At 67.7% G+C, this 169,249-nt stretch carries 162 protein-coding genes, 1 tRNA gene, 4 pseudogenes and 2 riboswitches; of the genes and pseudogenes, 90 read left to right on the top strand and 77 right to left on the bottom strand.

The features are described 5' to 3' along the window. The coding region (locus TX88_RS26165) for a PaaI family thioesterase (protein ID WP_003882616.1) at positions 1-509 on the bottom strand (509 nt) is incomplete at its 3' end. Positions 510-652: 143 nt separating this feature from the next. Between TX88_RS26165 and TX88_RS26160 the strand changes: the two genes are divergently transcribed. Then, positions 653-1,312 (top strand): TetR/AcrR family transcriptional regulator, encoded by a 660-nt coding sequence (locus TX88_RS26160; RefSeq protein WP_003882615.1) that lies wholly within the window; start codon positions 653-655, stop codon positions 1,310-1,312. On the opposite strand, the gene TX88_RS26155 is transcribed toward TX88_RS26160, so the two are convergent. The 5 genes and pseudogenes from TX88_RS26155 to TX88_RS26135 form a co-directional block, all read right to left on the bottom strand. Next, complete coding sequence (locus TX88_RS26155; protein WP_003882614.1) at positions 1,309-1,719, bottom strand: DUF6262 family protein; 411 nt, start codon at positions 1,717-1,719, stop codon at positions 1,309-1,311. The two genes, TX88_RS26160 and TX88_RS26155, sit on opposite strands and share 4 nt — an antisense overlap. Continuing rightward, positions 1,716-3,947: a site-specific integrase gene (locus tag TX88_RS26150; RefSeq protein ID WP_003882613.1), complete on the bottom strand. Its 2,232-nt coding sequence runs from the start codon at positions 3,945-3,947 to the stop codon at positions 1,716-1,718. The genes TX88_RS26155 and TX88_RS26150 overlap by 4 nt, the downstream gene beginning before the upstream one ends. Beyond that, positions 3,934-5,136, bottom strand: a complete 1,203-nt coding sequence (locus TX88_RS26145; RefSeq protein ID WP_021269098.1) for a tyrosine-type recombinase/integrase — start codon at positions 5,134-5,136, stop codon at positions 3,934-3,936. Before TX88_RS26145 ends, TX88_RS26150 begins: the two co-directional genes overlap by 14 nt. Positions 5,137-5,152: 16 nt before the next feature. Beyond that, a pseudogene (locus TX88_RS26140) lies at positions 5,153-6,398 on the bottom strand (ImmA/IrrE family metallo-endopeptidase). Between the two features lie 61 nt (positions 6,399-6,459). Beyond that, positions 6,460-7,170 (bottom strand): hypothetical protein, encoded by a 711-nt coding sequence (locus TX88_RS26135; RefSeq protein WP_003882610.1) that lies wholly within the window; start codon positions 7,168-7,170, stop codon positions 6,460-6,462. A gap of 347 nt (positions 7,171-7,517) precedes the next feature. On the opposite strand from TX88_RS26135, the gene TX88_RS26125 reads away from it, so the two are divergent. The 5 genes from TX88_RS26125 (at position 7,518) to TX88_RS35345 (ending at position 9,778) form a co-directional block, all read left to right on the top strand. Beyond that, positions 7,518-8,303: a type II secretion system F family protein gene (locus tag TX88_RS26125; RefSeq protein WP_044520977.1), complete on the top strand. Its 786-nt coding sequence runs from the start codon at positions 7,518-7,520 to the stop codon at positions 8,301-8,303. Continuing rightward, the gene (locus TX88_RS26120) at positions 8,300-8,881 is read left to right on the top strand and encodes a type II secretion system F family protein (protein WP_044520975.1); all 582 of its coding nucleotides are present in this window, start codon (positions 8,300-8,302) and stop codon (positions 8,879-8,881) included. The genes TX88_RS26125 and TX88_RS26120 overlap by 4 nt, the downstream gene beginning before the upstream one ends. A 27-nt stretch (positions 8,882-8,908) precedes the next feature. Then, the gene (locus TX88_RS26115; protein WP_044520974.1) at positions 8,909-9,112 is read left to right on the top strand and encodes a DUF4244 domain-containing protein; all 204 of its coding nucleotides are present in this window, start codon (positions 8,909-8,911) and stop codon (positions 9,110-9,112) included. A 71-nt stretch (positions 9,113-9,183) separates the two neighbouring features. Further along, entirely contained in the window at positions 9,184-9,435 is a 252-nt protein-coding gene (locus tag TX88_RS35350; RefSeq protein ID WP_409365895.1) for a TadE family type IV pilus minor pilin, read from the top strand. Positions 9,436-9,466: 31 nt separating this feature from the next. After that, entirely contained in the window at positions 9,467-9,778 is a 312-nt protein-coding gene (locus tag TX88_RS35345) for an Rv3654c family TadE-like protein (RefSeq protein ID WP_044520971.1), read from the top strand. Here the strand turns inward: TX88_RS35345 and TX88_RS26100 are convergent. Beyond that, positions 9,775-10,800 carry a PAS domain-containing protein gene (locus tag TX88_RS26100; RefSeq protein WP_044520969.1) on the bottom strand — a complete coding sequence of 342 codons (1,026 nt, stop codon included), beginning with the start codon at positions 10,798-10,800 and terminating at the stop codon, positions 9,775-9,777. The genes TX88_RS35345 and TX88_RS26100 overlap by 4 nt on opposite strands. 296 nt (positions 10,801-11,096) lie before the next feature. Beyond that, the gene (locus TX88_RS26095; protein WP_044520967.1) at positions 11,097-13,436 is read right to left on the bottom strand and encodes a DNA 3'-5' helicase SftH; all 2,340 of its coding nucleotides are present in this window, start codon (positions 13,434-13,436) and stop codon (positions 11,097-11,099) included. A 300-nt stretch (positions 13,437-13,736) separates the two neighbouring features. Here TX88_RS26095 and TX88_RS26090 point away from each other — a divergent pair, with 300 nt between their 5' ends. The 3 genes and pseudogenes from TX88_RS26090 to topA all read left to right on the top strand — a co-directional run bounded on the left by TX88_RS26090 (position 13,737) and on the right by topA (position 17,541). Then, positions 13,737-13,940 (top strand): cold-shock protein, encoded by a 204-nt coding sequence (locus TX88_RS26090; protein ID WP_003882601.1) that lies wholly within the window; start codon positions 13,737-13,739, stop codon positions 13,938-13,940. A gap of 97 nt (positions 13,941-14,037) precedes the next feature. After that, the gene (locus tag TX88_RS26085) at positions 14,038-14,631 is read left to right on the top strand and encodes a hypothetical protein (protein ID WP_044520962.1); all 594 of its coding nucleotides are present in this window, start codon (positions 14,038-14,040) and stop codon (positions 14,629-14,631) included. Positions 14,632-14,734: 103 nt separating this feature from the next. Next, positions 14,735-17,541, top strand: a pseudogene (gene topA, locus TX88_RS26080) (type I DNA topoisomerase). Positions 17,542-17,546: 5 nt separating this feature from the next. On the opposite strand, the gene TX88_RS26075 reads toward topA, so the two are convergent. After that, on the bottom strand, positions 17,547-19,151 hold the full coding sequence (locus TX88_RS26075; protein WP_044522025.1) for an adenylate/guanylate cyclase domain-containing protein: 1,605 nt from the start codon (positions 19,149-19,151) through the stop codon (positions 17,547-17,549). 82 nt (positions 19,152-19,233) lie between these two features. On the opposite strand from TX88_RS26075, the gene TX88_RS26070 reads away from it, so the two are divergent. Continuing rightward, the gene (locus TX88_RS26070; RefSeq protein WP_044520960.1) at positions 19,234-20,442 is read left to right on the top strand and encodes a DNA polymerase III subunit delta'; all 1,209 of its coding nucleotides are present in this window, start codon (positions 19,234-19,236) and stop codon (positions 20,440-20,442) included. A 55-nt stretch (positions 20,443-20,497) separates the two neighbouring features. Then, a tRNA-Thr gene (locus TX88_RS26065) sits at positions 20,498-20,573 on the top strand. A gap of 40 nt (positions 20,574-20,613) precedes the next feature. Here TX88_RS26065 and TX88_RS26060 read toward each other — a convergent pair. From TX88_RS26060 to TX88_RS26040, 5 genes are all read right to left on the bottom strand, one after another. Continuing rightward, positions 20,614-20,991, bottom strand: coding sequence for a carboxymuconolactone decarboxylase family protein (locus TX88_RS26060; RefSeq protein ID WP_044520959.1), 378 nt, complete (start codon positions 20,989-20,991; stop codon positions 20,614-20,616). 29 nt (positions 20,992-21,020) lie between these two features. Then, positions 21,021-21,413 carry a hypothetical protein gene (locus tag TX88_RS26055; RefSeq protein ID WP_044520958.1) on the bottom strand — a complete coding sequence of 131 codons (393 nt, stop codon included), beginning with the start codon at positions 21,411-21,413 and terminating at the stop codon, positions 21,021-21,023. Positions 21,414-21,557: 144 nt separating this feature from the next. Beyond that, positions 21,558-22,484 carry a hypothetical protein gene (locus tag TX88_RS26050; RefSeq protein ID WP_044520956.1) on the bottom strand — a complete coding sequence of 309 codons (927 nt, stop codon included), beginning with the start codon at positions 22,482-22,484 and terminating at the stop codon, positions 21,558-21,560. After that, positions 22,481-24,673: a TPR repeat domain-containing protein gene (locus TX88_RS34735; protein WP_049925377.1), complete on the bottom strand. Its 2,193-nt coding sequence runs from the start codon at positions 24,671-24,673 to the stop codon at positions 22,481-22,483. The genes TX88_RS26050 and TX88_RS34735 overlap by 4 nt, the downstream gene beginning before the upstream one ends. Before the next feature lie 57 nt (positions 24,674-24,730). Beyond that, complete coding sequence (locus TX88_RS26040) at positions 24,731-26,494, bottom strand: hypothetical protein (protein WP_044520955.1); 1,764 nt, start codon at positions 26,492-26,494, stop codon at positions 24,731-24,733. A gap of 56 nt (positions 26,495-26,550) precedes the next feature. Between TX88_RS26040 and TX88_RS26035 the strand changes: the two genes are divergently transcribed. From TX88_RS26035 to TX88_RS26025, 3 genes are read left to right on the top strand one after another with little or no spacing between them, the layout of a single operon-like run. Continuing rightward, positions 26,551-27,492 (top strand): GDP-mannose 4,6-dehydratase, encoded by a 942-nt coding sequence (locus TX88_RS26035; protein WP_044522023.1) that lies wholly within the window; start codon positions 26,551-26,553, stop codon positions 27,490-27,492. A 39-nt stretch (positions 27,493-27,531) separates the two neighbouring features. Continuing rightward, a complete protein-coding gene (locus TX88_RS26030; protein WP_044520953.1) occupies positions 27,532-29,313 on the top strand; it encodes an N-acyl-D-amino-acid deacylase family protein in 1,782 nt (593 codons plus the stop codon). Between the two features lies 1 nt (position 29,314). Continuing rightward, positions 29,315-29,896, top strand: coding sequence for a TetR/AcrR family transcriptional regulator (locus TX88_RS26025; protein WP_044520951.1), 582 nt, complete (start codon positions 29,315-29,317; stop codon positions 29,894-29,896). Here TX88_RS26025 and TX88_RS26020 read toward each other — a convergent pair. From TX88_RS26020 to TX88_RS26000, 5 genes are read right to left on the bottom strand one after another with little or no spacing between them, the layout of a single operon-like run. Beyond that, positions 29,893-30,234 (bottom strand): DUF2304 domain-containing protein, encoded by a 342-nt coding sequence (locus TX88_RS26020; protein ID WP_044520948.1) that lies wholly within the window; start codon positions 30,232-30,234, stop codon positions 29,893-29,895. The two genes, TX88_RS26025 and TX88_RS26020, sit on opposite strands and share 4 nt — an antisense overlap. Continuing rightward, entirely contained in the window at positions 30,231-30,917 is a 687-nt protein-coding gene (locus TX88_RS26015) for a polyprenyl-phospho-N-acetylgalactosaminyl synthase PpgS (RefSeq protein WP_044520946.1), read from the bottom strand. The genes TX88_RS26020 and TX88_RS26015 overlap by 4 nt, the downstream gene beginning before the upstream one ends. Positions 30,918-30,941: 24 nt before the next feature. Next, positions 30,942-32,192 carry an MATE family efflux transporter gene (locus tag TX88_RS26010; RefSeq protein ID WP_044520944.1) on the bottom strand — a complete coding sequence of 417 codons (1,251 nt, stop codon included), beginning with the start codon at positions 32,190-32,192 and terminating at the stop codon, positions 30,942-30,944. Next, positions 32,189-33,526: a M1 family metallopeptidase gene (locus TX88_RS26005; RefSeq protein ID WP_044520943.1), complete on the bottom strand. Its 1,338-nt coding sequence runs from the start codon at positions 33,524-33,526 to the stop codon at positions 32,189-32,191. The genes TX88_RS26010 and TX88_RS26005 overlap by 4 nt, the downstream gene beginning before the upstream one ends. Then, complete coding sequence (locus tag TX88_RS26000; protein ID WP_044520941.1) at positions 33,523-37,455, bottom strand: Pls/PosA family non-ribosomal peptide synthetase; 3,933 nt, start codon at positions 37,453-37,455, stop codon at positions 33,523-33,525. The genes TX88_RS26005 and TX88_RS26000 overlap by 4 nt, the downstream gene beginning before the upstream one ends. A gap of 237 nt (positions 37,456-37,692) precedes the next feature. Here TX88_RS26000 and TX88_RS25995 point away from each other — a divergent pair, with 237 nt between their 5' ends. The 5 genes from TX88_RS25995 (at position 37,693) to TX88_RS25975 (ending at position 42,475) form a co-directional block, all read left to right on the top strand. Further along, entirely contained in the window at positions 37,693-38,661 is a 969-nt protein-coding gene (locus TX88_RS25995; RefSeq protein ID WP_044522022.1) for a TerC family protein, read from the top strand. Positions 38,662-38,724: 63 nt separating this feature from the next. Then, complete coding sequence (locus TX88_RS25990) at positions 38,725-39,123, top strand: hypothetical protein (protein WP_244438629.1); 399 nt, start codon at positions 38,725-38,727, stop codon at positions 39,121-39,123. 126 nt (positions 39,124-39,249) lie between these two features. Further along, positions 39,250-40,461, top strand: coding sequence for a PP2C family protein-serine/threonine phosphatase (locus TX88_RS25985; protein WP_044520939.1), 1,212 nt, complete (start codon positions 39,250-39,252; stop codon positions 40,459-40,461). After that, positions 40,458-42,035 carry a sensor histidine kinase gene (locus TX88_RS25980; RefSeq protein WP_044520938.1) on the top strand — a complete coding sequence of 526 codons (1,578 nt, stop codon included), beginning with the start codon at positions 40,458-40,460 and terminating at the stop codon, positions 42,033-42,035. Before TX88_RS25985 ends, TX88_RS25980 begins: the two co-directional genes overlap by 4 nt. Further along, complete coding sequence (locus TX88_RS25975; RefSeq protein WP_044520933.1) at positions 42,032-42,475, top strand: response regulator; 444 nt, start codon at positions 42,032-42,034, stop codon at positions 42,473-42,475. Before TX88_RS25980 ends, TX88_RS25975 begins: the two co-directional genes overlap by 4 nt. On the opposite strand, the gene TX88_RS25970 is transcribed toward TX88_RS25975, so the two are convergent. From TX88_RS25970 to TX88_RS25955, 4 genes are all read right to left on the bottom strand, one after another. Beyond that, positions 42,448-42,891, bottom strand: a complete 444-nt coding sequence (locus TX88_RS25970) for an ATP-binding protein (RefSeq protein ID WP_044520925.1) — start codon at positions 42,889-42,891, stop codon at positions 42,448-42,450. The genes TX88_RS25975 and TX88_RS25970 overlap by 28 nt on opposite strands. Before the next feature lie 33 nt (positions 42,892-42,924). Continuing rightward, a complete protein-coding gene (locus tag TX88_RS25965; RefSeq protein WP_044520918.1) occupies positions 42,925-43,287 on the bottom strand; it encodes an STAS domain-containing protein in 363 nt (120 codons plus the stop codon). Positions 43,288-43,369: 82 nt separating this feature from the next. Next, positions 43,370-44,551, bottom strand: coding sequence for an EstA family serine hydrolase (locus tag TX88_RS25960; protein WP_044520916.1), 1,182 nt, complete (start codon positions 44,549-44,551; stop codon positions 43,370-43,372). 297 nt (positions 44,552-44,848) lie between these two features. After that, positions 44,849-45,799, bottom strand: a complete 951-nt coding sequence (locus TX88_RS25955) for a 2-hydroxyacid dehydrogenase (protein WP_044520914.1) — start codon at positions 45,797-45,799, stop codon at positions 44,849-44,851. A gap of 133 nt (positions 45,800-45,932) precedes the next feature. On the opposite strand from TX88_RS25955, the gene TX88_RS25950 reads away from it, so the two are divergent. Continuing rightward, a complete protein-coding gene (locus TX88_RS25950) occupies positions 45,933-46,379 on the top strand; it encodes a hypothetical protein (RefSeq protein WP_044520913.1) in 447 nt (148 codons plus the stop codon). A gap of 7 nt (positions 46,380-46,386) precedes the next feature. Here the strand turns inward: TX88_RS25950 and TX88_RS25945 are convergent, their stop codons facing one another. Both TX88_RS25945 and TX88_RS25940 read right to left on the bottom strand, forming a co-directional pair. Further along, the gene (locus TX88_RS25945) at positions 46,387-46,902 is read right to left on the bottom strand and encodes a 2-oxo-4-hydroxy-4-carboxy-5-ureidoimidazoline decarboxylase (protein WP_044522020.1); all 516 of its coding nucleotides are present in this window, start codon (positions 46,900-46,902) and stop codon (positions 46,387-46,389) included. Positions 46,903-46,981: 79 nt separating this feature from the next. Then, positions 46,982-47,470 carry an inorganic diphosphatase gene (locus TX88_RS25940; RefSeq protein WP_044520911.1) on the bottom strand — a complete coding sequence of 163 codons (489 nt, stop codon included), beginning with the start codon at positions 47,468-47,470 and terminating at the stop codon, positions 46,982-46,984. A gap of 127 nt (positions 47,471-47,597) precedes the next feature. Here TX88_RS25940 and dacB point away from each other — a divergent pair. The 5 genes and pseudogenes from dacB (at position 47,598) to TX88_RS25915 (ending at position 53,844) form a co-directional block, all read left to right on the top strand. After that, positions 47,598-48,976, top strand: a pseudogene (dacB, locus tag TX88_RS25935) (D-alanyl-D-alanine carboxypeptidase/D-alanyl-D-alanine endopeptidase). Further along, the gene (locus TX88_RS25930; RefSeq protein WP_110918201.1) at positions 48,973-50,040 is read left to right on the top strand and encodes an Rv3626c family coenzyme F420 biosynthesis-associated protein; all 1,068 of its coding nucleotides are present in this window, start codon (positions 48,973-48,975) and stop codon (positions 50,038-50,040) included. The pseudogene dacB and the gene TX88_RS25930 overlap by 4 nt, the downstream one beginning before the upstream one ends. Further along, positions 50,019-50,975: a tRNA lysidine(34) synthetase TilS gene (gene tilS / locus TX88_RS25925; protein WP_044520906.1), complete on the top strand. Its 957-nt coding sequence runs from the start codon at positions 50,019-50,021 to the stop codon at positions 50,973-50,975. The genes TX88_RS25930 and tilS overlap by 22 nt, the downstream gene beginning before the upstream one ends. Positions 50,976-51,020: 45 nt before the next feature. Beyond that, a complete protein-coding gene (gene hpt, locus TX88_RS25920; protein WP_044520903.1) occupies positions 51,021-51,599 on the top strand; it encodes a hypoxanthine phosphoribosyltransferase in 579 nt (192 codons plus the stop codon). Between the two features lie 19 nt (positions 51,600-51,618). Beyond that, positions 51,619-53,844 (top strand): molybdopterin oxidoreductase family protein, encoded by a 2,226-nt coding sequence (locus TX88_RS25915; RefSeq protein ID WP_044520902.1) that lies wholly within the window; start codon positions 51,619-51,621, stop codon positions 53,842-53,844. A 94-nt stretch (positions 53,845-53,938) separates the two neighbouring features. Here TX88_RS25915 and TX88_RS25910 read toward each other — a convergent pair whose 3' ends face one another. The 4 genes from TX88_RS25910 to TX88_RS25895 are packed head-to-tail and all read right to left on the bottom strand — an operon-like array spanning position 53,939 to position 57,803. Continuing rightward, a complete protein-coding gene (locus tag TX88_RS25910) occupies positions 53,939-54,664 on the bottom strand; it encodes an SIMPL domain-containing protein (protein ID WP_044520899.1) in 726 nt (241 codons plus the stop codon). A gap of 21 nt (positions 54,665-54,685) precedes the next feature. Further along, entirely contained in the window at positions 54,686-55,696 is a 1,011-nt protein-coding gene (locus TX88_RS25905; protein WP_044520896.1) for a zinc-binding dehydrogenase, read from the bottom strand. Next, positions 55,696-56,883, bottom strand: coding sequence for an LLM class flavin-dependent oxidoreductase (locus tag TX88_RS25900; protein ID WP_044520892.1), 1,188 nt, complete (start codon positions 56,881-56,883; stop codon positions 55,696-55,698). Before TX88_RS25900 ends, TX88_RS25905 begins: the two co-directional genes overlap by 1 nt. Further along, the gene (locus tag TX88_RS25895; protein WP_167333306.1) at positions 56,880-57,803 is read right to left on the bottom strand and encodes an alpha/beta fold hydrolase; all 924 of its coding nucleotides are present in this window, start codon (positions 57,801-57,803) and stop codon (positions 56,880-56,882) included. Before TX88_RS25895 ends, TX88_RS25900 begins: the two co-directional genes overlap by 4 nt. 91 nt (positions 57,804-57,894) lie before the next feature. Here TX88_RS25895 and TX88_RS25890 point away from each other — a divergent pair, with 91 nt between their 5' ends. The 20 genes and pseudogenes from TX88_RS25890 (at position 57,895) to TX88_RS25795 (ending at position 77,877) form a co-directional block, all read left to right on the top strand. Then, complete coding sequence (locus tag TX88_RS25890; protein WP_409365894.1) at positions 57,895-58,920, top strand: alpha/beta hydrolase family protein; 1,026 nt, start codon at positions 57,895-57,897, stop codon at positions 58,918-58,920. Then, positions 58,917-60,129, top strand: a pseudogene (locus tag TX88_RS25885) (saccharopine dehydrogenase family protein). Before TX88_RS25890 ends, TX88_RS25885 begins: the two are co-directional and overlap by 4 nt. Continuing rightward, positions 60,126-61,007, top strand: coding sequence for a DNA-binding transcriptional regulator (locus TX88_RS25880; RefSeq protein ID WP_044520887.1), 882 nt, complete (start codon positions 60,126-60,128; stop codon positions 61,005-61,007). The pseudogene TX88_RS25885 and the gene TX88_RS25880 overlap by 4 nt, the downstream one beginning before the upstream one ends. Positions 61,008-61,134: 127 nt before the next feature. Beyond that, positions 61,135-63,450, top strand: coding sequence for an ATP-dependent zinc metalloprotease FtsH (ftsH, locus tag TX88_RS25875; protein ID WP_044520883.1), 2,316 nt, complete (start codon positions 61,135-61,137; stop codon positions 63,448-63,450). 19 nt (positions 63,451-63,469) lie between these two features. Continuing rightward, on the top strand, positions 63,470-64,087 hold the full coding sequence (gene folE, locus TX88_RS25870; RefSeq protein WP_044520882.1) for a GTP cyclohydrolase I FolE: 618 nt from the start codon (positions 63,470-63,472) through the stop codon (positions 64,085-64,087). Between the two features lie 44 nt (positions 64,088-64,131). After that, positions 64,132-64,941 carry a dihydropteroate synthase gene (gene folP / locus TX88_RS25865; RefSeq protein WP_110918200.1) on the top strand — a complete coding sequence of 270 codons (810 nt, stop codon included), beginning with the start codon at positions 64,132-64,134 and terminating at the stop codon, positions 64,939-64,941. After that, positions 64,934-65,305, top strand: a complete 372-nt coding sequence (gene folB / locus TX88_RS25860) for a dihydroneopterin aldolase (RefSeq protein WP_044520880.1) — start codon at positions 64,934-64,936, stop codon at positions 65,303-65,305. Before folP ends, folB begins: the two co-directional genes overlap by 8 nt. Further along, a complete protein-coding gene (gene folK, locus TX88_RS25855) occupies positions 65,302-65,838 on the top strand; it encodes a 2-amino-4-hydroxy-6-hydroxymethyldihydropteridine diphosphokinase (RefSeq protein WP_044520879.1) in 537 nt (178 codons plus the stop codon). The genes folB and folK overlap by 4 nt, the downstream gene beginning before the upstream one ends. Next, positions 65,838-66,314 carry a DUF3180 domain-containing protein gene (locus TX88_RS25850; RefSeq protein ID WP_044520878.1) on the top strand — a complete coding sequence of 159 codons (477 nt, stop codon included), beginning with the start codon at positions 65,838-65,840 and terminating at the stop codon, positions 66,312-66,314. Before folK ends, TX88_RS25850 begins: the two co-directional genes overlap by 1 nt. A gap of 77 nt (positions 66,315-66,391) precedes the next feature. Further along, positions 66,392-67,915 (top strand): DUF6779 domain-containing protein, encoded by a 1,524-nt coding sequence (locus TX88_RS25845; protein WP_084622176.1) that lies wholly within the window; start codon positions 66,392-66,394, stop codon positions 67,913-67,915. 82 nt (positions 67,916-67,997) lie between these two features. Next, positions 67,998-68,969 (top strand): Rossmann-like and DUF2520 domain-containing protein, encoded by a 972-nt coding sequence (locus tag TX88_RS25840; protein WP_044520876.1) that lies wholly within the window; start codon positions 67,998-68,000, stop codon positions 68,967-68,969. Beyond that, positions 68,966-69,910, top strand: a complete 945-nt coding sequence (panC, locus tag TX88_RS25835; protein WP_044520873.1) for a pantoate--beta-alanine ligase — start codon at positions 68,966-68,968, stop codon at positions 69,908-69,910. The genes TX88_RS25840 and panC overlap by 4 nt, the downstream gene beginning before the upstream one ends. Next, complete coding sequence (gene panD, locus TX88_RS25830; protein WP_044520871.1) at positions 69,910-70,326, top strand: aspartate 1-decarboxylase; 417 nt, start codon at positions 69,910-69,912, stop codon at positions 70,324-70,326. The genes panC and panD overlap by 1 nt, the downstream gene beginning before the upstream one ends. Next, positions 70,326-71,141, top strand: a complete 816-nt coding sequence (locus TX88_RS25825) for a type III pantothenate kinase (RefSeq protein WP_044520869.1) — start codon at positions 70,326-70,328, stop codon at positions 71,139-71,141. Before panD ends, TX88_RS25825 begins: the two co-directional genes overlap by 1 nt. A gap of 152 nt (positions 71,142-71,293) precedes the next feature. Beyond that, positions 71,294-72,817 carry a lysine--tRNA ligase gene (gene lysS / locus TX88_RS25820; protein ID WP_044520868.1) on the top strand — a complete coding sequence of 508 codons (1,524 nt, stop codon included), beginning with the start codon at positions 71,294-71,296 and terminating at the stop codon, positions 72,815-72,817. Between the two features lie 118 nt (positions 72,818-72,935). Continuing rightward, on the top strand, positions 72,936-73,277 hold the full coding sequence (gene lsr2 / locus TX88_RS25815; RefSeq protein ID WP_036442478.1) for a histone-like nucleoid-structuring protein Lsr2: 342 nt from the start codon (positions 72,936-72,938) through the stop codon (positions 73,275-73,277). Positions 73,278-73,558: 281 nt separating this feature from the next. Next, complete coding sequence (gene clpC1 / locus TX88_RS25810) at positions 73,559-76,087, top strand: ATP-dependent protease ATP-binding subunit ClpC (RefSeq protein WP_044520866.1); 2,529 nt, start codon at positions 73,559-73,561, stop codon at positions 76,085-76,087. A 71-nt stretch (positions 76,088-76,158) separates the two neighbouring features. Then, a riboswitch (cobalamin riboswitch) is annotated at positions 76,159-76,357 on the top strand. After that, positions 76,347-76,523 carry a CbtB domain-containing protein gene (locus TX88_RS25805; protein WP_423425496.1) on the top strand — a complete coding sequence of 59 codons (177 nt, stop codon included), beginning with the start codon at positions 76,347-76,349 and terminating at the stop codon, positions 76,521-76,523. Its footprint overlaps the riboswitch before it by 11 nt. Before the next feature lie 24 nt (positions 76,524-76,547). Beyond that, positions 76,548-77,318: a CbtA family protein gene (locus tag TX88_RS25800; RefSeq protein WP_044520863.1), complete on the top strand. Its 771-nt coding sequence runs from the start codon at positions 76,548-76,550 to the stop codon at positions 77,316-77,318. Positions 77,319-77,325: 7 nt separating this feature from the next. Next, positions 77,326-77,877: a histidine phosphatase family protein gene (locus TX88_RS25795; protein WP_044520861.1), complete on the top strand. Its 552-nt coding sequence runs from the start codon at positions 77,326-77,328 to the stop codon at positions 77,875-77,877. 9 nt (positions 77,878-77,886) lie between these two features. Here the strand turns inward: TX88_RS25795 and TX88_RS25790 are convergent, their stop codons facing one another. Further along, a complete protein-coding gene (locus TX88_RS25790; RefSeq protein ID WP_209447093.1) occupies positions 77,887-79,254 on the bottom strand; it encodes a serine hydrolase in 1,368 nt (455 codons plus the stop codon). Continuing rightward, positions 79,229-79,546: an antibiotic biosynthesis monooxygenase family protein gene (locus tag TX88_RS25785; protein ID WP_044520860.1), complete on the bottom strand. Its 318-nt coding sequence runs from the start codon at positions 79,544-79,546 to the stop codon at positions 79,229-79,231. Before TX88_RS25785 ends, TX88_RS25790 begins: the two co-directional genes overlap by 26 nt. Before the next feature lie 39 nt (positions 79,547-79,585). Between TX88_RS25785 and TX88_RS25780 the strand changes: the two genes are divergently transcribed. Then, complete coding sequence (locus TX88_RS25780) at positions 79,586-80,347, top strand: alpha/beta fold hydrolase (protein ID WP_044520858.1); 762 nt, start codon at positions 79,586-79,588, stop codon at positions 80,345-80,347. Here the strand turns inward: TX88_RS25780 and TX88_RS25775 are convergent. Continuing rightward, entirely contained in the window at positions 80,330-80,560 is a 231-nt protein-coding gene (locus tag TX88_RS25775; protein ID WP_044520857.1) for a hypothetical protein, read from the bottom strand. The genes TX88_RS25780 and TX88_RS25775 overlap by 18 nt on opposite strands. 71 nt (positions 80,561-80,631) lie before the next feature. On the opposite strand from TX88_RS25775, the gene TX88_RS25770 reads away from it, so the two are divergent. After that, the gene (locus tag TX88_RS25770; protein ID WP_044520854.1) at positions 80,632-81,603 is read left to right on the top strand and encodes a helix-turn-helix domain-containing protein; all 972 of its coding nucleotides are present in this window, start codon (positions 80,632-80,634) and stop codon (positions 81,601-81,603) included. 4 nt (positions 81,604-81,607) lie between these two features. Here the strand turns inward: TX88_RS25770 and TX88_RS25765 are convergent, their stop codons facing one another. Continuing rightward, positions 81,608-81,874: a hypothetical protein gene (locus TX88_RS25765; RefSeq protein ID WP_235732636.1), complete on the bottom strand. Its 267-nt coding sequence runs from the start codon at positions 81,872-81,874 to the stop codon at positions 81,608-81,610. Positions 81,875-81,974: 100 nt separating this feature from the next. After that, positions 81,975-82,847: an iron-sulfur binding domain-containing protein gene (locus tag TX88_RS25760; RefSeq protein ID WP_044522013.1), complete on the bottom strand. Its 873-nt coding sequence runs from the start codon at positions 82,845-82,847 to the stop codon at positions 81,975-81,977. A gap of 25 nt (positions 82,848-82,872) precedes the next feature. Between TX88_RS25760 and TX88_RS25755 the strand changes: the two genes are divergently transcribed. Beyond that, positions 82,873-83,493: a carbonic anhydrase gene (locus TX88_RS25755; protein WP_044520849.1), complete on the top strand. Its 621-nt coding sequence runs from the start codon at positions 82,873-82,875 to the stop codon at positions 83,491-83,493. Positions 83,494-83,592: 99 nt separating this feature from the next. After that, positions 83,593-84,360 (top strand): hypothetical protein, encoded by a 768-nt coding sequence (locus tag TX88_RS25750; protein ID WP_209447092.1) that lies wholly within the window; start codon positions 83,593-83,595, stop codon positions 84,358-84,360. 3 nt (positions 84,361-84,363) lie between these two features. Here the strand turns inward: TX88_RS25750 and disA are convergent, their stop codons facing one another. The 3 genes from disA to TX88_RS25735 form a co-directional block, all read right to left on the bottom strand. Then, positions 84,364-85,482, bottom strand: a complete 1,119-nt coding sequence (disA, locus tag TX88_RS25745; protein ID WP_044520845.1) for a DNA integrity scanning diadenylate cyclase DisA — start codon at positions 85,480-85,482, stop codon at positions 84,364-84,366. A 21-nt stretch (positions 85,483-85,503) separates the two neighbouring features. Next, entirely contained in the window at positions 85,504-86,910 is a 1,407-nt protein-coding gene (gene radA / locus TX88_RS25740) for a DNA repair protein RadA (RefSeq protein WP_044520843.1), read from the bottom strand. 80 nt (positions 86,911-86,990) lie between these two features. Then, positions 86,991-87,569: a copper chaperone PCu(A)C domain-containing protein gene (locus tag TX88_RS25735; protein WP_044520841.1), complete on the bottom strand. Its 579-nt coding sequence runs from the start codon at positions 87,567-87,569 to the stop codon at positions 86,991-86,993. A gap of 297 nt (positions 87,570-87,866) precedes the next feature. On the opposite strand from TX88_RS25735, the gene carD reads away from it, so the two are divergent. The 5 genes from carD to rlmB are packed head-to-tail and all read left to right on the top strand — an operon-like array spanning position 87,867 to position 91,903. Beyond that, positions 87,867-88,355, top strand: a complete 489-nt coding sequence (carD, locus tag TX88_RS25730) for an RNA polymerase-binding transcription factor CarD (protein ID WP_003882506.1) — start codon at positions 87,867-87,869, stop codon at positions 88,353-88,355. Between the two features lie 6 nt (positions 88,356-88,361). Continuing rightward, positions 88,362-89,030 (top strand): 2-C-methyl-D-erythritol 4-phosphate cytidylyltransferase, encoded by a 669-nt coding sequence (gene ispD, locus TX88_RS25725; RefSeq protein WP_044522012.1) that lies wholly within the window; start codon positions 88,362-88,364, stop codon positions 89,028-89,030. After that, the gene (ispF, locus tag TX88_RS25720) at positions 89,027-89,503 is read left to right on the top strand and encodes a 2-C-methyl-D-erythritol 2,4-cyclodiphosphate synthase (RefSeq protein ID WP_044520839.1); all 477 of its coding nucleotides are present in this window, start codon (positions 89,027-89,029) and stop codon (positions 89,501-89,503) included. Before ispD ends, ispF begins: the two co-directional genes overlap by 4 nt. 19 nt (positions 89,504-89,522) lie before the next feature. Beyond that, the gene (cysS, locus tag TX88_RS25715; protein WP_110918160.1) at positions 89,523-90,959 is read left to right on the top strand and encodes a cysteine--tRNA ligase; all 1,437 of its coding nucleotides are present in this window, start codon (positions 89,523-89,525) and stop codon (positions 90,957-90,959) included. Next, positions 90,959-91,903 (top strand): 23S rRNA (guanosine(2251)-2'-O)-methyltransferase RlmB, encoded by a 945-nt coding sequence (gene rlmB, locus TX88_RS25710; protein ID WP_044520837.1) that lies wholly within the window; start codon positions 90,959-90,961, stop codon positions 91,901-91,903. The genes cysS and rlmB overlap by 1 nt, the downstream gene beginning before the upstream one ends. Here the strand turns inward: rlmB and TX88_RS25705 are convergent, their stop codons facing one another. Together TX88_RS25705 and TX88_RS25700 are read right to left on the bottom strand one after the other, a co-directional pair. Continuing rightward, on the bottom strand, positions 91,904-93,457 hold the full coding sequence (locus TX88_RS25705) for a purple acid phosphatase family protein (protein ID WP_044520835.1): 1,554 nt from the start codon (positions 93,455-93,457) through the stop codon (positions 91,904-91,906). A 59-nt stretch (positions 93,458-93,516) separates the two neighbouring features. Then, a complete protein-coding gene (locus tag TX88_RS25700; RefSeq protein ID WP_110918159.1) occupies positions 93,517-94,782 on the bottom strand; it encodes an SLC13 family permease in 1,266 nt (421 codons plus the stop codon). 71 nt (positions 94,783-94,853) lie between these two features. On the opposite strand from TX88_RS25700, the gene TX88_RS25695 reads away from it, so the two are divergent. Further along, positions 94,854-95,831 (top strand): glycerophosphodiester phosphodiesterase, encoded by a 978-nt coding sequence (locus TX88_RS25695; protein WP_044520834.1) that lies wholly within the window; start codon positions 94,854-94,856, stop codon positions 95,829-95,831. Here TX88_RS25695 and TX88_RS25690 read toward each other — a convergent pair. From TX88_RS25690 to mrf, 3 genes are read right to left on the bottom strand one after another with little or no spacing between them, the layout of a single operon-like run. Next, entirely contained in the window at positions 95,824-96,747 is a 924-nt protein-coding gene (locus TX88_RS25690) for an MBL fold metallo-hydrolase (RefSeq protein WP_044520832.1), read from the bottom strand. The genes TX88_RS25695 and TX88_RS25690 overlap by 8 nt on opposite strands. 20 nt (positions 96,748-96,767) lie before the next feature. Next, positions 96,768-97,016 (bottom strand): type B 50S ribosomal protein L31, encoded by a 249-nt coding sequence (locus TX88_RS25685; RefSeq protein WP_044520830.1) that lies wholly within the window; start codon positions 97,014-97,016, stop codon positions 96,768-96,770. Beyond that, entirely contained in the window at positions 97,013-98,203 is a 1,191-nt protein-coding gene (mrf, locus tag TX88_RS25680) for a ribosome hibernation factor-recruiting GTPase MRF (protein WP_044520829.1), read from the bottom strand. The genes TX88_RS25685 and mrf overlap by 4 nt, the downstream gene beginning before the upstream one ends. Before the next feature lie 72 nt (positions 98,204-98,275). On the opposite strand from mrf, the gene rpmB reads away from it, so the two are divergent. The 8 genes from rpmB to TX88_RS25640 all read left to right on the top strand — a co-directional run bounded on the left by rpmB (position 98,276) and on the right by TX88_RS25640 (position 102,815). Continuing rightward, positions 98,276-98,512 (top strand): 50S ribosomal protein L28, encoded by a 237-nt coding sequence (rpmB, locus tag TX88_RS25675; RefSeq protein WP_044520828.1) that lies wholly within the window; start codon positions 98,276-98,278, stop codon positions 98,510-98,512. Continuing rightward, positions 98,512-98,676, top strand: coding sequence for a 50S ribosomal protein L33 (rpmG, locus tag TX88_RS25670; protein ID WP_044520825.1), 165 nt, complete (start codon positions 98,512-98,514; stop codon positions 98,674-98,676). The genes rpmB and rpmG overlap by 1 nt, the downstream gene beginning before the upstream one ends. Continuing rightward, positions 98,676-98,981, top strand: a complete 306-nt coding sequence (gene rpsN, locus TX88_RS25665; protein ID WP_044520822.1) for a 30S ribosomal protein S14 — start codon at positions 98,676-98,678, stop codon at positions 98,979-98,981. The genes rpmG and rpsN overlap by 1 nt, the downstream gene beginning before the upstream one ends. Next, entirely contained in the window at positions 98,981-99,244 is a 264-nt protein-coding gene (gene rpsR, locus TX88_RS25660) for a 30S ribosomal protein S18 (protein ID WP_044520820.1), read from the top strand. Before rpsN ends, rpsR begins: the two co-directional genes overlap by 1 nt. Positions 99,245-99,255: 11 nt before the next feature. Further along, positions 99,256-99,351: riboswitch (cobalamin riboswitch) on the top strand. 38 nt (positions 99,352-99,389) lie between these two features. Then, positions 99,390-100,361 carry an ABC transporter substrate-binding protein gene (locus TX88_RS25655; protein WP_044520819.1) on the top strand — a complete coding sequence of 324 codons (972 nt, stop codon included), beginning with the start codon at positions 99,390-99,392 and terminating at the stop codon, positions 100,359-100,361. Continuing rightward, positions 100,361-101,377, top strand: a complete 1,017-nt coding sequence (locus TX88_RS25650; RefSeq protein ID WP_044520818.1) for a FecCD family ABC transporter permease — start codon at positions 100,361-100,363, stop codon at positions 101,375-101,377. Before TX88_RS25655 ends, TX88_RS25650 begins: the two co-directional genes overlap by 1 nt. Further along, complete coding sequence (locus TX88_RS25645) at positions 101,374-102,159, top strand: ABC transporter ATP-binding protein (RefSeq protein ID WP_044522003.1); 786 nt, start codon at positions 101,374-101,376, stop codon at positions 102,157-102,159. The genes TX88_RS25650 and TX88_RS25645 overlap by 4 nt, the downstream gene beginning before the upstream one ends. Beyond that, positions 102,156-102,815, top strand: a complete 660-nt coding sequence (locus TX88_RS25640; protein WP_044520817.1) for a (2Fe-2S)-binding protein — start codon at positions 102,156-102,158, stop codon at positions 102,813-102,815. The genes TX88_RS25645 and TX88_RS25640 overlap by 4 nt, the downstream gene beginning before the upstream one ends. Here the strand turns inward: TX88_RS25640 and TX88_RS25635 are convergent. The 4 genes from TX88_RS25635 to bluB all read right to left on the bottom strand — a co-directional run bounded on the left by TX88_RS25635 (position 102,809) and on the right by bluB (position 105,979). Further along, the gene (locus TX88_RS25635; protein ID WP_044520815.1) at positions 102,809-103,525 is read right to left on the bottom strand and encodes a TIGR03943 family putative permease subunit; all 717 of its coding nucleotides are present in this window, start codon (positions 103,523-103,525) and stop codon (positions 102,809-102,811) included. The genes TX88_RS25640 and TX88_RS25635 overlap by 7 nt on opposite strands. After that, positions 103,522-104,481 (bottom strand): permease, encoded by a 960-nt coding sequence (locus tag TX88_RS25630; RefSeq protein ID WP_044521998.1) that lies wholly within the window; start codon positions 104,479-104,481, stop codon positions 103,522-103,524. The genes TX88_RS25635 and TX88_RS25630 overlap by 4 nt, the downstream gene beginning before the upstream one ends. A gap of 67 nt (positions 104,482-104,548) precedes the next feature. Beyond that, the gene (locus TX88_RS25625) at positions 104,549-105,310 is read right to left on the bottom strand and encodes a LamB/YcsF family protein (RefSeq protein ID WP_044520812.1); all 762 of its coding nucleotides are present in this window, start codon (positions 105,308-105,310) and stop codon (positions 104,549-104,551) included. Positions 105,311-105,319: 9 nt separating this feature from the next. After that, positions 105,320-105,979, bottom strand: a complete 660-nt coding sequence (gene bluB / locus TX88_RS25620) for a 5,6-dimethylbenzimidazole synthase (RefSeq protein WP_044520810.1) — start codon at positions 105,977-105,979, stop codon at positions 105,320-105,322. Between the two features lie 82 nt (positions 105,980-106,061). Here bluB and TX88_RS25615 point away from each other — a divergent pair, with 82 nt between their 5' ends. Continuing rightward, complete coding sequence (locus TX88_RS25615) at positions 106,062-107,177, top strand: hypothetical protein (protein ID WP_049925372.1); 1,116 nt, start codon at positions 106,062-106,064, stop codon at positions 107,175-107,177. A gap of 26 nt (positions 107,178-107,203) precedes the next feature. After that, on the top strand, positions 107,204-108,364 hold the full coding sequence (aztD, locus tag TX88_RS25610; RefSeq protein WP_044521988.1) for a zinc metallochaperone AztD: 1,161 nt from the start codon (positions 107,204-107,206) through the stop codon (positions 108,362-108,364). A gap of 79 nt (positions 108,365-108,443) precedes the next feature. Here the strand turns inward: aztD and TX88_RS25605 are convergent, their stop codons facing one another. Then, positions 108,444-109,574: a GTP-binding protein gene (locus TX88_RS25605; RefSeq protein ID WP_044520807.1), complete on the bottom strand. Its 1,131-nt coding sequence runs from the start codon at positions 109,572-109,574 to the stop codon at positions 108,444-108,446. Positions 109,575-109,631: 57 nt separating this feature from the next. Here TX88_RS25605 and TX88_RS25600 point away from each other — a divergent pair, with 57 nt between their 5' ends. Genes TX88_RS25600 through TX88_RS25585 form a run of 4 tightly spaced genes read left to right on the top strand, consistent with a single transcriptional unit; the run spans position 109,632 to position 113,371 of the window. Further along, positions 109,632-110,624: a metal ABC transporter solute-binding protein, Zn/Mn family gene (locus TX88_RS25600; protein WP_044520805.1), complete on the top strand. Its 993-nt coding sequence runs from the start codon at positions 109,632-109,634 to the stop codon at positions 110,622-110,624. After that, positions 110,611-111,393 carry a metal ABC transporter ATP-binding protein gene (locus TX88_RS25595; RefSeq protein ID WP_044520802.1) on the top strand — a complete coding sequence of 261 codons (783 nt, stop codon included), beginning with the start codon at positions 110,611-110,613 and terminating at the stop codon, positions 111,391-111,393. Before TX88_RS25600 ends, TX88_RS25595 begins: the two co-directional genes overlap by 14 nt. Beyond that, complete coding sequence (locus tag TX88_RS25590; RefSeq protein WP_044520800.1) at positions 111,393-112,259, top strand: metal ABC transporter permease; 867 nt, start codon at positions 111,393-111,395, stop codon at positions 112,257-112,259. Before TX88_RS25595 ends, TX88_RS25590 begins: the two co-directional genes overlap by 1 nt. Before the next feature lie 11 nt (positions 112,260-112,270). After that, positions 112,271-113,371: an Rv3575c family transcriptional regulator gene (locus TX88_RS25585; protein ID WP_044520796.1), complete on the top strand. Its 1,101-nt coding sequence runs from the start codon at positions 112,271-112,273 to the stop codon at positions 113,369-113,371. Here the strand turns inward: TX88_RS25585 and otsB are convergent. Then, complete coding sequence (gene otsB / locus TX88_RS25580; protein ID WP_044520793.1) at positions 113,368-114,117, bottom strand: trehalose-phosphatase; 750 nt, start codon at positions 114,115-114,117, stop codon at positions 113,368-113,370. The genes TX88_RS25585 and otsB overlap by 4 nt on opposite strands. Positions 114,118-114,120: 3 nt before the next feature. Continuing rightward, positions 114,121-114,798, bottom strand: coding sequence for a cholesterol catabolism transcriptional regulator KstR (gene kstR, locus TX88_RS25575; protein ID WP_029108285.1), 678 nt, complete (start codon positions 114,796-114,798; stop codon positions 114,121-114,123). Between the two features lie 201 nt (positions 114,799-114,999). Between kstR and TX88_RS25570 the strand changes: the two genes are divergently transcribed. Next, a complete protein-coding gene (locus TX88_RS25570) occupies positions 115,000-117,129 on the top strand; it encodes an acyl-CoA dehydrogenase family protein (RefSeq protein WP_044520789.1) in 2,130 nt (709 codons plus the stop codon). Between the two features lie 75 nt (positions 117,130-117,204). Here the strand turns inward: TX88_RS25570 and TX88_RS25565 are convergent, their stop codons facing one another. Continuing rightward, on the bottom strand, positions 117,205-117,822 hold the full coding sequence (locus tag TX88_RS25565; RefSeq protein WP_044520787.1) for a TetR/AcrR family transcriptional regulator: 618 nt from the start codon (positions 117,820-117,822) through the stop codon (positions 117,205-117,207). A 60-nt stretch (positions 117,823-117,882) separates the two neighbouring features. On the opposite strand from TX88_RS25565, the gene TX88_RS25560 reads away from it, so the two are divergent. Then, a complete protein-coding gene (locus tag TX88_RS25560) occupies positions 117,883-118,398 on the top strand; it encodes an Rv1443c family protein (protein WP_044520786.1) in 516 nt (171 codons plus the stop codon). Here TX88_RS25560 and TX88_RS25555 read toward each other — a convergent pair. Both TX88_RS25555 and TX88_RS25550 read right to left on the bottom strand, forming a co-directional pair. Further along, positions 118,327-118,896 (bottom strand): hypothetical protein, encoded by a 570-nt coding sequence (locus TX88_RS25555; protein WP_044521984.1) that lies wholly within the window; start codon positions 118,894-118,896, stop codon positions 118,327-118,329. The two genes, TX88_RS25560 and TX88_RS25555, sit on opposite strands and share 72 nt — an antisense overlap. Before the next feature lie 28 nt (positions 118,897-118,924). After that, positions 118,925-119,983, bottom strand: a complete 1,059-nt coding sequence (locus TX88_RS25550; protein ID WP_044520785.1) for a ferredoxin--NADP reductase — start codon at positions 119,981-119,983, stop codon at positions 118,925-118,927. Between the two features lie 168 nt (positions 119,984-120,151). On the opposite strand from TX88_RS25550, the gene hsaA reads away from it, so the two are divergent. The 5 genes from hsaA to TX88_RS25525 all read left to right on the top strand — a co-directional run bounded on the left by hsaA (position 120,152) and on the right by TX88_RS25525 (position 125,330). Further along, a complete protein-coding gene (gene hsaA, locus TX88_RS25545) occupies positions 120,152-121,342 on the top strand; it encodes a 3-hydroxy-9,10-secoandrosta-1,3,5(10)-triene-9,17-dione monooxygenase oxygenase subunit (protein WP_044520783.1) in 1,191 nt (396 codons plus the stop codon). A gap of 3 nt (positions 121,343-121,345) precedes the next feature. Continuing rightward, positions 121,346-122,212, top strand: coding sequence for a 4,5:9,10-diseco-3-hydroxy-5,9,17-trioxoandrosta-1(10),2-diene-4-oate hydrolase (hsaD, locus tag TX88_RS25540; RefSeq protein ID WP_044520782.1), 867 nt, complete (start codon positions 121,346-121,348; stop codon positions 122,210-122,212). Between the two features lie 26 nt (positions 122,213-122,238). Next, a complete protein-coding gene (gene hsaC / locus TX88_RS25535; protein ID WP_110918198.1) occupies positions 122,239-123,114 on the top strand; it encodes an iron-dependent extradiol dioxygenase HsaC in 876 nt (291 codons plus the stop codon). Next, complete coding sequence (gene hsaB, locus TX88_RS25530) at positions 123,114-123,683, top strand: 3-hydroxy-9,10-secoandrosta-1,3,5(10)-triene-9,17-dione monooxygenase reductase subunit (protein WP_044521980.1); 570 nt, start codon at positions 123,114-123,116, stop codon at positions 123,681-123,683. The genes hsaC and hsaB overlap by 1 nt, the downstream gene beginning before the upstream one ends. A 171-nt stretch (positions 123,684-123,854) precedes the next feature. Further along, positions 123,855-125,330, top strand: a complete 1,476-nt coding sequence (locus TX88_RS25525) for a hypothetical protein (protein ID WP_244438625.1) — start codon at positions 123,855-123,857, stop codon at positions 125,328-125,330. A gap of 114 nt (positions 125,331-125,444) precedes the next feature. On the opposite strand, the gene TX88_RS32930 is transcribed toward TX88_RS25525, so the two are convergent. Further along, complete coding sequence (locus TX88_RS32930; RefSeq protein WP_162563210.1) at positions 125,445-126,857, bottom strand: hypothetical protein; 1,413 nt, start codon at positions 126,855-126,857, stop codon at positions 125,445-125,447. 391 nt (positions 126,858-127,248) lie between these two features. Between TX88_RS32930 and TX88_RS25515 the strand changes: the two genes are divergently transcribed. Further along, positions 127,249-128,088: a mycofactocin-coupled SDR family oxidoreductase gene (locus tag TX88_RS25515; RefSeq protein ID WP_044520777.1), complete on the top strand. Its 840-nt coding sequence runs from the start codon at positions 127,249-127,251 to the stop codon at positions 128,086-128,088. On the opposite strand, the gene TX88_RS25510 is transcribed toward TX88_RS25515, so the two are convergent. Beyond that, on the bottom strand, positions 128,081-128,674 hold the full coding sequence (locus tag TX88_RS25510) for a TetR/AcrR family transcriptional regulator (protein WP_044520776.1): 594 nt from the start codon (positions 128,672-128,674) through the stop codon (positions 128,081-128,083). The two genes, TX88_RS25515 and TX88_RS25510, sit on opposite strands and share 8 nt — an antisense overlap. A gap of 141 nt (positions 128,675-128,815) precedes the next feature. Between TX88_RS25510 and TX88_RS25505 the strand changes: the two genes are divergently transcribed. Continuing rightward, complete coding sequence (locus tag TX88_RS25505; protein WP_244438623.1) at positions 128,816-129,052, top strand: ferredoxin; 237 nt, start codon at positions 128,816-128,818, stop codon at positions 129,050-129,052. 3 nt (positions 129,053-129,055) lie between these two features. After that, positions 129,056-130,339: a cytochrome P450 gene (locus TX88_RS25500; RefSeq protein ID WP_044520774.1), complete on the top strand. Its 1,284-nt coding sequence runs from the start codon at positions 129,056-129,058 to the stop codon at positions 130,337-130,339. On the opposite strand, the gene TX88_RS25495 is transcribed toward TX88_RS25500, so the two are convergent. The 9 genes from TX88_RS25495 to TX88_RS25455 all read right to left on the bottom strand — a co-directional run bounded on the left by TX88_RS25495 (position 130,320) and on the right by TX88_RS25455 (position 140,621). After that, complete coding sequence (locus TX88_RS25495) at positions 130,320-131,561, bottom strand: NAD(P)/FAD-dependent oxidoreductase (protein WP_044520773.1); 1,242 nt, start codon at positions 131,559-131,561, stop codon at positions 130,320-130,322. The two genes, TX88_RS25500 and TX88_RS25495, sit on opposite strands and share 20 nt — an antisense overlap. Continuing rightward, on the bottom strand, positions 131,558-132,958 hold the full coding sequence (locus TX88_RS25490) for an NAD(P)/FAD-dependent oxidoreductase (protein ID WP_044520771.1): 1,401 nt from the start codon (positions 132,956-132,958) through the stop codon (positions 131,558-131,560). The genes TX88_RS25495 and TX88_RS25490 overlap by 4 nt, the downstream gene beginning before the upstream one ends. Next, complete coding sequence (locus tag TX88_RS25485) at positions 132,955-134,385, bottom strand: FGGY family carbohydrate kinase (protein ID WP_044520770.1); 1,431 nt, start codon at positions 134,383-134,385, stop codon at positions 132,955-132,957. Before TX88_RS25485 ends, TX88_RS25490 begins: the two co-directional genes overlap by 4 nt. Next, complete coding sequence (locus tag TX88_RS25480; protein WP_044520768.1) at positions 134,382-135,872, bottom strand: amino acid permease; 1,491 nt, start codon at positions 135,870-135,872, stop codon at positions 134,382-134,384. Before TX88_RS25480 ends, TX88_RS25485 begins: the two co-directional genes overlap by 4 nt. 84 nt (positions 135,873-135,956) lie before the next feature. Then, complete coding sequence (locus TX88_RS25475; protein WP_044520767.1) at positions 135,957-136,736, bottom strand: DeoR/GlpR family DNA-binding transcription regulator; 780 nt, start codon at positions 136,734-136,736, stop codon at positions 135,957-135,959. A gap of 84 nt (positions 136,737-136,820) precedes the next feature. Further along, the gene (locus TX88_RS25470) at positions 136,821-138,197 is read right to left on the bottom strand and encodes an aldehyde dehydrogenase family protein (protein ID WP_084622123.1); all 1,377 of its coding nucleotides are present in this window, start codon (positions 138,195-138,197) and stop codon (positions 136,821-136,823) included. Then, on the bottom strand, positions 138,194-138,994 hold the full coding sequence (locus tag TX88_RS25465; RefSeq protein ID WP_044520763.1) for a carboxymuconolactone decarboxylase family protein: 801 nt from the start codon (positions 138,992-138,994) through the stop codon (positions 138,194-138,196). Before TX88_RS25465 ends, TX88_RS25470 begins: the two co-directional genes overlap by 4 nt. After that, entirely contained in the window at positions 138,991-139,794 is an 804-nt protein-coding gene (locus TX88_RS25460) for a mycofactocin-coupled SDR family oxidoreductase (protein ID WP_044520762.1), read from the bottom strand. The genes TX88_RS25465 and TX88_RS25460 overlap by 4 nt, the downstream gene beginning before the upstream one ends. Then, positions 139,791-140,621 carry a mycofactocin-coupled SDR family oxidoreductase gene (locus tag TX88_RS25455; RefSeq protein WP_044520760.1) on the bottom strand — a complete coding sequence of 277 codons (831 nt, stop codon included), beginning with the start codon at positions 140,619-140,621 and terminating at the stop codon, positions 139,791-139,793. The genes TX88_RS25460 and TX88_RS25455 overlap by 4 nt, the downstream gene beginning before the upstream one ends. A gap of 86 nt (positions 140,622-140,707) precedes the next feature. Between TX88_RS25455 and TX88_RS25450 the strand changes: the two genes are divergently transcribed. Beyond that, positions 140,708-141,280: a TetR/AcrR family transcriptional regulator gene (locus TX88_RS25450; protein ID WP_244438621.1), complete on the top strand. Its 573-nt coding sequence runs from the start codon at positions 140,708-140,710 to the stop codon at positions 141,278-141,280. Here the strand turns inward: TX88_RS25450 and TX88_RS25445 are convergent. Next, positions 141,277-142,047, bottom strand: coding sequence for an alpha/beta fold hydrolase (locus TX88_RS25445; RefSeq protein ID WP_044520758.1), 771 nt, complete (start codon positions 142,045-142,047; stop codon positions 141,277-141,279). The genes TX88_RS25450 and TX88_RS25445 overlap by 4 nt on opposite strands. A gap of 53 nt (positions 142,048-142,100) precedes the next feature. Continuing rightward, positions 142,101-143,012 carry a LysR family transcriptional regulator gene (locus tag TX88_RS25440; protein ID WP_110918156.1) on the bottom strand — a complete coding sequence of 304 codons (912 nt, stop codon included), beginning with the start codon at positions 143,010-143,012 and terminating at the stop codon, positions 142,101-142,103. Positions 143,013-143,130: 118 nt separating this feature from the next. Here TX88_RS25440 and TX88_RS25435 point away from each other — a divergent pair, with 118 nt between their 5' ends. From TX88_RS25435 to TX88_RS25425, 3 genes are read left to right on the top strand one after another with little or no spacing between them, the layout of a single operon-like run. After that, positions 143,131-144,459, top strand: a complete 1,329-nt coding sequence (locus TX88_RS25435; protein ID WP_044520756.1) for an MFS transporter — start codon at positions 143,131-143,133, stop codon at positions 144,457-144,459. Continuing rightward, positions 144,456-145,202 (top strand): 3-hydroxybutyrate dehydrogenase, encoded by a 747-nt coding sequence (locus TX88_RS25430; protein ID WP_044520755.1) that lies wholly within the window; start codon positions 144,456-144,458, stop codon positions 145,200-145,202. The genes TX88_RS25435 and TX88_RS25430 overlap by 4 nt, the downstream gene beginning before the upstream one ends. Beyond that, complete coding sequence (locus tag TX88_RS25425; RefSeq protein ID WP_044521971.1) at positions 145,199-147,133, top strand: acetoacetate--CoA ligase; 1,935 nt, start codon at positions 145,199-145,201, stop codon at positions 147,131-147,133. Before TX88_RS25430 ends, TX88_RS25425 begins: the two co-directional genes overlap by 4 nt. Before the next feature lie 19 nt (positions 147,134-147,152). Here TX88_RS25425 and TX88_RS25420 read toward each other — a convergent pair whose 3' ends face one another. From TX88_RS25420 to fadD3, 5 genes are read right to left on the bottom strand one after another with little or no spacing between them, the layout of a single operon-like run. Next, positions 147,153-148,310, bottom strand: a complete 1,158-nt coding sequence (locus TX88_RS25420; RefSeq protein WP_044520754.1) for a pyridoxal phosphate-dependent aminotransferase — start codon at positions 148,308-148,310, stop codon at positions 147,153-147,155. 36 nt (positions 148,311-148,346) lie between these two features. Beyond that, positions 148,347-149,282 carry an acyl-CoA dehydrogenase IpdE2 gene (gene ipdE2, locus TX88_RS25415; RefSeq protein WP_044520753.1) on the bottom strand — a complete coding sequence of 312 codons (936 nt, stop codon included), beginning with the start codon at positions 149,280-149,282 and terminating at the stop codon, positions 148,347-148,349. After that, complete coding sequence (locus tag TX88_RS25410; RefSeq protein WP_044520752.1) at positions 149,279-150,250, bottom strand: acyl-CoA dehydrogenase family protein; 972 nt, start codon at positions 150,248-150,250, stop codon at positions 149,279-149,281. The genes ipdE2 and TX88_RS25410 overlap by 4 nt, the downstream gene beginning before the upstream one ends. Next, positions 150,247-151,389 carry an acyl-CoA dehydrogenase family protein gene (locus TX88_RS25405; protein ID WP_044520751.1) on the bottom strand — a complete coding sequence of 381 codons (1,143 nt, stop codon included), beginning with the start codon at positions 151,387-151,389 and terminating at the stop codon, positions 150,247-150,249. The genes TX88_RS25410 and TX88_RS25405 overlap by 4 nt, the downstream gene beginning before the upstream one ends. Then, positions 151,380-152,924, bottom strand: coding sequence for a 3-((3aS,4S,7aS)-7a-methyl-1,5-dioxo-octahydro-1H-inden-4-yl)propanoate--CoA ligase FadD3 (fadD3, locus tag TX88_RS25400; RefSeq protein ID WP_044520750.1), 1,545 nt, complete (start codon positions 152,922-152,924; stop codon positions 151,380-151,382). The genes TX88_RS25405 and fadD3 overlap by 10 nt, the downstream gene beginning before the upstream one ends. Positions 152,925-152,971: 47 nt before the next feature. Between fadD3 and ipdE1 the strand changes: the two genes are divergently transcribed. Together ipdE1 and ipdF are read left to right on the top strand one after the other, a co-directional pair. Next, entirely contained in the window at positions 152,972-154,120 is a 1,149-nt protein-coding gene (gene ipdE1 / locus TX88_RS25395) for an acyl-CoA dehydrogenase IpdE1 (protein WP_044520748.1), read from the top strand. Beyond that, positions 154,120-154,908 carry a (5R,7aS)-5-hydroxy-7a-methyl-1-oxo-2,3,5,6,7,7a-hexahydro-1H-indene-carboxyl-CoA reductase gene (gene ipdF, locus TX88_RS25390; protein ID WP_110918154.1) on the top strand — a complete coding sequence of 263 codons (789 nt, stop codon included), beginning with the start codon at positions 154,120-154,122 and terminating at the stop codon, positions 154,906-154,908. Before ipdE1 ends, ipdF begins: the two co-directional genes overlap by 1 nt. Here ipdF and TX88_RS25385 read toward each other — a convergent pair. From TX88_RS25385 to TX88_RS25365, 5 genes are read right to left on the bottom strand one after another with little or no spacing between them, the layout of a single operon-like run. Beyond that, positions 154,905-156,059, bottom strand: a complete 1,155-nt coding sequence (locus TX88_RS25385; protein WP_044520746.1) for a VWA domain-containing protein — start codon at positions 156,057-156,059, stop codon at positions 154,905-154,907. The two genes, ipdF and TX88_RS25385, sit on opposite strands and share 4 nt — an antisense overlap. Continuing rightward, positions 156,052-158,232, bottom strand: coding sequence for a DUF5682 family protein (locus TX88_RS25380; protein ID WP_244438618.1), 2,181 nt, complete (start codon positions 158,230-158,232; stop codon positions 156,052-156,054). The genes TX88_RS25385 and TX88_RS25380 overlap by 8 nt, the downstream gene beginning before the upstream one ends. Further along, on the bottom strand, positions 158,229-159,320 hold the full coding sequence (locus TX88_RS25375) for an ATP-binding protein (protein WP_044520744.1): 1,092 nt from the start codon (positions 159,318-159,320) through the stop codon (positions 158,229-158,231). Before TX88_RS25375 ends, TX88_RS25380 begins: the two co-directional genes overlap by 4 nt. Next, on the bottom strand, positions 159,313-160,776 hold the full coding sequence (locus tag TX88_RS25370; protein WP_044520742.1) for a DUF5691 domain-containing protein: 1,464 nt from the start codon (positions 160,774-160,776) through the stop codon (positions 159,313-159,315). Before TX88_RS25370 ends, TX88_RS25375 begins: the two co-directional genes overlap by 8 nt. After that, entirely contained in the window at positions 160,773-162,083 is a 1,311-nt protein-coding gene (locus tag TX88_RS25365) for an SWIM zinc finger family protein (protein WP_044520738.1), read from the bottom strand. The genes TX88_RS25370 and TX88_RS25365 overlap by 4 nt, the downstream gene beginning before the upstream one ends. Positions 162,084-162,227: 144 nt before the next feature. Here TX88_RS25365 and TX88_RS25360 point away from each other — a divergent pair, with 144 nt between their 5' ends. The 4 genes from TX88_RS25360 to TX88_RS25345 all read left to right on the top strand — a co-directional run bounded on the left by TX88_RS25360 (position 162,228) and on the right by TX88_RS25345 (position 166,261). Beyond that, a complete protein-coding gene (locus TX88_RS25360; protein ID WP_044520736.1) occupies positions 162,228-162,893 on the top strand; it encodes a response regulator transcription factor in 666 nt (221 codons plus the stop codon). 14 nt (positions 162,894-162,907) lie between these two features. After that, on the top strand, positions 162,908-163,921 hold the full coding sequence (locus tag TX88_RS25355; protein WP_044521966.1) for a HAMP domain-containing sensor histidine kinase: 1,014 nt from the start codon (positions 162,908-162,910) through the stop codon (positions 163,919-163,921). Further along, positions 163,918-165,438, top strand: a complete 1,521-nt coding sequence (locus tag TX88_RS25350) for a DUF4153 domain-containing protein (RefSeq protein WP_044520734.1) — start codon at positions 163,918-163,920, stop codon at positions 165,436-165,438. The genes TX88_RS25355 and TX88_RS25350 overlap by 4 nt, the downstream gene beginning before the upstream one ends. A 64-nt stretch (positions 165,439-165,502) precedes the next feature. Then, the gene (locus tag TX88_RS25345) at positions 165,503-166,261 is read left to right on the top strand and encodes a cysteine hydrolase family protein (RefSeq protein ID WP_044520732.1); all 759 of its coding nucleotides are present in this window, start codon (positions 165,503-165,505) and stop codon (positions 166,259-166,261) included. Positions 166,262-166,275: 14 nt separating this feature from the next. Here the strand turns inward: TX88_RS25345 and TX88_RS25340 are convergent, their stop codons facing one another. Both TX88_RS25340 and TX88_RS25335 read right to left on the bottom strand, forming a co-directional pair. Further along, positions 166,276-167,190, bottom strand: coding sequence for an alpha/beta hydrolase (locus tag TX88_RS25340; RefSeq protein WP_044520730.1), 915 nt, complete (start codon positions 167,188-167,190; stop codon positions 166,276-166,278). Then, positions 167,190-168,257, bottom strand: coding sequence for a saccharopine dehydrogenase NADP-binding domain-containing protein (locus TX88_RS25335; protein WP_044520729.1), 1,068 nt, complete (start codon positions 168,255-168,257; stop codon positions 167,190-167,192). Before TX88_RS25335 ends, TX88_RS25340 begins: the two co-directional genes overlap by 1 nt. Positions 168,258-168,350: 93 nt before the next feature. Between TX88_RS25335 and TX88_RS25330 the strand changes: the two genes are divergently transcribed. Next, positions 168,351-168,917: a TetR/AcrR family transcriptional regulator gene (locus tag TX88_RS25330; protein ID WP_044520726.1), complete on the top strand. Its 567-nt coding sequence runs from the start codon at positions 168,351-168,353 to the stop codon at positions 168,915-168,917. Positions 168,918-169,249 lie beyond the last annotated feature (332 nt).

Here is a 169,249-nt window from a genome sequence, read left to right as displayed (position 1 = left end):
CGCGACCCCGCGTCGGGGCCGGCGCCACCGTAGCGGGCCAGCTCGGCGAACAACTCCCCGAAACCGCTGATGTCACCGTGGGCGGCGAAATGGGCCGCATCCACCGTGATGAACACCGCCGAGGCGGTGAACCGGGTGACACCGTCCACGCCGACCCCCACCCCGTCCACATGCAACGCCCGGCCCTCGCGGGTGGCGATCCGCGCGGTCAGCCGATGCGTACATCCCAACGGCACCGGCTGCAGATAGTCCACCGTCAAACGGCGCGTCACCGCCGGGGTGGCCGCGATCCACAACGAAAACCCCAGCACGTCATCACAGGCCGCGGCGATCGCGCCACCGTGTGCGAGCCCCGGCGCACCGATATGACGCTCATCGAACACCAGATCAGCGAACACCTCATCGCCGCACCGAAACACCTCCAGCTGCAAACCGTGCGGATTGTCCGGCCCGCAGCCCATGCAGGTCGGCGTGTGTGACGGCAACCGCTGCGGCTGATCAGCACCCATCACGGCCTCCTCACACCCGGGCAGCCCCGCCACCGCGTCCCGACCCGGGACCGCCGGTACTAGCAGTTTCGCTGCGCTACTATCGGTACCATAACCGGGAGAGCGGGGGCAACGCACCGGCGATCGGAACACCAGGAGGTCAGGTGGGGACAGAACCCGCGGCGGCACCCGACGACGAGGACGACGTCGACCCGCGCCGCACCCGATCGCGCACCCGACTGCTCGACGCCGCGGCCAACCTGCTCAAAACCGGTGGGATCGAAGCCGTCACCATCGACGCGGTCACTAAAGCCTCCAAGGTCGCCCGCACCACCCTCTACCGCCACTTCAACAGTTCCTCACAACTGCTCGCGGCCACCTTCGAACGCCTTCTGCCCCAAGTCATCCCGCCCGCCCCGACCAGCGGCACCCTGCGTGAGCGGCTCATCGAACTGCTCTCGCGCCAAGCCGACCTGTTCGCCGAAGCGCCGCTGCACGTCACCACCTTGGCCTGGGCCGCGTTGGGCCCCACCGAAACGCACGACAGCGACAGCGATACCGGCCAACACGCCACCGCCAGCATGCTGCGCACCCGGGTGATCGAGCAGTACCGGCGGCCTTTCGACGAAATCCTGCACAGCCCCGAAACCTTCGACCAACTCGGCGAACTCGACATCGAACTGGCACTGTGCCAACTGGTCGGCCCCCTGGTCTTCGCCAGAATGACCGGCCTACGCGCCATCGGCCACCACGACTGCACCCGCATCGTCGACGACTTCATCACCGCGCAAACCACGCAGCGACCCGCACAACCAGCCAGCTAGGAGTTGGTGTCCGGGTGGGGTTTGCCGGCCAGTTGCCCGTGCAGGGTCGCGATGATGTGGTCGCGTTCGCGCAGTTGGGCTTTCAGGTCGGCGATCTGGGCGTCTCGTGCCTTCAGGCGGGTCCGTAGCGCGGTGATGATGCTGCTCTCGGTGTCGGTAGCCGGTGGTGGCGGTGGATCGGGGGCGGCGGCCAGCGGCTGGGTGGTGCGGATCTGTTCTCGCAGTTGGGGGCGGCGGTGGATGACGCTGCGTGACACTCCGGCGTGGCGGGCCAGGCTGCTGACGTTGATGTCGAGGCCCTGCTTGCGCATCTTCTTCAGGGCCCGATCGATACGGGCCTCGACGTCGGCGCTGCGTTTGCGGGCGCTGGCCTCAAGGGCGGTGAGGGAGGCGGGGGTGACGGTCATGCGGGTGTGTGAGGATCGGCTTTGCGCAGTGCTGAATCGTGCGCACCGCGGGTGGCCACAGGTTGCAGCGGGATGCGGTTGGCCGTCCCGGCCCCGGCGATCGCCTCCTGATGGGTGCGTTGATCTGCGGTCAGGCGGTCCAGGATGGCTTGCAGGGAATGCAATTCGCGCAGGCGTTGGGCGACCCATACGTTGTCATCGGTGAGTTCGCGGCCGGTGCGCTGGCGGTACTGCTGACGTCTGATCTCGACCAGCGCCGTGGTCTTGGCGTGCTGATCTTTGAGTTCGTCGAGGTGGGTGGCGTCGGTGGCGAAATGCCCGCACGACAGACAGGCGTTGCCCTTGTCGCAGGTTTTCAGTGGCGGCAGCAGGCACACCCCGTTGGGCAAGACCCGGTCGGTGCGCACTGAGAGCTGGGTCATGTCCAACATGTCAGACGGGCTGATTCCGATGTCGGTGCCGTGAGCGCCGATCTTCTTGTGTTTGAGGAACTCCGCTTCGGCGGTCGCGGCCAGTGTCGCGGCATAACGCATGGTCATCTCGGGGCTCTTGTGGCCCAGGTAGCGCTGGACGACGTGGATCGGCACGCCGTCGTTGAGCAGTTCGGTGGCCCGGGTGTGGCGCAGCCGATGCGTTTGGGTGAACCGCAACGGGTTTCCCGCAGCATCGCTGAGACCATGGATGGCATCGAGCTTGTCCAGGGAGGCCCGATACGTTGCATACGGGCGGGGCCGGCGCCCGGCCAGGTTTTGTTTGACCGCGATGAACAGGTATTTCGGGGTGAGGCTGGGGTGGGTGTCGGCGAGCCAGCGCTGTTGCTCGGCGATGACGTTGACCACGGCCTGCTCGACCAGGATGGTGGGGATGACCCCGTCGACTTTGGTCTGTTGGTAGCGCAGTTTGGCCACGAACACATCGGGGTCATCGGTGGCGGTGGGCCGCGCCGCGCCGGGGATCGCTTCGAGCGGGTGGTGATCGAGCATGAGAATTTCTGAGGCCCGCCGCCCAGTCAGTGCTTGCAGCAGCCAGATCCGGGCGGCCTGGGGGTCGCCGAGGCCTTTGATCAGCGACACGGTGCCATCGGGATGGGTCACCGACACCAGGGCGCCCCGTTGGGCGGCGAGCACGTCGAGGTAGGCCAGCATCTGCTGCAGTTCTCCAGTGGAGTACCAGGTCAATTCCCGGGTGCGGTGGGCGCGGCGGGTGCGAAACGCCGGCCCCCACAACCGGGTGTGCGCCGCGGACAGGTTCTCCCAACGCGCATCGCCGGTGGCTGCCGCGGCCTCGGGTGCATGGTCGAGCATGAACGTGTAGAAGCTCTGGATCTGAGATTGGCTGTCGCCGATCGCCGTGGCAGACAACGGCTTGTCAGGTCGGGCAGCCGCGGCTGGGGAGCGCAGGTATTCGTTGTAGGTAGTGAAAATCAGGCGTAGCTGCGCCGGGTCATCGGATAAGACGGGATCGGTGTAGCCACGCGCGATCACGAATTCACCGAAATGGCGCGCCATCTCGCGGGCACGATCGACTGCCGATGACCAGCGCAGCAACTCCGCATCCAGGCAGGTGCGCAGCCAAAACCGCACCCCTTCGCGCAGCCACGCTGGTTCGATCGCGCCGATGCGCACCGTCTTCTCGTGGCACGGTTCGTGTTCGCGTTGCGGGATCCGTGGATCGGCCCGCAGATCCCAGGTGTCATAGGCCCACCAGTCGATGGCGCTGGCCCGCACCGACACAAACAGGTGCAGATGCTCGATCAGGCCCACAATATTGCGGCGTGTGCCGCCGGCGGGCAGCCGCGCATTGCGCCGCTCGAACACCACGACCGCGTGGCGCACCATGTCGTTGACCGCCAGGTCGGTGATGCTCACCGGGTGGCGGCCGTGCGCACTGCGGTACTCGGCCGCGGCGGCGCTGATGGCCTGGGTGGCCCAGCGCAGCAGGGAATGCTCGATCTTGCGCAGCCCCTCGTGGTAGCACACCCACACCCACCAGGCGATCTCGTCGGCGAACCGCGCCGGTGTGGCCTGCGGGGTGAAGTCGTACACCCCAGCGGTCGCAGCGGGCGGCAGATCGTTCTTGCGGGACAGGAACACCCGATCTGCCGGGGGCAGATGCACCTGATAGGCCGGGCGGCGCCATTCGGCGGGTACCTGGGCCCACTGCGCCTGCCACGCCACCGCACCGAGGTCGCCTACCGGTGTGGTCAGGCGGCCCTCATTGCTGGCCATCGTGAAGTCCTTTCCATCCGGCGACATAGTTTTTCCACTCGGCCAGTGAACGCATCGCCGCGTCCTGGGTGACCCAGCCGTAGGTGGACAGAGTGGTCTGCACATCGGCGTGGCCCAGACGCCGCATCACCACATGCTCAGGCACCCCCGCCAGCAGCAACGCGGTGGCGTGAGTGTGGCGCAGCCAGTGCGGTGACCAATCCGGCGGCAGACTCCGATGCGCTGTGCGCAGCCCGCGCACCTTCTCGTAGATGTTCTCCTGGCGCATCGGCGAAAAACGCGGTCCCCGTTGCAGATTGACGAACACGAAATGATTCGACAGATCATCGACCACCTGGTCGGCGTTCATCGCGACCAACTGCCACACATACTCTGAATACAGTGCCTCCAGGTCATCACCGACATAGATCCGCCGCGGCCCGGTCTTGACCCGAGCACCATGGGGATGATCTTGGCGCTCCACAATGTCGATCCACGGGGTCGCACCGGCGCCGATATGAAAATCGTTGTGCCGCAGTGATAAGGCCTCGCCCAGACGCATTCCCGTTTCGGCCAGTACTGCGAAAAACAATCGGTTGCGCACCGCGGCGGCCCCGCCGGTCCAGTCCCCGTCGCGCTGCACCGAGCAGCCATCGAGGATCGTGGCCACCTGGGCAGGCGACAAGACAGGGGTAGCCGATCGCCGCGGGGTGCGCACCGGGTAGATCGGGTGCTCGCCGTCGCGGTGGGGCCCGACGCCGTCGAGGAACCCGACGTAGCGGTTGTGGCGCCGCCAGCTGCCCCGCTGAGTGACCAAACGCCGATAAGGCACCTCGGTGGTGCCGGCATCAGCGTGATAGCGATACATCGACAACACCGCAGCCGCCCGCGGCTGCAAAGAACTGGTCACCATCTTGGTCTCGGGGGCACCCAGGCGCGGTGTCCCGGGCAGATCCCCAGTCCGCAGATACTGCAAGTACTGCCCGAACAGGGTGGTGGGGAAGTCATCCCAGCGATGGCCGGTGTGCTCGAGCATCGTGAACCACCGCGCCAACCCCGCGGCGTAGCCACGCACCGTGTGCGGGGACGCGCCCCCCTCACGCAGAAACCTCAGATACTCCGCAGCCGGGGCCACCGGCAGATGATCGGCGCCAACGACCGTGTAGGTGACAGGCTGGTCGGCAAAGATCACCCGCTGCACTCGCGCCACCGGCCCCCCTTGTGTTCTAGCCGCGCCGGCTTCGCTGCCGCAACGGAATCACATTGCTGCCCGTACTGGGCGCCGATGACCCGGGTCCGACCGTCGCTCTGCCGCTGCCGGCGGCCACCCGCACCGCCGCCGCGCCCGGGGCGGCCCGCTGCCCGGCCATGAAGTCCTCCAGCAGATCCTGCGGCCACACCAAGTCATAGGGGGCCAGCATCGCCGCCGAACGCGCCGAAAAACGCCATCTCCAGCCACTTGCTGATCAATCGTGGCCGCTCCACCTCACGGTCATTCCAGCCCGGCTCCACCCGACCCCACGTCGTATCGGTATCCGGATTGACCCGGGTGTAGAGCTGGCGGCGCAACGCCTCAAACCGCGCCCCAGTCAACAACTGCGAGGTATGCAGATGCTTGATCAACGCCCCCAGCGACACACCCCACTTTGCTTTCACCGGCAACAACTCCGCCAGCGACGGAGCCCGCGACACGTCCTTGGCCAGCACCGCCGCCGGCGCCAACAACTCCGAGGCGAACTGCGACGCCTGCTCCTCGCAGGCCTCGGTGACGCTGCCCGAGGCATGCAACACCAGATGACCCACCTCATGAGCCAGCGTCCAGCGGGTCCGTTCCCACGAATTCGATTGCCGCACAACGATCAACGGCCGGGTATTGAACTCCCCGACACGCACCGAATAACCCAAATGCTTGTCGATCTTGCCGGTGGAATCCCCGTCACCCAGGATCCGCCGTGACGAGGAGGTCAGCAAGCGGCGCACCACGACCACCACACCGCTGCGCTCGATCTCATGCGTCAGGTACTCGATCGGCTGATCGTGCTCCAACCCCCAACTGGCACGCACCGCCGCAGCGGCCTGGGTCACTGCGGTGTCGATCGGAAGTATCGGCAACTTCACCGCAGGTAACTGAGTGCGGCCATTGAGCTCGTCGAGAAACTCCCCAGCCAATGCCGCGAACTGCGCCAAATACTCCCGCTCGGTCGCCGTGATCGACCGCGGCGCACGGAACAACAGATCCGACTGGTGCACCCGCGACGTCGGAGCGGTGGTGAAAAATTTCGCCGGGAACCGCAACACCGCCACCAGCCGGTCGAAATCCTTGATCGGCAACGCCGTCGTGGTCGACTTCTCCAACCGGTTCAGCCGAGAATGCTTCCAGCCCAACGCTTCCATCACCGCAGTGGCAGTCATCGCGCGCATGACCCGGGCCTGGTTGACCCGCAACCCATACACGTCCACGGTCGTCGTCATTGCGACCTCGATTCAACAGCCACCCGCCGACATTCGCATCGACCCCCGACACCACGACCCCTTAAGCCGGCTCCTCGGGATCCTCGCCCGTCCCCAGCGCCGGCGGCTCGTACTCGCCGAAGTCGTCCCTGGGCCCCTGACCCTGCGCCGACGGAGTCACCAGCGGAGAGTCGGTGACTGGAGGCAGCGGCTCGGTTGCCAAAATCTGCACCCGCGACGCATTGTCCACATCCACCACGAACGCCAACACCGCCTCCGACAATCCCCACCCATCGTCGGTCGGCCACCACAGGGCGAAGATATCCGGTGTACCGGCCGGAGTCACAATCGGCGACGGAAACAACTGCGCCGGCTCGTCCTCGTCCAACAACATCTGCTCGTCGACCTGAGCCTTCGGCGGCCGCAGCACCCGAAGATCGCCGCCCGTCGGATGCGTCACCACCCGAACTCGCTCCCCGTGCAACACCTTCGACGGCCACCGTCGCGCACGAAAATCCATCCCCCGCGAATCGGCGATCTGCACCGACAACCCACTGCCACGAGAAGTCAACAACGTGTCCCCAGGGATCGGCTTGCGAAGCTCGCGCATCCTCAACACCATCTGGCGCACACACGTACAAAACGCCTGACCATGAATATCCAACGGATCCTCGAACAACGGCTGCCACATCTGGCCAACCTTGGGGATCACCACCTCCAAGTCGTAACGCAGAGTCGCCAACGACGGCCCATGATCCGACACCGCCTTGCGCAACCGCTCTTGTAGGTTCACACGGCGAATTTCGCACACAAAAACAGAGAGCGCAAGCAACACGCCGCATCGGCGTGGCGAGAGGGTTGATATTGCTACGCACACTCTTAGAGTACATGTACCCGACGATAAATACGCAGTTCAACACGCATTGTGCGCCCACATTGTGTAGTTAACTACTGATAAACGTCGCAGGTTCTGCTGCACGTCGGGCGTGACGGCACCGGGCGGCGCAGGCTCGTCGAGATCGCGGTGCTGCGCCGAGCCGCCCGGGGCGATCTCGAGGTGGTGACGGCCTGGCATACCGACAGCGGATTGGGTTGCGGAGCACAGGCTCTCGATGCCTTGATCGAACAGCGGGCGGCGCCGTGACGGCGAGCGCGCTGGTACTTGCGGCCGCGCTTCTGCTGTGGCCGGCCACACCCCGGCGGACAACCGCGCTGCGGAGGGCAGACGCACCGGGGCGGCGTCGAGTGCGGGCGGCGCCGACCGTGATGGTGGTGGGAGTCGTTGTGGCCTGGCTGGTTCCGTTGCCGGTCGCCCTCGCCGGGGCCGTGGTGTCCGGAACGGTGGCGATACGCCGCAGGGGTCGCGGTGCCCGGCTTCAGCGACAACAGGAATCCGCGGCGCTGCAGGCCGCCCTGGATGTGTTGGTCGGTGAACTGCGTACCGGAGTCCACCCGGTCAATGCCTTCGGCACCGCGGCCTGCGAGGTGTCCGGCCCGGTACACCACGGCTTGAGTGCCGTGGCCGCTCGCGCGCGGCTGGGCGCCGACGTCGCGGCCGGGCTGGAAGATGTTGCGGCGACATCCCGATTGCCGATGCACTGGGAACGGCTCGCGGCGTGTTGGCGCCTGGCCCACGTGCATGGGCTCTCCATAGCCACCCTGACGCGCACCGCGCAACGCGACATCGTTGAGCGTGAACGCTTTTCCTCGCATGTCGAGGCGGCGATGGCGGGGCCGCGGGCGACGGCGGCGGTGCTCGCCGGGTTGCCGGTGGCCGGGATCGCGCTGGGTCAGTTGATCGGGGCGCGGCCGTTGGCGTTCCTGTGCGGTGCGGGAGCGGGTGGCTGGCTGCTGGTCATCGGAGTCCTGTTGGCCTGTGCCGGGCTGATGTGGTCGGACCGGATCACCGAACGGGTGCTGAGATGAGCTGGGCAGCAGTGTTTCTCGCCGCTGCCCTGCTCGTCGGGGCGGATCCGGCCCGCGTGCGGGCCCGCGCCGCGCCGCGACCCGTGGTTCGCGCACGTTCGCAGCCGGTGCGGGCTGACGATCCACTCGGCGCGGCCTCGACGTTCGACCTGTTCGCTGCCTGCCTGGCGGCCGGGATGGCGGTGTCGACAGCGGCTGCGGCGGTAACCCCGTCAGCTCCACCGGCACTGGCGCCGCTGCTGCGCCGCGCGGCCGAACTGCTGGCGCTCGGGGCGGACCCGGCCACGGCCTGGGGCACCGGAGATGTTGGGGCGCCCAAGGACAAGAACGCCGAAGCCCTGTTGCGTTTGGCCCGCCGGTCGGCTGCCTCGGGCAGTGCCTTGGCCGACGGGGTGACCGAGCTGGCCGCCCAGACCCGGCACGACGCCGCCACCTCCGCCGACGCGGTGGCGGAACGCGCCTCGGTGCTGGTGGCCGGCCCGCTGGGGCTCTGCTATCTGCCGGCATTTCTGTGTCTGGGCGTCATACCTGTGGTCGCCGGCCTTGCCGGTGACGTGCTGGGTTCAGGTCTGTTGTGAACACATTTCACAAAGGGAGGAAAGGTCATGGGAGGAAACATGATTCAGAGGGTGAATGCCAAGGCGGCGCTGTTGATGTTCGACGAGTCGGGGATGTCCACCGTCGAGTATGCGATCGGCACCATCGCCGCGGCGGCGTTCGGGGCGATCTTGTACACCGTGGTCACCGGGGACTCGATCGTGAGCGCGCTGACCAACATCATCAGCCGGGCACTGAACACCAACGTCTAGATGACCGGGGCGCGGTCACCGTCGAGGCCGCCTTTGCGATCGCATCGCTGGTGGCGGTCCTGGTGTTGTGTGTGGGCGGCCTCAGCGCGATGGGCATGCAGATCCGCTGTATCGACGCCGCGCGCGAAGCCGCCCGCCTGGCGGCCCGCGGAGAGGGCGAGGCGGCAACGGCGGCCGCTCGCCGGGTCGCCCCGTCCGGCGCGGTGGTGCACGTCGGGCAGGACGGTGGTTTGGTGGTGGCCCGGGTCAGTGCGGCCACGGCGTTGCCGGGGCTCACGGTGTCCGCCGAGGCGGCAGCAGTCACCGAACCCGGCACCGGGTGAGCGCGGATCGGCCACGCTGCTGGCAGCGGCCATGATCGCGATGGTGATCGCGTTCGCGGCCGGCGGCGCCTATCTCGGTGCAGCGGTGACGGCCCGGCACCGGGCGCAGGCCGCGGCGGACCTGGCCGCCCTGGGCGCCGCAGGCGCGGTGGTGTCCGGTCCGGACGCGGCGTGCCGACAGGCCACCCAGGTTGCCGCCCGAATGCGGGCGGTTCTCGCGGACTGTCGGATCGACGGCCTCGATGTGGTGCTGCAGGTTTCGGTTCCGGTCCGCCTCGGTCGTTGGGGAGTCGGTCCGGCCCGGGCGGTCGCGCGCGCGGGACCGGTGGACTTCGCCGGTTAGTCGAGTTCGTCGAGATCTGCCGCGGCGACTTCGTCGTCGGTCGGCAGTCGAAGGGCGATCAGCCCCGCGAACGTGTTGTCGTCGAGTTCGATTCGGTTGATGGTCATGTGCACCGGCTGCCAGCCGCCGTCCTCGGTGCGCATCCGCAGCACGGCGGTGGTGGCGCCGCCGGAGAAATCGGTGGTCATCCGGGCCATGTGCCTGGCGTCGGCCGGATGGATGCGGGCCGGTCCACCGTCGCGGTTGCGCCAGTCGAAGAACGGTGCGGGCTCGTCGAGCCACTTGAGCAGCTTCCAGTCGTCGAGGCCGACCAGGGCCCGGTGCACGCCGGGCCGGGCCAGCCCGTCGAGGATGCGTTGCGCCAGGTTGTCCGGGCGGACCACGGGAGTCTCGCGCTCACTGCGCCAGTTCATCGCCCGGCAGATCAGCCGGTCGGAGCCGTCATCGTGGGGTTCTGTGACCACCCGGGCCACGAAACCCACGGTGATCGCCTCCCCGCGGTGATCGGTGACATCCCAGGTGGTGCACAAGGTGTTACCCACCACCGGCTTGATCGTCATGGCCAGCACCTTGGACTCGCTGCCGTTGAGATCCCGAGACGGCAAGTCGTCGGCAAACGCGCGGTCGTGGGTGGCCTCGGTCTCGGGGTTCATGCCGCTGTTGTGCAGGGATTCGGCGGTGTCGGTGGCCACGCCCGCGGTCAGATCCCAGACCAGCGGGCCGGGAACCGGCCGTTGCGGCGGTTCGGCATCGGCCGGCCCGATCCAGACATGCACCCCGTGGATGTGTCCGTCGGACATCCGCACCACCTCGGTGCGGATTACGCGGTCGTTCTTGGGTGTGATGCTGCTGAGGCCCTGGCCCGCTTGCACGGTTTCCCTGATGGCACTCTGAATTGCCATCAGGTGCGGATTTCGGCGCAGAAACACACTGATCGGGACGAGGTTCTTTGTCTGCAGACCTCGTGCGACCACAACAGGCTCGCTACCCAGTGTCTCCACGAGCAGCCAGTCGTGGGTCATGCGCGGCATTTTACCGGCGCTGCCCGTAGCTGCCTTCACGCCCGAGGACGACGGAATCCGCACCGAAAAACTGCGGATTACGGTCACGGGTTTCCGGAACTACCGTCTGTCGGGTTGCAAACATGAGTGAGTTCACGTAATTTGCCACTGCGCCCGGCCTCCGGGATTGGGAACGGATCGCGTTGTCCGACCGTTCGTCGCAACGTCTGTGTGTTCGGCGTGGCCGAATGCAGCCACGTAGTTGTCGATCCGCGTAGTCGGCCGTCGAGGGGTCGGTCGTCAACGCGGTCGGGGGATCACGCTGAGGAAGTACTCAGCGCGCCGAGCACCAGGCGGAGCACTTTCATCGCGCCCGTTTTGTCCAGCGGGTCGTTGCCGTTGCCGCACTTCGGTGACTGCACGCACGAGGGGCAACCGTGCGGGCACTCACAGGCCTCGATCGCATCGGCCGTCGCGCCCCACCACGTACCCAGATTGCGGAATCCGCGGTCTGCGAAGCCGGCACCGCCCGGATAGCCGTCGTAGACGAAGATCGACGGCAGGCCGTCCACCGGTCCGACAGCCGTCGAGACCCCGCCGATGTCGCCGCGGTCGCAACTGGCGACCAGCGGCAGCAGACCGATCGAGGCGTGTTCGGCGGCATGCAGACTCCCCGGCACCGCGAGAAGGTCAATACCGCTGTCTTGTAAGGCTTCCGGGGTGATCGTGCACATCACCGCCATGGTGTCCAGGGTGCTGGGCGGCATATCCAGTTCCACGAAGTCGATGACCTCGCCGTCGATGCGGCGGCGCAGGTAGCCGACCACGGTGTTGGTCACGGAAACCGGAACCAGACCCACGGTGACCGGGCCGAACGTCCTGCGTTCGCCGGGCCCGGTGACCGATATGTCGGTGAGTTCCCTGGCGAACGTGCTGTACCCGGGGTCGGCCGCGTACACGAACGCCACACCGTCCTCGAACGACAGCGAGTCGACGAGGTAGGTCTCGCCCTGGTGCAGATAGACCGCGCCGGGATGCAGAGAGGCCGCTGCCCGGCCCGCGCCGGTGCTGCCCAGCATCCGGCCCGTGTCGGCCTCCAGGATCGCGATCTGGCCGCCGCTGGAGCCGCGAATGTCGACGGCCGGGTGCGGATCCACCCCGGGAGCGGGGAAGTAGCCGCCCGGACGTTTACGCAACAACCCGTCGTCGACCAGGGTCTCGGCGACCGCATCGGCGTTCCACAGCCGGACCTCGGCCTCGGTCAGCGGCAGCTCGGCTGCCGCACAGAGCAATTGCGGGCCCAGCACATGCGGATTCGTCGGGTCGATCACCACCCGCTCGATCGGCTTGTCCAACAGCGCCGCCGGATGGTGCACGAGATAGGTGTCCAGGGGGTCATCGCGCGCGATCAGCACGATCAGCGCGCCCTGCCCACGTCGGCCGGCCCGGCCGGCCTGCTGCCAGAACGAGGTGACGGTACCGGGAAACCCGGCCAGCACCACCGCATCCAGCCCGGCGATGTCGATGCCGAGCTCCAGCGCGTTGGTGGTGGCCAGACCGCGCAGTCGTCCGTCGGTCAGCGCGTGTTCGAGCTCGCGGCGGTCTTCGGCGAGATAACCGGCCCGGTAGGACGCCACCAGGTCCGCAAGCTCGGGTGCGGTGTCCTCCAGCCGGGCCCGGGTTCCGAGTGCGGTGAGCTCCGCGCCGCGGCGGGACCGGACGAAGGTCAGGGTGCGCGCACCCTCGGTCATCAGATCGGCCATCACCCGCGCGGCCTCGGCACCGGCCGAACGTCTCACCGGCGCGCCGTTCTCGCCGGTCAGGTCGTCGAGCAGGGCCGGCTCCCACAGCGCGATCGTGCGGGCGCCCTGCGGGGAGCCGTCCTCGGTCACCTCGGCGACCGTCTGCCCGATCAACTCGGCGGCGGTCTCGGCCGGTGAGGCGGTGGTGGCACTCGCGAAAATCACGGTCGGCGCGGAATGGTCAGGGGAATAGCGCTCGCACAACCGCAGCAGCCGGCGCAGCACCATGGCCACATTCGAACCGAAAATGCCACGGTAGTAATGGCATTCGTCGATCACGACGAACTTGAGGTGACGCAGGAACACTGCCCAGCGCGCGTGGTTGCGCAACAGCGACAGATGGATCATGTCCGGATTGGAGAAAATCCACCGGGATCGCTCCCGGGCGAACCGCCGCACTTCGGTTGCGCTGTCCCCGTCATACGGTGCCGGCGCGACGTCGCGCAGTGCGGTGACGGTTTCGGTGAGATTCTGTGCCGCGCGCAGCTGGTCATGGCCGAGCGCCTTCGTCGGGGACAGGTACAGCACCCGCGCCTGCCGATCCTCGGCCAACGCCGTCAGGATCGGCAGTTGGTAGGCCAGGGACTTGCCCGACGCGGTTCCGGTGGACACGACCACATGCCGCCCGTCGTGGGCCAACTCGGCGGCGGCGAGTTGGTGCGACCACGGCGCGGCGATCCCGCGGTCGACCAACGCCTGGACGACCTCCGAATGGGCCCATTGCGGCCACTCCTGTGGTTTGCCCTGTCGCGGAGGGATATCCGCAACATGGCGTAGCGGATTTTCGCCGGAAGGGGTGCCGTCGACAGCGCAAGCGAGCAGCTCACGGCCGAAATCTGACCCCTGATCGAGCACTACTGGTCCTCCTGCGATCTACCCCGCCGACATCGGGTCGGATTTGTAAACGAATTGTTCACCACGCGCCGCATCCCGAGACTGTCGCAGCAGCCTTCGACATGATTGACTGATCACGGTCGCAGCTTCTGTGTTTGTACTCGCACTCGCAGGATCGTCGTTGCGATCGCGGTTCCTGCGAGGGTTGTAGGTCGGGTCAAGTTCCGGTCGACTCGCGCGTTGGTATGGCGGTCGGAACGGGCCCGGTGCATCGGAAGTCGGTGGACCGCACCCGGTTGAAAGAGAAGGAAAGAACAAAAGATGCCACAGGGAACTGTGAAGTGGTTCAACGCGGAGAAGGGCTTCGGCTTCATTGCTCCGGAGGACGGCTCGGCTGACGTGTTTGTCCACTACACGGAAATCCAGGGCAGCGGATTCCGCACCCTGGAGGAGAACCAGAAGGTTGAGTTCGAGGTCGGCCAGAGCCCCAAGGGGCCGCAGGCCACGGGTGTTCGGGCCATCTGAGCCAAACAAACCCAAAGAGACGCCCCCGTGTGAGTCCGCATCGGACACCGCGGGGGTGTTCTCGTTTTTGCGGGCTGCGCTGGCTTAGTGTCGATTCGTGAGCCAGCTGTCCTTCTTCTCGGCCGAGTCGGTGCCGCCCGCGGTGGCCGACCTGACCGGGGTTCTCGCCGGGCCGGGACAGGTTGTGCTGGCGAGCCACGGCGGCCAGCAGGCGGCCCGGATTTCGGTGGTCGTCGACGAGCTGTGGCGCGCCAACGGCCTGGCCGAGATGATCAGCGAGGCCGGTCTGGTGTCGGAGATATCCCGGACCGACGAGAACAACCCGCTGGTGCGCACCGCGCTGGATCCGCAGTTGATGCTGATCGCGGGCGAGTGGACCAGGGGCGCGGTCAAGACGGTGCCCGCCGGTTGGCTGCCCGGTTCGCGCGAGCTGCGGGCCTGGACGCTGGCGGCGGGCACGCCCGAGGCCGACGACCGCTACCTGCTGGGACTGGACCCACATGCTCCCGATACCCACGCGGTGCTGGCTGCGGCCATGATGCGGGTGGGGATCGCCCCGACATTGATCGGGACCAGGGGCTCCCATCCAGCCCTGCGGATCAGTGGGCGGCGTCGCTTATCGCGCCTGGTCGAGAACGTAGGGGAACCACCCGGGGAGGCGGCGGCGTTGGCGCATTGGCCACGTATTTAATGGTGCACACGCGGAGAGCCGGTTTGCGTAGGCTCGCGCGTAATGCGAAATTGTCAGTTGCCGGGCGTGGCGCGGCAACTAAAGAAGTGGAGCGTAGGCACAGTTGGCTGGCGATAGCGGCAGCGGTAGCAAGGGAAATGTCCGGCGACTCGTGATTGTCGAGTCGCCGACAAAAGCGCGCAAGATAGCTGGCTACCTGGGCTCCAATTACGTGGTCGAATCCTCCCGCGGGCACATTCGTGACCTGCCGCGCAATGCCGCCGACGTGCCGGCCAAGTACAAATCCGAGCCATGGGCGCGCCTCGGGGTCAATGTCGACGACAACTTCGAACCGCTCTACATCGTCAGCCCGGACAAGAAGAGCACCGTCACCGAGCTCAAAGACCTGCTCAAGGGTGTTGACGAGCTCTACCTCGCAACGGACGGTGACCGCGAGGGTGAGGCGATCGCCTGGCATCTGCTGGAGACGCTGAAGCCCAAGGTGCCGGTCCGGCGGATGGTGTTCCACGAGATCACCGAGCCCGCCATCCGTGCCGCCGCGGAAAACCCGCGTGACCTGGACATCGCGCTGGTCGACGCGCAGGAAACCCGCCGCATCCTCGACCGGCTCTACGGCTACGAAGTGTCGCCCGTGCTGTGGAAGAAGGTCGCGCCGAAGCTCTCGGCAGGCCGGGTGCAGTCGGTGGCCACGCGCATCATCGTGCAGCGCGAGCGGGAGCGCATGGCGTTCCGCAGCGCCGGCTACTGGGACGTCAGCGCCGAACTCGACGCGAGCGTCTCCGATCCGCAGGCTTCGCCGCCCAAGTTCACCGCCAAGCTCAACACCGTCGACGGCCGCCGCGTCGCCGCCGGTCGCGACTTCGACTCGCTGGGCCAGCTGAAGAAGCCCGACGAGGTGCTCGTGCTCGACGAGGCCAGTGCCGGGGCCCTGGCCGCCGGACTGCGCGGTGCCCAGTTGGCCGTCAGCTCCGTCGAGCAGAAGCCGTACACGCGCAAGCCGTACGCACCGTTCATGACGTCGACGCTGCAGCAGGAGGCCGCCCGCAAGCTGCGGTTCTCCTCGGAGCGCACCATGAGCATCGCGCAGCGGCTGTACGAGAACGGCTACATCACCTACATGCGTACCGACTCGACCACGCTGTCGGAGTCGGCCATCAACGCCGCGCGTACCCAGGCGGGCCAGCTGTACGGCTCGGAGTACGTGCACCCGACGCCGCGGCAGTACACCCGCAAGGTCAAGAACGCCCAGGAAGCCCACGAGGCGATCCGCCCCGCCGGCGACGTGTTCCAGACCCCCGGCCAGCTGCACGCGCAGCTCGACACCGACGAGTTCCGGCTCTACGAGCTGATCTGGCAGCGCACCGTGGCCTCGCAGATGGCCGACGCGCGCGGTACGACGCTGTCGCTGCGCATCGCCGGCACCGCGGCCGGTGGCGAGCAGGTCGTCTTCAACGCGTCCGGTCGCACCATCACGTTCCCGGGCTTCCTCAAGGCCTACGTCGAGAGCATCGACGAGCTGGCCGGCGGCGAGTCCGACGACGCCGAGAGCCGTCTGCCGAACCTGACCCAGGGGCAGCGCGTCGACGCCGCCGATCTGACCGCCGACGGCCACCAGACCAGCCCCCGGCCCGCTACACCGAGGCCTCGCTGATCAAGGCACTCGAAGAGCTCGGCATCGGTCGCCCGTCGACGTACAGCTCGATCATCAAGACCATCCAGGACCGCGGCTACGTGCAGAAGAAGGGCAGCGCTCTCGTGCCCTCCTGGGTCGCGTTCGCCGTCGTGGGCCTGCTGGAGCAGCACTTCGGCCGACTGGTGGATTACGACTTCACCGCCGCCATGGAAGACGAGCTCGACGAGATCGCCAACGGCCAGGAACAGCGCACCAATTGGCTGTCGAACTTCTACTTCGGCGGCGAGCACGGCGTCGAGGGCTCGATTGCCCGCGCCGGTGGGCTCAAGCACCTCGTCGGTGGGAACCTCGAAGGCATCGACGCGCGAGAAGTCAACTCCATCAAGCTCTTTGACGATGAAGAGGGTCGCGCGGTGGTGGTCCGGGTGGGCCGCAACGGTCCATACCTGGAGCGGATGATCGCCGATCCGGACAATCCCGGTGAGCTCAAGCCGCAGCGCGCGAACCTCAAGGATGAGCTGACTCCCGACGAGCTGACCCTGGAGTTGGCCGAAAAGGCTTTCGCCACACCGCAAGAGGGTCGGGTGCTGGGTGTCGACCCGGTGTCGGGACACGAAATCGTCGCCAAGGACGGGCGTTTCGGCCCCTACGTCACGGAGATCCTCCCCGAACCGCCGGAGGAGCCGGACGCCGGGACGACGGCCAAGAAGGGCAAGAAGCCGACCGGCCCCAAGCCGCGTACCGGATCGCTCTTGCGCTCGATGGACCTGGAGACGGTGACGCTCGACGACGCGCTCAAGCTGCTGTCGTTGCCGCGGGTGGTGGGCGTCGACCCGTCGAACAACGAGGAGATCACCGCGCAGAACGGCCGCTACGGCCCATACCTCAAGCGCGGCACCGACTCTCGATCGCTGGCCAACGAGGAACAGATGTTCACCATCACCCTCGACGAGGCGCTGAAGATCTACGCCGAGCCGAAACGCCGTGGGCGCCAGGCCGCTGCGGCCCCGCCGTTGCGTGAGCTGGGCACCGACCCGGCGTCGGGCAAGCCGATGGTGATCAAGGACGGCCGCTTCGGTCCCTACGTCACCGACGGTGAGACCAACGCCAGCCTGCGCAAGGGCGATGACGTGCAGTCGATCACCGACGAGCGGGCCTCGGAACTGTTGGCCGATCGCCGGGCCCGTGGGCCGGTGAAGAAGGCCGCGAAGAAGGCTGCCAAGAAGGCGCCGGCCAAGAAGGCTCCCGCGAAGAAGGCCGCTGCCAAGAAGGCCTGAGCCTTCTAGCTGGAGACGTCGCTCTCGGCCTGGCGCTCCAGGTCGCGGGGCAGCACGAGGTTCATCGGGCGGGCCAGCTGAGTGGGCACCGTGCGGCCGCGCAGTTCGACGATCTCGCCGACGTCCCAGCTCAGCGCCTCGGCATCGAGGGCGCCGCTGACCGCGATCGCCGAGGCCAGCACGTGGCCTTCCTCCAGCTTGGCGAGCTCGGTGAGGCGCGCGGCCTCGTTCACCGGGTCGCCGATCACGGTGTACTCGAAACGGGCCTGAGCGCCGATGTGGCCGGCGATCGCGCGTCCGGCCGAGACCCCGATACCGAACTCGGTGTCGCTGCCCAGCACGCTGAGCAGCTCGTCGTGCAGTTCGCGGGACGCGGCCAGCGCGCCGCCGGAGGCGTCGGGATGCTCGATGGGGGCGCCGAAGATGGCCAGCGCCGCGTCACCCTGGAACTTGTTGACGAACCCGCCGTGCCGGTTGACGGTGTCGACGATGACCCGGAAGAACTCGTTGAGCAGGTTCACCACGTCGCCTGCCGGAATGGTCGACGCGAGATGCGTCGAACCCACCAGGTCCACGAACAGCACCGCGACGTCGCGTTCCTGGCCGCCGAGCTCGGTGCCGCGCTCCAGGGCACGGCGGGCCACGTCCTCACCCACGTACCGGCCGAACAGGTCACGCAACCGTTGCCGCTCGGCCAGCTCGCGCACCATGTCGTTGAACCCGGCCTGCAGCAGGCCCAGCTCGCTGGCGTCGTAGATCTGCATGTGCGCGTTGTAGTTGCCGCGCTGCACCTCACCCAGCGCCCAGCGCAGCTGGCGCAGTGGGTCGGCGATCGACATCGCCACCAGCATGGTGCCGGACAGTCCGATCACCAGCGCGGCGATGGCCAGCAGCAACAGTGGGGTGATCAGCCGGTCGGCGGATGCGGTCAGGATCGAGAACTTGCTGGCCACCAGCGCCAGCACGATGGCCAGGACCGGCACGCCCGTCGAGAGCACCCAGGTCAGCACCTGGCGCAGGATCACCCCGGGTGCGCGGAAGTTCTCCGGCACGCCGCCCCGCAGCGCGGCAACCGCGACCGGCCGCAACACGCGCTCGGACTGCAGGTAGCCGATGATCGCGGTGGCCGTCGCACCCAGGGCGGTGGCGACCAGGACGACGGGCGCGGACTTACTGGCGACCGGCCAGCTGGCCACGATGAACACGATCGAGCCGAGGAACCAGTTCGTGACGCTGATCAGGGTGCGGTAGAAGGGCATCTTCAGCGCCCGCACGCGGGCCAGCTCGGTGATGCTGGGGTCCGACTTGGACAGCAGGGTGTCGCGGCGCTGCCACCGGATGACCGGGATCAGCAGCCGCAGGGCCAGGTAGGCGCCGATGGTGAACGACACGAAAAGGTAGCCCAGGAAGATCGCCAGGTTGAACACCGGCAGATCCTGGAGCTGGATGCGGTCCTCGGGCGGCAGTCCGAAGCGCAGGAAGCCCAGAACGAACAGTGCGCCGATGATGTCGGCCTGCAGCATGCCCAGCGTGAACACCGGCCACGGGGTACGGGCCACCCACCGGACGAATGCGTTGATTCGCCTCATGGGGATTGCCTCCGCGGTCACCCGTTCACCGTATCGGGCCACAGGGACGTTGAGCGCCTGCTGTGACGTGGTTGTGTCGGCTTGACCACTACTGTTGGGGACGATGAGCGGGGTTTTTGCGCGGCTGGTTGGCCAGCATGCGGTGGAACAGGAGCTGGTGGCGGCCGCCTTGGCGGCCCGGGGTGATTCGCCACACAGTGGCACCACCGTCGGGACCATGACACATGCCTGGCTGATCACCGGCCCGCCGGGATCAGGGCGTTCGGTCGCGGCGCTGTGCTTCGCGGCGGCCCTGCAGTGCACGTCTGAGGGGACTCCGGGGTGCGGTGAATGCCGGGCCTGCACGACGACGATGGCCGGTACCCACGCCGATGTGCGGCGGATCGTGCCCGAGGGGCTGTCCATCGCGGTCAAGGAGATGCGCGAGATCGTCCAGATCGCGTCGCGCCGGCCCGGGACCGGGCGCTGGCAGATCGTGGTGATCGAGGACGCCGACCGGCTCACCGAAGGCGCTGCCAACGCACTGCTGAAGGTGGTGGAGGAGCCGCCCGCGTCGACGGTGTTCCTGCTGTGCGCGCCATCGGTGGACCCCGAGGACATCGCGATCACGCTGCGCTCGCGGTGCCGCCACGTAGCGCTGACCACACCGTCGGTGGATGCCATCGCCGACGTGCTGATCTCCGGTGACGGGCTGCCCGAGGAAGACGCTCGCTGGGCGGCCTCGGTCAGCGGCGGGCACGTGGGCCGGGCCCGGCGGCTCGCGACCGATCCGGAGGCCAGGGAGCGCCGTAAACGCGCGTTGGGACTGGCCAGGGACGCCGCGACCCCGGCCCGAGCATTCGCGGCCGCCGAGGAGATGGTGGCCGTCGCCGAGGCGGAGGCGCTGGCGTTGACCGTCGGGCGCAACGAGACCGAGACCGAGGAGCTCAAGACCGCCCTGGGAGCCGGTGGGACCGGAAAAGGCACCGCGACCACCACTCGCGGCACCGCCGGTGCCCTCAAGGAGCTGGAGAGGCGGCAGAAGTCCCGGCAGACCCGGGCCTCCCGTGACGCACTCGACCGGGCCTTGATCGACCTGGCGACCTATTTCCGCGATGCGCTTCTGGTGTCATCGGGAGCCACGGCAGTGACCGCCAACCACCCCGACATGGCCGAGAAAGTGGAGGCCATGGCCGCCCACGTGCCGCCGGACCGGCTGCTGCGCTGCATCGAGGCGGTGCTGGAGTGCCGCGAAGCGCTGGCCACCAACGTCAAGCCGAAGTTCGCGGTCGATGCCATGGTGGCGACCATCGGGCAGGCGCTGCGCGGGTGAGTTGGGTCTGGGCGGGGGCCTGCCGTAGACTCGTGCCGCCCGGTTCGCCGAGCGCGCCACCCTAGCTCAGTCGGTAGAGCAATTCACTCGTAATGAATAGGTCAGGGGTTCGATTCCCCTGGGTGGCTCCATTTTGTTTTGCGCTAGTCGGCGTAGGGGTTCGGAGAGCGCTTACAGCGAGTCCGGCCCTTCGATGACCTGCTTGGCCACCTTCATCGCGGTGTTGGCGTTCGGGAAGCCCGCGTAGCCACTGGAGTGGTAGATCACCTCGGCGATCTCGTCCTCGGTGAGGCCGTTTCGCAGGCCGATCCTGACGTGCGACTCGAACTCATCGGTGGCGCGCAGTGCGATGAGAATGCCCATGGTGACCAGGCTGCGATCACGCCGGCTCAGGCCCTCGCGGCTCCACAGCCGGCCGAAGACATTGTCGACCCCGATCGCCAGGAGTTCGTCGCCGAAGGATCCGTCGGGCTCGACGTTCTTCTCCGACAGATGCGGAACCAGCTCTTGGAGGACCCGCAGACCCTGTTCGCGTACGTCGTCAGTCATGCCTGCCAGCTTGGCACGGACGTGACGAGCTATTCACCGGTGGCGGTGATGACAACAACTGGCGCGTCCTCAGCAAGGAACGCCTTGGACTTGATCTTGGTGCCGGTGAATGCCGCGTCGAGTTGGCTACTGGCTAGAAAGCCGCCCTGCGGCAGGTCAGCCCGCAATGATTCCCAGACATCGGGCCGGTCGGTGGTCGGCATCGGGCGGGACCTCGCCTTCAAATCCTCCGCGACGGACGGGCTCAGTTCGACGATGCTGTCGATCCAGTACAGCGATGGCCCAGGCACATCCGGATCACCCATGTCTCCACTCACCCACGATCCGTTGACAGGCGACCCGATCGCCGGGAAGCGTTTGGTCAACGGCTCCAGCTCGTGTCGAACGGGATTGGACGTGTGCTTGGCGGCGGGAGCGTCCATGGTTGTCTCGATCTGTTGCCGATTGTGCGAACTTGGGAAACACGCTGAAAGTGTGAATGTGGCCACGGCCAACGACAGGGCCGCAGCGCTGATCCTGTGCACCCCAAAAGAATTCGTCACGGCAGTGGCGCTCTTCCTCTCTCGTCACTGTCCCCGGGCAATAACGTCGTACGCGCTACCGAACTCGCGGATCGCCCCGTTGATGCGTGGCCACGGAGCGAGATACACCGTTAGTTGACTGTCGTAGATGCTCCAGTCCTCGGCAGCAATTTCACTTGGAGGTAGTAGGCGACCGTCTCTGAAAAACTCTTCATTGATGTGAGGATCATCCGGACGTGCGGTGAGTGAAACAACTTGATACGCGAGTTGTGTTTGCGCACGTGTAGATGTGGGCTTGTCCGAGGTCGGATCTGCCAAGTGGGTGCCAGTCGCTAAAAGGCTTCGGAGGCGCGCTGCTTGAAGAAGTTCTTCTTTGGTGGGGCCTCTGTCCGCGAGGAGAGGTTCCGCCACGGCGGCTCTTGCGAACGCGGCTTCGTAGGTGTCAGCACGCTGGGAGACGGCTGTACTGAAAGTGCGGTGCGCATCGGCTTCCTTCGTCATCGCCGCGAATAGCGAGACCGTGCGCCGCATCTGCGACTCGGGGTCGTCCAACGGCTCGAATCCTGCAACTCCGCTCTCATCGGCGACCATCGCTCCGAGATAAGGCACTAGGCTCTGCGCAAAGGCTTGCCAGAGTGCAGGATTCGCCGGTGTATCCGCAACCTTCTCCCGCTCGTCTGCCAAGAACGATGCGATGGCGTGCGCGGCGGCCCCCGCCCGGGTTGCTGTTGTTCGATCGGTCGAAAGCGCGTCCCGTGGAACCCAGGCAAAGAGCTCAGCCGCCCGACGACCGTCGTCATCCCACGATGCAGCGGTGATATCCCACAAGAACGATTGATCGTTTGATCCGGTGATCTTCTCGGCGATCGCGACGGTGTCCGTGCTCGAAGGAAGCAAAGGCTCGTCCTGCGAAGTACAGGCGACGACGAGCGCAAGTATTCCGACGGTGACTAGCGTGAGCCAGAACCTCATTTTTGGTACCCGCCGACGTGCCCGAAAGTTTGGCTGAACTTCGTCATCATTGCCGCGATCTGTGTCTTGTCAGCCATCGCGGCGGTTAACTGAGCGTCGTAAATGCTCCAGTCCGCATCACTAATCTGGCTTGGCGGCTTCAACCGTCCGCTGGTGTCATCGAAGAATCGGTCTTCGATATGTGGATTACCATCCTGAACGAACTGTGACGCCACGGCGTACTGAGCCTGTGTGATCTGATGCTGAACCGACGTCTCATTGGCGGTAAGGCCCACGTCGGTTAGGGTTCCGTCCTCGTTGAATTTAAAGTCGGCCTTGTCTGGTGGGCCGCCTGCGATCATGTCCGCGAAGGTGTTGGTGATCAAGTCACCGCCTTTGCCGTAGGAAAATACGCTGCGGAGTATGTCTTTTTTGGTTTCGTAGGCTTCCTTAGCATTTTCCAGTGCTTGATCGGCATTCATCTGGCCGTTGTGGATGTTCGAAAGTGTCTCTTGACTCATGCCGCCGTCGATTACGCCAAGCAGTCGGGCCGAGGCTTGCAGGTCGTCCACCCGGGCGTCACCTTTTGGTAGGTCGGGGTGTTCCTTCGCGTATTCCGCGAACGAATTCTGCATCTCAAGAGCGTTGTTGTATGCGGCCTTGTTCCAATCTCGCGCTGCTTCGGGCTGCGAATCTATTACAGCGAAGAGGCCCTTCGTCTTGTCCATTGTGCTGCCGAGGTCGTCGAGGCGGTGGAAATCGGTATTCACCTTCGGTTGGTCCGTGACCAGTTCGTCCTGATACGGCATCAATCCGTTGGCGAACGCCTTGACGAGATCAGGATTCATGTCCCCGATCTGGTGGTTGCCGTTGATCGCAAGCAGATCGCCACTTTCACGTCCGAGAAATTCGGCGTAGACATTTGCAGTCTCAGCAGAGAGTTTGCTCTCGGGAGAGTCCTTCGTCCATTCGAACAGAGAACCGGCGGCCTTTCCGTCGTCTGACCACTCGTGCGTGGTGACGTCTTTCAAGAAATCCTGACCGTCGTCGCCATGATTACCCGATATTTGGTCGTAAACGATCTGGTGGTCGCGGCCCGCTGCTTCAAAAATGTCCTGAACGGTATTCTCAACGTACTTCGCATGAGGGTCTGCGAAAGTGACATCGCCCGTGAACAACCCCGAGTCCATCATCCGGTCCGCCTTGCGCATCAGTTCACGATCTAGCTCGGTACCGGTCTGTAGCGCTGGATCACCTTCCTTAACGATGGCCGCGATGTCACTCACCTCCGTGGTGACTGGCAATGCGCCTGGCGATTTGAGGGCATCCTGAACGCTCTGCGGCAATCGGTCGAAGCCGCCCTTCTGTTGGTCATCGAATTTTCCCGTGGATCGGGGGACATCGTCATTGCTCATTAGCTGCCATGAGTTCGGGATGACATCGCCATGCTCGCCGAGCTTTTCTCTTGCGTCCTTCAGGGCGGCTACTGACATGTCCTTTTGCTGGGATTCCATTTGGCTCATGTAAGCGGCTTGTTCCGCCGTTAGCTCCTGACCGGGTTTGATCCCGCTCAATATCTGATCCACATGCGCTGCCGCGTCCTTGTCCCCCTTGAGTAGCGCGTTCTGAACGTCCTTCTTGGCTTGCTCTTCTGGAGGTAACGCGTGGGCTTCTTCGCTGCCCTTCTTGTCCCCAGGCCCGAGCTTCTGATTCTGGAGCTCATCAAACGCATTCTTGAGGTCGCTGACGCGGAAGCCGATCTTGAGCATGTCGCCGTTGGCGGTGCTGACGGTGTTGTTGACCTGCGTGATGCCTTCCTTGGCGATCGGGATCAGGCTCTTCTCGCGGGCCTGGGCGCTAAGGGAACTGGGCAGTGAGTTGACCGCGCTGTCGACCCAGGACTTCGTAGTGTCGAGTTGATTGCGCCCATTGGTGACGACGTTGGCGGCGTTGGTGACTTCGGCGGCCATCTTCTTGTCGAGGTCAGCCAGCTTTTCGTAGACGCCGGCATGTTGTTTGTTGACCGCGGCATAGGCCTGAGACCCCGTGCCCTGCCAGCGGTCGTCAGGCTGGGCCGATTCGATAGAGGACTTCATCTTCAGCAGCTGCGAGCTGCTGCCGTTGTACTGGCTGCCGTCGGTGGGGGTGCCTACGCCGAAGGTGTCCTTGGCTTTGCTCCACGTCGAATAGAAGCCATCAAGCGCGCTCACAGAAGCGTCCCCCTCGACAAATCCCGATACTCAACGCTCAGTATCTCAGCACCCGAGCTACCTCGGTGCCAGGAATCCGACGGGTCCGGGGGAGATGCAGACCGACAGGGCAGCGGTGTTGGCCTGCACGGAGATGGACTGCCCCGCCCCGGGCAGCCGGACGAAGACGCGGTTGAGTCCGGGCCGCACCGGCACCTTCACCTCAGGCCCTTCGGCCAGGGCCATGGTCAAGGAGCCGTCGCTGTTGGCCAGGTAGTTGATCTCGGTGGTCCAGTCGGCCGGCAGCAACGGTCCGTCCAGGGGCATGACGACGGGCTCGTCGGGCTGCACCAGGAATCCGCATTTCGGCTCCGGACCCTCGACGATGGTGCGCACCCACGTCACTTTCGCGGGAAGCAGCGTCCCGGTGCGGTCGAACATTCGCAGATCGGTTGTCGCCGAGGCGAACTCGGGGCGCGGTGAGGCGAGGGCGAACATGTGGCTGGCCAGGTTCTCCGGCGCGGCCACGCGTTGCAGGATCAGCGGATCGACCTCTTGATCCAGCAGCGGAGCGGCCGATGAGGTGGAGGCCAGCGACGCGCGGGCGTTGTTCAGGTAGGCCGGCACTGGATTGTCCTGCCACACCTTCAGGAAGGTGTGCGTCGAATACAGGCTGCTTGCCACGAAAAGCGCTGCAAGACTGACGCATATGGCAGTGCGCGCCTTCGATGCCGAGAGGGCGGAGGAGAACCGTGAATCCCGGTTTGGCGCACAGAATCCCACGGCAGCCAGCAGCGCCAGCACCACGACCAAATCAGGCAGGTAGCGCAGCGTCTGTGCCAGCTCCAACGCGGTGAACCGGGACGAGCGCATCAGATAGATCGGGATCTGGCAGGCCACGGCGTAGCCCAGGGCCACGACCAACACCGGCCAGATGCGGGTCTTGCGGACCAGCACCACCGCCACCGCGACGACCAAGACCACCCAGCCCAGCACCATCACGGAGACCGGCGGCGTGGCCCACGGGGATGCCGGGGCCCAGCGCTGCCAGGACCATGGCCCGCCGACGAGTCCGGGCACGATGCCGTGGGTGAACGAGCGGCACAGCAGGTCCCGGGTCATGGCCAGGTCGAAGCTCCACCGCTTCTGATCGACGACGACGAGGTAGACCCCGATCCACGCCACGATCAGGGCCAGGGACGCGACCCACAGCCGGAGGCCGCGCTGCCACACCTCACGCACGCTGAAAGTCCCGGTGACGTACCCCAAGAGAGCCACCACCGCGAACGCCACGAACGGGATCACCGCGGCCTTCTCGAAGAACAGCAGCCCGCCGAGAAAGACCAGCACACCCGTGACGGCGTGCCGCGACGACCCGGTCCGCACGAGCAGTACGGCCTCACCAACCACCCATGCCAGCGCGGCCTGCATCGGCAGCGTGTTCAGCCCCGCCGCCCACCACGCGAATCCGGGCAACGCCAGGGGAGTGAACAAGGCGAACGTCAGCGGCACCAGCAGCACCGGCCGCCAGCCCAGGATCACCCACAGTGCCCGCAGCAACGCCAGCGAGGCCAGCAGCTGCATCACCACCAGGCTCACCGCGGCCAGCACCCAGGAGAACGGGGCCAGCCGGGTCACTGCCCCGGACACCAGGAACGCGGCGGGCATGACGTGGCCGTCGTGATCGTCGAACAGGAAGGACGGCGACAGCAGATTCTGGGTCCCGGCCCGGCCGATCAGGATCAGATCGTCCCAGTAGAAATAGCCCCCGAACGCGAGGATCGCCCGGACCACCAGATGCAGCGCGATCAGCGCAGCAGCAGTGCGGGCGACCTTGTTCACTCTTGCCGACTGTACGGACACAGCGGGGCCCTAGTTGCCGTCGGTATGGTGTGGCCGTGCGAACACTGGTGACAGGAGCGGCAGGTTTCATCGGATCGACGCTGGTCGATCGGCTGCTGGCAGACGGGCACAGCGTCGTCGGAATCGACGACCTGAGCACGGGCCGCATCGACAACCTGCAGAGCGCCGACAGCAACAAGGACTTCGAGTTCGTCAAGGCCGACATCGTGGACGCGGACCTGCTGGGCCTGCTCAAGGACACCCAGCCTGAGGTGATCTTCCACCTGGCCGCCCAGATCTCGGTGAAGCGGTCGGTGGACGATCCGCAACTGGACTCCACGGTGAACGTGGTGGGCGTGGTCCGGTTGGCCGAGGCGGCCCGTCAGGCCGGGGTGCGCAAGGTGGTGCACACGTCCTCGGGCGGTTCGGTGTACGGCACCCCGCCGTCCTACCCGACGGGCGAGGATGCCCCGACCAATCCGGCCTCGCCCTACGCGGCGAGCAAGGTGGCCGGCGAGGTCTACTTCAACATGTTCCGCAATCTCTACAACCTGGATTGCTCGCACATCGCCCCGGCCAACGTGTACGGCCCGCGGCAGGATCCGCACGGTGAGGCCGGCGTGGTGGCGATCTTCGCCCAGGCGCTGTTGGCCGGGCGGCCCACCAAGATCTTCGGTGACGGCTCCGACACCCGTGACTACGTGTACGTCGACGACGTGGTCGACGCCTTCGTGAAGGCGTCCGGGCCGGACGGCGGCGGTCAACGGTTCAATGTCGGTACCGGGGTGGAGACCTCGACCCGCGAGATGCACACCGCGATCGCCCTGGCCGTCGGTGCCGCAGACGAACCGGAGATTCACCCGCCGCGGCTCGGTGACCTGCGTCGTTCCCAGCTCGACATCCGCCGGGCCCGGGATGTGCTGGGCTGGCGGCCGCAGGTGGATCTGGCCGCGGGTATCCCCAAGACGGTCGAATACTTCCGGAGTAATTCTCGCTAAAAGATTGTGAGTACTCACTTTCTCGTTTAGCGTGGCGTCATGTCCTACGACGTCATCGTTCGCAACGGCCTGTGGTTCGACGGCACCGGCGCCCCGCCGCAGGTCCACACGCTGGGAATTCGCGACGGGGTAGTGGTCGCGGTATCGGCCACACCCCTTGACGAGACAGACTGCCCGGATGTCATCAACGCCGGCGGTAAATGGGTGTTGCCCGGCTTCGTCGACGTGCACACCCACTACGACGCCGAGATCCTGCTCGATCCGGGCCTGCGGGAATCGGTGCGTCACGGCGTGACCACCGTCCTGCTCGGCATGTGTTCGTTGTCGACGGTCTACTCCGACACCGAGGACGCTGCCGACCTGTTCAGCCGCGTCGAGGCGGTCCCGCGTCAGTTCGTGCTGGGCGCCCTGCAGGAGCACAAGACCTGGTCGGGTCCGGCCGAATATGTGAAGGTCATCGACGAGCTGCCGCTCGGCCCGAATATCGCGTCGCTGCTGGGCCATTCGGATCTGCGGGCCTCGGTGCTCGGCCTGGACCGGGCCACCACCCGCGGCGTCATGCCGACCGACGCCGAGTTGGAGACCATGGCGGCCAGGCTGGACGAGGCCCTCGAAGCGGGCATGCTCGGCATGTCCGGGATGGACGCGGCGATCGACAAGCTCGACGGGGACCGCTTCCGGTCCCGCGCATTGCCGTCGACGTTCGCGACCTGGCGTGAGCGCCGGCGCCTGATCAAGGTGCTGCGCAAGCGTGGACGGATGCTGCAGAGCGCGCCGAACGTCGCCAAGATCCATGAGGCGCTGAACTTCTTCGTGGAGAGCAGCGGCCTGTTCGGCCGCCGCCGGGACGTCCGGATGAGCCTGCTCGTCTCGGCCGACGCGAAGTCCTCGCCCGGTGCGGTGCGGGTGCTGGGGCCGGGCGTCCGGCTGCTCAACCGCGTCCTTGGCGCCAAGGTGCGTTTCCAGCATCTGCCCGTGCCGTTCGAATTGTATTCGGACGGAATCGATCTCCCGGTGTTCGAAGAGTTCGGTGCGGGTACCGCAGCCCTGCATCTGAAGGATCAATTCGAGCGCAACAAGCTGCTGGCCGACCCGGAGTACCGCCGCCGGTTCCGCAAGTCGTTCGACCGCCGCGTGCTCGGACCGACCTTGTGGCACCGCGACTTCCACGACGCCACGATCGTCGAATGCCCGGACAAGACGCTGATCGGCAAGAGCTTCGGTCAGATCGCCGACGAGCGCGGCATTCACCCGCTCGACGCGTTCCTCGACGTGCTCGTCGACAACGGTGAGCGCAATGTCCGCTGGACGACCATCGTGGCGAACAACCGTCCCAAGCATCTCGACCGGCTGGCCAAGGACCCGTCGGTGCACATGGGCTTCTCGGATGCCGGTGCGCACCTGCGCAACATGGCGTTCTACAACTACTCGGTGAAGCTGCTCAAGCGGGTGCGCGACGCCCAATTGGCGGGCAAGCCGTTCATGACCACCGAGCACGCCGTCCACCGCCTGACCGGCGAGGTGGCCGACTGGTTCGGCGTCTCGGCCGGCACGCTGCGCGAAGGTGACCGGGCCGACTTCGTGGTGATAGACCCGGCCGGCCTGAACGACACGGTCGAGGCGTATCACGAGGAATCGGTCCCGTTCTACGGCGGGTTGAGCCGCATGGTCAACCGCAGCGACGACGCCGTTGTCGCCACGGCCGTCAACGGCGCCGTGGTGTTCCGCAACGGTGAGTTCCGGGAGGGCTACGGTGTGTCGGTGAAGTCAGGACGCTACCTGCGGGCCGGTGCTGAGAAACTGGACCATACGCCGGTCTGACATGGCCAGAACCCAGCAGCAGCGCCGCGAGGAAACCGTCGCACGACTACTCGACGCCGCCATCGACACCATCATCGAGGTCGGCTACGCCAAGGCCTCGGCGGCGGTGATCGCCAAGCGGGCCAAGGTTTCCGACGGCGCGCTGTTCCGGCATTTCCCCACGATGAGCGATTTCATGGCAGCCACCGCCCGTGAGGTGGCACGGCGTCAGCTGGAGCTGGGCAGCAAGTTGGGCGCGGACATCGCCGCCGAGCAGCCGCCGCTGCCGGCGCAGTTGAGGATCCTGCGCGACATCGCGGGCAGTGACACCAACACCGTGTGGCACGAGCTGCTCATGGCGGCGCGCACCGACGAAAAGCTCAGGGCCGCACTGCAGACGGTGCTTGCCGAGTACATCGCCAGCATCTACGAAATCGCCAAGGGCGCGCCCGGGATGGATCAGCTCCCCGAAGACGTCTTCGCCGTGATGCTGACCATCGCGATCAACACATTCGACGGGGCCGCCATGGTGCGGCGCGTGCTGCCGATGCCCGAGCTGGAGGACGCCAGGATCGAAATGCTGGCGACGTTGTTCAGCCGCTAGGTGTCTTCCGGAACTCGCGCGTTCTGCAGGGCCACGGACCGGGCCAGCCGGGCGTAGCGCAGCTCGATGTCCTTGAAGCGCAGGTAGGTCGACAGCGTGACGAACACGAACGCGATGATGAGCACGTACTCCATGAGGTCCGTACCGCGTTTCACGCCAAGCCAATTCGCGAGGATCGTGGTGTCGTCGGGCCGCAGAATGGCGTAGATGCCGGCCGCCACGAACAGCACGAAACCGACCTTGACCCACGCCTTGGACCTTGCGCTGCGCCGTGATCCCAGCAGGTAGGCCAACAGCGCCAGCACCGAGACGATCAGCAGAGCCTGAATCCAGTTCACCGGGACATCCTCCTGCGCAACAGCCCGTCGAAGACGATGTTGACGCCGTTGAGCAGCGGCTGGCCCTTCGACTTCGAATAGTCGGTGTAGAGAATCTCGACCGGCTCCTCAGCGACCCGCCAATGGTGTTCAGCGGCCAGTGCGATGAATTCGCCGGCATGGCTCATGCCGTTCATGGTCAGGTTGAGTGCGTCGGCGACGGTCCTGTTGAACACCCGCAGTCCGTTGTGGGCGTCGGTCAGGCCGAGGCTGCGGCTCTGCGGGCTGAGAAACGCCGCGGCACGCAGGATGAGGCGCTTGACCGGCGGGACGTGGGTGACCGTGCCGGCGAACCGGGTCCCCACCACCAGATCGACATCGTCGGTGTCGAGCCGATCGATCATCCGCATCACGTCTTTGACCTGGTGCTGCCCGTCTGCGTCGAAGGTCGCGAACACCCGGGCGTCGGGCCGGCTGCGGGCGTACTCCACCCCGGTCTGGATCGCCGCTCCCTGGCCCAGGTTCACCGGATGCGGGACCACATGCGCGCCGGCGGCGAAGGCCACATCCGCTGTGTCGTCGCGGCTGCCGTCGTCGACGCACACCACGTTAGGAAAAACCGAGCGCACGTCGGAGATGACGTCGCCGATGATGCTCGCCTCGTTGAAGGCGGGGATGACGATCCAAACGTCCTGATAGCGCATGTCGATGGGCACCAAACTACACGGTCATTTGAGAGCCAGCTTCGCCAGCGCGCCCAGGTGAACCGCGATTCCCACCAGCGGTCCGCACAGCAGCGCGATGATGGTGCGCTCCTCCAATCCGAGCGGCAGCAACAGCAGGGCCACCGCGGCGACCGTGGCGATGATCCAGCCCAGCGCGTAGGCCCGGTGCAGGGCGGCAGCGACGGTCGCGGCGCCGGTCAGGGTGAGCATCGCGATGGCGACGGCGGCCGCGGTCAACCAGGCCAGCAGGGCGCCGCCGGCCCGGTACTCGTCGCCGAACCCCACCCGCAGCAGCCAGGGCCCCAGCAGTCCGGCGGCAGCCACGCCCACCGCACCCAGTGCGGCCACTGCGGCAGCCGGGGCCAGCAGCGCCCGCAGCCGTTTGTCGCGCTGGTCGACGAAGTGCGCGATCAGATTGCCCTGCATCGCGGTGAGCGGAACCAGCAGCGGAGCCCGGGTCAGGGTCACGGCCAGGATCACCACACCACCGGCCGCACCCAGATCACCCGAGGTGGCCTTGAGCAGCACCGGGAAGCCCATCACCAGGACCGCGCTGGCGCCGGCCGCGGCGATCGAATGCGCGGCCCCGCGCAGGAACGTCGCGGGACTGCCCGCGGTCAGCAGCCCAGCCGCCAGGCGCGCGGCGGGTGCCGCGATCAGCATGATCAGCCAGGCCACCGCCCCGGCCACGGTGGCCCACAGGAACCCCGCCAGCCCCCAGCCGAGCACGAACGTCGCTGCGGCGACGGCCACCCGGATGCCTGCGTCGGTGACCATCAGGGCCCCGTACTCGGTCCAGCGGTTCACCCCGGCGAGCATCCCGAGCAGTGTCGCGTGCAGACAGAATCCGGCCAGCCCGACGCTCAGCAGCACCACGCTCAGGGCCCGTGACTCGACGAACACGTGCGAGCTCCACAGCGGTGAGCTGACCGCGATCACCACGGCCGCGGCGATGCCGACCAGCCCGGCGATCCGCATCGGGTGGGTGGTGGGCCCGCCGCTGAGATCCCGGTGCCGAGACGAGCGGACCTCGCGGGTGGCCTCCTGCAACAGACCGTTGGCGGCCCCGGTCACCAGGCCGAACGCGCCCCAGAACACGCTGAAGACCGAGAAGCCGGCGGGCTCGAGATCGCGCGCGGCCAGGTACAGCACGGCGTAACCGCACAACGCGCTGATCGCCGTCGCCAGACCGACGCGGGCGACGCTGCTGCGCGTGATGGGTCCTGTGGCGGGGGCGCCGCCGGCGTCGGTCACAGGTCCGGCAGCTCTTTGGAATACAGCCAGGCCTGCCACAGCGGTTGCAGCGGCTCGTCGGTGTAGCCGGCGGCCAGCCCGGTGAAGTCGTCGGTGAACGCCGTGCTGTGCCGGTAGCGGGCCGTCCAATCCCTCAGCAGCGCAAAGAAATTCCGGTCACCGATCCGGGTGCGCAGGGCGTGCAGGGTCAAGGCGCCGCGCTTGTAGACCCGGTCGTCGAACATGTCCTCCGGCCCGGGATCGGACAGCAGGAGATCCTGGGGCTTGTCGCGCAGGCGCTCGTGATAGTGCTCGGCCCACTCCGCGGCGGTGTGGCCGCCGGCGTGCTCGGACCACAGCCATTCCGCGTAGCAGGCGAAACCCTCGTGCAGCCAGATGTCGCGCCAGCGCCGCGCCGTCACCGAATTGCCGAACCACTGGTGGGCCAGTTCGTGGGCGATGAGCCGTTCGGCGCCGCGGTGCCCGTCGCAGTGGTTGGCCCCGAAGATCGAGATGCCCTGGGCCTCCAGCGGAATCTCGAGATCGTCGTCGGTGACGACCACGGTGTAGCCACTGGAGAGCGGGTACGGGCCGAACAGCTTGATGAACAGCTTCATCATCTGCGGCTGGTGCTCGAAGTCGTGGTCGAACTCGCGGCGCAACCGGGCCGGCAGCACGGCGTGCATCGGCACCGGGGTCTTGGTCAGACGCTGGCTCTCGTACTGGCCGATCTGCAGGGTGATCAGGTAGCTCGACGTCGGTTCGGCCTGCTCGTAGGTCCACACGGTGTGCCCGGCGCGCGCCTTGCGAGAGATCAACTCACCGTTGGCAAGGGCGTAGTAGGGGCTGTCGGTGCTGATCTGGATCCGGTAGCTCGCCTTCGAGCTGGGATGGTCGTCGCACGGGAACCAGGAAGCCGCCCCGTTGGGCTGGCCGGCCACCAGGGCCCCGTTCGACAGTTCTTCGAAACCGACGTCACCCCAATAGGACTCGATGGGGCGCGGGGTTCCGCTGTAGCGGACGACGACGGTCATCGCGGCCCCGGCCGGCAATGCCGAGGACAGGGTGATCGACAACTTCCCGCCCGAACATCGGTACTGGGCCGGGCGGCGGCCGTTCACCGACACCCGCGACACCGCCAGGGCGTCGGACAGGTCGAGGGTGAAGGTGCGCAGCGCGGCCAAGGTCACCGCGGTGATCGTGGCCGTCCCCGCCAGCCGGTTGATCGCCACCTTGTACTCGAGGTCGAGTTCGTAGCGCGACACCCGGTACCCGAAGTTGCCGTTGCGCGGCAGATACGGGTCGATGACGGGTGGGGGCGCCAATTTCTTTGCAGCCTTCTTCGATCGGGTCACGCGGCGGGGTCTTCTGTCTTCTTGGCGGACTTTTCGGCGGACTTTTCGGCCGCTCGCTTCTTGCCGAACATGTTCCACGGCGCGATCGGGTTGCCCTGCCAGCGCGTCGACGGCGGCACCTCGTCACCGCGCATCACCAGCGAGCCCGGGCCGACCGTGGCGCCGGCACCCAGCCGCGCCGCGGGCAGCGCCACGCAGTGCGGCCCCAGCGTCGAACCTTCTTCGAGCACAACGCTGTCCAACCGCATGATGCGGTCGTGGAACAGGTGCGTCTGCACGACGCAGCCGCGGTTGACGGTGGCGGCGGTGTCCAGCGCCACCAGATCGGCTTCGGGCAGCCAGTAGGTTTCGCACCACACGCCGCGGCCGATCGAGGCGCCCAAGCCGCGCAGCCACAGGTTCATCACCGGGGTGCCACTGGCGGCCCGGGCGAACCAGGGTGCGGCGACGGTTTCGACGAAGGTGTCCGACACCTCGTTGCGCCACACGAACGACGACCACAGCGGATGTTCGACCGCGCGAATCCGGCCGACCACCAACCACTTCGCGATCACCGCGATGGTTCCGGCCACCAGGCCGGCGATCAGCAGCACGACACCTCCCGACAGTGCGGCCCACAGGAAGCCGAACCGCATCGTCACCGCCTGTATCGCGCCCAGCACGCCGACGCCGATCGCGAAGGTGACGATCACCGGGATCAGCCGGCAGGTCTCGACCGCCGAGCGCATGATCTTGAGCCGGACCGACGGATGGAAGGTACGCAGCGCATCGGCCTCGGTGGCGTTGCGGCGCAGCCGAACCGGCGGGCTGCCCAGCCAGGACGAGCCGGCCTTGGCCTTGTGCGGCGCGGCCGACAGCACCGCCACCAGGCCGTCGTCGGGCACCTTGCGGCCCGGCTGGGTGATGCCGGAGTTGCCGAGGAAGGCACGCTTGCCGATGGTGGCCTTGGCGACGTGGATCCAGCCGCCGCCCAGTTCGTAGGACGCCACCATGGTGTCGTCGGCCAGGAATGCGCCGTCCTGCACCTCGGTGAACTTGGGGGTGAACAGGGCGGTCGAGATCTCGGTGTCCTTACCGACTTTCGCGCCGAGCAGCCGCAGCCACCACGGGGTGAGCAGGCTGGCGTAGATCGGGAACAGGTAGTTGCGGGCCGCGTCCATCAGGCGTTCTGTGGTCCACAGCTGCCAGCCCACCCGGCTGCGCACGGGGTGGTAGCCCTCCGAGAGCCGCACCGACAGGATGCGGACTCCGATGACGGTCAGCGCGGCGTAGGTCACCAGGGCGACCGCTGCCGCGGCCGGGGTCCACGCGAGCGCGGGCAGCAGGGCGTCGGCCGGTGAGGCGGTGTCGTGCACGCCCCAGACGATCACCGCCAGGCCCGCGGCCAGGGCCAGCAGCGGCAGGCCGGCCAGCAGCAGCGAGGACACGCCGTAGACCGCGACCCACACCGGGGCGCGTCCGGGCCGGTGGTCGGGCCAGGGGTGGCGGGCCTTGCCGGATTTCACGGCGGGCGAGCCCTTCCAGAACTGACCGTTCTTGACCTTGCCGATCACGGCCGATCCGGGGGCGACGTCGGCGTTCTTGCCGACGCTCGCGCCGGGCAGCAGGGTGGTGCGGGCACCGATCGTGGCGTCGTTGCCGATCGACACCGGCCCGACGTGGAACAGGTCGCCGTCGATCCAGTGCCCGGTCAGGTCCACCTCGGGCTCGACGGAGGCGCGGTGGCCGATCTTGAGCATTCCGGTGACCGGTGGGGCCGAGTGCATGTCGACGCCCTTGCCGACGCTGTTGCCCAGGGCGCGGGCGTAATAGACCATCCACGGTGCACCGGCCAGGTTCTCCGCGCCGCTGGCATCGGCCAACCGCTCGGCGATCCAGACCCGCAGGTGGACCGGCCCGCCGCGGCGGTAGGTGCCGGGCTCGAGTCCGCTCAGCAGCATCCGGGCGAACAGCACCGCGATGCCCATGCGGCCGAGGGGAGTGACGAACAGCAGGAATCCGGCCAGCACCCACCACCAGCTGAGCGGATGCGCCCACGACACGATCCCGGTCTGGGCGGCCACGTTGTTCAGCAGCGCCAGCCAGACCACCCATTGCATGGCGGTGAGGGTGGCCAACGGCAGCGACAACGCGACCTGTGCGGCCTGGGTGAGCAGCGGCGTCGGTTTGACCTCGCGGATCTGGATCTGCGGCGGCGCCTTGAGCTCGTCGAGATAGCCGGCCAGCGAGCCGAGCCGAGGATGGTCGTAGAGGTCGGCGACGGTCACCAGCGGGTAGCGCTGGCGCAGTGCCGCGACCAACTGCGCGGCCGACAGTGAACCGCCGCCCAGCGCGATGAAATCGGCCTCCGGCCCTTCGACGGGCGTGCCGAGCACGTCGCGCCACAGCCCGGCCAGCCAGCCCATGGTGCCGTCGAGCTGCGGGGCGTCCTGATCGGCGTCTCCCGGCGGCGGCCACGGCAGCGCGTTGCGGTCCACCTTGCCCGACGTGCGGGTGGGGAGTTCGTCGAGCAGCACCAGCCGGGGCACCAGGGCGGCCGGCAGCGACTCCGACAGTGCGGTCCGGGCGGCGGCCAGGTCGAAATCCGGGTCCGTGCTGGCGATGTATCCGACCAGCAGCGGGGTGCCACTGGCGGTCTTGCGCACCGCGGCCGCGCCGCCACTGACGCCGGGCAGGTGCACGAGCGCGTTGTCGACCTCGCCCAGTTCGATGCGACGGCCGCCGACCTTGACCTGATCGTCTGCGCGGCCCTGGAAGTACAGGCCGTCGGCCTCCAGGCGCACCAGGTCGCCGCTGCGGTAGGCGCGGTTCCAGCCCAGCGTCGGCATGGGCGCGTACTTCTCGGCGTCCTTGTCGGGGTCGAGGTAGCGGGCCAGACCCACTCCGCCGATCACGAGCTCGCCGACGCCGCCGATCGCCACCGGCAGGCCGTCTTTGTCCACCACCGCCAGGTCCCAGCCGGCCAGCGGCAGGCCGATGCTGACCGGTCCCTGGCCGTCCAGCGGAGCGGCACAGGCCACGACGGTCGCCTCGGTGGGACCGTAGGTGTTCCACACCTCGCGACCGTCCACCGCGAGCCGGGCCGCCAGCTCGGGCGGGCAGGCCTCGCCCCCGAAGATCAAGAGCCGCACCGCTTCCAGTGCCTCGGCCGGCCACAGGGCCGCCAGGGTCGGCACCGTGGAGACGACGGTGATGTCCCGCGAGACCAGCCATGGGCCCAGGTCCATGCCGCTGCGCACCAGCGACCGTGGCGCGGGCACCAGGCAGGCGCCGTGCCGCCAGGCCAGCCACATCTCCTCGCAGGAGGCGTCGAAGGCGACCGACAGTCCGGCCAGCACCCGGTCGCCCGGACCGATCGGGTTGTCCTGCAGGAACATTCGTGCTTCGGCGTCGACGAACGCCGCGGCGCTGCGATGGGTGACCGCGACACCTTTCGGGGTGCCCGTCGATCCCGAGGTGAAGATGATCCAGGCGTCGTCGCGACCCAGCGGCTCGGCGGCCCGCCAGCCACGCGACGAACCGGGCCCGCGCACCAGGCCGGCCTCGGTGATCACGCCGACCACGTTGGCCTCGCCGAACACCAGCTCGGCCCGCTCGTCGGGGTCGTCGGCGTCGACCGGGACGTAGGCCGCACCGCAGGCCAGCACCGACAGGATCGCCACGTACAGCGCGTAGCTGCCCGAGGGCATCCGGATTCCGAGCCGGTCGCCGCGGCCGATACCGCGCGCCGCCAGCCAGGCGACGCTGTCGGCGACGTCGGCGATCAGCTCGGCATAGGTCAGCTGGACGGCGCCGTCGTCGAGGGCGGGCGCGTCGGGAAAACGCCGGGCCGTGTCGTGCAGGATGTCGACGAGCGTGCGCGGCTCGGGGGCCAGTGGGGATAGCACGTACTGCGGAGGAATCTCGTGCGGACCGGCGGGAGCTGTCACGAGTACAAACTACTAAGCCGCTGCCGCGACGGCCCAGTGGCGCACGGCGGGTCGGCCCGGCGTGCCGGTTCGATTTCGGTTCGTGGGATCCGTCAGGCAGACTGGTCGGCGGAGGGGAGTATTCCTTCGCTGCGATGTCGTCATCACGTCGGTCGTCAATGATCGATCGGTGTCGCGGACCGGTGCGCGTTTCCGGTGGAAGAGACCTCCGGCGTTTTGACGACCGGAGGATTTTTGATGCAGGTAACCCAGCTGGAATGGATTGTCACCCTCGCAGTGACGATCGCCGTTCTGCTGTTCGACGTCATCGTGATCGGGCGGCGCCCGCACGAACCCACCACCCGTGAGACCGCGACGTACCTGTCGATCTACATCGGCATGGCGGTGGCCTTCGGCGTATGGGTCTGGTACTTCCACGGCAGCCAGTTCGGGCTGGAGTTCTTCGCCGGATGGCTCACCGAATACAGCCTGTCGGTCGACAACCTGTTCATCTTCTTGATCATCATGGCCAGCTTCAAGGTGCCGAGGGTCTATCAACAGCAGGCCCTGCTGGTCGGCATCATCCTGGCGCTGATCTTCCGCGGCGTCTTCATCGCGCTCGGCGCGGTGGCCATCAACGAGTTCTCCTGGGTGTTCTACATCTTCGGCGCATTCCTGGTGTACACCGCGATCAACCTGGTCCGTGACACCGACCACGACGACGACGGCGACAACGGCGTGGTGCGCTTCGCCCGCAAGCACCTGCGCACCACGGACCAGTGGGACGGCCTGAAGCTGTGGGTGCACGAGAACGGCAAGCGGCTGATGACGCCGATGTTCCTGGTGATCGTCGCGCTGGGCACCACCGACCTGCTGTTCGCGCTGGACTCGATCCCGGCGATCTACGGGCTGACCCAGGAGCCCTACCTGGTGTTCACCGCCAACGTGTTCGCCCTGATGGGCCTGCGGCAGCTGTACTTCCTGCTCGGTGACCTGCTCAAGCGGCTCGTCTACCTGTCCCAGGGACTGGCGTTCATCCTGGCCTTCATCGGCGTCAAGCTGGTGCTGCACGCACTGCACGAGAACGAACTGCCGTTCATCAACGGCGGTGAGCCGGTGCACGTCCCGGAGATCCCGACCCTGGCCAGCCTCGGCGTGATCGTGGTGACGCTGGCCATCACCACCGCCGCGAGTCTGTACAAGACGCGGGTGCGGGACGCGCGTTAGTTCCTTGCATTCCGCCTGAACGTAACTCTGTGCAGGTGCGGTATTTGCACTTAGCGTGACGGGGTGCGGATATTCGTGGCGGACGCCGAGACCTGGACCGAGCTGACCGACGGCGACGAGCCGACGGCGCGCATCTCTGCGTCCGACCTGGCCCAGGCGCGCCGGATCCGGTCCGGTCTCAAGTCCGAGGACGAGACCCTATCGGTGATCCTCGATGTCACCGTCGCGGTGGCCGGGGACTACCGCTCGGCGCGTTGCAGCCTGACGGTCGCCGGCCCCGAGGCCGAGGTGCGGTACGTCGGGACGGTCGACGGCCTCACCGGTCTGATCGCCGACATCGAGGCCGCCGAGGTCGCCGACGGCGTCACCCTCATCCCGGCCACGCCGGGCCAGGATGCGCGGGTTCTGGGCGGCGACGTACTGCGCAGGCTGGAGCCGCGCTCGCAGGCCCGGGCTTCCTGATCCGGGGCCCCTATTTGGTCGACTGCCGGGGAATTGACGCCCGCGTCTAGGTACTCTCGACCACGTCGTCACTAATGCAGAGGTCAGCGCGACCGGGCGGCCTCAGTGAGTGAAGGACGTGATCCCATGCGCGCGGAGCAGCCGTATCCCTCTGCCACACTCGCCGGTCCCGCTCTGGGCCGGCGATTGTCGCTGTTGCTGGTCGAGGACGACCGTGGCGACGCACTGCTGGTCGAAGAGCAGATCGCCGATCTGGCCGACACCGCTGACATCGACCTGGTCTGGGTGCAGTCCATGGCAGCCGCCGAACGCGTGCTGGTCGATGACCGCCCTGACTGCGTACTGCTCGACCTGAATCTGCCCGACGCGCAGGGGATTGATGCGCTGCACCGGCTGGGCAGGCTGGACCCTGCCATTCCGGTCATAGTGCTCACCGGTCTCAACGACGAGCATTTCGGCGTATCCGCGGTGGCCTCGGGCGCACAGGACTACCTCGTCAAGGGACGCGTCGATCCGGAGATGCTGCGACGTGCGTTGGTGTACGCCATCGAGCGCAAGCGCGCCGAGCTGACGGCGGTGGACCTGCACGCCAGCCGGCTGCGGGAACAGGAGAACGCTCGTCTCGAGCGCGGCCTGCTGCCCTCGGCGTTGCTCCTGGACGATCCGGGTGTGGAGGTCGTCACCAAGTCTCTGCCCAGCCGTCGGGATGCCCTGCTGGGCGGAGACTTCTACGACATCGTGCAGACCCCCGACCGGACCGTGCACGTGATGATGGGCGACGTCGCCGGACACGGCCCCGACGAGGCCGCCCTCGGCGTGGCTCTGCGGATCGGTTGGCGCGCACTCACGTTCGCCGGGTTGCGGGGCAACGAGCGGATGCGCCAGCTCGACCGCATCCTGACCACCGAGCGCCACGGACCGGGAATCTTCGCGACCCTGCTCAGCGTGGCGCTCGATCCCGACAGCGGGCAGTACGACGTGGTCCGTGCCGGACATCCGGGTCTGCTGCTACACGGCGGCAAAACCGTGCGATGGATCGAGCCCACCGCGGGCTCCGCGCTCGGCCTGGGGGCCAAGGAGTGGCCGGTCAACCGGCTGGCATTGCCCGAAGGACACGGTCTGGTACTGCTCACCGACGGATTGTTCGAGGGGCACGCGGGCCCCGGCGGCGAACGTCTCGGCGAAGACGGCCTGCTCGAACTCGCGAAGTCGCTGGCAGAGCTGCCCGGACGCGACTTCGTCGATGCACTGATCGGCGACGTCGAATCCCGCGCGCGTCCGCACGGCGGTCTCAGCGATGACATCGCGCTGATCAGAGTGGAGCGTTCACCGGTATGAAGCTCACGGTGCAAGGCTGGCAGAACCTGCTGGTGTCGGTGATGTGTGTGATCGTGCTGACCGGTGCGGTCGCCGGCATCGCGCTGGTGAGCCGCACCGACGCCGTATCGCGAGAGCTGATCGACAACATTCAGCCCGCTCGGGTTGCGGCGTACCAACTGCAGGCCGCCCTGCGGGACCAGGAGACGGCCGTGCGTGGATACGCCATTGCCGCCGACCCGCGTTTCCTGGAGCCCTACAGCGACGGGCAGAGCGCCGAAGCGGCGGCGGCAGCGGACATCCGCGGCTACCTGGCCGGCCACGACGATCTCCTGGCCGATCTGGACTCGATCGAAACGGCAGCGGCGGCATGGCGGGCCAACTATGCGGAGCCGCTCGTCGCCGGCGTTCAGGTCGGCCGGCCCGCAGTCGTCGACACCCGTTCCGCGGATCGCGGCAAGAAGGAATTCGACGGCCTGCGTGGGCTTTTCGATGTGCAGAACACCGACCTCAGTCAGGCCAGGCAGGCCAGCGTCGATGAGCTGGGCCACGTTCGGGCCTGGCGCGACGGCGTGGTGATCGCGATGATCGCGGCCTTCTTCACCATGGCGGTGTTGTTGACGGTGCTGGTGCGCAGTGCCGTCACCCGACCACTTGCCGCGTTGGCGGCCTCGTGTCGCCGGATCACCGAGGGGAACTTCTCCGAACGCATCGTTCCACAGGGACCCAAGGATATTCGGGCCATCGCGGCCGACGTCGAGGATATGCGGCAGCGGGTTGTCGACGAACTCGATGCGTCGAGGTCTGCCCAGGAGGCCGTCGATCAGCAGGCCGAGGAGTTGCGCCGTTCCAATGCCGAACTGGAGCAGTTCGCATACGTCGCATCGCATGATCTCCAGGAGCCGTTGCGGAAGGTCGCTTCGTTCTGTCAGCTGCTGGAGAAGCGCTACAGCGACAAACTGGACGAGCGGGGACTCGAGTACATCGGCTTCGCCGTCGACGGCGCCAAGCGCATGCAATCACTGATCAACGACCTGCTGACGTTCTCGCGGGTGGGCCGGCTCAACGCCACCCATACCGAGGTGAACCTCGACGAGGCACTCGACAGCGCGTTGAAGAACCTGGCGACGGCGGTCGGGGAGTCGGGCGCCGAGATCGAACGACCGGATGAGCCGTTGCCGCAGATAGACGGTGATCCCACGCTGATGGCCATGCTGTGGCAGAACCTGATCGGCAACGCCGTGAAGTTCCGTCGCGAGGGGGTTGTGCCCCGGATCGTCATCGACTGCCGGCCCGGTACCGGTGAACTGGCCGAAAACTGGGTATTCAGTGTTTCGGACAATGGGATCGGCATCGGCGAGGAGTTCGTGGACAAGGTGTTCGTGATATTCCAACGCCTGCACGGACGCGATGCCTTCAGCGGCACTGGCATCGGACTCGCGCTGTGCAAGAAGATCGTCGAACACCACGGCGGATCCATCTGGATCGACACGTCGTACTCGCCCGGCACCCGGTTCATGTTCACCCTGCCCGAGACACCCACGACCGTCCCCGACGTCGTGCCTGAACCCCAGTTGGAAGGAACTCCACAGTGACCTCATCGGTCAACCGAGCCATTGACATCCTGTTGGTCGAGGATGATCCCGGTGACGAGCTCATCACCCGGGAAGCCTTCGAGCACAACAAGATCAAGAACAACTTGCACGTCGCTCGTGACGGCGAGGAAGGCCTGGACTTTCTCTATCGGCGTGGCGCCTTCGAAGGCGCGCCGCGCCCGGATCTGATCCTGCTCGATCTGAACCTGCCGAAATACGACGGCAGGCAGTTGCTGGAGAAGATCAAGTCCGACTCGGACCTGTGTTACATCCCCATCGTGGTGCTGACCACTTCCTCGGCCGAGGAGGACATCCTTCGCAGCTACAAGCTGCACGCGAACGCCTATGTGACCAAACCCGTTGACCTGGACCAGTTCATGAGCGCGGTCCGTCAGATCGACGAGTTCTTCGTTCAGGTGGTGCGGCTTCCGCAGTCCTGATCGATGTGGCGCCATTGCAGGCGGACTTCGGTACCGGTGTGGTTCGAGTCGATCACGGCGTGATCGGTGAGAGCGCGCATCAACGGGATCCCCCGCCCGCGGGCCGGGTTCTTGTGGCCGGTCTCGTCGATGCGCCAGACACCCTCGTCGGCGACGGTGACGGTGAGTACCGCCGTGTCCCCGTCGTAATCGGCGCGCACATGCATCACCCCGGGCGCTTGGGCATTCACGTAGGCGAACTCGGCGGCATTGGCCAGCGCCTCGTTCACGGCCAGCACCACATCACTGGCCTTGGTCGGGTCGAGCGTGAGATGCGTGCTCAGCCAACTGGAGAACTCACGGCGTATCTGGGCCGCAACTTCCGGTGCGGCCGTCACGTCCTTGGCGAACTGAGCTGACTGGCCTGCGTGTGTCATGTCGACCTAATGGCTACCCCGTAGTCGCCGGCGTTATGTCTTCAATGCGGCCAATGCCTCGTCGAGTGTCGCAAACAGATCAACGACCTCGGCGATCCCGACCAGTTTGAGCGGTCGACTGGTGGCCGGCCCGTCGGCGACAACCGCGAACCGCGCGGTGTCTCCGAGTTGTTCCCGTGCCGCCACCAAGACGCCCATCCCGGCCGAGGCCAGGAACTCCACGGCGCTCATATCGACAACGATGGCCGGGGCTGAGCTCTTTACGGCGGAGTTGATCGCCTCTTCGAGCTGGGGCGCGGTGAGCATGTCGACCGTTCCGGCCACTGTCACCACACTGACCTGACCGACACGGCTCTCTTTTACTGAGCAGCCTGCCGGGTCCGGTTGGCTGGTCATCCGGTTACCTCCGACGTGATTCGTGCGCCTATGGAGACGGTATCCAAGGACGCGTCGACAAATACTAACGTTGGTAGCCCCATCAGCAGGTTGCAGCCCACCCGGCAGGCCGCCGATTCGCCTTGTCAGCCAGAGCCTCGTAGAACAGGTTGAGATAGCGGGCGGTGCGCGCGGAGCCTTCGACGCCCGGCCCCATCTTGTTCATCACGTAGGCGAACGTGGCGCGGTGATCGGGGTTGCAGGTCTCCCAGGAACCGCCCCAGCCGCCCCAGAAGCAGATCTTGCCGTCGGGCACATAGGACACGGTCTGCGTCTGCGGCAGACCGAATCCCAGTCCCCAGCGCAGCGGGTGCCCGAGCAGCACCACATCGGGGCCGTCCAGCTGAAGCTCGAAGATCGACTCGACGGTCTCCGGCCGCAGCAGCTGCACCCCGTCCACCGTGCCGCCCAACGAGATTGCCGAGAGGATCCGGGCCAGCGATCGCGCGTTGCCGTGTCCGTTGGCCGCACCGATGTCGGCGGCGCGCCAGGCGGGGCTGTTCGCGATGGCCGGTGACGGCGTCCCCGTGAACGTCTTGAGCGCGATCTCGGACAGTTGGTCCAACGGCAGATCGAGCGGTTCGTCGGACGGGATGATCTCGGCGATGCGGTGCGCGTCCCCGGGGCCGGCCCCGATCTGGAAGTCGGCGCCCAGCGGCCCCGATATCTCTTCGCGGACGAATTCTTTGAGCGACTTGCCGGTGACCCGGCGCACCACCTCGCCGATGAGGTGCCCGTGGGTCAGGGCGTGATACCCCGACGCGGTACCCGGCTCCCACCACGGTGCCTGGGCGGCCAGCGCGGCGGTGGACTTCTCCCAGTCGTAGCTTTCCTCGATGGTGAACGGCTGGTCCCATCCCGACAAGCCGGAGCTGTGCGTCAACAGATGACGGAACTCGATGTCCTGCTTGCCGTTTGCCGCGAACTCGGGCCAGTGATCGGCGACCCGGGCGTCGGCGGTGATCAGTCCGCGGTCGATCAGCATGAGCCCGGCCAGTGCCGTAACGGTCTTGGTGGACGAGAAGACGTTGACGATGGTGTCGGCGTCCCATGTTCGGGTACGCGCGGCGTCGGCGTGCCCGCCCCACATGTCGGCGACGAGTACACCGTCGATGTCGATCGCGATGGCGGCACCGGTTTCCTCTCCGGCGGCGATCGCGTCTGCCAGGGCGTCGCGTATTGCGTGAAAGCGGTCGTCACAGTGGCCGTGCACGAGGTCATCCATCGGCACATCATGGACGCACCGATACCCGTCACGGGCGTGATTGAGGCAGGTGAATCTGCCACCACCCGCGCGCCCGGGGCATAGCCTTCCCATATAGACCGAAGTCAGCGAGGGGAGATACTCATGCCGCGTCGTGATCGCCCGCGTCGAGACCGGGACGTCGATGTTTTCTATCCGCCACAGCCCGCGGTGAGGCCGCAGTCCAAGGTCGCCTGCGGGTGTAGTTGCGGGTCGTGCAGTTCCGGCGTGCACTGCCACAACATGGGGACCGGCTGCAACGTGCGGTAAGGCCGCGCTTCACCGAACGGGCGTGACCAGCTGACCGGATTGCAGAAACCGGTTCAGGTTGGCCAGGACCAGCGCCTCCATGGCTGCCCGTGTTTCCACGGTGCCGCTGCCGACATGGGGCAGCAGCACCACGTTGTCCAGTTTCGTCAACGCGGCGGGGACGTTCGGTTCGTCGGCGAACACGTCCAGCCCAGCGCCGGCCAGCCGGCCGTGGGTCAGGGCCTCGACCAGGGCGTCCTGGTCGACGACGGTGCCGCGAGAGATGTTGACCAGATAGCCGTCGGACCCCAGTGCATCGAGCACCGCCCGGTCGACGAGGTGGCGGGTGCCCGCGCCGCCTGCCGCGGCGACCATCAGCACCTCGACCTGGCGGGCCAGCTCGACCGGCGAGTCGACGTAGCGGTACGGGCTGTCGGGGACCTGCCTGCGGCTGTGGTAGCTGATCGAGCAGCCGAAACCCGTCAGCCGGGTGGCGATCGCGCCACCGATCCGGCCCAGCCCCAGGATGCCGACGTTGGATCCCGAAACCTGTTGTGTCAGTGGATAGTTCCCGTCCACCGGCCAGCGGCCGGCCCGCACGTAGCGGTCGGCGGCCGAGAACCGGCGCATGGTGTCGATGAGCAGGCCCACCGCGGTGTCGGCCACGCAGTCGTCGAGCACGTCGGGGGTGTTGCTGACACCGATACCGCGGGCCGCGGCCGCGTCCACGTCGATGTTGTCGTACCCGACGCCGAAGTTCACCACCACTTTCAGATTCGGCAGTGCCGCCATCAGATCCGGGTCGACGCGGGTGACGCCCGAGACCACCACCGCCGTGATCTCGGCCGCGTGTTCGGCCAGAAACGCACCGCGCTCGTCGCCGTTGGGCAGGACGTAGGCCTGGTAGTCGGTGCGCAGGGTTACCGCCAGTGACGGCTTCAGTGGGCCGATCTGCAGGACGCGATGTGTGGAAATGGGCATGGCTGTCCTCGGTCGGTGCCCGGTAGGCAATGAAATCGGTTCTGCTGCATCACGATACGGCACCGTGTGTAACACGCTGCGACGTCGCCTCGATAGGTCACAGGGGGAGCGAGAGATTCGGGAGGGGAAGCCAATGTCGGCCGGCATCGCGGTACCGCTCGGAATGTCCGTCCTCGCGGCAGTCGTATGCGCGTCTCCCGCGTCGGCCGCGGGCTACGCCCACTTCGACGACACCCAGGTCACGGTGTTTCCGGGCTGCTCGGGATCCACCAGTGCCGAGGCCATGGTCGCGCCGCTGCAGCAGGGCAACCGGGTGGAGAACGGGGTGGCGGTCGCGGTCCACTTCTCGTCGGACAACCGCACCGCGGCCTGCGCACTCGATGTCGAGACCACGTGGCGCAACCGCGACACCGGGGCATCGGGCAGGCAGTCCATCACGGTCGCCTCGACGGCCGACCCGGCCTCGGGCGGGCACTACGGCTCCGCGGGCTACAGCCGCGGCACTCTGTGGACCGGGCCGGGACGTGTGGTGGTCACGGTCAGCACACATCCGGGTTCCGCACGCGAAATCACCGTGTAGCGACGGACTACCAGTTGTAGTAGCCGCCCTCGGGGCCGAGCATGCGCTCCAGCCGGGCCCGGTTGATGCGGGCCAGCTCGTTGCGGACGACCTTGCGTTCCGTCTCGCGGTCGTTGTGCAGCCGGTCGACGATCCCGGCCATGGCCCGGTGCGCGCAGCAATCCTCGACGAACATCACGAAGCCGAAACCGAACCGCTCGGCGTAGTGCAGGACCTCGTTGTTGAGCTGCGTCATCACCGCGGGATCGTCGTCCCACACCGAGCACTGTTCGCACACCGATTTCGGGCTGCGCGGTCGCCTGCCGATGTGCGGATAGGCCTGCAGCACGCGGTCGATGGAATCCTCACCGAGGCTGAACAGCAGGGCGTCGGCCTGCCGGAACAGCGAGTCGTGGTCGGCGAACGGGCGGCCACCGGCGAGATCGGTGGCCAGCACCACGCTGTAGCAGCACTCGTACACAGCGTGCACCGCACGCCGCAGGGGCAGTGCGTTGTACGCCTCAAGTCCCACGCCCTGATGCATCAACACCTGGTCAAGCATGAAAGGCGCAGAGCACAGGGGCGTTACCCCGTGTTACAGGGAGGCTAACTCTCCGCCAGATCTAGTGCCCGGAGGTCTTGAACCGCTCGACCGAACGCTGCAGTTCGGCCTCGGCCTCTTCGCGGCCCACCCAGTCGGCGGTCTTCACGAATTTGCCCGGCTCCAGGTCCTTGTAGTGCACGAAGAAGTGCTTGATCGCGTCCAGTTCGAACTGCGACACGTCGCCGAGGTCCTGGATGTGGTCCCAGCGCGGATCCCCGGCGGGCACACACAGCAACTTGTCGTCGCCGCCGGCCTCGTCGGTCATCTTGAACATCGCGACCGGGCGGGCCTCGACGGTGCAGCCGGGGAAGACCGACTCCGGCAGCAGGACCAGCGCGTCCAGCGGATCGCCGTCCTCGCCGAGGGTGTCCTCGAAGAACCCGTAGTCGGCCGGGTAGCCGAATGCGGTGTAGAGGTAGCGGTCGAGCTTGACCCGGCCAGTCTCGTGGTCAACCTCGTACTTGTTGCGCGAACCCTTCGGGATCTCGATGACGACGTCGAACTTCACCGTCGCGGCTCCTTCGCATCTGCGGTCAGGCTTGGGTCGTCGGGCGACGACGCGGGTCAACCCTAATCGAGCGATAGTCTGGCCTAAACGGGTGGCTCGTCCCCACCACCGGCAGAGCAGGAGAAATATGCGGCCCACACGGTGGCGGCAGTCCACCCATGTGGCGGTTGGCGTCGTGGTCCTGGTGCTGGTCGCCGCCGTCGTCGCGGTTGCTGCCGTGCTCACCGGGCACCGGTGGAGTGACGCCGAGGCGGTGACGCCGGCACCCGCTGCCGCGACCGCCAGCCCGGGGATCGTCCCGGTGGACATGTCGGCGCCCACCCCACCGTGAGCGGCCTGGCCGCCGCGCTGGCACCGGCTCTGGCGAATCCCGATCTCGGTGAGGTGACCGGCCGGATCACCGACGCCGAGACGGGCGCCGAACTGTGGGAACAAAATTCCGGGGTGCCGATGCAGCCGGCCTCGGTCAACAAGGTGCTGACGACGGCGGCCGCACTGCTGACCCTGGACCGCAATGCCCGGCTGGCCACCACGGTCCTGGCCGTCGACTCCCAGCCGGGGCTGGTGGTGCTCAAGGGCGGCGGGGACACCACGCTCTCGGCGGCGCCCGAGGACACCGACACCTGGTACAAGGGCGCGGCCCGCATCAGTGACCTGGCCGAGCAGGTGCGCAACAGCGGCATCACGGTCACCGCGGTCCGGGTGGACACCAGCGAGTACAGCGGCCCGACGATGGCGCCGGGCTGGGATCCCGCCGACATCGAGGGCGGTGACATCGCGCCGATGGAATCGGTGATGCTCGACGGCGGGCGCATCCAGCCGGTGACGGTCGAATCCAGGCGGTCGACCACCCCGGCCCTCGACGCGGGCCGGGCCCTGGCCGCCGCGCTCAAGGTGGACCCCGCGACGGTGACGGTGCTGTCCGGTGCGGTCCCGGGTAAGCAGATCGCCGCGGTGCAGTCCGCTCCGCTGATCGAGCGCCTGCGCCAGATGATGAACGAATCCGACAACGTGATGGCCGAGTCGATCGCCCGTGAAGTGGCCGCCCAACTACACCGGCCGCAGAGCTTCGACGGGGGTGTCGACGCGGTGCTGAGCCAACTGGAGGGCATCGGCATCGACATGTCGGCCGCCAAGCTGGTCGATTCCAGCGGGCTGTCGACCGAAGACCGGCTGACCGCCCGGATTCTCGACGAGGTGGTCAACATCGCGGCAGGCAACACCGAACCTGCCGTGCGGCCGTTGGTCGACCTGCTGCCCATCGCGGGCGGCAGCGGCACGCTGTCCAACCGCTACCTCGACACCGACGCCGGGCGCGACGCCGCGGGCTGGCTGCGAGCCAAGACCGGGTCGCTGACGGGCACCAATGCGCTGGCCGGCATCGTCACCGACGACAACGGGCGCGTGCTGACGTTCGCGCTGATCTCCAACAACGCCGGGCCCACCGGGCGCACCGCGATCGACGAGTTGGCCGCGGTGCTGCGGTCGTGTGGATGTGGCACATGAGCGACCGGGTCACCATGACCGCGGGCCGCGCGGTCGATTGGGATTTCGCCGCGACGGTGGGGGCGAAGCTGGCCCGGCCGGCTCCGGCCTCCAGTGACTACACCCGCAACCAGGTGATCGAGCAGCTCTCGGAGAGTTCGAAGGCCGCCGAGCTGCCGGTGCGCGAGGTGACGGGTCTGATCGAGGGCGCGGAGGTGCCGGAGGCCCGCGTGGTGGACCGTCCCGACTGGATCCGCGCGGCCACCCGTTCGATGCGGGTGATGACCACCGGTGGCCAACCCGGTGACGAAAGTGACGAGCACAAGCCGGGATTCATCACCGGCCGGGTGACCGGGGCGCAGACGGGCGCGGTGCTGGCGTTCATCTCCTCGGGCATCCTCGGTCAGTACGATCCGTTCGGTCCCGACGGTGGCGAGCTGTTGCTGGTGTATCCGAACGTCATCGCGGTGGAACGTCAATTGCGGGTCAGCCCAGCTGATTTCCGGCTCTGGGTATGCCTGCACGAGGTGACCCACCGGGTGCAGTTCCGGGCCAATCCCTGGCTGGCCGACCACATGTCACAGGCCCTGGCGGTGCTGACCCAGGATGCCGGCGAGGACGTCGCCGAGGTGGTGGGCCGGCTCGCGCAGTTCGTCCGCGATCAACGCAACGGGGCGGCCCCGGACCCGAATTCGAGCGGTGTCCTCGGCCTGATGCGCGCCGTGCAGGCAGAACCGCAGCGCCGCGCGCTCGATCAGCTGTTGGTGCTGGGCACCTTGCTGGAGGGGCATGCCGATCACGTGATGGATGCCGTCGGCCCGGCGGTGGTGCCCACCGTCTCGACCATCCGGCGTCGCTTCGACGAGCGCAGGCAGCGCAAGCAGCCTCCGCTGCAGCGCGTGGTCCGCGCGCTGCTCGGCTTCGACGCCAAGATCAGCCAGTACACCCGGGGCAAGGCATTCGTCGACCACGTGGTGGGGGAGGTCGGGATGGCCCGCTTCAACACGATCTGGTCCAGCTCCGACACCCTGCCGCTGCCCGATGAGATCGACGAACCGCAACGATGGATCGAACGGGTGCTGTAGCCGCGCTGCGGCAAGCCGTGGCGGCCGCCGGTCAGAGCATCGACGGGTCGGCCTGGTGCGTGGCACTGTCCGGCGGCCCGGATTCCCTGGCCCTGGCCGCGGTCGCGGCCGACCTGCGGCCCACCACCGCGCTGATCGTCGACCACCGACTACAGGCCGGATCGGACACCGTCGCCGAAACCGCCCAACGGCAAGCGCTGGCCCTGGGGTGCGTTGCAGCACAAGTCCTTTCAGTTGATGTCGGCCGAACCGGTGGGCCCGAGGCCGCGGCCCGGCAAGCGCGTTACGCGGCACTCGATGCGGCCCGTGACGGCGCTCCGGTCCTGCTCGGCCACACCCTCGACGACCAGGCCGAGACGGTGCTGCTGGGGCTGGGCCGCGGATCGGGTGTCCGATCGATCGCCGGGATGCGCGCGCACGACCCGCCGTGGCACCGGCCGCTGCTGGGGGTCCGGCGCACTCTGACGGATGCGGTCTGCGACGAACTCGGCCTCAGCCCGTGGCAGGACCCGCACAATGCCGACCGCCGGTTCACCCGGGTCCGGCTGCGGCACGAGGTGCTGCCGCTGCTGGAGGACGTGCTCGGCGGAGGCGTGGCCGAGGCGCTGGCCCGCACCGCCACCGCGCTGCGCGAGGACACCGAGACGCTCGACGCGCTGGCCGGCGAGGCGCTGGCGGGGGCGCGTACCGAGGCCGGACTGGACACGGCCCGGTTGGCACCGTTGCCCGACGCGCTGCGGCGCCGGGTGATCCGGGCCTGGTTGCTGGACGGTGGCGCGTGTGATCTGACCGACATCCAGATCCGCGGGGTCGACCGGCTGGTGACGGCCTGGCGCGGACAGGGCGGCGTGGCAGTCGGTTCCGGGCTGCGCAAACAGCGGTTGTTCGCGGCGCGGCGCAACGGCGTGCTGACGATGCACACCGAACCGGTCTAGCGATCCGCGTTGGAAAGCGGCCCCCTCCCATGGCACGCTGTTGCAGTGGCTGTCGACTCTGCCGAGCTGTATGCGGGAGACATCAAATCGGTGCTGTTGTCCGAGGAGCAGATCCGGACCCGCACCGTCGAACTCGCCGAGATGATCGCCGAGCAGTACCGAGACGATCTGGGCAACGACGACCTGCTGTTGGTCACCGTGCTCAAGGGCGCGGTCATGTTCGTCACCGATCTGGCCCGGACCATCCCGCTGCCCACGCAGCTGGAGTTCATGGCGGTCAGCTCGTACGGCTCGTCCACCTCGTCCTCTGGGGTGGTGCGCATCCTCAAAGACCTCGACCGCGACATCAATGACCGCGACGTGCTCATCGTCGAGGACATCATCGACTCGGGGCTGACCCTGTCCTGGTTGCTGCGCAACCTGGCCACCCGGCACCCGCGATCGCTGCGGGTGTGCACGCTGCTGCGCAAACCCGAGGCCGTCAAGACCGAACTCGACGTCGCCTACGTGGGCTTCGACATCCCCAACGAGTTCGTCGTCGGGTACGGACTGGATTTCGCCGAGCGCTACCGCGACCTGCCCTACATCGGCACCCTCGAACCAAAGGTGTACGAAACGCCCTGAGCGGCGCAGAATCGCACGCATGGCTGACACCTGCACTGCCCTGCGGATCTGCCCCTTCTGCGAAGCCACCTGCGGCCTGACACTCACCATCTCCGACGGTCGGGTGACCGCCGCCCGCGGTGACCGGGACGACGTGTTCAGCGCGGGATTCATCTGCCCGAAGGGCGCCAGCTTCGGTGAACTCGACAACGATCCGGACCGGCTGACGCAACCACTGATCCGCCGGGACGGCGTGCTGACCGAGGGCACCTGGGACGAGGCCTACGCCGTCATCACCGAGCGACTCGGCGCGGTGATCGGCGAGCACGGCGGCGCCTCGGTCGGGGTGTATCTCGGCAACCCGAACGCGCACACCATCGCCGGCAGCCTGTATGCACCGCTGATCATCCGGGGCCTGGGCACCCGGCAGGTGTTCAGCGCCAGCACGCTCGACCAGATGCCCAAGCACGTCGCGCTGGGCCTGACGTTCGGCAGCCCGATCGCGTTCACCGTCCCCGACCTCGACCGCACCGACTATCTGGTGATCATCGGTGCGAATCCGCTGGTGTCCAACGGCAGCCTGGCCACCGCCGCCGATTTCCCCGGCAAGCTGCGCGCACTGCGCAAACGCGGTGGCCGGCTCACGGTCATCGACCCGGCCCGCACCCGCACCGCCGAGCTCGCCGACCGCCACCTCGCGCCCCGGCCCGGTACCGATGCGGCGCTCCTGTTCGCCATCGTGCACGTGCTGTTCGAGGAGGACCTCGTCGCACTCGGTGGGCTCGCCGACCACGTCACCGGCGTCGAACAGCTCCGCGCGCTTGCCGACGAGTTCTCCCCCGAGGCCGTGGCCCCGGCGTGCGGAGTGGGCGCCGACGAGATCAGAGAACTGGCCCGCGAGCTCGCGGCAGCGCCGACGGCGGCCGTCTACGGCCGGATGGGCACGTCCACGGTCGAGTTCGGCACCATCGGCAGCTGGCTCGTCGACGTCATCAACATCCTCACCGGCAACCTCGACCGGCCCGGCGGGGCGATGTTCGCGCTCGGCGCCGCCGCACCGGCACCACGCCCGCCGAAACCCGGTCGCGGCTTCAAGACCGGACGGTGGGCGAGCCGGGTCTCGGGCTACCCGGAGGTGCTCTCCGAGCTGCCGGCCGCCGCGCTCGCCGAGGAGATCGACACCGCCGGCGAGGGCCAGATCAAGGCGATGATCACGATCGCCGGAAACCCGGTGCTGTCCGCGCCGGACGGTGACCGGCTCGACCTGGCTCTGGACCGCGTCGACTTCATGCTGTCCATCGATCCCTACCTCAACGAGACCACCCGCCACGCCGACGTCATCCTGCCGCCGCCTCCGCCGGCCCGCAGCGCGCACTTCGACGTCGCACTCAACAACCTCGCGGTGCGCAACAACGTCCGGTACTCGTCGCCGGCACTGCCGACCGACGGTCGGCCCGACGAGCCCGAGATCCTGTCCCGGATCGCGCTGATCCTCTACGGCATCGGCGCCGACGGTGACCCCGCGCTCGTCGACGCGCAGGTGATCGCGACGACGCTGGCGAAAGAAGTCGCCGACGCCGACTCACCGGTGGCGGGCCGCGACGTCGAAGAGCTCACCTCGATGCTGTACGACGGCCCCGGCTACGAACGCCGGCTGGACATGATGCTGCGGCTCGGACCCTACGGCGACGCGTTCGGTACCAAGCCCGACGGGCTCACCATGGAGCAGCTGAAGGCCAACCCGCACGGGATCGACCTGGGGCCGCTGAAACCGCGGGTCCCCGAGGTCCTGCGAACCCCGAGCGGGCGAATCGAACTCGCGCCGGAGCCGATCGTCGCCGACGTGGCACGGCTGCGCGAGGCGCTCGGCCGCACGGCGGGCGGGTTCCTGTTGATCGGCAGGCGCCACCTGCGGTCGAACAACAGCTGGATGCACAACCTCCCGGCGCTGTCCGGCGGCTCCAACCGGTGCACGCTGCAGATCCACCCCGATGACGCGGCCGAGCTGGGACTCACCGACATCGCCGTGATCAAGGGCCCGGGCGGTGAGCTGCTCGCCCCGATCGAGGTGGACGACGGCATGCGGCGCGGCGTGGTCTCGCTGCCGCACGGTTGGGGTCATGACCGCGGCGGCACCGGTCAGGAGCTCGCGGCCGGCCGGCCCGGCGTGAACGTCAACCAGCTCAACGACGGCACCCATCTGGACCCGTTGTCGGGCACCGCGGTGCTCAACGGCATCCCCGTGGACATCGCGCCTGCGGGCTAGGTCAGAAACTCCTTGTTGACTTCGAGCTGACGCTGCACTTTTGCGGGTAGCAGTGTGCGTGGTTTCAAAGTCAACGGGACATCGCGCCTGCCGGCTAGGTCAGCTCCCAGATCACGGTCACCGAGAAGTTCACCGTCTGCTGACCGGGTTCCAGCGGAACCGCTTCCATCGCCGCGCGCGGCATCGGAGTGGGCGTGGGCGGGGTGGAGCCGCCGGACTGCTCGGATATCGAGATCACCTTGCCGAGGTGCATTCCGGACAGCCCGGCGTACTGGTCGGCGCGGTTCTTGGCGTCGTCGAATGCCCGGGCGCGGGCGTCGCGCACGAGATCCGAGTCGTCCTCGATCGAGTAGTTGACCGAGTTGATGCGGGTGGCGTCGCCTCCGGTGCTCGCGATCAGTGCCAGGGTCGCCGAGGCCTTGGCGGTGTCGCGGATCTTGACCTTGATCGCGTTGCTGGCCTGGTAACCCGAGATCTTGCTGTCGGTGAACTGCGGCTGCACGCTGACCTGCGTGGTGCTGATGTCCTTGCGGTCGATGCCCGATCCGACCAGCGCATCGATCACGGCCTGCTGGCGCTGGCTGGACTGGTTGAGCGCGCCCGACACGTCCGGCGCGGTGAAGTCCATCGCCACGTCGGCGGTCAGGGTGTCCGGAACGCCCTGCACCTGACCGGATCCGACGACGGTCACCTGCCTGGCGCCGTCCGGTGCGCCACCGGCGGGGCCTGAGGTCGCATCGCACGCGCTGGCGCTGACGGCGATCAATCCCGCCGCGGCAACGCCGAGGACCCGCAATTTCGCATTTCCGGCGATCGGCATGACCAAAACCCTACCGGGACGTCACGGCGTCACCAGGACTTTGCAGTGCCGGTCGGGGAAGGCGAGTTCACCGAACGCGGCGCCCACGCCGTCCAGACCCACGGTCCCGGTGATCATCGGTGCGACGTCGATGTCGCCCTCGGCGATGGCCCGCAGTGAGTCCGCGAACTCGGCGGGGTCGTAACCGAACACGAACTGGATGTTGATCTGTTTGGTGATCGCGTAGAACGGGTGCACGGTGTCGGGCTGCATGCAGACTCCGGCCACCACCAGCCGGACGCCGGCGGGTGCTCGGCGCAGCACGTCGTCGATGACGCCGGGGGCGCCGACCGCCTCGAACACCACCGCGGGCTTGCACTGATGGAACGGTGAATCCTCCGCCGGATCCAACGTCACGTGCGCGCCCATCGTGGCGGCGAGTTCACGGCGGGCGGGGGAGAAGTCCGACGCCGCAATGGTTTCCACGCCCCGAAGTCTCAGCGCGGCGATGATGGCGATGCCGACCGGGCCGCAGCCGACGACGAGCGCCGTCTCGCCGGGTTCGACGCGCGACGCGTTGACCGCATGCAGGCCGACGGCCATCGGCTCGGTGAGCGCGGCGTGCTCGGCGCTCAGACCGTTGGGTACCGGTAGCAGTAACGGTGCCGACAGCAGCATCTTCTCGGCATATCCGCCCAGGGTGGTGTTGCTGTACACGATCGGTGCGGCGCCGCCGGCCGAGATCAGCACGGGTACGGAGGTCACCAGGGTGCCCGCCGCGGGCGCCTCGGTGCCCGGGCCCGCGGCGAGGATCTCGGCGCTGAACTCGTGGCCCATGAAGACGTCACCGGCCAGGTCGATGTCGATGTCGGGCACGCCCTCCAGGTCGGCGCTCGCAGCCAGCATGTCGGCGCCGTGGGTGGCGAAATGCAGGTCGGAGCCACAGATTCCACAGGCCTTCACCTCGACGAGCACCTGGCCCGGGCCAGGCGTCGGTTCGGGCACATCGTCGCGGACGACCATCCGTCCGTCGCGCAGGACCGCGGCGCGCATCAACTCTTCTCCTCGGTGGCGTCCTCGGTGACGGCCTCGGTGATCGCGTTGACGATCGCCTGCCCGGCGCGCCCCAGCAGCTGATCCCGCATGCCCTTGGCCCAGTCGTGGGATGCCCGGGCGGCGGTGAGCTGGCCCTTGAAGTGCGGGATCACCTCACGCGCAAAGAGTTCGTAGGAATGGAAGGTGGCGGCCGGGGGCGCCCAGTCGTGGCCGAGGAGCAGGAAGGTGCCGAAGCCGCCCGAGCGGTCCAGCAGGTCCTGGATGTAGGTGATGGCGTCGGCGGTGGTGCCGATACAGCAATTGCCGCCTGCGGCATAGTTTTCCACGAACTCGTAGGCGGATGGGGCCGGTCCTGTGTCGTTGGAAAGCGGCACGAAGCCGGCCGCGCCGAAGTAGTTGGCGAAGTCCTGCAGGCCGTAGGTGCAGTCCTCGATGGCCTGCTCGCGGGTGTCGGCGAGGTGGATGATGCCCAGTACCCGCCAGTTTTTCCGGTCCGGTTCGGGCCGGCCGGATTTGGCGGCCTGATCGCGCACCGTCTCCCAGGTGGTCTCGATGGCGGCATAGCCACCGGGCACCGACATCGACAGGGACAGCAGGGACGTGCCCAATGCCCCGGCCAGCCGCGGCCCGGATGGGGAAACCATTGCCGCGGTGGAAATCTCGGGATAGGGCCAGGTGTAGGGGCGGATGTGCAGGGCGGCGTCGCGCAGCGTGAACCAGTCGGTCTTGCGGTCGATCCGCTCGTCGGGTGCGGCGCGGAACAGCGCCAGGATCGCCTCCAGCGACTCCTGCATCATCGGCCGTTGGTCCACCGGATCGATGCCCATCATGTAGGCGTCGGACGGCAGCGCGCCCGGCCCGGTGCCGAACATCACCCGGCCGCGGGTGAGGTGGTCGAGCAACACCCAGCGGTCGGCGACCATGAGGGGATGGTGGTACGGCAGCGACACCACACCGGTGCCCAGCCGGATGTGTCTGGTCCGTTCCGCCGCGGCGGCGATGAACACCTCGGGACACGCGATGAGTTCGTAACCGCCGGAATGGTGTTCGCCGAACCAGGCCTCGTCGTAGCCGAGCCGGTCCAGCGCCTCGACCCGGTCCATGTCGTATTGCAGTGCGGTGGTGGGGGATTGGCCCACGGGGTGGAAGGGGGTGATGAACACACCGAAATTCAAAGGGCTCATTTGAGGTCTCCCAGGAATTCCAGCAGCGCCGCGTTCACCTCGTCGGGCCGTTCCTGCTGCAACCAGTGTCCGGCGCCGTCGAGCAGCACCTCGCGGTAGTCGCCGGTGACCACGTCGCGCACCCGGTCGCGTGGGGTGAAGCCCAGCACGGGGTCGGCGGTGCCGGCCAGGAACAGGGTGGGCGCGGTGATGGTCGGCGCGGGAGTGCTCTCGGTCAGCTCCCAGTTCCGGTCGAAGTTGCGGTACCAGTTCAGCGGTCCGGTGAACCCGTTGGCCGTGTAGGCCTGCACGTAGTGCTCGAACTCGTCGGCGGTGATCCAGTCCGGCAGCGGCGGCAACGGGCGATCGACCAGGTTCTCGAGCGGCTCGGCGAGGCCCTCCATCGCGAGGGACCGGCGCAACGAGTGCCGCGGGTCGGCGCCCAGTGCGGCGTCGGCGACACCGGGTTCCTGGAAGTACAGGATGTAGAAGAAGTTGTCTCCGACGATCTTGCGCCAGATCTGCGTCGGGGGTGCGGGCGCTCTCGGTACCGGCGGCACGCTCATGGCCACCACGGCGCTGACCCGGTCCGGGAAGAACAACGGAAAATTGGTGGCCACCGGCGAGCCCCAGTCGTGGCCGATCAGCACGGCCTTCTCTGCGCCGACGTCGTCGAGCAGGCCGGCGATGTCCGCGGTCAGTTCGACGATGTTGTACGCCTCGATGTCCTCGGGCCGTGATGATCCGCCGTAGCCGCGCTGATCGGGAGCCAGAACGTGGTAGCCCGCGGCCGCGAGCACCGGGATCTGATGCCGCCACGAATACGCGAGTTCGGGGAATCCGTGGGTCAGCACCACCACCGGATTTCCGCGCTCACCCGCCTCGATCACCTTCAGTGTCACGCCATTTGTATCGACTAACCGTTCGGTCGGTGTGGTCACGGTCTCAGCCAAGCACAGGATCGGCGGCGCCGTAAGCCTGCCTATCAATAACTATCGAAAATAAAACGGGCGTTTCATGTACGATAGTTTTATGCTTCGCGTCTGCCTCCGGGTGATCGCCGTCTGCTGCCTCGTCGCCGCCACGCTCGGCGCCGTCGTCGTCCTTCGAAACGACTTCGCCATCACCGAAGAGAATGTGGAGATACCCGGCTCGGCGCAGCCACTCGAGGCGGTCCTCGCCCTGCCGGCCGGTGGGGAAAAGCCGTACGGGCTGGTGGTCTTCGTGCACGGCGACGGCCCGGCCGACGCGTCTCGCGATTCGTTCTATCGGCCGCTGTGGGAGTCGTTCGCCCGGGCCGGTTATGCCTCGGTCTCCTGGAACAAGCCCGGTGTGCAAGGGGCGCAGGGTAATTGGCTGCACCAGAGCATGCATGACCGCGCCGTCGAGACCGAGGCCGTGCTGACCTGGGCGCGCAGCCGCGGCGACATCGATCCGCGCCGCGTCGGGTTGTGGGGCATCAGCCAGGCCGGCTGGGTGCTGCCCGAGGTGGCCGTGCGCCACCCGGAGTTGCGGTTCATGATCCTGGTCGGACCGGCGATCAACTGGCTGCGCCAAGGCGAATACAACCTGCTGGCCGAACTGCGGGCGCGAGGAGCCGGTGACGCCGAGATCGCCGCCGCGCTGCGCCGCCGGGCCGAATCGGTGCGGCTGCTGCGCGCCGGTGCCGACTACGGCCGGTACGTCGCGAGCGGGATCGACGACCCGCCGATGTCCGCCGACCGGTGGCGGTTCGTGCGGACCAATTACACGTCCGACGTGACGCCACAGCTGGCCGGGATCAAGGTCCCGGTCCTGCTGATGCTGGGAGCCGAGGACCGGAACGTCGACGTGGCCGAAACCGAGCGGGTCTACCGCGCGCAGGTGCCGCCGAACCTGCTGACCGTTCAGACGTTCCCGGATGCCTCGCACAGCATCGCCAAGGCACCGCTCGACCACGACCAAGGCGTCCGGTCGTTCCTGGTGGCGGTTTTCGCGCCGCGCTCGCTGTATGCGCCCGGCTACCTCGACTCCCTCCGGCGGTTCGTCGAAACACAACCCGAAAGGACCACGCCATGAGAGTTCTCGCCCTGGGCGGCGCCGGAGCGATGGGCGCCGTCGCCGTTCGGACCGCTGCGTACCGCGGCGGCGTCGAGTGCATCGTCATCGCCGACCGTGATCTCGTGGCGGCCGAGCGCCTCGCCCGCGAGTTGGCCGATGCCGCCGTGCCGGTCAGCACTCGCCGGGTGGATGTCACCGACGGCGCCGGACTGCTCGACGCGCTCGGCGAGGCCGACCTGGTGCTCAACACCGTCGGCCCGTATTACCGATTCGGACTGACGGTGTTGCGGGCCGCGATCGATACGGGCACGCACTATGTCGACATCTGCGACGACTGGGAACCCACCGAGCAGATGCTTCGAACTGGACGCGCCGGCCCGGGCGCCGGGGGTGACCGCGGTCATCGGCATGGGTGCGAGCCCGGGGGTGAGCAATCTGCTCGCCGCGGCGGCGGCCTCTCCACTGGATTCGGTGCGCGATGTCTACACCGCATGGCCGGTCGACGTGACGGCCGGCGGGGAAGCGGCCGGCCGCGACCAACTGATCGGCCCGGACGGGTCACCGACGGCCGCCGCCGTGCACTGGATGCAGCAGAGCAGCGGCACCATCACCGGAGTGCGGGCCGGCTCGCTGACCGAACAACGGCCACTGCGGCCCGTGACGCTCGAGCTCCCCGGCGGCCGCCGCGGCACTGCTTACACCGTCGGGCACCCCGAACCGGTCACGCTGCAACGCACCCTCAAACCCACCGGAGAATCGGCCAACCTGATGGTCATCAGTCCGTCGGCGCTCGCCTATCTCGACGTGCTGCGCCGGGGCATCGACGGCGGCCGGCTCACCAACGAGACCGCGGCCCGCCGCATCGCCAAACCCGATCTCCCGGGCATCATCCGATCGTTGCCGCGCGCCCTGACCAACAAGGGCCCGGGCACCCTGCCACCCTTCTTCGCCGCGGCGTTCGGCGATCGCCGCGGTCGCGACACGGCCGTGCTGGCCCACCTCAACCCGGCCGCCGGCATCGATGCGTTGTTGACAGACATGGCCCGCGCCACCGGAATTCCGTTGGCGCTCGGCATGTCCCAGATCGCCGACGGCACCGCCCGTCGAGCCGGCGTGCACCCGCCCGACGCGGTGATCGACAGCGACCGGTTCTTCGCCGACCTTGATCGCGAACTCGGGCGTACCGGTTCACCCCCGCTGATCGTGGTGGACCATGAGTACCGATGAGCCCTGAGGTACGCACCGAGGCCGACCACGCTGTCCCGACCCGCATCCTGGTCGAGAGCATGCTGCGTGCGGACGCCACGGTCGACGCGGGCGAGCTCTACGACGTCGCCAACACCCTCGGGATGAGCGACCAGCAGGTGCGGTTGTGCATCAAACGTCTGGTGGCCGAAGGACAGTTCGTCCAGGATGGCCGCGGGCGCAAGGCGGTGTTGCGGGCGACGCCGGAGATGCGCAGCACCATCGAGCCGGATCTGGAGTTCGTCCGCTACATGTACGCCCAGGACCGTGGACAGGCTGACTGGGATGGCCGGTGGCATGTGGTGGCCTTTGCCATCGGCGAGTCCGCGCGATCGGCCCGCGACTCGATGCGCGACGCCGTCCTCCGGCTGGGCGGTGCCCCCGTCCAGGGCGGCCTGTACGTCTCACCCAACGAATGGGAGCCATACGTGCAGGCCGCGGCCGACCGGTTCGGCGTCGCCGATCGCGTCACCACCCTCACCACGACCGACCTCACGGTCGGCGGTGTCAGCGAGGCCCGGGCTCTCGCCGAAGCCCTGTGGCCGCTCGATCGCATCGCCGACGGTCATCGTCGCCTCCTGGCAACGGCGCGACGGGCGGCGCAGGAGCTGGCCGGGGCCGCCCGGGCGACCCGGCTCAGCATCGCTATCGAGCTGGCCGCGGAGTTCACCCGAGCCGTGGAGCCGGATCCGCTGCTGCCACCCCAACTGTTGCCGCAGCCGTGGATCGGTACCGCGGCCCGGGCCGCGGTCGTGGATTGCTGGTCGGACCTGCTGCAAGACGATCAGCCCGAGCCCTTGAAACTCTTCCGCTGGTACGGCGATGTCATCGCGGAAGTGGCAGGCATCGTCCGCGAGTAAGGGCACTTCAGGTGCCGGTGGTAGGGCTGGATACCGTCGGGAACTGCCGGACGTTGGTCTAGCGGTAGCCTTGAATGTCTCAACTGCGCACGTTGGAAGGACCGGGCCGAACTCGGCCGAGTGATCGATGAACCGCAAAAATGTGATCCGTACGCTGACCGTGATCGCGGTCGTGCTGTTGCTGGGCTGGTCGTTTTTCTATTTCAGCGACGACACGCGTGGCTACAAACCCGTCGACACCTCGGTGGCGGTGGCCCAGATCAGCGCTGACAACGTCAACAGCGCCCAGATCGACGACCGCGAACAGCAGCTGCGTCTCGATCTGAAGAGCGGCAAAGAAGAGACCGAGAACTCCGACAAGGTCATCACCAAATACCCGACCGGCTACGCCCTGAAGCTGGCCGATCAGCTGGCCACCAAGAACATCAAGTTCGGCACCACGGTCAACCAGGGCAGCTTCCTCGGCTCGATGCTGATCTACATGCTGCCGCTGCTGTTGCTGGTCGGCCTGTTCGTGATGTTCTCCCGCATGCAGGGCGGCGGCCGGATGGGCTTCGGCTTCGGCAAGTCCAAGGCCAAGCAACTCGGCAAGGACATGCCCAAGACCACCTTCGCCGACGTTGCCGGCGTCGACGAGGCGGTCGAGGAGCTCTACGAGATCAAGGACTTCCTGCAGAACCCCAGCCGCTATCAGGCGCTGGGCGCCAAGATCCCCAAGGGCGTTTTGCTCTACGGCCCGCCCGGCACCGGCAAGACCCTGCTGGCCCGCGCGGTCGCGGGTGAAGCCGGGGTTCCGTTCTTCACCATCTCCGGTTCGGACTTCGTCGAGATGTTCGTCGGCGTCGGCGCGTCCCGCGTGCGTGACATGTTCGAGCAGGCCAAGGCCAACAGCCCGTGCATCATCTTCGTCGACGAGATCGACGCCGTCGGCCGTCAGCGCGGCGCGGGCATGGGCGGCGGTCACGACGAACGTGAGCAGACCCTCAACCAGCTGCTGGTCGAGATGGACGGTTTCGGCGACCGCCAGGGCGTCATCCTGATCGCGGCCACCAACCGGCCCGACATCCTCGACCCGGCCCTGCTGCGGCCCGGCCGCTTCGACCGGCAGATCCCGGTGTCCAACCCCGACCTCGCCGGCCGTCGCGCGGTGCTCAAGGTGCACTCGGCGGGCAAGCCGATCGCCCCCGACGCCGACCTGGACGGGCTGGCCAAGCGCACCGTCGGCATGTCCGGCGCGGATCTGGCCAACGTCATCAACGAGGCCGCGCTGCTGACCGCCCGCGAGAACGGCACCGTCATCACCGGTGCGGCGCTGGAAGAGGCCGTCGACCGCGTCGTGGGTGGCCCGCGCCGCAAGGGCCGCATCATCAGCGAGCAGGAAAAGAAGATCACCGCCTACCACGAGGGCGGGCACACCCTGGCCGCGTGGGCGATGCCCGACATCGAGCCGATCTACAAGGTGACGATCCTGGCCCGCGGCCGCACCGGCGGCCACGCCGTCGCAGTCCCCGAGGACGACAAGGGCCTGATGACCCGCTCGGAGATGATCGCCCGGCTGGTGTTCGCCATGGGTGGCCGTGCTGCCGAGGAGCTGGTCTTCCGCGAGCCCACCACGGGTGCGGTGTCCGACATCGAGCAGGCCACCAAGATCGCCCGTGCGATGGTCACCGAGTACGGCATGAGCTCCAAGCTCGGCGCCGTGCGTTACGGCACCGAGCACGGCGATCCGTTCCTGGGCCGCACCATGGGTACCCAGGCCGACTTCGGCCACGAGGTGGCCCGCGACATCGACGACGAGGTGCGCAAGCTGATCGAGGCCGCGCACACCGAGGCGTGGGAGATCCTCAGCGAGTACCGCGACGTGCTCGACACCCTGGCCGGTGAGCTCCTGGAGAAGGAGACGCTGCACCGCGTCGAGCTGGAGGCGATCTTCGGTGACGTGAAGAAGCGTCCCCGGCTGACCATGTTCGACGACTTCGGTGGCCGGGTGCCGTCGGACAAGCCGCCGATCAAGACCCCGGGCGAGATCGCCATCGAGCGTGGCGAGCCGTGGCCGCCGCCGGTACCGGAGCCCGCGTTCAAGGCTGCCATCGCCGCCGCCAGCCGCGAGGCCGAGCGCGCGAACGAGACCAACGGGGCCGGGACCAACGGTGCGCCGCCGAACGGGTCGAACCAGAATGGCTCGACCCAGCCCGATTACGGTGCCCCGGCCGGCTGGCACGCCCCGGGCTGGCCGCCCGCGCCGTCGCAGCCCGGATACCAGCCGCCCCAGCAACAGCAGGGTTACTGGTACCCGCCGCCGCATCCGTCGGGATGGCAACAGCCCCAGCCGTACCCGTACCAGCCTTATCCTCATCCCGGTCAGCCGAATCCGAACGAGGAAGCGGGCCAGGACGGTGGACCTGAGCGGGCCGACCGGCCCAACCCGCCGGCCCACGGCTGATCCGAGAACGGAGGCTTCGATGTCGCAGTCGCTGCGCGAGCATCACAACAACACCGATACGGCCACGCGGGTGTTCGACCAACCCCGGGCCGAGGCGGCCGTTCGTGAATTGCTGATCGCCATCGGCGAGGACCCCGACCGTCAGGGTCTGCTGGACACCCCTGCTCGGGTGGCGCGTGCGTACAAGGAGCTGATGGCGGGTCTGTACACGGACCCGGACGCGGTGCTCAACACCACCTTCGACGAGGAGCACGACGAGCTCGTGCTGGTCAAGCAGATCCCGCTGTACTCCACCTGCGAGCACCATCTGGTGTCGTTCCACGGGGTGGCGCACGTCGGATACATCCCCGGCGTCGACGGCCGGGTGACCGGATTGTCGAAGATCGCCCGACTTGTCGACCTGTACTCGAAGCGGCCTCAGGTGCAGGAACGCCTGACCGCCCAGATCGCGGACGCGCTCATGCGGAAGCTCGATCCGCGCGGGGCCATCGTGGTGATCGAGGCCGAGCACCTCTGCATGGCGATGCGCGGTGTCCGTAAACCGGGCGCGGTCACCACCACCTCCGCGGTGCGGGGACAGTTCAAGACCGACAAGGCATCCCGGGCCGAGGCGCTGGAACTCATCCTCCGGAAGTGAACCCACCCGGCCCGATTGTCCCTCGCGGAACGCCCGTGCAGGTCATGGGCGTGGTGAACGTGACCGACGATTCGTTCTCCGACGGCGGCAGGTTCATCGACCGCGACCGCGCCGTCGAACACGGGCTGGCGCTTGCGGCCGCGGGGGCAGCGATCATCGATGTGGGTGGGGAATCGACCCGTCCCGGTGCGGTGCGGGTGGACCCTGCGGTGGAGGCGGCCCGCGTCGCTCCTGTGATCGAAGCGCTTGCCGCCCAAGGGATCACCGTCAGCATCGACACCATGCACGCCGACGTGGCGACGGTCGCGCTGGAAAGCGGCGCGCAGATCGTCAACGACGTGTCCGGCGGCCTGGCCGACCCGAACATGGCACCCCTGCTCGCCGAGGCGAAGGCGCCGTGGATCCTGATGCACTGGCGCTCGGTCGGCGCCGAGCAGCCGCATCACGCCCCGGGTTACGGCGACGTGGTGGCCGAGGTCCGGGCCGAACTGCTCGGTGCCGTCGACGCCGCGGTCGCCGCGGGCGTCGACCCGCAGCGGCTGATCATCGACCCGGGCCTGGGATTCGCCAAGACCGCCCAAGACAATTGGGCCTTGCTGCACGCGCTGCCCGAATTCATCGCCACCGGGATCCCGGTGTTGGTGGGTGCGTCACGCAAGCGTTTTCTGGGTTCCTTGCTGGCCGGCGCGGACGGGACACCCCGGCCACCGGACGGCCGGGAGACGGCCACGGCCGCGATCTCGATGCTGGCCGCCCAGCACGGGGCCTGGGGTGTTCGGGTGCACGATGTGGTGGCCTCCGTCGACGCGCTCGCGGTGCTGGAAGCCTGGGAATCTGGAGGTCGGGTTGGCTGATCGAATTGAGTTGCGCGGCTTGCGGGTTCGCGGCAATCACGGTGTCTTCGACTACGAGCGCCGCGATGGGCAGGAGTTCGTCGTCGACATCACGGCGTGGGTGGACCTGCGCCGGGCGGCGGCCACCGACGATCTGGCGGACACCCTGGATTACGGCGCGCTGGCCCAGCGGGCGGCGGACATCGTCGCGGGGCCGCCGCGCAACTTGATCGAGACGGTCTCGGCCGAGATCGCCGACGCCGTCATGGCCGACGAGCGTCTGCACGCGGTCGAGGTTGTGGTGCACAAGCCCAGCGCCCCGATTCCTCTGACGTTCGACGATGTCGCGGTGGTGGCCCGGCGGTCCCGCAGGGGCACGCTGTGACCACCACTGTCCTTTCGATCGGGTCGAACCTGGGCGACCGGTTGGCCCGGTTGCAGTCGGTGGTCGACGGACTGGGGACGGCGGTGCGCGCGGTGTCGCCGGTGTTCGAGACCGACGCCTGGGGCGGAGTCGAGCAGGGACCGTTCCTGAACGCGGTGTTGATCGCCGACGACCCGGACCTCGACTGCCATGGCTGGCTGCGGCGGGGGCAACAATTCGAGCAGGAGGCGGACCGGGTCCGGGAGCAGCGGTGGGGCCCGCGCACCCTCGACGTCGACCTGGTCACGTGCCACGAGGGTGACGTCGAGGTGCTTTCCCGCGACGACGACCTCACGTTGCCGCACCCGCTGGCCCACCTGCGCGCCTTCGTCCTGATCCCGTGGTTGGCAGTGGATCCGGATGCCACGCTGACGGTGGTCGGCCGAACACGGCGGGTGGCGCACCTGCTCGAGGAGATCGACCCGGCCGAACGGGCCGGGGTCAGGCGCACCGACCTGGCGCTGGACTTCGACACCGAACCCGTGGCGGACTGATGGGCCCGACCCGCAAGCGCGACCTGGCCGGCGCGGTCGTTGTCGTCGCCATCGTCGGCTACATCCTGATCGGGGTGCTCTACCGCTGGTTCCCGCCGCTGACGGTGTGGACCGGGCTCTCGCTGCTGGCCGTCGCGCTCGTCGAGGCGGGCTGGGCGTTCTACGTGCGGGCCAAGATCAACGACGGGCAGATCGGGGTCGGCGCAGGCCGGTTGCACCCGCTCACAGTGGCCCGGTCGGTCGTGATCGCCAAGGCCTCGGCCTGGGTCGGCGCCGTCGTCGCGGGCTGGTGGATCGGTGTGCTGGTGTACCTGCTGCCGCGGCGCGGCGAACTGCGGGTGGCCGGCGAGGACACCCCCGGCGCGGCGGTGGCCGCGGTCAGTGCCCTGGCGCTGGCCGTCGCGGCGGTGTGGCTGCAGCACTGCTGCAAGTCCCCCGAGGAACCGCCGGACAACGGGGACACTGCGCCCGAGTGACGGATTGTCTGAGGTAGTTGCCCGAATCGCCGTGGTGGTCGCCAGGCTGGATGACCGGTGACGGGTACAGTCGGCGCATGACCGTTCTGCCCCGCGGTGGTCGGCCACGGCGCGGCGGCCGAAGGCCAGGCTGGCTGCTCTTAACGGTATTGCTGGTACTCGCCATTCTGGCCAGTTCCGCATTGGTGTTCACCGATCGCGTCGAGTTGCTGAAGCTCGCCGTCATCCTGGCCCTGTGGGCTGCAGTGGTGGCGGCCTTCGTCTCCGTCATCTACCGACGCCAGAGTGACCTGGACCAGGCCAAGGCCCGGGATCTGAAGTTCGTCTACGACCTGCAGCTGGATCGGGAGATCTCGGCGCGGCGGGAGTACGAGCTGACCGTCGAGACCCAGCTGCGCCGGGAGCTGGCCTCCGAACTGCGCGCACAGGCGGCCGACGAGGTTGCCGCGCTGCGTTCCGAGCTGGCCGCATTGCGGGCGAACCTGGAGATCCTGTTCGACACGGACCTGGTGCACCGCCCGGCCATCGAGACCGACAAGAGCGCGGTGCGCACCGCAGGCCGGGTGACCGCCAGCCGCCTGGATGTGCCGCCCGTCGAGGTTACCGACATTCGGACGTCGCGTACCGAGGAAAGCCCGATCATCGACGTTCCGGCCGAGCCGCATCCGCCGGAGAACGACTGGGCGACCTCGGGTGGTGCGCATCGTCTGCCGTCGCGACCGATGCCTGCCGGTGAACAGCCCCGTCGCCGCCGGCGCCAGCAGGACGCCGCACGCCAGCCGGAGCCCCAGCGCCAGCCGGAACCCCCGCGTCAGCCGGAACCCCAGCCTCAGCCTCGACCGGAACCGCAGCCCGTGTCCCGGCCGGAGCCCCAGCCTGCGCCTCGGCCCGAGCCCCGACCGGAACCGCAACCCCAGCCGCAGCCCAGGCCCGAGCCGCAACCGGCCGCGCGCAGGCAGCCGGAGCCGCCGTCCACGTGGGCACCGCCGCCACCGCCGCCGGCCATGCCGCCGATGCAGCCGTCGCCGACGATCGAGGCCCCCGAACCGGAGCCGGTCAGTACACCTGCGCCTGCTGCCGAACCCGCGGCCACGGGCTGGCAACCGGCTCCCGCCGAGGGGCAGTGGATCCCCGCTGGCGCCCCCGGCAGCAACTGGGCCGCGCCGGTGGCCCAGAACGGAACCTCGGCCGAGTACGTCGGCAGGCGCCGTGCCCCTGATTCGACACCGGAGGAAACCTCGGCGCCGGCCCCCGAACCAGCTCCGGAACCGATCCCGGAACCAGCGCCGGAACCGATCCCGACACCGGCCCCCGCGATGTCGGCAGGCCAAGCTCCCGAGCCGCCGCCCCGTGGCCGGCACTCCGCCGCGGCCGAGACTTCGGATCCCGGCCGGCCAGAACCGGCCCAGCCGTCGCCGGCATTGGCCACCGAATCGTCGCAACCGCCCGAGCCGCCCCGGCGGGGATCACGGCACCGCAGCGAACCCGAACCCGAGCCGGCGAACGGGCACCATGCCGACGGGCAGTCGGTAAACGAGCTGCTGGCACGGTTTCAGTCCGCCCCTGCCGAAGGCGGGCGTCGCAGGCGCCGCGACGAGTGAGCTAGTCTCGTGACGACCGTCCGGTACCCGCAACGCGGGACTGGAACGACTGAAACCTATTCATCCTGTGAGGTCGTCTGCGATGGAGCAGCCCCCTGCAAACGGGTGGTCCCCTCCTGAGGGATTGCGTCCTGCCAGGCTCAGCGTCGGCGTCATTTCGGCGGGCCGGGTGGGCACGGCGCTCGGCTATGCCCTGGAACGGGTCGAGCACGTGGTGGTGGCCTGCAGTGCCATCTCCGAGGCCTCCCGGCTGCGGGCACAGCGCAGGCTGCCGGATACCTCGATCCTTCCCGTCCCCGACGTGGCGCAGCGCGCTGAGCTGCTGCTGTTGACGGTTCCGGACGCGGAGCTGCCATCGCTGGTGTCCGGTCTTGCTGCGACCGGCGTGGTGCGGCCCGGCACCATCGTGGTGCACACCTCCGGTGCCAACGGGGTCGCGGTATTGGCCCCGCTGACCGAGCAGGGGTGCATTCCGCTCGCCATCCATCCGGCGATGACGTTCACCGGCTCCGACGAGGACCTCGCGCGGTTGCCCGATACGTGTTTCGGCATCACCGCGGCCGACGAAGTCGGTTACGCGATCGGCCAGTCGCTGGTGCTGGAGATCGGTGGGGAGCCGTTCCGGGTGCCCGAGCACGCGCGGACGCAGTACCACGCGGCGCTGGCGCATGCCAGCAATCACCTGGTCACCTTGGTGCTCGACGCCGTCGACACGCTGCGGGCCTCGCTGCGCGGTGAGGAACTGCTCGGCCAGGAACTCGTCGGCGATGCGCCCGGCGGGCTGCCCGAGCGGGTGGTGGGCCCGCTGGCCCGGGCCGCGCTGGAAAACGCGCTGCAACGCGGCCAGGCCGCGTTGACCGGACCCGTTGCACGCGGCGACGCAGCAGCGGTGGGCGCTCACCTGAGAGCCCTGCGCGCATTGGATCCCCAACTGGCCCAGGCATATCGGGCCGACTCACTGCGTACCGCCCAACGCGCGCATGCGCCCCTGGACGTCTTCGCGGTGCTCTCAGATACAGGCCCGGAAACCAGCCCTGAAACGAGTCAAGGATGACCCAGAGCAACCCTCCCAAGTTCGTCGCCGGTGAACTGAACGTCTACTCGGCACCGGCCGATGTCGCGGCGGTCAGCCGGGCCCTGCGCGCCAGCGGGCGCCGGGTCACCCTCGTGCCCACCATGGGCGCGCTGCACGAGGGCCACCTGACGCTGATCCGCGCGGCCAAGCGCGTTCCCGGCGCGGTCGTGGTGGTGTCGATCTTCGTCAACCCGTTGCAGTTCGGGGCGGGGGAGGATCTCGACGCCTACCCGCGCACGCTCGACGAGGACCTCGCCGCGCTGCGTGCCGAAGGGGTCGAGATCGCCTTCACCCCAACCGGTTCAGGGATGTACCCGGACGGGCCGCGGACCAGCGTGGAGCCCGGGCCCGGCGGCGGTGAGCTCGAAGGGGCCGCGCGCCCCGGCCATTTCGCCGGCGTGCTGACCGTCGTGCTCAAGCTGCTCCAGATCGTCCGGCCCGACCGGGCTTTCTTCGGCGAAAAGGACTATCAGCAACTGGCATTGATTCGGCAGATGGTCACCGATCTCAATGTCGACGTGCAGATCGTCGGGGTTCCCATCGTCCGGGAATCCGATGGCCTGGCGATGTCATCGCGCAATCGATACCTGGATGCCGACGAGCGGGATCAGGCCGGAGCTCTGTCGGCGGCCCTGCTGGCCGGCAAGTACGCCGCGGCGGGCGGGGCGGCGGCGGCCATCGACGCGGCCCGGGGAGTGCTCGACGAGGTACCGGCCATCGACGTCGACTACCTGGAAGTGCGCGACCCGATGCTGGGCCCCGCGCCGGGTGAGGGTCAGGCCCGGCTGCTGGTCGCGGCCCGGCTGGGCCGAACCCGCCTGCTGGACAACATCTCTGTAGATATCGGAGCGTCCGCCGGAATCGATGGACACCCTCGCGTCGGCGACGGCGACAATCACGAACTGCCCTGGAGGAACTGATGCAGCGCACCATGCTGAAATCCAAGATTCACCGCGCCACGGTGACGCAGGCCGATCTGCACTATGTGGGCTCGGTGACCATCGACGCCGACCTGATGGAGGCCGCCGATCTGCTCGAAGGCGAGCAGGTGACGATCGTCGACATCGACAACGGTGCCCGGCTGGTGACGTACGCCATCACCGGCGAACGTGGCACCGGCGTGATCGGGATCAACGGTGCCGCAGCGCATCTCATTCACCCGGGCGATCTGGTCATCCTGATCGCCTACGGGGTGATGGAGGACGCCGAGGCCCGCGCCTACCAGCCGCGGATCGTATTCGTGGACGCGGACAACAAGCAGATCGATCTCGGCGATCACGGCCACGATCCGGCGTACGTCCCCGAGGACGTGTCCGAACTGATGTCGCCCCGCTGATGCTGCTCGCCATCGACGTCCGCAACACCCACACCATCGTAGGGTTGATCTCCGGTACAGGTGATCACGCGAAGGTGGTGCAGCAGTGGCGGATCCGGACCGAATCCGAGGTGACGGCCGACGAGTTGGCGCTCACCATCGACGGCCTGATCGGTGACGACTCCGAGCGTCTGACCGGGGCCGCGGGGCTGTCCACCGTGCCCTCGGTGCTGCACGAGGTGCGTCTGATGCTCGAGCAGTACTGGCCGACGGTGCCGCATGTGCTGATCGAGCCGGGGGTGCGTACCGGCATCCCGCTGCTGGTCGACAACCCGAAGGAAGTCGGCGCCGACCGCATCGTGAATTGTCTTGCCGCCTATCACAAGTACGGCACCGCGGCGATCATCGTCGATTTCGGCTCGTCGATCTGTGTCGATGTGGTGTCGGCAAAGGGGGAGTTCCTCGGCGGGGCGATCGCGCCCGGTGTGCAGGTGTCCTCCGACGCCGCGGCCGCCCGCTCGGCCGCGCTGCGCCGGGTCGAGTTGACCCGGCCGCGTTCGGTGATCGGAAAGAACACCGTGGAATGCATGCAGGCCGGTGCGGTTTTCGGGTTCGCCGGACTGGTGGACGGACTGGTCAGCCGGATCCGCGAGGACGTCGACGGCTTCTCCGGCAGCGACGTCGCGGTGGTGGCCACCGGCCACACGGCGCCGCTGGTGCTGCCGGACCTGCGCACCGTCGAGCACTACGACCGCCATCTCACCCTCGACGGCCTGCGGCTGGTGTTCGAGCGCAACCGGGACAGCCAGCGTGGACGGCTCAAGCCGGCCAGGTGAGCGGTGTGAGGTTGTGCACACCTGGGTCGCAGCCTGACCCCGCCGGGACGCGGGTATGCCGTTGAACCGCCGGTCCATTGGCTCGTGGCCGGGAGCCGCCGGCTTGTCGGCGTGCAATTGCGCGCCCGCGAGTTCATTTAAGCTGGCATTTTGTGAGCCCAGCCGATCGCGACGACGCGTCCCAGTCCCAGGCCGACCTTCCCGAGCAGTTCCGGATTCGTCAGGCCAAGCGGGAGCGGCTGCTGGCTGAGGGGCGCGAGCCCTATCCGGTCACCGTTCCGCGCACGCATTCGCTGGCCGAACTGCGCAGCGCCTACCCGGACCTGGCCGCCGACACCCAGACCGGCGAGATCGTCGGTGTCACGGGCCGGGTGGTGTTCGCCCGGAATTCCGGCAAGTTGTGCTTCGCGACGCTGCAGGAAGGAGACGGCACCCAGCTGCAGGCCATGATCAGCCTGGCTCAGGTGGGTCAGGAGTCCATCGACGCGTGGAAGGCCGACGTCGACCTCGGCGACATCGTCTTCGTCCACGGCGAGGTGATCAGCTCCAAGCGCGGTGAACTCTCGGTGCTGGCCGACTCTTGGCAGATGGCGGCCAAGGCCCTGCGGCCCCTTCCGGTTGCTCACAAGGAAATGAGCGAAGAGACCCGGGTGCGTCAGCGTTACGTCGATCTCATCGTGCGCCCGGAGGCGCGCAGCATCGCCCGGCAGCGGGTCGCGGTGGTGCGGGCGGTGCGTTCGGCGCTGGAACGGCGCGGCTTCCTTGAGGTCGAGACGCCGATGCTGCAGACGCTGGCCGGCGGGGCGGCGGCGCGGCCGTTCATCACCCACTCCAATGCGCTCGATGTCGATCTGTACCTGCGGATTGCGCCGGAACTGTTCCTGAAGCGCTGCATCGTCGGCGGTTTTGACCGGGTTTTCGAGTTGAATCGGAACTTTCGAAACGAAGGTGTCGATTCCACACACTCACCGGAATTCTCGATGTTGGAGACATATCAGGCGTATGGCGACTACAACGATTCCGCGGTAGTCACGCGTGAACTTATTCAAGAAGTCGCCGACGAGGCGATCGGTACGCGTCAGGTGCCATTGCCTGATGGCACTATCTACGATCTCGACGGGCAATGGGACACATTGGAAATGTATCCCTCGCTGTCCGAGGAGCTCGGTGAGGAGATCACGCCCGACACATCAGTCGAGTACTTGTGGCGTATTGCCGACGGGCTCGAGCTGGAGATTCCGCGTGACCGTGGTTACGGACACGGAAAATTGGTCGAGGAACTCTGGGAACACACAGTGGGGGAGAAGCTCTGGGCCCCGACGTTCGTCCGCGACTTCCCGGTCGAGACCTCGCCGCTGACCCGGGCGCACCGCAGCATTCCCGGGGTGACCGAGAAATGGGACCTCTACGTACGGCGTTTCGAACTCGCCACGGGATATTCCGAACTCGTCGACCCGGTAATCCAACGGGAACGATTCGAGGCCCAGGCTCGCGCGGCTGCGGCCGGTGATGACGAGGCAATGGTTCTCGACGACGATTTCCTCGCCGCATTGGAGTACGCGATGCCGCCCACCACGGGCACCGGAATGGGTATCGATCGCTTGTTGATGGCGCTGACGGGGTTGTCTATTCGGGAGACGGTTTTGTTCCCGATTGTTCGGCGACAGACTAACTGAACTGCCGCGATCCTCACGTCGTTGGAAATGTCTGCGTTTCTGTGGCACATTAGTGCGCAGGTGCAGGATACTCAGGCGTAGTCACCAATGCGTATGCAGAAGGGTTCGGTGCGGGGTAATGGCGAAAAAAGTGACCGTCACGTTGGTCGATGATTTCGATGGCGAGGCCACCGCCGATGAGACGGTCGAATTCGGGCTGGACGGTGTCACGTATGAGATCGACCTTTCCTCGAAGAATGCCACCAAGCTACGTAACGACCTGAAGCAGTGGGTTGAGGCCGGACGCCGGGTCGGCGGGCGCCGGCGCGGACGGGCGGCAGGCCCGGCCCGTGGGCGCGGCGCCATCGATCGCGAGCAGAGTGCCGCCATCCGCGAATGGGCCCGCCGCAACGGGCACAACGTGTCGACGCGTGGCCGTATCCCCGCAGACGTCATCGACGCTTTCCACGCCGCCACATAAACGACCGCAACTTAACCGACAGTTGCCAGCTCCGGACCGGTGAGAATTCCCGGTCCGGAGTTTTTCGCTAGTGGCGAACCCGAAAGCCTCGATTTTCGGAAACGATTCGCCGACCGGCGGCGTTGCTCATCTGCAGCAGTAGATGCGGAGCGACCAACCTCCGCACCATGGACGGCCGCCCATTAGAGTGGACGGTAGGTACTACGTGCGGGCTACGAGAAAAACCGATAGAACGCAGCCGTACGCGGGTATCGCTAGCGATGGAGAGCAGGTAACCACCGATGTTTGAGAGATTCACCGACCGTGCCCGCAGGGTCGTCGTCCTGGCGCAAGAAGAAGCCCGGATGCTCAACCACAACTACATCGGGACCGAGCACATCCTGTTGGGTCTGATTCACGAGGGCGAGGGCGTAGCCGCCAAGTCGCTGGAGTCGTTGGGCATCTCGCTGGAAGGCGTGCGCAGCCAGGTCGAGGAGATCATCGGCCAGGGACAGCAGGCGCCGTCCGGCCACATCCCCTTCACGCCGCGTGCCAAGAAGGTGCTGGAGCTGTCCCTGCGTGAGGCGCTGCAGCTCGGCCACAACTACATCGGCACTGAGCACATTCTGCTCGGCCTGATTCGTGAGGGCGAGGGTGTGGCCGCGCAGGTGCTGGTCAAGCTCGGCGCCGAGCTGACCCGGGTGCGCCAGCAGGTCATCCAGCTGCTGAGCGGTTACCAGGGCAAGGAGGCCGCCGAGGCCGGTACCGGTGGCCGTGGCGGCGAGTCGGGCAACCCGTCCACCTCGTTGGTCCTCGACCAGTTCGGCCGCAACCTGACCGCCGCCGCCATGGAAGGCAAGCTCGATCCGGTCATCGGCCGTGAGAAGGAAATCGAGCGGGTCATGCAGGTGCTGAGCCGCCGCACCAAGAACAACCCGGTGCTGATCGGCGAGCCCGGCGTCGGCAAGACCGCCGTCGTCGAGGGCCTGGCCCAGGCCATCGTGCACGGCGAGGTCCCCGAGACGCTCAAGGACAAGCAGCTCTACACCCTGGACCTGGGTTCACTGGTCGCCGGCAGCCGTTACCGCGGTGATTTCGAGGAACGCCTGAAGAAGGTGCTCAAGGAGATCAACACCCGCGGCGACATCATCCTGTTCATCGACGAGCTGCACACGCTCGTGGGTGCGGGTGCTGCCGAGGGCGCGATCGACGCCGCGTCGATCCTGAAGCCGAAGCTGGCCCGTGGCGAGCTGCAGACCATCGGTGCGACCACCCTCGACGAGTACCGCAAGTACATCGAGAAGGACGCCGCCCTGGAGCGCCGGTTCCAGCCGGTCCAGGTGGGTGAGCCGACGGTCGAGCACACCATCGAGATCCTCAAGGGTCTGCGTGACCGCTACGAGGCGCACCACCGTGTCTCGATCACCGACGGTGCGCTGGTGGCCGCGGCCACCCTGGCCGACCGGTACATCAACGACCGGTTCCTGCCGGACAAGGCGATCGACCTGATCGACGAGGCCGGCGCCCGGATGCGTATCCGCCGGATGACCGCTCCGCCAGACCTGCGCGAGTTCGACGAGAAGATCGCCGACGCGCGCCGGGAGAAGGAGTCCGCGATCGACGCGCAGGACTTCGAGAAGGCCGCGAGCCTGCGCGATCGGGAGAAGACCCTGGTCGCTCAGCGTGGCGAGCGTGAGAAGCAGTGGCGCTCGGGCGATCTCGACGTTGTCGCCGAGGTCGATGACGAGCAGATCGCCGAGGTGCTCGGCAACTGGACCGGTATCCCGGTGTTCAAGCTGACCGAGGCCGAGACCACGCGCCTGCTGCGCATGGAAGACGAGCTGCACAAGCGGATCATCGGCCAGGAGGACGCCGTCAAGGCCGTCTCCAAGGCGATCCGGCGTACCCGCGCCGGCCTGAAGGACCCGAAGCGTCCGTCCGGTTCGTTCATCTTCGCCGGCCCGTCCGGTGTCGGTAAGACCGAGCTGTCCAAGGCGCTGGCCAACTTCCTGTTCGGCGACGACGATGCGCTCATCCAGATCGACATGGGCGAGTTCCACGACCGCTTCACCGCGTCGCGGCTGTTCGGTGCCCCTCCGGGCTACGTCGGCTACGAAGAGGGCGGCCAGCTCACCGAGAAGGTGCGCCGCAAGCCGTTCTCGGTCGTGCTGTTCGACGAGATCGAGAAGGCCCACCAGGAGATCTACAACAGCCTGTTGCAGGTCCTGGAGGACGGACGTCTCACCGACGGTCAGGGCCGCACGGTCGACTTCAAGAACACGGTGTTGATCTTCACCTCGAACCTGGGAACCTCCGACATCAGCAAGGCTGTCGGACTCGGCTTCAGCCAGGGCGGCGGGGAGAACAACTACGAGCGGATGAAGCAGAAGGTCAACGACGAGCTCAAGAAGCACTTCCGGCCTGAGTTCCTCAACCGCATCGATGACATCATCGTGTTCCACCAGCTGACGCAGGACGAGATCATCCAGATGGTCGACTTGATGATCGGCCGGGTCGGAAACCAGCTCAAGGCCAAGGACATGGCCATGGAGCTGACCGACAAGGCCAAGGCCCTGCTGGCCAAGCGTGGCTTCGATCCGGTGCTCGGTGCCCGCCCGCTGCGGCGCACCATCCAGCGCGAGATCGAGGACCAGCTCTCCGAGAAGATCCTCTTCGAAGAGCTCGGCCCGGGCCAGCTGGTCACGGTCGATGTCGAGGGCTGGGACGGCGAAGGCGCCGGCGAGGACGCGAAGTTCACGTTCTCCGGTGCGCCCAAGGCGGCCGGCTCCGACGGTCCGGATCTGGCCAAGGCCGGAGCCACCGCGGAATAAGGTCCAAGACGAAAAATGCCCCCGCCGCAATGGCGGGGGCATTTTTCATACCCGTTTCATACCTGCCGATGAGAGAACTCCTGCGCGGTGGTTAGGATGCTGCTGTAATCGACAGGCAGAGGAACCTGGTGAGAATCCAGGGCGGCCGCGCCACTGTTAACAGTCAGACCCTCACCTGTCACGACACGGACTGGGACGCGAATTCCCGGAAAGGACCGGTATGACTCCCACTGAGGCACGCAAGAGCCACGCCCCCGCGATCGACCTGTCGGCCACCAAGGCGGTGCTCTGGCTGACGCTGACGGCGTTCATCGCGCTGCTGGCCCTCTACTTCGTCGGGATGGACCAGGGCGCGACCTCGGTCCTGGGCAACAACACCTACGTGCACGAGTTCGTGCACGACGCCCGCCACCTTCTCGGTTTCCCCTGCCACTGATACGCAGCGGAGATACCGGACAAAATGGAAAAGCAGATCATCGGGCGCGGCATTCTGGCCGGCGCCCTAGCAGGCGTGCTCGCCTTCATCTGGGCCAAGCTGCTGATCGAACCGATCATCGGTCGGGCGATCGACTTCGAGAACAGTGCCGGCGCAGCGCATGAGGCGGCGGAACATTCACATGGCGCCGGTGGGCATTCCCACGGCGGCGCCGAGAGCGCCGAGGTGTTCACCCGCGGTGTCCAGTCGAACATCGGCATGGGTCTCGGCGTCCTGATCTTCAGCGTCGCGATGGGTGCCCTGCTGGCCGTCGTGTTCTGCGTGCTGTACGGCAGGGCCAACCTGTCCGCACGGGCGCTGGCGGCGCTGACCGCCGGCGGCATGCTGGTCTCGTTGTGGATCGTCCCGGCGCTGAAGTACCCGCCCAACCCGCCCGCGACCAGCCTCGAGGAGACCATCAAGCAGCGGACCCTGCTCTACGTGCTGTTGGTGGTGCTCTCGGCGGCGTTGTTCGTCGGTTCGGTGCTGCTCGCACGTCGCTTGATGCCGAAGCTGGGGGTGTGGAATGCCAGCCTGATCGGCGCCGCGGACTACGTGGTGTCGATGGCCGTGGTCTTCCTGATCCTGCCGGGTATCCACGAGACCCCGTCGACCTTCCCGGCCGACGACCTCTACCAATTCCGGCTGTATTCGCTGGGTATCCAGGTGGTGATCTGGGCGACGATCGGGCTGGTGTTCGGTGCCCTGGCGTCGAGGGTGCTCGAGGGCAAGCGCGAGGAGCAACTGATCGCGTGAGTTCGTCGTGAGTGAGGTCGTCCGGCTGACGTTGGTGTCGCACGCCATGACCGACGCCACCGCCGCCGGACGATTTCCCACCGACGAGCCGCTGAATCCGCTGGGCCACCGGCAGGCCGATGCGACCGTCGAATTGGGCGTCATCGACGCCGCGTACTGCGGGCCGGAGAAACGGGTCCGCCAGACCGCCGAGCTGCTGGGCCTGTCAGCGGTGGTCGAACCCCAACTGGCCGACCTGGACTTCGGCAGCTGGCGCGGGGGTGTGCTGGGCGGGGTGCTGCCCGCGGACCTGGCGGTCTGGCTGACCGATCCGACCCGCGCGCCGCACGGCGGCGAATCCGTCGTCGATCTCGTCAACCGGGTTCATCGCTGGATGGACAGCCTGGTCTCGACGCGGGGGCGGCTGGTCGCGGTGACCCACCCGGCGGTGATCCGGGCGGCCATCCTCGTCGCGCTGGACGCCCCGGCAAAGTCGTTCTGGCGCATCGATATTGCGCCGCTCAGCCGAACCGTGATGCATTTCCGCGGCCAAGCCTGGACCTTGCGGAGCAGCAACTAGTCCGCGGCCCTACTGTCCGACCGGCGCCATGGCGAAGGCCCGCTTGGCGATCTGCAGCAACCAGCCTGCGGCAGTGGGGCTACGGAACTTCGGCCAGTTCAGCTGAAAACTGAACACCCATGGCTGCCCGGTGTAGTCCACCGCGTACCAGCTGAAGGTCAGGTCGCCGGGCAGGTTGCCGCCCTTGGCGCCGATGTAGTTCCACTTGGCCGGATCGGGGTCGATGCCGGGCAGTGCCGAGAGGATGTCCTTCACCGGCGCGGCAGGCCCGAACGCCGAGGCCTGCAGGGCGGCGTGCACCCGGCAGATGTCGGCGGCGCTGGCGAACCACTCCAGACCGTCATTGGAGGCCGGGGTGTGGGTGCGATACGGATCCGGTTCGTAGGGGCGGGAATTGGTCTGCTGCAGCAGTGCCACCCGATCGGTGCGCGAGGCGTTCTTCCACTGATCGCGCAGGTTCGGCTCGCCCCAGCCGACCGAGAACACCTCGTGCATGGTCGGGAACGGGGTCATGCTGGCCGGATCGTGGTGACCCGCGGTGACCAGCGCGCGTTCCACCGCCGCCGGGCCCATCCGCTCGATCAGCAGGTCGGTGGCCATGTTGTCACTGGCCGAGATCATCTGCTGGGCGGCGGTCCGCACGGTGATCTGAGCACCGGGGGGAAGTTTGTCCAGCCCGGCCGAGCCGAGCTTCTTGCCTTCCTTGGTGATCGTCAGGTGATCGTCCCACTTGAGCGTGCCGGCTTTGACCGAATCCGAAACCGCAAGCAGTACATACAATTTGAAGATCGAAGCCAGTGGCAGCGACATGTCGGTGTTGGTGCCGGCGACCTGCTCGCACTTGCCGTTGTTCACCTTGGACACCCGGTAGGAGTAGCGCGCTCCCGACTTGGTCAGCTCGGTGTCGATGTCGGACCATTTGTCGATCTTCGGTGGCACCAGGTTGACCTCGAACCGGTCCACCAGACCGACATCGTTGGTCCGCAGTTCGATGTCCTGGGCCACGTTGTAGGACGTCAGTACGTGCAACGTGGCCTGCGCGGCCCCGATGTCCACCGAGGTGACCTTGAACGGGCGGTCCCACCAGATGGAGTCCATCTTGGTGCCGACCAGGTCGACCTTCTCGGGCGCGGCCAGGGTGCGCACCCCGATGGGACCGATCGGCCAGTCGGAGTTGAGCATGTCCATGGTCTGCTTGGCTCGCAGACCCGGCGGGGTGATGGTGTCGATGTGCGCGCCGTAGGACACTTCGGCCGCGGGCGCGGCGTTCGGCGAGCAGCCACAAGCCAGGGCCGCGGCGACCGCTGTGATGGCCGTCAGGCCGATCGTGCGGTGCAGCGTCCGGCCGCGGCTACGCCTGGGCAGCGGGCCCTGCAACGTCCAGCACAACCTCGAACTCCAGCAGCGACGCGCCGGTGGCCACAGGCTTTGCCTGCTGGCCCTTGTACGCCTCGACAGCCGGGCCCGAAGCCCAGGCCTGGAAGGCCTCTTCGGTTTCCCACTGCGTCACCACGAAGTAGCGGTCTTCGCCCTTGACCGGGCGCAGCAACTGGAAGCCCAGGAAGCCGGGCTGACTGTCGACGGCGTGTGCACGGTTCGCGAACCGCTTCTCCAGTTCCGGGCCGGCGTTGGGCGGGACCTCGATGGCGTTGATCTTCACGACGGGCATGGTGTTCAGGCTACCGCGACTGCCCGGCAAGATAACGGGATGGTCACAGATCTGCTCACCCACAGAGGGGGGCGCGGCGAGCCCATCGTCCTGGTGCACGGGCTGATGGGTCGCGGCAGCACCTGGTCGCGCCAATTGCCCTGGTTGGCCGGGCTGGGCGAGGTCTACACCTATGACGCACCGTGGCACCGCGGGCGCGATGTGGTCGATCCGTATCCGATCAGCACCGAGCGTTTCGTCGCGGACCTGGGTGACGCCGTGGCAGGTCTCGGGCGGCCGGCGATGCTGGTGGGGCATTCGATGGGTGCGTTGCACTCGTGGTGTCTGGCCGCCGCCCGTCCCGAACTGGCCCGCGCGGTGGTGGTGGAGGACATGGCCCCGGATTTCCGGGGACGTACCACCGGGCCGTGGGAGCCGTGGGTGCACGCCCTTCCGGTCGAATTCGGCTCGGCGCAAGAGGTTTACGACGAGTTCGGGCCGGTCGCGGGTCAGTACTTCCTTGAGGCGTTCGACCGAACGCCCACCGGCTGGCGGCTGCACGGGTACCCGCAATGGTGGCTGGACATCGCTGCCCAGTGGGGCACTCGGGACTACTGGCAGCAGTGGCGCGACGTGCGGGTGCCGACCCTGCTCATGGAGGCGGGCAACTCGGTGGCGCCGCCGGGGCAGATGCGCCGGATGGCCGAGATCGGGAAGGACACCAGGTATCTGCACGTACCCGGCGCGGGGCACCTGATCCACGACGATGCGCCCGAGGTGTACCGCGAAGCCGTGACGGAGTTTCTAACGGCGCTCGCCTAGGACACCTGCGCTCGGCCAGGACGGCTGGTGTTCGAACCGGCTGCGTATCGCGTCGAGGTCGTGGCCGGCGCGATACGTCTCGTAGTCGGGCTGGTTGAGGTCGAACAGGTCGAGGCGGAACCGCAGGACATTGCCGCGCCGCGCCGCCCAGCCCACTGCCGCGGCGACCGCGAAGGGTGAGATCAGGATGATCAGAGCGAGTGCAACAGTCATGGCAGTAATGCTCGTCGGGGAAATATCCAGCCAACAGTGGCAGCGCTGACACCTTACGATAAAATGCTGCCATGCTGAGAAGCGTCTCCACGCTGGTGCTCGACGGTCTGGCCGTTTTCGAGTTCGGGGTCATCTGCGAGGTTTTCGGGATCGACCGGTCGGCCGACGGCGTACCCAACTTCGACTTCAAGGTGTGCGGCCCCGAACCGGGCAAGCCGCTGCGGACTTCGGTCGGTGCGACCCTGACCCCCGAGCATGGGCTCGATGCCCTCCAGGGCGCCGATCTGGTGGCGATCCCGGCGATCGGCACCTCCGACTACCTGCCGGAGGCGTTGGAGGCCGTGCGGGCCGCTGCCGACGCGGGCTCGATCATCCTGACGGTGTGCTCGGGCGCGTTCCTCGCCGGCGCGGCGGGCCTGTTGGACGGCAGGCCGTGCACCACGCACTGGATGCACGCCGACGCCCTGGCCCGCAAATATCCCACCGCCAAGGTGGACCGTAATGTCCTGTTCGTCGACGACGGCAATCTGATCACCAGCGCAGGCACGGCGGCGGGCATCGACGCGTGCCTGCACCTGGTTCGCCGCGAACTCGGCAGCGAGGTGACCAACAAGATCGCCCGGCGAATGGTGGTCCCGCCGCAGCGCGACGGCGGCCAACGCCAGTTCATCGATCAGCCGATTCCGGTCAGGTGTTCGGAAGGCTTTGCGCCGCACCTGGATTGGATCATAGGCAACCTGGACAAACCGCACACGGTGACCACGTTGGCCAGGCGATCCGCGATGTCCACGCGCACCTTCGCCCGCCGGTTCGTCGAGGAGACCGGCACCACACCCATGCAGTGGATCACCGATCAGCGGGTGTTGTACGCGCGCAGGCTGCTGGAGGAGTCCGACCTGGACATCGACCGGATCGCCGGGCAGGCGGGGTTCGGCACCGCAACGCTGCTGCGCCATCACTTCCGCCGACTGATCGGCGTGACGCCATCGGACTACCGACGTCAATTCGCCTGTGGTGTAGACGAAGACGCCGTCATCGCGTGATGGCTCAGCCGTCGGGCTGGCAGGCCACGTTGACGTACACCGTGGTGTGCTGGGTCGAATCGATCCGGTAGCCGTCCTCGTTGATGTTGGAGTCGGCCAGTCCGTGCACGCCGGTCACCCGGCAATTCGACAGGGCAGTATTGGCGTTCGAGTTGATCTGCACGTGATAGCCCCGGCTCTGTAGGTCGCGCACCGTGTCGGCCGCCGAACCGGTGCCGGACGGGGCCGCGTTGGCCGTCGCCGCGAGGCCCAGCCCCATACCCAGACCCATTGCCGTACATGCAAACGTCGTTGAGAATTTGCTTGACATGAATCCGTTCTATGTGATGTGCGGCCCAAATGGTGTGCCGCGCACCGGATTCATGCCGATCTCATGGAATTTCGCCTTCGCCGGCGAGCGCGAACCGGCCGTCCACAGTTTGCTCGACGAGGCCGTCGACCAGTAGCGAGTCCAGTGCGCGATCCCGTTGCGCGGTATCGGTGAGCCAGGCCACGTCCAGCTGCGCGCGGGTGACCGGAGAACTGCTGTCGCGCAGGACATCCAGCAGCTTGCCGCGCACCTGCCGATCGGTTCCGGCGTAGCGCTGCACCTTTCGGGTCGTCGTGCCCTCCGGATACCCGGCCGACCGCCACCGGCAGTGGCTCAGCGGGCAGCTGCCGCACTGTGGCGCGCGGGCCGTGCACACCACCGCGCCCAGCTCCATCAGGGCGGCTGAGAAGGTCGGTGCGGTGGCATCGTCGGGCAACAGTGCGGCGACATCGTCGAGGTCGCGGGCGCGGGCGGGTGCATCGGCCTGCCCACGCAAGACCCTGGTGACCACACGGCGCACGTTGGTGTCGACGACCGGAACGCTGGCCGAATAGGCGAAGCAGGCCACGGCTCGCGCGGTGTAGGCACCGATGCCGGGCAGGGTCAGCAGGGTATCGACGTCGGTGGGCACCTCGTCGCCGTATTCGCCTGCGATCACCACCGCGCATTCGTGCAGGCGTTTGGCCCGCCGCGGGTACCCCAGCTTGCCCCAGGCCCGCAGTACCTCGGCCGACCCGGCGGCCGCCGTCGCGGACGGGGTGGGCCACCGGTCGATCCAGGCCAGCCAGATCGGCTCGACCCGGGCCACCGGTGTTTGCTGCAGCATGAACTCGCTGACCAGGATCTGCCAGGCGGTCACCCCTTGTCGGCGCCACGGCAGGTCCCGCTGGGCGTCTGTGTACCAGCTGACGAGCTGCTCCGCGTCGATGCTCATCGGCATCTCATGCAAAATGGCTGATATGCCCAATTCGAATCCCGTGTCCGCTTGGAAGGCACTCAAGGACGGTAACGCCCGCTTCGTTGCCGGCGAACCGCAGCACCCCAGCCAGGACATCGCCCGTCGAGCCAAGCTGACCCACGGGCAGAAGCCCACCGCCGTGGTGTTCGGCTGCGGCGACAGCCGCGTTGCCGCGGAGTTGCTGTTCGACCAGGGCCTCGGCGACATGTTCGTGGTGCGCACCGCCGGCCACGTCATCGACAACGCGGTGCTGGGCTCGATCGAGTACGCGGTGTCGATCCTGGAGGTGCCGCTGATCGTGGTCCTGGGCCATGACAGCTGCGGCGCGGTCAAGGCCGCGATCACCGCGCTCGACGAGGGGCAGGTGCCCGGCGGCTACGTGCGCGACATCGTGGAGCGGGTGACCCCGTCGATCCTGATGGGTCGTCACGCCGGCCTGAACCGCGTCGACGAGTTCGAGGCCTACCACGTCAAGGAGACGGTCAACCAACTGCAGATGCGGTCGGCCGCCATCTCCAATGGTCTGGCCGCAGGTACGCAGGCCATCGTCGGCGCCACCTACCACCTGTCGGACGGTCACGTGGAGCTGCGCAGCCATCTGGGCAACATCGGCGAAGCCTGAGAATTTCGCTGCGCACGTGAGGAGCGAAACAGCTTCAGTGCTCCGACACGCCGAGTCGCCTCGGACAACTGTGCATGACCTGGGCTTACCGTGAAAGCCGTGTTGGATCTCGAACCTCATGGGCCGCTGCCCTCGCAGATTTACTGGCGGCGCAGGGCGCTGGCCATCGGAATCGCGGTGGTCGTCGTGGGGATCATCGCCGCGATCGTCGCGGTGATCGTGACCAGCAGCTCTGGAGCCGAGTCGAAGTCCACCGACGCGTCTGCCACGGCCGCACCGCCGACGCCGCTGCCGGGGGAGAACCCCGAGGTCAAGACCCCGGTGGTGCCCCCGGCTCAGCACGCGCCGCCGCCGACGGCCACGCCGACCGCCGCGGTGACCCCGCCGCCGCTGCTCAAGGAGGGCGACGACTGCCCGGATTCGACGCTCGCGGTCAAGGGCATCACCAGCCAGCCCGAGTACGTAGTGGGCGATCAGCCGAAGTTCACCATGGTCGTGACCAACATCGGCCTGGTGGCCTGCAAACGCGACGTGGGCGCCGCGGTACTGGCCGCCTACGTGTACTCACTGGACAACAACCGGCTCTGGTCCAACCTGGACTGCGCGCCGTCCAACGAGACGCTGGTGAAGACCTTCAACCCGGGTGAGCAGGTGACCACCGAGGTGACCTGGACCGGCATGGGGTCGGGGCCGCAGTGCCCGATGCCGCGTCAGCCGATCGGGCCCGGCACCTACAACCTGATGGTGCAGCTCGGCAATCTGAGATCGGCGCCGGTGCCGTTCATACTGGCCCAACCCAATCCGCAGCTGCCCGGGCCGCCCCCAGAGGGTGCAGCGCCGGCTGATCCGGCCGCACCGGGTAACTGACGTTCAGGCGAGCCGGTCGGCGATCGTCGACTCGGCGAGCAGGGACAGTCCCTCACGGATGTGCCGGGCCCACATCGACCCGATGCCGTCGACCGACTGCAGATCGTCTGCGCTGGCGGCCAGCAGCCCCTGCAATGACCCGAACGAGCGGACGAGCAGATCGACGTGGGCGAACTGAAGTCGCGGTATCCCCGCCATGGCGCGGTAGCCGCGTGAGCTCATTGCCGAATCTTGCGCCTCGGAAGTCGAGGGATAACCGTAAACCCTTGCCAGCGTTGTGAAGTCGAGCAGCTCGCTGTCGGTGAGGGCGTCCAGCTCGTCCAGCGTCGCGCCGACCTGAGCGGCGGTCGGCGGGTCCGGCAGTGCGTGGTAGTCCCGCACGATCAGTTCGCGCGCGGCCTCGTTGTCGCCCACGAGTTCGTCGAGCTGCAGTTTGAGCTGGCGTCCGTCGGTGCCGAGTTCGACGACGTCGGCGTCGATCTCAAGGCTGATCCGGCGCACCATCTCCAGACGCTGCACCACGGTCATGACGTCGCGCAGCGTCACGAAATCCTCGATCTCGGCGGTGGACAGCTGCTTGCTGACCTCGTCGAGCCTGCCCTTGTAGCGCTCCAGCGTCGCGATGGTCTGGTTGGCCCGCGACAGGATGGTCGCCGAATCGGGCACCACATGCCGCTCCCCGGCGACGTAGACCGTCACGATGCTCATCGAGTGGCTCACGGAGATCACCGGATAGCCGGTCTGGATGGCGGTGCGCTCGGCCGAACGGTGGCGGGTACCGGATTCGTCGGTGGGGATCGAGGGATCGGGCACCAACTGGACGTTGGCCCGCACGATCCGGCTGCCGTCGCTGGACAGCACCACCGCGCCGTCCATCTTCGACAGCTCACGCAGCCGGGTGGGGGCGTAACGCACGTCCAGGGCGAACCCGCCGTCACAGATGGTTTCCACGCTGTCGTCGTAACCCAGCACGATCAGCGCGCCCGTCTTGCCGCGCAGGATGCGTTCCAGGCCGTCGCGCAACGGGGTGCCGGGCGCCAGCCGGCCGAGGGTTTCTCGTAGCGTCGGCCGAGCCAGATGCACCACGGTGCGGCTGGTCCTGGCGCCGGAGTTCACGGCCATCGGTTCTCCTAGGGTCGGCCGCTATTGTCCATGCTGTCCTCGATTGCTGGCAATCGCGATGTCTTTGAGTGCCCGTAATGCCGCCCCGATGTGATCGACGGTGATGACGCGCAGCCCCGCGGGCGCACTGGTGGCCCCGGGCGGCACCACGGCAATGTTGAAGCCCAGCCGGGCGGCCTCGGCCAGGCGGCGATCCATGCCCGTGACCCGGCGCAGATCGCCGACCAGCCCCACCTCGCCGATAACCACGGCGTTCATCGGCAACGCGATGTCGAGATAGCCCGACGCGATGGCGACCGCCACGGCCAGGTCCGAGGACGGATCGGTCAGCCGCATGCCGCCGACGGTGGACAGGTAGATGTCGTTGTTGCCGATCGGCAGGCTGCAGCGGGTCTGCAGCACCGCGCCGATCATCGCCGCACGGGCCGAATCGATCCCGCTGACGACCCGCCGGGGAGGCCCAACCGGCGGGGCGACGAGCGCCTGTACCTCACCGATCATCGGTCGCTTGCCGTCGAGGGTGACCGTGATGGCGGTGCCGGGCACCGCTGCCGGGCGCTGGTCCAGGAACAGTCCGGACGGATCGCTGACACACTCGATTCCGTTGTCGTGCATCTGAAAACAGCCGACCTCGTCGGCGGCGCCGAACCGGTTCTTGACCCCGCGCACCATGCGCAGGCTCGACGTGTGATCACCTTCGAAGTGCAGCACCACGTCGACCAGATGCTCCAGGGAACGCGGGCCCGCGATGGCGCCGTCCTTGGTCACGTGCCCGACCAGGATCATGGCCACAGCCGGGTCCCCGACGGCCGTCTTGGCGTGGCCCGTCAGCGCCGTGGTCACCGCACGCACCTGGGTGACCCCTCCGGTCACACCGTCGGCCTCGGTGGTGGACATGGTCTGCACCGAATCGACGATCACCAGGCTCGGTTTGACCTCCTCGATGTGACCCAGAGCGATCTGCAGGTCGGATTCGCCTGCCAGATAGACGTTCTCGTGCGTGCAGCCGGTGCGTTCGGCGCGCAGCCGGATCTGGCCCGCGGACTCCTCGCCGGACAGGTACAGCGCCCGTCGGCCGGTGTGCGCCCAGCGGTTGGCGACCTCCAGGAGCAGGGTGGACTTGCCGACGCCCGGTTCGCCGGCCAGCAGCGTGACCGAACCGGCCACCAGGCCGCCGCCGAGGACCCGGTCCAGTTCAGTGACCCCGGTCGCGTAGTGCCGGGTGATCCCGGGGTCGATCGAGGTGATCGGAACCGCGGGTGAGGTCGGGGCCACCGAGCGGCGGACCGAACCGCCCACAGAGGCGAGCACCGCTACTTCGTCGACCGTGCCCCAGGTGCCGCAATTGGCGCAGCGGCCCACCCATTTGGGTGTGGAGTGCTGACATTCCGAGCAGCGGTATTGCGAACGTACTTTCGAACCGGCCACGCCGTGACAGTAGCGTCAGGCCCCGACATCGGCGGTGTGCACGCGCCGGACGGGACCCCGCGGGTCAGCGGTGCGTCAGATCAGTGGTGGCCACCGGCTTCGGCGCCCTCGGCGGGCTCCTCGCCGGCCGTGTCGCGCCGGGGCGCCTCGCCTGCCGAGATCGGCACGGCCACTGTGGTCTCGCCGTTCTCGAACTTGAACGTGAAGTCGTAGAGCAGTCCGTTGGTGACCGGTTTGGTCAGCGTGACCTTCGCGGTGACGGCATCGGCGGCCTCGACCTTCTCCAGCGGCTTCAGCTGCCCGTCGGGCTCGCCGACGATGAGCGCGCCGCCTGCCGGGATGGACTGGTCCCCGGTCAGTGTCACGTCGCCCACGGTGGTCTTGATCGAGACGAGCTTGTTGGGAGCCTCGGTGGATCCGTTGGCCGCGACGAACAGCAGTTCGGCCTCGGAGCCCGGCTCGACGTAGTCCTTCTGCTGCGGCGCGCGCAGGTGCACGTTGCGCAGCGAGATCGCGCCGGCCTGTGCGTTGACGCCGTTGACGGCGGGCTCCTGGGTGGCCGTCTGGGAGACCTGCCCGGCGCTGCAGCCGGTGAGAACGGCTGCGGTCAGGCCACATGCGGCCAGACCTGCCGAGGCGCGCATTGCGAAGCGGTTCACTCAAGCCTCCTGAGCTGGGTCGGCGTTCTTCGACTATGCACAGTAGTAGGTGGCGTCGGCGGGCGGAATGCGAGGGCTCGGCAGACGGGTCGCAAGGGGGCTCGGCAGCGGGCGGCTCAGGCCCGCAACCGCTTTGCGCCGACACCCATTTCGGGTGTCTTCGGGGTCCGGTGGTTGCACGCTTTCGTCACCATGTCAACCCCTGTTCTTCACCTGCGGTGCCCCTGACCTGCGCAGTTGGTGCGCATGTGATCTGGGCCCGTGTTAGGATGGACTAGCGAAAGGGGCTCGAATCAGATGATTTTTAAGGTCGGAGACACCGTCGTCTATCCACACCACGGTGCTGCGTTGATCGAGGCGATCGAAACCCGGACTATCAAAGGCGAGCAGAAAGAATATCTCGTCCTGAAGGTTTCCCAAGGGGATCTGACCGTTCGAGTGCCCGCAGACAACGCCGAATACGTCGGAGTCCGCGACGTCGTTGGCCAAGAAGGCCTCGACAAGGTTTTCCAGGTGTTGCGTGCTCCGCACACCGAAGAGCCGACCAACTGGTCGCGCCGCTACAAGGCCAACCTCGAGAAGCTGGCCTCAGGTGACGTGAACAAGGTTGCCGAGGTAGTCCGGGATCTGTGGCGTCGGGATCAGGAACGCGGTCTGTCCGCGGGTGAGAAGCGAATGCTGGCCAAGGCCCGGCAGATTCTGGTCGGCGAGCTTGCGCTGGCCGAGAACACCGATGATGCCAAGGCCGAGACCATCCTCGACGAGGTTCTGGCCGCCGCGTCCTGACGCGTGGTGGCAACAACAGTCGCGGTCGTCCCGGCCGCCGGCTCTGGTGAGCGGCTAGGCGCGGGCAGACCGAAAGCGTTCGTCAATCTGGGGGACAAACCCCTGTTGGAGTATGCCCTCGACGGGCTGCTGGCCTCAGGGGCGATCGACAAGGTCGTGGTGGCGGTTCCGCCCGCGCTCACCGATGAGGCGACCTTGGTGTTCGGGGGCCGCGCGCAGATCGTGGCCGGGGGAGCCGATCGAACCGAATCGGTAGGGCTGGCTCTGGCAGCCGCCGGTGACCCCGATTTCATCCTTGTGCACGACGCCGCCCGGGCGTTGACCCCTCCGACGCTGATCGCCCGGGTCGTCGCGGCGCTGGCCGAAGGCCACTCCGCTGTCGTCCCGGGCCTTCCGCTGGCCGACACCATCAAGGCGGTCGACGCCAACGGTGCGGTGCTGGGGACGCCCGAGCGGGCCGGTCTGCGGGCCGTACAGACCCCGCAGGGGTTCCGTACCGACGTGTTACGCCGTGCCTATCAGCGGGCCGGGGCCGGCGCGGTCACCGATGACGCCTCGCTCGTCGAACAGATCGGTACGCCCGTGCAGATCGTCGAGGGCGACCCGCTGGCCTTCAAGATCACCACGCCTCTGGATCTGCTGCTCGCCGAGGCTGTCATGGCGCGTGCGACGTGAGGATTCCCAGGGTCGGGCTCGGTACCGACGTCCATCCGATCGAGCCGGGGCGCCCCTGCTGGTTGTTGGGGCTGCTTTTCGACGGGGCCGACGGCTGCGCCGGCCATTCCGACGGCGACGTCGCCGCCCACGCATTGTGTGACGCGCTGCTCAGTGCGGCCGGCCTCGGCGATCTCGGCGGGGTTTTCGGCACAGACCGGCCGGAATGGCGCGGGGTCACCGGCTCGGACATGTTGCGTCACGTCCGCGGACTGGTGCTGGCGGCGGGTTTCGAGATCGGCAACGCCACGGTCCAGGTGATCGGCAACCGGCCCAAGATCGGGCCCCGCCGGGACGAGGCCCAGCGCATTCTTTCCGAGCTGATCGGGGCACCGGTATCGGTGTCGGCCACCACCACCGACGGGCTCGGTCTGACCGGCCGGGGTGAAGGATTGGCCGCGATAGCCAGCGCTTTGGTGGTTCCTGCCGAATAGGCCGGTAAGCTGGCACGTCGTGACCGATCGCGCTCAAGCTGTCGCGTCGGGGTTTGCCTCCGATTTGCGGCTGTACGACACCATGGCGGGTGCCGTACGAGATTTCGTACCGCTGCGGCCGGGGCACGCATCGATCTACCTGTGCGGTGCCACCGTTCAGGGCTTGCCGCACATCGGTCATGTCCGTAGCGGAGTCGCGTTCGACGTGCTGCGCCGCTGGCTGACCGCCAATGGATACGACGTTGCGTTCATCCGCAACGTCACCGACATCGACGACAAGATCCTCAACAAGGCGGCCGACGCGGGCCGGCCGTGGTGGGAATGGGCCGCGACCTACGAGCGGGCTTTCAGTGCCGCCTACGACGCGCTAGGTGTGCTTCCGCCGTCGGCTGAGCCGCGGGCCACCGGCCACATCACCCAGATGGTCGAGCTCATCGACCGGTTGATCGAGAAGGGGCACGCATACGCGGCCGGCGGCGACGTCTACTTCGACGTGCTGAGCCTGCCCGATTACGGCGCGCTGTCCGGCCACCGCATCGACGATGTGCACCAGGGTGAGGGTGCGGCGACGGGGAAGCGGGATCAGCGCGATTTCACGCTGTGGAAGGGCGCCAAGCCGGGCGAGCCGTCGTGGCCGACGCCGTGGGGGCGCGGACGCCCCGGCTGGCACACCGAGTGCGTGGCGATGTGCGAGGCGTATCTGGGCGCGGAGTTCGACATCCACGCCGGCGGTATGGACCTGGTCTTTCCGCACCACGAGAACGAGATCGCCCAGGCGCAGGCCGCGGGCGATGGTTTCGCCCGGTACTGGCTGCACAACGGCTGGGTCACCATGGGCGGCGAGAAGATGAGCAAGTCGCTGGGCAACGTGCTCTCGATTCCTGCTGTGCTGCAACGGGTTCGGGCTGCCGAGCTGCGTTACTACCTGGGCAGCGCACACTATCGGTCCATGCTGGAGTTCTCCGAGAACGCGCTGCAGGACGCGGTGAAGGCCTACAGCGGCATCGAGGACTTCCTGCACCGGGTGCGTAACCGCGTCGGTGCCGTCGCCGTGGGCGACTGGACGCCGAAGTTCGCGGCCGCACTCAATGACGACCTCGCCGTGCCGATCGCACTGGCCGAGGTGCACGCCGCGCGGGCCGTGGGTAACCGCGCCTTGGACGCCGGCGACCACGATGGCGCGATGGCGCAGGCCTCGTCCATCCGGGCGATGATGGGCATCCTGGGTTGCGATCCGCTCGACGAGCGCTGGGAATCGCGGGACGAGACTTCGGCCGCCCTGGCCGCAGTGGATGAGCTGGTGCAGTGGGCCCTGGCCGGACGGGCCGAGGCCCGGACCAACCGGGACTGGGCGGCGGCCGACGCCATCCGGGATCGGCTGAAGGCGGCCGGCATCGAGGTCACCGACACCGCCGACGGTCCTCAGTGGGCACTGGTGGACGGGAACGGAGCGTAATGGCCGGGAATTCGCAGCGCCGCGGCGCAGTGCGCAAGGCGGGGACGAAGAAGGGGCCGACGGTCGGGTCGGGCGGCGTGCGTCGCCGCGGGCTCGAGGGCCGTGGGGCCACCCCGCGCGCGGATCAGCGTCCGCATCATCCGGCCGCCAAGAAGGCCGCGAAAGCGGCGCGCCAGGCGCAGGGCCGGCACAAGAAGACCGACGACACCGAGTTGGTGCTGGGCCGCAACCCGGTCGTGGAGTGCCTGCGGGCCAAGGTCCCGGCCACCGCGCTGTACGTGGCGCTGGGCACCGAGGCCGACGAGCGGCTCACCGAATCCGTCCAGATCGCCGCGGACCGGGGCATCTCGATTCTGGAGGTGCAGCGCCACGATCTGGACCGGATGAGCTCCAACGCGTTGCACCAGGGCCTGGCCCTGCAGGTGCCGCCGTACAACTACGCCCATCCCGACGATCTGCTGAAGGCTGCCCGCGAGTCCGGGGAGCCCGCGCTTCTGGTCGCGCTGGACAATATCTCCGATCCGCGCAACCTGGGCGCCATCGTGCGTTCCGTGGCCGCGTTCGGCGGGCACGGTGTGGTGATCCCGCAGCGCCGTTCGGCGTCGGTCACCGCGGTGGCGTGGCGCACCAGCGCCGGTGCCGCGGCCCGTACGCCCGTGGCGCGGGCGACCAACCTGACTCGCACGCTGAAGAGCTATGCCGATGCCGGTCTGCAGATCGTCGGACTGGACGCAGGTGGTGACACCACGCTCGACGAGCTCGAGGGCTCGGGGCCGATGGTCGTGGTGGTCGGCTCGGAGGGCAAGGGCCTGTCACGGCTGGTGCGGGAGAACTGCGACGCGGTGGTCTCCATCCCGATGGCCGGGCCGACCGAGTCGTTGAACGCCTCGGTGGCGGCCGGCGTGGTGCTGGCCGAGATCGCCCGTCAGCGCCGGAGTTCGTAGTCAGGCCGTGCGCTTCTTGCGCAGGATGAAGCGATCTACCGGCGTGGTCTGGCCGAACGGTCCGTCGACCGCGAAATAGGTTGCTTCGATCGAGGTTTCGCCGCCCGGCGATCCCGGGTCGACGTCGAACATCACGAAACCGTAGGCGTGGTCCCGGTCGCGGAACTTCGACCACGGCGCGGCCTCGGTGACGTAGCGCGGTGTGCGTTTGCCCAGCGCCGGGTCGAGCGCCCCGACCCCGGTCAGCACGCGGCAGCGCGGTTCAGGGAAGAACATCCGGTTCGACGGGATCGAGGTGCCGCCGCCGCCGATCACCAGATGTACTGTGCCCCTGCTGGTATCGATGGAATCCCCGTGGCCGTCGACAGGGATCGGGGTGAGGGTATCGGTCGGCTGCGCACCGCGGATCGGGTGCGAGCGCTCGTAGTGGTGCTCGTGTCCGCACACCACCAGGTCCACGCCGTACTGGTCGAACAGGGGCAGCCAGCTCTCCCGGATCCCGAGATCCGCGCCGTTGGTGCGGTCGGCGGTCGACACCGCGGTCTGGTGCATGCACACCACGATCCAGTCGATCCCGGTGTCGGCACTCGAATGCTCCAATTCACTTTCCAGCCAACGTTTCTGGGCCCCGCCGGAGTAGCCGTGGACGTAGGAGTTCCCACCGTCCTGATAGCAAACGTCGTCGTTGTTGAGGCTGATCACTCGTACCGCGCCCGCGGTGAACGCGTACCACATGCCGCGCAGCTCGACGTCCGCTCCGGAATCGGGGAGGGCGAAATAGGTTTGATATGCGGCGTAGCCGATCGGGCCGTTGCCCAGTTCGTTCTCGTGATTGCCCGCGGCGGGCATCCATGGGCGGTGCCGCGCCGAACGGGAGTTGTTCTCGAACCAATCCGACCAGGTTCTGATCCGGTCGCCGGACAGGTTGGCGTAGCAGAGGTCTCCGTTGACCAGATTGAACAGCGGTCGGGCGTTCTCGACTGCGGTCGTGATGTCACCCGCGGCAGGCGAACCCCGGTTGTCGCTCCCGAACGCGTCGGCCACCATCGCGTCGAGCGTCGGCGTGGACTGATCGCCGAAACTGGTGAACCGGAACGGGGCCCGCCCCCGAGGCGCAGTCCGGGCGGTGCCCATTTCGGGGCTCGCGCCGTCGTGTACCGCGGCGTAGATGTAGTCGGTGTCGGGTAGCAGGCCGGTGAGCCGGGCGTGGTGTACCCGGATCTCGGTGTCGGACTGCCCGTCGCGGTAGGTGACGGTGTCGGCGGCGACGGTCTCGCCGAAGCCGTCGTTCGGGGTGCCGAACATCACCCGTGGGTTGCCCACCCGGGTGGCGGTGTGCCAGGACACCACGACCTCGGACGAGGCATCGGCACCGTACTGCAGGTGCAGCCCGCCGACCCGGGGTGCACCGCTGCGGTCCTCGCGCTGCCAGAGCTCCGGCCCTGACGATCGGACGAAACCGTCGACGGCGATCCCGGCGCCGGCACCCAGAATCGCGGTGGTGCCGCCCACCAAAAGCAACGTTCGCCTACTGACTGTCGCGTTGTCGCTCACCCTTGCCGTGCTACCGGGTCAATGCGAACGGTGCGGCACCGGCAAGTTAACGGTGTCGCCTAACCGCCGAAGAGCCGCAGGCCGGCCCAGAGTGCCAGCACGCAGGCCACCAGGGTGAGCGGCACCGTCGCCAAGCCCACCCGGCTGAACTCGGTGAACCGCGCAGGCAGGCCTTCGCGGTGAACCACATTGCGCCACAGCAGGTTTGACAATGAGCCGACATAGGTGAGGTTGGGGCCGACGTTGACCCCGATCAGCACCGCCAGTACCGCTCCCGGTCCGGACGCCATCACCAGCGGCAGCAGCACCAGCACCGCGGGCAGGTTGTTGACCAGATTGGCCAGTACGGCCGCCACCACCGCGAAGCCCAGCAGTGCGAGCAGCGAATCGCCGATCGGAAGCACCCCACGCATGGCGTCGCCGAGGCCGTTGTGAACGACTGCGTCCACCACCACACCGAGGCACAGCACGAACGCCAGGAACGGCACGTTGACGGCACGCACGATTCCGCCGATCGTGCTGCGCCGCTGAGCCAGACTGCGCACGCCGAGCACCACCGCTCCGGCCAGCGCCGCCCAGGCCGGCGATACGTCGAACACCGAGGTGAGGACGAATCCCGCCAGCGTCAAACCCAAGACCACGAGCACGAATACCGGAACCTCGGGCGGCGGGGGAGTCACCTCGGCGGCGGGGCGGCTCAACTCGTGGCGGAAAAGCCAACGCAGTACCACGAATTCGACGCCGATGGCGGCCAGCCAGGGCAGTGCCATCACCGCGCTGAACTGGGTGAAGGACAGGCCGGCCACGGCGAAGGCCAGCAGATTGGTCAGGTTCGACACCGGAAACAACAGCGACGCGGAGTTGGCCAGGTGTGCGGTGGCGTAGGCATGCGGCCGGGGCGGTATCGCCAGTGTGCGGGCGGTGGCCAGTACCACCGGCGTCAACAGCACCACGGTCGCGTCGAGGCTGAGCACGGCGGTCGTCGTCGCCCCGATCAGGAACACCCGGGTCAGCAACCTTCGGGAATCACCCCTGCTGGCCCGGGCCATCAGCGTGCCCGCGGCGTGGAACAGGCCCTCGTCGTCACACAGGTGGGCCAACACCAGCACCGCCGCCAGGAAACCCACCACGGGCAGAAGGCGATTCACCTCGGCCAGCGCGTCGTCCGGCGAGATCACACCGAAGGCGATCAGCAGCCCGGCGGCCGGAATCGCCACGACGGCCTCGGGCCAGCCCTCGGGCCGCGCCAACGCGAACACCAACACGACGGCCAGCAGCACCAGGGCCAGGATCAACGGCGTGGTTCCTTTCGGCCAGTCGAACATTCGATGACGATTCACGCGGTCGGGCCACGCGGACCTGACCGTACTCGGTTTGCTCGATAGCGTTGGTGACCATGCGTCCGGCTGCACCGATGGTCCTGTTGTTCGCTCTGGCTGCCGTGTTCCAGTCTGTCCCGCCGGCCGTCGCGGCGCCCGCCGGGTTCGACCTGCAGTCCCACCGCGGCGGCCGTGGCGAGACGACCGAGGAGTCGCTGCGCGCCTTCGCGAAGTCCTTGGAGCTCGGGGTGAGCACGCTCGAACTCGACATCGTGCTCACGAAGGACAGGCAACCCCTGGTGTGGCACGACCCCCGGATCGACGAGACCAAATGTGCCGACACGGCCCCGGCGTTCCCGGGCGACCCGATGTACCCGTACGTGGGGAAGCTGGTGCACGATCTCACCCTCGAACAGATTCGCACCCTTGACTGTGGCAAGTTGCTGAGTGGATTTCCCGACGCCGAGGTGGTGCGCGACAACAAGATTGCCGTGCTGCCCGAGGTGTTCGCACTGACCGATGCCTACGACGCCGACGTGCGTTTCAACATCGAGACGAAGATCGAGGCGGACAAACCCGAAACCTCGGCCACGCCGGAGGAGTTCGTCGACGTCATCCTCGATGCCGTACGGGCGGCGGGCAAGGTCGACAAGGTGGACATCCAGAGCTTCGACTGGCGCACACTGCCATTGGTGCAGCGGGCCGAGCCGTCGCTACCGAGGGTGGCGCTGTGGGATGACACGACCTGGGTGCCCGGTTCTCCGTGGCTCGGTGGGGTCGATCCGGCAGTGGACGGCGATCCGATCGCCGGCGCGGTATCGGTGGGCGCCACGGTGCTCTCACCCCAGTACCAGCTGGTGGACCGGGGATTCGTGGAGCGGGCACACGCGCTGGACCTCAAGGTGACCCCGTGGACCGTGAACGAACCGGCGGCCATGCGGGCGCTGATCGCCCACGGCGTCGACGGCCTCATCACCGATTACCCGACGCGGCTGCGTGGCGTGCTGGCGGAGCTTGGCTTGCCGCTGCCGCCGTCGTTTCAGCGGCTCAACTGACCCACGGGTCGGCGTGCTCCCACAGCGCCGGAAGGTGCAGGCTCACCGCGTCCCGTTCGGCCAGCCGGGTCAGCACCCGCATCGAGACGTCCAGGTCGTCGCCGGCATACGGCAGTGCGCGCAAGGGTTTGTGCAGCGGCCGGAAGAAGTCGTCCCAATGGATCAGCACCACGCGGCGCGCGCCCACCGCGCGCACGGTGTCGGCCCAGTAGCTCTCCAGGTACTGCTCGGACTGCAACCCGAGTTGGCCGATCCCGAGGTAGACCACCTCGGCGTGCTGCCCGTCCAGTGCGCCCGGCACCGCGCCGGCACTGCCGACGATCAGCAGGCTGCGGTCGCTGGCCCGGTGGTGCACCAGGGTCGACCAGGCCTCACCGCATTTGTATGCAGAGGCCTTCACGGGCGGCACGACGGGCGCGGTGATGGTGCCGGGGAAGCGGTCAGGTGGGCAGTGCTCGGACTCGAAGAGGGTCACCTGAAACGCTCCGAGGGTGACGGCTTCGCCGGGGGTGACCGTGACGATCCGGTCGGGCGCCAGGCCACCGCCGGCACCGACCTGGGCGGTCGAGGTACCGCCCACGAGTCGGGCACCGGTGCGCTCGGCCACGACGGCCGAGTCCATGGCGTGGTCGAAGTGGGTGTGGACCGGCAACACGGCTTCGAGCTTGTCGACGCCGAGACGGGCCAGGCTGCCATCGATGCGGGGCAGTGACGGCGCCAGCTTGCCCAGGACGACGCTCGACAGCGCGGGCCGGGAGAAGAACCCGTCGGTGAGGACGGCCGAGGACCCGTCGTCGACCAGGAGCGTGCTGACCCCGGCCCACGTCACCGTGACCGGGGATTGCGGTGTGGCCGACGGTGCGTCGAAGAACCGCGCATAGGGGGCCAGGTCGGGTCTGCCGGGCTTGAGCCGCATTGCCCCACCCTAGAGCCGGCCTATCCGTAGCGACGGCGGAACTTCTCCACCTGCCCGGCCGAGTCGATGTGGCGCGCGGACCCGGTCCAGAACGGATGCGAATCACTGGTGACGTCGACGACGATCAGCGGGTAGGTCTGGATCCCTTCGGGAGTGGGCCACTCGATGGTGCGCTCACTGGTTGCGGTCGACCGGGTGAGAAATCTGGTACCGGTCGCGGCGTCCTGGAACACCACGGGGTGATAGTCGGGGTGGATGTCGGATTTCACTGGGATTCCCCTTCCTGGTGGGCTTCCTGACGGGCGGATGCGGCGGGTTCCTCGACCGGTGGCAGGCAGGGTTCTTCGTGCCAGTCCCCGAACGGGTCGGGGTAATCGGCCCACTGCTCGGGCCGCGCCAGCTCGTCGTCGGTGAGCAGCGCGCCGCGCAGCGCCTCGATGACCTCGCCGGGCCTGGCTCCGCAGACCAGGACCGTCAGCGAGATGTGGCGATCACCGAACTGGTGATGCCAGTCGATCGCGGCCATCGCCAGGCGTTCGGGGTCGGTGTAGGCCCGCTCGGTGGAATCCATTGCTGCCAGCCATTTTCCGGCGTTGCTGAAATGCATTCCGCCGCCTGCGGACTCGATCCACATGACGTCGCCGGGCCGGTTGGCCAGCCAGGCTCGCCCACGGGTGCGTACCACGCCGTCGAGCAGGTGATCGACGGCGGAGTGCAGGCGTAGCGGGTGAAACGGTCGGCGCGCGGCGAATTCGACGATGATGACCTCGTCGTCGGGTTCCAGCGGCGGTTCTCCGGCCAGCAGCGGATCGTGCGGTGTCGCGGTGCGCCCGCGCGGACTGTTCGGTTCCAGGTGTGCCAGGCCGAGCTCCACCTGGTCGGGGCCCACAGTGATGCGGGCGCGGGGTGCGAGCCGGCGCAGCACCGCCAGTGTGGTGGCGTCGGGCTCGTTGAGCACCAGCATGTCGGCGAACTCGGCCTGCCCGACGACCACCTGGGCGACCGTGCGCCCGTCGGGCAGCTCCTCGTCGCCGACGGACTGTTCCAGCCAGGCCAGGGCGTCCAGGCTTGCGATGACCGCCTCGATGGTCACGTCGCGGGCGGCGGGCCCGTCGAGGTAACCGGGCCCGACGTGGACCCGGACGGTGTTGATCGCCCAGCACACCGGTTCGGCCTCCAGCCAGGGCATCAGCTGCACGACGATGCGCTCCACGTCGCCGCGCCGGCTCAGGCGCCGCAACAGGATCAGCAGATCGTCGCGGACCGTGCAGGTCACGCAACCGTGGGCCAGCTCGAGGGCCAGATCGGATGTCCCGCCGCCGTCGGACACGGTCCGCAGGACGACCTGGCCGTCGAATGCGTGGCGCACCAGCACGGTTCCCGGCCTGCGGCCCAGTTCTTCTGCTACGCCGTCGCTGTCACCTTGACCGGCGATCAGCACCACAGGGGTTCGCACTGCACCTCCCGGTGAAGTTGTTGTTGAAAACGATTATCATTATCGTAAGGCTACCCCATCCGAAGGAGACCGATGTCTGCCCACTGCCAAGTCACCGGGCGCTCGCCCGGGTTCGGCAACACGGTGTCGCACTCGCACAAGCGCAGTCGGCGCCGCTGGAACCCCAACATCCAGACCAAGACCTACTACCTGCCAGGAGAAGGGCGCCGCATCCGACTTCGGGTCAGCGCCAAGGGAATCAAGGTGATCGACCGCGACGGCATCGAGGCGGTCGTGGCCCGCCTGCGTAGCGCAGGGGAGAAGATCTGATGGCCAGCACCGATGTTCGTCCCATCGTGAAGCTGAAATCGACTGCGGGGACCGGGTACACCTACGTCACCCGCAAGAACCGCCGCAACGACCCGGACCGGATCGTGCTGCGCAAATACGACCCGGTCGTCCGCCGCCACGTCGACTTCCGCGAGGAGCGCTGATGGCCAAGCGATCCAAGATCGTCAAGAACGAGCAGCGCCGGGAACTCGTGGAGCGTTACGCCGAACGGCGGGCCGAGCTCAAAGAGACCATCCGCAACCCGGCCAGTACCCGTGAAGAGAAAACAGCGGCGGTCTCGGCACTGCAACGGCTGCCGCGTGATTCGAGCCCGGTGCGGCTGCGCAACCGAGACGCGGTCGACGGCCGCCCGCGAGGTCATCTCCGCAAGTTCGGGCTGTCGCGGGTCCGGGTGCGCGAACTGGCACACCGCGGTGAACTGCCGGGCGTGCGGAAGTCGAGCTGGTGATGGCGTCGAATTCCCGGAAGAACACCAAGAAGCGCCCGCCGGCCACCGAACTCAAGAAGCCGAGGCGCAATCAACTGACAGCCCTCGGGGTGACCGAGGTCGACTACAAGGACGTCCACCTGCTGCGGACCTTCATCAGTGAGCGCGGCAAGATCCGGTCCCGGCGCATCACCGGGCTCACCCCGCAGCAACAGCGCCAGGTCGCCACGGCGATCAAGAACGCCAGGGAGATGGCGCTGCTGCCGGTGGTCGGCCCCGCTTGACCTACCATCGACGGCGATAGGGCGACTGCGGACCGTGGAAGCCGGTGAGAATCCGGCGCGGTCCCGCCACTGTAGAGCCAGATACACACCGCAGTCGCCACCTCACGTACTGGGGCGGATCTCCCCGGAGAGGACGGGTACGCCCATGGCCGCTCGTTGGCTGATCGCCGGACTGGCGTCGGCGTTACTGGTGCCGGGGTGCGCCTCGACCGCGGCGCCCGGCACCGCAGGCGATGCCGCACCGGGATTCCCGGTCACCGTGGACAATTGCGGCGTCAGCGCCACCTATAACCGGCCGCCGGCCCGTGCGGTCGCGCTCAATCAGCACGCGATCGAGACGCTGCTGGCGCTGGGCCTGGAGGATTCCATGGTCGGCACGTCCTATCTCGACGACCGGATCCTGCCCGAGTACCAGGCCGCCTACGACACCGTTCCGGTGCTGGCCAAGGAGTACCCGTCCTACGAGTCGCTGCTGACCGTCGAACCCGATTTCGTCTACGGCGGCTGGGACAGCGCGTTCGACGAGAAAGAGGGCCGCGGCAGGCAACGGCTGACCGATGCCGGGGTTCACACCTATCTCAACATCGAGGATTGCCGGTCCGAGCCCGTCGCGGTGTCCACCGTTGACGACGAAATCCGCAACATCGGAACAATATTCGGCGTCACCGCCCGGGCCGAGCAGCAGATCGAGAAACTCCATGGCGAGCTGGCGCAGTCCGCGGCGACGCTGCGCGGGGTGCGGCCCTTGCGCGTCGCGGTCTACGACAGCGGTGAGGCGACCGTATTCACCTCGGGCGGCAAGGGCATCGGAAACCTGATGATCGAGGCCGCCGGTGGCGTCAACGTGTTCGCCGATGTGCCCAAGGTATGGGGCGACGTGTCGTTCGAGCAGTTCGCCGATCGCGCACCCGAGGTCATCGTGATCTACGACTACGGAGACCAACCGGTCGCGGACAAGAAACGGTTCCTGACCGAACATCCTCTGCTGCAGCATGTTCCGGCTGTTGCCCAGCAACGGTTCGCGGTCCTCCCGTTGTCCTCGGTGGTGGTCGGCGTACGGATGGGCCGAGCGGTGGACGCCCTGGCCCGGCAGCTGCACCCCGACCGGTTCAGTTGATGCCCTACCGGCTGACCCTCGTCGCGCTGGCCGGGCTGTTGCTGATGGCGATGACCGCCGGTGTCGCGATCGGTTCGGTGTCCATCGCGCCCGGGCAGGTGTGGGCCATCGTGCTGCACTCCATCCATCCGGGCCTGGTCGAGCAGAGTTGGCCTGCGGTGCGGGAATCCATCGTGCTCGACGCCCGGCTGCCCAGGGTCGTGCTGGGCGCGGTGGTCGGCGCCGGTCTGGCGGCGTGTGGGATGGCGCTGCAGGCCGTGGTGCGCAATCCGCTGGCCGATCCCATGCTGCTGGGTGTCTCGTCGGGAGCGTCGGTCGGTGCCGTGCTGATCCTGGTGTTCGGTGCCGGTGCGCTGCAGGTGTTCACCGTGCCGCTGGCGGCCTTCCTCGGAGCCTTTCTCGCGCTCGTCGCGGTGTACTTCCTGGCCCGCTCGGGCGGGCGGATGACGACTGCGCGGTTGATCCTGGCCGGCGTGGCGGTGGCCGAAGTGCTGTCCGCGGTGGCCAGTCTGCTGATCGTCACCTCGGACGATCCGCACAAGACCCAGGCGGCCGTGCGGTGGATGCTCGGCGGCCTGGGCGGCGCCACCTGGCGCATGGTGTGGGTACCCGCGGTGGCGGTCCTCGTCGGTGTGATCGTGCTGCTGGCCTTCACCCGATCGCTGAACCTGCTCTATACCGGTGAGGAGGCGGCTGCCTCGCTCGGTCTGGACGTGCACCGGTTCCGGGCGGGAATGTTCGTCGTCGTGGCGCTCATGGTCGGGGCGATGGTCGCGGTCAGCGGCACGATCGGGTTCGTCGGGCTGATCATGCCGCATGTGGTGCGCCTGCTGGTCGGTGCCGATCACCGCAGAGCCCTGCCGGCCGCCGCGTTGCTGGGCGCGGCGTTCGTGGTGCTGTGCGACATCGTGGCCCGCACCGTGGCCGCGCCGGAGGAACTGCCGGTGGGCATTCTGACCGCGCTCGCCGGCGGGCCGTTCTTCCTGTGGCTGATGCGGCGGAAGGCCGTGACGTGACGGCGGCAGTGATATTCGAGGCGGTCTCGGTGACGGTGCGCGGTACACCGTTGATCGCCGACGTGTCGTTGTCGGTCGCCCCGGGTGAGATGCTGGCCGTCGTGGGTCCCAACGGCGCGGGCAAGACCACACTGCTGCGCACCTTGTACCGGGCGCAGCGACCGAGCGCCGGTCGGGTGCTGGTCGACGGCGCCGACGTGTGGAAGCTGCCGGGCAAGCGGGCCGCACGCCGGGTCGCGGCCGTATTGCAGGAAGCCGCAGGCGATTTCGAGCTCACCGTGTTCGGCATGGTGGCCATGGGCCGCACACCGTACAAGCGATCCTTCGAGGCCGACAATGCCGAGGACCGCGAGATCATCGGCGCGGCGTTGACGGCGCTGGACATAGCGGAACTGAGCCGGGCCGGTTACGGCCGGCTGTCGGGCGGACAGAAGCAACGCGTGCTGATCGCCCGGGCGCTGGCCCAGCGCACCGACGTGATCGTGCTCGACGAGCCCACCAACCACCTCGACCTGCGCCATCAACACGAGGCCCTGCACCTGCTGCGGGAGACCGGTGCGACGGTCATCGCCGCGTTGCACGATCTGAATCTCGCTGCGGCTTACTGCGATCGGATCTGCGTGCTCGACGGGGGCGGGCTGGTGGCCGTCGGCGCGCCGGCCGACGTCCTCACCGAGGGGTTGCTGTCCGAGGTGTACGGGGTCGGGGCCCGGATCGCCCTCGATGCCGACACCGGCAGGCCGCAGGTCATCGTCCCTGCCAAGATCGGGGCGAGGCCGTGAACATCGGTGACCATCTGAGCGAAATCACCTCGTACGGAGGGTTCTTCGCGATCACCGTCGGCGGGGAGCCGGCCGACTGGATTCCGGTCCAGCGCTGCTATGACGACGGCTGCGCCGACCTCGTCGCCGCGACGAGCGCGCGCAACGGCACGACGGATCTGCGTATCGGCGCGTCGCTGGTCCAGTTCAGCCATGCCTCGCGCTTGTGGTCACCGCTGCTGGCGTGTGCGCTGCAATTCGGTGTGCTGCCGGACCTCGCCGATCTGCAGCGCCATGCCGCCCGCACCGAGCTGAGGTTGCCGGTGCCGGTGGGAGGGCCGGTGGACGGTGGCCCGGCGATGGTCGGCCAGTTGTATCGGCTGGTGATCACCGAACACCTCGAGCCGCTGGCGGCGGGGCTCCGGGTCAAGATGGCGCCGCGTCTGCTCTACGGCAATGCCGCGGCGGCCCTGGTCGCGGCGGCGGCCGATCTGGCCCGGGTCCGACCGGAATTGAGCGACGACGTCGCCGAGGTCACCGAAGCGCTGTTGACCACCGGAGACCTGACCGGCACCGGCGAACTGACCGGGTGGGCGTTCCGCCGCCGCAGCTGTTGCCTGTACTACCGGGTGCCCGGCGGATCGAAGTGCGGTGACTGCGCGCTCAGGCATCAGTAGGCGTAGGGCCGCGCCGGGGGATCGGTGCGGGTCACGCTCAGGGCCGTCATCGTCGGGATGGCGCGCCGGCTCGAATCACTTTGCCCCGCAGGGATCGTGCCCACCACCTTGATCCAGGTGTCGTCCGGGTAGCCGGCCACCTGCGCCGCTGCCGGCCCGGAGAGACGAATGCGGGCCAGCTGAGCGTCGGCCGCGCAACAGATGATCACCACCCGGGCCAGGTCGCTGCGGTCACCGTCGCGCATGGTGAACCCGGTGACGGTGATCGTGCGGTTGTCGAGGGTGCCCGCGGAGTCCTGTGCCACGCGGATCAGTGCGTCGGGCAGGGAGATCTCCGGAGCGGTGCCGTCGGGCAGGGGTGGGAACGGACGGCGCAGCACATCGGTGGACACCGCGGTCACCGATGCGGCGTCGGGACGGATCGCCGGGGGTACGACGAAGGCCAGCAGCGCGATCGGGATGAGCAACAGCCACGCGACGCCGGGCGAGTGCGGATGATCATGCGCGTGGTCCGGATCGCCTTCGCGGCGGCCGTGCCGGATATCCCGCACGATCGCGGCGAGCGCCAGCGCGATCAGCAACACCGCGGTCGCCACCAGGTACGGCAGCAGTCCCGGCTTGACATACCGGGTGTAGGCACCGGACGCGGCGATGATCGCGGTGCTGACCCCGATCAGCAGCAGCAGTGCGTTCTCGGTTTCGCGGCTCACTGCGGCCCCAGGATCAGCAGGCCGATGCCGGTCGCCACCACCGTGGCGACCACGAAGGTCGTGGGTGCGAACCGGACGGCGAACGCGCGGCCGAACATTCCGGCCTGCATCGCGAACAGTTTGATGTCGACGGCCGGCCCGACGACCAGGAACACCAGCCGAGGCAGCAGCGGCAGCATGGTGAGGCTGGCCGCGACGAACGCGTCCGCCTCCGAACACAACGCCAGCACCACCGCCAGTGCCGCCATGGTGATCACGCCCAGCACGATCTGGCCCGCCAGGTGCTCGTACACCCACGTCGGAACCAGTACGTGCAGCGCCGCCGCGGCCGCCGCGCCCACGACGAGATAGGTGGCCGCCGAAAGGAAATCGTGGCGCGCGGCTTCGGTGAAGACGGCCCACCGTGAACCCTCACCGTCGGGTGGCCTGGGAAGGCGGCGGGTGATCCACTCCGGGCTGCCGAATTTGGCCCAGAGCGTGCCCATGATCAGCGCGGTGAGCAGTGATGCCGCGCACCGGGCGGCGACCATCTGCGGGTGCCCGGGGAACGCGACGGCCGTGGCCACCAGTACGACGGGGTTGATGGCCGGTGCCGCCAACATGAAGGTCAGCGCCGCCGCACCCACGGTGCCGTCCTCGGTGTCGTCGCCGAAAAGCCTGCGCGCCACCGGCACTGAACCGCATTCGCAGCCGGGCAATGCCGCGCCGCCGACACCGGCGGCCAGGATGGCCGCGCTGCGACGCCGGGGAAGCCAGCGGGCCAGGCGCTCGGGCGTCACGAAAACCGCGATCAGCCCGCTGATCACCACGCCGAGGGCCAGAAACGGCAGCGCTTGGACGAACACGCCGCAGAACACCGTGGCTGCCGTCGCCACGTCGGGCGTGTTCTCGACGAACCCACGCAGCGTGGTGCCCGCCAATGCCAACGCGATGATCCCGGCCACGAGAACCTGCATGGAACTCGGCCGCCACCGCATCACCGCCGGGTTCGCCACCACGCGGCCATCATGCCAGGCGAACCTGTCAGCAGAAGGCGCTCAGCGTGACCCGTTCAGCGGACAGGCGCTCGCGCACCGCCGTCGCGATCTCGACGGCTCCCGGTGAATCACCATGTACGCAAACAGATTCCACCGTGACGGGGATGACGGATCCGTCCACCGCGGTGACCTGCCGCCTCATCACCATGCCCGCCACTCGCTCGGCGATCTCGTTGGCATCATGCAGCACGGCGCCGGGGTCGCGGCGGGATACCAGCGTGCCGTCGGGTTGGTAGGCGCGGTCGGCAAAGGCCTCGGCGACGGTGCGCAGCCCGCGCCGCCCTGCCTCCTCGAAGAACGCCGAACCGGACAGGCCGAGCACCGGTAGGCCCGCGTCGACCGCCGCCACCGCGGCCGCGACGGCGGCTGCCTGCTCGGGATGGCTGACGATCGTGTTGTACAGCGCGCCATGGGGTTTCACGTAGGTCACCGTCGTACCCGCGGCATGGGTGATGGCCTGCAGCGCACCGATCTGATAGATCACGTCGGCGGTCAGGTCCTCGGGGGTGACGTCGATGAAGCGCCTGCCGAAGCCGGCCAGGTCCCGGTAACCCACCTGGGCGCCGACGCGTACCCCCCGCGCCGCGGCCTCGCGGCACGTGCGCAGCAGCAGTGCCGGATCTCCGGCGTGGAATCCGCAGGCCACGTTCGCGCTGGTGACCAGGCCGAGCATGGCTTCGTCGTCACCGAGTTTCCACGCGCCGAAGCTCTCACCGAGATCGGCATTGAGATCGACGGAGGCGGCCATCCGTCCAGCCTAAGGCGACGCCTCGCTCGGCCAGCCGTTCTCGGCCACGAATTCGGGCAGCGGGCGGCCGACGGTCCAGTGCTCGATCTCCAGCACCGGCCGGTCCGGGAATTCGGGTACCGGGCCCAGGCACAGGATCGCCACGGCCTCGGCGTCGGCGGGCATGCCCATCAACTGGGCCAGCGGCAGCGGCTCGAAAATCGACACCCAGCCCATGCCGAGGCCCTCGGCGCGCGCGGCCAGCCACATGTTCTGGATGGCGCAGGACACCGAGGCCAGGTCCATCTGGGGCAGGGTCCGGCGGCCGAAGATGTGCCGGTCGCGGTTCTCGCCGAGGGCGACGACGAACAGCTCGGCGCAGTCGAGGATGCCTTCGACCTTGAGCGCCAGGAATTCGTCGCCGCGGGAGCCCAGTGCGTCGGCGGTGTTGATGCGCTCCTGGTCGACCAGGGCGTGGATCTTGCCGCGCAGCGCATCGTCGGTGATCCGGATGAACCGCCACGGCTGCATCAGGCCGACGCTCGGCGCCGCGTGGGCGGCCTGCAGAAGCCGGCCGAGGACCTCGGGCGGAACCGTGCTGCCGGGGACGAACCGGCGCATGTCCCGGCGTTCGGCGATGGCCCGGTAGACGGCGCGGCGCTCGTCGGGGGTGAAGGCGTGCTCAGACACGGGTCGAGCTTAGGTGGGCCTTGCGGCAGACCGAGCACGATCCCTTATTGAAAATGAATGTCATTAATGATAAGAGTTTGGGGTGCTGAACAGGGCCTTGGTGATGACGCTCGTCGCCCTCCTGGTCGCCGGGTGCTCCACCACTCCGGATCCCCGGCAGCCGGCGTCGCCCCGGGAAGCGGATCGTCCGGTGACGCGGCTGATCCTGGTGGAGCGGCAGACCGGGGCCGGCGCAGTGCTCGATGTCGCGGACTCCGACGAGACGGGGCTGGGGCAGCTCGGTCCCGTCGACGCCGTGAGCGGTGACGGCCGGTACGCCTACCTGCACGACGATGCCGGCCTGACGATCCTGGACGGCGGGGCGTGGACCTTCGACCACGGCGACCATTCGCATTTCTATGACGCACCACCGGCCGTGGTGGGGCGGATCGACGGGCCGGTCACCGCGGTACGGGGCCACGGTGCGCTGGCCGTTGCCCGCCGCGCTGACGGTTCGGTCGCAGCGCTGGATCGGGATGCCTTCGCGCGCGGTGAGCTCACACCCTCGGCCGTCCCTCAGCAGCCTGAAAAAGCTCTGGCTGCAATCGCATTGGAGGACGACCTGTTGACGGTCTCCGGTCGGGGGCTGGTCAGCACCGTCGCCGAACAGGCCACCGTGCTCGGAGACTGCCCGGCGGTCACCGACGCGGTGGCACTCCGCCGGGCGGTCGTGCTCGGTTGCCGTGACGGTGCGTTGAAGATCTCCCGGCGCGGCGGAGCCCCGGTGGCCGAGAGCATCGCTTTCGGTCCGGTTCGGCCCCGGGAGGCGTTGGGGCCGTTCGGTTATCGCAGGGGCGGGAATTCGCTCGCGGCCGTGGCCGGTGACGAGGTATGGCTGCTCGAGGGCCGCCGATGGGCGTCGATGCGGCTGCCCGGCGTCGTCGCGGTGAACACCGCCGGCGGCACCACCGTGCTGGCCGTGACGCAAGACGGCGTTCTGCATGCCCTCGATGTGGCGGCAGGTGTACACACCGGCCGCCTCGAACTGCTCGCCACTCCGGTCGGCACGCCGGTGATCGAGGTCGGTGCCGGGCGTGCCTACGTCAACGACGCGACGGCGAGGGCAGTACACGAGATCGACTACGCGAACGGCCTACGGGTCGAGCGCACGCACCGGACGAACGTCATCCCGGATTTCCTGGTGGCCGCGGGCTGGTGATCACACACAAGGAGCAAGGAGAACGAATGCCGAATCCATCGAAGGTCCTCGTCCTGGTCGGTGCGCTCGCGGCAGCGCTGACCGGTTGTGGCGGCGGCGAAACGCAGCGGGCGGAACGCGAGCCGATACCCGATCCGCTGGTGGTCACCTACGACGGTGGGCTGTACGTGCTGGACGGCGACAGCCTGCAGGTCAAGGCCGACGTCCCGCTGGAGGGGTTCCTGCGGGTCAACCCGGCCGGCGACGATTCGCACCTGCTGGTGTCCACCGGCGAGGGTTTCCGTCTGCTCGACGCGTCGGCGGGGGAGCTGACCGACACCACCTTCGTGGCAGACGAGCCCGGTCACGTCGTCGCCCACGGTGAACACACCGTGCTGTTCGCCGACGGGTCCGGTGAGATCACCGTGCTCGATCCGCACAATCTCACCGCTGCCGTGCCGCGGATGCGGGGCATGAAAGCGCCACGGCCGCACCACGGTGTGGCCGTGGTGCTCGACGACGGGAGTTGGGTGCGTAGCGAAGGCGACTCCGACGAACGCAGCGGTGCAGTCGCTTTCGACGCCTCGGACCGGGAAGTCGCCCGCAACAACGAGTGCCCGGGCATTCACGGAGAAACGGTGGTGGATTCCACCACTCTCGTATTCGGCTGTGAGAACGGCGCATTGACCTTCTCGGACGGTGCCTTCGCCAAGATCGCCGCCCCGGACGCATACGGCCGGGTGGGAACGGTTCGCGGACATGAAGACTCACCGGTGGCGCTGGGCGACTACAAGGTCGACCCCGATGCCGAACTGGAGCGGCCCAACCGGTTCGCCCTGATCGACACCGCGAGCAATCAGCTGCGGCTGATATCCCTGCCGCAGGCGGTCAGCTACTCGTTCCGGTCGCTGGCGCGTGGTCCGCACGCCGAAGCGCTCGTCCTGGGCACCGACGGCAAGCTCCATGTCGTCGACCCGGTCTCCGGGGCCACCGTGAAGACCGTCGAGGTGGCCGAGCCGTGGACCGAACCCGATGACTGGCAGCAGCCCAGGCCCAGCGTGTTCGTCCGCGGCCACGACGTGTTCGTCACCGACCCCGCCACCAGGCAGGTGCACATCGTCGACATCGAATCCGGAGAAGTCAGCACCTCGACGACGCTGGAGAAAGCACCCAACGAGCTCAGCGGCACGGTAGGCCACACGCACTGAGTGTCGTGGTCGGGTGGCCACTTATGACACGCGATTGACCAATCTGCGTGTCATAAGTGGCCGTTCGGCGTTGGGCCCGTCAGTGCGCGTGAGTGACGTTCCAGGCAGGCAGCGGATCGGGATAGCCGGCCCAGGCCTGTTCGCCCTCGGCCAGTTCCGCATCGGTCAGCAGGGCCCCGTCGAGTAGCCGGTGGACGTTGTCCCGGTCGAGCTTGATGCCGATGAACACGATCTCCTGACCCGGCGCGATCTCGGTGCCCGACCAGTACTGCGCAGGCTCGATCGCCAGGTTCGGGCCGGCCTGTGACCAGATGGCGGCGATCGTCGGGCGGCTGGCGATCCAGCAGAATCCCTTGCTGCGCAACACCCTTGTCACCTGACCGAGCGCGTCGCCGAGCCGCTGGGGGTGAAACGGCCGGTCGGAGCGGAAGGTCATCGAGCTGATGCCGTACTCCTCGGTTTCAGGTGTGTGTCCGTCGGCGATCTCCTCGTCCCAGCCCGGGGTCTGGGCGGCGGCCTCCGGGTCGAACAGCCCGGTGCCCAGCACCTCGCCGATCTCGACGACGCCGTGGTCGGTCCGGATCAGCTTGGCGGTCGGATTCAGCCTGCGCAGCAGGGTTTGGACGGTGTCGAGGGTTGCCGGGCTGACCAGGTCGGTCTTGTTGAGCAGGATGACGTCCGCGAACTCCACCTGATCGGTGAGCAGGTCGGCGATGCTGCGGGCATCACCGGGACCCGCCGTCATCTCGCGTTCGGCCAGCGCTTCGCCGCGGGCCAACTCGGTCAGGAATGTCGACGCGTCGACAACGGTCACCAGCGTGTCCAGCCGGGCCAGCGTGCCCAGGCTGAAGCCGTCCTCGAATTCCCAGCTGAAGGTGGCTGCGACCGGCATGGGTTCGGAGATGCCCGTCGACTCGATCACCAACTGGTCGAACCGGTTCTGTCGCGCCAGCGCGCCGACCGCTTCCACCAGGTCCTCGCGCAGTGTGCAGCAGATACAGCCGTTGGTCAGCTCGACGAGTTTCTCCTCCGTGCGGTCGAGGTGTCCCTGCCCGGCGATGAGCGCGGCGTCGATGTTGACCTCGCTCATGTCGTTGACGATCACGGCGACGCGCCTGCCCTCCCGGTTCGCGAGGATGTGGTTCAGCAGCGTGGTCTTCCCGGCGCCGAGGAAGCCGGACAACACGGTGACGGGCAGCAAGTCGGACATCGCACTCCTTAATGAAAACGATTTTCAATAAATCATCATCCGGGCGTGCATCCCCTAATGCAAACGGTTATCGTTATCGCCGTGCTCTCGCCCCTGAATCTCCGCGCCGCGGCCACCGCGTTCCTGCTGGCCACCCCATTCGCCCTCGCCGCTTGCGGTTCCGATGAGGCCCAACAGCCCGAGTCCGCCGGGAACTGCGTGACCACACCGGTCAACGTGGTCGTCAGCGTCGACCAGTGGGGCGACATCGTGTCCGCGCTGGGCGGCGACTGCGCCAAGGTGACCACGGTGCTGGCCGGGTCATCGGTGGATCCGCACGACTTCGAGCCCTCGCCCGCGGATGCGGCCAAGTTCCAGGGCGCGCAGCTGGTCGTCATCAACGGCGGGCACTACGACGAGTGGGCCACCAAGCTGGCGCAGAGCACCGCGCCGAACGCCATCGTCGTCTCCGCGATCGGGGCCGGCGATGACGATCATGATCACGGCGACGGGGACGGCGGACATGCCCACGAGCACTCGAACAACCCGCACGCCTGGTACAACCCCTCCTCGGTGACCGGCGTCGCCGACACGATCACCGAGGAACTGGGCCAGTTGGCTCCTGACGCGCGCGACTACTTCGCTCAGCGCCGCACCGAGTTCACCACCTCGATGCAGCCCTACCAACAGCTGATCGCCGACATCAAGGCCAAGGCCACCGGCAAGCGCTACGCCGCCACCGAAGCGGTGTTCGACGACATGGCGGCCGCGGTCGGTCTGGTCAACGCGACACCCGCGGGCTACCAGGCCGCGTCGTCCAACGAGACCGACCCGTCGCCGGCCGACCTGGACGCGTTCCTGCGTCTGCTCGCCGACCGCGGCGTCGACGTGCTGATCTACAACACCCAGACCGAGGGCTCGCTGCCCAAGCAGATCCGGGCCGCCGCCGAGAGCGCCGGAATCCCCATTGTCGATGTCACCGAAACGGTGGCGCCGGGAGCGGATTCGTTCGAGGCTTGGCAGGTGAACCAATTGACCGCCCTTGCCAAGGCTCTCGGTGTCCAGCAGTAGCACCGAGTCTCAACCTGCCCTCGTCTTCGACGATGTCAGTGCCGTGCGCGGAGGACGGCTGATCTGGTCGGAGGGCACCTTCGAGATCCCGGCCGGTGGCATCGTCGCGCTGATCGGCTCCAACGGGTCGGGCAAGTCGACGATGCTGCAGGTCATGCTGGGCCTGCTGCCCGCGGCGTCGGGTTCGGTGCGGGTCCTCGGTGGTGCACCGGGTGAGCACAACGACCTGATCGGCTATGTCCCGCAGGATTACGCCGCAGGCGCGGGCGAGGCCATCCGGGCCCGGGGTGCGGTGACCCTCGGGCTCACCGGGCGGCGGTGGGGCTTCACCCGAACCTCGGCCGCCGACCGGGCCAGGGTCGACGAGGCCCTGGCGTGGGTCGAGGCCACCGGGTTCGCCAACATGCGCCTGTCGGAACTGTCCGGAGGGCAACGTCAGCGCATCGCCCTGGCCAATGCCCTTGTCGGACATCCGAAGATGCTGATCCTCGACGAACCGCTGGCCGCGCTCGACCTGCGCAACCAGCATGAGATCGTGCAGCTGCTGGCCCGGCTCAACCAGGACCTGGGCGTGACGATCCTCGTTGTCGCCCATGACCTCAACCCGCTGCTGAGTGTGCTCGACAGCGCGATCTATCTGCTCGACGGGCACGCCCACCACGCGGCCATCGACGAGGTGGTGGATGCCGAGTTGCTGACCCACCTGTACGGCACCAAGGTGCAGGTGGCCCACACCCCGCTGGGGCAGATGTACATGAGGAGCGTGTGATGTCGGCGGGTCTGCAGGCTGCGGGCACATTCGCGATGGGCTATCAGCACAACTGGTGGCAGATCCTGACCTCGGCATTCATGCGGAATGCGTTGATCGGCGGCACGCTGGTGGCGCTGGCCGCCGGGCTGATCGGCTATTTCGTCATCGTGCGCAACACCGCTTTCGCCGCCCACGCTCTGGCCCACATCGGTCTACCCGGCGCCACCGGTGCGGCGCTGCTCGGGCTTCCGGTCGGGTTGGGCCTGCTGACGTTCTGCGTCGGCGGGGCCCTGGTGATCGGGGCGCTGGGCAGCCGGGCCCACGATCGCGAGGTGGCCACCGGCACGGTGCTGGCCCTGGCCACCGGTTTCGGTCTGTTCTTCAATTCGTTGGCCACGAAGAACTCGTCCACGCTGACCAACGTGTTGTTCGGCAACCTGCTGGCCATCACGCATCAGCAGTTGCTGAACTTCACCGCGCTGCTGCTCCTGTTGGCCGCCACGGTCGTATTCGTTTTCCGCCCATTGCTGTTCGCGTCCGTCAACCCGCAGGTGGCCGAGGCCAAAGGGGTGCCGGTACGCGTGCTGTCGGTCCTGTTCATGGTCCTGCTGGGGATCGCGGTGACGATGGCGGTGCTGGCCGTGGGCACGCTGCTGTTGTTCGCGCTCGTCGTCACCCCGGCCGCCACGGCAATCATGGTGACGGCCCGGCCGATCCTCGCGATGGCGATCTCGACCGGCATCAGCGTCGTTTCGGTGTGGGCCGGGCTGGCGGTGTCCGCAATCTTCAACATGCCGCCGAGCTTCGTGATCGTCACGATCGCCTGCGGATTCTGGCTGGCGGTCTGGACGGTTGACCGGGTGAGGAATTCAGCAATCCACTAGCCTCGGAAAGCATGCCAAGGAGTCCCCACCCGCCACGGCGGGCCACCCTGGCTTCGTTGGCGGCCGAACTGAAGGTTTCTCGCACCACCATCTCCAACGCCTACAACCGTCCTGACCAGTTGTCCGCCGAGCTCCGTGACCGGATCTTCGATGCGGCCAAGAGGCTGGGCTATGCCGGGCCGGATCCGGTGGCGCGCTCGCTTCGGACCCGCAGGGCCGGCGCTGTGGGGTTGATCATCACCGAGGCGCTCAACTACTCGTTCAGTGATCCCGCCGCGTTGGATTTCGTTGCCGGACTTGCCGAATCCTGCGAAGCGGTGGGGCAGGGGCTGCTCCTGGTGGCGATCGGGCCCAACCGCAGTTTCGAGGACGGTTCGGCGGCGGTGCTCGCGGCGGGCGTCGACGGGTTCGTGGTGTACTCGGCCTCCGACGACGATCCGTACCTGCCGGTGGTGCGTCAGCGTCAGTTGCCGGTCGTGGTGGTGGATCAGCCCAAGGACGTGCACGGGGTGTCCCGGGTCAGCATCGACGACCGCGGCGCGATGCGGCGGCTGGCCGAACATGTGCTGGAGCTGGGCCATCGCGACATCGGTCTGCTGACCATGCGGCTGGGCCGCGACTGGCCGCACGAGAGCACGAAACCCGCACTGGCAGATCCAGATCGGGTGTTGTCACCGCATTTTCACGTGCAGCGCGAGCGGATTCACGGTGTGTACGACGCGATGACGGCCGCCGGGCTGGCACCGGACAGGCTGACGGTGGTGGAGAGCTACGACCATCTGCCGACATCCGGAGGGGCGGCTGCCGAGGTGGCGCTGGACGCCAATCCCCGCATCACCGCGCTGATGTGCACCGCCGATGTGCTGGCCCTGTCGGCCATGGATTATCTGCGCTCCCGCGGTATCTACGTGCCGGGGGAGATGACGGTGACGGGTTTCGACGGGGTGCCGGAGGCGTTGCGCCGCGGCCTGTCCACGGTGGTGCAGTCCAGTTTGGCCAAGGGACGGCGCGCCGGCGAGTTGCTGCACAATCCGCCGCGGTCGGGGCTTCCGGTGATCGACGTGCTCCCCACCGAGGTGGTCCGCGGGCGGACGTCGGGCCCGCCGGCCTAGCTCGCCGCGCGCGCCTGCAACAGGTACTTCAGCGCTGCCACAACGTCTTCGGGCTCGTCGACCCGGTACCCGGCGAGGGTCTCGCCCGGTCCCACCTTGACGCCGACGTCGCCGTCGCGCAGTCGGCGGAACGCCTTCTCGTCGGTGACGTCGTCGCCGAAGTAGATCACCGCCGACGCGCGGTGCTGATCGCGCAGGATGTCGATCGCCTCGCCCTTGTCGGTGGTGATCACCGCGAACTCGAGCACGGCCTTGCCCTTGGTCAGCTGCGCATCCCACGCCTGTGCGGATCGGAGTGCCTGCGCGGACGCGGCTTCGGCGTCGCCGGGTTCGGCGTTGCGCACGTGCAGGGCCACGCTCGCGGGTTTGAGTTCGACGGTCACGCCCGGCCGGACCGCGGCGATCGCGGTGAGTTCGGTGGCGATCCGGTCGAGCAGGGCACGGTCGATGGGGTGGGCGAATCCGGAGTCGAATTCGGCGCCGTGGCTGCCGACCATGTGCACGGCCGCGGGCATCCCCGACAGCTCCCGCAGCACCTCCAGCGCGCGGCCGGAGATCAGGGCGGTCGAAGTGTCACGACATTGCGAGAGCGCGACGAGCGCTTCGGCGCCCGCGCGCAGCGGGCGCGCGTCGGCGGGGTTGTTCACGATCGGGGCCAGGGTGCCGTCGAAATCCGAGGTGATGAGCAACCGGGGGACCTTGGCGGCCCGGGTCAGTGCGTCCTGAAGGTCGGCGGGAAGGCTCACCCGCTAGATCTTAGGTTTGTCCTCGGCGCCGATCAGCAGCCGCACGGCCAGGTCGAGTCGCTTGCTGACGTCGGTGGCAGAGGCCCGCCGGGTCAGCCACGCCAGCAGGTTGGACAGCCACACGTCCGAGATGACCCGGGCGATGTGGTACTGGTCCTCGGTCGGCTCACCGTCGCTCATGGCCCGGGCGAACATCGAGTCCATCAGTTTGCCGACGTGGTCGACCTCGCCCGCGGCGGATGCGTCGGCGAAGACAAAGGCCCGCGTCATCGCCTCGGTGAGCAGCGGGTTGCGCTGCATGGCCCGGTTCAGCTTGCCGACCATGAAGCTCAGCCGCTGATAGGGGGTGCCGCCGGCGAGTGCGGCGCGGTCGGTCTTGGCGTCGATGCGCTCGAACTCCCGGCCGAGGGCGGACACCAGGAGGTGGACCTTGGAAGGGAAGTAGCGGTAGAGCGTGCCGACGGCGACATCGGCGCGCTCGGCCACGGCGCGCATCTGGACGGCCTCGTAGCCGCCTTTGGAGGCGATGGCCAGGGTCGCGTCCAGGATGCGCTTGCGGCGCTCCCGCTGTGCTTCGGAGCCGAGTTCGGATTCGGCGAGGACTGCCACGTTCAGAACCTCACGCGGTCGGGTGTCCGACCCGGACGATTCGCTGCCTGCCTGCTGTGGTGCGCTGGACATGCGGTGTGTGGCCCCCTCTCGTCGCGTACCTCATCGAAAACGATACGCACGGCGATCTCCTTCTACGCACCTCCGCGCCGGTAAACACACGGACGTGTCCTGCTGTGATGCGGGTCGACTTGACGGTCGAACACTGTCACCATTAGAACACGTTCTAGTGGGAAGCACGGACTTCTCGCTTTAGGGGCTAGGAGGTCCACCATGTCCGGCGCGTCTGCGACGATCACCGACGAGCAGTTTGCCGCCCGTGACCTGGTAAGGAGCTGGGCCGGTGCAACCGATACCGCCGCGGCGGTCCGGTCCGGCGAACATGATGCCGATGCATGGCGCAGGCCGTTTCAGGGTCTCGCCGAACTAGGGATCTTCAGCGTTGCCGTTCCGGAGGAGCAGGGCGGGGCCGGCGGCACGGTCGAGGACCTGTGCGCGATGGTCGACGAAGCCGCTGCCGCGCTGGTGCCCGGTCCCGTGGCCACCACGGCCCTGGCCACCCTGATCGTGACCGACGAGGCCGTGCTGCAGGCCCTGGTGTCGGGTGAGCGCACCGCCGGTGCGGCGCTGAATGCGGACCTGACGCTGTCCGGCGACAAGGTTTCCGGCACCGCCGAGTACGTCCTGGGCGCCGACGCCGCCGGGGTGCTCCTGCTGCCTGCCGGGGACCGCGTGGTTCTGGTCGACGCGAGCGCCGCCGGGGTGACTGTCGAACTGCTCACCGCCACCGACTTCTCGCTGCCACTGGCCCGGGTCGTGCTCGATTCGGCCCCCGCACAGGTGCTCGAGGTCTCGCGGCAGCGGTTCGAGGACATCACCGCGACCGTGCTGGCAGCCGAGGCCGCCGGGCTGGCGCGCTGGACCCTGCAGACCGCCACCGAGTACGCCAAGGTGCGCGAGCAGTTCGGCAAGCCGATCGGCAGCTTCCAGGCGGTCAAGCACATGTGTGCCGAGATGCTGCTGCGCTCCGAGCAGATTTCGGTTTCGGCGGCCGACGCGGCGCGCGCGGTGTCCGAATCCGATGACTCGCAGCTGTCGGTCGCCGCGGCGGTCGCGGCCGCCGCGGGCATCGACGCCGCCGAGGTCAACGCCAAGGACTGCATCCAGGTGCTCGGCGGTATCGGCATCACCTGGGAGCACGAGGCGCATCTGTATCTGCGTCGCGCATATGGGATTTCGCATGCACTCGGTGGCAGGCGCCGGTGGATCCGCCGGGTCTCCGCACTGACTCAGCAAGGTGTGCGGCGTGAGCTGCGCATCGATCTGGAGTCGGTGGCGGGTCTGCGCCCGGAGATCAGTGCCGCGGTCGCCGAGGTGGCCGCGCTGCCGGCGGAGAAGCGCCAGGTGGCCCTCGCCGAGTCCGGGCTGCTGGCTCCGCACTGGCCACGTCCCTACGGCCGCAACGCATCTCCGGCCGAACAGCTGCTGATCGATCAGGAGCTCGCCGCGGCCGAGGTGGAGCGCCCGGATCTGGTGATCGGCTGGTGGGCGGTGCCGACCATCCTGGAGCACGGCAGCCCCGAGCAGATCGACCAGTTCGTGCCGGCGACCCTGCGTGGTGACCTGGCCTGGTGCCAGCTGTTCTCGGAGCCGGGCGCCGGCTCCGATCTCGCCGCCCTGCGCATGAAAGCTGTTCGCGCGGAAGGCCCGAACGGTGAGCCGGGCTGGAAGCTGACCGGCCAGAAGGTGTGGACCTCGGCGGCGCAGAAGGCGCACTGGGGCGTGTGCCTGGCGCGTACCGACGCCGATGCCCCGAAGCACAAGGGCATCACCTACTTCCTGATCGACATGAAGACGCCGGGCATCGTGATCCGCCCGCTGCGCGAGATCACCGGTGACGAGCTGTTCAACGAGGTCTTCTTCGACGACGTGTTCGTGTCCGACGAGATGGTGGTGGGCACCGTCAACGACGGCTGGCGGCTGGCCCGCACCACGCTGGCCAACGAGCGGGTGGCGATGGCCGGCGGGACTGCGCTGGGCAATCCGATGGAGGAACTGCTCCGCACCCTCGGCGCGAAGCCTGACGTGGACCCGGCCGATCTGGACCGCCTCGGCGGGTTGATCCTGACGGCTCAGGTGGGCTCACTGCTGGATCAGCGGATCGCCCAGCTGGCGGTCAGCGGTCAGGACACCGGCGCGCAGGCCAGCGCCCGCAAGCTGATCGGTGTGCGCTACCGCCAGACGCTGGCGGAGTTCCGGCTGGAACTGTCCGACGGCGGCGGTGTGGTGCGCAACCGCGAGGTGCACGACTTCCTCAACACGCGCTGCCTGACGATTGCCGGTGGCACCGAGCAGATCCTGCTGACCGTTGCCGGTGAGCGGTTGCTCGGCCTGCCGCGCTAGGACCACCTCCGCGAGCAGACGCGCAGGTACCCGTGAAGTGTCATTTTCGGGTACCGACGCGTCTGCTCGCGCGGGTTAGTGACCCCGTAGGTACCCCGCCAGCATCGCGACGATGCCGTCCTCGAGTTGTTCGGCATCGGCGGGCTTCTCGCAGGCCAGCAGCCGGTGTGTCAGCGACTCGACGGTCGCGACCACCATGCGTGCCGCGAATGCGGTATCGGCCACCGCCACGTCGGAGCGGCTGTCCAGCAAGGCTTTTGCCGCGCTGACGGCGTCCTCTTCGGTGTGGTGCAGCCGGTTCAGCAGGCCCGGCGATCGAGGAGCCTCTTCGAACAGCACGCGGTGCAGGCGGGTGTCGTCGCGGTGGTTGTCGATGGTCGCCCGGACGAACAGCCGAAGCAGGTCTTCGAGTGACTCGGGCAGGCCTTCGGCCGTGCGCTCGCGCAGCAGCGCCGCACCGGCGTCGACATGTGCGTCGGTGAGCGCCGACAGGATCGCGTCCTTGTTCGGGAAGTACTGATACAGCGAGCCGATCGACAGATCCGCTGCTTCGGCGATGCGGTTGGTGGTGCCCGCGGCGTACCCGTACTCGGCGAAAATGCGAGCCGCCGCGTCGAGGATGGCCTGCCGGGTTTCGACGGCGCGTTGCTGTCTGGGCTGCTTACGGGCCCGGAATCGGTCGGTCGGGGTCATCGTCGCCTCCGCGCGAAAAGCGAGTAGTCAGCCGCTGCGCGACTCTCGAAAATTGGTGACATGCAGCGCATCCACGTTGAAACGATTCTGCCCGCCGACACCGAACGGGTGTGGCAGGCCATGCAGCAGGTCCCGACATTTCTCTACGTCTGCCGCGGTCTGTTCGGCGTGCCGGCCCTGGCCGGCCGTACCGAACCGTTCCAGGCCGGAGACCGGGGCACCGGTTGGCTGTTCGCCTTTCACCTGATCCCGGCCTACCGGCACACCATCGAGGTTCTCGAGGTCGACGACGGCACCCGCACGATCCGCACCCACGAGTACGGCGGGGTGCTGCGCTCGTGGGACCACACCCTGCACGCCGAACCGGTCACCGATCAGTCGTGCCGGTACAGCGACACCGTCGAGATCGACGCCGGCCGACTCACTTCCGTGGTGGTGATGCTTGCCCGCGGGATCTACGCCTACCGGCACCGCCGGTGGCGCAAGCTCGTGGACAGGCACATGTCAGAAGCCGGTCTGGGTGCAGGCGGTCGGCGTGGTCAGGTTGACCCCTCCGAAGACCACCTGGATCACTGAACAGATGATGAACTGGTCCTTCGTGTTGGGCTGGCCGGTCCGCCACTCGGTGGGGGTCGACACACCCTCGATGCGGAACCGTTCGAGCGGTCCGCCGCCGAAGTAGGTCGCCGAGATCTCGACCTTGTTGACCGATCGGTACAGCTTCGACAGCACGTTGTCGTGGTTGGAGCCCTTGATCTCCCTGGGCATCCCGGCCGGCGCGCTGTAGGAGGCCTCCTGCCAGGTGTCCTTGTTCGTGCTGCGCAGCGTGATGGTCTGCCGCGCCCACGCGTCACCCGGGAAACCGATGGGGCCGTCCGGCGTGAGCAGGTTGGCCTGAGTGTTGAACGTGCACTGGGTGCCCGCGCAGTCGGCGTTGACGTGCATCTCGATCGTGCCCTGGGGGCTCGGGATCGAGGTGACGGCCGAGTTCGCGGCCGCAGTGGCCGACGCGGGGAACGTCAGCGCCGCCGAGGTCAGCACTGCTGCCGCGCTCGCTGCGAAGAGCCTGTTGATCGTCATCGTCAAGAAAGGTATCCGCTCGTTACTCGTCGTAGGTGACTTCGACCGAATCCGACACGGGCGTGGCCTGGCAACCCAGGATCAGGCCTTCGTCGAGATCGGAGGGTTCGAGCACGTCGTTGATCTTCATCTCGACGTCTCCGGACTTCTTGAGCACCGCGCATGCGCCGCAATGGCCTTCGCGGCAGGAGAACGGTGCGTCCAGGCCCTTGTCCAGCAGGACGTCGAGCAGCGTGGCCGAGCGCGGCCAGCGGACCTCGTGGGTGGTGCCGTCCAGGGTGACGATCGCGGTGGCCGGGCCCTGGTCGCTGTCGTCTTCTTCGATGACGACGGCGGCGAACGGGTCCGAGTCCAGCGACTTGAACACCTCGATGTGGATGCGCTCGTCGGCGGCACCGGCCTGCTGCAGCGCCTGCTCGGCCGCTGCCATGAACGGTCCGGGTCCGCAGATGAAGGCCTCGCGTGCGGCGTAGGGCGCGACGAGCCCGGCCAGGGCGGCGGGGCTGGGCAGCCCCTGTACGGTCTCCAGCCAATGCACGACGGTGAACCGGTCGGGGTACTTGGCGGCCAGCTCGCGCAGGGTCGCGCCGAAGATGACCGAGTTCTCGTCGCGGTTGGCGTAGACGAGGACGACGTTGCCGCTGCCCTCGGCGAGCGCGGACTTGCAGATCGCCATCATCGGGGTGATACCGCTGCCGGCGGCCAGCAGCAGGAAATCGGTGTCGAGATTCTTGGGCACGAACGTCCCGGACGGGGCCAGCACGTGCATCCGCATCCCGGCGTGTGCGTTGTCGCACAGCCAGTTTGACGCGTAGCCGTCGACGGTCCGCTTGACGGTGACGGTCAGCTGATCGTCGGTCACCGGCGAGCTGGACAGTGAGTAGCAACGGGCGACCGAGCCGGTGCGATCGCTCGGTACCCGCAGGGTCAGGAACTGTCCCGGGGCGTAGCGCAACCGGTCGGCAGGGATGTTCGAACCCTCGGGTACGGCGAACACCAGGGACCGCGCGTCAGCCGTCTCCTCGATGACCGCACTCACCTGCAGTTCGAGGACATGGCTGCCCAGTGGCTCATCAGTCACAGCTGGACCCTTTCTTCGCTCATAACTAGAACATGTTACAAAAACGTACTTGCCCTGGTCCAGCCCACCATTGCAAGGCGCTACTCGACACAAATCGTAACGTGTTCTAATCTCTGTCTAGGCGGTCAGCTCGCGCTTATCGCAGTCCGAATCTTGGGAGGCATTTCCGTGACATCCATTGAACAGCGTGACGTGCAGGCGGTTCTGGCCGGCATCGATGAACTGCTGCCGACGCTGCGTGAGCGCGCTCAGGAGACCGAGGATCTGCGCAAGCTGCCCGATGCGAACGTGAAGGCGCTGGAAGACATCGGTTTCTTCAAGCTGCTGCAGCCCGAACAGTGGGGTGGCCTGCAGTGCGACCCGACCGTCTTCTACGAGGCGGTCCGGCGGCTGGCCAGCGCCTGCGGTTCCACCGGCTGGGTGGCCGGCATCATCGGCGTGCACAACTGGCACCTGGCCCTGTTCGATCAGCAGGCTCAGGAAGATGTCTGGGGCGAGGACACCGCGGTTCGGATCTCCTCCTCCTACGCCCCGATGGGTGCCGGCGTGGTGACCGAGACCGGTGACGGCTACATCGTCAACGGCTCCTGGAACTGGTCCTCGGGTTGCGACCACGCCACCTGGGCGTTCCTGGGTGGCCCGGTCATCAAGGACGGCCGGCCGGTCGACTTCGGCAGCTTCCTGATCCCGATCAGCGACTACAAGATCGACGACGTCTGGAACGTGGTCGGTCTGCGCGGCACCGGCAGCAACACCGTCGTGGTCAAGGACGCGTTCGTGCCCAAGCACCGCTTCCTGTCCTACAAGGCGATGAACGACGGCACCGCCGGCGGCTATGAGACCAACACCGCTCCCGTGTACAAGATGCCGTGGGGCACAATCCATCCCACCACCATCTCCACCCCGATCGTGGGCATGGCCTACGGCGCCTACGACGCGCACGTCGAGCACCAGGGCAAGCGTGTCCGTGCGGCATTCGCCGGCGAGAAGGCCAAGGACGATCCGTTCGCCAAGATCCGGATCGCCGAGGCGGCCAGCGACATCGACGCCGCCTGGCGTCAGCTGTCCGGCAACGTCGCCGAAGAGTACGCGCTGCTGGTCGCCGGCGAGGAGATCCCGTTCGAGCTGCGCGCCCGCGCCCGTCGCGATCAGGTGCGCGCCACCGGCCGGTCGATCGCCTCGATCGACCGCCTCTTCGAGGCTTCGGGTGCCACCGCGCTGTCCAATGACGCTCCGGTGCAGCGGTTCTGGCGTGATGCGCACGCCGGCCGCGTGCACGCCGCCAACGATCCCGAGCGTGCCTACCTGATCTTCGGCAACAACGAGTTCGGCCTGCCCCCGGCCGACACGATGGTCTGATACATGACCGCGACGCAGGAGATCACTTTCGAATCCACCTCCCGGTACGCCCAGGTCAGAGATGACATGCGGCTGCATTACCACGAGGCGGGCGATCCGAACGCGCAGACCATCGTGCTGCTTCACGGCGGTGGCCCCGGCGCATCGAGCTGGTCGAACTTTGGCCGCAACATCGCGGTGTTGGCCGAGCACTACCACGTGCTCGCGGTCGACCAGCCCGGCTACGGGCACTCCGACAAGCACACCGAGCACGAGCAGTACAACCGCTACAGCGCCAAGGCGCTGCTCGGGCTGTTCGACCACCTCGGTTTGCAGGGCCGGATCCCGCTGCTGGGCAACTCGCTCGGCGGCGGCACCGCGGTCCGCTTCGCGCTGGACTACCCGGACCGGGCGGGCAAGCTCATCCTGATGGGCCCCGGCGGGCTCAGCGTCAACCTGTTCGCGCCGGACCCGACCGAGGGTGTCAAGGCGCTCGCCAAGTTCAATTTCGAACCGACGCGCGAGAACCTCGAAGCCTTCATCCGGATCATGGTGTTCGACCAGAAGCTGGTCACCCCCGAGCTGGTCGACGAGCGGTTCGCGATCGCGAGCACGCCGGAGTCGCTGGCCGCCACCCGGGCGATGGGTAAGTCGTTCGCCGGTGCGGACTTCGAGCTCGGAATGATGTGGCGCGACGTGTACAAGCTGCGCCAGCCGGTGCTGTTGATCTGGGGCCGTGAGGACCGGGTCAACCCGCTCGACGGCGCACTGGTCGCGGTCAAGCAGATTCCGCGGGTGCAACTGCACGTCTTCGGGCAGTGTGGACACTGGGCTCAGGTCGAGAAGTTCGACGAGTTCAACAAGCTCACCATCGATTTCCTGGGAGGCTGACCGTGAGCATCAAGGCACTCGGCTACATGCGCATCGAGGCCACCGACGTGGCGGCATGGCGCCAGTTCGGTGTGAAAGTGCTCGGCATGGTTGAGGGCGAGGGGTCCATCCCGGACGCGCTCTACCTGCGGATGGACGATTTCGCTGCTCGCCTGGTGATCGTGCCCGGCGACCAGGACCGGCTGTTGGTCTCCGGCTGGGAGGTTGCCGACGCTCCTGCGCTGCAGATCCTGCGCGAGAGCCTGTCCAAGGCCGGCGTCGATTTCGTCGAGGGCAGCAGGGACGAGATCCGCGAACGCCGGGTCGAGGGCTTCATCCGGTTCTCCGATCCGGCAGGCAACGTCCTGGAGGCGTTCTACGGTGCGCAGTACCTGGGCCGCCGGTTCGTCAGCCCTTACGGCCACAAGTTCGTCACCGAAGAGCAGGGCCTCGGGCACGTGGTGCTGACCTGCAACGACGATGCCGCAGCGCAGGCGTTCTACCAGGACGTGCTGGGCTTCAGGCTCCGCGACTCGATGCAGCTGCCCCCGCAGCTCGCGGGTCGCCCGGCCGACGGTGATCCGGTCTGGCTGCGTTTCTACGGTTGCAACCCGCGCCACCACGCGCTGGCCTTCATGCCGATGCCCAACCCGACCGGCATCGTGCACCTGATGGTCGAGGTGGAGAACTCCGACGACGTCGGCCTGTGCCTGGATCGCGCCAACCGCCGGAACGTCAAGATGTCGGCGACTCTGGGCCGGCACATCAACGACAAGATGCTGTCCTTCTACATGAAGACCCCGGGTGGGTTCGACATGGAATTCGGTTGTGAGGGACTCGAAGTCGAGGACGAGAGCTGGATCGCCCGGGAGAGTGTCGGGATCAGTCTCTGGGGCCACGACTTCTCCGTGGGCTTCAAGTGATGACACAGGCTCAGCCGCTCGACCCGCGCACGTTCCGGAATGTGCTCGGCCAGTTCTGCACCGGCGTCACGGTCATCACGACCTTTCACGATGACGTGCCGATCGGCTTTGCCTGCCAATCGTTTGCCGCCCTGTCGCTCGACCCGCCGCTGGTGTTGTTCTGCCCCACCAAGCAGTCGCGGGCCTGGCAGGCCATCGAGGCCAGCGGGAAGTTCTGCGTCAACATGCTGCACGAGAAGCAGCAGCATGTGTCCGCGCAGTTCGGCTCCAAGGCGCCGGACAAGTTCGCCGGGATCGACTGGACGCCATCGGAACTCGGCTCTCCGGTGATCGACGGCAGCCTCGCCCACATCGACTGCAATGTGCACTCCGTGCACGACGGCGGCGACCACTTCGTGGTGTTCGGTGCGGTGCACTCGTTGTCCGAGGTTCCCAAACGCAAGCCCCGGCCGCTGCTGTTCTACCGCGGCGAGTACACCGGGATCGAGCCGGACAAGAACACCCCGGCGCAGTGGCGTGACGATCTGGATGCGTTCCTCACCGCTACTACGTCGGACACCTGGCTCTAACTTTTCATCGTTGACACGGACTGGGCCCCCTCCCGCGGAGGGGGCCCAGTCCGTGTTTCAGCACATATTTACGCCGCGGGAAGTCAGGGTAGGCATACCTATTGATATTTAGGGAACGCTAAGCTAATTTTTGGTCGTTCCACAGTCAATTATCAGCTTTCAGGAGATTTCGTGCCCCTTCCCGCCCTCTCCTCCGGCGCCGCCCCTGCGGTGAGCCGGAAGGATCGGTTCCTCATCGCCGGCGTCGCAATGGTCAGTGCCGGCGCCATCGCGGTGACCCCAGTTGCCCAGAACTCGACGATTGTTCAGCAGGCCAAGACCCTCGCCTACGACCTGACGGCGACGATGGATGCCACCGCGTCCCCGGTCGACGTCTACGGGACGCTGTTCAGCAACACCTTCAGCAACCTCGAGCTGCTGGGCTCCGCGATCGCAGCCAACCCGGCACCGTTGCTGAACCAGGTGCTGGAGAACCAGCTGGGCTACGCGGGCAAGTTCGGCGCGGCGTTCGAGGCCATCCCCACCAACCTGCAGAACTGGTACAACGGCCCCAACGGGCAGGCACGGTTGGCGCAGGCGCAGGCCGCACTCGAGGCCGGAGACATCGGCGAGGCGTACCGGTGGTTCAACCACTCCATGCTGTACGCGTTCCAGGGCGCCTTCGGTTCGCTGATCGCTCCCGGGTTCATCCTCTCGGGCATTCCGCGCGGCGGAACTGAGTACCTGGCCGGCATCCCCGAGCAGATCGCGCAGAACGTCACGAACCTGATCGCTGCCACCTTCACCTCGAGTGTCGTCGTCAGCGCCGTGTTCCAGGGTGCCTTCGCAACGGTCAGCGGTCCGGTGTTCGAGCTCGCGCGCGTTGCCGAGGCGATCAGCACCACCGTGGCCGCCGGCGATATCCAGGGAGCCTTCAACGCCGTCGTCAACACGCCGGGGATCCTCGTCAACGCGGCGCTCAACGGATTCAAGTACTCCGACCCCGACCCCGAGACGGGCACCGGCGGCTACACCGAGTGGCCGGCCCTGCTCACCTGGGCCGAGCCCGGCGAGCAGGGAGGCGCCCGGGTGGTCGCGGGTCTGCTGCAGAACCTGCTGGTGAACATCCCCAAGACCCTCGCCAATGCCATCGACAACACCCCGGAGGTCGCTCCGACGGCGGTGCCGACGAGCGTCTCCGCTCAGCTGGTCTCCTCGGTTACGCCCAAGGCGGCACTGACCGAGTCGGTCGTCGAGTCGGTCAAGGAAGCGGCCCCGGCCGTCGAGGCGCCCAAGGCTGAGAGCCCGGCCGTCGAGTCCCCGAAGGTCGAGACCCCGGCTGTCGAGGCAGTGAAGGTCGAGACGCCGGCGGCCAGTGCCGTTCCGGCAGTGACGGAAGAGGCTGCCGCCGAGGCGGTCACGGCGCCGGTGACGACCAAGTCGGTCACCGCCGATACCAAGGCCACGGGCAAGACCAAGGTCACGGACCGGATCAAGGCCAAGATCAGCGAAGCCAAGGAAGCCCGGCAGGCCAAGGCCAAGGAAGCCAAGGAAGCCAAGGCCAAGGCCAAGGAGACCAAGTCCACCGACTCCGGGAAGTCCAAGGTATCCAGCGACTCCAAGGGCTCCAGCGACTCCAAGGGAAGCTCGAGCTCCTCGTCCGAGTAGATAGCGCTGCGCGTAGCTGGGCCCCATCCGCAAGGGTGGGGCCCAGTTTCGTTGCAGGGCAGACAGAACTGGGCCCTCTCCTCGCGGAGAGGGCCCAGTTGTGCTGTGCCGTGATCAGGCGGCGGACTTGTGGCCCGCTGCCTTCTTGGCGTGCTTGCTCTCGCTCTTGGACGCGCTGCTCGAGTCCGATGCCGAGGTGGAGGCCGAGCTGTCACCGGCGTCCGACGAGACGGCCTTGCTCTTCGAGCCCTTGACCTTGTCGCTGAGCTTCTTGACGGCCGAGCTCAGCCGGTTTCCGCCGGGCTTGCCGTCGGTGCTCGACTCGGCCTTCGCGGGTTTGGCCTCTTCCGACTTGGTCTCCTCGGTCGCCGTCGTGGCAGCCGCATCGGTGGTGCTCGCAGCTGTCGCGTCCGCGGTGTCGGTGGCCGTGTCAGTCGCGGCCTTCGCCGTCAGTGCGGCCTTGGCGGTCTTCGCGGTGACGCCGGTCGAAGCGGCTGCGGCCTCGGCCGCGTCGGCGGCGTCGGTGCCGCTGCCGAGGTCGGTGACTGACGTCTTGACAGCCGCGGATGTCGTCGAATCACTCACCGGTGCAAGGGCATCCGTGACCACGGTGGCTCCGGTCGTGGAGGCCGTCGTGGCGGTCGAGTTGGTGATGGCGGCGGCGATCTTCTGCGGAATGGTGACCAGCAGCTGTGAGATCGGACCACCGCTGGCCCGGGTTCCCTTGGGGGAGAACAATCCCGACCACGCTTCGGTGGTGTCCGCGTCGTTGTAGTCGAAACCGTTCAGGAACGCGTTCGCGATGATGCCGGGTGCGTTGACCACCGCGGTGAGTGCGGCTTCCACGTCGCCGGACGAAATGGCCGCCGAGATGGCGTCGCTCACCCGCGACGTCTCGAATGCCGCGCCGCTGATCGGTGCGAAGGCGGACTGGAAAAGCCCGTACACGAGGGTGCCTGAGCTGGATACCGCGGTGACCGCATCCGCGAAGTTCTGTGCCATCTGCGGGGGAATCGTGAACAGGACGTTGAACACCGGCAGAACCGAGTTCTGCAGGGCGAACAGGAAGAACTTGTTGAAGTTGTCGTATGCGGTGTTGAAATCGCCCGCTTCGAGTGCGGTCTGGATGGCGGCTACGTAGACCTTGCCCGCGCTTCCTTCCCGGCCACCGTTCTCGTACCAGTTCTGCAGGGTGGTCGGGATGGCCTCGATGGCCGCACCGATCTGCTCGGCGTAGCCCTGCTGGTTCGCGGCGATCGTGCTGAGGACGGGGAACGGGTTCGCCGCGAGCTGTCCACCGAGGGTGCTGATGTTGGTGATGGTGTTGTTGAACAGCTCGCCGTAGACGTCCAGAGGCGAAGCGGTGGCGTCGGCCACGAGCTGGACCGCGCGGTGCTGGGCCTCGATCAGGGCGGGGCTGGTGGCGATCGGGTTGACGGCGATGACGCCGGCGCCCAGCGCCGCGATACCGCCGACGACGAACTTGTTCATCCGGCCGCCGCCCGACCACGGAAGTGCTTGTTGCACGAAGATCTCCTCTTTCGAATAAATACGCCGCCCCTACGGCGGCGGTCAGACGTTAGCTGAGACTTACCTAAGAAACAATAGGTATGGCTAACCACACTTAGGGCAGCTATATACCTGTGAACTTCCTGTGGGGTGACGGCCTCCGGCCAGCAATCTGCGCAGGTGGGGGCGGGTGTTCCCGGTGGTCGCCGGCTGCGATCGCGGTGCCCGGGTTGGCTATGAGCCACCTGAGAACGGGCTGAGAGGCAACCCATAACCGTGTTTACGGGCATCGGAAGGGGCGATGGGTGCCTGCGCGTCGTGTGTTGATCAAATGATCAACAAGGGTCTTGACATCGCCTGCGTCGATATTCATAGTTTGATCGTTCGATCAAACTGAAAGAAGGTGGCGATGGCAGGCCGGGTAGAAGGCAAGGTTGCATTCATCACGGGTGCGGCGCGCGGGCAGGGGCGTAGTCACGCGCTGCGATTGGCGCAAGAGGGTGCGGACATCATCGCTGTCGACGTGTGTCGCCCGGTTACCGATACCAGTGCGATCCCGGCATCGACCCCGGACGATCTGGCCGAGACGGCCGATCTGGTCAAGGGGCTGAACCGTCGCATCGTCACCGCTGAGGTCGACGTGCGCGATTTCGACGCGCTCAAGTCGGCTGTCGACAGCGGTGTCGAACAGCTGGGCCGGCTCGACATCGTGGTGGCCAACGCCGGTATCGGCAACGGCGGCGACACCCTGGACAAGACCAAGGAATCCGACTGGGACGACATGATCGGTGTCAACCTGTCCGGCGTCTGGAAGACCGTGAAAGCTGCCGTACCGCATCTGCTTTCCGGTGGCCGGGGCGGTTCGATCGTCCTCACCAGTTCGGTCGGCGGGCTCAAGGCGTACCCGAACACCGGTCACTACATCGCAGCCAAGCACGGTGTGATCGGTCTGATGCGTAGCTTCGCAGTGGAGTTGGGGCAGCACTCGATCCGGGTGAACTCGGTGTGCCCGACGAACGTGAACACCCCGATGTTCATGAACGAGGGGACGATGAAGCTGTTCCGTCCCGACCTGGAGAACCCGGGTCCCGACGACATGGCCGTGGTCGCCCAGTTGATGCACGTTCTCCCGGTCGGCTGGGTGGAGCCCGTGGATATCAGCAATGCGGTGTTGTTCCTGGCTTCCGAGGAGGCTCGCTACATCACCGGCCTGCCGGTCACGGTCGACGCGGGCAGCATGCTCAAGTAGCGGCCTGGTCGCTGCCGAACCGGCGCAGGAACCGCTCGACGAAGGCGCGGAACTCGGCGTGGCCCTCGGTCACGCCGACCGCCTCTTCGTTGCAGAGGCTGCGGGCGGACTGGGTGAGCAGCATCGACATCACCACGGGCGGGAACTCCTCCATGTCCACACCGTGGGCGCGGAGTACCCCGGCCATGGCGGCGGCCTCGATGTCGCGGACGCGCTCGGAGTAGGCCTTGAGCTCGACGCCGATCGCCTTGCGGTGATTGGCCAGCGCCATGAACTCGGTGTTGAGCCCGGTCACCCGCGAGTCGGAGTTGATCAGCCACAACGCCCGCAGCGGATCGTCGGTGGTGATGGCCTCGCGTAGCCGGGTCAGGGCCGCATCGGCGCCGCTGCGCAGCACCGCGATGTACAGGTCGTCGAGGGTGTCGAAGTAGTAGTAGACCAGTGCCGACCGGACGCCGGCCACGGCCGCGATCCTCCGGGTGGTGGCCGCGGCGTATCCCTCGTCGCGGATGACCTGGGCAGTTGCCTCGATCAGGCGCTTACGGGTGCCCGCGTCCTTGTCCTTGGTCGATCGTGTCGCCGGCATCAGTGCAGCCTCTGAAAACCATTGCCCGACAACATATGTACCTGGTCGTGCGAGATCCTTGACCGCCGAAGGTCGGGGGTGGTAAGCATGAGCCATCCTAACGGTTTGATCGATTGATCAAATTCTGAACTGAGGAAACCGATGCCCGAAGACATGAGCACGACCCGGGTCGAGGTGGATGCCGGTCTGTGTGAGGGACATGCACTGTGCATCCAACTTGCCCCTGAGGTGTTCGACCTGTCTGACGACGAGGTGGCCGGCGCCGCCCCGGCGGACGGCCAGTGGGATCAACGTACCTGGGACAACGTCAAATCCGCTGTCGACGCTTGCCCGCGCCAGGCGATCAGCCTGCTCAACACCAGCACGAAAGGCCAGTGAGCCATGACCGATCTCGCCTCCGTCGACTACTTCGCCGACCCGGCCGTCGCACAGGATCCCTACGAGTACTACGAGTACCTGCGCAGCAACGGGCCGGTGTTCGCCGAACCGCACCACGGTGTGGTCGCGGTGACCGGCTACCAGGAAGTCATGGCTGCCTTCAAGGACCATGCCTCGTTCTCGGCCGTGAACGCGATCGGCGGTCTGTTCCCGCCGCTGCCCTTCGAACCCGAGGGCGACGACATCACCGAGCAGATCGAGGCGCACCGCCACCTGTTCCCGATCCACGAGCACATGGTCGTGATGGACCCGCCCCAGCACGAGCGGGCGCGCTCGCTCCTGAGCAAGCTGCTGACGCCGCGGCGGCTCAAGGAGAACGAGGACTACATGTGGCAGCTGGTGGACCGCCAGCTCGACCGGTTCATCGACAACGGTAAGTGCGAATTCCTCTCCGAGTACGCCAAACCCTTTGCCACCTCGGCGATCATCGACCTGCTGGGTGTTCCCGAGGAAGACCGCCCCGAATTCCTTGCTGCACTGGGCGCCGAGCGGCCGGAGGGTAACCGCGTCGGGGCCCTCGACGGTGAGCCCGTCGGGCTCGACCCCCTGCAGTATCTGGACGACAAGTTCGCCGGTTACCTCGCGGAACGCCGACGCGAGCCACGCGGCGACGTGCTCTCCGGCATGGCCACCGCGACTTATCCCGACGGTTCGACGCCAGAGCTGCTGGAGGTGGTGAAGCCCGCCACGTTCCTGTTCGCCGCCGGCCAGGAGACCGTCACCAAGCTGCTCAGCGCCGCCGTGCAGACCTTGGGCGACAATCCGGAATTTCAACAGGCACTGCGTGAGAACCCGGACGGCATCCCGACTTTCATCGAGGAAGCTCTGAGGATGCACTCTCCGACCAAGATCGATTTCCGGCTCGTCCGCAAGACCACCACCCTCGGTGGGGTGCACCTGAAGGCCGGGACCATCGTCATGCTGTGCCTGGGCGCGGCCAACCGCGATCCCCGCAAGTTCGACGATCCGCACGAGTTCCGTCCGGATCGCAAGAACGTCCGTGAGCACATCGCTTTCGGCCGGGGCATCCACACCTGCGCCGGGGCGCCGCTGGCCCGGGTCGAAGGTCAGATCACCGTCCGTCGCCTCCTGGACCGGATGCGGGACATCGGGATCGATGAATCCGCCCACGGCCCGGCCGGACGACGGAACTACACCTACGAGCCGACGTTCCTGCTGCGGGGCCTCACCGAACTCAACATCACGTTCACCCCAGCGAAAGGCTGACCGGTCCGCCCCGGTGATCGACCGCGTCGAGGATGCTGGACGGCACCCGGAACACCCGGCCCGGTGAGGCCGGCCACGGCAGGGTCTTGCGGCCGACGACCCTTCCGTCCTGGCGGGCAACCACTTTCGGGATACGCACCAGGGTGTCGGTCCACAGCAGCAGTCGGTGCCGCGCGGGCGCGGGATCGCCCGGCCGCAGCAGACCCGGGGCGACCCAGCGCAGCGGGGCCGCAGCCTCGATGCGGATCGCCCGGTCCGGCGTGGGCGCACCGTCGAGGTGGCGACGCACCTGCGCGGCCACGTGACGGCCGTCCAGAGCGGCGATGTCGGCGGTGTCCACCGGGTGCAGCAGATTGCCGATCGCGAACACCCCCTCCCGACTGGTCCGCAGCGCGGTGTCGACGACGGGCCCCAGGCTGCTCGGGTCCATGGCGAGGCCGGCGGAGCGGGCCAGCTCATGGTCGGGAATCCAGTCGCCGGTGAAGACCACGGTGTCGCAGGCCACGATGCGGCGTTGCCCGGTCCGCGTGTTCTCGACTTCCACGCCGACGACGACGCCCTTGCCGATGATGCGGGTCACCCGGGTCGTGGTGGCGACCTCGACGTTCATCAGCGGGGTCCGGCCGGCGATGTTGAACATCGCGTAGGACTCGGGTGACGGGTATTCGCTTGTCATCAATGCGGTTTCGCATCCCGCATGCTTGAGGGTGAGCACCGCCGAGTAGCTGACCAGTTCGGCCCCGACGATGACCGCGCGCTTGCCCACGCCGCGGTGCTGCAGGTGCACGGTGTTCTGCAGCTGCCCCGTGGTGTAGATGCCACCGGGCCGGTCGCCGGGGATCATCCGGGCCGGGCGCGCCCGCTCGCGGGCGCCGGTGGCCAGGATGACCGCACGTGCGTCGAGGCGTTCGCGCCCGGCGGGGGAGGTGAGCTCAAGGGACCTGTCGCCGGCCCAGCCGGTGACCATGGTGGCCGTCCGGATCTCGGCCCCGGCCGCTGTGGCCTCGCGGACCAAGCGGCGCGCGTAGGCCGGCCCGCCGATGAACGTCTTCATGTCGCGGATGCCGTAGCCCGGATGGTCGCTGTGCCGCGGAATGCCCCCCGCCTCGGATTCGCGTTCCAGCACAACCACATTCAGGCTTGAGTCGCGGGCCAGCTCGGCCGCGGCGGTCAGGCCCGCGGGCCCGCCGCCGATGATCGCGACGTCGTAGATGCTGCTCACTGCTTGCTCTCCTGAGATTCCCGCTCGAACACGGACTGCACCTCGGCACCGCAGAAGAAAGCCTGGCAGCGACCGTTCATCACGCGGGTGCGTCGACGCAGGCCTTCCAAGGCCGCGGGTGGGATGACGGAATGGCAGGCATCGCGCAGTTCACCTTCGGTGACCCGTTCGCAGAAACACACGATCCGGCCGTACGCGGGGTCGGCGGCGATCTTCTCGGCCTGCTGATAGGGACGGGGGAACGCCTCGCCGAGGTTGGGCATCTGCGGCGGGTCGGGCAGATCGCCGGCCGGGGTCAGCTCAAGGCCGGCCGAGACCAGTTGAGCACGGGCGTATTCCGCGATCGCCATGCCCGCGGTCAGGCCGGTGGACCGGATGCCGCCGACCAGCAGGTAATGCTGCGCTGGATCGGCCTCGATCAGGTAGTCCCCGTGGTCGATTGCCGCGCGCAGCCCGGCATAGGTCGCGGTGACCTCCTCGGCAAGGAGTCGGGGCATCAGCGCGCGCCCCTTTTCCAGCAGGAACTCGAATCCGCTCTCCGAGGTACCGGTCGCGCTGCGGTCGGTGAGGTCCTCGGAGGTGGGGCCGAGCATGACGTTGCCGTAGATGGTGGGACTGACCAGAACTCCCTTGCCGCGCGAGGTCGGCACCGGCAGCACGATCTTGTCGACCAACGGCCGGGCCAGCTTGTCGTAGACGATGAGCTCGCCGCGGCGCGGGGTCACGGTGAATCGCGAGAAGCCGAACAGGTTGTCGATGACATCGGCGCCCAGACCGGCTGCGTTGACCACCCATCGCGTGCGCACCGTGCCCGCGGAGGTGTGCAGCGTGGTGCCCTCGGCGCCGGTCTCGACGCGCTCCACCCGGTGATCGGTCAGCAGGGTGGTGCCCCGGTTGACGGCGTCGGTGGCCAGCGCGAGGTTGACCGTCCAGGTGCAGATGATCGACTCGTCGGGCACCGTGAGGCCGCCGAGGGCGCCCGGCCCCAGGTCGGGAACCGCGGCGTACACGGCCGCGGAGTCGACGATCTCGCACCGGTGGTACCCGTTGGCCTCGGCCTTGTCCTTCAATCCCGGTAGGGCATCGAGCTGTTCGTCGTCCCAGGCCACCAGGATGGCGCCGGTGTGCTCGACCGGGATCCCGGTGTGGGCCGCGTAGTCGGACAGCAGTTCGTAGCCGCGGCTGACCATGGTGGATTCCAGTGTTCCGGGTTTGGCGTCGAACCCGGTGTGCAGGATCGCCGTGTTGGCCTTGCTGGTTCCGTCGCCGACGTCGTCGCGGGCTTCGAGCAGCGCGACCGACAGTTGGTATCCGGACAGCTCACGTGCGATGGCTGAGCCGACGATGCCGGCTCCGATGACCACGACGTCAAAGGCGCCGGAGGTCGGGGTGTTCATGAATTCTCCTGGTGATACGTGGTTTCGGCCAGCTCTCGCCAGGCCGAGCGGAATTCGGCGGCGCGCGCCGGGCTCCACCGGGGTTCGTAGCAGGCCGCCGGGGTCCAGTCGGCGACGACGTCGGACACCGACTGCTCGGGTGCCAGGCTGAGCCGCGCCAGCGCGGCAGCGCCCAGTGCGGTGGCGTGCGCCGAGGGATACACGTCGACGGGCACCTGCAGGATGTCGGCGCAGGCCTGCATCAGGACCGTGGACTGGGTGAGCCCGCCGTCGGCACGCAGCCTGGTCAGCTGTGGTGCGTCGGCGTCGATCGCCGACACCAGTTCGGCGACCTGTGCGGCGATGCCCTGCAGTACCGCCAGCACGATGTGGCCGCGCCCGGTGGACAAGGTCATGCCCGAGATCGTCGCGGTGGCTTGCGATTTCCACCATGGCGCGGCAAGGCCTGCCAGCGCGGGCACGCACATCACCCCGCCGCTGTCGGATTCGGCGATGGCATCCATCTCCGCGGCTCCGCTGATCACGCCGAGCGAGGTGAGCCATTTGACGGCCGATGCGGCGGTGTAGACCTGGCCGTCGATGCAGAACGAGTCGATGCCGCCGACCCGCCAGGCCACCGACGAGGTCAGACCCGTGGTCGAGCGCACCGGGGTGGTCCCGGTGTTCGACAGCAGGAACGCGCCGGTGCCGAACGTGCACTTGGCCATGCCCGGCTCGAGGCACGCCTCGGCCAGCAGCGCGGCCTGCTGGTCCACCACGATGCCGCCGACCGGGACGTCGGCTCCGAAAGCCGATGTGGTGCCGATGATCTCGTCGTTGCCGGCGATTCGGGGCAGCCGCTCGCCGTCCAGTCCGAACAATGCGAGCAACTCGGGGCTCCAGTCCCGGCCGCCCAGTTCCACGGCCGCCGAGCGGCTGGCGGTGGTGGCATCGGTGACGAACTCTCCGGTGAGCTGGTGCAGCAGCCACGTGTCGGATGTTGTCACCACACTGCCGGCAGCGGCTCCCATGTTGCGGCGCAGCCAGGCCATCTTCGGTGCCGAGAAGTAGGGGTCGAGCACCAATCCGGTTCGGGCGGCGAGCATGTCGGCATGTGCGCCGAGGTCGGCGCACAAGGCCTCGGCCCGGCGATCCTGCCACACGATGGCCGGGGTCAGCGGCTTGCCGGTAACGGGATCCCAGGCCAGCACCGTCTCGCCCTGATTCGCCAGCGAAACCGCGTCGACAGGGCGGCCGGCCTCATCGAGGGCGGCGCGTCCGGCGCCGAGCACGGACTCCAGCAGTTCTGCCGGGTCCTGCTCGACGCCGCCGCCGTCGAGGTAACGGGGGTGGACAGCGACCTCGGCAACGCCTACTACACCCTCTTGGGGATCGACGACGATCGCCTTGGTGCCCGAGGTGCCTTGGTCGATGGCCAGTACCGTCATTTCACGGCATCCTCGGTATCGCCTGCGACATGGTCCAGTTCGGCGTCGATCGAGGCCAGTTCGGGCATCTTCAGACCCTCCTTGCCGCGGGTGACCAGCAGGTAGCCGAGGTACACGGCACCGATGGCCACCATTGCCAGGACGTACAACCAAGGATCCTTGAAGGACGCGTCGCGGAACAGGGAGAGCACGAACACCAGCCACACCACCGCGACAGCCAGAACCGGGATCTCCCAGCGGCCCAGATTGAAGCCGGCGCTCGGGGGCAGCTTCTTGCGGGTCGCGATGTAGAGGGCGACGGTGATCGCGTAGATGGTGGCGGGGAGCAGCGTCGCCGCGGAGAACAGCTTGAACAGCGCGTCGGTGCTGGTGGAGAAGATTCCGAGGATCACGGCCGAGGTGGCTGCCATGAAGACGGTGGCGTTCGCCGGGGTGCGGAACCGCGGTGAAACCTTGTGCAGTACCTGCCATCCCGGAAAGCGCTGATCGCGCGACATCGCCCAGACCAGGCGCACGCCGCTCATCAGGATCACCAGCCCGCAGGCGAAGATCGCGATGGCCACCAGGATGAGCAGCGCGGTGCCGACGAACGAGCCCAGGATGTCGCGGATCACGTCGGCGATCGGGGTGCCCGACTGAGCCAGCGTGGCCGGATCGTTGACAGCAGCGGTCACCACCAGCAGGAACAGGAAGCCGAGCACGCCCGAGGCCAGCACGGCCTGCCACATTGCCCGTGGCACAACGATTTCAGGGTTCTTGGTCTCTTCGGCGAGGTTGGCGGCCGACTCGAAACCGACGATGGTGAAGGCGCCGAGCAGGAAGCCGAGCATCCACGGGCCCACCGAGGTGGCGGTGCCGAAGCTCCAATAACCCTCGGCCGGGATATCTCCGCGGGAGAACAGGTTGCCGACCGAGAGCTTGTGCGCGATCACGCCGACGATGAACAGCAGGACCACCAGGGCGACCATCCCGATCAGCTCGGCGGTGACGGCGAAGTTGTTGACCCGCTCGGTCCACTTGGTCGACAACCCGACCAGCAATGCTTGCAGCAGCAGCACTCCGGCGGTGATCAGGAATGAGGTCGCCGGGGTGCCGGTGAAATCGAACAGTGCGGGCACCACGGTGGCGGCGACGGTGTAGTCCACCGCGACCACCACGATCGCCAAGAAGGTGAAGGAGATCCAGCCGGTGATCCAGCCGAGGATGGGGTTGGCCAGCCGTGACACCCACTGGTAGGCGTAGCCGGTCACCGGGATGCGGGCGGCCAGCGAGCCGAGCAGCAGGGCCACCGCGACCTGTCCGACGATGACGAACGGCCAGGTCCAGATGCCCATCGGGCCGGAGCTGTTGAGCACGCTGCCGTAGGTGGTGAAGATGCCGGTGGCGATCGAGACGAACGCGAACGCCACGGCGAAGGAGGCGAACTTGCCGGTGCCGCGTTCCAACGTCTCGGTATAGCCGTACGGCGATGTGGAAGAATTTGTCATCGATCGGGCTTTCTGACTGGAGTTGACTGTTTCGGGAGAAGAGCTCGGTCCGCGGGCGACGCTGCAACGTCGCCCGCACCCGTTTCAGGCGCTTGCCGGCCGGGCCGGCATGACCACACCTCCCATCTCCTGGAAGGCCGATTCCACGGCCAGGTCGGTGCTCTGGTCGGTGATCAGTCCGTTGACCGCGCTGAGATCGCAGACTCGGTAGGGCGCTACCTGTCCGAGCTTGGACGAGTCGGCCAGGATGTAGCTGCGCGCGCTGTTGGCGATGATCGTGCGGCGCACGTCGATCTCGTCGAGATGGAAGTCGGTGAGCCCGGCTGCCGCGTCCACGCCGCCGGACCCGAGTAGGGCGATGTCGGCATAGATGTCGGTGAAGAAGGCCTTGGTGTGTGCGTTCGAGCAGGCCAGGTCACCTGCCCGGACTCGTCCGCCGGCCAGCAACAGCTCGATTCCAGGGCGGTCGGCCAGTTCCACCGCGACCGGCAGCGACGGGGTGATCACGGTGCCGGTGAACGAGCGGGGGATGGCCTGGGCCACGGCGACGGCCGTGGTCCCGATGTCGATGATCACCGTCTGCCCGTTCTCGAGCAGGCCCGCTGCCACCCGGGCCAATTGAGCCTTGGCCTGGTGCCGGATCATCGTCCGCTCGGAGTAGGAGGGCTCGATGGGGCGGTGGTCGGCCACCGCGGCGGCGCCGCCGTGAACCCGGCGCAATGCTCCGCGCTCTTCGAGAAAGGCCAGGTCGCGGCGCACGGTCTCGGCCGATACCCCGAGGCGGCGGACGAGTTCGTCCGTGCTGACCGCCTGCGCGGTGCCTACCGCATCGACGATCGCCTCATGACGCTCAACCGGCAGCACGGTTGACCGTCAATGTGGATTTCTGACCGAACATGACGGTTATTGTGGAGTGTTGTCTGGCTCACGTCAACCGGAGCCGGGAAATCAGCGCACAGCGATCCGGATGTTCTTCACCTGCTGGAACTCGTTGAGGCCCTCGACACCGCCGGTGCGGCCCGAACCGCTCTGCTTGTAGCCGCCGTAGGGGCCCTGTGGGGAGATGTCGCTGAACTGGTTGATCCACACCGATCCGGATTCGAGCCGGCGGGCAACTCGGTGCGCGCGGTTGAGGTCCGTCGTCTGGACGAACGCGTTCAGGCCGTACGGGGTGTCGTTGGCGATCCGCACGGCCTCGTCCTCGTCGCGGAATCTCATCACCGAGACCACCGGCCCGAACGTCTCCAGCTGCGCGAGTTCCGAGGCGTTGTCCACGCCGCCGAACACGGTCGGCTCGACGTAGTAGCCGTCGCCGTCGATCCGCTTGCCGCCCAACAACAATTCGCCCGAACCGCCGGCCACGGCGGTGTCGACCGCGGCCAGGATCCGGTCGGCCGCGGCCTGGCTGATCACCGGTCCGAACGTCGTCGCGGGATCCATCGGGTCACCGATGCGGGCCGCGCCTATCACGCCGAGGAACTTCTCCAGGAATTCGTCGTACACCCCGTCGTGGACGAGTATCCGGCTCGCACACGCGCAGCTCTGCCCCGATTGCATGAGCGGGCCCTGGTGCGCCGACAACGTGGCAGCGAGGTCGAGATCGGCGTCGGCGAAGATGAGGTTGGCGGACTTGCCGCCCAGCTCGGTGACCACCGGCGTCAGATTCGTTGCGGCGGCTTGTAATACCTCGCGCGCGGTCGCGCCGCCCCCGGTGAAGGCGATCTTGCCGATACCCGGATGGCGCACCAGGGCGTCGCCGCCCTCGGCGTCGGCGGGGACGACGGTCACCAGCCCCTCGGGCAATCCCGCCTCCACGCACAGCTCTCCGAAACGCAGCGCCGCGAACGGTGCGAGCTCGGAAGGCTTGAGGACGACGGCGTTGCCTGCGGCCAGCGCCGGGGCGACACACGATCCCGTGACGACCAGGGCGCCGTTCCATGGCGTGATGACGCCGACGACGCCATACGGCTCGCGCTCGACGAGGTTGATGTCGAACGACCCGTTGACCGGGGTCGTCACCCCGTGCGGTTTGTCGGCGTAACCCGCGAAATGCCGCAGGAACCGCTCGAGGAGCAGTGCGGTTCCGGCGAACGAGATCGGCACCGCGTAGTCGGCCACATTGAGTTTCGCGAGCTCGTCGAGGTGCTCGTGCACCACGTCGGCCAGGTCGATCAGCAGGTCCCGGCGGCGGTCGACGGTGAGCGAGACCCATTCCCGCTGCGCTTTGGCCGCCGCCGCGACGGCGTTGTCGATCTCGGCGGGCCCGGCCAGGGACACGGTTCCGTTCGGCCGGCCGGTGGCCGGGTAGATGTGCTCGAAGGTCATGCCTCGGCTTCCCACTCGGCAAGCACCCGCTGCTTCTGTTCGCCGATCACCTGGTTGAGGTTCGCCGCCTTGGGCCATCCGTAGTAGGCCGCGAAATGCAGTGCCAGCTCGTCCATTTCCTCGAACGAGACATCACGGCTCTTGAGCGCGGCATAGACGTGGCTCAGGATCGGCAGCGGCGCATCCTGAAACGCCACGCAGGCCACCGTGACCAGGCGCCGTTCCTTCATGCCGAGTCCGGGGCGCAGCCACATCTCCCCGAACACGAAGTTGAGGATGCCTGCCCCGGAGTACGGGTTGTCGCGGGTCGGGGCGAAGGGAATGCAGTTGATGTCTCGGAAGGACTGCTCCCCGCAGACCAGTCGTTCCTCCGGATCGCTCGGTGTGGGCAGCGGCAGGAGCGGCTCCGGTGCGGGTGGTGTCAGGCCGCGCTCGCGGTGGATGCGGTCCCACTGCTCGTCGACCATGATGTTGAACCGGGATGCCTTGGGCCACCCGGCGTACACCGCGAAATGCAGGACGGTTTCCCGCATTTCGACGATGGACACATCACCGCTGTTGAGTGCGGCGTATACGTGGTCACGCAACGGACCTTCGGCGTCGGCCGCCGCGACACACGGCAGGGTGACGAATCGCCGGTCCCGGCGGGTCAAGGCGGTGCGCGGCCACACCTCGGCGAACACGAAGTCGATGAGGTTGGTGGTCGCCGGGCTGGCATCCTCCGACGGCGCCGCGAACGTCATCACCTCGGCGAACTCGCGCCTTCCGCGCTCGGTCCGGGTATCGGATGCGGTCATCGGATCGTCACCCCGGCATCGACCTTGAACTCCAGGCCGGTGACGTGCCGGGCTTCGTCGGAGATCAGGAACAGCACCGCATTGCTGATGTCCAGCGCCTCGGTCATCTGGATCGGCAGCGCATTCTGGAAGATCGGCCCCAGGTCTTGGCGGGTCTCGTGGAGCAGGGTGTGCAGACTGTCGGGACGAAGTCCGGTGGCGACTCCGGTGGGATGCACGGTGTTGACCCGAACGTTGACCGCGGCAAGCTCATTGGCCAGGGCGCGGCTGAGGCCGACCACGCCGTGTTTGGACGCCGTGTAGGGCGTGTGCAGCGGTGAGCCCTTGAGTCCCGCCACCGAACTGACGTTGATCAGGCTGCCGCCGCGTTCCACCAGATGGGGCAGTGCGGCCGCGCAGGTGTTCCAGGTGCCGATCAGGTTCACGTCCACGACCGTGCGCCACTGCTCCGCGGTGGTGGTGTCCCAGGTGCCCGCGGTCAGGACCCCGGCGTTGGCAACGGAGGCGTCCAGGCCGCCGAGCTCTGCCACCCCCTCGGCGACCGCGGCGCTCAATGCCGCACCGTCGCGCACGTCGACCACATAGGTCAGGGCCTGACGGCCGAGTTCCGTGACGAGGCGGGCGGTTTCGTCCAGATCGTCGCGGGTGGCCAGCGGATACTCCACCTCTGGCAGCGATTCGCAGATGTCGACGAGGATCAGATCGGCGCCTTCCTCGGCGAGGCGTACCGCGTGGCTTCGGCCCATGCCGCGTGCTGCGCCGGTGATCAGCACGCGCTTGCCGGTGACCCGCCCGCTCATAGCTTGTTGGTGAAGCCGGCGTCGACGGGGAGGGTGACCCCGGTGACGTAGCGGCCAGCGTCGGACACCAGGTAACTGATGGTCGCGCTGATGTCCTGCGGCTCCAGCATGGATACCGGCATCGGGTTCTGCAGGTGCACACCGCCGTCGGGGTAGTTTTCCAGGAACGCCGTCATCGCCGGGTTGATCGCCATCATGGTGTTGACCGCGGTGGGATGCACCGTGTTGACCCGGATGCTGTGCGGGGCAAGGGCATTGGACAGCGTGCGCATCAGCCCGACGATGCCGTGCTTGGATGCGGCGTAGCCCAGGCCACCGCCCTGCAGACCGCCGAAGCCGCGAAGCCCCGCGGTCGAACTGGTGAAGACGATCGATCCGCCGCGTCCGCCCTCGATCAGGTGGGGGATCGCGGCCTTGGCCGTGTGGAACGAGCCGACGAGGTTGACGTCGAGCACGTCGGTCCACATCTCGAGGTCTTCTTCGATGGTCAGCTCGCGGAAGGCCATGGTCGCGATGCCTGCGTTGGCGAGCACGATGTCCAGGCGGCCGAACTGTTCGACACCCGCGTCGAGTGCCGCCTTGAGCGCGTGGAAATCGCGGACGTCGGCGACGGCGGCGACCATCTTGCCGCCCGCGGCCTCCACGAGGGCGACCGTCTCGTCGAGCTCGTCGCGGCTTGCCATCGGATAGCCGTTGGATGGGATGTCTTCGCAGATGTCCACGCCGATGATGGCCGCGCCCTCGGCGGCGAGCGTCACCGCGTGACTGCGGCCCTGACCTCGGGCCACCCCGGTGATGAAGGCGACTTTTCCGTCCAGATTTCCCATTGATCCTCGCTCCGCCGAATAGCTGTAACCGTGTTACAGCGGTACGGTAACGTGGTTACTCTCCGGCGGCAAGGGTGTTTTCGACAGTGACTGAGACAGTGACCGAAGAGCGTGATCGGATCCTCGACATCGTGGTGGACCTCCTCGAGACCGAGGGCTATGACGCGGTGCAGCTGCGTGAGGTGGCGCGCCGGGCCAAGACCTCACTGGCCACGATCTACAAGCGCTACGCCACCCGCGACGAGTTGATCCTGGCCGCGCTGGATTCCTGGATGGCCGAGAACCGGTACTCGGGAGTGGCAGGGCAGGTGCGTGAGCCCGACGAGTCGCTGTACGAGGCGCTGATGCGGATGTTCCGCACCATCTTCGAGCCGTGGGAGAAACACCCCGACATGCTCAGGGCCTACTCGCGGGTCCGGGCGGCGCCGGGCGGGGACCGCCTGGTGCGCCGCGGCCTCGACGCCGTGGTGCCCGCGGGCCTGTCGATCCTGTCCGGGGTCGACGAGACGTTCGTCCACGACCTCGACAACATCCTGATGAACCTGGTCTTCGGCCTGGTCGGCCGCTTCACCGCGGGCGAGATCGCCATCACCGAGATCCTCCCCAGCCTCGACCGGACCGTCTACTGGCTCACGGCGGGGTATGAGGCCGGGCGCTAGCCGATCTGCGCGTCGACGAAATCGATGATGTCGGCGGCGACCTCGCGGTGCACATCCTCGTTGAGGATGTCGTGGCGGCCGCCCGGAAACTCCTTGAACCGCAACGCTTCTATCTGTTCGGAATAGGCCTTCACCGCACCGGCCGGGGCGATGACGTCGGCCGAACCGTGCAGGGCCAGGGTCGGCACCGTGAGCTTGGGCAGCTCGGCACCGAACCGGTCCCAGGCCCGGTCCAGTTCGCGGGTGAGGGCGGCCCCGTCGGCGTCGACGAAGGCCAGTGGATCGTTCTCCAGGGCGTCCAGGTAGAACGGGTCGGACGAGAGCCAGTTCGGGTCCAGGTCCAATTCGGTGTCCGTATCGAGCATCTCGGGGATCGGAACCAACGGGGCGCCGGAGATGATGCCCGCCCGGTACCGGTCGGGTGCACCGAGCAGCCGGAACAGGGTCACCACCGAGCCGAACGAATGCCCTTGTGCCACCAGGGGTATGCCGGCGCTCTCCTGCTCGGCGAGGGTGGTCAGTGCCTCGGCCAGTGCTGAACTGTCCTCGATGCTGCCGAAGTCACCCCGGGTGCCCGGCGTCAGTCCGTGCCCGAACTGATCGACCGCCCACAGGTCGATGCCCGCGGCATTGAGCGCGAAACCGTACCGGTGGTAGACGCCGGTGTGTTCACCGAACCCGTGCAGGAAGACGACGGCTGCGCGGGGTTCCGCCGCGGCCCAGTGCCGGTAGTAGGCGCGCCCGCGCTCGTGCTCGATGAATGGCATACCGCTCACCGCAGCAATATCCGGGCCGGACCGCAAGCATTCTTCTCACCGGGTCAGCGAATGCCGAGCAGCACATCGTGTTGGTCGGCCATCCGATCCTGGATCGCCTCGACCACGGCGGCCACCACCGGGCGGCGCAGCGTCTCGGCCCGGGCCACCAGCCAGTAGCTCAACCGAACCGTCAGTTCCGCGGGCAGCACCCGAACCAGATCCTCGTGCCGGTCGGCCATGAAACACGGAAGCAGCCCCAGCCCTGCCGCGGCGCGGGTGGCCTCGACGTGGACGAACACGTTGGTGGACGTCACCGATTCATGCATGGCCGGTGCATAGCTGGTGGCCATGTCGAGATCGTCGACCTGAAGCATCGAATCGATGAAGTAGACCAACGGGAATCGGGCCAGGTCCGCGATGTCGGTGGGGGTGCCGTGTTCGGCGAGATAGGAACGCGCGCCGTACAGGCCGAGGCAGTAGTCGCCGAGGAGGATCGCCTCGGCCCGTCGTACCTGGGGTGCGCCCACGACGATCTCGAGGTCGAGGCTCGACCGTTGTTGGGAGGCGCGGCGGGTGGCGGTCACGATCTCGACGGTCAGGCGAGGGTGACGGCGTTGCACTTGAGCCGCCGCGGGGGCGGCGATGTAGGCGCTGAAGCCGTCCGTCGCCGAGATCCGGACCACGCCCTCGAGTTGCCGGGCGCCGGCGGTGCTCAGGGTGGATACCGCGGACTCGACGGCCTCGGCGGCGGCCAGCGCCTCGCGCCCGAGGTCGGTGAGTTCCCACCCGCCGCCGGCCCGGGTCAGCACCCGGCCCCCGATGGCCTGCTCCAACGCGGCGATACGCCGCGAGATCGTGGTGTGGTTGATGCCCAGCTCATCGGCCGCGGCGGTGTAGCGGCCGGACCGGCCGACCGCGAGCAGCACGAGCAGATCGTCCGCGCTGGGGCGGCCGGGGCGTTGCGGACCGTCCATTTCTGCATTTTTGCAGACTGCTCGTGCGCTTTTACCCATTGCGGCGAGTTCGGCGTGCATGAATACTCACGAAAGCTGTAAGGGGCATCACAGTGCTGAGCAATGAGGAGAGCTGCGGATGAGCGCGCCCAATGTGACCGGTCTGCGCCGCGTCGTCGCCGCCTCGATGGCAGGCACGGTGGTCGAGTGGTACGAGTTCTTCCTGTACGGAACCGCCGCCACACTGGTGTTCAACAAGTTGTTCTTCCCGCAGGGCGGCAACGATCTGGACGCCATCATGGCGGCCTTCGGTACCTACGCCATCGGCTTCCTGGCCCGCCCCCTCGGCGGCATCGTGTTCGGTCACTACGGCGACAAGTTCGGCCGCAAGAAGCTTCTGCAGTTCAGCCTGATCCTGGTCGGCCTGGCCACGTTCCTGATGGGCTGCCTGCCGACCTACGCGCAGATCGGCTACCTGGCGCCGGTCCTGCTGGTGGTCCTGCGGTTCCTGCAGGGCTTCGCAGTCGGCGGCGAGTGGGGCGGTGCCGTGCTGCTCGTGGCCGAGCACAGCCCGAACCGTTCGCGCGGTTTCTGGGCCAGTTGGCCGCAGGCCGGCGTTCCGGTGGGCAACATGCTGGCGACCGTGGTGTTGCTGCTGTTGAACGGACTGCTCAGTGCCGACGCGTTCCTGTCCTGGGGTTGGCGCGTGGCGTTCTGGCTGTCGGCCGTGGTGGTACTGATCGGCTACTACATCCGGACCAAGGTGACCGACGCTCCGATCTTCGTTGCGGCCCAACAGGAAGCCGAACAGATCAAGGCCAGCTCGTTCAGCGCGATCGAGGTGCTCAAGCGTTATCCGCGCGGGGTGTTCACCGCAATGGGCCTGCGGTTCGGCGAGAACATCATGTACTACCTGGTGGTCACGTTCTCGATCACCTATCTCAAGGAGCACGTCCACTCCGACACCAGCGACATCCTGTGGTGGCTGCTCATCGCCCATACGGTGCACCTCGTGGCCATACCGACGGTAGGGGCGCTCTCGGACCGTTACGGACGTCGTCCGGTGTACTTCATCGGTGCTGTCGGCGCGGCCTGCTGGGGCTTCTTCGCCTATCCGATGATGGACAGCGGTCAGTATCTGCCGGTGATCGGGGCCATCACGCTGGGCCTGGTGATCCATGCGCTGATGTATGCGCCGCAGCCCGCGCTGATGTCCGAGATGTTCCCCACCCGGATGCGCTATTCCGGTGTCTCCCTTGGCTATCAGGTCACCTCGATCGCCGCCGGATCGCTGGCGCCGATCATCGCGGTCTGGTTGTTGAAGACCTACGGCTCCTCCGTGCCGATCGCGGTGTACCTCGCGCTGGCCGCTCTGGTGACGCTGATCGCGTTGGCGTTCACCCGCGAGACCAAGGGCGTGGACCTGGCCGACATCGATGCCGCCGATCTGCAGCGGGCCGCGGCATGAGTGATCTGGCCGGCCGCACGGCACTGGTCACCGGGGCTGCCAGCGGCATCGGTGCGGCATGCGCCCGCGAGCTGGCGTCCCTCGGTGCGGTGGTCACGGTGGCCGACGTCAACGGGCCTGCCGCGGCTTCGGTGGCCGCGGAGATCGGTGGAAAGCCCTGGGCGGTGGACCTTCTCGACGTCTCGGCGCTGGAGACGCTGCAGCTGGACTGCGACATCCTGGTCAACAACGCCGGGGTGCAGAGCATCCATCCGATCCAGGAATTCCCGCCCGAGCGGTTCCGGATGCTGCTGGCGTTGATGGTCGAGGTGCCCTTCCTGTTGATCCGCGCCGCGCTGCCGCACATGTATGCCCAGGGGTTCGGTCGCATCGTCAACATCTCCTCGGTGCACGGCCTGCGCGCCTCGGAATTCAAGTCCGGCTACGTCACCGCCAAGCATGCGCTGGAAGGTCTTTCGAAGGTGACTGCGCTCGAGGGTGGTCCACACGGGGTGACCAGTAACTGCGTCAACCCCGGCTACGTGCGGACCCCGCTGGTCACCGAACAGATCGCCGATCAGGCCCGCATCCACGGCATTCCCGAGCAGGACGTGCTGGCCGAGGTGCTGCTGAAGGAGAGCGCGGTCAAGCAACTGGTCGAGCCGGAAGAGGTGGGCGCGTTGGTAGGTTGGCTGGCGTCGCCGAACGCCCGGATGGTGACCGGGGCGTCGTACACGATGGATGGTGGGTGGAGCGCACGATGACCACGACAGAAGCTCAATGGGAACCGACCCCGGAAGGCGTCGCGGCCGCGAAGGTCACCGACTTCGCCCGGTTCGCGGAGTCCCGCACCGGTATCAGCGCGCCCGACTATCAGAGCTTGTGGCAATGGTCCGTCGATGACCCGGCGGCGTTCTGGGGCGCGCTGTGGGACTACTTCGACCTGGGTGAGCGCCCGGAGCAGGTGCTCGTCGGCGAAGCGATGCCGGGCGTGCGCTGGTTCCCCGGTGCCCGGCTCAACTACGTCGACCAGGTGGCCCGCCAGGCCCGGACCGATCGACCGGCCATTCTCACGGTCGCCGAGGGCGGCGCCGTCACCGAACTGTCCTGGGCGGAATTGTTACGCCGCACCGCGTCATTCGCGCACACCCTGCGATCGCTCGGCGTGGAGCCGGGGGACCGGGTGGTCGGCTACCTGCCCAACATCGCCGAGGCGATCATCGCCTTCCTGGCGACGGCGAGCATCGGGGCGATCTGGAGCGCCTGCGGCCAGGACTACACCGCCAAGGCGGCCCTGGACCGGCTCGGTCAGCTGGAGCCGACGGTGTTGGTGACCGCCGACGGCTACCAGTTCGGGGGCAAGTCCCACGACAAGAGCGCCGATATCGCCGCGGTCCGCGAGGGTCTGCCTACCCTGAAGGCCTCGGTGCTGGTGTCACGGCTGGGTGCGGCCCGTGACGACTGGCTGGACTGGGAGTCGGCGACCGCAGGCAAGGGCGAATTGGCCGCGACGCCGGTCGATTTCGATCATCCGCTGTGGGTGCTGTATTCGTCGGGCACCACCGGGCTGCCCAAGGGCATCATGCACGGCCACGGCGGTGTCCTGCTCGAACACCTCAAAGCGGTGTCGCTGCAGTCCGACATCGGTCGTGACGACACCTTCTTCTGGTACACCAGCCCGAGCTGGATGATGTGGAATTTCCAGGTGGCCGGCCTGCTGGTCGGGGCCACCATCGTCTGTTACGAGGGCAGCCCCACCTATCCGACGGCCGACGCGCTGTGGCACATCGCGGCCACGGTCCACGCGACGGTCCTGGGCACCAGCCCCGGTTATGTGCTGGCCTGCGCGAAGGCCGGTTCGGTACCCCGCGAAGAGCACGACCTGTCGGCGCTGCGAACCGTGGGCATCACCGGATCGTCACTGCCGCCCTCGTCGGCACTGTGGCTGCGCGACAACGTCGGTGAGCGTGTGCAGGTCGCGTCGATCAGCGGTGGCACCGACGTGGTGTCGGCCTTCATCGGCGGTGTGCCGACCGTGCCGGTGTGGCCGGGTGAGCTGTCGGCGCGCTACCTCGGTGCGGCGGTGGACGCCTGGGACGAATCCGGCAATCCCGTGCGTGGCGAGGTCGGCGAGCTGGTGATCACCAAACCGCTGCCATCGATGCCGATCGCCTTCTGGAACGACGCTGACGGATCCCGTTACCGCGACGCCTATTTCGAGATGTTCCCCGGAGTCTGGCGGCACGGCGACTGGATCACCATCACCGACCACGACAGCATCGTCGTGCACGGGCGCTCGGACTCCACCCTGAACCGCAACGGCATCCGCATGGGCAGCGCCGACATCTACCAGTCGGTCGAGCGGTTGCCCGAGATCGCCGAGGCGCTGGTGATCGGGGCCGAGCAACCCGACGGCGGATACTGGATGCCGTTGTTCGTGGTACTGGCCGAGGGGGTCGAGCTCACGGACACCGTGCGGGACAAGATCATTCAGACCATCCGTACCGAGGTGTCGCCACGGCACGTGCCCGACGACATCCTTGTCGCCCCGGGCATCCCACACACCCGCACGGGTAAGAAGCTCGAGGTCCCGATCAAGAAGCTGTTCCAGGGCGCCGACGCGGCCAAGGTGGTCGAGCGCAGCGCCGTGGACAATCCGGATCTGCTGGACTGGTACGCGTCCGTCAAGCGGTAGGTGGCGCGGGCAGGCGGCGTCAGCCCAACCAGGCACCGATGCGGCGCAGCGCCTCTTCGATATCGCTGGTCGGCCCGGCGAAGGACAGCCGGACATAGGAGCCGCCGCGCACGGTGTCGAAGTCGATGCCGGGAGCGATGGCAACACCGGTCTCGGCCAACAGCTTCGAGCACCAGGCCAGTGAGTCGTCCGTGTAGTGGCTGACGTCGGCGTACACATAGAAGGCGCCGTCGGTCGGGGCCAGCCGGTCGATGCCGATGCCGCGCAGCCCGTCGAGCAGCAGCGTGCGGTTGTCGGCGTAGTGCGAGAGCAGGCCGTCGGCCTCGGCCAGTGACTCCGTGGTGAACGCGGCCACCGCGGCGTGCTGGGCCAGTGCGGGCGGGCAGATGGTGAAGTTGCCGGTGAGCCGGTCGACCGCGCGTTGCAGCCCGGTGGGCACCAGCAGCCAGCCCAGCCGCCATCCGGTCATCGCGAAGTACTTCGAGAAGCTGTTGACCACAACAGCATTGCGCGAGGTCTGCCACGCGCAGCTGGTTTCGGGCGCGCCGGGGTAGACCAGGCCGTGGTAGACCTCGTCGCTGATCAACCGCACGCTGGCGTCGTCACACCACGTCGCGATGGCGGCCAACTCGGCGGGCGGTATGACGGTGCCGGTCGGGTTGGCCGGGCTGGCGACGATGACGCCCGCTACCGGGGGATCGAGCGCCTCGAGCATCGCGACGGTCGGCTGGAACCGGGTCTCGGGGCCGCACGGGATCTCGACCACCTCGCAGCCCAGCGCGGTGAGGATGTTGCGGTAACAGGGGTAGCCCGGGCTGGCGATCGCCACCCGGTCACCGACGTCGAAGCAGGCCAGGAAGGTCAGCAGGAACCCGCCCGAGGATCCGGTGGTGAGCACCACCTCGTCGACGCCGACCTCGACGCCGTACTTGCGGTACGACGCGGCGATCTCGGCGCGCAGCTCGGGGAGACCGAGTGCGACGGTGTAGCCGAGCTGGCCCTGGTTCAGCGCGGCGACGGCGGCATCGCGCACCGCCGTCGGCGCCCCGGCGCTCGGCTGCCCGGCGGACAGGTTGACCAGGTCGCCGTGTGTGCGCTGGCGTTCGTCGGCGGCCAGCCACACGTCCATGACGTGAAACGGCGGGATTCCGGCTCGTAGTGCGACGTGGTTGTCCATGTATTGCAGGCTAGAAGACCTCGGCGGCCGAACCGCCTAGAAGACCTCAGCTTCGAGCCGGCGCAGATGCTCACGCGGCGGACCCAGCAACTGGGCGCTGCCGTGGGCGCGCTTGAAGTACAGCTGGATGTCGCTCTCCCAGGTGATGGCGATACCACCGTGCAGCTGGATGGCCTCGGCGGTCACCGCGGACAGCGCCTCGCTGGCGAAGTAGCGGGCCAGAGAGGCCGTGGTGGCTGACGGGGCGGCGATGGCGTCGTTGACGACGGCGCGCGCCGAGGAGACCTGGACGTACAGGTCGGCCATCCGGTGCTTGAGCGCCTGGAAGCTGCCGATCGCGCGGCCGAACTGCACCCGGTCCTTGGTGTAGGCGACGGTGAGGTCCAGGCAGCGCGACGCGGCGCCGATCTGTTCGGCGGCCATCAGCAGGGCCGCGGTGTCGGCCAGCCCCGGGTCGGCGCCGAGGACGACGGTGTCACCGGGAATCACCGCGGACAGCCGGCGGGTCAGATCCATGGTGGATTTGGGGGTGGCGGTGAACGTGGTCCAGCGGGTCAGGTTCTCCCCGTCGGCGGCGATGACGACATCGGCCACGTCGCCGTTGATGACGTAGTCCGCGTCGAAGGCGACGGTGCCGATCGAGGCGCCCTCGGCGAGGCCTTCGAGCGGCTCGTGATCTCCGACGGCCAGCAGCGCCAGCTCGGCGAGCGTGGTGCCGAGCAGCGGGGTGGGCACCAAGGCCTTGCCGAGCTCTTCGAGAACCACCGCGGCATCGGCGAGTTCGCCTCCGGCGCCGCCGAGTTCCTCCGGCACCACCAGGGCGGCGGCGCCGACCTGCTCACACAGCAGGCTCCACAGCTTCTCGTCGTAGCCGCGCTCGGATTCCATCGCGGCGCGCACTGCCTCGGGGGAGGCGTGCTTGTCCACCAGTGCGGCGACGGTTTCGCGCAGCAGTTGGCGTTCTTCACTCACGAGAGGACCTCCAGGAGTCGACGACGGTGCAGGGTGGGATCGCCCCAGGCACTGCGCAACGCCTGAACGCGCAGCAGTGACAGGGACAAGTCGTGTTCCTGGGTGAACCCGATGGCACCGTGGGTCTGCAGCGCCGAGCGGGCGGCCAGCAGGGCGGCGTCGGCGGCGGCCACCTTGGCGGCGCTGATGTCGCGAGCGGTGTCGGGCGACGTGGCCCCATCTTTCTGGTCGGCCAGCGACAGCGCCGCACCGTAGACCAGCGGGCGGGCCAGCTCGACGGCGATGAGCACGTCGGCCAGCTTGTGCTTGATCGCCTGGTACGAGCCGATGATCCGGCCGAACTGCGCACGCTGCTTGGCGTATTCGACGGACTGATCCAGCATGGCCTGGCCGGCGCCCACCAACTGGGCGGCCGTGGCCAGGACACCGAACTCATAGGCCCGCGCGGTCTCGGCGGCCTGGGTGTCACCGGAGGCCGTGACGTCGAACAGCTTTCGGGCCGGGTCGACGGAATCGTGCGCAGTGCCGGCCGCCGCGTCGCCGACCTGGCCGTCGGCGGCCAGCAGTGTCAGTCCCGCGAAGTCGGCATTGACGGCGCGCGGTACCTGCGGCGGCATGGCGACGGTGGCGATCAGCTCGCCGGAGGCCAGCCCAGCCGAACGGTCGTCGTTCGCGAGCAGAATCGGTGCGACGGCAATGGATTCGGTCACCGGACCCGGCACCGCCCAGTAGCCCAACCGCTCCAGGGCGACGACGAGGTCGACCGGGTTGGCCTCGATGCCGTCGTACTTCTCGGGCACCAGCAGCGCGGTGACCCCGAGGTCGGTCAGCTGTGCCCATACCTTGCGGCCCGGTGAGGTGTCACCCTCGCCCCAGGCGCGTACCGCAGCCGGGACATCGGCGGCGCTCAGCGCCGCGTCGATGCTGGCCGCGAAGTCCCGCTGCTGTTCGTCAATCTCGAAGTTCATCTCGGCTTCCCTCCGGATTCGCGCGGTAGGCCAAGCAGTCTTTCCGCGATGATGTTGCGCTGGATCTCGTTGGTGCCGGCATAGATCGGGCCGCCAAGAGCGAACAGCAGACCTTCGGTCCAGTGGTCGACCAGTTCGGCGTCAGGACCCTGCAGGTCCAGAGCGGTCTGGTGCAGGGCGACGTCGAGGTCGGACCAGAACACCTTGGTCACGGAGGACTCGGCACCCAGCTCACCGCCGTTGGCCAGCCGCGTCACGGTGCCGAAGGTGTGCAGCCGGTAGGCCTGGGCCTTGATCCAGGCATCGGCCACGCGGTCGGTGTAGACCGGATCTGGGTTGGATTTCCACTGAGCGACAAGACGTTCGGCCGGCGCCATGAATCGTGCCGGGCTGCGCAGCGACATGCCGCGCTCGTTGCTCGACGTGCTCATTGCCGCGCGCCAGCCCTCGTGCACGCCGCCGATCACGTCGTTGTCGGGCACGAAGACGTCGTCGAGGAAGATCTCGCCGAAACCGGTGTCCCCGCCGAGCTGGGCGATCGGGCGCACGGTGATGCCGGGCGCCTTGAGGTCGAACATGAAGTAGGTCAGACCCTTGTGGCGCTGGGCCTCTGGGTCGGAGCGGAACAGGCCGAAGCCGCGCTCACCGAACGGTGCGCGTGAGCTCCAGATCTTCTGCCCGTTGAGCTTCCAGCCGCCGTCGACCTTGGTAGCCGTCGAACGCAGCGAGGCCAGGTCGCTGCCCGACTCCGGCTCGGACCAGGCCTGGGCCCAGATTTCCTCGCCGCTGGCCATTTTCGGCAGCACGCGCTGGAGCTGCTCTTCGGTGCCGTGCGCGAACAGTGTCGGCGCCAGCATCGCGGTGCCGTTGGCGCTGGCCCGGCCGGGAGCACCGGCGTGGAAGTACTCCTCCTCGAACACCACCCACTGCAGCAGGGTGGCGTCACGGCCGCCGTACTCCTTGGGCCACGCGATCACCGACAGGCCGGCGTCGAAAAGCACCTTGTCCCAGCGGCGGTGCTGTTCGAAACCCTCAAGGGTGTCGTACGACTTCGTCGGGAAGGACTCCCGGTTTGCTTTCAGGAAGTCGCGGACCTCGGCCCGAAAGGCCTCGGTCTCGTCGTCGAATGTCAGGTCCATTGCACCCCTTCTCGGGTCCCTCTGCTGCGCAGCACCGGTTTGATCACCTTGCCGCCCGGATTTCGCGGCAGCACATCCAGAAACTCAACTGATCGCGGCACCTTGAAGTTCGCCAGATGCTCGCGGGTATGGGCTATTACGGCGGCCTCGTCGAGCGTCACCCCGGGCTTGAGCACCACGTAGGCCTTGCCGACCTCGCCGAGCCGCTCGTCGGGCACGCCGATCACCGCGGCCTCGGCCACCCCGTCCAACCGGGCCAGCACCTGCTCGATCTCGGCCGGGTACACGTTGAACCCGCCGCAGATGAACATGTCCTTGAGGCGGTCGGTGATGGTCAGGTTGCCGCGGGTGTCGAGCGTGCCGATATCGCCCGTGTGCAGCCAGCCGTCGGCGTCGATGGCCGCCGCGGTGGCTTCGGGGTCGTCGAGGTAGCCGAGCATGACGTTGGGGCCGCGCAGCAGCACCTCGCCCGAATCATCCAGGCGCAGTTCGAAATCGGCGATGGGCCTGCCGCAGGTGGTGGCCACCGTCAGGGCGTCGTCGTCGGGGCGACACATGGTGCCGAAGCCGGCCGCCTCCGTGAGGCCGTAGGCGGTCAGCACGATGTCGATGTCGAGTTCGGACTGCATCCGCTCGATCAGGACCACCGGGACGACGGCCGCGCCGGTGACCGAGAAGCGCAGCGAGGACAGGTCGTAGTCGGCGCGCTTCGGGTGGTCCAGCAGGGTCTGGAAGATGGTCGGCGGGCCGGGGAGCACGGTGATGCGCTGTTCGGCGATGGTTTTGAGGGCCTGCTCGGGTTTGAACGTGAGCACCGGGTACAGCGTCGCGCCGGTCTGCAGGCAGGCCAGGATGCCGGCCTTGTAGCCGAAGTTGTGGAAGAACGGGTTGATGCACAGGTAGCGGTCGGTGCTGGTGACCTGGCCGCACTCGGCCCAGGCGGCCGATCCGTCGAGCGACTGGCGGTGGGCGCAGCGCACACCCTTGCTGCGTCCGGTGGTGCCGGAGGTGAAGAGGATGTCGGAGACGTCGTCGGGCTGTACCGCCGCGGCGCGGGCGTCGACAGCCTCGAGGTCGGTCCCGCGGGCGACGAACTCGTCCCAGGTTCCGTCCTGTTTTTCGATGGGCACCCGCACGATGTGGCGCAGCGCGGGCAGCGCGTCGCGATCCAGTTCGGCCGCGTGGTCGGAGCCCAGGAACTCGCCCGAGGCGATCAGCAGCGGAGCCTCGGTGCGGGCCAGGATGTCGGTGGCCTCGCTGGCGGTATAGCGGGTGTTGAGCGGCACCATCTCCGCGCCGGCGTAATGGGTGGCCAGGCAGGCCACCACCCAGTGCCAGGTGTTGGGGGACCAGATCGCCACCCGGTCGCCGGGTGCGACACCGAGGTCGATCATCGCCGCGGCGGCTTGGCGTACGTGCGCGCGCAGTTCCGAGTAGGTGAGGCGCTTATCGTCACTGACCAGGGCCTCATGGTCGGAATACTGCACGGCAACCCGGTCCAGCACCGCTGGAACGGTGCGGCGATCGCTCGTCATCGATGCTCCCTTAACAAAGCAAGTGCTTGGTAGGTTAGCCTACAGGGGTGATAGAGGTCCAGGAGTTCCGGGCCGAGGTCCGGCAGTGGCTCGCAGACAATCTTGTTGGCGAATTCGCAGCGCTCAAGGGCCTGGGTGGACCGGGGCGTGAACACGAAGCCTTCGAAGAGCGGCGGGCGTGGAATCAGCATCTGGCCGCGGCGGGATTGACCTGCCTCGGCTGGCCGGTGGAGCACGGCGGCCGCGGGCTGTCGGTCGCGCATCGCGTTGCCTTCTATGAGGAGTACGCCCGCGCCAACGCGCCCGACAAGGTCAACCACCTGGGCGAGGAGCTGCTCGGGCCGACGCTCATCGAGTACGGCACCCCCGAGCAGCAGCAGCGGTTCCTGCCCAAGATCCTCGACGTCACCGAACTGTGGAGCCAGGGCTACTCCGAGCCCAACGCCGGCAGCGACCTGGCGAATGTGGCGACTACGGCCGAGCTGGTCGGCGACGAGTGGGTCATCAACGGTCAGAAGGTGTGGACATCGCTGGCCCACTGGGCGCAGTGGTGCTTCGTCGTGGCGCGCACGGAGAAGGGCTCCAAGCGGCACGCCGGCCTGTCCTATCTGCTGGTGCCGCTGGATCAGCCGGGCGTCGAGATCCGCCCGATCATCCAGCTGACCGGCGACTCCGAGTTCAACGAGGTGTTCTTCGACGACGCCCGTACGGACGCCTCGCTGGTGGTCGGTCAGCCCGGTGACGGCTGGCGGGTGGCCATGGGCACGCTGACCTTCGAGCGTGGGGTGTCCACGCTGGGCCAGCAGATCCGCTACGCGCGCGAGCACTCCAACCTCGTCGAGCTGGCCAAGCGCAGCGGCGCGGCCGACGATCCGCTGATCCGCCGGCGGCTGACCGAGTCGTGGACCGGCCTGCAGGCCATGCGGTCCTACGCCCTGGCGACCATGGATGTCGAGCAGCCCGGGCAGGACAACGTGTCGAAGCTGTTGTGGGCCAACTGGCACCGCGAGCTCGGCGAGATCGCCATGGACGTGCAGGGCACGGCCGGGCTGACCCTGCCCGAGGGCGAATTCGACGAGTGGCAGCGGCTCTACCTGTTCTCGCGGTCGGACACCATCTACGGCGGGTCCAACGAGATCCAGCGCAACATCATCGCCGAGCGGGTGCTCGGCCTACCCCGAGAGGCCAAGGGCTGATGGATTTGTCGGTAGCTCCCAAAGAGGTTGAGGGCCACGGCCTGCTGAAGGGCAAGGTCGTCCTGGTGACGGCCGCCGCCGGCACCGGTATCGGCTCGTCCACCGCGCGCCGCGCTCTGCTGGAGGGCGCCGACGTCGTGGTGTCCGACTACCACGAGCGACGCCTGAACGAGACCCGCGATCAGCTGGCAGAGCTCGGCCTCGGCCGGGTCGAGGCCGTGGTTTGCGACGTCACCTCCACCGAGGCGGTGGACGCACTCATCGCCCGGTCGGTCGAAAAGATGGGCCGGCTCGACGTTTTGGTCAACAACGCCGGTCTGGGCGGGGAGACCCCGCTGGTCGACATGACCGACGACGAGTGGGACCGGGTCCTGAACGTCACCCTGAACTCGGTGATGCGGGCCACCCGTGCCGCCCTGCGCTACTTCCGGGATGTCGAGCACGGTGGCGTGATCGTCAACAACGCCAGCGTTCTCGGCTGGCGCGCACAGCACTCGCAGTCGCACTACGCCGCCGCCAAGGCCGGCGTGATGGCACTGACCCGTTGCAGCGCAATCGAAGCCGTCGAGTTCGGGGTGCGGATCAACGCGGTCTCGCCGAGCATCGCGCGGCACAAGTTCCTGGAGCGCTCGGCCGATGCGGCCCTGCTGGACCGGCTGTCCTCGGACGAGGCGTTCGGCCGTGCGGCCGAACCGTGGGAGATCGCGACCACCATCGCCTACCTGGCCAGCGACTACTCGAGCTACCTGACCGGCGAGGTCATCTCGGTCTCCAGCCAGCGGGCCTAGGTCGCGTCCATCCCGCGCTGGGCGAGGCCGGTCCGGTCCGCCCAGCCACGGATGTCGCCCTTGTTGATGGCCAGTGCCAGCAGCTCGGGAAACGCGTCGGGCGTGCAGGCGAACGCCGGGATCTCCATGGCGGCCAGATCGGCGGCGATCTCGCGGTCGAACGACGGTGCGCCCGAATCGGACAGCGCCAGCAGCACCACCACCTGGACGCCCGCGTCGGCGAGTTGTCTGACGCGGGCGAGCATCTCGTCGCGGACACCGCCCTCGTAGAGGTCGGAGATCAGCACGAAGATGCTGTCGGCAGGGCGCGTGATCAGGGTCTGGCAGTACGCGATGGCCCGGTTGATGTCGGTGCCGCCGCCGAGTTGAGTGCCGAACAGCACGTCGACGGGGTCGTCGAGCAGGTCGGTGAGGTCGACGACTTCGGTGTCGAACACCACGAGCGACGTGCGCAGCGACCGCATCGATGCGATCACCGCGCCGAAAACCGCGGAGTACACGATCGATTCGGCCATCGACCCGGACTGGTCGATCGCCAGCACGATGTCCTTGGTCACCGATCGGCCGGCGCGGCGGAACCCGACCAGCCGTTCGGGGATGATCGTCTTCAGGTCGGGCTGAAACGTCTTCAGGTTGCGCGCGATGGTGCGGTTCCAGTCGATGTCGGAGGCCAGCGGACGGCTGGTGCGGGCATTGCGGGACAGCGCACCGCGCAGCGTGGCCCGGGTGCCGTCGGCGATGCGCCGCTCGATGTCCTCGACGACCTTGCGGACCAGGGCCCGGGCCGACGCCTTGGATTCGTCGGGGATGGCCTGCCCCAGCGTGATGAGCGTGGTGGCCAACGACAGGTCCGGCACGACGCTGTCCATCATTTCCGGTTCGAGCAGCAGCATGCGCAGGTTGAGTCGTTCGATGGCATCCTGCTGCATGACCTGAACCACCGTGCTGGGGAAGTACTTTCGTATATCGCCCAGCCAACGCGCCACCGATGGAGCCGAACCGCCGAGTCCCCCTTTGCGGTCATAGAGCGCCGACAGCGCTTTGTCCATCTCGACGTCACCGCCTTGCAGGCTCGGCAGTGACTCCGCGTCCGAACCCAGCACCAGCCGCCACCGGCGGTCCCGTTCGTCGGGCATGGTCTCGTCAGTCATGGGCGATACCTCGTGCGAAGATGGCCGCCGCCGCGATCACCGCGGGGCGGGCGCGTTCGGCGTCGATGGCGAATTCGGTGTGGACAGCGGAGCCGGCCGTGGCCACCGCATGCCCGATGTTGCGTTTGATTCCGGCATCGAAGGTGCTGAAGGTCCTACGCACCAGCGGCAATACGTCGGTGAACTCCGTTGCCGTCAAACCGGTCAGCCATTCGTCGATGACGGAGAGCAGTTCGGTGTCATGCACCAGCAACAGCCCGCTGCCGGACAGAAAACCCTCGATCCAGGCCGACTTCTCGTCGGCCGGTGCGCCGATGCTCAAGGCGCGGCGCATGCGTCGCGCCGCTTCGGTGGTGGTGAACACCGCTCCGTCGACGCCGATGCGGACGAACCGGCCGACCAGGCTGCCGTGCAGATCGTCGCGATCGGCCAGACGCGCGATCGTGGCCAGCCATTCCCCGCGGATGTCGGCATCGAGCAGGTCGACGGTGTCGGTGACCGCGTTGATGTGCGCGAGCATCTCGGCGGCCGCGTCCGGGCCGAGCCCGGTCAGCGTCGCGGGCAGGCCGACGTTGACGCGGCGCAGCAGCGACGTGGTCACCACCCCGAGCGCACCCGCGTCGGTGCGGCGCACATCGCCGTAGCGCAATGACCGGGCCAGCGCGGGCAGGGCCGCCATGAGCTCGGTGAGGTCCCGGTCGACCGCGGCCTTGTTCTCCAGGATGGCCAGCAGCGGCGCAACCGCTTCGTCGACTCCGCCGAGCAGAGCGGCCTCGATCGCCGCGGTGACCTGTCCCAGATGCGTTGCGTTCTCGGCGGTATCGGCCAGTTTGGCCTTGCAGGCGCGGTACACGGTGTTGCCCCACACCGACGACACCACGACCTTCACGGCGAACTCGGGTTGCCACTGCAGGGTCCAGGCTTCCTTGAACGTGCCCTGCCCGGTGGTCAGCTCAGGCTCGCCCCACGGAATGTCGAGCACGGCGAGCCGGTGCAGCAGGTGGGACTTCGCGAGGTCGTTCGGCTTGCGCAGGTCGAGGGTGACCTGCTTGGCGCCCGCGTCGGGTTTCAGGCGCAATGACTTCTGCTGCTTGGTGATGTCGGCGAGCAGCGGCACCATCGGCAGATGTTCGGGAATGCTGCCGAGCCGTTCCCCGATCACCAGCTCGCGCACGATCAGCCCGAACCGGGTGTCGGATCCCTCGCACAGCACGGCCTCGGTGGCCTCGTTGACCTCACTCAGACCGGGATGGGCCCGGCCCCGCATCGCGGCCAGCGCGTTGGCCAGCCGGACTCCTTCGATGACGTGGGCCGAGGAGACGAAGATGTCGTGGTCGCGTAATGCCCTGGCCGCCAGCGTGAGCCAGGTTTCCACCGGGCGTTCCCGCTCGAGGAACGCATGCTGATACCAGCCGGGCGAGCGGATACCCGCGCCGTAGCCCGACGCCGCGGCCAGCCGCGAATGCGTCCACGGCACCCACACCGTCGCGGACTTGACCTTGGGCAGGCCGCGTAGCAGGGCCGAATCGGCGCTTGCCGGGGGCAGTTTCCCGGCCAGGGCCGGTGCGTGCCAGGCCCCGCAGATCACGGCCACCGTCGAGAATTCCTTGACGGCTTTGCGGATCACCTGACGCATGTGTGCCTCGCGCTGATGCTCGATCGGGTCGTCCTCGTCGGGTTCGAGCTCCCGGACCGTCCGCATGGCCTCGGTGATCGCATCGAATCCGCTGCCGTCCGTGCGAGATTCGACCACATCATCCCACCAGCGTTCGGGATCGTCGTAGCCCGCGGCATCGGCGAGCGCCGCGATCGGGTCGACCCGAACCCGCGATACGTCCGCATGCCGCTGATCACGCTGAGCCAGCACGGTGGCGGCGGGCAGGTCACAGAATCGCACCGGCACCCGGTGGCGGGCGGCCCACAGCAGCGCCTGCCACTCGGGGGAGAAGCCGCCGAACGGCCAGAACGCCGACACCGCGGGGTCGTCGACCGCGTAGGCCATGATCGCCACCGGTGGCACCATGTCGGCGTCGTCCACGTCGGTGGTGAGCCGGTCCGCATCGGCCGGCCCTTCGATCACGACGATGTCCGGCTGAATGCGGTCCAGCTCGGACACCACGGCACGCGCAGATCCGGGACCGTGGTGCCGGATACCCAGGACGTGGGTGGTCACGAGTGCAGGACGTCCCGCGATGCCCGGTAGAAGTCGGCCCAGCCGTCGCGTTCACGTACCACTGCCTCGAGGTATTCCAGCCACACCACCGCGTCGTTGACCGGATCCTTCACGACCGCACCGACGATGCCGGCTGCGGTGTCGGCCGGCCGGAGCACTCCGTCGCCGAAGTGCGCCGACATCGCGATGCCCTGGGTGACCACCGAGATCGCCTCGGCGGTGGACAGGGTGCCCGACGGCTGCTTGAGCTTGTTGCGGCCGTCGGCGGTCAGCCCCGAGCGCAGTTCCCGGAAAACCGTGACGACCCGGCGGATCTCCTCGGCCGAGGTCGGGACCTCGGGCAGCTGCAGCGACCCGCTGATGTCGGCCACCCGACGCGTCACGATCTCTACTTCGTCGTCAAGGCTCGCGGGCAGCGGAAGGACCACGGTGTTGAACCGGCGGCGCAACGCCGACGACAGGTCGTTGACGCCGCGGTCGCGGTCGTTGGCCGTCGCGATCACGTTGAACCCCTGCGTCGCCTGCACCTCGCCACCGAGTTCGGGTATGGGCAAGGTCTTTTCGGACAGCACGGTGATGAGCGCGTCCTGTACCTCCGACGGGATACGGGTCAGCTCTTCGAGGCGGGCGATCTTGCCGTCGCGCATCGCGGTCATGATCGGTGACGGGACCAGGGCCTGCTGTGACGGGCCCTCGGCGATCAGCCGGGCGTAGTTCCAGCCGTAACGCACGGCTTCCTCGACGGTGCCCGCGGTGCCCTGCACCAGCAGCGTCGAATCCCCGGTCACTGCCGCGGCCAGGTGTTCCGACACCCAGGTCTTGGCGGTACCGGGCACGCCGAGCAGCAGCAGCGCCCGGTCGGTGGCCAGAGTCGCCACGGCCACCTCGATGATCCGCCGGGGTCCGATGTACTTCGGGGTGATCTCCACTCCCTCAACGGTTTCCCCGCCGAGCAGATAGCGAACGACGGCGTGCGGCGACATCAACCAGTTCGGCGGCGCGGGCAAGGCATCAGCAGTGCGCAGGGCCGCGAGCTCCGCGGCGAACAGCTGCTCGGCATGCGGACGCAGCAGGGTCGCTTCAGTCATGGGAGAGTTCCTTTGCAATGTCGGATCGCAGGGTGAGCAGCTCGAAAACGGTGGCGTAGAACTTGTGCAGTTCCTCGTCTGCGGTGTGGTCGACGAGAGTCGCGATGCGCCGCAGCCAGTCCAGCGGATACCCGGCCGCCAGATGTGCAGCGGCCTCGCGGCGTTGGCGTGCCGTGCCCCACCCGGCCCCGGCCAGGGATCCGAACAGCGCCGCGGCGACGTCGGGGGCGAACGGCCGCGGCAGGCCCGCGGCGACGCGCACCAGCGGTGCGGTCTCCGCGATGTTGGTGAGCGCGCGGATCATCTCGGCGGAGATGGCCGGATGCGCGGTGGACGGGTCGTAACAGGTGGCGTAATCGGCGGGCAGGCAACGCTGCAACAGCGGCACGGCCCAGGTGGGATCGTTGCCGCGCAGTGCGCTGAGGGTCAGCGCCGCCAGCACGGCCTGATCGGTGTCGGACAGCGCACGGGCGACCTTCTCCGGTGCCACCGCGCTGAAGACCTCGCTCCAGAACGCGATCGGCGTGCGTGCGACGACGGCTTCGGGTTTGGTGGTGCTCAGCCCGTCCCGAATCGCCGCCGCGTCGGGCGCCGGCAGTGGATGCACGGTGGCTTTCACCCCGAGTAACGACTTCTTCACCGAGAAGATATGGGCGGCGCGGTCTTTCATGCGGTCCAGGTAGCGGCTGCGCGAACGGTCACCCAGCACGGCGATGGCGGCACTGCGCACGGTGACGGCCCGGTCGTCGAGCGCGGCTTCCAGGAAGGGCTCGTCGGAGTCGTGTTCGGGTGACGCGAACGCGGCCAACAGCGCGGCCCGGGACTCGGCGTCCTCGGCTGCCCAGTGCTGCGCCACGAGGTCGCGGGCCCGGTCCGGGTCGAGGCTGCGCGCGGTGGCGAGCCAGTCGAGGCGTTTGGCGATATCGCCGTGGGTGTAGTCGGTTTCCTTGGGCCACTCGGTGGGCCGGGTCCGTAGAACGTCGCGCAGCGCGCGATGTCCGCGGCCGTAGTGTTCGACCGCATACCACTGGCCACCGTTGCCGATCGCCGCCCAGAGTTGCTGTGTCACAACGCCGCTCTGCTGGATCCGCAACAGCTCGGGGATGAGCCGCGGCGGGAGGCGGAGGCCCGCCGCCGCAATGTCGGCCAGGACGCCGTCGAGGATGGGCCGGAGCGTGAGCGCCCGTTCGACGAGGAAGGCGTGCGTAGCGGTGATCAGCGGCCGGGTTTCCGGTGGTGCCGGATCGGAGCCCGTCTCGACTGACGTCGGCAACTGCCCGGCCCGCCGGGCGACTGCGTAGAGGCCGGCCACCCGCAGCACCGACCCGACCGGGTCGCCGGCGTCGTGCACCGCCGCGACGCTGCCGTCGACCGGAACATCGAATGTGCTGTCGGGTAAGGGTTTCGCACCGAATCCGACCGTGGCGGAGGAGATCATCCGCTGGTAGTCGCTCACAGTGCCGTCACCGCCGGTCCGGCCAGACGGGATGGCGGCGCGTCGCTCAACATCGACAGCGGATCGATCCCGTCCGTGGTGATCTCGGTCAGCAGCGGCAGTAATCGTCCGCCGCTTCCGGCCTGCAGTCGTGCCCAGCGGGCGTCGTCGCAGATCGCCGGTAGGGCGTTGTCCGAGGCATCGACCAGGTAGCGGCGTTTGGGCCTGCTGAGTTCTACGGGCCGGGCGGCGACGATGGCGGGGTACCGGAGCAACCACGGGTCGACCGTGAGAGCGCGGGCCCGCCCGGCCAGCGCCGAGTCGATCCCGGTGCCGGCGACCACGAGTTGCCCGATGGGGTCGGTCGGCACGTCGCCATCGGGGATTGCGACTCGGAAGCTCGACGGGCCGCCGGGATATGGGTAGACGCTGCCGGTGAACTCCCGTCCGGGGGTGAGCCGGTTGTCGAAGCTGGCCCCGCTCGGCGCGGTGGACTGCACGTTGACCAGTAGCCCGGTGGCTGTGCCGCTCAACCACATTCGCCGCGTGGTGTACCGGTCCTCCAAGGTCTCGGCGTAACCGAGTACCTGCCAGGTGTCGTTGACCGGGTCGGCGGCCAGCACCTCGGCCCGCGGCACCGTGAATCCGATGTGACGGCGAACCGCGGCGGCGGACTCCACGGACAGTGCGTCGATGGTGCGGTAGGCGTCGATCAGCAGCCGGATGAGTCCGAGATCCTCGATGATCAGCCGCGGCCACTCGTCGTGGGTGAGATGGCCGGGCAGGCTGCGCAACCAGCGCGCCAGGCCGGGAGCCTTCGCGTCGACCATGCGTTTGGCGATCGGCTCACTCCAGCCGGCGTACGGATCGGCGCTGATGCCGGCGATGCCGTTGCGGACCTGATCGTCGATCCATCGCTGGAGCTGCTCCAGGCCCTCGCTGACGCTGTGCTCCCGCGCCGCGATGGCCTTTTCACTGACCTCGCGTGGCGCTTTCGGGGCGGCGGGAGCTGCGGGCGCCGCGACGACGCCCGCCGGAGCCTCCGAGGAGACGTCGACGCTGCCGCCACACCAGCGCAGTACCAGGCCGACCACGTGTTTGCAGGGAAACTGCCGCGACGGGCACGAGCATTTGTACGTCGGGCCCACCAGGTTGACCTGCACGCGATACGGGGTACGCCCGCTGCCCTGGAAGTCTCCCCACACCAAGGTCTGGGTGGCACCGGTGCCGGACCAACCGGCGGCGCCCGCGAGTTTCTGGCCCGCTGCGTACGCCTTCCCGGCAAACTGCCGTACCTCGTCGGTGGACCACACCGTTTGCTGATCCAACCGCCGCCCCTCCAGATGCGTACTGACCCCGGCCAGCCTAACCAGAACGCCCGACACCGGGCCACAGCAAATTCGTGACGGTCTCCACAGGATCTTCACAAACACTGCCCGTGACCACCACAACCTGCACCTAGAGTCGGGTTCGTGAAGCGAATCCTGGTGGTCGACGACGAGCCGACCATCCTGGCCGCGGTGGCGACCCGGCTGCGTGCCGAGGCGTTCGAGGTGGAGACGGCGGTTGACGGGCCGTCGGCGGTGGAAGCCGCGCTGGCAACGTCGCCCGACCTTGTGGTCCTCGACGTGATGCTGCCCGGCTTCGACGGTCTGGAGGTGTGCCGGCGTATTCAGGCGCAGCTTCCCGTGCCGGTGCTGATGCTGACTGCCCGCACCGACGAGACCGACATGCTCATCGGCCTCGGTGTCGGTGCCGACGACTACCTGACCAAGCCGTTCAGCATGCGCGAACTGGTGGCCCGGGTGCGGGTGCTGTTGCGCCGGGTGGACCGGGCGAACGGTGACCAGCCGCTGTCGGTGGGCGACTATCGCATCGACCTGAGCGAGCGTCGGGTCCATGAGGGCGACCGGGAGATCCACCTCACCCGAACTGAATTCGATCTTCTCGTGTTCCTGGCCGGCCGGCCCAGGGCTGCGGTGGCCCGCGAGACCCTGCTGGAGCACGTGTGGGGTTGGGCGGCCGGAGTGGAGACCCGCACGGTGGACAGCCACGTCAAGGCGCTGCGCCGCAAGCTCGGATCTGAGCTGATCCGGACGGTGCACGGCGTGGGCTACGCCCTGGAGGTCCCGCGATGAGCCTCGCCGACCGGGTGACCGCACTGTGGGACCGGCTGCCTCGACCGCTGGATCCGTTCGCATCGTTCAAGGTCAAGACCGGCCTGCTGGTGGGCGGGGCGATCCTGCTGGCCTCGTTCACCTTCTGGGTCGGCGCCAGCTGGCAGTTCCGGTACGCGTTGCTTGCCGCGCTGGCCACTTCGTTGATCTTGACGCAGTTCCTGGCGCACGGGATGACCTCGCCGCTGCGGCAGATGACGGCGGCAGCACGGGTGATGGCCCGCGGCGACTACAGCATCCGGGTGCGCGCGACCTCCCGAGACGAAATCGGTCAATTGGCAGCCGCATTCAATCAGATGGCGGCCGATCTCGAGGCTGCCGACGAGTACCGGCGCGGCCTGATCGGCAATGTGTCCCACGAATTGCGCACGCCCATCACGGCTCTACAGGCGGTGCTGGAGAACGTGGTGGACGGGGTGGTCGAGCCCGACGCTCAGACCATGCGGATCGCGCTGTCTCAGACCGAGCGCCTCGGTGAGCTGGTGAGCAACCTGCTCGACCTGTCCCGTATCGAGGGCGGGGCGATTCCGTTGCAGATCAGTCGGTTCGACGTCGGCGAGTTTCTGCGCGAGGCCGTCGAACACGTCTCTGTGTCGGCGAGCGGCATTCCGGTCGTCATCCGGGTGTCACCGCCCGACTTGAAGGCTGTCGCCGACCCGGCACGGCTACGGCAGGTGGTGGTCAACCTGGTGGACAACGCAATTCGGCACAGTCCAGCCGGTGGCCGCGTGATGGTGCTGGCGACACGTCAGGTGTCGGGCCTGCGGCTCGAGGTGGCGGATCAGGGCCCGGGTATCGCGGCCGCCGAGCGTGAGCGCGTCTTCCAGCGGTTCACCCGCGGTGCGACCTCTGACGGTGGCACGGGCCTGGGGCTGGCGATCGCGCGGTGGGCCGTCGAATTGCACGGCGGGGTGATCGAAGTGATGGATACCGGGGCGGGATGCCGAATCAAGGTCCACATCCCGGCGAATGGGGAGGAGCAGTCATGACGACACTGGTTCCGGGACAGCCGGTGATACCGCCACTGATCGGTCCGGCGCTGCCGAGCTCCGGCGAGCCCGGGTGGACGGTGTGGCCACGGCGGGTATGGCCGATCGCCCCGCTGTCGTCGGCGCCCCGCCGACTGCTGATCCTCGCCGTGGCCGCAGGCCTGGTGGGGACGGCGGTGTGGCGGCCGTCCGTGCTCAGCATCGGCTACCTCGTGGTCGGGATCATGGTTTTCGGCGTGGTGTTCGGCACTGCCGAGCGTCGACCGACCCGCACGGAGTGGGCCGGTATGACGTTGACCGTGGCGTTGTTGGCGGTACCCGCGCTGCTGGCGGCCGACTGGCTGGGTGTGCTGTGCATCATGGCGGCCTGGATCGTCGGCTGGTGCACGCTTTTCGGCGGGCGTACCTGGACCGCGGTGTTCAGCGCGCCGTTTCTGGCGTGGGCCCTGCCGGCCCGGGTCAGAGGGTGGGTGCGACGTGGATTGCCGAGCCGGGTGGGTGTCGCCAACCCGGGCCGCGCCGCCGCCGTCATCGGTCTCACCGTGCTGCTGGCGTTCGTGTTCGGTGCGTTGTTCGCTTCGGCGGACGCGGCTTTCGCGCATCTGGTCGGCAACCTGGTACCGACCTTCGACGGCGTCGACGCCTTCGCGCGGGTTGTGGTTTTCGGGGTTGTGGCATCCTTCGTCCTCGGCGGTGCCTACCTGACCCGATTCCCACCGCGGCTCGATGCCCTGGCGCCCCCGCCGATGAAGGCGGTGCCGCGCTGGGAGTGGGCGCTGCCGCTGAGTGTGCTCGACGTGCTGTTCCTGGCGTTCGTGGTGGTGCAGGCCGCGGTGCTGTTCGGCGGTCACACCCATGTGCTGGAGACCGAAGGGCTGACCTACGCCGAATACGCCCGGCAAGGCTTCTGGCAGCTGCTGTGGGTCTCGGCGCTGACCCTGCTGGTGCTCGGCGTGGTGATCAGGGTGGCAGGCCGGGCCGACGCGGCCGACCGCCGTCTGTTGCGGGTTCTTATCGGAATACTTTGCGCCACATCGGTTGTCGTGGTGATCTCGGCCATCCACCGGATGTGGCTGTACCAGCAGGCATACGGTTTCAGCACTGATCGGCTGATGGTGGTGACGATCGAACTGTGGCTGGGCGTGGTCTTTCTGCTCGTCGCCGGGACGGGGGTGCGGATGTCGGGCCGGTGGCTGCCGCATGCGGTGCTGGTCGCCGGTGTGGTGGCGCTGCTGGGGTTGGCGGCGCTCAATCCCGAGCGGCTCGTCGCCGACCGGAACATCGACCGGTTCCAGCAGAACGGTCAACTCGACGCCGAATACCTGTCCCGGCTGTCGTCGGACATCGACCCGGCGCTGCACCGGTTGCCCGAGCACATCCGCGCCTGCGTGCGATCCGATGGCTCGAACAATGACCCCTGGTACTTGTTCAACCTCTCGCGGTCGCGAGCCGACCGTCCGGTGGTGACCGATCTTCCGGAGTACTGCTCGGCGTACTGGTCGTACGACTACCGGTAGGTCGCCAGAATCGCGCAGATTCAAAGACTGTCAACCGCGCCGGAGCCCGTCGAAGGTATCCCGCATGAGCGCACTCGCCGTCAACGGATCATCTCGAACCACCCCGCTGGATCCGATCGCGCTCGATCCGCAGGCGCTCGGCTATCCGGTCGACAACCGTGCCGCGATCCCGCCGCTGGCCAAGCAGTGGGAGGGGCTCGACTTCCGCGAGATCCTCTCCAGGCCCGCCGCGTTTCTCTCGATCAGCCAATCCAACTCGCTGTACGAGCCGGGTGGGGTTCAATACGCCGAAGGGCACGCGTACCGCGGCAGTCTTGAGGCGACCGTCAGGGTGGCGAAAGCCGCACGCTCGGCGGCGAACTTCTTCTCGTTCAACTGGATCGGGTTCTCGGTGTTCCGCGACGACTACCCGAAGACGGATTTCGACAAGGTGCAGTACGACGGGTGGACCGGTCATATCGATGCCACCCCCGAGCAGATCGCCTGGGACAACGAACTGGTGGGTGAACTCCGCGAGTTGGTGGAGCCCGGCGACAACGAGTTGTACGAGAAGGCGCTGCAGACGGCCTTCGTCGGAACGGACCTGCCCGGTGCGTTGAGCCGGCAACGAGTGGAGGTGTTGGTCCTCACCGGGATCCATCTCGACTGGTGCGTAGAGGGCAACGCCCGGGCGGCCCGTGACCATGGTCTGCTGCCCATCGTGATCGGCGATGCGACCGGTGCGGCTCATCCCGACCAGGAGCGTGCGGCCTTCGAACGGATCAACAACTTCTTCGCGCCGGTGATCACCTCGGACCAGTTCGTGGATTGGGTCGGCCGCTGAGCCTGGATGACACGTCAGCGAGTGGGCATCTCGGAGTGCCGTTGCAGGAAGGATGTCTCGACGCGCAGTACGTTCTCGTGATCCAGCCCGCCGGCGTAGACGTCGTAGTGCCCGCCGCGGCTGCGGTACAGCTCGCCCAGGGGTGCGTTCGTCGCGGCGGACAGTGCCGGTCCGGTGGGAGCCATGGTGTCGTGCTCGGCCACGACCATGAGCAGCGGACAGCGGGCGTTCCGGGCGTGTTTGACCGGTCGGTGCAGCGTCACGTCCAGTAGTGACCGGGCGGTGATCTCGTTGGACCAGGAGCCGTCGCCGGGATCGAGTCGGGCCATGCCGACCATCGCATCGTCGGTTGCGATCACTCCGAGCTGTCCCGGCGGGACGCTGATCGGCAGATATCGCGGGGGCCGGCCGAATACGGATCCGGCCAGGTCGGCCAGCGCGTGTGCGGTCAGGCGCAGCCCTCGGGCCACCGGGATGTTGGTCAGCCCGGCGAGGCCGTCCACCAGTGGGCATTGGGCAATGGCGCCGGCCAGGCCGGGTTCGCTCGCGGCCAACTCGACGATGTGCATGCCGGCAAATGAGGTTCCCCACACGAACACTCGCGAAGCGTCGAATTCGTCCCGCGTGCGTGCCCAGGTCAGCGCGCTGCGGTAGTCCTCGAGCTGGCGACGGATGGAGAGGAATTGCCTTGGCCGACCGGTGGATTCGCCCCAATGGCGGTAGTCGAACACGACGGCTGCGAATCCATTGCGCGCGAATCTTTCTGCGAACGGTGCCAATCCGCCGGCCTTGATACCTCCGATGCCGTGCGCCATCACCACAACCGGAACCGGCCCTGGCCGGTCGGGCATGTACACCCAGGCATCAAGCTGGTCGTCGCAGCCTGCCGGGATGCGAATCTCGCGGCGGACGATGGCCTCGCCTGTCATCACGATGTCACCGTGCCCGGCGCGATGATCTGTGCTCCCGCGTCGCGCGCCAAGTCGGCACCGAATAGTGCCCCCGGGGTGAAGGCTCCGGGACGACCCTCGCCGTCGCTCAACCGGGCGACGGTGAGGGCGGCGACCTTGGCGGTGAAGCCGTAGCCCTCCCCGGTCCGCAGCCATGCCTCGCGATGTGTTCCGTCGGGCCACTCCAGTCGGGCATACGCCCAGGAGGTGTCGCCGGATGTCGCTGGCGGAGTCAACCGTGCCCGATCGACCAGGCGCTGTACCCCGGCCCGGATCGGCCGTACGGCCAGCAGCGCCGACATCACCGGTAGGGCCGCGCGTGCCAGTCGCCCGCTGGGCACTTCGCTGGACAGGGCCACCACGTCACCGGCGCCCGAAGCGCGGTGAGCCGCTTCCAGTTCACCGGTAGGGACCGCGAGGGCCTGGATTGCGGGCAGGTCCGGCAACGGAATCCATGCGTGCTCGGCACCCAGGCGCGTCCGCAGCAGCCGCCCGTCGCGGTAGCGGCGGCCGCCATAGGCGACTGCATCGATCACACTCGACAGCACGGCTGAGCCCAACCCGTCGACGACGGGCATTGCGGCGACGGTTGCGCGGGATGCCGGGGGCCGCCCGTCGGCCAACTCGATCACGAGGGACTCGGTGGCGAGCACTCCGAAGCCTGCTCCGGTGACCAGCGTGACCCCCGCGCTTCGCGCGTCGGCATCCATGTCCAGCACCGCCTGCACCGGTGGTAGCTCGTTGGCCAGGTCCACGTAGTGGCTGCCCGCTGTCACGCATGCTCGCGCCAGCGGCGCGGTCGTCTCGCCGAACGGGCCGATGGTGTTCACGACGACCGTCGGCTTTTCGGCTGCGATCAGGGTGGTCAATTCCGACGGCCCGGGCGTCAGGACTGTGCGGTTCCGGCCTCCGAGTGACGCGGCCGCGGTGGCCAGCCGGTCGCGGTCACGTCCCACGAGCACCACATCGGCCCTGGTGCCGATCAGTTCGGCGGCGATTGCCCGACCACCCTTGCCGGTCGCGCCGAGTACCCAGATTGTCTCCATATTTTTACGGTACATTGTGTGTCGTAAATCGGTCAACGCTATGTTTCCAGTGAGCACATGTCAGGGATTCGAGGTCGCCCCCGCGACACTGCCTTGGACACCGCCATCGCGGATGCGACTGAGGCGGTGTTGCTTTCGCATGGCTACTCGGCGGTGAACATCGATCGGGTGGCCAAGCTGGCCGGCACGACCCGTGCGGCGATCTACCGTCGGGCAAGGACCCCGGGAGAGCTCGTCATAGCGCTGCTGATCAGCCGTTTCGGGATCGATCCTGCCCCGGACAGCGGCAATCTCCGCGAAGATCTGCGGCTGGTACAGGAGCTCCAGCGTGACTTCTTCGTCGACCCGATGGTTCAGGCCGCACTGGCCGGCGCGCTGGGGGATATGCGAGACGACGCCGCACTCGGTGAGGCGTTCTATGAACGCTTCATGGAGCCGCGTCGCCGCTCGGTGGCTGCGATGCTCACCCGCGCCGCCGATCGCGGCGAGATTCCGCCGCCATCGCACCCGGAGGTCATCTCCGACCTCTTGACCGGTCCGCTGGTCCTTCGCGCAGTGCTACCGGCCATCGGGCCGATCGACGACGCCCTCGTGAACGCCACCATCGAGGCCGCGCTGACGGCGTGCGGTTTCGGTGCTCCGCGGCCGGCCGGTTGCTGAAGATAAGAATTAGCTGTCAACGCCCTATGTCATGGCTATCATCCAGCTGGCAGCTGATGTAATCTACTGCAGAACAACAGATTCCAATTCCAGGCATAAGTCGCGCACAGGGCTTCCATAGTGTGCTGACTGTAATGTTTCCGTTGCGGTGAAGAGATCGTCGTGCACCAAAGTTGCTGCGGTGCACGAGATGTCAATCAACATCCGCGCACGGAAAGGAATGAGAATGAAGTCGCATCCGCGCCGCCTGCTCGGCGGAGTCGCAATCGTCGGTGGAATGTCACTGGCCGCACTGGGATTCGGTGGGGTGGCCAACGCCGCGCCGCCGCCCC

Origin of the sequence: Mycolicibacterium septicum DSM 44393, assembly GCF_000455325.1 — a bacterium.
Classification (GTDB): domain Bacteria; phylum Actinomycetota; class Actinomycetes; order Mycobacteriales; family Mycobacteriaceae; genus Mycobacterium; species Mycobacterium septicum.
Note: the sequence above shows the minus strand (reverse complement) of the source record. Positions and strands in the feature narration are given on the sequence as shown.

Bases quoted from the DNA above. Each gene is read 5' to 3' on its own strand.
- TX88_RS26155 (WP_003882614.1), bottom strand. From the start codon at position 1,719: ATGACCGTCACCCCCGCCTCCCTCACCGCCCTTGAGGCCAGCGCCCGC.
- TX88_RS26150 (WP_003882613.1), bottom strand. From the start codon at position 3,947: ATGGCCAGCAATGAGGGCCGCCTGACCACACCGGTAGGCGACCTCGGT.
- TX88_RS26120 (WP_044520975.1), top strand. From the start codon at position 8,300: ATGAGCTGGGCAGCAGTGTTTCTCGCCGCTGCCCTGCTCGTCGGGGCG.
- TX88_RS26115 (WP_044520974.1), top strand. From the start codon at position 8,909: ATGGGAGGAAACATGATTCAGAGGGTGAATGCCAAGGCGGCGCTGTTG.
- TX88_RS35345 (WP_044520971.1), top strand. From the start codon at position 9,467: ATGATCGCGATGGTGATCGCGTTCGCGGCCGGCGGCGCCTATCTCGGT.
- TX88_RS26100 (WP_044520969.1), bottom strand. From the start codon at position 10,800: ATGACCCACGACTGGCTGCTCGTGGAGACACTGGGTAGCGAGCCTGTT.
- TX88_RS26090 (WP_003882601.1), top strand. From the start codon at position 13,737: ATGCCACAGGGAACTGTGAAGTGGTTCAACGCGGAGAAGGGCTTCGGC.
- TX88_RS26070 (WP_044520960.1), top strand. From the start codon at position 19,234: ATGAGCGGGGTTTTTGCGCGGCTGGTTGGCCAGCATGCGGTGGAACAG.
- TX88_RS26060 (WP_044520959.1), bottom strand. From the start codon at position 20,991: ATGACTGACGACGTACGCGAACAGGGTCTGCGGGTCCTCCAAGAGCTG.
- TX88_RS26055 (WP_044520958.1), bottom strand. From the start codon at position 21,413: ATGGACGCTCCCGCCGCCAAGCACACGTCCAATCCCGTTCGACACGAG.
- TX88_RS26050 (WP_044520956.1), bottom strand. From the start codon at position 22,484: ATGAGGTTCTGGCTCACGCTAGTCACCGTCGGAATACTTGCGCTCGTC.
- TX88_RS26030 (WP_044520953.1), top strand. From the start codon at position 27,532: ATGTCCTACGACGTCATCGTTCGCAACGGCCTGTGGTTCGACGGCACC.
- TX88_RS26025 (WP_044520951.1), top strand. From the start codon at position 29,315: ATGGCCAGAACCCAGCAGCAGCGCCGCGAGGAAACCGTCGCACGACTA.
- TX88_RS26015 (WP_044520946.1), bottom strand. From the start codon at position 30,917: ATGCGCTATCAGGACGTTTGGATCGTCATCCCCGCCTTCAACGAGGCG.
- TX88_RS25995 (WP_044522022.1), top strand. From the start codon at position 37,693: ATGCAGGTAACCCAGCTGGAATGGATTGTCACCCTCGCAGTGACGATC.
- TX88_RS25985 (WP_044520939.1), top strand. From the start codon at position 39,250: ATGCGCGCGGAGCAGCCGTATCCCTCTGCCACACTCGCCGGTCCCGCT.
- TX88_RS25980 (WP_044520938.1), top strand. From the start codon at position 40,458: ATGAAGCTCACGGTGCAAGGCTGGCAGAACCTGCTGGTGTCGGTGATG.
- TX88_RS25970 (WP_044520925.1), bottom strand. From the start codon at position 42,891: ATGACACACGCAGGCCAGTCAGCTCAGTTCGCCAAGGACGTGACGGCC.
- TX88_RS25965 (WP_044520918.1), bottom strand. From the start codon at position 43,287: ATGACCAGCCAACCGGACCCGGCAGGCTGCTCAGTAAAAGAGAGCCGT.
- TX88_RS25960 (WP_044520916.1), bottom strand. From the start codon at position 44,551: ATGGATGACCTCGTGCACGGCCACTGTGACGACCGCTTTCACGCAATA.
- TX88_RS25955 (WP_044520914.1), bottom strand. From the start codon at position 45,799: ATGCCCATTTCCACACATCGCGTCCTGCAGATCGGCCCACTGAAGCCG.
- TX88_RS25950 (WP_044520913.1), top strand. From the start codon at position 45,933: ATGTCGGCCGGCATCGCGGTACCGCTCGGAATGTCCGTCCTCGCGGCA.
- TX88_RS25945 (WP_044522020.1), bottom strand. From the start codon at position 46,902: ATGCATCAGGGCGTGGGACTTGAGGCGTACAACGCACTGCCCCTGCGG.
- TX88_RS25930 (WP_110918201.1), top strand. From the start codon at position 48,973: ATGAGCGACCGGGTCACCATGACCGCGGGCCGCGCGGTCGATTGGGAT.
- tilS (WP_044520906.1), top strand. From the start codon at position 50,019: ATGGATCGAACGGGTGCTGTAGCCGCGCTGCGGCAAGCCGTGGCGGCC.
- TX88_RS25915 (WP_044520902.1), top strand. From the start codon at position 51,619: ATGGCTGACACCTGCACTGCCCTGCGGATCTGCCCCTTCTGCGAAGCC.
- TX88_RS25910 (WP_044520899.1), bottom strand. From the start codon at position 54,664: ATGCCGATCGCCGGAAATGCGAAATTGCGGGTCCTCGGCGTTGCCGCG.
- TX88_RS25905 (WP_044520896.1), bottom strand. From the start codon at position 55,696: ATGCGCGCCGCGGTCCTGCGCGACGGACGGATGGTCGTCCGCGACGAT.
- TX88_RS25900 (WP_044520892.1), bottom strand. From the start codon at position 56,883: ATGAGCCCTTTGAATTTCGGTGTGTTCATCACCCCCTTCCACCCCGTG.
- TX88_RS25890 (WP_409365894.1), top strand. From the start codon at position 57,895: ATGCTTCGCGTCTGCCTCCGGGTGATCGCCGTCTGCTGCCTCGTCGCC.
- TX88_RS25880 (WP_044520887.1), top strand. From the start codon at position 60,126: ATGAGCCCTGAGGTACGCACCGAGGCCGACCACGCTGTCCCGACCCGC.
- ftsH (WP_044520883.1), top strand. From the start codon at position 61,135: ATGAACCGCAAAAATGTGATCCGTACGCTGACCGTGATCGCGGTCGTG.
- folE (WP_044520882.1), top strand. From the start codon at position 63,470: ATGTCGCAGTCGCTGCGCGAGCATCACAACAACACCGATACGGCCACG.
- folP (WP_110918200.1), top strand. From the start codon at position 64,132: ATGGGCGTGGTGAACGTGACCGACGATTCGTTCTCCGACGGCGGCAGG.
- TX88_RS25850 (WP_044520878.1), top strand. From the start codon at position 65,838: ATGGGCCCGACCCGCAAGCGCGACCTGGCCGGCGCGGTCGTTGTCGTC.
- TX88_RS25845 (WP_084622176.1), top strand. From the start codon at position 66,392: ATGACCGTTCTGCCCCGCGGTGGTCGGCCACGGCGCGGCGGCCGAAGG.
- TX88_RS25840 (WP_044520876.1), top strand. From the start codon at position 67,998: ATGGAGCAGCCCCCTGCAAACGGGTGGTCCCCTCCTGAGGGATTGCGT.
- panC (WP_044520873.1), top strand. From the start codon at position 68,966: ATGACCCAGAGCAACCCTCCCAAGTTCGTCGCCGGTGAACTGAACGTC.
- panD (WP_044520871.1), top strand. From the start codon at position 69,910: ATGCAGCGCACCATGCTGAAATCCAAGATTCACCGCGCCACGGTGACG.
- TX88_RS25825 (WP_044520869.1), top strand. From the start codon at position 70,326: ATGCTGCTCGCCATCGACGTCCGCAACACCCACACCATCGTAGGGTTG.
- lsr2 (WP_036442478.1), top strand. From the start codon at position 72,936: ATGGCGAAAAAAGTGACCGTCACGTTGGTCGATGATTTCGATGGCGAG.
- clpC1 (WP_044520866.1), top strand. From the start codon at position 73,559: ATGTTTGAGAGATTCACCGACCGTGCCCGCAGGGTCGTCGTCCTGGCG.
- TX88_RS25800 (WP_044520863.1), top strand. From the start codon at position 76,548: ATGGAAAAGCAGATCATCGGGCGCGGCATTCTGGCCGGCGCCCTAGCA.
- TX88_RS25785 (WP_044520860.1), bottom strand. From the start codon at position 79,546: ATGCCCGTCGTGAAGATCAACGCCATCGAGGTCCCGCCCAACGCCGGC.
- TX88_RS25780 (WP_044520858.1), top strand. From the start codon at position 79,586: ATGGTCACAGATCTGCTCACCCACAGAGGGGGGCGCGGCGAGCCCATC.
- TX88_RS25775 (WP_044520857.1), bottom strand. From the start codon at position 80,560: ATGACTGTTGCACTCGCTCTGATCATCCTGATCTCACCCTTCGCGGTC.
- TX88_RS25770 (WP_044520854.1), top strand. From the start codon at position 80,632: ATGCTGAGAAGCGTCTCCACGCTGGTGCTCGACGGTCTGGCCGTTTTC.
- TX88_RS25765 (WP_235732636.1), bottom strand. From the start codon at position 81,874: ATGGGTCTGGGTATGGGGCTGGGCCTCGCGGCGACGGCCAACGCGGCC.
- TX88_RS25760 (WP_044522013.1), bottom strand. From the start codon at position 82,847: ATGAGCATCGACGCGGAGCAGCTCGTCAGCTGGTACACAGACGCCCAG.
- TX88_RS25755 (WP_044520849.1), top strand. From the start codon at position 82,873: ATGCCCAATTCGAATCCCGTGTCCGCTTGGAAGGCACTCAAGGACGGT.
- disA (WP_044520845.1), bottom strand. From the start codon at position 85,482: ATGGCCGTGAACTCCGGCGCCAGGACCAGCCGCACCGTGGTGCATCTG.
- carD (WP_003882506.1), top strand. From the start codon at position 87,867: ATGATTTTTAAGGTCGGAGACACCGTCGTCTATCCACACCACGGTGCT.
- rlmB (WP_044520837.1), top strand. From the start codon at position 90,959: ATGGCCGGGAATTCGCAGCGCCGCGGCGCAGTGCGCAAGGCGGGGACG.
- TX88_RS25700 (WP_110918159.1), bottom strand. From the start codon at position 94,782: ATGTTCGACTGGCCGAAAGGAACCACGCCGTTGATCCTGGCCCTGGTG.
- TX88_RS25695 (WP_044520834.1), top strand. From the start codon at position 94,854: ATGCGTCCGGCTGCACCGATGGTCCTGTTGTTCGCTCTGGCTGCCGTG.
- TX88_RS25690 (WP_044520832.1), bottom strand. From the start codon at position 96,747: ATGCGGCTCAAGCCCGGCAGACCCGACCTGGCCCCCTATGCGCGGTTC.
- rpmB (WP_044520828.1), top strand. From the start codon at position 98,276: ATGTCTGCCCACTGCCAAGTCACCGGGCGCTCGCCCGGGTTCGGCAAC.
- rpmG (WP_044520825.1), top strand. From the start codon at position 98,512: ATGGCCAGCACCGATGTTCGTCCCATCGTGAAGCTGAAATCGACTGCG.
- rpsN (WP_044520822.1), top strand. From the start codon at position 98,676: ATGGCCAAGCGATCCAAGATCGTCAAGAACGAGCAGCGCCGGGAACTC.
- rpsR (WP_044520820.1), top strand. From the start codon at position 98,981: ATGGCGTCGAATTCCCGGAAGAACACCAAGAAGCGCCCGCCGGCCACC.
- TX88_RS25655 (WP_044520819.1), top strand. From the start codon at position 99,390: ATGGCCGCTCGTTGGCTGATCGCCGGACTGGCGTCGGCGTTACTGGTG.
- TX88_RS25650 (WP_044520818.1), top strand. From the start codon at position 100,361: ATGCCCTACCGGCTGACCCTCGTCGCGCTGGCCGGGCTGTTGCTGATG.
- TX88_RS25630 (WP_044521998.1), bottom strand. From the start codon at position 104,481: ATGCAGGTTCTCGTGGCCGGGATCATCGCGTTGGCATTGGCGGGCACC.
- TX88_RS25625 (WP_044520812.1), bottom strand. From the start codon at position 105,310: ATGGCCGCCTCCGTCGATCTCAATGCCGATCTCGGTGAGAGCTTCGGC.
- aztD (WP_044521988.1), top strand. From the start codon at position 107,204: ATGCCGAATCCATCGAAGGTCCTCGTCCTGGTCGGTGCGCTCGCGGCA.
- TX88_RS25605 (WP_044520807.1), bottom strand. From the start codon at position 109,574: ATGTCCGACTTGCTGCCCGTCACCGTGTTGTCCGGCTTCCTCGGCGCC.
- TX88_RS25600 (WP_044520805.1), top strand. From the start codon at position 109,632: ATGCAAACGGTTATCGTTATCGCCGTGCTCTCGCCCCTGAATCTCCGC.
- TX88_RS25590 (WP_044520800.1), top strand. From the start codon at position 111,393: ATGTCGGCGGGTCTGCAGGCTGCGGGCACATTCGCGATGGGCTATCAG.
- TX88_RS25585 (WP_044520796.1), top strand. From the start codon at position 112,271: ATGCCAAGGAGTCCCCACCCGCCACGGCGGGCCACCCTGGCTTCGTTG.
- kstR (WP_029108285.1), bottom strand. From the start codon at position 114,798: ATGTCCAGCGCACCACAGCAGGCAGGCAGCGAATCGTCCGGGTCGGAC.
- TX88_RS25570 (WP_044520789.1), top strand. From the start codon at position 115,000: ATGTCCGGCGCGTCTGCGACGATCACCGACGAGCAGTTTGCCGCCCGT.
- TX88_RS25565 (WP_044520787.1), bottom strand. From the start codon at position 117,822: ATGACCCCGACCGACCGATTCCGGGCCCGTAAGCAGCCCAGACAGCAA.
- TX88_RS25560 (WP_044520786.1), top strand. From the start codon at position 117,883: ATGCAGCGCATCCACGTTGAAACGATTCTGCCCGCCGACACCGAACGG.
- hsaD (WP_044520782.1), top strand. From the start codon at position 121,346: ATGACCGCGACGCAGGAGATCACTTTCGAATCCACCTCCCGGTACGCC.
- hsaC (WP_110918198.1), top strand. From the start codon at position 122,239: ATGCGCATCGAGGCCACCGACGTGGCGGCATGGCGCCAGTTCGGTGTG.
- hsaB (WP_044521980.1), top strand. From the start codon at position 123,114: ATGACACAGGCTCAGCCGCTCGACCCGCGCACGTTCCGGAATGTGCTC.
- TX88_RS25515 (WP_044520777.1), top strand. From the start codon at position 127,249: ATGGCAGGCCGGGTAGAAGGCAAGGTTGCATTCATCACGGGTGCGGCG.
- TX88_RS25510 (WP_044520776.1), bottom strand. From the start codon at position 128,674: ATGCCGGCGACACGATCGACCAAGGACAAGGACGCGGGCACCCGTAAG.
- TX88_RS25505 (WP_244438623.1), top strand. From the start codon at position 128,816: ATGCCCGAAGACATGAGCACGACCCGGGTCGAGGTGGATGCCGGTCTG.
- TX88_RS25500 (WP_044520774.1), top strand. From the start codon at position 129,056: ATGACCGATCTCGCCTCCGTCGACTACTTCGCCGACCCGGCCGTCGCA.
- TX88_RS25490 (WP_044520771.1), bottom strand. From the start codon at position 132,958: ATGAACACCCCGACCTCCGGCGCCTTTGACGTCGTGGTCATCGGAGCC.
- TX88_RS25485 (WP_044520770.1), bottom strand. From the start codon at position 134,385: ATGACGGTACTGGCCATCGACCAAGGCACCTCGGGCACCAAGGCGATC.
- TX88_RS25480 (WP_044520768.1), bottom strand. From the start codon at position 135,872: ATGACAAATTCTTCCACATCGCCGTACGGCTATACCGAGACGTTGGAA.
- TX88_RS25470 (WP_084622123.1), bottom strand. From the start codon at position 138,197: ATGACCTTCGAGCACATCTACCCGGCCACCGGCCGGCCGAACGGAACC.
- TX88_RS25465 (WP_044520763.1), bottom strand. From the start codon at position 138,994: ATGACCGCATCCGATACCCGGACCGAGCGCGGAAGGCGCGAGTTCGCC.
- TX88_RS25460 (WP_044520762.1), bottom strand. From the start codon at position 139,794: ATGAGCGGGCGGGTCACCGGCAAGCGCGTGCTGATCACCGGCGCAGCA.
- TX88_RS25455 (WP_044520760.1), bottom strand. From the start codon at position 140,621: ATGGGAAATCTGGACGGAAAAGTCGCCTTCATCACCGGGGTGGCCCGA.
- TX88_RS25445 (WP_044520758.1), bottom strand. From the start codon at position 142,047: ATGCCATTCATCGAGCACGAGCGCGGGCGCGCCTACTACCGGCACTGG.
- TX88_RS25440 (WP_110918156.1), bottom strand. From the start codon at position 143,012: ATGGACGGTCCGCAACGCCCCGGCCGCCCCAGCGCGGACGATCTGCTC.
- TX88_RS25435 (WP_044520756.1), top strand. From the start codon at position 143,131: ATGAGCGCGCCCAATGTGACCGGTCTGCGCCGCGTCGTCGCCGCCTCG.
- TX88_RS25430 (WP_044520755.1), top strand. From the start codon at position 144,456: ATGAGTGATCTGGCCGGCCGCACGGCACTGGTCACCGGGGCTGCCAGC.
- TX88_RS25425 (WP_044521971.1), top strand. From the start codon at position 145,199: ATGACCACGACAGAAGCTCAATGGGAACCGACCCCGGAAGGCGTCGCG.
- TX88_RS25420 (WP_044520754.1), bottom strand. From the start codon at position 148,310: ATGGACAACCACGTCGCACTACGAGCCGGAATCCCGCCGTTTCACGTC.
- TX88_RS25410 (WP_044520752.1), bottom strand. From the start codon at position 150,250: ATGAACTTCGAGATTGACGAACAGCAGCGGGACTTCGCGGCCAGCATC.
- TX88_RS25405 (WP_044520751.1), bottom strand. From the start codon at position 151,389: ATGGACCTGACATTCGACGACGAGACCGAGGCCTTTCGGGCCGAGGTC.
- fadD3 (WP_044520750.1), bottom strand. From the start codon at position 152,924: ATGACGAGCGATCGCCGCACCGTTCCAGCGGTGCTGGACCGGGTTGCC.
- ipdF (WP_110918154.1), top strand. From the start codon at position 154,120: ATGGATTTGTCGGTAGCTCCCAAAGAGGTTGAGGGCCACGGCCTGCTG.
- TX88_RS25385 (WP_044520746.1), bottom strand. From the start codon at position 156,059: ATGACTGACGAGACCATGCCCGACGAACGGGACCGCCGGTGGCGGCTG.
- TX88_RS25375 (WP_044520744.1), bottom strand. From the start codon at position 159,320: ATGACTGAAGCGACCCTGCTGCGTCCGCATGCCGAGCAGCTGTTCGCC.
- TX88_RS25350 (WP_044520734.1), top strand. From the start codon at position 163,918: ATGACGACACTGGTTCCGGGACAGCCGGTGATACCGCCACTGATCGGT.
- TX88_RS25345 (WP_044520732.1), top strand. From the start codon at position 165,503: ATGAGCGCACTCGCCGTCAACGGATCATCTCGAACCACCCCGCTGGAT.
- TX88_RS25340 (WP_044520730.1), bottom strand. From the start codon at position 167,190: ATGACAGGCGAGGCCATCGTCCGCCGCGAGATTCGCATCCCGGCAGGC.
- TX88_RS25335 (WP_044520729.1), bottom strand. From the start codon at position 168,257: ATGGAGACAATCTGGGTACTCGGCGCGACCGGCAAGGGTGGTCGGGCA.